This window comes from Rubrivirga marina, from assembly GCF_002283365.1.
GTDB lineage: Bacteria > Bacteroidota > Rhodothermia > Rhodothermales > Rubricoccaceae > Rubrivirga > Rubrivirga marina.
The window spans coordinates 1,482,994-1,708,823 of sequence record NZ_MQWD01000001.1; the positions used below are offsets into that span (position 1 = coordinate 1,482,994).

At 72.6% G+C, this 225,830-nt stretch carries 203 protein-coding genes, 3 tRNA genes and 1 pseudogene (2 of these 207 only partly in view); 112 read left to right on the forward strand and 95 right to left on the reverse strand.

The window, feature by feature from the left end:
- The 3 genes from BSZ37_RS06090 to BSZ37_RS06100 form a co-directional block, all read right to left on the reverse strand.
- Positions 1–988, reverse strand: partial view of a sensor histidine kinase gene (locus BSZ37_RS06090; protein ID WP_095509689.1) — the 5' portion only. Its footprint begins 155 nt before the window's first position; the window shows 988 of its 1,143 coding nt (coding positions 1–988); it begins with the start codon at positions 986–988; the stop codon falls past the left edge of the window.
- 103 nt (positions 989–1,091) lie between these two features.
- Positions 1,092–2,030, reverse strand: a complete 939-nt coding sequence (locus BSZ37_RS06095) for a branched-chain amino acid transaminase (protein ID WP_095509690.1) — start codon at positions 2,028–2,030, stop codon at positions 1,092–1,094.
- Between the two features lie 157 nt (positions 2,031–2,187).
- Positions 2,188–3,228 (reverse strand): LacI family DNA-binding transcriptional regulator, encoded by a 1,041-nt coding sequence (locus BSZ37_RS06100; protein WP_095509691.1) that lies wholly within the window; start codon positions 3,226–3,228, stop codon positions 2,188–2,190.
- A 404-nt stretch (positions 3,229–3,632) separates the two neighbouring features.
- Between BSZ37_RS06100 and BSZ37_RS06105 the strand changes: the two genes are divergently transcribed.
- Positions 3,633–4,673, forward strand: coding sequence for a sugar phosphate isomerase/epimerase family protein (locus tag BSZ37_RS06105; RefSeq protein ID WP_179299499.1), 1,041 nt, complete (start codon positions 3,633–3,635; stop codon positions 4,671–4,673).
- Positions 4,674–4,703: 30 nt separating this feature from the next.
- Here the strand turns inward: BSZ37_RS06105 and BSZ37_RS06110 are convergent.
- Together BSZ37_RS06110 and BSZ37_RS06115 are read right to left on the reverse strand one after the other, a co-directional pair.
- A tRNA-Val gene (locus BSZ37_RS06110) sits at positions 4,704–4,777 on the reverse strand.
- 87 nt (positions 4,778–4,864) lie between these two features.
- Positions 4,865–4,937 (reverse strand) — tRNA-Gly (locus BSZ37_RS06115).
- A 240-nt stretch (positions 4,938–5,177) separates the two neighbouring features.
- Here BSZ37_RS06115 and rpmH point away from each other — a divergent pair.
- From rpmH to BSZ37_RS06140, 5 genes are all read left to right on the forward strand, one after another.
- A complete protein-coding gene (gene rpmH, locus BSZ37_RS21910; RefSeq protein WP_158225175.1) occupies positions 5,178–5,333 on the forward strand; it encodes a 50S ribosomal protein L34 in 156 nt (51 codons plus the stop codon).
- Between the two features lie 25 nt (positions 5,334–5,358).
- Positions 5,359–5,802 carry a ribonuclease P protein component gene (locus tag BSZ37_RS06125; RefSeq protein WP_218830420.1) on the forward strand — a complete coding sequence of 148 codons (444 nt, stop codon included), beginning with the start codon at positions 5,359–5,361 and terminating at the stop codon, positions 5,800–5,802.
- A gap of 44 nt (positions 5,803–5,846) precedes the next feature.
- Positions 5,847–7,772, forward strand: a complete 1,926-nt coding sequence (gene yidC / locus BSZ37_RS06130) for a membrane protein insertase YidC (protein WP_095509695.1) — start codon at positions 5,847–5,849, stop codon at positions 7,770–7,772.
- 126 nt (positions 7,773–7,898) lie between these two features.
- Complete coding sequence (gene mnmE, locus BSZ37_RS06135; protein WP_245838607.1) at positions 7,899–9,302, forward strand: tRNA uridine-5-carboxymethylaminomethyl(34) synthesis GTPase MnmE; 1,404 nt, start codon at positions 7,899–7,901, stop codon at positions 9,300–9,302.
- Between the two features lie 150 nt (positions 9,303–9,452).
- A complete protein-coding gene (locus BSZ37_RS06140) occupies positions 9,453–10,001 on the forward strand; it encodes a hypothetical protein (protein WP_095509697.1) in 549 nt (182 codons plus the stop codon).
- A gap of 144 nt (positions 10,002–10,145) precedes the next feature.
- Here the strand turns inward: BSZ37_RS06140 and BSZ37_RS06145 are convergent, their stop codons facing one another.
- Positions 10,146–10,646, reverse strand: coding sequence for a hypothetical protein (locus tag BSZ37_RS06145; RefSeq protein ID WP_095509698.1), 501 nt, complete (start codon positions 10,644–10,646; stop codon positions 10,146–10,148).
- The gene (locus BSZ37_RS06150; RefSeq protein ID WP_095509699.1) at positions 10,643–11,086 is read right to left on the reverse strand and encodes a hypothetical protein; all 444 of its coding nucleotides are present in this window, start codon (positions 11,084–11,086) and stop codon (positions 10,643–10,645) included. Before BSZ37_RS06150 ends, BSZ37_RS06145 begins: the two co-directional genes overlap by 4 nt.
- Before the next feature lie 152 nt (positions 11,087–11,238).
- Here BSZ37_RS06150 and mnmG point away from each other — a divergent pair, with 152 nt between their 5' ends.
- A complete protein-coding gene (gene mnmG / locus BSZ37_RS06155) occupies positions 11,239–13,230 on the forward strand; it encodes a tRNA uridine-5-carboxymethylaminomethyl(34) synthesis enzyme MnmG (RefSeq protein ID WP_245838609.1) in 1,992 nt (663 codons plus the stop codon).
- 41 nt (positions 13,231–13,271) lie between these two features.
- Here mnmG and BSZ37_RS06160 read toward each other — a convergent pair whose 3' ends face one another.
- Positions 13,272–13,931: an NAD(P)-dependent oxidoreductase gene (locus tag BSZ37_RS06160; protein WP_095509700.1), complete on the reverse strand. Its 660-nt coding sequence runs from the start codon at positions 13,929–13,931 to the stop codon at positions 13,272–13,274.
- A gap of 72 nt (positions 13,932–14,003) precedes the next feature.
- Here BSZ37_RS06160 and BSZ37_RS06165 point away from each other — a divergent pair, with 72 nt between their 5' ends.
- From BSZ37_RS06165 to BSZ37_RS06180, 4 genes are all read left to right on the forward strand, one after another.
- Positions 14,004–14,360, forward strand: a complete 357-nt coding sequence (locus BSZ37_RS06165; protein WP_095509701.1) for a winged helix-turn-helix transcriptional regulator — start codon at positions 14,004–14,006, stop codon at positions 14,358–14,360.
- A 63-nt stretch (positions 14,361–14,423) separates the two neighbouring features.
- A complete protein-coding gene (locus tag BSZ37_RS06170; RefSeq protein WP_095509702.1) occupies positions 14,424–15,068 on the forward strand; it encodes a 16S rRNA (guanine(527)-N(7))-methyltransferase RsmG in 645 nt (214 codons plus the stop codon).
- A gap of 190 nt (positions 15,069–15,258) precedes the next feature.
- Positions 15,259–15,684 (forward strand): ATP-binding protein, encoded by a 426-nt coding sequence (locus BSZ37_RS06175; protein ID WP_095509703.1) that lies wholly within the window; start codon positions 15,259–15,261, stop codon positions 15,682–15,684.
- Positions 15,685–15,951: 267 nt separating this feature from the next.
- Positions 15,952–16,362, forward strand: a complete 411-nt coding sequence (locus BSZ37_RS06180) for a hypothetical protein (RefSeq protein WP_095509704.1) — start codon at positions 15,952–15,954, stop codon at positions 16,360–16,362.
- Between the two features lie 96 nt (positions 16,363–16,458).
- Here BSZ37_RS06180 and BSZ37_RS06185 read toward each other — a convergent pair whose 3' ends face one another.
- Positions 16,459–17,067 carry a porin family protein gene (locus BSZ37_RS06185; RefSeq protein ID WP_179299500.1) on the reverse strand — a complete coding sequence of 203 codons (609 nt, stop codon included), beginning with the start codon at positions 17,065–17,067 and terminating at the stop codon, positions 16,459–16,461.
- A gap of 219 nt (positions 17,068–17,286) precedes the next feature.
- Between BSZ37_RS06185 and BSZ37_RS06190 the strand changes: the two genes are divergently transcribed.
- Genes BSZ37_RS06190 through BSZ37_RS06200 form a run of 3 tightly spaced genes read left to right on the forward strand, consistent with a single transcriptional unit; the run spans position 17,287 to position 19,972 of the window.
- The gene (locus tag BSZ37_RS06190; RefSeq protein WP_095509706.1) at positions 17,287–18,282 is read left to right on the forward strand and encodes a helix-turn-helix transcriptional regulator; all 996 of its coding nucleotides are present in this window, start codon (positions 17,287–17,289) and stop codon (positions 18,280–18,282) included.
- On the forward strand, positions 18,279–19,496 hold the full coding sequence (locus BSZ37_RS06195) for a zinc metalloprotease (RefSeq protein ID WP_095509707.1): 1,218 nt from the start codon (positions 18,279–18,281) through the stop codon (positions 19,494–19,496). Before BSZ37_RS06190 ends, BSZ37_RS06195 begins: the two co-directional genes overlap by 4 nt.
- 5 nt (positions 19,497–19,501) lie before the next feature.
- Complete coding sequence (locus BSZ37_RS06200) at positions 19,502–19,972, forward strand: hypothetical protein (protein WP_095509708.1); 471 nt, start codon at positions 19,502–19,504, stop codon at positions 19,970–19,972.
- An 83-nt stretch (positions 19,973–20,055) separates the two neighbouring features.
- On the opposite strand, the gene BSZ37_RS06205 is transcribed toward BSZ37_RS06200, so the two are convergent.
- Entirely contained in the window at positions 20,056–20,328 is a 273-nt protein-coding gene (locus tag BSZ37_RS06205; RefSeq protein WP_095509709.1) for a hypothetical protein, read from the reverse strand.
- Between the two features lie 127 nt (positions 20,329–20,455).
- Between BSZ37_RS06205 and BSZ37_RS06210 the strand changes: the two genes are divergently transcribed.
- Positions 20,456–21,964 (forward strand): bifunctional metallophosphatase/5'-nucleotidase, encoded by a 1,509-nt coding sequence (locus BSZ37_RS06210; RefSeq protein ID WP_095509710.1) that lies wholly within the window; start codon positions 20,456–20,458, stop codon positions 21,962–21,964.
- Here the strand turns inward: BSZ37_RS06210 and BSZ37_RS06215 are convergent, their stop codons facing one another.
- Together BSZ37_RS06215 and BSZ37_RS06220 are read right to left on the reverse strand one after the other, a co-directional pair.
- Positions 21,965–22,453, reverse strand: coding sequence for an FKBP-type peptidyl-prolyl cis-trans isomerase (locus tag BSZ37_RS06215; RefSeq protein WP_095509711.1), 489 nt, complete (start codon positions 22,451–22,453; stop codon positions 21,965–21,967). It lies immediately after the preceding gene.
- Positions 22,454–22,695: 242 nt separating this feature from the next.
- Entirely contained in the window at positions 22,696–23,385 is a 690-nt protein-coding gene (locus BSZ37_RS06220; RefSeq protein WP_095509712.1) for an NUDIX hydrolase, read from the reverse strand.
- Between the two features lie 77 nt (positions 23,386–23,462).
- Between BSZ37_RS06220 and BSZ37_RS06225 the strand changes: the two genes are divergently transcribed.
- A complete protein-coding gene (locus BSZ37_RS06225) occupies positions 23,463–24,947 on the forward strand; it encodes a dihydrolipoyl dehydrogenase family protein (RefSeq protein ID WP_095509713.1) in 1,485 nt (494 codons plus the stop codon).
- A gap of 58 nt (positions 24,948–25,005) precedes the next feature.
- Here BSZ37_RS06225 and BSZ37_RS06230 read toward each other — a convergent pair whose 3' ends face one another.
- The 4 genes from BSZ37_RS06230 to BSZ37_RS06245 all read right to left on the reverse strand — a co-directional run bounded on the left by BSZ37_RS06230 (position 25,006) and on the right by BSZ37_RS06245 (position 30,023).
- Complete coding sequence (locus tag BSZ37_RS06230) at positions 25,006–26,769, reverse strand: TonB-dependent receptor (RefSeq protein ID WP_095509714.1); 1,764 nt, start codon at positions 26,767–26,769, stop codon at positions 25,006–25,008.
- On the reverse strand, positions 26,766–27,323 hold the full coding sequence (locus BSZ37_RS06235; RefSeq protein ID WP_095509715.1) for a hypothetical protein: 558 nt from the start codon (positions 27,321–27,323) through the stop codon (positions 26,766–26,768). The genes BSZ37_RS06230 and BSZ37_RS06235 overlap by 4 nt, the downstream gene beginning before the upstream one ends.
- 112 nt (positions 27,324–27,435) lie before the next feature.
- Positions 27,436–29,100, reverse strand: a complete 1,665-nt coding sequence (locus tag BSZ37_RS06240) for a CCA tRNA nucleotidyltransferase (RefSeq protein WP_095509716.1) — start codon at positions 29,098–29,100, stop codon at positions 27,436–27,438.
- Positions 29,101–29,216: 116 nt separating this feature from the next.
- A complete protein-coding gene (locus tag BSZ37_RS06245; RefSeq protein ID WP_095509717.1) occupies positions 29,217–30,023 on the reverse strand; it encodes a hypothetical protein in 807 nt (268 codons plus the stop codon).
- An 86-nt stretch (positions 30,024–30,109) separates the two neighbouring features.
- Between BSZ37_RS06245 and BSZ37_RS06250 the strand changes: the two genes are divergently transcribed.
- Together BSZ37_RS06250 and BSZ37_RS06255 are read left to right on the forward strand one after the other, a co-directional pair.
- Positions 30,110–31,318: an endonuclease/exonuclease/phosphatase family protein gene (locus tag BSZ37_RS06250; protein WP_095509718.1), complete on the forward strand. Its 1,209-nt coding sequence runs from the start codon at positions 30,110–30,112 to the stop codon at positions 31,316–31,318.
- A 70-nt stretch (positions 31,319–31,388) separates the two neighbouring features.
- Entirely contained in the window at positions 31,389–31,748 is a 360-nt protein-coding gene (locus BSZ37_RS06255) for a hypothetical protein (RefSeq protein WP_095509719.1), read from the forward strand.
- Positions 31,749–31,841: 93 nt separating this feature from the next.
- Here the strand turns inward: BSZ37_RS06255 and BSZ37_RS06260 are convergent, their stop codons facing one another.
- The 3 genes from BSZ37_RS06260 to BSZ37_RS06270 all read right to left on the reverse strand — a co-directional run bounded on the left by BSZ37_RS06260 (position 31,842) and on the right by BSZ37_RS06270 (position 34,762).
- Positions 31,842–32,207 carry an RNA recognition motif domain-containing protein gene (locus tag BSZ37_RS06260; protein ID WP_095509720.1) on the reverse strand — a complete coding sequence of 122 codons (366 nt, stop codon included), beginning with the start codon at positions 32,205–32,207 and terminating at the stop codon, positions 31,842–31,844.
- A gap of 265 nt (positions 32,208–32,472) precedes the next feature.
- Positions 32,473–34,308 carry a carbamoyltransferase family protein gene (locus BSZ37_RS06265; RefSeq protein WP_095509721.1) on the reverse strand — a complete coding sequence of 612 codons (1,836 nt, stop codon included), beginning with the start codon at positions 34,306–34,308 and terminating at the stop codon, positions 32,473–32,475.
- Positions 34,309–34,312: 4 nt separating this feature from the next.
- Positions 34,313–34,762 carry an SxtJ family membrane protein gene (locus tag BSZ37_RS06270; RefSeq protein ID WP_095509722.1) on the reverse strand — a complete coding sequence of 150 codons (450 nt, stop codon included), beginning with the start codon at positions 34,760–34,762 and terminating at the stop codon, positions 34,313–34,315.
- Between the two features lie 59 nt (positions 34,763–34,821).
- On the opposite strand from BSZ37_RS06270, the gene BSZ37_RS06275 reads away from it, so the two are divergent.
- The 3 genes from BSZ37_RS06275 (at position 34,822) to BSZ37_RS06285 (ending at position 38,909) form a co-directional block, all read left to right on the forward strand.
- Positions 34,822–36,453, forward strand: coding sequence for an alpha-amylase family protein (locus tag BSZ37_RS06275; protein WP_095509723.1), 1,632 nt, complete (start codon positions 34,822–34,824; stop codon positions 36,451–36,453).
- A 60-nt stretch (positions 36,454–36,513) separates the two neighbouring features.
- Entirely contained in the window at positions 36,514–38,274 is a 1,761-nt protein-coding gene (locus BSZ37_RS21915) for a hypothetical protein (RefSeq protein ID WP_179299501.1), read from the forward strand.
- 191 nt (positions 38,275–38,465) lie between these two features.
- Complete coding sequence (locus BSZ37_RS06285; RefSeq protein WP_095509724.1) at positions 38,466–38,909, forward strand: peptidase S1; 444 nt, start codon at positions 38,466–38,468, stop codon at positions 38,907–38,909.
- A gap of 31 nt (positions 38,910–38,940) precedes the next feature.
- On the opposite strand, the gene BSZ37_RS06290 is transcribed toward BSZ37_RS06285, so the two are convergent.
- The 4 genes from BSZ37_RS06290 to ruvA all read right to left on the reverse strand — a co-directional run bounded on the left by BSZ37_RS06290 (position 38,941) and on the right by ruvA (position 42,159).
- Complete coding sequence (locus BSZ37_RS06290; RefSeq protein ID WP_095509725.1) at positions 38,941–39,405, reverse strand: MarR family winged helix-turn-helix transcriptional regulator; 465 nt, start codon at positions 39,403–39,405, stop codon at positions 38,941–38,943.
- Positions 39,406–39,486: 81 nt separating this feature from the next.
- Positions 39,487–40,611 (reverse strand): sensor histidine kinase, encoded by a 1,125-nt coding sequence (locus BSZ37_RS06295; RefSeq protein ID WP_179299502.1) that lies wholly within the window; start codon positions 40,609–40,611, stop codon positions 39,487–39,489.
- A 109-nt stretch (positions 40,612–40,720) separates the two neighbouring features.
- The gene (locus BSZ37_RS06300) at positions 40,721–41,452 is read right to left on the reverse strand and encodes a response regulator transcription factor (protein WP_095509727.1); all 732 of its coding nucleotides are present in this window, start codon (positions 41,450–41,452) and stop codon (positions 40,721–40,723) included.
- A 110-nt stretch (positions 41,453–41,562) separates the two neighbouring features.
- Positions 41,563–42,159: a Holliday junction branch migration protein RuvA gene (gene ruvA / locus BSZ37_RS06305; RefSeq protein ID WP_095509728.1), complete on the reverse strand. Its 597-nt coding sequence runs from the start codon at positions 42,157–42,159 to the stop codon at positions 41,563–41,565.
- Between the two features lie 139 nt (positions 42,160–42,298).
- On the opposite strand from ruvA, the gene BSZ37_RS06310 reads away from it, so the two are divergent.
- The gene (locus BSZ37_RS06310) at positions 42,299–42,496 is read left to right on the forward strand and encodes a hypothetical protein (RefSeq protein WP_095509729.1); all 198 of its coding nucleotides are present in this window, start codon (positions 42,299–42,301) and stop codon (positions 42,494–42,496) included.
- A 1-nt stretch (position 42,497) separates the two neighbouring features.
- Here BSZ37_RS06310 and BSZ37_RS06315 read toward each other — a convergent pair whose 3' ends face one another.
- Entirely contained in the window at positions 42,498–43,385 is an 888-nt protein-coding gene (locus tag BSZ37_RS06315; protein ID WP_095509730.1) for a hypothetical protein, read from the reverse strand.
- An 11-nt stretch (positions 43,386–43,396) separates the two neighbouring features.
- On the reverse strand, positions 43,397–44,107 hold the full coding sequence (locus tag BSZ37_RS06320; protein ID WP_179299503.1) for an RNA polymerase sigma factor: 711 nt from the start codon (positions 44,105–44,107) through the stop codon (positions 43,397–43,399).
- Positions 44,108–44,404: 297 nt separating this feature from the next.
- On the opposite strand from BSZ37_RS06320, the gene rplM reads away from it, so the two are divergent.
- From rplM to BSZ37_RS06345, 5 genes are all read left to right on the forward strand, one after another.
- On the forward strand, positions 44,405–44,851 hold the full coding sequence (rplM, locus tag BSZ37_RS06325) for a 50S ribosomal protein L13 (RefSeq protein ID WP_095509732.1): 447 nt from the start codon (positions 44,405–44,407) through the stop codon (positions 44,849–44,851).
- 58 nt (positions 44,852–44,909) lie between these two features.
- A complete protein-coding gene (gene rpsI, locus BSZ37_RS06330) occupies positions 44,910–45,299 on the forward strand; it encodes a 30S ribosomal protein S9 (RefSeq protein ID WP_095509733.1) in 390 nt (129 codons plus the stop codon).
- 195 nt (positions 45,300–45,494) lie between these two features.
- The gene (rpsB, locus tag BSZ37_RS06335) at positions 45,495–46,340 is read left to right on the forward strand and encodes a 30S ribosomal protein S2 (RefSeq protein ID WP_095509734.1); all 846 of its coding nucleotides are present in this window, start codon (positions 45,495–45,497) and stop codon (positions 46,338–46,340) included.
- A 118-nt stretch (positions 46,341–46,458) separates the two neighbouring features.
- Positions 46,459–47,292, forward strand: coding sequence for a translation elongation factor Ts (gene tsf / locus BSZ37_RS06340; protein ID WP_095509735.1), 834 nt, complete (start codon positions 46,459–46,461; stop codon positions 47,290–47,292).
- 34 nt (positions 47,293–47,326) lie between these two features.
- Positions 47,327–47,638, forward strand: a complete 312-nt coding sequence (locus tag BSZ37_RS06345) for a hypothetical protein (protein WP_095509736.1) — start codon at positions 47,327–47,329, stop codon at positions 47,636–47,638.
- Between the two features lie 90 nt (positions 47,639–47,728).
- On the opposite strand, the gene BSZ37_RS06350 is transcribed toward BSZ37_RS06345, so the two are convergent.
- Positions 47,729–48,295 carry a TetR/AcrR family transcriptional regulator gene (locus BSZ37_RS06350; RefSeq protein ID WP_095509737.1) on the reverse strand — a complete coding sequence of 189 codons (567 nt, stop codon included), beginning with the start codon at positions 48,293–48,295 and terminating at the stop codon, positions 47,729–47,731.
- Positions 48,296–48,435: 140 nt separating this feature from the next.
- Here BSZ37_RS06350 and pyrH point away from each other — a divergent pair, with 140 nt between their 5' ends.
- The 3 genes from pyrH to BSZ37_RS06365 all read left to right on the forward strand — a co-directional run bounded on the left by pyrH (position 48,436) and on the right by BSZ37_RS06365 (position 50,015).
- Positions 48,436–49,224, forward strand: a complete 789-nt coding sequence (gene pyrH, locus BSZ37_RS06355; RefSeq protein ID WP_095509738.1) for a UMP kinase — start codon at positions 48,436–48,438, stop codon at positions 49,222–49,224.
- A 47-nt stretch (positions 49,225–49,271) separates the two neighbouring features.
- Positions 49,272–49,841 carry a ribosome recycling factor gene (gene frr / locus BSZ37_RS06360; RefSeq protein ID WP_095509739.1) on the forward strand — a complete coding sequence of 190 codons (570 nt, stop codon included), beginning with the start codon at positions 49,272–49,274 and terminating at the stop codon, positions 49,839–49,841.
- An 86-nt stretch (positions 49,842–49,927) separates the two neighbouring features.
- Positions 49,928–50,015: transfer RNA gene (locus BSZ37_RS06365), tRNA-Ser, on the forward strand.
- A gap of 362 nt (positions 50,016–50,377) precedes the next feature.
- Here the strand turns inward: BSZ37_RS06365 and BSZ37_RS06370 are convergent.
- Positions 50,378–50,971 (reverse strand): outer membrane beta-barrel protein, encoded by a 594-nt coding sequence (locus tag BSZ37_RS06370; RefSeq protein WP_095509740.1) that lies wholly within the window; start codon positions 50,969–50,971, stop codon positions 50,378–50,380.
- Positions 50,972–51,166: 195 nt separating this feature from the next.
- Between BSZ37_RS06370 and BSZ37_RS06375 the strand changes: the two genes are divergently transcribed.
- Positions 51,167–52,324, forward strand: coding sequence for a sensor histidine kinase (locus tag BSZ37_RS06375; RefSeq protein ID WP_095509741.1), 1,158 nt, complete (start codon positions 51,167–51,169; stop codon positions 52,322–52,324).
- A gap of 9 nt (positions 52,325–52,333) precedes the next feature.
- On the opposite strand, the gene BSZ37_RS06380 is transcribed toward BSZ37_RS06375, so the two are convergent.
- From BSZ37_RS06380 to BSZ37_RS06415, 9 genes are all read right to left on the reverse strand, one after another.
- Positions 52,334–52,768 carry an iron chaperone gene (locus BSZ37_RS06380; protein ID WP_095509742.1) on the reverse strand — a complete coding sequence of 145 codons (435 nt, stop codon included), beginning with the start codon at positions 52,766–52,768 and terminating at the stop codon, positions 52,334–52,336.
- A 133-nt stretch (positions 52,769–52,901) separates the two neighbouring features.
- Entirely contained in the window at positions 52,902–53,456 is a 555-nt protein-coding gene (locus BSZ37_RS06385; protein WP_095509743.1) for a DinB family protein, read from the reverse strand.
- A 167-nt stretch (positions 53,457–53,623) separates the two neighbouring features.
- Complete coding sequence (gene arr, locus BSZ37_RS06390) at positions 53,624–54,040, reverse strand: NAD(+)--rifampin ADP-ribosyltransferase (protein WP_095509744.1); 417 nt, start codon at positions 54,038–54,040, stop codon at positions 53,624–53,626.
- Between the two features lie 105 nt (positions 54,041–54,145).
- Complete coding sequence (locus tag BSZ37_RS06395) at positions 54,146–54,745, reverse strand: class I SAM-dependent methyltransferase (protein ID WP_095509745.1); 600 nt, start codon at positions 54,743–54,745, stop codon at positions 54,146–54,148.
- Between the two features lie 194 nt (positions 54,746–54,939).
- Positions 54,940–55,113 (reverse strand): hypothetical protein, encoded by a 174-nt coding sequence (locus tag BSZ37_RS21920; RefSeq protein ID WP_179299504.1) that lies wholly within the window; start codon positions 55,111–55,113, stop codon positions 54,940–54,942.
- A gap of 64 nt (positions 55,114–55,177) precedes the next feature.
- On the reverse strand, positions 55,178–55,717 hold the full coding sequence (locus BSZ37_RS06400) for a hypothetical protein (protein ID WP_095509746.1): 540 nt from the start codon (positions 55,715–55,717) through the stop codon (positions 55,178–55,180).
- Positions 55,718–55,801: 84 nt separating this feature from the next.
- Positions 55,802–56,548 carry a glycosyltransferase family 2 protein gene (locus BSZ37_RS06405; protein WP_095509747.1) on the reverse strand — a complete coding sequence of 249 codons (747 nt, stop codon included), beginning with the start codon at positions 56,546–56,548 and terminating at the stop codon, positions 55,802–55,804.
- Entirely contained in the window at positions 56,548–57,345 is a 798-nt protein-coding gene (locus tag BSZ37_RS06410) for a hypothetical protein (RefSeq protein WP_095509748.1), read from the reverse strand. The genes BSZ37_RS06405 and BSZ37_RS06410 overlap by 1 nt, the downstream gene beginning before the upstream one ends.
- Entirely contained in the window at positions 57,342–59,513 is a 2,172-nt protein-coding gene (locus BSZ37_RS06415) for a TonB-dependent receptor (RefSeq protein ID WP_179299505.1), read from the reverse strand. The genes BSZ37_RS06410 and BSZ37_RS06415 overlap by 4 nt, the downstream gene beginning before the upstream one ends.
- 355 nt (positions 59,514–59,868) lie before the next feature.
- On the opposite strand from BSZ37_RS06415, the gene lysA reads away from it, so the two are divergent.
- The 5 genes from lysA to BSZ37_RS06440 all read left to right on the forward strand — a co-directional run bounded on the left by lysA (position 59,869) and on the right by BSZ37_RS06440 (position 66,492).
- Complete coding sequence (lysA, locus tag BSZ37_RS06420; RefSeq protein ID WP_095509750.1) at positions 59,869–61,005, forward strand: diaminopimelate decarboxylase; 1,137 nt, start codon at positions 59,869–59,871, stop codon at positions 61,003–61,005.
- Between the two features lie 117 nt (positions 61,006–61,122).
- Positions 61,123–63,150 carry a M13 family metallopeptidase gene (locus tag BSZ37_RS06425; RefSeq protein WP_218830421.1) on the forward strand — a complete coding sequence of 676 codons (2,028 nt, stop codon included), beginning with the start codon at positions 61,123–61,125 and terminating at the stop codon, positions 63,148–63,150.
- Positions 63,151–63,286: 136 nt separating this feature from the next.
- A complete protein-coding gene (locus BSZ37_RS06430) occupies positions 63,287–63,787 on the forward strand; it encodes a cupin domain-containing protein (protein ID WP_095509751.1) in 501 nt (166 codons plus the stop codon).
- Positions 63,787–65,427, forward strand: coding sequence for an FAD-binding dehydrogenase (locus BSZ37_RS06435; protein WP_218830422.1), 1,641 nt, complete (start codon positions 63,787–63,789; stop codon positions 65,425–65,427). Before BSZ37_RS06430 ends, BSZ37_RS06435 begins: the two co-directional genes overlap by 1 nt.
- Positions 65,428–65,490: 63 nt before the next feature.
- A complete protein-coding gene (locus BSZ37_RS06440) occupies positions 65,491–66,492 on the forward strand; it encodes a zinc-binding dehydrogenase (protein WP_095509753.1) in 1,002 nt (333 codons plus the stop codon).
- 52 nt (positions 66,493–66,544) lie between these two features.
- On the opposite strand, the gene BSZ37_RS06445 is transcribed toward BSZ37_RS06440, so the two are convergent.
- Positions 66,545–66,961: an acyl-CoA thioesterase gene (locus BSZ37_RS06445; RefSeq protein WP_095509754.1), complete on the reverse strand. Its 417-nt coding sequence runs from the start codon at positions 66,959–66,961 to the stop codon at positions 66,545–66,547.
- Positions 66,962–67,199: 238 nt separating this feature from the next.
- Here BSZ37_RS06445 and BSZ37_RS06450 point away from each other — a divergent pair, with 238 nt between their 5' ends.
- The 8 genes and pseudogenes from BSZ37_RS06450 to BSZ37_RS06485 form a co-directional block, all read left to right on the forward strand.
- Positions 67,200–67,676 (forward strand): hypothetical protein, encoded by a 477-nt coding sequence (locus tag BSZ37_RS06450; RefSeq protein ID WP_095509755.1) that lies wholly within the window; start codon positions 67,200–67,202, stop codon positions 67,674–67,676.
- A gap of 67 nt (positions 67,677–67,743) precedes the next feature.
- A complete protein-coding gene (locus BSZ37_RS06455; protein WP_095509756.1) occupies positions 67,744–68,694 on the forward strand; it encodes a ring-cleaving dioxygenase in 951 nt (316 codons plus the stop codon).
- Positions 68,695–69,028: 334 nt separating this feature from the next.
- Positions 69,029–69,811 carry an AmmeMemoRadiSam system protein B gene (amrB, locus tag BSZ37_RS06460; protein WP_095509757.1) on the forward strand — a complete coding sequence of 261 codons (783 nt, stop codon included), beginning with the start codon at positions 69,029–69,031 and terminating at the stop codon, positions 69,809–69,811.
- Positions 69,812–69,845: 34 nt separating this feature from the next.
- Positions 69,846–70,832 (forward strand): Rossmann-like and DUF2520 domain-containing protein, encoded by a 987-nt coding sequence (locus BSZ37_RS06465; protein ID WP_095509758.1) that lies wholly within the window; start codon positions 69,846–69,848, stop codon positions 70,830–70,832.
- Between the two features lie 355 nt (positions 70,833–71,187).
- On the forward strand, positions 71,188–71,769 hold the full coding sequence (locus tag BSZ37_RS06470) for a hypothetical protein (RefSeq protein WP_095509759.1): 582 nt from the start codon (positions 71,188–71,190) through the stop codon (positions 71,767–71,769).
- A 70-nt stretch (positions 71,770–71,839) separates the two neighbouring features.
- Entirely contained in the window at positions 71,840–72,211 is a 372-nt protein-coding gene (locus BSZ37_RS06475) for a hypothetical protein (protein ID WP_095509760.1), read from the forward strand.
- A gap of 79 nt (positions 72,212–72,290) precedes the next feature.
- On the forward strand, positions 72,291–73,889 hold the full coding sequence (gene lysS, locus BSZ37_RS06480; RefSeq protein ID WP_095509761.1) for a lysine--tRNA ligase: 1,599 nt from the start codon (positions 72,291–72,293) through the stop codon (positions 73,887–73,889).
- Positions 73,890–74,115: 226 nt separating this feature from the next.
- A pseudogene (locus BSZ37_RS06485) lies at positions 74,116–74,490 on the forward strand (GIY-YIG nuclease family protein); the annotation flags it as partial.
- On the opposite strand, the gene BSZ37_RS06490 reads toward BSZ37_RS06485, so the two are convergent.
- Positions 74,400–76,034: a hypothetical protein gene (locus tag BSZ37_RS06490; RefSeq protein ID WP_095509762.1), complete on the reverse strand. Its 1,635-nt coding sequence runs from the start codon at positions 76,032–76,034 to the stop codon at positions 74,400–74,402. The pseudogene BSZ37_RS06485 and the gene BSZ37_RS06490 overlap by 91 nt on opposite strands.
- A 76-nt stretch (positions 76,035–76,110) precedes the next feature.
- On the opposite strand from BSZ37_RS06490, the gene BSZ37_RS06495 reads away from it, so the two are divergent.
- Both BSZ37_RS06495 and BSZ37_RS06500 read left to right on the forward strand, forming a co-directional pair.
- Positions 76,111–77,391 carry an MFS transporter gene (locus BSZ37_RS06495; RefSeq protein ID WP_095509763.1) on the forward strand — a complete coding sequence of 427 codons (1,281 nt, stop codon included), beginning with the start codon at positions 76,111–76,113 and terminating at the stop codon, positions 77,389–77,391.
- Between the two features lie 81 nt (positions 77,392–77,472).
- Entirely contained in the window at positions 77,473–79,038 is a 1,566-nt protein-coding gene (locus BSZ37_RS06500) for a sensor histidine kinase (RefSeq protein WP_095509764.1), read from the forward strand.
- A gap of 3 nt (positions 79,039–79,041) precedes the next feature.
- On the opposite strand, the gene queG is transcribed toward BSZ37_RS06500, so the two are convergent.
- The 3 genes from queG to BSZ37_RS06515 are packed head-to-tail and all read right to left on the reverse strand — an operon-like array spanning position 79,042 to position 81,025.
- The gene (queG, locus tag BSZ37_RS06505; RefSeq protein ID WP_095509765.1) at positions 79,042–80,016 is read right to left on the reverse strand and encodes a tRNA epoxyqueuosine(34) reductase QueG; all 975 of its coding nucleotides are present in this window, start codon (positions 80,014–80,016) and stop codon (positions 79,042–79,044) included.
- A 47-nt stretch (positions 80,017–80,063) separates the two neighbouring features.
- The gene (locus BSZ37_RS06510) at positions 80,064–80,624 is read right to left on the reverse strand and encodes a DinB family protein (protein ID WP_095509766.1); all 561 of its coding nucleotides are present in this window, start codon (positions 80,622–80,624) and stop codon (positions 80,064–80,066) included.
- Positions 80,621–81,025 (reverse strand): DoxX-like family protein, encoded by a 405-nt coding sequence (locus BSZ37_RS06515; RefSeq protein WP_095509767.1) that lies wholly within the window; start codon positions 81,023–81,025, stop codon positions 80,621–80,623. Before BSZ37_RS06515 ends, BSZ37_RS06510 begins: the two co-directional genes overlap by 4 nt.
- Before the next feature lie 122 nt (positions 81,026–81,147).
- On the opposite strand from BSZ37_RS06515, the gene BSZ37_RS06520 reads away from it, so the two are divergent.
- Positions 81,148–82,062, forward strand: a complete 915-nt coding sequence (locus BSZ37_RS06520) for an NAD-dependent epimerase/dehydratase family protein (protein ID WP_095509768.1) — start codon at positions 81,148–81,150, stop codon at positions 82,060–82,062.
- Positions 82,063–82,198: 136 nt separating this feature from the next.
- Here the strand turns inward: BSZ37_RS06520 and BSZ37_RS06525 are convergent, their stop codons facing one another.
- Positions 82,199–83,779, reverse strand: a complete 1,581-nt coding sequence (locus BSZ37_RS06525) for an N-acetylmuramoyl-L-alanine amidase (protein WP_095509769.1) — start codon at positions 83,777–83,779, stop codon at positions 82,199–82,201.
- 26 nt (positions 83,780–83,805) lie between these two features.
- Positions 83,806–84,867 carry a TolB family protein gene (locus tag BSZ37_RS06530; RefSeq protein WP_095509770.1) on the reverse strand — a complete coding sequence of 354 codons (1,062 nt, stop codon included), beginning with the start codon at positions 84,865–84,867 and terminating at the stop codon, positions 83,806–83,808.
- A gap of 266 nt (positions 84,868–85,133) precedes the next feature.
- On the opposite strand from BSZ37_RS06530, the gene BSZ37_RS06535 reads away from it, so the two are divergent.
- From BSZ37_RS06535 to BSZ37_RS06545, 3 genes are read left to right on the forward strand one after another with little or no spacing between them, the layout of a single operon-like run.
- Positions 85,134–85,826, forward strand: a complete 693-nt coding sequence (locus BSZ37_RS06535) for a deoxynucleoside kinase (protein WP_095509771.1) — start codon at positions 85,134–85,136, stop codon at positions 85,824–85,826.
- Positions 85,827–85,829: 3 nt separating this feature from the next.
- Positions 85,830–87,842, forward strand: coding sequence for a hypothetical protein (locus BSZ37_RS06540; protein WP_095509772.1), 2,013 nt, complete (start codon positions 85,830–85,832; stop codon positions 87,840–87,842).
- Between the two features lie 42 nt (positions 87,843–87,884).
- Positions 87,885–88,415 (forward strand): GNAT family N-acetyltransferase, encoded by a 531-nt coding sequence (locus tag BSZ37_RS06545; protein WP_095509773.1) that lies wholly within the window; start codon positions 87,885–87,887, stop codon positions 88,413–88,415.
- Between the two features lie 69 nt (positions 88,416–88,484).
- On the opposite strand, the gene BSZ37_RS06550 is transcribed toward BSZ37_RS06545, so the two are convergent.
- Complete coding sequence (locus tag BSZ37_RS06550) at positions 88,485–89,207, reverse strand: DUF2461 domain-containing protein (RefSeq protein WP_095509774.1); 723 nt, start codon at positions 89,205–89,207, stop codon at positions 88,485–88,487.
- A 239-nt stretch (positions 89,208–89,446) separates the two neighbouring features.
- Between BSZ37_RS06550 and BSZ37_RS06555 the strand changes: the two genes are divergently transcribed.
- Positions 89,447–89,866 carry a hypothetical protein gene (locus tag BSZ37_RS06555; RefSeq protein ID WP_095509775.1) on the forward strand — a complete coding sequence of 140 codons (420 nt, stop codon included), beginning with the start codon at positions 89,447–89,449 and terminating at the stop codon, positions 89,864–89,866.
- A gap of 182 nt (positions 89,867–90,048) precedes the next feature.
- On the opposite strand, the gene BSZ37_RS06560 is transcribed toward BSZ37_RS06555, so the two are convergent.
- Positions 90,049–90,993, reverse strand: coding sequence for a quinone oxidoreductase family protein (locus BSZ37_RS06560; protein ID WP_095509776.1), 945 nt, complete (start codon positions 90,991–90,993; stop codon positions 90,049–90,051).
- Positions 90,994–91,223: 230 nt separating this feature from the next.
- Here BSZ37_RS06560 and BSZ37_RS06565 point away from each other — a divergent pair, with 230 nt between their 5' ends.
- On the forward strand, positions 91,224–92,648 hold the full coding sequence (locus tag BSZ37_RS06565) for an MATE family efflux transporter (RefSeq protein WP_095509777.1): 1,425 nt from the start codon (positions 91,224–91,226) through the stop codon (positions 92,646–92,648).
- Positions 92,649–92,698: 50 nt separating this feature from the next.
- On the opposite strand, the gene BSZ37_RS06570 is transcribed toward BSZ37_RS06565, so the two are convergent.
- Both BSZ37_RS06570 and BSZ37_RS06575 read right to left on the reverse strand, forming a co-directional pair.
- The gene (locus tag BSZ37_RS06570; RefSeq protein ID WP_095509778.1) at positions 92,699–93,892 is read right to left on the reverse strand and encodes a M20 metallopeptidase family protein; all 1,194 of its coding nucleotides are present in this window, start codon (positions 93,890–93,892) and stop codon (positions 92,699–92,701) included.
- 90 nt (positions 93,893–93,982) lie between these two features.
- Positions 93,983–95,554, reverse strand: a complete 1,572-nt coding sequence (locus tag BSZ37_RS06575; protein ID WP_095509779.1) for a M28 family peptidase — start codon at positions 95,552–95,554, stop codon at positions 93,983–93,985.
- 395 nt (positions 95,555–95,949) lie between these two features.
- Between BSZ37_RS06575 and BSZ37_RS06580 the strand changes: the two genes are divergently transcribed.
- A complete protein-coding gene (locus BSZ37_RS06580; RefSeq protein WP_143537575.1) occupies positions 95,950–100,410 on the forward strand; it encodes a T9SS type A sorting domain-containing protein in 4,461 nt (1,486 codons plus the stop codon).
- Positions 100,411–100,593: 183 nt separating this feature from the next.
- Here BSZ37_RS06580 and BSZ37_RS06585 read toward each other — a convergent pair whose 3' ends face one another.
- The gene (locus tag BSZ37_RS06585) at positions 100,594–101,514 is read right to left on the reverse strand and encodes a DUF58 domain-containing protein (protein ID WP_095509781.1); all 921 of its coding nucleotides are present in this window, start codon (positions 101,512–101,514) and stop codon (positions 100,594–100,596) included.
- Between the two features lie 76 nt (positions 101,515–101,590).
- On the opposite strand from BSZ37_RS06585, the gene BSZ37_RS06590 reads away from it, so the two are divergent.
- From BSZ37_RS06590 to BSZ37_RS06655, 14 genes are all read left to right on the forward strand, one after another.
- Entirely contained in the window at positions 101,591–102,109 is a 519-nt protein-coding gene (locus tag BSZ37_RS06590; protein ID WP_095509782.1) for a hypothetical protein, read from the forward strand.
- 61 nt (positions 102,110–102,170) lie between these two features.
- Entirely contained in the window at positions 102,171–102,740 is a 570-nt protein-coding gene (gene pyrR / locus BSZ37_RS06595) for a bifunctional pyr operon transcriptional regulator/uracil phosphoribosyltransferase PyrR (protein WP_095509783.1), read from the forward strand.
- Between the two features lie 4 nt (positions 102,741–102,744).
- Positions 102,745–103,755: an aspartate carbamoyltransferase catalytic subunit gene (locus tag BSZ37_RS06600; protein ID WP_179299506.1), complete on the forward strand. Its 1,011-nt coding sequence runs from the start codon at positions 102,745–102,747 to the stop codon at positions 103,753–103,755.
- Positions 103,756–103,871: 116 nt separating this feature from the next.
- Positions 103,872–104,855, forward strand: a complete 984-nt coding sequence (locus tag BSZ37_RS06605; protein WP_095509784.1) for a polysaccharide deacetylase family protein — start codon at positions 103,872–103,874, stop codon at positions 104,853–104,855.
- On the forward strand, positions 104,852–105,322 hold the full coding sequence (locus tag BSZ37_RS06610; protein WP_095509785.1) for an ATP-dependent zinc protease family protein: 471 nt from the start codon (positions 104,852–104,854) through the stop codon (positions 105,320–105,322). The genes BSZ37_RS06605 and BSZ37_RS06610 overlap by 4 nt, the downstream gene beginning before the upstream one ends.
- Before the next feature lie 93 nt (positions 105,323–105,415).
- Positions 105,416–106,315: a 30S ribosomal protein S6--L-glutamate ligase gene (gene rimK, locus BSZ37_RS06615; RefSeq protein ID WP_095509786.1), complete on the forward strand. Its 900-nt coding sequence runs from the start codon at positions 105,416–105,418 to the stop codon at positions 106,313–106,315.
- Positions 106,316–106,467: 152 nt separating this feature from the next.
- The gene (locus tag BSZ37_RS06620; protein ID WP_095509787.1) at positions 106,468–107,085 is read left to right on the forward strand and encodes a DUF4178 domain-containing protein; all 618 of its coding nucleotides are present in this window, start codon (positions 106,468–106,470) and stop codon (positions 107,083–107,085) included.
- Positions 107,086–107,104: 19 nt separating this feature from the next.
- The gene (locus BSZ37_RS06625; protein ID WP_095509788.1) at positions 107,105–107,455 is read left to right on the forward strand and encodes a hypothetical protein; all 351 of its coding nucleotides are present in this window, start codon (positions 107,105–107,107) and stop codon (positions 107,453–107,455) included.
- 1 nt (position 107,456) lies between these two features.
- Positions 107,457–109,100, forward strand: coding sequence for a DUF4178 domain-containing protein (locus tag BSZ37_RS06630; RefSeq protein WP_095509789.1), 1,644 nt, complete (start codon positions 107,457–107,459; stop codon positions 109,098–109,100).
- A gap of 11 nt (positions 109,101–109,111) precedes the next feature.
- Complete coding sequence (locus tag BSZ37_RS06635) at positions 109,112–109,420, forward strand: DUF350 domain-containing protein (protein WP_095509790.1); 309 nt, start codon at positions 109,112–109,114, stop codon at positions 109,418–109,420.
- Positions 109,420–111,051, forward strand: a complete 1,632-nt coding sequence (locus tag BSZ37_RS06640) for a polyamine aminopropyltransferase (protein ID WP_095509791.1) — start codon at positions 109,420–109,422, stop codon at positions 111,049–111,051. Before BSZ37_RS06635 ends, BSZ37_RS06640 begins: the two co-directional genes overlap by 1 nt.
- A 68-nt stretch (positions 111,052–111,119) precedes the next feature.
- Positions 111,120–111,665, forward strand: coding sequence for an adenosylmethionine decarboxylase (gene speD / locus BSZ37_RS06645; RefSeq protein ID WP_095509792.1), 546 nt, complete (start codon positions 111,120–111,122; stop codon positions 111,663–111,665).
- A gap of 121 nt (positions 111,666–111,786) precedes the next feature.
- The gene (locus tag BSZ37_RS06650; RefSeq protein ID WP_218830424.1) at positions 111,787–112,905 is read left to right on the forward strand and encodes an SPFH domain-containing protein; all 1,119 of its coding nucleotides are present in this window, start codon (positions 111,787–111,789) and stop codon (positions 112,903–112,905) included.
- Positions 112,902–113,135: a hypothetical protein gene (locus BSZ37_RS06655; protein ID WP_095509794.1), complete on the forward strand. Its 234-nt coding sequence runs from the start codon at positions 112,902–112,904 to the stop codon at positions 113,133–113,135. Before BSZ37_RS06650 ends, BSZ37_RS06655 begins: the two co-directional genes overlap by 4 nt.
- A gap of 140 nt (positions 113,136–113,275) precedes the next feature.
- On the opposite strand, the gene glgP is transcribed toward BSZ37_RS06655, so the two are convergent.
- From glgP to msrB, 4 genes are all read right to left on the reverse strand, one after another.
- A complete protein-coding gene (gene glgP / locus BSZ37_RS06660) occupies positions 113,276–114,901 on the reverse strand; it encodes an alpha-glucan family phosphorylase (protein WP_095509795.1) in 1,626 nt (541 codons plus the stop codon).
- Between the two features lie 393 nt (positions 114,902–115,294).
- A complete protein-coding gene (locus BSZ37_RS06665) occupies positions 115,295–116,266 on the reverse strand; it encodes an NAD-dependent epimerase/dehydratase family protein (RefSeq protein WP_095509796.1) in 972 nt (323 codons plus the stop codon).
- Between the two features lie 567 nt (positions 116,267–116,833).
- The gene (locus tag BSZ37_RS06670; RefSeq protein WP_095509797.1) at positions 116,834–117,448 is read right to left on the reverse strand and encodes a hypothetical protein; all 615 of its coding nucleotides are present in this window, start codon (positions 117,446–117,448) and stop codon (positions 116,834–116,836) included.
- A 138-nt stretch (positions 117,449–117,586) separates the two neighbouring features.
- Positions 117,587–118,069: a peptide-methionine (R)-S-oxide reductase MsrB gene (msrB, locus tag BSZ37_RS06675; protein WP_095509798.1), complete on the reverse strand. Its 483-nt coding sequence runs from the start codon at positions 118,067–118,069 to the stop codon at positions 117,587–117,589.
- A gap of 100 nt (positions 118,070–118,169) precedes the next feature.
- Between msrB and BSZ37_RS06680 the strand changes: the two genes are divergently transcribed.
- Positions 118,170–121,469 carry a S41 family peptidase gene (locus BSZ37_RS06680; RefSeq protein ID WP_095509799.1) on the forward strand — a complete coding sequence of 1,100 codons (3,300 nt, stop codon included), beginning with the start codon at positions 118,170–118,172 and terminating at the stop codon, positions 121,467–121,469.
- A gap of 25 nt (positions 121,470–121,494) precedes the next feature.
- On the opposite strand, the gene BSZ37_RS06685 is transcribed toward BSZ37_RS06680, so the two are convergent.
- Positions 121,495–122,580, reverse strand: coding sequence for a molybdopterin-dependent oxidoreductase (locus tag BSZ37_RS06685; protein ID WP_095509800.1), 1,086 nt, complete (start codon positions 122,578–122,580; stop codon positions 121,495–121,497).
- A gap of 100 nt (positions 122,581–122,680) precedes the next feature.
- Entirely contained in the window at positions 122,681–124,765 is a 2,085-nt protein-coding gene (gene uvrB, locus BSZ37_RS06690; RefSeq protein WP_095509801.1) for an excinuclease ABC subunit UvrB, read from the reverse strand.
- Between the two features lie 301 nt (positions 124,766–125,066).
- Here uvrB and BSZ37_RS06695 point away from each other — a divergent pair, with 301 nt between their 5' ends.
- From BSZ37_RS06695 to BSZ37_RS06705, 4 genes are read left to right on the forward strand one after another with little or no spacing between them, the layout of a single operon-like run.
- The gene (locus BSZ37_RS06695) at positions 125,067–125,495 is read left to right on the forward strand and encodes a response regulator (RefSeq protein ID WP_179299507.1); all 429 of its coding nucleotides are present in this window, start codon (positions 125,067–125,069) and stop codon (positions 125,493–125,495) included.
- Positions 125,495–126,532, forward strand: coding sequence for a HEAT repeat domain-containing protein (locus BSZ37_RS21440; protein WP_143537576.1), 1,038 nt, complete (start codon positions 125,495–125,497; stop codon positions 126,530–126,532). Before BSZ37_RS06695 ends, BSZ37_RS21440 begins: the two co-directional genes overlap by 1 nt.
- Entirely contained in the window at positions 126,529–127,932 is a 1,404-nt protein-coding gene (locus tag BSZ37_RS21445) for a glycosyltransferase family 2 protein (RefSeq protein ID WP_143537577.1), read from the forward strand. Before BSZ37_RS21440 ends, BSZ37_RS21445 begins: the two co-directional genes overlap by 4 nt.
- Positions 127,932–128,672 carry a YaiO family outer membrane beta-barrel protein gene (locus BSZ37_RS06705; RefSeq protein WP_095509804.1) on the forward strand — a complete coding sequence of 247 codons (741 nt, stop codon included), beginning with the start codon at positions 127,932–127,934 and terminating at the stop codon, positions 128,670–128,672. The genes BSZ37_RS21445 and BSZ37_RS06705 overlap by 1 nt, the downstream gene beginning before the upstream one ends.
- 63 nt (positions 128,673–128,735) lie before the next feature.
- Here the strand turns inward: BSZ37_RS06705 and BSZ37_RS06710 are convergent, their stop codons facing one another.
- Positions 128,736–129,821 carry a pectin acetylesterase-family hydrolase gene (locus tag BSZ37_RS06710; protein WP_095509805.1) on the reverse strand — a complete coding sequence of 362 codons (1,086 nt, stop codon included), beginning with the start codon at positions 129,819–129,821 and terminating at the stop codon, positions 128,736–128,738.
- A gap of 155 nt (positions 129,822–129,976) precedes the next feature.
- Here BSZ37_RS06710 and BSZ37_RS06715 point away from each other — a divergent pair, with 155 nt between their 5' ends.
- On the forward strand, positions 129,977–131,710 hold the full coding sequence (locus tag BSZ37_RS06715; RefSeq protein WP_095509806.1) for an McrB family protein: 1,734 nt from the start codon (positions 129,977–129,979) through the stop codon (positions 131,708–131,710).
- A 9-nt stretch (positions 131,711–131,719) separates the two neighbouring features.
- Here BSZ37_RS06715 and BSZ37_RS06720 read toward each other — a convergent pair whose 3' ends face one another.
- Entirely contained in the window at positions 131,720–132,352 is a 633-nt protein-coding gene (locus BSZ37_RS06720; protein ID WP_095509807.1) for a GNAT family N-acetyltransferase, read from the reverse strand.
- A 32-nt stretch (positions 132,353–132,384) separates the two neighbouring features.
- Here BSZ37_RS06720 and BSZ37_RS06725 point away from each other — a divergent pair, with 32 nt between their 5' ends.
- Positions 132,385–133,983 (forward strand): DUF2357 domain-containing protein, encoded by a 1,599-nt coding sequence (locus tag BSZ37_RS06725; RefSeq protein WP_095509808.1) that lies wholly within the window; start codon positions 132,385–132,387, stop codon positions 133,981–133,983.
- Here BSZ37_RS06725 and BSZ37_RS06730 read toward each other — a convergent pair.
- From BSZ37_RS06730 to BSZ37_RS06740, 3 genes are read right to left on the reverse strand one after another with little or no spacing between them, the layout of a single operon-like run.
- Positions 133,973–134,908, reverse strand: coding sequence for a glycerophosphodiester phosphodiesterase family protein (locus BSZ37_RS06730; protein WP_095509809.1), 936 nt, complete (start codon positions 134,906–134,908; stop codon positions 133,973–133,975). The genes BSZ37_RS06725 and BSZ37_RS06730 overlap by 11 nt on opposite strands.
- On the reverse strand, positions 134,905–135,342 hold the full coding sequence (locus BSZ37_RS06735; protein ID WP_095509810.1) for a SufE family protein: 438 nt from the start codon (positions 135,340–135,342) through the stop codon (positions 134,905–134,907). Before BSZ37_RS06735 ends, BSZ37_RS06730 begins: the two co-directional genes overlap by 4 nt.
- Before the next feature lie 22 nt (positions 135,343–135,364).
- Positions 135,365–136,246, reverse strand: a complete 882-nt coding sequence (locus BSZ37_RS06740; protein ID WP_095509811.1) for a sulfurtransferase — start codon at positions 136,244–136,246, stop codon at positions 135,365–135,367.
- 518 nt (positions 136,247–136,764) lie between these two features.
- On the opposite strand from BSZ37_RS06740, the gene BSZ37_RS06745 reads away from it, so the two are divergent.
- The 3 genes from BSZ37_RS06745 to BSZ37_RS06755 all read left to right on the forward strand — a co-directional run bounded on the left by BSZ37_RS06745 (position 136,765) and on the right by BSZ37_RS06755 (position 144,934).
- Positions 136,765–140,247 carry a TonB-dependent receptor domain-containing protein gene (locus BSZ37_RS06745; RefSeq protein ID WP_095509812.1) on the forward strand — a complete coding sequence of 1,161 codons (3,483 nt, stop codon included), beginning with the start codon at positions 136,765–136,767 and terminating at the stop codon, positions 140,245–140,247.
- Positions 140,248–140,331: 84 nt separating this feature from the next.
- The gene (locus BSZ37_RS06750; RefSeq protein WP_143537578.1) at positions 140,332–143,856 is read left to right on the forward strand and encodes a flagellar hook assembly protein FlgD; all 3,525 of its coding nucleotides are present in this window, start codon (positions 140,332–140,334) and stop codon (positions 143,854–143,856) included.
- A 46-nt stretch (positions 143,857–143,902) separates the two neighbouring features.
- Complete coding sequence (locus BSZ37_RS06755; RefSeq protein WP_095509814.1) at positions 143,903–144,934, forward strand: PorV/PorQ family protein; 1,032 nt, start codon at positions 143,903–143,905, stop codon at positions 144,932–144,934.
- A 95-nt stretch (positions 144,935–145,029) separates the two neighbouring features.
- Here BSZ37_RS06755 and BSZ37_RS06760 read toward each other — a convergent pair whose 3' ends face one another.
- The 6 genes from BSZ37_RS06760 to truA form a co-directional block, all read right to left on the reverse strand.
- Entirely contained in the window at positions 145,030–146,040 is a 1,011-nt protein-coding gene (locus tag BSZ37_RS06760; RefSeq protein ID WP_095509815.1) for a YpdA family putative bacillithiol disulfide reductase, read from the reverse strand.
- A gap of 55 nt (positions 146,041–146,095) precedes the next feature.
- Positions 146,096–146,647, reverse strand: a complete 552-nt coding sequence (gene tadA / locus BSZ37_RS06765; RefSeq protein ID WP_095509816.1) for a tRNA adenosine(34) deaminase TadA — start codon at positions 146,645–146,647, stop codon at positions 146,096–146,098.
- A 96-nt stretch (positions 146,648–146,743) separates the two neighbouring features.
- Entirely contained in the window at positions 146,744–147,991 is a 1,248-nt protein-coding gene (locus BSZ37_RS06770) for an arginine deiminase (RefSeq protein ID WP_095509817.1), read from the reverse strand.
- A gap of 50 nt (positions 147,992–148,041) precedes the next feature.
- The gene (locus BSZ37_RS06775; RefSeq protein WP_095509818.1) at positions 148,042–148,233 is read right to left on the reverse strand and encodes a hypothetical protein; all 192 of its coding nucleotides are present in this window, start codon (positions 148,231–148,233) and stop codon (positions 148,042–148,044) included.
- 8 nt (positions 148,234–148,241) lie between these two features.
- Positions 148,242–149,540, reverse strand: a complete 1,299-nt coding sequence (locus tag BSZ37_RS06780) for a hypothetical protein (RefSeq protein WP_095509819.1) — start codon at positions 149,538–149,540, stop codon at positions 148,242–148,244.
- Between the two features lie 3 nt (positions 149,541–149,543).
- Complete coding sequence (gene truA / locus BSZ37_RS06785; RefSeq protein ID WP_095509820.1) at positions 149,544–150,293, reverse strand: tRNA pseudouridine(38-40) synthase TruA; 750 nt, start codon at positions 150,291–150,293, stop codon at positions 149,544–149,546.
- 124 nt (positions 150,294–150,417) lie between these two features.
- On the opposite strand from truA, the gene BSZ37_RS06790 reads away from it, so the two are divergent.
- A complete protein-coding gene (locus BSZ37_RS06790; protein ID WP_095509821.1) occupies positions 150,418–150,963 on the forward strand; it encodes a shikimate kinase in 546 nt (181 codons plus the stop codon).
- On the opposite strand, the gene BSZ37_RS06795 is transcribed toward BSZ37_RS06790, so the two are convergent.
- The gene (locus BSZ37_RS06795) at positions 150,960–151,556 is read right to left on the reverse strand and encodes a ribonuclease HII (protein WP_095509822.1); all 597 of its coding nucleotides are present in this window, start codon (positions 151,554–151,556) and stop codon (positions 150,960–150,962) included. The genes BSZ37_RS06790 and BSZ37_RS06795 overlap by 4 nt on opposite strands.
- Positions 151,557–151,983: 427 nt before the next feature.
- On the opposite strand from BSZ37_RS06795, the gene rho reads away from it, so the two are divergent.
- The 5 genes from rho (at position 151,984) to BSZ37_RS06820 (ending at position 158,458) form a co-directional block, all read left to right on the forward strand.
- A complete protein-coding gene (gene rho / locus BSZ37_RS06800) occupies positions 151,984–153,543 on the forward strand; it encodes a transcription termination factor Rho (protein ID WP_095509823.1) in 1,560 nt (519 codons plus the stop codon).
- Between the two features lie 365 nt (positions 153,544–153,908).
- Positions 153,909–154,676 carry a RadC family protein gene (radC, locus tag BSZ37_RS06805; RefSeq protein ID WP_095509824.1) on the forward strand — a complete coding sequence of 256 codons (768 nt, stop codon included), beginning with the start codon at positions 153,909–153,911 and terminating at the stop codon, positions 154,674–154,676.
- 31 nt (positions 154,677–154,707) lie between these two features.
- Positions 154,708–155,916, forward strand: a complete 1,209-nt coding sequence (locus BSZ37_RS06810; RefSeq protein ID WP_095509825.1) for an acyltransferase family protein — start codon at positions 154,708–154,710, stop codon at positions 155,914–155,916.
- Between the two features lie 116 nt (positions 155,917–156,032).
- A complete protein-coding gene (locus tag BSZ37_RS06815) occupies positions 156,033–157,751 on the forward strand; it encodes a GMC family oxidoreductase (protein ID WP_095509826.1) in 1,719 nt (572 codons plus the stop codon).
- Positions 157,751–158,458, forward strand: coding sequence for a gluconate 2-dehydrogenase subunit 3 family protein (locus BSZ37_RS06820; RefSeq protein ID WP_095509827.1), 708 nt, complete (start codon positions 157,751–157,753; stop codon positions 158,456–158,458). Before BSZ37_RS06815 ends, BSZ37_RS06820 begins: the two co-directional genes overlap by 1 nt.
- 32 nt (positions 158,459–158,490) lie before the next feature.
- On the opposite strand, the gene BSZ37_RS06825 is transcribed toward BSZ37_RS06820, so the two are convergent.
- Genes BSZ37_RS06825 through BSZ37_RS06840 form a run of 4 tightly spaced genes read right to left on the reverse strand, consistent with a single transcriptional unit; the run spans position 158,491 to position 162,374 of the window.
- Positions 158,491–158,835, reverse strand: a complete 345-nt coding sequence (locus tag BSZ37_RS06825; protein ID WP_095509828.1) for a low molecular weight protein tyrosine phosphatase family protein — start codon at positions 158,833–158,835, stop codon at positions 158,491–158,493.
- Positions 158,832–159,263: a GNAT family N-acetyltransferase gene (locus BSZ37_RS06830; RefSeq protein WP_095509829.1), complete on the reverse strand. Its 432-nt coding sequence runs from the start codon at positions 159,261–159,263 to the stop codon at positions 158,832–158,834. The genes BSZ37_RS06825 and BSZ37_RS06830 overlap by 4 nt, the downstream gene beginning before the upstream one ends.
- Positions 159,263–161,743, reverse strand: coding sequence for a zinc-dependent metalloprotease (locus tag BSZ37_RS06835; protein WP_095509830.1), 2,481 nt, complete (start codon positions 161,741–161,743; stop codon positions 159,263–159,265). The genes BSZ37_RS06830 and BSZ37_RS06835 overlap by 1 nt, the downstream gene beginning before the upstream one ends.
- A gap of 43 nt (positions 161,744–161,786) precedes the next feature.
- The gene (locus BSZ37_RS06840) at positions 161,787–162,374 is read right to left on the reverse strand and encodes a CIA30 family protein (protein WP_095509831.1); all 588 of its coding nucleotides are present in this window, start codon (positions 162,372–162,374) and stop codon (positions 161,787–161,789) included.
- Between the two features lie 189 nt (positions 162,375–162,563).
- Between BSZ37_RS06840 and BSZ37_RS06845 the strand changes: the two genes are divergently transcribed.
- Positions 162,564–164,000, forward strand: coding sequence for a glycine--tRNA ligase (locus tag BSZ37_RS06845; protein WP_095509832.1), 1,437 nt, complete (start codon positions 162,564–162,566; stop codon positions 163,998–164,000).
- A 44-nt stretch (positions 164,001–164,044) separates the two neighbouring features.
- Here the strand turns inward: BSZ37_RS06845 and BSZ37_RS06850 are convergent, their stop codons facing one another.
- The 5 genes from BSZ37_RS06850 to BSZ37_RS06870 are packed head-to-tail and all read right to left on the reverse strand — an operon-like array spanning position 164,045 to position 170,635.
- The gene (locus tag BSZ37_RS06850) at positions 164,045–165,148 is read right to left on the reverse strand and encodes a carboxypeptidase-like regulatory domain-containing protein (protein ID WP_095509833.1); all 1,104 of its coding nucleotides are present in this window, start codon (positions 165,146–165,148) and stop codon (positions 164,045–164,047) included.
- 31 nt (positions 165,149–165,179) lie between these two features.
- A complete protein-coding gene (locus BSZ37_RS06855) occupies positions 165,180–166,391 on the reverse strand; it encodes a glycoside hydrolase family 1 protein (protein WP_095509834.1) in 1,212 nt (403 codons plus the stop codon).
- A 15-nt stretch (positions 166,392–166,406) separates the two neighbouring features.
- A complete protein-coding gene (locus BSZ37_RS06860) occupies positions 166,407–168,263 on the reverse strand; it encodes a glycoside hydrolase family 2 protein (protein WP_095509835.1) in 1,857 nt (618 codons plus the stop codon).
- A gap of 2 nt (positions 168,264–168,265) precedes the next feature.
- A complete protein-coding gene (gene glf, locus BSZ37_RS06865; protein ID WP_143537579.1) occupies positions 168,266–169,477 on the reverse strand; it encodes a UDP-galactopyranose mutase in 1,212 nt (403 codons plus the stop codon).
- Positions 169,478–170,635, reverse strand: a complete 1,158-nt coding sequence (locus BSZ37_RS06870; protein WP_095509836.1) for a glycosyltransferase — start codon at positions 170,633–170,635, stop codon at positions 169,478–169,480. It lies immediately after the preceding gene.
- 285 nt (positions 170,636–170,920) lie between these two features.
- On the opposite strand from BSZ37_RS06870, the gene atpD reads away from it, so the two are divergent.
- Both atpD and atpC read left to right on the forward strand, forming a co-directional pair.
- Positions 170,921–172,426, forward strand: a complete 1,506-nt coding sequence (gene atpD / locus BSZ37_RS06875) for a F0F1 ATP synthase subunit beta (RefSeq protein ID WP_095509837.1) — start codon at positions 170,921–170,923, stop codon at positions 172,424–172,426.
- Between the two features lie 58 nt (positions 172,427–172,484).
- Complete coding sequence (atpC, locus tag BSZ37_RS06880) at positions 172,485–172,895, forward strand: ATP synthase F1 subunit epsilon (protein ID WP_095509838.1); 411 nt, start codon at positions 172,485–172,487, stop codon at positions 172,893–172,895.
- Positions 172,896–173,140: 245 nt separating this feature from the next.
- On the opposite strand, the gene BSZ37_RS06885 is transcribed toward atpC, so the two are convergent.
- From BSZ37_RS06885 to BSZ37_RS06895, 3 genes are read right to left on the reverse strand one after another with little or no spacing between them, the layout of a single operon-like run.
- Positions 173,141–173,623, reverse strand: a complete 483-nt coding sequence (locus BSZ37_RS06885; protein ID WP_095509839.1) for a hypothetical protein — start codon at positions 173,621–173,623, stop codon at positions 173,141–173,143.
- Positions 173,620–174,111: a hypothetical protein gene (locus BSZ37_RS06890; protein WP_095509840.1), complete on the reverse strand. Its 492-nt coding sequence runs from the start codon at positions 174,109–174,111 to the stop codon at positions 173,620–173,622. The genes BSZ37_RS06885 and BSZ37_RS06890 overlap by 4 nt, the downstream gene beginning before the upstream one ends.
- A gap of 10 nt (positions 174,112–174,121) precedes the next feature.
- Positions 174,122–174,898, reverse strand: coding sequence for a hypothetical protein (locus BSZ37_RS06895; protein ID WP_095509841.1), 777 nt, complete (start codon positions 174,896–174,898; stop codon positions 174,122–174,124).
- A gap of 129 nt (positions 174,899–175,027) precedes the next feature.
- Here BSZ37_RS06895 and BSZ37_RS06900 point away from each other — a divergent pair, with 129 nt between their 5' ends.
- From BSZ37_RS06900 to BSZ37_RS06920, 5 genes are all read left to right on the forward strand, one after another.
- On the forward strand, positions 175,028–175,927 hold the full coding sequence (locus BSZ37_RS06900; protein WP_095509842.1) for a cell division protein FtsX: 900 nt from the start codon (positions 175,028–175,030) through the stop codon (positions 175,925–175,927).
- Between the two features lie 257 nt (positions 175,928–176,184).
- Positions 176,185–178,176, forward strand: coding sequence for a YfbK domain-containing protein (locus tag BSZ37_RS06905; RefSeq protein ID WP_095509843.1), 1,992 nt, complete (start codon positions 176,185–176,187; stop codon positions 178,174–178,176).
- 220 nt (positions 178,177–178,396) lie between these two features.
- Positions 178,397–180,979, forward strand: a complete 2,583-nt coding sequence (locus BSZ37_RS06910; protein WP_179299508.1) for a transglycosylase domain-containing protein — start codon at positions 178,397–178,399, stop codon at positions 180,977–180,979.
- Positions 180,980–181,077: 98 nt separating this feature from the next.
- Positions 181,078–182,244, forward strand: coding sequence for an ArsA family ATPase (locus BSZ37_RS06915; RefSeq protein WP_095509845.1), 1,167 nt, complete (start codon positions 181,078–181,080; stop codon positions 182,242–182,244).
- A gap of 126 nt (positions 182,245–182,370) precedes the next feature.
- A complete protein-coding gene (locus BSZ37_RS06920; protein ID WP_095509846.1) occupies positions 182,371–182,646 on the forward strand; it encodes a hypothetical protein in 276 nt (91 codons plus the stop codon).
- A 106-nt stretch (positions 182,647–182,752) separates the two neighbouring features.
- Here BSZ37_RS06920 and BSZ37_RS06925 read toward each other — a convergent pair whose 3' ends face one another.
- Both BSZ37_RS06925 and BSZ37_RS06930 read right to left on the reverse strand, forming a co-directional pair.
- The gene (locus BSZ37_RS06925) at positions 182,753–183,727 is read right to left on the reverse strand and encodes a mechanosensitive ion channel family protein (protein ID WP_095509847.1); all 975 of its coding nucleotides are present in this window, start codon (positions 183,725–183,727) and stop codon (positions 182,753–182,755) included.
- Between the two features lie 63 nt (positions 183,728–183,790).
- Positions 183,791–184,438: a DsbA family oxidoreductase gene (locus BSZ37_RS06930; protein WP_095509848.1), complete on the reverse strand. Its 648-nt coding sequence runs from the start codon at positions 184,436–184,438 to the stop codon at positions 183,791–183,793.
- A gap of 463 nt (positions 184,439–184,901) precedes the next feature.
- On the opposite strand from BSZ37_RS06930, the gene BSZ37_RS06935 reads away from it, so the two are divergent.
- The 5 genes from BSZ37_RS06935 to BSZ37_RS06955 all read left to right on the forward strand — a co-directional run bounded on the left by BSZ37_RS06935 (position 184,902) and on the right by BSZ37_RS06955 (position 191,453).
- Positions 184,902–185,306 carry a TerB family tellurite resistance protein gene (locus tag BSZ37_RS06935; protein ID WP_095509849.1) on the forward strand — a complete coding sequence of 135 codons (405 nt, stop codon included), beginning with the start codon at positions 184,902–184,904 and terminating at the stop codon, positions 185,304–185,306.
- 162 nt (positions 185,307–185,468) lie between these two features.
- A complete protein-coding gene (gene ettA / locus BSZ37_RS06940) occupies positions 185,469–187,142 on the forward strand; it encodes an energy-dependent translational throttle protein EttA (RefSeq protein ID WP_095509850.1) in 1,674 nt (557 codons plus the stop codon).
- Between the two features lie 187 nt (positions 187,143–187,329).
- A complete protein-coding gene (locus BSZ37_RS06945; RefSeq protein WP_095509851.1) occupies positions 187,330–188,742 on the forward strand; it encodes a phosphoglucomutase/phosphomannomutase family protein in 1,413 nt (470 codons plus the stop codon).
- A gap of 86 nt (positions 188,743–188,828) precedes the next feature.
- Positions 188,829–189,413, forward strand: coding sequence for a hypothetical protein (locus tag BSZ37_RS06950; protein ID WP_095509852.1), 585 nt, complete (start codon positions 188,829–188,831; stop codon positions 189,411–189,413).
- 153 nt (positions 189,414–189,566) lie between these two features.
- Positions 189,567–191,453: a heavy metal translocating P-type ATPase gene (locus BSZ37_RS06955; RefSeq protein WP_095509853.1), complete on the forward strand. Its 1,887-nt coding sequence runs from the start codon at positions 189,567–189,569 to the stop codon at positions 191,451–191,453.
- Between the two features lie 76 nt (positions 191,454–191,529).
- Here BSZ37_RS06955 and BSZ37_RS06960 read toward each other — a convergent pair whose 3' ends face one another.
- Complete coding sequence (locus BSZ37_RS06960; RefSeq protein ID WP_095512330.1) at positions 191,530–193,167, reverse strand: aspartate:alanine exchanger family transporter; 1,638 nt, start codon at positions 193,165–193,167, stop codon at positions 191,530–191,532.
- Between the two features lie 130 nt (positions 193,168–193,297).
- Complete coding sequence (locus BSZ37_RS06965; protein ID WP_095509854.1) at positions 193,298–193,990, reverse strand: SprT-like domain-containing protein; 693 nt, start codon at positions 193,988–193,990, stop codon at positions 193,298–193,300.
- Between the two features lie 297 nt (positions 193,991–194,287).
- Here BSZ37_RS06965 and gndA point away from each other — a divergent pair, with 297 nt between their 5' ends.
- A complete protein-coding gene (gndA, locus tag BSZ37_RS06970) occupies positions 194,288–195,751 on the forward strand; it encodes an NADP-dependent phosphogluconate dehydrogenase (protein WP_095509855.1) in 1,464 nt (487 codons plus the stop codon).
- Positions 195,752–195,820: 69 nt separating this feature from the next.
- Positions 195,821–197,401 (forward strand): glucose-6-phosphate dehydrogenase, encoded by a 1,581-nt coding sequence (gene zwf / locus BSZ37_RS06975; protein WP_095509856.1) that lies wholly within the window; start codon positions 195,821–195,823, stop codon positions 197,399–197,401.
- Positions 197,402–197,444: 43 nt separating this feature from the next.
- Here the strand turns inward: zwf and BSZ37_RS06980 are convergent, their stop codons facing one another.
- Both BSZ37_RS06980 and mnmA read right to left on the reverse strand, forming a co-directional pair.
- Positions 197,445–197,645, reverse strand: coding sequence for a zinc ribbon domain-containing protein (locus BSZ37_RS06980; RefSeq protein WP_095509857.1), 201 nt, complete (start codon positions 197,643–197,645; stop codon positions 197,445–197,447).
- On the reverse strand, positions 197,642–198,817 hold the full coding sequence (gene mnmA / locus BSZ37_RS06985) for a tRNA 2-thiouridine(34) synthase MnmA (protein ID WP_095509858.1): 1,176 nt from the start codon (positions 198,815–198,817) through the stop codon (positions 197,642–197,644). Before mnmA ends, BSZ37_RS06980 begins: the two co-directional genes overlap by 4 nt.
- A gap of 154 nt (positions 198,818–198,971) precedes the next feature.
- On the opposite strand from mnmA, the gene BSZ37_RS06990 reads away from it, so the two are divergent.
- Positions 198,972–199,370 (forward strand): RidA family protein, encoded by a 399-nt coding sequence (locus tag BSZ37_RS06990; protein ID WP_095509859.1) that lies wholly within the window; start codon positions 198,972–198,974, stop codon positions 199,368–199,370.
- A gap of 40 nt (positions 199,371–199,410) precedes the next feature.
- Here BSZ37_RS06990 and BSZ37_RS06995 read toward each other — a convergent pair whose 3' ends face one another.
- From BSZ37_RS06995 to radA, 7 genes are all read right to left on the reverse strand, one after another.
- Complete coding sequence (locus BSZ37_RS06995) at positions 199,411–199,929, reverse strand: adenine phosphoribosyltransferase (RefSeq protein ID WP_095509860.1); 519 nt, start codon at positions 199,927–199,929, stop codon at positions 199,411–199,413.
- A gap of 58 nt (positions 199,930–199,987) precedes the next feature.
- Positions 199,988–201,334: an N-acetylmuramoyl-L-alanine amidase family protein gene (locus tag BSZ37_RS07000; protein ID WP_095509861.1), complete on the reverse strand. Its 1,347-nt coding sequence runs from the start codon at positions 201,332–201,334 to the stop codon at positions 199,988–199,990.
- 292 nt (positions 201,335–201,626) lie between these two features.
- Positions 201,627–202,316, reverse strand: a complete 690-nt coding sequence (locus BSZ37_RS07005) for a hypothetical protein (protein ID WP_095509862.1) — start codon at positions 202,314–202,316, stop codon at positions 201,627–201,629.
- On the reverse strand, positions 202,313–203,800 hold the full coding sequence (locus BSZ37_RS07010) for a hypothetical protein (protein ID WP_143537580.1): 1,488 nt from the start codon (positions 203,798–203,800) through the stop codon (positions 202,313–202,315). Before BSZ37_RS07010 ends, BSZ37_RS07005 begins: the two co-directional genes overlap by 4 nt.
- 109 nt (positions 203,801–203,909) lie before the next feature.
- Entirely contained in the window at positions 203,910–204,554 is a 645-nt protein-coding gene (locus BSZ37_RS07015) for an RNA polymerase sigma factor (protein WP_095509864.1), read from the reverse strand.
- Positions 204,555–204,557: 3 nt separating this feature from the next.
- Positions 204,558–205,457 (reverse strand): class I SAM-dependent methyltransferase, encoded by a 900-nt coding sequence (locus BSZ37_RS07020; protein WP_095509865.1) that lies wholly within the window; start codon positions 205,455–205,457, stop codon positions 204,558–204,560.
- 308 nt (positions 205,458–205,765) lie between these two features.
- Positions 205,766–207,187, reverse strand: a complete 1,422-nt coding sequence (radA, locus tag BSZ37_RS07025; RefSeq protein WP_095509866.1) for a DNA repair protein RadA — start codon at positions 207,185–207,187, stop codon at positions 205,766–205,768.
- 373 nt (positions 207,188–207,560) lie between these two features.
- Between radA and BSZ37_RS07030 the strand changes: the two genes are divergently transcribed.
- The 9 genes from BSZ37_RS07030 (at position 207,561) to BSZ37_RS07070 (ending at position 217,661) form a co-directional block, all read left to right on the forward strand.
- A complete protein-coding gene (locus BSZ37_RS07030) occupies positions 207,561–208,379 on the forward strand; it encodes an MlaE family ABC transporter permease (RefSeq protein ID WP_095509867.1) in 819 nt (272 codons plus the stop codon).
- A gap of 63 nt (positions 208,380–208,442) precedes the next feature.
- Positions 208,443–209,198 (forward strand): ABC transporter ATP-binding protein, encoded by a 756-nt coding sequence (locus BSZ37_RS07035; RefSeq protein ID WP_095509868.1) that lies wholly within the window; start codon positions 208,443–208,445, stop codon positions 209,196–209,198.
- Positions 209,199–209,260: 62 nt separating this feature from the next.
- A complete protein-coding gene (locus BSZ37_RS07040; RefSeq protein ID WP_095509869.1) occupies positions 209,261–210,298 on the forward strand; it encodes an MlaD family protein in 1,038 nt (345 codons plus the stop codon).
- 110 nt (positions 210,299–210,408) lie between these two features.
- Positions 210,409–212,442 carry an alpha/beta hydrolase family protein gene (locus tag BSZ37_RS07045; protein WP_095509870.1) on the forward strand — a complete coding sequence of 678 codons (2,034 nt, stop codon included), beginning with the start codon at positions 210,409–210,411 and terminating at the stop codon, positions 212,440–212,442.
- A 187-nt stretch (positions 212,443–212,629) separates the two neighbouring features.
- Entirely contained in the window at positions 212,630–213,088 is a 459-nt protein-coding gene (locus BSZ37_RS07050) for a nuclear transport factor 2 family protein (RefSeq protein ID WP_095509871.1), read from the forward strand.
- Entirely contained in the window at positions 213,088–213,642 is a 555-nt protein-coding gene (locus BSZ37_RS07055; protein WP_095509872.1) for an HDIG domain-containing metalloprotein, read from the forward strand. Before BSZ37_RS07050 ends, BSZ37_RS07055 begins: the two co-directional genes overlap by 1 nt.
- 24 nt (positions 213,643–213,666) lie before the next feature.
- Positions 213,667–215,442: a DUF445 domain-containing protein gene (locus BSZ37_RS07060; protein ID WP_095509873.1), complete on the forward strand. Its 1,776-nt coding sequence runs from the start codon at positions 213,667–213,669 to the stop codon at positions 215,440–215,442.
- 129 nt (positions 215,443–215,571) lie between these two features.
- The gene (locus tag BSZ37_RS07065; protein WP_095509874.1) at positions 215,572–217,023 is read left to right on the forward strand and encodes a M48 family metalloprotease; all 1,452 of its coding nucleotides are present in this window, start codon (positions 215,572–215,574) and stop codon (positions 217,021–217,023) included.
- A gap of 98 nt (positions 217,024–217,121) precedes the next feature.
- Positions 217,122–217,661: a hypothetical protein gene (locus BSZ37_RS07070; RefSeq protein WP_095509875.1), complete on the forward strand. Its 540-nt coding sequence runs from the start codon at positions 217,122–217,124 to the stop codon at positions 217,659–217,661.
- A 45-nt stretch (positions 217,662–217,706) separates the two neighbouring features.
- Here the strand turns inward: BSZ37_RS07070 and BSZ37_RS07075 are convergent, their stop codons facing one another.
- Positions 217,707–219,020, reverse strand: a complete 1,314-nt coding sequence (locus tag BSZ37_RS07075; RefSeq protein WP_095509876.1) for a metal-dependent hydrolase family protein — start codon at positions 219,018–219,020, stop codon at positions 217,707–217,709.
- Between the two features lie 96 nt (positions 219,021–219,116).
- Positions 219,117–220,820 carry a sensor histidine kinase gene (locus BSZ37_RS21450; RefSeq protein ID WP_179299509.1) on the reverse strand — a complete coding sequence of 568 codons (1,704 nt, stop codon included), beginning with the start codon at positions 220,818–220,820 and terminating at the stop codon, positions 219,117–219,119.
- Positions 220,821–220,853: 33 nt separating this feature from the next.
- Here BSZ37_RS21450 and BSZ37_RS21455 point away from each other — a divergent pair, with 33 nt between their 5' ends.
- On the forward strand, positions 220,854–221,318 hold the full coding sequence (locus tag BSZ37_RS21455; protein WP_143537582.1) for a hypothetical protein: 465 nt from the start codon (positions 220,854–220,856) through the stop codon (positions 221,316–221,318).
- A gap of 1,305 nt (positions 221,319–222,623) precedes the next feature.
- Here BSZ37_RS21455 and dusB read toward each other — a convergent pair.
- Positions 222,624–223,694 carry a tRNA dihydrouridine synthase DusB gene (dusB, locus tag BSZ37_RS07085; protein ID WP_095509878.1) on the reverse strand — a complete coding sequence of 357 codons (1,071 nt, stop codon included), beginning with the start codon at positions 223,692–223,694 and terminating at the stop codon, positions 222,624–222,626.
- Positions 223,695–223,875: 181 nt separating this feature from the next.
- Here dusB and BSZ37_RS07090 point away from each other — a divergent pair, with 181 nt between their 5' ends.
- From BSZ37_RS07090 to dinB, 3 genes are all read left to right on the forward strand, one after another.
- Entirely contained in the window at positions 223,876–224,118 is a 243-nt protein-coding gene (locus tag BSZ37_RS07090; protein ID WP_095509879.1) for a hypothetical protein, read from the forward strand.
- Between the two features lie 42 nt (positions 224,119–224,160).
- Positions 224,161–224,433, forward strand: coding sequence for a PLD nuclease N-terminal domain-containing protein (locus BSZ37_RS07095; protein WP_095509880.1), 273 nt, complete (start codon positions 224,161–224,163; stop codon positions 224,431–224,433).
- Positions 224,434–224,602: 169 nt separating this feature from the next.
- Entirely contained in the window at positions 224,603–225,721 is a 1,119-nt protein-coding gene (gene dinB / locus BSZ37_RS07100; protein WP_218830428.1) for a DNA polymerase IV, read from the forward strand.
- 32 nt (positions 225,722–225,753) lie between these two features.
- Here dinB and BSZ37_RS07105 read toward each other — a convergent pair whose 3' ends face one another.
- Positions 225,754–225,830: the 3' end of a DoxX family protein gene (locus BSZ37_RS07105; RefSeq protein ID WP_095509881.1), read on the reverse strand. It continues 292 nt past the right edge of the window; 77 of the gene's 369 nt are visible here — the last part of the coding sequence; its start codon lies beyond the right edge, outside the window — the gene reads right to left on this strand; the stop codon is at positions 225,754–225,756.

Sequence of the window (225,830 nt, forward strand, 5' to 3'; positions counted from 1 at the left end):
CCTGCATCCCGAGGAGGCCGTAGTGCCCCCGCGCGGCGTAGTCGAGGGCGTCGGCGGCGGGCGGACCAGTCCCGTCGTCGTCGACGGTCAGGCGGAGCGTGGCGTCGTCGAGCGACAGGGCGAGGTCGACGCGGTCGCCGCCGGCGTGCTGGGCCGCGTTGTTGAGCGCCTCCTGCGCGATGCGGTAGAGCGCGAGCCGCTTTTCGTCCGAGAGCGCGGGCCCGTCGACCACGGCGCGCGTCGCGTCGTCGGCGCGGAAGCGGACGTCGAGGTCGGTGGCGTCGCTCCAGCCGGCGCGGTCGGCGAGGGCCGCGAGCGCCGCCGTCAGCCCGAACGCGTCGAGCGCCGACGGGCGGAGCTCGTCGCACAGCGCCCGGAGCTCGCCGACGACGCCGTTGACGGCCGCGCGCGTGGTCTCGCCGCCGGCTTGCCCGGCGAGCGCGACCTGCACGGCGCAGAGGTCCTGGACCGGCCCGTCGTGGAGCTCGCGGGCCACGTGCGCACGCTCGGCCTCGCGCGCCGCCGCCAGCCGCCGCCGGAACTCGGCCCGCGTCCGCCGCGCCCGCCTCGCGCGCCGCTCCCACACGACGGCCCCACCCACGAGCGCGATGAGGGCGATCGCCAGCAGGCCCAACGCGAGCGTCCCGACCGGCACCGCCGTCGCCAGCCGGACGACCGACCGGTCGTCGACGTCGATGTTGAACGGGACGGTCGACGGCGCGGGCAGCGTCGTCTCGAGCGCGCCCGCCAGCGCCGCCCGGTCGAGCGCGTCGACGAACGCGCCGTAGGGGATCGTGACGGTCGGCTGCCCCTCGGCGCCCTGCCCGAACACGACGACGCTGTCGCGGACGACCTCGAAGTAGACCAGCCGCCCGTCCCCCTCGACGAAGCCCGCCGTCCGCGGCGACTCCCCCGACCTCGACGCCGAGGCGGGCTGGGCCGACGCTGGAACAGCGGCGAAGAGGAGAGCGAGGAGGAGCGGGCGCACGGGTGGGGACGGCGGGGCGCTCCCAAGCTAGGTCGCGCCCCGTCGGCGTCCTGATCCAGACGGACGCCGGTCCCCTGGTCCGATCGGACTACGCCGCGCCGAGCTACGCCGCCTCGGCGCGCTGGGCGGCGTCGCTCACGAACGTCAGCCAGCCGTGCGGGTTGGCCGTGTCGCGGAGGGCCTCGAAGTAGGCCGCCTGGAGCTCGGCCGTGATCGGCCCGCGGGCGCCGCTCCCGATCGTGTAGTGGTCGACCGAGCGGATCGGCGTAACCTCGGCGGCCGTGCCCGTGAAGAACAACTCGTCGGCGAGGTAGAGCGCCTCGCGCGGGAGGCTCCGCTCGATCACCTCGTAGCCGCGGTCGCGGGCGATCCGCATGACCGAGTCGCGCGTGATGCCGGGGAGGATGGAGAGCGTCTGCGGCGGCGTCGCGATCACGCCGTCGCGGATCACGAACAGGTTCTCGCCCGAGCCCTCCGAGAGGAGCCCGTCGACGCTCAGCGCGATGCCCTCCGAGAACCCGTTCTTGATGGCCTCCATCTTGATGAGGCTCCCGCCGAGGTAGTTGCCGCCGGCCTTCGCCATCGCCGGCAGCGTGTTCGGCGCCGGCCGGTTCCACGACGAGACCTGCACGTCGACCCCCTGCTCCATGGCCTCGGCCCCGAGGTAGGCGCCCCACTCCCACACCGCGATCGCCGTGTGGACCGGATTCTTGAGCGGGTTGACGCCCATCGGGCCGTGCCCGCGGAACGAGACCGGGCGGATGTAGCACGAGGCGAGCCCGCTCGCGGCGACCGTCTCCACGACGGCCTCGCTCAGCGTGTCGACGGAATAACCGAGGTCCATCCGGTGGATCTTCGCCGAGTCGACGAGCCGGCGCATGTGCTCCTCGAGGCGGAAGATGGCCGGGCCGCGGTCGGTGTCGTACGCGCGGATCCCCTCGAACACGCTCGACCCGTAGTGGACGACGTGGGACAGGACGTGGATGGTGGCGTCCTCGTAGGCGACGAGCTCGCCGTTGAACCAGATGCGGGGCTGCGACATGGGGGCGGAGGGGAGGGAAGGGGACGACTCCCGCCGGCCTCACCGACGGCGTCGGCCCCAGGATACGCGGGGCCCGATCTCCGGTAGCGCTTCCAGCCTTGATTCGGCGCAGTCTTCGCGGATCGCCCCGCCGGCCTCGGGCGGGCTCCCGACCGGACTAGGCGGGCGGCGCCGTCGTCGCCCGCTCGACGAGAGAGGCGTCGAGGAGGATCGACGTCGGCTCGGCCGACGCGTCGGCCATGGCGTCGAGCAGGAGGGTCGCCGCGCGTCGGCCCATCTCGCGCTGCGGCACGTGGACTGTCGTGAGCGGGGCGGGCAGGTAGCTCGCCGCCGGGATGTCGTCGAACCCCACCACCGACACGTCGTCGGGCACGCGGAGGCCGAGCTCCGTGAGCGCGCGGATGAGCCCGAGCGCGACGAGGTCGTTGAAGCACGTGACGGCCGTCGGCCGGTCGTGGGCGCGGTCGCGGAAGTACTCGAGCCCGGTCCGGTACCCGTCCTCGAACCCGGACCCGGCCGGGACCACGAGCGACGGCGTGAACGGGAGCGGCGACTGCCCGACGGCCCGCTCGAACCCGAGCGACCGGTCCTGACTGTGGCGCGTGTACGTCGGCCCCGCGAAGTGGACCACGCGCTCGTGGCCCAGCCCGAGGAGATGGCGCACCGCCAGCGCCGCCGCCTCGACGTTGTCGACGCTCACCGCGTTCGTGGGCAGCCCGAGGACCGTCTCCAGCAGGACGAACGGGAAGCCCGAGCGCCGGAGCATGAACAGGTGCGAGAGGTCGGCGTGGGCGTCGAGGACCGGCGCGATGATGACGCCGCCGACGAACCGGTTGCGGAGCGAGTCGATGGCCGTCCCCTCCCGCTCGTAGTCGCCCTCGGAGGTGCAGACGAGCGAGACGTACCCGCGCTCGTCGAGGGCCTGGCCGGCCCCCTTCACGACCTCGGCGTAGAACGGGTTGTCGATCTCCTTGATCACGACGCCGACGCCCGGCGGCTGGACGGCCGCGGCGTCGCCGAGGCCGGCGAGGTGGCGGGCCGACGTCGAGGGACGGTACCCGAGCTCGGCCATCACGTGGCGGACGCGGGCCCGCGTCGTCTCGCGCACGCCCGAACGGTCGTTGAGCACGGCCGAGACGGTCCCCGTGGAGACCCCGGCCTGCTCGGCGACGTCAGAGATGGTGATCCGCTTCGGCATCGGGTGAGTAGCGAGAAACCGCGCCGCCCAGGAGGGCGCACGCGGTCGGCCGGAGGATACGACAGGCCTCCTGGTCGGGCCGTCCCACTCGAGAGCGCGGACGTACCAGCCGCGCCGCGTCCCCGGCCAATCGGTCGATCCCTGCGGTGGTGAGTGTCGGCGGACGCCGTGGGAATCGGGCGGTCTATAGCTACTCTTGGTCGACGAGGAGAGGGTTGTATGAAGCGCTTCAGTAAGCGGTGTCCCGATTCGACTTCACCCGTCGAGATCGAATTTGTCAATCGAATGGCCCAAAAGGCGCTATGTATGGGCGTCTGTGGGACAAAGTCGGAGAGCGGCTTCAAGGACTGGCGGCGGGGAAAAGATTCTGTTATTTAGCGGTTCAGGCGTTCAGTCTCAGACGCATGCCCTTCCGCGACCTCCGCTGCCAAGCCTCTCGCTGCCCGGACGCGTCCCCTCTCGCGCCCGGGTTCTCCGTCGGCGCGTGGTACCTCGGGGAGGCCGACGGCCGGTTCCACGGGACGCCGCTGGAGGCCGATGAGGTCGAGGCCCGGCTCGAAGCGGCCGTGTCCCTGGCGGGCTACGGGGGGCGGGGGGTCGTCGGCGTGGAGGCGTCGTACCCCAACGAGATCCACGAGGGCAACCTCGACCTCTGGCGGCGCGCCCTCGACGGGACGGGGGTCCGCCTCGCCGCCGTCCACCCCCACCTCGCGGACGACCTCGGGGGGGCGCTCGCCCATGCAGACGACAGCGTCCGGCAGGCCGCCATCAACCGGACGGCCGGGGCCCTCCGGCTCGCGCGCGAGGCCGAGGCGGACCTCGTCGCCGTTTGGGCCGGCGCCGACGGGTACGTCGTCCCCTTCGGCACGGACGTGGTCGAGCGGCGGCGGCGGTTCGTCGACGGGCTGGCCGAGGCGATGGACGCCGCGCCGGGCGTCCGCGTGGCGCTCGACGCCGAGCCGTTCGAGCCCCGGTGGCGCCCCTTGTTCGGACCTGCCGGCGGCGTCGTCTTGGCCCGGGACGTGGAGGCCTCGCTGGGGGCCGACGAGAACTGTCAGCGGCTCGCCGAGGGCCACGCGCTCGTGACGATGAACCCCGAACTCGGCGACGGGATGGAGGACGAGGGCGACCTCCCGGGCACGCTGGCGTGGTCCCTCGCCGAGGGGCGCCTCGCGCACGTCCACTGGAGCCGGTGGCCCCTCGGCCGCTACCTCGTCGCCCCCGGCCTCGACGCGCCGACGCCGATGGAGGTCGGTCTCTACGCGCTCCGCCGGGGCGGCTACCGCGGGCTGATCGGTCTCGACGTCCACCCCGCAGGGGCGCCGCCCGTCGTCGCGTTGAAAGTGGCGATGGACGCGATCCGCGCGGCCTGTGACCGCGTCAACGGGCTGGACCTCACCGCGTTGGCCGAGGCGAACGACGGCAGGGGAAGGGTCGGCGACTGAGGAGGCCGCGTTCTGGTGTGCGTTCTCCGGTGGGCGGTGAGGGACTCGAACCCCCGACCCTCTCGGTGTAAACGAGATGCTCTAACCAACTGAGCTAACCGCCCGGGTGCGTCCGCCTCGGGGGCCTCGCGGGGAGACCGAGGCGGAGCCCGACGAAAAAGGGCCGGCCGACTGTTGCCGACCGGCCCCGGAGCGGGAAACGGGACTCGAACCCGCGACCCTCAGCTTGGGAAGCTGATGCTCTACCAACTGAGCTATTCCCGCAGAGCGCCCCTTGAGGCGCGAACGACGAAGGTACGGGACCGGCCCGGGCCGCGTCAATACGGGACGCTCGTGGGGCGCGAGGGGCGGTCCGAAGTCAACGGCCCTTCACGGGCGCCCTGGGGCGGCACGGTATCTTTCGAGCCCGCCGCCCGTGCACCCGATGCTCGCAGGCGGCGCCTTTGTGTTTCCCCGCCGGCGAGTCCCGCCGGTGCTCGACGCCGCGCCCCTGGCGCCCCACCGATGAAGCGCACCTATCAGCCCAGCCGCCGCAAGCGCGCCAACAAGCACGGCTTCCGCTCGCGCATGGCCACCAAGAACGGCCGGAACGTCCTCGCCCGTCGCCGCGCCAAGGGCCGCCACGCCCTGACGGTCAGCGACACGAAGCCGGGCAAGTAGCCTGCCGGCGCGTGCCGCCAGCCCCGTGCGACCGGCCGCCTTCCCGCGCTCCCGCCGTCTCAAGCGGCGCCGGCTCATCCGGCCCCTCTTCGACCGGGGCCGAGCCGACGTGGGCCGCGTTCGCGCCGGGACCGTGGTGCTCCTGTACCGGACCGTCCCGCGTGAGGCCACCGGCCACGACGTGGGGGCCCAGGTCGGCTTCGCGCCGGGCCGCCGGGCGACGAACACGATTCGGACGAGGGTTCGCCGTCATCTCCGTGAGGCGTTCCGGCTCCACCAGGGGCCCCTCCTCGACCGGTTCGGCGGCCGCCCCGACTGCCTGACGATGATGACCCTGTACCGAGGCCGAGACGACGGCGCGGGCGAGGCCATCCGCCGCGACCTGCCGCGGGCGCTCGCCCGACTGGCCGAGCGCGAGATCCCGCTCGCCGAGGCGATCCCCGCACCTTCCGAGCGACCGCGCCCGTAGGCGCCCCGGCCCGGACGACGGGCCCCCATCCCCCAACGACGCACGTGGAACCCCAGGGCCTCGACCGCACCGCCATCCTCGGGATCCTCCTCATGTCCCTGATCCTGGGGCTGTGGATGATCCAGACCGCGCCGTCGCCCGAGGAGGTCGAGGCCCAGCGCGCCACCGCCGACTCGGTCGCCGCGGTCCAGGCCGCTGCCGACTCGCTGGCGGAGGCCGCGCCGGCTCCCGAGGAGGCCGAGGCGCTCGGCGTCCCGACGGCCCCTGCGGACTCGGCGTTCGTGGCGGCCGAGAGCCAGCCCGAGCGGTTCGTCACCGTCCTCACCGATCGGTACGAGGCCACGTTCTCGACGCACGGTGGCACGCCGGTCTCGTTCAAGCTCCGGAGCTACGACCGCGCGGGCACCGACGAGCCCGTCGAGCTGGTGTCGGACGAGGACGGGGCGCTCGCCCTCGGCGTGCTCCCGCGCCGAGGCGAATACCTCGACACGCGCGCGCTCGCGTTCACGCCGGTCGTCAACGGCGAGCCGTTCACCGGCGACACGCTCCGGATCGAGGAGGGCGAGGGCGACGTCCGGTTCGAGACGCCGATCCGCGGCGCCGACGGGGGCGGCGCGCTCCGGTTCGTCTACGGCTTCCACCACGACTCGTACGATGTCGACTTCCGCGTCGAGACGCCCGGCACCGACCTCCTGAGCCAGGGCGGCGGCTACGAGCTCGTCTGGGACGGCGCGCTCCCGCTCGCCGAGGCCGACGCGCTCGGCGAGACCCAGCAGGCCGGCGCGTTCGTCAGCTCGGCCGGCGACACCGAGTCGGTCAAGCTGACCGAGGCGGGCGAGGCCGAGCCCCTCGTGCTCACGGGCTCGATCGACTGGGTCGCGGTCAAGACCAAGTTCTTCATCGCCGCGCTCATCCCTCAGGGGACGACGGAGGGCGCGCGGCTCACGGGCGCGCAGGTCGGGGAGGCCGACGTGCCGGATGGGTTCTCGCAGGACTACTCGGCCCGCCTCGAGATGCCCCGCCTCGGGGCCGGCGAGGCCGCGGCCTACACGCTCTACCTCGGCCCGCTCGAGCTCCGGCGGCTCTCCGACTACGGCCTCTACGACACCGTCGACTTCGGCGCCTGGGTCGGGTGGATGATCCGGCCCATCGCCCAGTTCGTCGTCGCCCCGGCGTTCGCGTTCCTCTCGACGTTCATCCCGAGCTACGGGCTCGTGATCATCGTCTTCGCGCTGATCATCAAGCTCCTGCTGTGGCCACTGACGGCCGTGAGCTATCGGAACGCGGCGAAGATGCGCGAGCTGCAGCCCCAGCTCACCGCCGTCAAGGAGAAGTACGGCGAGGACCCGCAGAAGCAGCAGGAGGCCATGATGCGGGTCTACAAGGAGGCGGGCGTCAACCCGTTGGGCGGGTGTCTCCCGATGCTCCTGCAGTACCCGCTGCTCATCGCGCTGTGGCGGTTCTTCCAGTCGACGCTCGTGCTCCGCGGCGAGTCGTTCCTGTGGGCGGCCGACCTCTCGGCGCCGGACCCCGTGCTCCCGCTGCCGTTCACGATCCCGTTCGTGGGCGACTACCTCGCGGGCTTCACGATGCTCATGGCGGCCTCGATGGTCATCTCCATGCAGCTCTCGATGTCGTCGTCGAGCGGGATGGGGGGGGCGCAGCAGAAGGTGCTCATGTACATGATGCCCCTGGTGTTCTTCCTGTTCTTCAACCGGTTCCCGTCGGGCCTCTCGCTGTACTACCTCGCGTTCAACCTCTTCTCGATCGTCCAGCAGCGGCTCGTCAACAAGCAGGTCCACGAGGCGCACGAGCGGGGCGAGACGCCGGAGATTGACAAGGCCGCGGCGGTCGCCGAGAAGGCAGCCGGGACGAACGGCAAGCGTGCCCGTCGGCCTGGCCGCCGCGGTCTTACGTCGCAGGTCGTGTCGAAGAACGGCCAGTCCCGCTCGAAGAAGGGCAAGAAGTAAGGCGTGGAGCGGGAAGCCGGCGACGTGCGTCGAACGGATCGCTCGCTCCCGTCCGCTCCGATGTCTGACTCCGCCCGCCTCGGCCCTTCGGCTTCGCTCAGGGGAGCCGCCGAGGCGGACCCGCCCGTGCCTCCCGACGCCCGCTCCACGATCGCCGCGCTCGCGACGGCGCGGGGGACGGCGGCCCTCGCCGTGGTCCGCGTGAGCGGGCCCGAGGCCGTGCCGGTCGTGGCGTCGCGGTTCTCGAACGAGGGGCTGGCGGAGGCCGAGGGGCGGACGGTCTGGGTCGGCTGGCTCCGCGACGGCGACGGGCGGCGGATCGATCAGGTCGTGAGCGTCGTCTGGCGCGGGCCGCACTCGTCGACCGGCGAGGACGTCGTCGAGGTCACGTGTCATGGGGGCGACACGGTCGCGCAGGCCGTGCTCCGGGCGCTCTACGATGCCGGTGCGCGGCCGGCGGCGCCGGGCGAGTTCACGCAGCGCGCGTTCCTCCACGGCAAGCTCGACCTCGCGCAGGCCGAGGCCGTCGCCGACCTCATCCACGCCGAGAGCCGGCTCGGCCACCGGACGGCCGTCGCCGCCCTCCGCGGGCGCGTGTCGGACGCCGTCGGGGCCGTCCGCCAGTCGCTCGTGCAGACGGCGGCGCTCGTGGAGCTCGAGCTCGACTTCGGCGAGGAGGACGTCGAGTTCGCCGACCGCGACGACCTCCGTGACCTCCTCACCGGGGCGGACCGCCTGCTCGAAGAGCTCGTCGGCTCGGCCCGTCTCGGGGCGCTCGCGCGCGACGGCGTTCGCGTCGTGCTCGGCGGTCGGCCGAACGCCGGCAAGTCGACGCTGCTCAACGCGCTCGTGGGTGAGGACCGCGCGATCGTCTCGCCGACGCCCGGGACCACGCGCGACGCCGTCGAGGCCGAGGCCGAGATCGGCGGCCTCCGCTTCCGGTTCGTGGACACGGCCGGCCTCCGCGAGACGGCCGACGCGATCGAGGCCGAGGGCACCCGCCGTGCCCGCGCCGCCATCGACACGTCGGACGTGCTCGTCTACGTCGTCGACGCGGCCGTCGGGTTGGACGGGGAGGAGCGGTCGTTCCTGGACGACCTCGCCGTGCGGCGCCCCGACCTGCCCGTCATCTGCATTCAGAACAAAGCAGATCTCGTGACCGACCCCGCCCGCCTCGACGCCGAGGCAGAAGGGGGCACGACGGCGCTCGTGGTCTCTGCGCAGGACGCGATGACAAACCCCGCCGCGCTCGACGGCCTCCGCCGGTCGCTGCTCCATGCCGTCCGTGCCGAGGGGCTGGACGCTGCCGAGGGCGGACTCGTCGCCGTCAACGAGCGGCACCGGGCGCACCTCGAGGCGGCCCGCGAGGCCGTCGGCCGCGCCCGCCGGACGCTGGCGGCGGGCTCCGGCGGCGACACGCTCGCGCTCGACCTCCGCGCGGCGCTCCACGAGCTCGGCCTCGTCACCGGCGCCGTGACGACGGAGCACGTGCTCGACGCCGTGTTCTCGCAGTTCTGCATCGGCAAGTAGGGCGCACCGGTGGAGCGCCCGACTCCAGACGGCGTCCAGGAAGACGGCGCGCCACCACCCGGTCTGCCCGCCTCGACGCCGTTCCCGAGTGGGACGCGGCGTTCCGGGAACGTGCCGGTGCGTACTCTTCCGCATCCCGCCTCCTCCGCCATGCGCCGCCTCGTCTTCGCCCTCGCCCTCCTCGCCGCGTCCGCCGGCGCCCAGGACGCCGCCGACTGGCCCGAGGCGGACCCGGTCGACGTCGCCTCGCTCGACGCGCTCATCGAGACGGTCTACGCCGTGATCTCCGGCCCGGCCACCGAGGAGCGCGACTGGGACCGGTTCCGCTCGCTCCACCACCCGGAAGCCCGCCTCATCCCGACCGGCGTGACGCCCGACGGCGAGCGCATCGCCCGCGTGATGTCGGTCGACGACTACGTCGAGCTCGGCAGCCGGACGTTCCGCGAGGCGCCGATCTTCCAGGGCAAGGGGTTCTACGAGGTCGAGGCTGCCCGCCGCGTCGAGCGCTACGGCTCCATCGCCCACGTCTGGAGCACCTACGAGAGCCGCCTCGACCCGGCCGAGGAGCCCTTCGCCCGCGGCATCAACTCGATGCAGGCGTTCTGGGACGGCGAGCGCTGGAACATGCTGTCCATTTTCTGGCACCAGGAGGACGAGGCCACGCCGATCCCAGTGCCGTACCTCCCGGAGGGCCCGTAGCGCTCAGTCCTCGAGGTTCGGCACGGCGATGTCGTCGGCCACGTTGACGTAGGTCAGGCGCCACGTGTCGAGCTCGGATTCGGAGAGCTCGTCGACCATCCGCTTGATGTGGCCGAGGGCGTGGTCGATGTCTTTCAGGACGTCCTACTGGAGGTCGGTGCACTGGGGGTCCCCGGCGGTCCGGATGCGGACGACGGCCAGCTGGTTGAGGACCCGGTCGCGCAGCATCTCCCGGATCTCCGCGACGGCCTGGGCCCGGAGCCGCCGCTCGCGCTCCTGGATGGCCCATTGGATCGACATCTGGATCGCCCCCATTCCGACGACCGCGACGACGAACGTGGTCGAGGCGCCCGCGTCGGCCCAGACGAGGCCGGAGGCGAAGCCCAGGAACGCGATCGTCATCGTGGCCGCGTACAGCTCGAACCGCTTGAGGACGTGGTCGCGGACATACATGAGCCGGCGTCGCAAGACGGTCCGGTCGTTGCTCACCCGGAGCGAGCGGGCCAGGGGCGCCGCCTCGTGCGGGCTCCGTGGCCCCTTGACGAGGAGCGGGCCCGGGGCGCTCAGCGGCACGGTGGGGTCTGTCGTCCCCGGCGACGTCGCCAGCGGCGTCCACTCCGGCAGGGCGGGGGGCGGGGCGGTCACGGGGCCGGGGCGGCGAGCCGGATGGGCTCGGCCGCGTTGGCGTACATCGTCTCCCACGCGCGCAGCTTCTCCTCGGAGAGCCCGTTGACCATCCGGTCGATCTCGGAGATGGACGAGTCGATCCCGTCGAAGTGGGCCTCCAGCATCGCACGGTCGGCGTCGTCGGGGATCCACATGCGCATGATGGCGAGCTGGTTCGTGACCTGATCCGTCAGCATCTCGCGGATCGTGTGGACCGACTCGCTCCGGACGAGCCGCTGGCGCCGCCGGACGACCCAGAAGATGAGTCCGTGGACCACGCTCACACCGAGCGCCGTCACCGCCGCGATCTGCCACACGCCGACCCCGCTCGGGCCGAGGAGGGCCGCGGCGCCCCACACGACCAGAAGCCCGGCTGCGCTCAGCCACAGCTCGATGTTGTCGACAAACCGTCTCGTCATGGCCCGTAGGGGAGGAGTGGGTGGAGTATCGGCAGGAATTTGTAGGGCATAAACCGACGTCGTGCCGCGTGGGCCCATCGCCCATTTCGCGCTGAATCCGGGAGGGCCATCCACCGCTCTCCCTATCCTGTGGTCGAATCGCAGGCAGACCCGTGATCCGAGACAGCGCACCCCTCCCAAACGAGTACGACGTAGTCGTGGTCGGCGGCGGACACGCCGGGGCCGAGGCGGCCCACGCAGCCGCTCGCCTCGGCGCCCGCACCCTCCTCGTGTCGATGAACCTCGACACGCTTGGTGCCATGTCGTGCAACCCGGCCGTCGGCGGCGTCGGGAAGGGCCAGATCGTGCGCGAGATCGACGCGCTCGGCGGGCTCATGGGCCGCGTGGCCGACCAGACCGGCATCCAGTTCCGAATGCTCAACAAGGGCAAGGGCCCGGCCGTCTGGAGCCCGCGCTGCCAGTCCGACCGCGCGCTCTACGCCGCGGCCGTCCGCCGCGCGCTCGAAGAGACGACGGGCCTGTTTTTCCGCCAGGACATGGTGACGGACCTCCTCACGCGGCCCGGCTCCGCCCGCCTCGGCGTCGAGGCGGAGGTGGTGGGGGTGCGGACGCAGACGGGGCTCGAGATCCAGGCGCGCGCCGTGATCCTCACGTCGGGGACGTTCCTCAACGGGACGATCCACCTCGGCGAGCAGCAGTTCGGCGGCGGGCGGGCCGGCGCGCGCGCGGCCGTCGGGCTGAGCGCGTCGCTGGAGGCGCTGGGCTTCGAACTCGGCCGGCTCAAGACGGGCACGCCGCCGCGCATCGACGGGCGGAGCATCGACACCCGTGCCTGCGAGGAGCAACCCGGCGACGCCGATCCGCGCCCGTTCTCGCATCTCACGGACGCGCTGCCGAGCGAACAGCGCTCGTGCTGGCTGACGTACACCTCCCAGGAGGTCCACGACACGCTCCGCACCGGGTTCGACCGCTCGCCGATGTTCGCGGGTCGGATCGAGGGCCGCGGCCCCCGGTACTGCCCGTCGATCGAGGACAAGATCGACCGGTTCGCCGACAAGTCCCGCCACCAGCTGTTTCTCGAACCCGAGGGCTGGGACACGCACGAGGTCTACGTCAACGGCTTCTCGACGAGCCTTCCGGAGGACGTCCAGACGGCGGCGCTGCGGCAGGTCCCCGGGCTCGAGCGGGCGCACGTCCTCCGGCCCGGATACGCCATCGAGTACGACTACGTCCCGCCCTACCAGATCCGCTACACGCTGGAGACGAAGCGCGTCGGTGGGCTCTTCCTGGCCGGCCAGATCAACGGGACGACGGGCTACGAGGAGGCCGCGGGGCAGGGGCTGATGGCCGGCATCAACGCCGTGCGGTCGCTGGGCGCGGAGGAGGGCGTCGTCCTCGGCCGCGACCAGGCCTACCTCGGCGTGCTCATCGACGACCTCGTGGCGAAGGGGACCGACGAGCCGTACCGCATGTTCACGAGCCGCGCCGAGCACCGGCTCCTCCTCCGCCAGGACACCGCCGACCGCCGCCTCACGCGCCTCGGCCGGGACCTCGGCCTCGCCGAGGCGGACCGGGTCGCGCGGCTCGACCAGAAGGAGGACGCCCTCCGCCGGACGATCGACGCGCTCGAAGCGACCAACGCCGACCCCGACGCCGTCAACGGCTACCTCGACTCGGTCGGCACGTCGCCGATCTCGGAGCCGACGCGCCTCGCGCGGCTCGTCCTCCGGCCGGAGGTGGACCTCTCGGACCTCCTGGAGGCGACCGGGCAGCAGGGCCTCGTCGTGCCCGGCCCCGGGATGGAGCGGACGGCGGAGCTGGCGGCCGTCGAACTCGGCTACGCCGGGTACGTCGAGCGCGAGCGCGACCTCGTTGAGCAGATGCGGAGCCTCGAAAAATGGCGCGTGCCGCACGACTTCGACTACGCGGCGGTCACGGCCATCACGCACGAGGCGCGCGAGAAGCTGTCGCGCATCCGGCCCGACACGCTCGGGCAGGCCTCCCGCGTCTCCGGCGTCTCACCAGCCGACGTGCAGGCGCTGATGGTGCTCTTGAAACGGCACCGCGCGTCGTCGGGCGATGGTTCGGCTGCGCTCACCACAGGCTCCGCCACCGGCGTGCCGGCCGTCTCCGCCTCGGCGTAGCCGCGGGCGCCCCCGCGATCCGACCGAGGCGGGCGGGGCCGCTAGGCGCCGGTCACGAACGGCTCGGCCCGGTGGTACGCCCCGCCCTCGGCCTCGTCGAGCATGAACGCGGCCACGTCGGCGCGCGAGATGCTCTCGCCGGGGCCGAGCGCGAGGTCCGTCCCGTGGCGGACGTGGCCGGTCCGTGGCCCGGTCGTCAGTCGGGGGGCACGCACGACGGCGTAGTCGAGGCCGGACCGCCGGAGCGCCTCGGCGTGGCCCTCGCCGTCGGCGAGGACCTTCCCGGCCACGAGCCGCATGACGCCGCGCATGAGCCGGGCGCCGAGCGACGGCGGCGGGTCGGCGGGCGAGGCCACGCCGGCGCCGGTCTCGCTCACGACGCGCTCGACGCCGTGCCGCCGCATGGCCGCGACGATGTTCTCGGTCCCCTGGGTCTGGACCGGCCCGTCGCTCGGGACCGGGGCGAGGCAGGAGACCACGGCGTCGGCGCCCTCGACGGCGCGGGCGACGGCCTCGGCGTCGCGGACGTCGCCTTCCACGACGTGGAGGCGGGCGTCGGAGGGGTCCTGCTGGTCGGCCAGCTTGGCGGGATCGCGAACGAAGGCGGCGACCTCGTGGCCGCGGGCGAGCGCCTGCGCGACCACCTCGCGGCCGGTTCGGCCGGTGGCGCCGAAGACGGCGAGGCGGAGAGACGAAGACATGGCGGAAGGGGACATGGGAACGGGTCGTACCCTTCACGCCCTCACCGGTACTTCCCGTTCCCTCAGTAGCTCATGTCCGCATCCGACGTCCGCCACGAGGTCTGCCCGGTCACGGCCACCGTCGCCGTGGTCGGAGGCAAGTGGAAAATCCCCATCCTGTGGCACCTCGCGGGCGGCCCCCGGCACTTCGGGGCGCTCCGGAGAGCCGTCGTGGGGGTGTCCGAGAAGATGCTGTCGCAGCAGCTCCGCGCCCTCGAGGCCGACGGGCTCGTCTCGCGGACGGCCCACACACGAGCCGACGGCGGCGTCCCACGCCGGGTCGACTACACGCTGACCCCGAAGGGCGACGCGCTCGTGCCGGCCCTCGGCGCGCTGGCGGCGTGGGGGGGCGAGCACCTGGACGGGCCGTGGCGGACGCCGGGCGCGTGAGGCGCCGTTCCGCCGGGACCGCGACGGCGGAACCGACGGCGGCCGGTCCGGCGTAGCGCCCCCATGATCTCGGACCTCCCCGTCGACCTCTCGCCGGCGCAGCGCGACACGCTTGACGCCTACGTCGGCCAACTCGAGCGCGTCAACGCGCGCGTCAACCTCGTGGCCCGGCCGGCCGGGCGCGCCGACCTGGAGCGGCACGTCCGCCACTGCCTCGCCCTCGCCGTTCGGCCGTTCCCTGACGGCGCCGTGGTCGTCGACTGGGGCACGGGCGGCGGGCTCCCGGCCGTCCCGCTGGCGGTCGCGTTCCCGGACGTGCAGGTGGTCGCCGTCGACGCCGTCGGCAAGAAGACCGAAGCCGTCAAGTTGTTTGCCCGGCGGCTCGGACTCGAAAACCTCGACGTCTGGAACGGTCGCGCCGAGGCGTACGACGGACCGGCGCCCCACCTCTCGGTCAGCCGCGCGACGGCGCCGCTCGCCACGCTCTGGGGGTGGCACGTGCGGGCCCGCCAGCCGATGGGTGGCCAGACGGACGGCGCGTGGGCGCCCGGCCTCGTCTGCCTCAAGGGCGGCGACCTCACGGCCGAGACCGCCGACCTCGGCGACGCCGCGCCCGAGGCGGAGGTCGTCACCGAGTCGCTCGCCGACGTCCTCGGGACCGAGTGGGGCGACAAGGCGATCGTCAGCGTGACGGACGGCGCCGTGTAAGGCACGGGCCGGATCCGTCCCGGCTACCGGTCTGGGATGTTTTGGGTTCGGCGTGCGAAACGCAGGCCCTCCTGCTGTACGTTCGGGCACCCTGGCGGCTTGGTGCGTATGACCCCGTTGGTTGGTCGTGAGCGGGAGGTGCGGGCCATCACCTCTCTGATCGATTCGGCACGAGATCGTGGGGGGGCTCATGATCCGGGGAGAGGCGGGCATCGGGAAAACGGCGCTCCTCCAGTTGGCGCGCCGGCACGCCGAGGCGAAAGGGGCCCTCGTGCTGTCGACGACGGGCATCCAGGCGGAGGCGTCCCTGCCGTTCGCCGGGCTCCACCACCTCCTTCCGGAGATCGACAACCTGCCGGCCCCGCAGCGCGACGCGATGTGCGTGGCCTTCGGGATGAGCGCCGGGAGCGCGCCCAACCGGTTCCTCCTCGGGCTCGCCACCCTGACCCTCTTGAGCGAGGCGGCCGGGCACCGTTCGTGCTCGTCCTCATCGACGACACGCAGTGGGTCGACCGGTCGACGTGCGACGTGCTCGCCTTCGTGGAGCGCCGGCTCGAGGCCGACCCCGTCGTGCTCCTGTTCGCCGTACGCGACGGGGACCGGTGCGCGCTCGTAGAGGCGGCCCCGGACGTCCTGGAGCTAGAGCCGCTCGCGGCCGAGGCCGCGGCGGCCCACCTCGACCGGCTCGCGCCGGGCCTCTCGCGCGCCTCCAGGGAGCGGGTCCTGAAGGAGTCCGCGGGCACCCCCCTCGCCCTGACCGAGCTGCCGTCGGCTCTCGAGAGCGCCGGCCTCGGCGGGCGTGGCTCCCTGCCGGGGCGACTCCCACTGACCGCCCGGCTGGAGCGGGCCTTCGCCGCGCGCCTGGCGGGGTTGCCGAGAGGGCGTGCTCCTCCCCATCGGCGCGAACCCGCTGCTGGCGCTCGTCGAGTGTTCCCGCGGCGCGGCCGCCCTCGCCGACGTCCGGCCGGGCGACGCCGTCGACCACCTCCGGCGCGTCTTCGACCCGGCGGATGTCGCCTACCACCCCGCCTCGCGTGCCTGGGTCCTCGTCGATCTCGCCGAGGCGCCCGTGCGGGCTGGGCGTCAGTCCGAGGTGGTCGGGCTCGTCCGGGCCCTCGGGCGGCTGACGGCCCAGACGCGCTCCCCGCTCCTCCGCGCTAGCCTGAGCGTCGTGAGCGTCGCCCGCCCGCTCTATTCCCCGGACGACCAGGCCGAGGCCCTGTACCGCTCGGTCCTCGCCGACCTTGAACTCGACGGGCACGTCGAGCCGGAGGCCGCCGTCGCGCTCGCCTAGCGGCTCAAACGGACCGCGCCCGCCAGGTGCGGCTGGCGGGCGCGGGGTCGGCGCGACGGGATGCGAGGACCGCCGGTCGGGGGAAGATCGACCGGGCTAGTACCGTCCGTAGCCGCCGCCGCCGAAGCGGTAGCCGAAGGTGAGCGAGATCACCTGGTTCTTCTTGTCGAGGTTCGAGCCGAGGACCGGGTCGAAGTCGATCGCCTCGGTGAGGCCCTGGGAGTAGCGGGCGTCGATGGTGAACGGGCCCGAGCCCAGGTCGGCGCCGACGACGAAGCCGTAATCCGTGTTGAGGTCGAGGTCGTCCTCGATGACGCCGTCGACCTCGACCCGGCCGTTGAGCGGGACGCCGACGTAGCCGCCGGCCGAGACGCCGAGGTCGAGCGCCGGGCTGGCCGGCACGCTCAGGCGGAGCGTCGCCGGGACCTCGAGGTAGTCGAGCCGGGTCGACTCGGTGAAGCCGCCCGTGTTGAGGTACTCCTCGCCCTTCTGCGAGTAGAGCCCCTCGACCTGGAGGGCGAGCAGGGGCGTGAACGGGACCCGGGCGAAGGCGCCGGCGACGACGCCGAGGCGGGCCTCGGAGTTGACGGCGTCCTCGCCGCCGAAGTTGGCGACGTTGAGGCCGCCCTTGAGGCCGAAGGTGGGCTGAGCGCTGGCGGAGGCCGCGAGCCCGAGGACCGCGGCGAGGAGGAGGAGAGAGCGCATGAGTCTGATGAGTGGTGGGGGACGGTGCGAGGCGGGGGGCCGCGCACGGGGGACATCCACGCAAGCCGCGCGCCACATCGCAGAAGTCTCGCCTCCGCACCCTCTTCAGCCGCCGAAACGAACGGGATTCGGGGATCGGGCGTTGACAAATGACTGTCACCCGTCCGATCCTCCGGACGCCGCTGCCCGCCGCCGTCGTCACCCTCCCCGTCCCCCCAGATGGCCCGCTCCGACCGCTCGCTCAACAAGACCGAACGCCTGTTCGCCCTGGTGCTCCTGCTCCAGAACCGGCCGAACATGACCTCCCGCGACCTCGCCGAGCACTTCGCCGTAAGCCGGCGGACCATCTTCCGCGACCTCCGCACGCTCGGAGAAAGTGGGGTGCCACTGACATACGCTGAGCACGGGGGGTACGAGATCCTCGAGGGGTATCAGCTCCCGCCCCTCATGTTCTCCGCCCGCGAGGCCGCGACGCTCCTCATCGGCACCGGCTTCACCAAGCTCCAGCCCGACGCCAGCCTCCGCACCGACGCCGACGCCGTGGCAATGAAGATCCGGAACGTGCTCCCCGAGCCCGTCCGCGACTACATCGACCGGCTCCAGGACCAGACCGTCCTCGCCCCGTTCAACGAGACGGCCGGCTCGGCCGGCGCCACCGAGGACGAGCAGGGCCTGTGGTTCGAGCTCTCCGAGGCGATGGCCCGCCAGCGTGTGGTCAAGATGACGTATTACGTGGCGAGCCGCGACGAGGAGACGGTCCGCGAGGTCGACCCGCTCGGCCTCGTGTACTACTCCGACCACTGGAACCTCATCGCCTACGACCACCTCCGCGACGACATCCGGAACTTCCGGCTCGACCAGATCAAGAAGCTCCGGACCCGGTTCGACACGTTCGAGCCGCCGGCCGGGTTCGACCTCAAGGAGCACCTCCGCGAGCGCGGGACGAGCCCGCAGAACGTCCGGATGACGGTCCGCTTCCGGGACCGCGCGTGGCGCTGGGCGCGCCGCCAGGTGCCGGCCGACGTCGAGCAGGAGCTGCCCGTGGGCGACGGCTGGACGCAGGTGACGTTCGAGTTCGAGAACCTGGCCTACGTCGCGAAGTGGCTCCTCCGCTACGGCACGGACGCCGAGGTCGTGGAGCCCGACGAACTGCGGCGGGAGGTGGCCGACCAGGCGCGGGCCGTGGCCGAGATGTACGGCGCCGTGGCGGCGTGACCGCCGCGGCCCCCTCCGCCTCGGGAAAGCGATCGGCCGCCTCGGCGGCCGGCGGCGAGTACGTCGTCGGCGTGATGACGATGGACGTGGAGGGGAAGGCCTCGGACCGGTTCCGGCGGCAGGTCGAGCGGGCGACGGAGGCGTTCGACGCCGCGATCACCGAGGCGCTCGGCGTGCGGGTGGAGCTCCTCACGTTCCGCGGCCCGCACCTCACGCCGGCCGCCGGCGCCTACGCCCCGCTCGACTTCCTCCAGATCGGGCTCGCCGAGAAGCTCGAGCGCGGGGTCCACTTCCTCCTCATCGTCACCGAGGTGGACCTCATGGCGACCACGCTCTCGTACACGCTCGCGCTCCCGAGCCAGCTCACGAACGTGGCCGTGGTCTCGACGAAGCGGCTCGACCCGGACTTCTGGGGCGACGCCGACGACGAGGGCCTCGCGGTCCGGCGGCTGACGGCGCTCCTGCTCCACTCGTTCGGCCACCTCCTCAACCTCGGCCACACCGACGACCCCGAGAACGCGATGCACGACGTGGCCGGCGTCGACGGCCTCGAGGCGATGACGCAGTTCTCCGACGCCCAGCGCGAGCGGATGCGGCGGGCGCTCCCGCGCGAGGCCCACGAGCGGTCGGCCCGGCGCGGGCACGTCGGGTTCGCGCTCCGGACGCTCGTGCGCGACGCGCCGAGCATCGCGGCGGCCGTCGCGAGGGCCAACCCGTTCCGCCTCGTCACGCGCCTGCCGACGATGATCGCGGCCGCGCTCTCGGTCCTGATCGTCGTGTTCTTCAGCCCCGAGATGTGGGACGTGGCGAGCACCGTCGAGTTGTACCAGTTGGCCGGCTTCGCCGTCGTGGCGCTGGCGACGGCGACGGTCGTGCTGTACCGGGCGTTCGCGTTCGGCGGCGTGCTCGGGCGCGGGCGCGTGCTCGCCGAGTCGACGGTCGTGACGGGCGCGGCGACGGCGCTCAGCCTGCTCCTGACGATGCTCATCGTCTTCGGCGTCTTCGCCGCGCTGACCTACCTCGGCATCGTGACGCTCTTCCCGCGCCAGCTCATGGAGACGTGGCCGACCGTGGACCCCGCCGTGCGCACGCTCGACCACGTCAAGCTGAGCCTGTTCGTCGCCTCGCTCGGCGTGCTGGCGGGATCGCTCGGCGGTCGGGCCGACAGCAAGGACCTCGTCCGAGGTGTCCTGTTCGTGGACGAGGAGGTCTAGCTGCCGTGCTCCTCGCCCGCCCCGACGGCTTCGCCTCCTCGACGTACCACCTCGTCGAGGGGCCCGACGTCGTGGCCGAGGTCGCCCTCCCCAAGCTGACGGCGCCGGACGGGCGGATCCGGGTCGGCGGCGTCCCCTTCGAACTGGAGATGGGACTGAGGGCCGCACCGACGATCGGACTCGCCTTCGAGGGCGTGCGCGTCGCGTCGTCGTGGCGGGAGGGGTGGTTCGCTCATCTCTACACCGTCCGCGTCGACGCCTCGGTCGCCGGTGACGGGCCGCGGACGCTCGTCGTCCGGCCCTCGTTCGGGCACGGGCGCCACGTCGTCGAGGTGGACGGGCGGCGGGTCGGGGCGATCCGGAAGGCCGGCCTGTTCTCTCGGAACCGCGAGCTGGACCTGCCCGCCTCGGTGCCCCTCCTGGTGCAGGCGTTCCTGCTGGTGGTCGTGCTCGACGACCTCCGCAACGCGGGCTGACGGAGGGGCCCGGCTGCGAGCAGAGACATAGAAGAAGCCCCGACCGTACCGGCCGGGGCCTCCGAAAGAGAACCGAGGGGCGTCTAGAGGACCTGCAGGTCGGCGCGGCGGCCGACGGCCGTCTCCACGATGTTCGTCACGCTGACGGTCGCGTCGCCTTCGCCCTGGGTCGTCTTGTGGTAGATCATCCCCTCGAACGTGGCCTCTTCGACATCGGTCGTGATGGAGGACTCGTCGTCGTCGTTCGCGAAGAAGACGCCGCGGTACTGCTTGCCTTCGAACGTGTCGACGGGGAACACGTAACCTTGACCTTCGACGCCGGCCAGCTTCGCGTCGTGGAGTTCATAGAGCGCCAAATTAAACCTCTTGGAATGTGAGACAGATGGTCGGGAGGGCCCCGGCGCAGGACGTAACAACGGCGCACGGTCGGCCTTTCCCCTCTATCATTCTATGTCCCATCCCCATCAGGGTTTCCCCTAGGCCATGAAGCTCCCGTCCATCTGCCGTCTCCTCCTCGTAACCGCCGCTGGCCTCGTCGGTTGTGCGCCGACGGCGCCGGTCGTGTCCTCGAGCATCGTCGGGCCCTCGTCGGACGTCACGTTCACCGTCCTCCAGATGAACGACGTGTATGAGATCACGCCGGTCGAGGGCGGCCAGTCGGGGGGATTGGCGCGTGTGGCGGGCCTTCGGCAGGAACTCCTCGAGCGCGACCCCAACACGATCACGGTCCTCGCAGGAGACTTCCTCAGCCCGTCGGCGCTGGGCACGGCGCGCGTGGACGGCGAGCGGCTGGCGGGCAAGCAGATGGTCGCCGTCCTCAACGCGCTGGGTCTCGACGCGGCCGCGATCGGCAACCACGAGTTCGACGTGTCGGAAGAGGCGTTTCACGCCCGGGTCGCCGAGGCCCGCTTCCCGTTCGTCTCGGCCAACGTTCGCACGGCGGAGGGCCGGCCGTTCGCGGACGTGGCGCCCCGCCTCGTGATGCCCCTCGCCGTCGCGCCCGGCGACACGATCCGCGTCGGGATCGCGAGCGTGGTGCTCCCCTCGAACGACGCGGCCTACGTGAGCTACGTCGACGCCGACTCGACGCTCCGGGCCGAGGTCGCCCGCCTCGACGCCGAGACGGACGTGGTCATCGGCCTCACGCACCTCGCCTTTGCCGACGACGTGGCCGCCGCGGCCACGATCCCCGGGCTCGACATGGTCCTCGGCGGGCACGAGCACGAGAACGTCCGCGCCTACCGCGGGCCCGACCTCACGCCCGTCCTCAAGGCCGACGCGAACGCGCGGACGGTCTACGTCCACCGCGTCACGCTCGACCGCGCGACGGGCAATGTGACGGTCATCTCCGAACTCGTCCCGATCACGCCCGACACGCCGACCGACGCCGCGACCGCGGCCGTCGTCGAGGAGTGGGTCGAGGCCGCCTACGCCGGCTTCCGCGCCGACGGGTTCGACCCGGACCGCGTGGCCGTGGTTACGACCGAGGCGCTCGACGGGCGGGAGGGGACCGTCCGCACCCGCCCGGCCCGCCTCGGGAAGCTCATCGCGGAGGGCTTCCGCCAAGCGTCCGGCGCCGAGGCCGCCCTGTTCAACGGCGGCTCCGTGCGCGTCGACGACGTCCTCTCGGCTGGGCCGTTCACCGAATACGACGCGATCCGCGTGCTCCCGTTCGGCGGGACGGTCGTGACGGTCACGATGCCGGGCCGCCTCCTCACGCGCGTGCTCGACCAGGGCGAGGCCAACGCGGGGACCGGCGGCTACCTCCAGACCGCCGGCATCGGCCGCGAGGGCGGGACGTGGACCGTGAACGGGACGCCGGTCGACCCGGCGCGGACCTACACCGTCGCCACGAACGACTTCCTCGTCTCGGGCCGCGAGGCCGGGCTCGACTACTTCGACGTCGAGACGAACCCCGACCTCGTGCTCGTCGGCGAGCACGGCGACGTCCGCCGGGCGCTCCTCGACGAGCTCGTGCGGACCTACGAGTGACTAGCTCCCGGAGCAGGAGCGGTTGTCCTGATAGATCCGGTTCAGCGTGATCTCGAACTCGAGGACCGAGCACGACGGGACGTCGGCGAGCCCCTCGACGCCGGCGTTGACGTCGACGGGGCCGTAGCCGAGGTTGGGCGGGACGGTCACGATCCGCGTCTCGCCCACCTGCTGGCCCGCGAGCCCGAGGATGAACCCCCGCGGGAGCCGGCTGTCGTTGGGGAACACGAAGCGGCGGTCGTCGCCGCGCGAGAAGATCCCGCCGCTCTCGGCGACACGGCCGACGTAGGCGACCGAGATGCAGTCGCCCTGCTGGATGGCGTCGCCGGCCTGCACGCTGTCCGGCGTCACGTCTTCGATGTCGAACGCGACGTCGGTGGGGCAGACGGCCGATCCGCCGCTGTCGCACCCGGAGAGGGCCGGGGCGCCGGCGGCGAGCGCGATCAGCCCGACGAGGGCGGGGCGGACGAGGAGGCGGGGCGTGCGCATGGGGCCTGGGGGATCGCTCGAAAGCTAGGGGCCGCCCGGAGCCAGGCCGGCCGCGGGACGCCTTTTCACCCCGTCCTTGCCCCCCGACTCCCTCCGCCTCGGCGCCGAGGCGGAGGGGGCTGAATCCCGGTCAGGACGCCGGGGCTGCTCTTGACCTCAGAGAGTCGGCTCGGGTTGTCGCGGAGTTCCCCCCCACGAGCAGGCACTCCGGCTCGTCTAACTGGACGCCTCGCCGGCAGCGCTCAGCCCAATAGCGCCTTCGGGTCGATGCGGTCCATCAGCGCGCGAAGCGTGTCGAAGCCGACCCGGTCGCGGGCCTCGGCCCACGGGACCCACGCGACGGCCTCGATCCCCTCCTTCGTCTCGGGCTCGAACCGTTCGGCCGTCGTCGTCATCCCGAACCAGTGCGTCGTCTTGACGGCGTAGACCTCGCGGGAGGGCCACACGTAGCCGTGGACCGTCGTCCCGAGGTCGGCCGTGACGGTGATCGACTTCTTGCGGATGCCGACCTCCTCGGCGACCTCCCGGCGGGCCGTTTTCCGGATCGTCTCGCCCTCGTCGAGCTTGCCCTTCGGGAGGTCCCACGCGCCGCGGCGGAAGATGAGAAGCACGTCGACGCCGTCCCCGTCGCGGCGGACGACGACGCCGCCGCCGGCCGACACGGGCGCCGGCCGCCAGTAGTCGCCGTCGGGGTCGACGTTGAGCACGGCCTCGCGCGAGACGTGCGACACGGTTGGCGCCTCGCCCCCTCGCACGTCGAGGCGGGCGGGGTCGAGGACGAGGACGCGGCCAAGCTGGCCGTCGGGCGCGACCGCGGCGGCCTTCGCCTCGGCGAGCGTGCGCGCGAGCCGGTACGGCTCGCCGTCGGCGGTCCAGCCCTCAGGGGGCACGGGGTCGTGGGCGCGGACGAACGTGGGCAGGAAGAGGAGCACAGGGACCGGGCGGGGGCGGAGCCGGTAAGATCGCGGCCCGCGCCCGTCTCTACCGTCGCCCCTCTCCTGACTTCCGCATGGCCTCCTACGACGTCGACCTCCTCGTCCTCGGCGCCGGCGCGGCCGGCCTCACCGCCGCCGGCACCGCCGCCAACCTCGGCGCCAAGACGATGATGGTTGAGCGCGACCGGCTCGGCGGCGACTGCACGTGGACCGGCTGCGTCCCGTCGAAGACGCTCCTCCACGCGGCCCACCTCCGCTCGAGCGCCGGCACGTTCGTCGACCGCTTCGCCGCGGCCGACGCCGACGTCCCCCAAGCCGACTGGCGGGCGGTCATCGGCGACGTCCACGAGACGCGGGAGGAGATCTACCAGGACGCCGACGCGCCGGAGATCTTCGAGGGCTTCGGCATCGACGTCGTGCGCGGCGACGCGCGGTTCACGGGGCCGCACGCGGTCCACGTCGACGGCGCCGAGGGCGGGCGCGACGTGACGTTCCGGATGGCCGTGATCTGCACGGGCGGCCGCGCCGCGCCGCCGCCGATCCCCGGCCTCGACGGCGTTCCGTACCTCACCAACGAGAGCCTGTTCGAGATCGAGACGCAGCCGCGGCACCTCGTGATCATCGGCGGCGGGCCCATCGGGTGCGAGATGGGCCAGGCCTTCCGCCGCCTCGGCTCCGAGGTCACGATCCTCGACAAGGGCGACCGCCTCCTCGGCCGCGACGACGCGGACCATTCGGAGATCCTCCGGGGCGTGCTGGAGCGCGAGGGCGTCGGCCTCGTGCTCGGCGCCGAGGTGGAACGGGTCGAGGGCGAGGCCGGCGCGATCACCGTCCGCGCGACGGCCGACGGGCGCCCGCAGACGGTCGAGGGCGACGCGCTCCTCGTGGCGACCGGGCGGAGGCCGAACGTCGAGGACCTCGGCCTCGACCGGGCCGGCGTCGCGTTCACCGAGAAGGGCATCACGGTCGACGACCGGTGCCGGACGTCGCAGAAGCACGTCTGGGCCGCGGGCGACTGCACGGGCGAGTACCAGCTCACCCACATGAGCGAGCACATGGCCAAGCAGGCCGTGACGAACGCCGTGCTCAAGGTGCCGGCGAAGATCGACCGCGACGGGATCGCCTGGGCCACCTACACGACGCCCGAAGTGGCCCAGCTCGGTCCAACAGAGGCGGAGCTGACGGACGACGGCCGGTCGTTCGTGACGTACCGCTTCCCGTACTCCAAGGTCGACCGTGCGGCGACGGAGCACGCGACGGACGGGCACATCAAGATCCACGCGACGCGGTGGCGCGGGAAGATCCTCGGCGCGAGCGTCGTCGGCGAGCGGGCGGGAGAGCTCATCGCGATGTTGGCCGTCGCCAAGAAGGGCGGCGTGTCGGTGCGGACTTTCTCGGACACCATCATCCCGTACCCGACGTACGGCCTCGGCGCGCGGCGCGCGGCCGACCAGTACTACGTCCAAAAGCAGTTCCCGGCCGCCATCGACGTGGTCAAGCGCGTCTTCGGGTACCGCGGCCTCACACCGCCCCCGCCCGACCCGGACCGCGTGCTGTAGTGGGTCCCGGCCGTGACCCCGCCCACCTCGGTGGCGAGGCGGAGGGACTCGTGCCACGCTACAGCCGGGCCTCGGCGCGAACGAAGAGGCGGGGTTCGAGCGACGCGCCGAGCGGATGCGTCCGCTCCTCTGCGCCGAGCACGTTCCGGCCGGCGAGCGAGAGGTGGATGCGGTCGCCCCAGGCCCGCTTGCTCAGGCCGAGGTCCAACAGAAGCATCCGGGCCACGTCGCCGCCGGGCCACGTCGTGGCGGAGCGGCCGTCGAGGCGGGCCCAGACCGAGGCGCGGCCGTCGAGCGGGGCCGTCACGTCGAGTGCGGCACGGAAGCGCGGGAGTCGGTCCCACGCGTCGCAGAACGCGGCCGAGCCCGTAAGCGCGCCCTGCACCCGGGCGTCGGCGCGGAGAATCAGCCCTGGCAGGCGCATGCCGGCGCCGAGGCGGGCGAGGCCGGCCGATCCCGAGGCGACGCCACCCACGCGTTGGCCCTCAACTGAGGCCTCCGCCCACCCCGGGCCGCGGTCCACGCGCGCGGCCAACTGGAAGCGCGCGACGTCGAGCGGGTCCGCCTCGGGGGCGTCGGGCGGGAGGCCGGCGTAGCCGCGCGCGGCCCACACGCCGAGCGTCCGGCGCTCCTCGGCCAGCGACCGCCGCGCGGAACCCTCGGCGCGCAGCGTGACGCGGGCCGCCGGTCGCCACCACCCCTCCGACGCGAGGCCGACACCGGCTGTCCCCCCGGCCGCCGTGCTCGCCAGCGTTACCGCGAGGCCGCCGCCGTCGAACGTCGTTCGTCCGTCCACCCAGGCCCGACCGACGGCGACCGCACCGTCGAACGGGCCGGCCGTGACGTGGGCCCGCTCGGCCTGGACGCCGGCCGCGACCGATTGGCGGGGGCTGCCGAGACGGGCAGCGAAGGCGGCGTCGAGGCGGGTTTCGTTCCACGACGGGTCGAGCGCGACGAGGCTCCGATCGGGCCGGTCGACCTCGATCCGTGCGATGTGCCCGTGGCCCCAGAGGTGGAGGGCGCCGCGCGTTCGCTCCCCCGACAGCGTCGCCTGCGCCGACGTGTGGTCGAGCGGCACCTCGCGGCCGACATCGGGGATGAACGGGAGGTCCTGGAACCACCGCGTGCCGAGGCGCGCGCGGAGTCCGCCCGCGCGGGCGGCGACTGCGAGCACGGGGCCGTCGCGCTTCGGGTAGCGCGTCGTCGCTGGCAGCGTCCGGTCGAAGATGGCGGGGTCGGTGGGGAGGAAGTCGCGGTCGCGGAGCGCCATCCACGCGGTCGCGGTCGGCGTGCGGGCGACGGCGGCGGCCTCGTAGTCGGGCCCGATCTTGTCGACGTTCGGGAGCGCTTGATCGAGGTAGCGGAACGGGCCGGGGTCGCCGGACTCGTTGCCATACGTCGCCGCGCCGAAGAGCATCGGCGCGGGCGCGGCGGTCTGCAGGTCGATCCACGGGCCCCCGAAGGCGCCGCCGGCCACGCCGGGGCCGGGGCACACGACGATCCGCTCGACCTCGGAGACGGCCACGGGCAGGGCCTCCAGGCCGAGCGGCTCCGGACCGGCTCCGCGCGCCGCCGGCGCGCCGTCCACGAACACGCGGGCGGGCTGGGCGAACGGGACGCCGAGGCCGAGGACTGGCGTCGGGTCGAACCCGTCTGTGGTCACGCCGTCGAAGCGCGTGGTGAGGCGGAGGACGTCGTGGAGCGTCGTGGCGCCTGCGGCCTCGAGCGCGGCGCGGGAGACGCTCTCGCCGCTCGGGCAGCGCGCGTCGAGCGAGTCGGCCGGCGTGAGGACGAGAAGACCGGCGAGGACGAGGGCCGTCATCGCAGGAGGGTCTGGAGCCAGCGCGGCGTGTCGAGCCGGAGCGCCAGTCCACCGCCCGCGGTCAGCAGCGTGACGGGCGTCGAGAGCGTAAGGTGCGTGGCCTCGGCCTCCGCCCAGACCTCGACGCGGCCGAGCCGGAGCGCCCCGCCGGCCCACGCGCCGACGGCCAGCTCGGTCTCGTTCTGGAGCCGCCCCGCGTCGTCGTCCCCGATCCGGATAAGGGCGGCGCCGACGCGCCCGCCCGCCCCGAGCCGGGCCCGCCCGACGTCGACCGCCGGCCCCCAGCCGAGCGTCGGTACGACGAGGTCGAACTCGGGCACGGCCAAGGTCGGGTCTTCGTATGCCGTCGCCCAGAGCGCCGCCCGCGCCCGGCCGCCGTAGAGCGGGGCCTCGACCCGTCCGCTCGCCCCGACGCCCGTCTCCCACGGCCCGTCGCCGAACGCGCCGTCGAGCGGGACCGCGGGGCCGGCGCCCGGGGTCAGCGTCGCCCAGTTGCTCGGCTGGGCCGACGCCGCGGACGCGATCAGCAGGGCGAACAGGAGGGGACGGGGCATCCGGGCAAAGCTAGAGCCCGGGTGGGATGGGGTTCGCTGAGATGCCGGTGGATCGACCCGGGCCGTGAACGGCGCGGCGGTTGGCCCTGCGCGCCTCGGCGCCGAGGCGGAGCTAGTCGCCCTCCCGCTCCGCCAGCGCCTCGGCCACGACCGACTGGACGAACGCCCGCGCCGCGGCCTCGTCCTCTGGCACGTCGTCCCAGAACAGGGCTTCCTTGACCGCTCCGATGGCGCTCCGCTGCGGGCCCCGGAGCGTCCGGACGGCCTCCTCGAAGAGCGCGCCGCGGCGGACCGCCTCGGCCTGCCGGTCGAGGACGTAGGCCCAGGCCGGGTCGTGCTCGTTGGGCACCTCGCCCTCCAGGACGGCCTCGCGGACCCACTCCTTCAGCATCCCGACGGCCACGCCCTCGCCGAGCCCCAGCCGTCGCTGGATCTCGTCGCCGTCGACCGGCGGCTGCCAGTTCCGCATCCGGTCGCGCTCCTCGACCTCCGCGAACCGGGTCTCGACCCGGTCGAACCCCGCGAGGTAGCGGCGGACGCGCCGGGCGTTCTTGCTCGTGACGTCGGCCCGCACGAGGAGCATGAGGTCCTCGATGTCGTCGCCGGCGTCCATGAGGAGGCGGCGGACGGCCGAGTCGGTCACGTCCTCGTCGACGAGCGCGGCCGGGCGGTGGTGGAGCCGGACGACCGTCTGGACGAAGTCGAGCGGGTCGCCGAGCGGGAGCTTGAGCCGCCGGAAGATGGGCGGGATCATCTTCTTGGGCCCGAGGAACTCGTGGCCGTGGAACGTCCAGCCGGTTCCGGGCTCCCACCGCTTCGTCGGCTCCTTCCCGATGTCGTGGAGGAGGGCGGCCCACCGGAGCCAGAGGTCGTACCCGTCGGCCCGCTCGCCCACGCCGACGCCGCGCTGGAGGTGGGCGAGGTTGTCGACGACTTCGAGCGTGTGCCAGAAGTTGTCCTTGTGCGCCCGCCCGCCGACCTCCTCGACGCCTGCGAGCGCCGTGACTTCGGGCAGGATGTGTTCGAGAATCCCGGTCCGGAACAGGAGTCCGAGGCCGATCGACGGGACGGGCGCGGCGAGCAGCTTGTGGAGCTCGTCGGTGACCCGCTCGGCGGAGACGATCTCGATCCGCCCGGCCGCCTCGGCCATGGCCTCGACGGCCTCCGGCGCCACGTCGAACCCGAGCTGGGCGGCGAACCGCGCGGCGCGGACCATCCGGAGCGGGTCGTCTTCGAACGTCACGGCCGGGTCGAGCGGCGTGCGGAGGACCTTGGCGTCGAGGTCGCCCAGACCGTCGAACCGATCGACGATCTCGCCGAACGAGTCCGCGTTGAGCGACGCCGCGAGGGCGTTGACGGTGAAGTCGCGCCGTGCGAGGTCGTCATCGAGCGTCCCGTCCTCGACGATGGGCTTCCTGGAATCGGACCGGTAGCTCTCCTTCCGGGCGCCGACGAATTCGAGGACGAGGCGGTCCGCGTCGTCCCAGCCGTCCTCGTCCAACAGCGCACCGAGGCGCGCCCTCGGGACGGTCACGGCGGCCGTCCCGAACGCCTCGTAGACGGCCGGCGCTTTGACCCCGAGCGCCTTCGCCACCGCCTTCGCCAGCTCGATGCCACTCCCGACCGCGACGACGTCGAGGTCGGTGGTGTCGCGGCCGAGGAGCGCGTCGCGCACGGCCCCGCCGACGGCGTACGCGTCGACGCCCAGCCGGTCGGCCTCGGCGCCGACGCGGCGGAGGACGGGCTCGAAGGGGAGGGAGAGCGTGCGGGTGGGCATGGGTGACGAGTGGACGAACGACCCGCCCGAAAGATCGAAGGGCCGGCCCGGTCGGCCTGCCAAGCCTCGGGAAAGGCGATGCGTCATGAGCGCGCCCATTCCACACCTGCCCGCTCTCAGCGCAGCCGCTCCTGGGCGCGCTCAGCGAGGCGGAGCGTGGCGAGGGCGTCGTCGAGGGCGTAGGGCGCCGGCCGGCCGGCGGCGACGGCGGCGACGAACGCCTCGACCTCGGCAGTCTCGGGGTCCGAGGCGGGGGGAGTCGCGGCGACGGGGGCGCCGCTCCCCTCGGCCTCGACGCACAGCGGCCCGGCGAGCGACCGCGCCTCGACGCGCGAGCCCGGCCGGGCCGCGTAGAGCGCGACCTCGTCCTCTGTGACGTGGTCCGAAAAGCGGACCGTGGCCTGGGCGTAGGCCCCGTTCTCGAAGCGGGCCGCGAGGGCGACGGCTCGGAGCGCGTCGCGGTCGCGCTCGGCGACGGCGTCGAGCCGCGTGACGTCGCGGGCGGCGGCGAGCGTGGCGCAGAGGTCGAGGGCGCCGGCCAGGAGCGTCGGCCAACCGGCGGCGGCGAGGGGGCCGTCGACGCGGGCGACGAGGCCGAGGGTGACGAGGCGCGCGGCCCAGCCGTCGGGCACGCCGGAGAGCGCGGCCGTCGCCCCGAGCGGGCGCGCGACGCCGACCTCGACGCCGGCCTCCTCGGCGCGGTCGGCGAGGGCCCCGGCCGCGCTGGCGCTGGCGGCCGGCGGCCACAGCAGGAACGCGTGGGCCCCGGCCCCGACCGCCTCGGCCGCCACGTCGACCCGCCGCTCGACCGGCCCGCCGATGACGACGATGCCGCCGCGTGTGCCCTCCGCCCGGGGGGCGGATGGAGCGGAGAGGCGCGCCGCGAGGGCGGGCGCACCGACGATGGTGAGCGGGAGAGCCATGGGGTCCGGGGGACGCCAATCTACCCGTCTGGTTCACCCCGTCCGCGCACGAGGCGCCTACCTTCGAACAGGTCCCTGTTCGTCCCATGCACGTCGTCCGTTTCACCGCTCTGGCGGCCCTTTTCGTCTCCGTCCTCCCGGCCGCGGCCCAGACCGTCCCGGCCCGCGGCTCCGACGGCACGTTCGACGTGGCGACGTGGAACCTCGAGTTTTTCGGCGACCCCTCGCAGGGCCCGTCGAACGACGCCGTCCAGCTCCGCAACGTTGTCGCCGTCATGCAGCAGGGCGGGATCGACCTGTGGGCGCTCCAGGAGGTCGTCGATACCGACGACGAGTGGCAGACCCTTCTCGGCGAGCTCGGCACGGACTTCGGGGCCTACCTCGGGCCGGAGGTGAGCAGCACCCCGACGTTCGACCAGCGCCTCGCGTTCGTCTACGACCGCTCCGTCGTCCAGCCCATCCGGACGCGGACGATCCTGGAGAGCGAGGACTACGAGTTCGCCGGGCGCCTCCCGCTCGAGATGCAGGCCCGGGTGACAGTCGGCGGCGTGGCGCGGACGGTCTACGTCATCACGTTCCACGCGAAGGCCAGCACCGACACGGAGAGCTACAACCGTCGGGTCGCCGCCGCGGACGCGCTCAAGGACTACGTCGACGACCGGATCGCGCGGGGCGAGGAGGTCATCGTGCTGGGCGACTTCAACGACTACCTCGTCGGCTCGACGCGGGGCGGCAGCTTCGACTCGCCGTACGACGTGTTCGTCGAGGACGAGGGCTACGTCCCGGCCACGCTCCCGCTTCAGCAGGCGGGCATCAACACGTTCTGCCGGTCGTCGACGTGCACCTCCGGCGACACGCGGGACCACCTCCTGTTCACGGCCGGTCTCGGGGACCTCTACGTCTCCGATTCGGCCGACCGCTACGGCGAGCTCCTCACAGCCGTCCCCAGCTACACCACGTCGACCTCGGACCACCTCCCGGTGCTCGCGCAGTTCACGTTTATGCCGACGGCCGCCGACGACGGCCCCGAGGCGGACCGGGTCGCGCTCCTGGATCCGGCGCCGAGTCCGTTCCGTGATTACACGCGTCTCCGCTTCCGCCTCGGCGCGTCGGCCAACGTCCGGCTGGAGGTGTTCGACGCACTGGGCCGTCGCGTCGCGTCGCTGGCCGGCTCGTTCGGCGAGGGCGAGCACGCGGTGCCGCTCGACGGCCGCGCCCTGACCCCGGGCCTGTACGTCGTCCGCCTGACGGCCGGCGACGAGGTCCAGGCGCGCCCGATCGTCCGGGCGGAGTAGTCGGGGGATCTCCCCCATGCCGCGCGTGCGGAGCGTGGCCCTAGGTTGGGTCATGCACAGTCGTCCGCACATGTCTCGCAAACGCCGCCGCCCGACCGGTCCGTCCGTCCCCAACGACGCGGCGGCGTTGGATGGGAGCCCGGCCGAGCCGGGGCGCGTGCGGGGGATGGCGTGGCGGCTGTTCCCGTTCCGCGGCCGCTTCCTCTCGCCCGAGACGCGCTACGTCTACGAGCGGCTGCCCGAGGCGCCGACCCCGTTTACCTCGGCGGAGGTCGCGGGCCTCTGCGCTGAGGCGTCGGGCGAACTCGAGCTCGAAGGCCCCTGCAACCCGGCCGAGGTCATGGACCTCCTCGTCTCGCGGACGCTCGTGGTGTGGGCCGAGGGCGGATTCGTCAAGCGCCGCCGCACGAAGCCGCGCCCCAAGGCCTGAGCGCCGAGGTGGGGGCGCCGAGGTGGGGGAGGGCAACGAAAAAGGCGGCGGCCTCAGAGAGACCGCCGCCCGGACGTAAGAGTCGGGGGGGGCTTAGTAGCCGCCGCCGCCACGGTAGCCGCCGCCACCGCCGCCGTTGCCGCCACGGTAGCCGCCGCCACCGCCGCCGCCACCGCGGTAGCCGCCGCCGCCACCACCGCCGCCGGAGCGCTCGGTGCGCGGGCGGGCCTCGTTGACCGTGAGCGGGCGACCGCCCATGTCTTGGCCGTTGAGGCCCTCGATGGCCGCGTCGGCCTCACCGTCGTTGGACATCTCGACGAAGCCGAAGCCGCGCGAGCGGCCGGTGTCGCGGTCCTTGATGACGGTCGCCTTGTCGACGGTGCCGTACTCTTCGAACAGGGTGCGGAGGTCGTCGTCGCCCGAGGAGTACGGGAGATTCGCGACGTAAATGTTCTTCATGTCTGCGGGAAACTGGGTGTGGAGCGCCGACAGGGAAAGGCGAAAGACGGTGGGCCAAATAGCTCGACTCGGATCTGTCGGCCCCGCGTGCTCCGGGAAAACAGCGCCCGCGACGAGGCGCCGGATGGCGACCGTCGCGGGCATGTGCACCCCAACATACCGCGAGAACGGCCGTGGGATCCCCCACGCAGCGAATTCGCATGCGGGCCGGAACGGGAGGCCGGCCGAGGTGAGAGGACGGGCGGGCCGGCCGCTCGACGGGACGTCAGTCGAGTCCGTAGGCCTCGGCGATCTGCTCGGCCGTAAACGGCTGGCGCTCGGCCTCGGGCAGCGCCTCCCGCGTCACGACGAACGGGCCGATCGCGAGCGCGTCCATGTGCGTCCGCCGGAACACCCGGACCGCGTCGGCGGGGGCGTGGACGATGGGCTCGCCGCGCACGTTGAACGACGTGTTGACGAGGACCGGGCAGCCCGTCTGGGCTTCGAAGGCCTTGAGGAGGTCGTAGTAGAGCCCGTTCCGCTCTTTCGTCACCGTCTGCACGCGGGCCGAGCCGTCGACGTGCGTCACGGCCGGCACGGCGCTCTCGACGCGCCCGAGTCGCTCCAGCCCGTCGCCCTCGACGCGCGCATCGCGGACGGGCCCGACGAGGAGCATGTAGGGCGACTCGGGACCGGAGGGGTCCAGCCCGTCGGGTCCTCCGAGGTCGAAGAACTCGCCGGCCCGCTCCGCCAGCACCGACGGCGCGAAGGGGCGGAAGCTCTCGCGGAACTTGATCTGGAGGTTCACGCGGCGCTGCGTCGCGCGGTCCCGCGGGTCGGCGAGGATCGAGCGGTGGCCGAGGGCACGGGGCCCGAACTCGGCGCGGCCCTGGAACCAGCCGACCGTGCTCCCCTCGGCCAGCAGCCCCGCGACGCGGTCGACCAGGGCCGCCTCGGTGGGCGCCTCGTGGTAGGGGAGGCCCTCGGCGTCGAGCACGGCGCGGATCTCCTCCGGGCCCCACGCCGGCCCGAGCATGGCCCCCCGCATGGCGTCGGCCGGGTGGACGGTCCGTCCGAGGCCGGCCCACTCGTGGGTGGCGACGAGCGCGGCGCCGAGCGCCCCGCCGGCGTCGCCGGCCGCGGGCTGGACCCAGATCCGCTCGAAGGGGCCCTCCCGGAGCAGCCGGCCGTTCGCCACGCAGTTGAGCGCCACGCCGCCCGCGAGGCACAGATTCGTCTCTCCCGTCTCGGCGTGGACGTGCCGCGCCATCCGCAGCACGGCCTCCTCGACCACCACTTGGACGCTCCGCGCGAGGTCCATCTCCCGCTGCGTCAGCGGCGACTCCGGTGCGCGGGCCGGGCCGCCGAACAGCTCCTCGAACCGCCGCCCCGTCATCCTGAGCCCAACCGGGAACGTGAAGGCGTCGGCGTGGAGCCGGTACGAGCCGTCGGGCTTGAGGTCGATCAGGTGCTCGGTGATCGCGTCGACGTAGCGTGGCTCGCCGTAGGGCGCGAGGCCCATCAGCTTGTACTCGCCCGAGTTGACCCGGAACCCGCAGAACGTGGTGAACGCCGAGTAGAGGAGACCGAGCGAGTGCGGGAAGTGGATCTCGGCCTTCAGGTCGAGCCCGTTCCCCTCGCCCACGCCCCAACTCGTCGTGGCCCACTCGCCGACGCCGTCGGTCGTGAGCACGGCAGCCCGCTCGAAGGGGGAGGGGAAGAAGGCGCTGGCGGCGTGGCTCCGGTGGTGCTCCGAAAACACCATCGGCCCGTCGTAGTCGCCGAGCTCGGTCCGGATGACGTCGGGCGTCCAGAGCTTCCGCTTGAGCCAGAGCGGCATGGCCTCGAGGAACGACGCGAGCCCGCGCGGGGCGTAGGCAACGTACGTCTCGAGGAGCCGTTCGAAGGTCAGGAGGGGCTTGTCGTAGAACGCGACGGCGTCGAGCTCGCTCGCGTCGAGGCCGGCCTCCTGGAGGCAGTAGTCGACGGCGCCGCGGGGGAACGACGGGTCGTGCTTCCGACGCGAGAACCGCTCCTCCTGCGCCGCCGCCACGATCTCGCCGTCGCGCACGAGCGCCGCCGCGGAGTCGTGGTAGAAGCAGGAGAGGCCGAGGACGGTCAAGACGCTAGAAGTACCGTTCGAGGCTTTCGCGGTCGGGCCGGCCGTCGTCGCGGGGGAGCCAGTAGGAGGTCGCGTCGGGGTCGGGGCGGCGGTAGAGGAGGTCCTTGCCGGCGAGGCGGAGGACGAGGGCGGTCGGCGTGACGGCGAGGAAGAACGTGAGCGTGAGGAGCACCTTCGTCATGACGAAGCCGAGCGTAAACGCGACGGCCATCCACGCCGTCCGCACCGGCTTCAGGACGATGGGGAGCACGGCGCCGAGCGCGACCAGGAGGCCACCCACGCCGCTCAGCCCCCACGCCCACGCGCCGCCGCCGCGTCGCCACCACAGGAGCGCGCCGATCGCCAGCAGCACGCCGCCGACGACGAGCCCGAACGACCGGAGCGCCCGCGGCGACTCGTCGAGCGCGCGGACCTCGTCGCGGACGGTCTGGAGGAGGGACGGCGAGTCGGACATGGGGCGGGGGCGTCGGCGAGAAAGCTACCGCCCGCCCGAGGCCGCTAGCTTCGAGTCCCATGACGACCGCCCTCCGCTTCGCCCTCGTCTCCTCCCTCGCGCTCGTCGTCGGGTGCGGCCGGTCGGGCGAAGACCCGAGGCCGGGGCCGAACGACCTCCCGCCCATTCCCGACACGCCGCCGGCGTGGGCCGCCGACGCCGTGTGGTACGAGATCGACGTCGACCGCTTCCGCGACGGCGACCCGGAGCGGGCCCCGGCCGTGGCGGCCGTCGCGCGCGCCTCGGGCGTGCCCGCCTCGGCGCTCCGCGAGGCCGGCTGGCGGCCCACGCCCTGGACCGCCGATCCGTCCACGCGCGCCGACTGGGAGCGGGCGCTCGGCAGCGCCGACGAGACCGTCCCGCTCCGGCGCTACGGCGGCGACCTCCAAGGCGTCCTCGCCAAGCTTCCGTACGTTGACTCGCTTGGCGTGACCGCTCTCGTCGTCCGCGTTGCAGACCCGGCGGCGCCCTGGCACGTCGACCCCTGGCTCGGGCCCGCGCCCGCGCGGGACCGGGAGATGGTCACCCTCGAAGATCCTGGCGACCCCGCGACCTGGGGCACCTCGCAGGCCGACCGCCAACTCCTCGACCTCGTCGAGGCCGCCCACGACCGGGGCCTCCGCGTCGTCCTCGACGTGGGCTGGCCCGGGTCGATGGGGGCGACCTCCGCCGACGCCGACAGCGCCGCGACCAACGCGTTCGCCGTCGCCGTCCGCTGGCTCGACCCGGACGGCGACGGCGACCCGTCCGACGGCGTCGATGGGTTCCGGCTCGAAGCAGACCCCTCGGCGGCCTCGTTCCACCGCGGCCTCCGGCGGGTCGTCAAGGCGATCCATCCGGAGGCCGTGCTCCTGGGACGCGTGCCCGCCGACGGCGTCGTCCCCGACCTCGGCGCGTTCGACGCCCTGGACGACCCCCGCGCCTTCCGCGTGCTCCGCCAGTTCCTCGACCCCGCCGGCCCCCAGATCTCGGCCGCCGACGTCGCCGCGGAGCTGGCCGACGTCTACGCCGCGACGCCGCCCGATCACCTCCCGGCCTACGGGTCGGTCGCCGGCGGCCCCGAGGCGCCTCGCCTCGCGACGGCGCTCCGCAACGCCAACGTCCTCGACGACGCCGAGGCGACGCCGCGCGTCCGGCCCGGCTACGACGTCTCGCCGCCCGGCCCGGCCGTCGTTCGCGCGGTGGGCCTCTACCGGCTGCTCCAGGCGACGTTGCCGGGGGCGCCGCACCTCCTCTACGGCGACGAGGCCGGGCTGGCGGGCGCCCGGGCCCCCGACAACCGCCGCCCGATGCTGTGGGACGACCTCGACTACGCCGTCGTGCAGACCCGGGGCGAGGCGAGGCCGGTCGCGCCCGACGCCGCGCTCCGCGACCTCACGGCCCGCGCGCTCCGCCTCCGCCGCGACCATGCGGACCTCTTCGCCCGCGGGACGCTCGACTGGGAGGCCACCGGCGACGTCCTCCGCTTCTCGCGTCAGACGGCCGACGCGGAGGCCGTCGTCGTGGTGAACCTCAGCGACGTGCCGGTCCGGGTCGAGATCGAGGGAGCCCTCGCGCTCGCCGTCGGTCCCGAGCCCGCCGTCACCGAGGGGCGGGCGACTGTCGCGCCGCGTTCCGGCGCCGTCTTCTTGTCGCCGGCGGTTCTCCCCTGAGTCGGGGGTGGAACAGGAGGGGACCCGTGTCGAGATTGCGCCGTCCCCTCTCCCCGACCCATGGCTCGCGCGCTCCTCGCCGCTCTTTCCCTCGGACTCGTTTCGGCCGCCTCCGCGCAGTCGCTCGCGACCGACGCCTCGCCCGTCGCCGGCACGCTCACACCCGGCGTCACCGAGGCCTCCGTGACCTTCGACGCGCGCGCGACCGACGAGCTCGTCCTCCCCGGCGTCGACGGCTGCTACGGCTACGTCGACCCCTCCGCACCGGACGCGGCCGTCGAGTGGGGCGGGGGCGACCTCCAGATCTGGGTCCAGGGCGGATTCGACGCGACGCTGGCGGTCTACGGACCCGACGGCGCCTGGTCCTGCAACGACGACTCGAACGGCGTCCTGCCGGCGCTGAGCTTCGAGGGGGCGGAGGCCGGGCGCTACGTCGTCTGGGTCGGCGGCTTCACCCCGGACCCCGACGGGGCGTCGGTGACGCTCCTCGCGGGCCCGCCACCGCCGGCGCCCGTCCTCGACCCCGACGCGGCCCCGCAGGCGGGGGTGATCGAGGCGGCCGGTGGGTTCGAGGCCGAGCAGGGCGCCATCACGGTTTCTGTCGAGGCCGGCGGGCCCGACTCGGCCCAGTCCTTCGGTGACGACGCGGCGAGCGTCTACTGCGCGGGCTACATCGACGCCGGCACGCCGACGGCGGTCGTCGATTATGACGCCGATGGCGGGACGGGCGTCCTCACGGTCGGCGCCACGGCGTTCGACGACCTCGTCTTGCTCGTCCAGAACCCCGACGGGAGCGTCCTCTGCAACGACGACTTCAACGGGACTGACCCGCTGGTCCAGATCTACGACCCCGAGAGCGGGCGGTACGTCGTCTGGGCCGGCCGGTTCTCGATCGGCTCCGACCCGATCGACGCGACGCTGACGATCTCCGAGACGGAGACGGAGGTGGAGATCTACGACGACTTCGAGGACTACGGCAGCGGGCCGTTTTCCGAGGGCACGTACCTCCCGCTCGAGATCGACGCCGTGCCGGACGTCCGCGTGGGGGCCAACGACGACGAGGGCGAGTCGGCGGAGGTCTCGTTCCGGCCGATGGCGCCGAACCCGGTCCAGGGCTCCTCCTGCGCCGGCTACATCGACGCCGCGCCGACAGCGGGCGTCACGCTCCGCGGCGACGGCCCGTTCGCCATCACGGCCTCGGCCGCTGACGACCTCACGCTCCTCGTCCGCACGCCTGCCGGCGGCTGGTTCTGCAGCGACGACGCCGACGCTCTGAACCCGGGCGTCCAGATCGACGCGCCCGAGGCCGGGCTCTACCTCGTCTGGATCGGGGCGTTCGGCGACATGGGCGGCGGATTCGCCGAGGCGACGCTGGCCGCAATGCCGGGCGAGTTGGTCGTGAGCGAGCCCGACTATGGGGTGGGCGGAGTGGACGTCGAGCCCCAGTCCGAGGGGATGTACGCGGGGTCCGAGATCGTGGGCGGCTCGGCGCCCGTGCAGGCGTCCGTGCCGTCCGAGACCGATGTCGAGGCGGGCGGGACCGTCCTCAACCCGGTCGAAGGCGCGGCCTGCCACGGCTTCCTCAGCGCGACCCCGTCCGCCTCGGTGGAGGCCAGCGGCCCCGTCACGATCGGCGCGACGGGCGACCAGGACCTCACGCTCGTGGTCCAGGCCCCGGACGGCTCGTGGACCTGCAGCGACGACGCCGACGGATCCGACCCGCGTGCGACGGTCGACGGGGGCGAGGGCACCTATTCCGTGTGGGTCGGCACCTACTACCGGCGGGCGGAGCCCGTCACGGTGACGCTCCGCGTCGAGTAGGCCGACCGGTCCGGACATCGACCGTCACAGGTGGCTCGCCTCCAGCGACGTCTGGGCCGTGCCGGCGTCTCCCGGGCACATCCGCGGCCGGGCGGAACCCTGTAGGACACCAACCGATCATGCGGGGGCCGGCACCAAACCGGCGTGGCACTGCGTTTGCAGATCTCCAGGTACCCCACCCCCTACGACCCATGCGTTTCGCCACTCTCCTCGCGCTTTCGGTCGTCTTCTCCGTCGCCGCCAGCGCCCAGCCACGCACGAGCGCGGCCCCGCAGCACACGCTGTCCATCGCCGACGCGGCCGTCTCGACCTCGCTCCGGGCCGGCGGCTCGGACCGGAATGCCGTTCCCGGGAGCGGTTGCTCGGGCTACATCGACAACGCCCAGCCGTCGGCGAAGCTGACGGTCGAGGGCGACGGGCCGCTCGCGATCTACGCCGTCTCGGGCTCCGACACGACGCTGCTCGTCTCCGACCCGGCCGGTCGCTGGCACTGCTCCGACGACGCCAACGGGAGCAACCCGGCCGTGACGTTCGCCCGCGCGGCGCCCGGCACGTACGTCGTGTGGGTCGGGACGTTTTCGCCGGATCAGGCCCCGGCGACCCTCTCGGCGGTCCGCGGCCAGCCGGCCTGGTAGGCCCGCCTCGGCGCCGAGGCGGACCGGGCGGCTAGGCCTCCTGGTCCGTCCGCAGCGTTTCGAGCAGGCTCGAGAGCTGCGAGAGCTGATCGTCTGTGAGGTGACGCCCGAGGCGGCCGATCGCCTCCGCCACAGGGGCGTCGAGCCGGCTCAGCACGTCGAGCCCCTCGGGGGTGATGTGGACCTCGACGACGCGCCGGTCGTGCTCCGCCCGCTCGCGCTTGATGAGGCCGCGCGCTTCCAGTCGGACGAGGAGCCGCGTGACGTCGGGCGTCCGGTCGAGGAGCCGCTCGCCGATCTCGGAGCAGGCGTAGCGTTCGGGGTGCCGACCGCGGAGAATCCGGAGGACGTTGTATTGGGCCTGCGTGACGCCGTGTGGGGCCATGGCCGCCGTCATCTCGCCCGAGATCCAGGAGGCGGTGGCGAGCACGTTGAGCAGGGCCTCTTGTTCGAGCGAGGCGAAGTGGTCCTGCTGGATAAGGTCGGAGAGCGTCACGGGGCGGCGGCGGAAGGGGGGGTCCTACGGCCGGCCCATCGGCGGTTGTTCCAACAGGTGTCCGCTACGCGCCGGTGTCCGCTACGCGCCGTCGCGCTCTGACGGCGCCGGTTGACGCGCGCTCATCGCCCCGTCGCCTGATCCGACCGGCGCCGGCGGGAGGGCGAACGCGAACGCGGACCCGTAGCCGACGCGGCTTTCGACGTCGAGCCGCTGGCCGTGCGCCTCGAGGATGTGCTTGACGATGGCCAGCCCGAGCCCCGTCCCGCCCTCGGCCCGCGACCGGCTCTTGTCGACGCGGAAGAACCGCTCCGTCAGCCGGTTGATGGCGTCCTGGGGGATCCCGATCCCGTCGTCGACCACGGCGATGCGGACGTCGCCGGTGTCGCGGAGGCGGGCGGCGACCTCGACGTGACCGCCGGCCTCGTTGTATTTGACCGCGTTCTCGACGAGGTTCGTCAGGACCTGTCGGATCCGGTCGCGGTCGCCGAGCACGGGCGGCAGCGTGGCCGGCACGCGGACGGCGAGCTCGACGTGGTGCTCGCGGGCCGCGTGCTCCAGTCCCTCGACCACCTCGGTGGCGAGCGCGCCGAGGTCGAACGGCTCGCGCGTGACCTGAAGCCGGCCCGTCTCCAGCTTCGAGATGTCGGAGAGGTCGCGCGTGAGGGCGTCCAGCCGGCTCGCGTTGGCGTAGATCTTCTCGACGAACCGGCGGCGGACGCGGTCGTCGTCGAGGGCGCCGTCGAGGAGCGTCTCGGCGAAGCCGGTCACGGCGAAGATGGGCGTCCGGAGCTCGTGGCTCACGTCGCCGAGGAACTCGCGGCGGTAGCTCTCGACGCGCTCCAGCCGCTCGATCTCGCGCTGGAGCGTCCGGCCGGCCCGCCCGACCTGGTGGATGAGCGCGTCGAGCTCGTCGCGGCCCGTCGCGCCCGGGAGGGAGGCGAGGGCGTCGAACCGACGTTTCCGCGCCTCGCGGAGCGTCCGCCGCGCTAACTCCAGCCTCCCGGCGATCTGCCGCGAGACGGCCGCGTAGGTCGCCACGCTCGCGACGAGCGCCATCAGCACGCCCGCCAGAAGCCCTGTCCGGACGCCGCCGGGCACGCCCGCGCCGATCGCGGCGACGAGCCCGACTGGCAGCGCGACCGTCGCCGCCACGCGGAGCGCGAGGCGGTGCACGCGGGACGGGGTGTAGGTAGGGGCGGTCACCACCGCAGGATAGCGGATGGGGGCTCGAAAGGGAGTGGGGATCCCGCCAGATCGACCGGCTCCGCCCGCCTCGGTGCCGCGGTGGGCCGAGCCGCGCGCCGGCTCGGCGCTACTCGCCCAGCGCCTCCGCCAGCCGGTACCCGACGCCCTTGACGGTCTCGATGTAGTCGCTCCCGATCTTCTCCCGGATCTTCCGCACGTGGACATCGACCGTCCGGTCCACGACGACGACGTCGGCGCCCCAAACGGCGCTGAGGAGCTCGTCGCGCTCGAACACGCGGCCGGGGTGGCTGGCCAGGAAGAACAGGAGTTCGAACTCCTTCCGCGGGAGCCGGAACGTCTCGCCCGTCGCGGGCCGCTCGACGACGTAGCGGTCGCGGTCGACCACGATGTCGTGGACGCGGACCTGCGCCGTCGTGGCCTCCTCTTCGCGCTCGATCCGTCGGAGGAGCGCCTTGACCCGGCTCACGAGGCGCTTCGGGGAGACCGGCTTCGGGAGGTAGTCGTCGGCTCCGGCCTCGAGCCCGGCGATCTCGTCGCGCTCGTCGGTCCGCGCCGTCAGCATCAGGATCGGCGTGAGCCGAAGCGCGGCCCGTTCGCGGATCTGCTCGGTCAGCGCGACCCCGTCCATCCGCGGCATCATGATGTCGACCACGATGAGGTCCGGCTTCTCGGCCTCGGCGAGCGCGAGCCCGGACACGCCGTCGGCGGCCGTGAGGACGGTAAAGCCCGCGGTCTCGAGGGCGTACTGGAGGAGCTCGACGAGGTCCGGCTCGTCGTCGACGACGAGGACCGTGGCGCGGTCGTCGTCCGTCGGGAGCGCAGGCGCGGCGGCGTCCATAGCGGATGGGGCGGTGGACTCGGAAGCTAGGAGGGCTTCCGGGGGCGCGTGTTACCGCAGTGTATCCCCCGCCTGGGGGCCCACCCCGATCCCGAGGCGGGCGGAGTCGACTACGCTTCGCGGAGGGCGAGCCGGATGAGCTCCTCGGCCGACTGGGTGCCGGGGTGGGCGCGAAGGACTTTCCGGAGCCGCTTCTCGGCCTCGGCCCGGCTGAGCCCGAGCGCCTCCAGGCCCGAACGGGCGTCGGCGCGGGCCTCGCTGGAGCCGTCGCCGCCGAGCGCGCCGGCGGGTTCGAGCCCGTCCATCGAGGCGAACTTGTCGCGGAGCTCGACGATGAGCCGCTCGGCCGTCCGCTTCCCGATGCCGGGGATGCGCGTGAGCATGGCCGCGTCGCCGGCCACGACGGAGTCGCGGAGTTCGCTCGGGCTCATGGCGCTGAGCGCGGCGATGGCCAGCTTCGGCCCGACTCCGCTCACGTTGGTCAGCGTCTCGAACGTCGTCCGCTCGGGGTCCGAGGCGAACCCGTAGAGCGTGAGCGCGTCGTCGCGGACGACGAACGACGTGACCAGCTTGGCCGGCTGGCCGACGGCCGGCAGCCGCTCATACGACGAGGCCGGGATGAGCAGGCGGTAGCCGACGCCGCCGGCCTCGATGACGGCTTCGGTCGGCTTCTTGTCGGCGAGTGTGCCAGAAACGTAGGCGTACACAGAACTGGGGCGTGCGAAGCAGGGGGGCGGAATCGGTCCAAGCTAGGCCTGCCCGGTGCCACCGACCTGTCATGGGCGTCGGGCGGGGACCCCCCTGTGCCCCACGTGGGTTCGTCTCCGGCACTCCCCGAGCCCCACGATGCCCGACGCCCCGACGACCGATCCCACCGACGACCTCGACCGCGACGACTCGCCGTCGGGCAGCTACGAGGCCGGCGGGCATGGCGCCGTCCCACCCGATTCGCCGCTCGCGGGCGGCCCCGCCGAGGAAGATGGGAAGACGCTCGCCGACGGGACGACCGTCGCCCACCTCGAACGGCGCGAGCTCGGCTCGTGAGCTACGCGCCGTCGCGGCGGACGAAGTCGAGCAGCCGGCGGGCGTCGGCGCCGCGGTAGCTGCCTTGTTCGACGAGCGTCCCGAGCACGCGGACGGCCTCGGCGTCTCGGCCCCGGTAGAGCAGGATGCGTCCGAGGGCAAGGCGTGCCTCTTGGGAGGCCCACGACGTGGCGTCGGCCTCCTCGACGACGGCTTCGATTTCGGCCGCGGCGGCATCGAGAGTGGCGGCGTCGTACGTGGGGAAGAGCCCGAGCGTCGACCGGCGTGCCTCGTCGACGGCCCCGAGGGCGGCCGCGAGGCGGTCGGCTTCGGGGACCGCCTCGTCGCCTCGGAGGACCGGCGGCGGGTCGGCCTCGATCTCGCCGAGGGCGGCCACCTGCGCCCGCTCGGGGACGAGCGCGGCCGACACGGTGAAGAGGCCGCCGTAGGCGCCAAGGAGGACGGCCGCAGCGGCGGCCCAGGTCGAGGCGCGCACCAGCCGGAGACGGGGACGGGCGGGCGCGGGCTCGAGGAGAGTGAGGGGGCCCGATGCGGAGTCGCCGCCTGGAGCGGGTGTGTCGCCGAGGACGTGACCCGTCAGGCGCTCGTAGCGCCGGAGGGGATCCTCGGCCTCCGCCGCGATCGCGTCCAGGCGGGCGTCGATGGCGTCGTCGCCCTCGGCCCGCTCGCCAGAGGCGGAGTCGAGGAGCGGGGACCCAAAGCGCCGCGCCACGGCGCGCTCGGGGCGGTCGTCGCGGTCCGTGGCCGCGTCGACGAAGGCGGCGAGGCGGCGGGCCTCGGCGTGCGCCTCGGCCCATTCGGGGCGGCCCGCCACGCGGGCGTCGACTGCGGCCCGCTCGTCGGGGGAGAGAGCAGGGTAGTCATCGAGGAGCAGGGCGATGTCAGTCACGGCGATGGGAATCAGGGCCCTAGACCCTCCGGTGGATTCGATCTAACCTCTCCATCGCCCTCCACGGAAGGTTCGCTGTCTGCGTAGTCCGCGGGGAGGCCACCGAACTGGAGGGCGCAGAGGTCGGGGTCCTCGCGAAGGCGGGCGATCGCCTTCGAGTAGTAGGTCCGGGTGGTCGCGAGCGAGCGGCCGGTCGCGTCGGCGATGTCCTGGTAGCTCCGCTTTTCTAGGAGTCGCATCCGGACGACTTCGGAGATGGCGGGCGGCAGGGCCTCGACGGCCCGCGCGACGAGCCGCCGGACGAGGACCCGGTCGAGTCCGCTCGTCTCGGCCGGCGCCACGGGCGCCACGTGCTCGTCCAACTCGACCGTCTCTCGGCGCCGCTGGCGGTACGAGTAGAGGACGTTCCGGCAGACGACGCTGACGAACTGGGGGAACCGTTCGGGGTCGCGGACGGACGACATCGACCGGAGCAGCCGCTTCATGGCGCGCTCAATGACGCCGTCGATGTCGCTCACACCAGATGTCCGCTCGCGGGCGAACTTTCCGTAGAAGTACCACACGACGTAGCAATAGGCCCAGAGTTGGGCCGTCTCCCGATCGGCCTCTCGGCCTTCGGCCCGCCAACGCACGAACGTCTCCCGTGCCGCCTCGAAATCGTCGACGGCGAACGGGAGGTGGCGGGCCAGGTCCTGGAGCCGAGAGGAGTGGTCGCGGGCCACGGGTGGGTAAACGGCGGTCCCGCGCGAAGATAGAGGCCGCCCGGAGGGCCGGGGAAGAATCCTTGAACCCCACCAGATGGGGCCTCTGGGAGGGCTCCGCGCGTTGACCGCGGAGGGGGCGACGGTCTAGCTTGGACCCTTCGATTGCGCCCGGTCCGCCCCGAAGGGCCCGCGGACCTCGGCGCGCCGGTCGCGGAGCGGCCGGGCCGACGGCCTCTGCGTCGGTCCCGGGGCCGCCCCTTTTTGTGTCCACCGGCGACGCCCTCCGCCCATCCGGGCTCCCAGACCCTCCCCCTTATGAACACGACCTCGTTCAAGACCTACAGCGCCAAGCCCGGCGACGTCGAGCAGGCCTGGCACGTGGTCGACGCCGAGAACGTCGTCGTCGGCCGGCTCGCCGCTCGCGTGGCCACCATCCTCCGCGGCAAGGACAAGCCCGAGTACACTCCCCACATGGACGTCGGCGACTACGTGGTCGTGGTCAACGCCGACAAGGTCCGGTTCACGGGGAAGAAGGAGACGGACAAGAAGTACTTCCGGCACTCGGGCTACCCCGGCGGCATCCGCGAGCGGACGCCCAAGGAGGTCCGCGCCACGCACCCCGAGCGGATCATCGAGGCGGCCGTCAAGGGCATGCTCCCACGCACGAAGCTCGGCCGCCAGCTCTACAAGAAGCTCCACGTCTACGCCGGCCCGGACCACCCGCACGAGGCCCAGCAGCCGCAGACGCTCACGATCGATTAGTCCCGCGAGGGTCGGCTCGCGCCGACCTGCGCACTCCGACCCCTCGCACCCCAGCAGTATGGCAACCCAGTACCAGGCCGTCGGCCGCCGCAAGACGTCGGTCGCCCGCGTCTACCTCCGCCCCGGCTCCGGCAACGTCGTCGTCAACAAGCGGCCGCTCGCGGAGTACCTCCCGACGGCGATCCGCCAGGCGTCCGCGACGGCCCCGCTCGACCTCACCGAGCTCCGCGGCCAGTTCGACGTCCTCGTCAACGCGAAGGGCGGCGGGCTGACCGGCCAGGCCGAGGCCATCCAGCTCGGCATCGCCCGGGCCCTCGTCGACTTCAACGAGGACCTCCGCAAGCCGCTCCGCGACGCCGGCTACCTCACGCGCGACCCGCGCATGGTCGAGCGGAAGAAGCCCGGCCAGCCGAAGGCCCGCAAGAAGTTCCAGTTCTCGAAGCGCTAAGCCGCTTCGCCGGCCGCCTCTCGGGGCGGCCCCATCCCCCACCCCGCCTGAGCTGCTGGCGGGTGCCTCCGCCTCGGCGTCTTTTCGGAGCGACTCGCTCCACGGACGCACCGAGGCCGGGGTCGCCAGCGGCGCCGACGGCGGGGCCAGGCTCAACCACCAGCGCCGCGCCGCGGCGCCCACTCCCACTCTGACATGGCACGCGCCTCCCTCGAAGACCTGCTCCGCGCCGGCGCCCACTTCGGGCACCTCACCTCCCGGTGGAACCCGAAGATGGCCCCGTACATCTTCATGCAGCGGAACGGGATTCACATCCTGGACCTCAAGCAGACCCAGCAGCTCCTGGACGACGCCGCCGACGCGGCCGGCCGGTTCGCGGCGAAGGGCCGGAAGATCCTCTTTATCGGCACCAAGAAGCAGGCCCAGAGCGTCGTCCGCGAGGAGGCCGAGCGCGCCGGGATGCCGTTCGTCGTCGACCGCTGGCAGGGCGGGATGATGACCAACTTCGCCACCATCCGCGGGAGCCTCCGCCGGATGGAGACGCTCCGTCGCGAGGAGGCCGACGGCACGACGGCCCAGCTCAAGAAGAAGGAGCGGCTCATGCGGTCGCGCGAGCTCGAGAAGCTCGACCGCGTCCTCGGCGGCATCTCGGACATGGGCAAGCTGCCCGGCGCCGTCTTCGTCGTCGACGTCAAGCGCGAGCACATCGCCGTCGACGAGGCCCGCAAGCTGAACATCCCGATCATCGCCCTCGTCGACTCGAACGTCGACCCGGACCTCGTCGACTTCCCGATCCCGGCGAACGACGACGCGATGAAGTCCGTCGCTCTCTTTACGCGCGTCATCGCCGACGCCATCATCGAGGGCCAGAAGGCCGGCGCCATCGAGCGCGACGCGGCCGTCGCCGAGGCCCAGAAGCGGGCCGTCGAGGATGAGAAGGCCGACACCGAGGAGGCCGCCCAGGAAGAGGAGGTCACGACGATGGCCGACGCCGAGACCGAGGCGAAGGTCGAGGCCGCCCAGGCCCGCTCCGCCTCCTAAGAAGCGCTCCGCGCGAACACTCCGTGACGGGGAAACGCGGGCGCCGCCGGCCTCGTCGTTTCCCCGTCTCTCGTTTCCGCCGGGCGCCGCCCGGCCCCAGACCGAACCCGACCCAACCATGGCTATTTCCGCCCAGGACGTCAAGAAGCTCCGCGAGCAGACCGGCGTCGGCATGATGGACTGCAAGAAGGCGCTCGTCGAGGCCGACGGCAACTTCGAGGAGGCCGTCGAGATCCTCCGCAAGAAGGGCCAGAAGGTGGCCGCCAAGCGCGCCGACCGCGAGGCCTCCGAAGGCGCCATCGTCACCGCGACCACCGACGACGGCGGTGCCGGCGTCATCGCCGAGGTCAACTCCGAGACCGACTTCGTGGCCCGCAACGACGAGTTCGTCGGCTTCGCCCAGTCGATCGCTGACGCGCTCCTGGCGGCCCGCCCCGCCGACGTCGAGGCCGCCAAGGCCGACGTCCAGGTCAACGGCCAGGCGCTCGGCGACGCTCTCACCCAGATGACCGGGAAGATCGGCGAGAAGATCGAGCTCAAGCGGTTCGAGATCGTCGACGCCGCCGACGGCGGGACCGTCGTCGACTACATCCACCCGGGCGCCAAGCTCGGCGTGCTGGTCGAGATGACGGGCGACGGCGACCTCGAGGACGCCGGCCGTGACGTGGCCATGCAGGCCGCCGCCATGAACCCGATCGCCGCGACCCGTGCCGACGTCCCGCAGGACGTCCAGGACAAGGAACTCGAGATCGGCCGCGAGCAGGCCCGCGCCGAGGGCAAGCCGGACCAGATCCTCGACAAGATCGCCGAGGGCAAGCTGAACCGGTACTTCAAGGACAACGTCCTCGTCGAGCAGCCCTTCGTGAAGGACTCCTCGCAGACGGTCCAGCAGATGCTGAAGGCCCAGGGCGCCGACCTCAAGCGGTTCGTCCGCTTCGCGCTCGGCGGCTGACGCCGACCCTCCCCGCCTCGGCCCCGAGGCGACGGTGGGGCCGGAGCACCCGTTCGCCGGTGCAGTTGCGGGGCGGCTCGGCGCGATCCAGAACGGGCTGAGCCGAGACCGGGAAGCGGAGGCGGCCTACCGCCGGTCGGTCGCGATCCTCCGCGGCGCGTTCCCCGATGGGTGCCCCCCGCTGGCGCATGTCACCTACCGGCTCGGCGCGTTCCTCGTCGGCCGGGAGCCGGCTGAGGCCGAGCGCCTCCTCCTCGAGAGCGACCGGCTGTGCCGGGCGATCCCCGACGCCGACCCGGAATGCGCGGCGCGGGCCCGTGCGGCGCTCGCCGGCCTCGGGAGCTGACGCGGGCCCACCGGCAGTGGACAGAGCGGGGCGGTCGCGTCAGCGGCCCGCCCCGCCCGCCTCGGCACCGAGGCGGTGGAGCCGGACGGACTACGCTCCGTCGATGAGCCGCTGGAGGACGTCGCCGAGGTGGCGGGCCAGCGTGTCCTTGTCGCCGCCGAGCGTGCCCGAGCCGATCACGTCGCGCGTGAGGGCGAACCCGAACAGGACGGCCACGACGAGGCCGGCCCGCTCGCGGGCGTCGGCGCCGCCGAGCCACTCGGCCAACGGGGTGGCCACCTGCTCGGCGATCGCGGCGCGGAGGACGCCGCCAGCCTCGGGGTGCGGGGCCGAGTGGAGCAGGACGAGCGTCGGGTCGAACCCCTCGCGGCGTGGCCGGAGGAGCCACCGCGCGAGCCGGTCGCCGAGCGTGGCCCGCTCGCCCACGAGGAGGTTGCCGATCGTGAAGCTGTCGCCGACGACCTCGGTGAAGAGGCCGAGCTTCGAGCCGAAGTAGCGGTTGATGAGCGCGGCGTTGACGTCGGCCTCGGCCGCGATCTCGCGGACGCCGACCTGGCCGTAGCCGGCGTGCGAGAACTGGCGGCGGGCGGCGGCCAGGAGCCGGGCGCGCGTGGCGGCGCGGTCGCCAGTGACGGGCGGCTTGGAGCGGGCGGCCATGGTCGGAGACGGGGGAGGCCCTGGTAAACCGCTGGCGACTTCCGGTTCCCCGAACGCGGTCCCCGAGCCTGCCTTTGGAGTCGTTGCCGGCCTCCGCCGCCGGGCCGTACCTTCGGGACCGCTCCTGCCGCCCCTCTCCAATGGTCCCCGACGACCTGTCGTCCCACGCGTCCTCGCGTGGCGACGGCCTCCGCTACCGCCGCGTCCTCCTCAAGCTGAGCGGCGAGGCCCTCCTCGGAGACAAGTCGTTCGGCATCGACCACGGCGTCCTCGGCCAGTACGCCGCCGATGTGAAGGAGGCCGTCGACGCCGGCGCCGAGGTGGCCCTCGTCATCGGCGGTGGCAACATCTTCCGCGGCGTCTCGCCGCAGGGCTCCAAGATGTCGAGCCGCGCCCACGCCGACTACATGGGCATGCTGGCGACGATGATCAACGGGATGGCGCTCCAGGACGCCCTCGAGGGCGTCGGCCTCGACACCCGGCTCGTCTCGGCCATCGACATGAACGAGATCGCCGAGCCGTTCATCCGGCGCCGCGCCATCCGCCACCTCGAGAAGGGCCGTGTGGTCGTGTTCGGGGCCGGGACCGGCCACCCGTACTTCTCGACCGACACGGCCGCCGCGCTCCGCGCCGCCGAGGTCGACGCCCAGGTCATCCTCAAGGGCACCCGCGTCGACGGCGTGTTCACGGCCGACCCCGAGACCGACGCCTCGGCCCAGCGCTACGAGACCATCTACGGCGCCGAGGTCATCCAGCGTGACCTGAAGGTCATGGACCTCACGGCCGTCACGCTGGCCAAGGAGAGCGGCCTGCCCATCCTCGTTTTCAACATGAATCGGCCCGGGACGTTCGCCCGGGTCCTCCGCGGCGAGCCCGTCGGCACGACCGTCCACTGGGACGACGCGGCCGAGCCGCTCGTCCTCGCCTAGGCGCTTCGCTCCACCGGCTCCCGCCGCCCGACACTTCCCCGACAGACATGATCGACGACTCCCTCCAAGCGGCCCTCGACGAGGCCGAGATGGACATGGACGCCGCCCTCGAGCACCTCGTCCACGAGCTCAACACGATCCGCGCCGGCCGCGCCAACCCGCAGATGCTCGACGGCGTCCGCGTCGAGGCCTACGGCACGACGGTCCCGCTCAACCAGGTCGCCAACACGGCGGCTCCCCAGGCCGACCTCATCACGGTCAGTCCGTACGACAAGAACACGATCGGGGCCATCGAGCGCGGGATCACGGAGGCCAACCTCGGTCTGAACCCGACCAACAACGGGTCGCAGATCCTCCTCTCGATCCCGCCGCTGACCGAGGAGCGCCGCCGCGACCTCGCCAAGACGGCCCGCGCCAAGGGCGAGGAGGCCAAGATCTCGATCCGCAACGCGCGCCGCTCGGCGAAGGACACGATCAAGAAGACGGCCGCCGCGGAGTCGCTCTCGGAGGACATGGAGTACGAGGCCGAGCAGGCGCTCCAGGACCTGACCGACCGCTTCGTGGTCCGCGTCGACAAGACGCTCGACAACAAGGAGAAGGACATCATGACGGTCTAGCGCCGTCCGTGGGCGGCCCGAGGCGGGCGATCTTCGGCGATCCTCCTAAGCCGACGCCCGCCCGGCCGTCTAGATTGGGCGGTCCCGGAGAGGTGCCCGAGTGGCTGAAGGGGCGCGCCTGGAAAGCGCGTGTGCCGGTTTCCGGTACCGAGGGTTCGAATCCCTCTCTCTCCGCCGATACATCTGAGAACCGGCCCCGCGCTTCGCAGGGGCCGGTTTTTCGGTTGATAGCGCGCCGCTGGAGCGCTCCGCCGATGGGCGGGCTCGTCCACTCGAGCGACCGACTCTCTCCGCCTCGGCGTCGAGGCGGGGGGCCCACGGAGCGGAGCCCCCCGGTTTCTCTCGTCGGCATCGGCCGAGGTGGTCGCCGGGGCGGACGTTACGGCGTCCGGTGGTGACGGCCCCGGCCCGGGGGGATCCGCTCGGGCCCGAAGCAACGGCGAGCGGCGTCCACCGGACCGCCCCGCCACACGAACGGCACGCTCGGGGCGACGAGCCGCACGCGGCTGTCGCCGAGTCCGCCCGCCTCGGCAGCGCTACGGCTTGAAGACGAGCCCGACGCCGAGGCGGACGATCCCGCTGTCGATCTCGTCGAAGTTGTCGGTCGATTCGCCTTCGAACGCCAGCTCTGTGAACCGGCCCCCCGTCAGGTCGAGCGCGACGTCGAACGCCACCGACGGGCTGAGGTCGTAGAGGAGGCCGCCGCCGAGCGTGAGCCCGCCGCCGCGGGCCTCGAGGTTCGCGCTCGTGCCCGGGACGTCGAACGAGGCCACCTGGCCGGTCACGGCCGTCTGGAGGTAGGGGTTGAGCCGCGACGACGGCCGGAGGTTGAACCGGAGCCCGAGGTCGGCCGTGCCGAGGCCGTAGCCCTCGCCGCCGTCTTCCGGCTCCATGCCCGCGCCGCCGAGCGCGAGGAACGCCACGAGGCGCGGCGTGAACCCATAGGCGACCTCGCCCGCGATGCCCCCGCCACTGTCCGACGACTCGTCGCTCCCGTCATCGATGGCGAGTTGGGCGGCGTAGACGTGGGCAGAGAGCGAGAGGCCCTCCCGGCCGGCCTGGGCGGATGCGCCGACCGGCAGGAGAAGGGCCGCGAGCGTGACGGCGCGGAGGGCGGGGGACCGGAGCATGGGGCGGGGGCGGGTGAGCGCCTGCCCCTAGCGCACGGCGCTCTCAGAGGTTCCCGAACCGTCTGGAACGGCTGCACGGGCCGTTCCTGACGCCGCGGATCGGGGAAACCCGCGACTTCCACAGCGCCGGTCGGGGGAGGCGGACCACCGTCCGGGCGCGGGAGTACGGGTGGGGCTTTCCCGCGCCGTTTCCCCATGGACCGCCTCTCCGACACGAACGCCAACCCTCGCCTCTCGGCGGAGGTCCTCGAACGGGCCCTCCACGCGACCGACATCATGGTCGTCCTCACCGACCCCCACCTCGAGGACAACCCGATCATCTGGGTCAACGACTACTTCTGCCAGTTCACCGGCTACGGACGCGACGAGGTCCTGGGCCGGAACTGCCGGTTCCTCCAGGGCGACGACCGTGACCAGCCGGCCATCCGCCGCCTCCGCCGCGCGATCGACGCGGGCGAAAGCGTGAACGTCCACATCCGCAACTACCGGAAGGACGGGTCGCCGTTCGACAACGACCTCTACGTGAGCCCGGTCCGCGAGACCCCGAGCGACCTCGACGGCCCGATCCGCTACTTCATCGGCGTTCAGAACGACTCGACGGCCCGCATCCGCGCCGAGGCCGAGGTGGCCGATCGGACGCGGGAGGTCCACGAGACGGCCGAGAACGAGCGGGAGCGGTTCGGGATGGACCTCCACGACGGCCTCGGGCAGGAGCTGGCCGGCGTCGGGCTCCTCCTCAAGGCGCTGGTTGGGCGGCTCGAGGACGAGGGGTCGGCGTCGGGCGCGCTCGCCGGCCGCGTGCTCGATCTGGTGGAGGAGGCGCTCTCATCGGCGCGCGACATGGCGCGCGGACTCAACCCCGTCGACGCATCGCCGTACGGACTCGGCGACGCGCTCCGGACGCTCTGTGACCGGGTGGCCGAGTCGCAGCCCGACATCGAGGTCCGCGCTCGTGTCGAGCCCATCCCCTTCGACGACCGCCGCGAGGCCCGGCACCTCTACCGGATCGCACAGGAGGCCCTCTCGAACGCCGTCAAGCACGCCGAGGCGAGCCAGGTCCTCGTCACGCTCCACCGGACGGGCGGGTCGGTCCACCTCGAGGTCCGCGACGACGGGGCCGGCGTGCCGGAGGAACTGACCGAGGTGGGCGACGCCGTGCCGGTCCAGGACCGCGCCGAGCTCGCGCGGCGGGGGATGGGCCTCTACGGGATGCGCTACCGCGCCGACCTCATCGGCGCCGCGCTGACCGTCCGCCGCGACGACGGCGGGGGGACGGTCGTTCGGTGTGTCGTGCCGGACGCCGCGAGCGGCCCCCGCGCGGGCCACCGCGCGCGGAGCGGTGAGCGCGAGTGACGGCCCCCCTCAGCCCGACGCCCTCCGGACGAGGTCGGTGACGGCGGCCTCGACGTCGTCGGTCCACTCCACGAGGGCGAACGACGTCGGCCACAGGGCGCCGTCGTCGAGGCGGGCCTGGTCGCTGAAGCCGAGCGTCGCGTACCGCGCCTTGAACTTGGCGGCGCTCTGGAAGAAGCAGACGACCTTCCCGTCGCGGGCGTAGGCCGGCATCCCATACCACGTCCTCGGCGCGAGGTCCGGCGCCGCGTCCGACACGACGGCGTGGACCCGTTCGGCGAGGGCTCGGTCCGCCTCGGGCATCTCGTCGATCTTCTCGAGCACGTCGCGCTCGCCGTCGGCCCGCTTCCGGTCGGCCTTCGCCTCGGCCTTCAGCTCGCGGGCGCGCTCCTTTATCGCCGCGCGCTCGTCGTCTGTGAATCCGGTGTCTTTGTCTGGGGCCATCGAAGAAGCGGGGTGAGTGGCGGCCCCCAAAGCTAGGCGGACCCCGCGACACCGGGGCGTCGCACCACGCCTACGGCCTCAGATCCGCCCGCCTCGGTCGGCTCGCCGAGGCAGGCCCGCTCGGGCGATCCGGCTACGGCTGAGACGACGGCGGCACGATCCCGTTGAGCCGCATGTAGGTGACGAGGTTGCCGTAGTGCTCGTAGTTGTGCATCGAGTTGAAGGCCAGCGCGCCCGACGCGGCCATGTCCCGGCCGAAGACGCTCCGGACCTCGGCGCCTTCCGCATCGGTCATGCCGTCGTAGACGGCGGCGCAGTAGTCGAACGAGTCGCGGAGGGCGGCGATGATGTCGGCCTTGGTGGTGGCAGCCTCCTCGACGTTCTCCTGCGTGGGGCGGTCCTCCCCGGCCGCCGCGGAGCAGAACGAGTACTGGGCGTTGGCGATGTGCGCGAGCAACTGGCCCGCCGTGCGCACGTCCTCCGTCGGTCGGTAGGCGTACATCTCCTCGTCGAGCAGCTCGGCCGTGCCGAGGATGTGAGCGGCCGTCACCTCGTGCAGTCCCTCGAGGCTCATGGTGACGGGCTCGGCGGAGGCGTCCTGGGCCGAGACCGGGTCTTGGGCGGAGGCGTGCGCTGAGAGAACGCAGAAGAGCAGCGCGGTGCGAGCGAGCAGTCGAGAATGGGTCATCGGTCTGGGCGAAAAGGTGTCGGTGCGAGGGCCGATCGCGCCCTCGGCCGCCAAGGTAGGGGTCCGCTCCGGTTCCTCCGCCCCCGCTCCTTCCGCCTCGGTGCGGCCCCCGAGGGGGGGCCTCCCGGCCGGGAGGGCGGGGTGTCCCGTCGGCAGACGAGCCGGACTCAGTCCTCGATGGCCTCGATGCCCCGCGCCTTCAGTCGTTCGAGGTGGTCTCGCATGGCGTCGAGCTCCTCGGGCGAATGCCCCTCCCAGTCCGTGACCTCCCCCGTGACGCGGAGCGGATCCCGAGTGCGGTAGGACTTCGTGGGGTTGCCCGGGAACCTCTTGTCCGTCAGGTTGGGGTCGTCTTCGATCGGGCCGGTCGGTTCCACCACGTAGATCCGGCCGGGGCGGTCACCCAGGGCCAACTCGGCCCCCCAGGTGGCCGCGTCCAGCGTGGCGGTCAGGTAGACGTAGGCCGCCTTCTTCTTCGCGCCGTAGTTGGAGGCGTAGCCGGGCTCGATCACGTCTCCCAGCTCCAGGTCGGCCTTGGTGCCGTGGTAGAACCGCTGCGAACGGAGGGTGTCGTCGTCTGTCATCGGCTCGGTTCTCGATGGGGAAGGGAAGGCGGTGGCCATTCCATCGCGCCACGTGGCGGCACGGTCAGGGAACGTAGGTGCTGGCGTCAGAGAGAGGCAAGGCGGTCACGCATGCGACCGGCCCGAACCGGCGGGCGTCGCCTTCTCGGCGACGTACACGTAGTTCTGCCACGCGTCGGCGTAGTGACGCACCAGGCGCATTCCGGCCCCCTCCAGCAGGCTCCGGTACGTGGCGACTCCCAGGGAGACGTACCGGAACGCGACCCCGTTCATCTCGCCCTCGGTCACGTCCTGGACATCGCCGGATGTGAACAGGAACCATCCCCCAGGTCTCAGCCACGCCGCGACCTTCTCGATCGCGGCCGCCTGCTCGCCATCATCGAGGTGGAACAGGACGCCCCACGCGACGACGGCGTCGAACGACCCCGGTGCGAAGCGCGCGTCGTGGACGCGGACGCACTGGGTGGGGACGCCGGGGAAGTGGGCCTGGTACCGCTCGACCATCTCGGGCGAGCTGTCGAGCGCTGTGAGGTCGACGCCCTCCCGGAGGAGAAACCGCGAGAGCGGGACGCCGTCGCCGCACCCGAGGTCGAGCACACGGGCACGGGGCGGGAGCAACGGTGTGAGGGCAGCGAGATCGGGGACGCCGACGTTGGGGTTTCGGGCCGCGGTATACCACGCGGCGATCTGGTCATACTCGCGCATGCCAAGCGGGGCGGCACAGCAGGTGGCGGCTCGCCCACGAAACGAGGCGGGCCTCTCGAGCGAAGAAAGACCTGCGACGGCGACCGGACGAGGCAAGGCGGTCGAGGGTGTTGTCGGCGCGCAGCCGTGGGTGAGGCTGCGCCCTCGGTCTAGACTCCGCCGGCCGCCCGTGTGGCACAGGACTGGTCGTCTTCCTACAGATCCTCTGGCAAGACGATGCCGAGTTCCCGTCGGTGCGTCCTCCACAAACCGACCATGGCTTCATGTCGTTCGGGGTCGACCGCTGACAGGTCGTTGGCTTCGCCGGGGTCGGTCTCCACGTTGAAAAGCTGGAAGTCGGATTCCCGGAAGGGCGGGTCGAGCGTCAACGAGGGGGCTGGACGGGGCGAGGTGATGGAGCGTTTCGCCGCCAGACCAGATCATACCGGGCCGCTACTCGAACGGCACTCCCGCAGCGACCCACGCTGAAACCGCAGGCGCACCCGTCGCCTCGAACAGATAGACTGGCGCTGAGGCCGTGATGGGACCCTCTGCCGAAATAGTCCGCTCGAACACCATGATGGACGGGATGGCAATGGGGCGGTCATCGAGACCCTCCGGCCGCCAGAGGTGCGCGAGAGCCGCGCTGTTCTCCCAGTTCCGTCCGATGACCAGTTCATCGAACGCGCCTGACTCTTGGAGGAAGCTGAAGCCCTCAGCCACGTTCCAGTCGAGCGCGACGCCAACCGCCGCGAACGACCTCCCCTCCTCAGCTGCACGTTCTGCCAGCGCGACTTTCGCCTGTTCGAGTGCGGCCTTGAACTCCGGGTCATGGCACGGCACGCAATCGGTCATCCCGAAGTAAACGAGAACGACCTCAGACCCGCGACCGAGAGCGCCGTTGTGCTCCTCGTAAGCGGGGCGGTATTCCTGAGCGAGAGCCTGCACGCTGACGACAAGGGCGAGCGCAGCGGAGAGGGCGAGGGTGCGCATGAGGGGAAGGGGTCGCGAGCGGTGGCCTAACGAGAAACGGTTCAACCGCGCCAGGCGACACGACACGAGCAACTGTGTCAGGCGTCAAGCTACAGCGGCGTAGCTCGCTCCCCCCCCTGGTCGGAGCGGCCCGCGGACGGCGTGCGCGCCGACCGTCCACAGGATCTTGGCCCCGGCCCGGACGGTCCCGGAGACGGTCCCCGTGATCTTCGAGCGCCCGACGCGGCGGCGGTACGCGACTGGCACCTCGGTGCACCGGAGCCCGGCGCGGACGGCGCGGACCTGCATCTCGACCGTCCACCCGAACGTCTCGTCGCGCATCCCGAGCGCCTCCAACTCCCGCCAGCGGACGGCGCGGAACGGGCCGAGGTCGGTGAACCGCGCGCCCCACCGAAGCCGGACGAGCGCGCACGCGAGCGCGTTGCCCCACCGGGCCTGCGGCAGGAGCGCGCCCCGCTCGACGCGCCCGGCGCGCTGGCCGAGCACGCGGCTCCCGATCACGAGGTCGGCCTCGTCGCGCGCGATCGGCGCCAGGATCGACGCGAGGTCGGCCGGGTCGTCGGAGAGGTCGGCGTCGACGAAGGCGACGACGTCGGGCGGGTCGGGGGCGAGGTGGGCGAGGCCGGCGAGGCAGGCGCGGCCGTAGCCCGCGCGCGGCTCCGACACGACGGTCGCCCCTGCGGCCCGCGCCGCCTCGGCGGTCCCGTCGGACGAGCAATTGTCGACCACGACGACCTCGGCGACGCCACACGCCTCGCGCGGCAGGCCGCGCACGACGGCCCCGACCGAGGCCTCTTCGTCCCGGGCCGGGATCACGACGGCGACCCGCATCAGCGGCCGTCGATGAAACCGACCCGCGTGATCGACTCGGGCGCGAACGGGATCGGGATCGAGATCGGGACGGCCCACGCCACGCCGCCCGCGCCGTTCGTGACCGGCACGGGCGCGGCGCTCGCCATCACGCCCTCGAGGCGCGCGTCGGTCAGCACGGCGTCGCCGTCCTCCGTCCCGTAGAGGATCGACCCGGCCCGGATCTCGGCCGTGGCCAGGAACGCCGTGAACACCGCGCCGCCGTCCGTCGCCTGGAGCACGGCGGTCGCCGTGAACGACGGGCCGTCGGGGTCGGCCGGGCGGCGGACGCGGTAGCGCACGACGGGCTCCAGCAGCCGCGCGCCCCCGAGGCCGGCCACATCGACCTGGACGGCCGTCGAGACCGTGTCCTGCGGGCGCGCCGCGACGGTCGGGGTCGGGAAGGCGATCGTGACCGACGACCGCGCGCCGTCGGTCGTGCGGACGGCCTCGATCCGGTGCGTCTCGCCGGGCGCGACGGTGAGGCCCGCGAGGAACAGGTGGGCGGGGTCGCCGCTGGAGAGCGTCACGAGCGAGTCGCGCCACGTCGTCGTGCGGCCCGAGGTGATCTCGGTCGACGTGATCTCGGCCGGGAGCCGGTCGGGCGTCTCGAAGACCGACGACGCGAGGTCCTGCACGCGGAGCCGCTGCGTCGCCGCCCGTCCGTCGAGCGTGCCGAAGATCGCGAAGGCCTCGGCGTCCTCGACGCGGGGCTCGAACGTCGAGTCGCAGGCCGGGACGAGGACCGCGAGCGCCAGCAGGACCGTGAGGCGCCTCATTCGACGTCGATGCGGAGGCCGAGCGTGGGGAAGAGCGGGAGCTGGTCCACGCGCTCGGCGCGGAGCGCGTCGTAGTAGAACACGTTGGCGCGGCTCGTCACGTTGAGCACGGCCGCCTGCACGACGGCGCGCGCGCCGGGGATCCGCGCGGCCCACTCCACGGCGAGGTCGAGGCGGGCGTAGGGCGGCGTCCGCGCGCCGTAGGGGTCGTCGTCGAACCGCGTCGTCGGCGGACCGACGGCCGTCTCCAGCGGGAGCCCGCGCTCGACGGCCTCACCCAGGTCGAGGTACGCCCCGACGACGCGCGTGTACGGCCGGCCGGACGTGAGCTGGACGGCCGCCGCGACGGCCCACGGGCCCCACTCCGCCCGGCCGTCGACCGTCAGCCGGTGCGGGCGGTGGAACGGCGGCTGGTACGACCGCCCGGCGTCGCGGTACGTCAGCGACTGGGCGCCGTAGCGGGCGTCGATCCGGAGGCCCGGGCGCCGGTACCCGGCCACGACCTCGACGCCGAGCGCGTCGCCGTTGGTCGAGAGGAGCCGGTCGTCGAGGAGGATCGTCTGCCCGGTGAGCCGCTTGGTGTAGCCCTCGACGCCGGCCCGGACGCCCCGGCCCAGCGCGCCCTCCCACCCGAGGAGCCCGTGCACGGCCGTCGGCACCGGCAGCGACGTCGGGACCGTCGTCCACGCCGTGAACACGTCGCCCACGTCGCCCTGGTTCGTCAGCCCGACGATCTCCTGCCGGTAGACGCCGGCGGCCCCCCGGAAGACCTGCCGGCCGAGGGCCCACGACGCCAGCACGCGCGGCTCGAACGAGCTCGGCTGGGCCTGCGCCGGGAACGTCTGAAACCGGACGCCCGGCTCGACCTTGAGCCCGTGCCCGAGGTCCACGTCGGCGTCGACGAAGAACGAGCCCTCGCTCGTGTTCTGCCGCGTCACGACGTCCGGCCGGAAGGCGTACTCGAAGAGGTACGACGAGGCCTGGATCCCGGTCCGGATGGTGTGCGGGCCGACGTAGTAGACGTAGCCGAACCGCCCGCCGAACGTCTCCACCTCGGCGGTCCGGCGGGGCGCCCCGACCGGCTCGAACGCCGTCTCGAACCGCGACCAGTAGGCGCTCACGTCGATGGCCGCCGCGAAGGCCGACGAGATCGAGAAGAACTGGCCGCCCGCGGCCTCCGAGCGCGTCGTGATGCGGCTGCCGTCGAGGCCGAGGTCGCCCTCGTCGGTCGAGAGGAGGGCGGTGGCCTGGAGTGTCGAGGTCGCGTCGAGCCGGGCGTGGAGCTTGCCGAAGGCGTCGGAGAACCGGTACGGCAGCGCGATCCCGAGCGCCTCGCTCGTCTCATCGACCACCGACTGCCGCGCCGACGCCAGCAGCGACACGTCGCCGGGCACGACGGGCACCTCGAGCTCGGCGCCGACGAGGACGGGCGAGGCCGTGACCGCGCCCCCCACGCGCCGCTTGTGGCCCGTCCGCCCCGCCACGTCCACCACGGACGCGATCCGCCCGCCGAACCGGGCCGGCCAGCCGCCGGCGTACACGTCGGCCGAGCGGACAACGCCGGCCGGCAGCGCGCTGTACCCGCCCAGCAGGTGGAACGGTTGGAACACCGGGATGCCGTCGACGAGGACGAGGTTCTGCGTCGGCGTCCCGCCGCGGACGGAGAGCTGGCCGCCGCGGTCGCCGATCGTCGTGATGCCGGGCTGGACGAGGAGGCCGGCCGCGAGGTCGCCGCCGGGGTCGGCGGTGGGGAGCGCGGCCAGGTCGGCCGGGCGGAGCCGCGCGAGGCCGGGCTCACGGATCATCACCGTTTCGGCCGCCTCGACCTCGACGGCGTCGAGCGTGGCCGTCGCCGGCACGAGGTCGATGGGGAGGTCGCGCCGTTCGCCGGACGCCAGCGCGAGGGTGTCCGACGACGGCCGGTAGCCGATCGCCGTCACGCGGAGGAGGTAGCGGCCGGGCGCGAGCCCGCGGAACGCGAACTGCCCCTCGGTCCCCGCGGCCCGCCCTTGGACGGCCCCCGTCGTGTCGACGAGGGCGACGGTCGCGCCGGCCACGGGCGCCGCCGTCTCGGCGTCGGCGACGACACCGAACAGGTCGGCCTGGGCCTGGGCGGCGGGCCCGGCACACAGCGCGAGGAGGGTGAGGAGGAGGGCGGTCCGGGTCACGTGCGAAAGGTACCGGGCGGGCTCTCGTATCGGGAGTCTCATCGGCACGCCCAGGCCCCGCCCGACGCGGGTACCGGGGGCGTCCGACGCTGCCCGCATCCCCTCTCCGACACGCTCTCCAATTCTCCGGTGTCGTGACCGACCCCAGTTCATGGAAGAGCCCCCCATATCTCCCTGAAGCCCATCGGCGCCCGGCAAGACGGAGTCTCCGCACGACGCGTCGGGGAGGCCGCGGCGGACCCCGCCGGCCTCGGCCCCGAGGCGGAGGGAGCTGGCCATGGCGGGCGGTGCGTGACTTTCTCCGGCGCCCGCGCCCGGATCACCGGACCTTCCACGGCGAGCCCCCCCCCGACTCGTGCCCTCGACGCCCTGGTGGCGCGCCCGCCGCGACGCCCTCCTCGCCCTCGCCGACGACCGCTCACCGCGCTACGTCTACGACCTCGGGACGGTCCGCCAGCGGGCCCGCGACCTCCGCGCGGCCGTCCCCGTCGACCGCGTCCTCTACGCCGTCAAGGCCAACGACTACCCCGAGGTCCTCTGCGCGCTCGTCGACGAGGGGCTCGACCTCGAGTGCGTCTCGGTGTTCGAGATCGAGCACGTGCTCGAGGCCGTCCCGGGCTTCCCGCCCGCGCGGATCCTCTACACGCCCAACTTCGCCGGTCGCGCCGAGGTCGCCCGTGCCCTCGCGCTCGGCGTCCACGCGACCGTCGACAACGCGACGACGCTCGACGCCTGGGCTGAGGTCTGGGGCGGACGCGCCGTCACGGTCCGCGTCGACCCCGGGGTGGGGAAGGGGCACCACGACCACGTCAAGACCGCCGGCGACGCCTCCAAGTTCGGCGTCTCGCCGTCCGACCTCCCCGCCCTCGCCGAGGCTGCCAGCCGGCACGGCGTCCGCGTCGTCGGGCTCCACGCCCACACCGGCAGCGGGTACGACGACCTCGGCGTGTGGGCCGAGAACGCCCGCCTCCTCGGCCGGCTGGCCCGCGAGCACTTCCCCGAGGTCCGCCACCTCAACGTCGGCGGCGGGATCCCCGTCCCGACCGGGGGCGCGCCGCCGTACGACCTCACGGCGGCCGGCGCCGCGCTCGACGAGGCCCGCGCGGCCTTCCCCGACCTCGCCGTGTGGATCGAGCCCGGCCGGTTCCTCGTGGCCGAGGCGGGTGTGCTCCTGGCCCGCGTGACGCAGGTCAAGCAGAAGGGGGCCGTCCGCTACGTCGGCCTCGACACCGGGATGAACTCGCTGCTCCGGCCGGCGCTCTACGGCGCCCACCACGACGTCGTCAACCTCTCCCGCCTCGACGCCCCGGAGGCGGGCCCGGCCGAGATCGTCGGGCCCATCTGCGAGAGCAGCGACGTCCTCGCGCGGGCCCGGCCGTTCCCGGAGACGCACGAGGGCGATGTGGTCCTCATCGACACCGCCGGGGCCTACGGGTTCGTCATGGCCTCGCACTACAACCGGCGCCCGCCGGCCGAGGAGGTCGCGCTGTAAGTCCGCCCGCCTCGGCGCCGAGGCGGGCCGGGGTCGGGACGAGGTCCCGAGCCTCGCGCACGGACGCCGCCGCTGGACCGTTGGCTAGCTTCTGACCGTCACTCACATACCCGCTACATGCGACGACTGCTTCTTTTGGCCCTCACGCTCGTGGCCGCGCCCGCCTTCGCGCAGGGCGTCTCCGGCATCGACCTGGAGGCCATGGACCCCGACGTCCGTCCCCAAGACGACCTCTTTCGCTACGTCAACGGGACATGGCTCGAGACCGTCGAGATCCCGGCCGACCGGCCGCGCTACGGGTCCTTCGACATGCTGCGCGAGCGGTCCGAGGAGGACGTCCGCGCCATCATCGAGGACGCCGCCTCCGGGGCCGTCGTCGACCCCGACGCCCGGAAGATCGGCGACTACTACACGGCCTACATGGACTCGGCCCGCGTCGAGTCGCTCGGCATCGCCCCGCTCCAGCCCGACTTCGACCGGATCGACGCCATCGCCTCCGTCGAGGACCTCGTCCGGTACTTCGGCCAGAACTCGGCCTCGTACGGCCCGGCGCCCCTCGCCGGCTTCGTGACCGTCGACGCCAAGGACTCCGACCGCCACGTCTACACGCTGTGGCAGTCCGGGACGAACCTCCCCGACCGGAGCTACTACCTCGAGGACCGCTTCGCCGAGGCCCGCGAGGCCTACCTCGGCTACATCGAGACGATGTACGACCTCGCCGGCTGGGACGGCGGCGCCGAGGCGGCGCAGACGATCCTCGACCTCGAGACCCGGCTCGCCCGGAGCCAGTGGACGCGGATCCAGAACCGCGACCCCGAGGCCCGCTACAACCCGATGGCCGTCGCCGACGTCGTCGCGGCCTACCCGAACCTCCACGTCGACGTGATGGCCGAGACGATCGGCCTGCCCGCGTCGCTCGACTCGGTCGTCGTCGGGCAGCCGCCGTTCCTCGCGGGGCTCGACAGCACGATGGTCGAGGTCCCGCTCGAGGACTGGAAGACGTACGCCCGCTTCCGCACGCTCGACGAGGCCGCCGGCCAGCTCCCGGCCGCGTTCGTCGAGGCCAGCTTCGACTTCAACGGCCGCGTGCTCAACGGCCAGGACGAGGACCGGCCGCGCTGGAAGAAGGCCGTCGGCGCCACGTCGGGCGCGCTCGGCGAGGCCATCGGCCGGATCTACGTCGACCGGCACTACCCGCAGGCCGCGGCCGACCGGATGGACGAGCTCATCGAGAACCTCCGCGAGGCGTTCCGCCAGTCCATCGGCGACAACCCGTGGATGAGCGACGCGACCAAGGCCGAGGCGCTCCGCAAGCTCGAGGCCTACGTCTACAAGATCGGCCACCCCGAGGAGTGGGAGGACTACTCCGCGCTCCAGGTCTCGGCCACGGACCTCATCGGCAACGGCCGCGCGCTCCGCGCGTGGGGCCTCGCCGACAACCTCTCGAAGCTGGGCGAGGCGCCGGACCGGACCGAGTGGGGCATGACGCCGCAGACGGTCAACGCGTACTACAACCCGGCCTTCAACGAGATCGTCTTCCCGGCCGCCATCCTCCAGCCGCCGTTCTTCAACGTCGAGGCCGACGACGCCGTCAACTACGGCGGCATCGGCGCGGTCATCGGCCACGAGTACTCGCACGGGTTCGACGACTCGGGGAGCCAGTACGACGCCGTCGGCAACCTCCGCAACTGGTGGACCGAGACCGACCGGGCCGAGTTCGAGGCCCGCGCCGACCGGCTCGTGGCCCAGTACGACGCCTACGCGCCGTTCGAGGACGCCAACGTCCAGGGCCGCCTCACGCTCGGCGAGAACATCGGCGACCTCTCGGGCCTCACGATGGCCTACCGCGCCTACCGCCTCTCGCTCGACGCGGACGGCGACGGCGTGGTCTCGGAGAGCGAGGAGGCCCCGGTCATCGACGGGTTCACCGGCGACCAGCGGTTCTTCATGGGCTGGGCCCAGGTCTGGCGGATCGTCCACCGCGACGCCTACCTCCGCCAGCTCCTCCAAGTCGACAGCCACTCGCCGGGCGAGTACCGCGCCAACGGCCCGCTCTCGCACATCCCGGGCTTCTACGAGGCCTTCGACGTGCAGCCGGGCGATGACCTCTACCTGCCCGAGGAGGACCGGATCAAGCTCTGGTAGACCGGCCGCCGGCCGTCTCCGCAGCCGTACCGAGGCGGGCGCTCTCCCAGCGAGGGCGCCCGCCGTTTTCGTTTGGCTCCCTCCGCCTCGGTGCCGCGGTGGGGACCCTCGTGACGGGCGCGGGCGTGAGCGGCCCATGACCGAACCCGAGACCCTGACGTTCGGCGCCGGCCCAGACGTGCCGAACCACAACTGGCCGCTGATGCTCTACCGCGGTGTGCTCTCCGGCGGGGCCGGCGAGGCCATCCGCCAGCTGGAGTCGAACGGCTGGGGCGGGGCGTGGACGAACGGCGTCTACCCCTTCACGCACTACCACAGCAACGCGCACGAGGTGCTGGCCGTCGTCGCCGGCACGGCGCGGCTCCGGTTCGGTGGAGAGCAGGGAGAGGAGGTGCGCGTCGAGGCGGGCGACGTCGCTGTGCTCCCGGCCGGCACGGGCCACCAGCGCGTCGACGCCAGCGCCGACTTCTCGGTCGTCGGGGCGTATCCCACGGGGCAGCACGACTGGGACCTCCACCGGCCCGATCAGGAGGACGCGCCGGTCTCGCGCGACCGTGTCCGCGAGGTGCCACGGCCCGCCGCCGATCCGGTCTACGGGCCCGACGGCCCGCTCCTCGCCCTCTGGCCCGCCGCGTGATGGACGCCGCCGACGTTATCATCGTGGGCGCCGGGCTGACCGGCCTCGTCGCCGCCGCCGAGGCGGCCGAGGCGGGGCGTCGCGTGGTCGTGCTCGACCAGGAGGGCCCGCAGAACCTTGGCGGCCAGGCGTGGTGGTCGTTCGGCGGCCTTTTCTTGGTCGACTCGCCCGAGCAGCGGCGGATGCGGATCAAGGACTCCCGCGACCTCGCCTGGCAGGACTGGCTCGGCACGGCCGGTTTCGACCGCGACGACGACGCGTGGCCGCGCCGCTGGGCCGAGGCCTACGTCGACTGGGCGGCCGGCGAGAAGCGCGACTGGATCCGCCAGCAGGGCGTCACGCTGTTCCCGGTGGTCGGATGGGCGGAGCGGGGCGGGGGACTGGCGACCGGGCCTGGCAACTCGGTCCCGCGCTTCCACATCGTGTGGGGGACCGGGCCGGGCCTCGTCGAGCCGTTCGCCGAGCGGTGCCGCCGGGCCGGCGTCGCGTTCCGGTTCCGCCACCGCGTGACGGGCCTGAACCGGACCGGCGGTCGCGTCGACGGCGTGACGGGCGACGTGCTGGCGGAAAGCACCGCCGAGCGCGGGGCGCCGTCGAACCGCGACGTCGTCGGGGACTTCGAGCTGCGGGCGCCGGCCGTGGTTGTCGCCTCGGGCGGGATCGGGGCCAACCTCGACCTCGTCCGGCAGTTCTGGCCCGAGCGGCTGGGGGCGCCGCCGGAGCGGCTGCTGGTGGGCGTGCCCGACCACGTCGACGGGCGCATGCTGGGGGTGACGGAGGCGGCCGGCGCGCGGCTCATCCACCGCGGCCGGATGTGGCACTACGTCGAGGGCATCGCGAACCACGCGCCGGTGTGGACGCGCCACGGCATCCGGATCCTGCCCGGCCCGTCGTCGCTGTGGCTCGACGCGACGGGGCGCCGCCTCCCCCCGCCGTGCCTTCCCGGCTTCGACACGCTCGCGACGCTCGAAGAGATCCGCCGGCGCGGGCACGAGCACTCGTGGTTCGTCCTCACGCAGCGGATCATCGAGAAGGAGTTCGCGCTGTCGGGCTCGGAGCAGAACCCGGACCTGACCGGTCGGAGCGTCCGCGGCGTGCTCGGGCGCGTCCGCCCCGGCGCACCCGCGCCCGTCGAGCGGTTCAAGGAGCGCGGCGCGGACTTCGTGGTCGACCCCGACCTCGACCGCCTCATCGAGAAGATGAACGCCCTCACCGACACGCCCCAACTCGATCCAGGAATGGTCCGGCGCGAGGTCGAGGCACGGGACCGCGAGATCGCGAACCCGTTCACGAAGGACGCCCAGATCGCCGCGCTGCGGAACGCCCGGAGCTACCTCGGCGACAAGCTGATCCGCGTGGCTCGGCCTCACCGCCTGCTCGACCCCAAGGCCGGCCCGCTCATCGGCGTCAAGCTCAACCTCCTCACCCGCAAGACGCTCGGCGGCATCGAGACCGACCTCGAGAGCCGCGCGCTCGGGGCCGACGGCCAGCCGGTGCCGGGCCTCTGGGCCGCGGGCGAAGCGGCCGGCTTCGGCGGTGGCGGCGTCCACGGCTACCGGTCGCTGGAGGGCACCTTCCTCGGCGGCTGCCTGTTCTCCGGCCGCGCCGCCGGCCGCTCCGTCGCCCACCACACCGCCTGACTCCCCCCGCCTCGGCACCGAGGCGGGGGGAGTGAACTCCGACCCCTGAACCCCGAACCCGCCATGCCCACCGTCCGCAAGCTGATCGCCACCGAACTCACGCCTGATTTCCGGCGGGCCGCCGAGATCGTCGAGGAGGAGATCCCCGATCCGAGGCCGGGCGAGGTGCTCGTGCGGAACGTCGTGGCCGGCGTCAACGCGAGCGACGTGAACATGACGGCCGGGCGGTACCAGCCGGGCGTGCCGCCGCCGTTCGACCTCGGCTTCGAGGCGGCTGGCGTGGTCGAGGCCGTCGGTGACGGCGTCGAGCACCTGTCGGAAGGCGACGCGGTCGCGTTCTCGATCCTGGGCCAGGGCTTCCGCGACGTCGCCGTCGTGCCGGCGAAGCTGGCCGTGCCGGTGCCCGAGCCGTCGCCCGAGGCGCTGTCGGTCCTGGTGAGCGGGCTCACGGCGTCGATCGCGCTCGAGCAGGTCGGCGAGCTCAAGGCGGGCGAGACGGTCCTCGTGACGGCCGCGGCGGGGGGGACGGGCCAGTACGCCGTGCAGCTGGCGAAGCGGGCCGGGGCGACCGTCTTCGGCACGTGCGGGAGCGACGAGAAGGCCGCGCTGCTCCGCGACCTCGGCTGCGACCGGCCGATCAACTACCGCTCGGAGACCGTCAAGGCCGTCCTCACGAGCGAGGCGCCCGACGGACTCGACGTGGTCTACGAGGCCGTCGGCGGGGATCTCTTCGACACGGCGCTGCGGGCGCTCGCCGTCAAGGGCCGGCTGATCTCGATCGGGTTCGTCGGCGAGTATGTCGACGGTCCGGAGCGCGTGACCGATGTCCGGGTGTACCACCGGCTCTTGGCGAAATCGGCCAGCGTGCGGGGGTTCTTCCTGCCGCACTACGCGCGCCACTTCCGCGAGCACATGGGCCGGCTGCTCGGGCTCGTCGGCTCCGGCGAGCTCCAGGTGGCCGTCGACCCGACCGCGTTCCGCGGCCTCGGCGCCGTCGCCGACGCGGTCGAGTACCTCCATAGCGGGCAGAGCCGTGGGAAGGTGGTCGTCTGGCTGGGCGAGTGAGTCCGCCCCAGCCCTTCGGCTTCGGTCAGGAGAGCCGCCGAGGCGGAGGGAGTCAGCCGCTCGCGAGGCGTTGGCGGATGGCGTCGGGGAGGCGGACCGCGCGGCCCGTCGCGCGGTCGATCCACACGAGGACCGTCCGCGCCGTGGCGTAGACCGTGCCCTCGTCGCCCTCGATCGTCAGCTCGCAGTCGAGCGGGAGCGACGTCCGCCCGGCCTCGCCGGCCGTCAGGCGGACGACGACGGTCGCGGGGTACACGACGGGCTTCTTGAACTGGGCCTCGACGGCGACCAGCACGGGCCCGGTCTCGGGCGCGCCCGGCCACGCCTCGCCGTCTCCCGCCCACCGCTCGAACAGCTCGATCCGCGCTTGCTCGAAGTAGGTCTGGTAGACCGCGTTGTTGACGTGGCCCAACTCGTCCATGTCGGACCAGCGGACGGCGAGGCGGGCGGTGTAGAGGGGCTCGGGCATGGGGCGGGCGTGGGGGCCGTCCCTACGACGACGGCCCGCGGCTCGGTCCCCAATGCTGGCCCGGTCGGTACGCACGGCCGGGGCGACCCCGCGGGACAGAGGGGAAAAGCGGAACGGGGCCGTGACGGAACGGGCCCTCATCGGTCGTGGAGCGGACGAATGGCTCGGGAGAAGGCAGGCCGACCTAAGCGCCCGTCCGGGCATTCGATAAGACCCGCGAGGCCCTCCGTCACGCTGCATGTCCCGTCGCTCGCTCCTGCTCGTCGTCACCCTCGCCGCCGTCGGCCCGGTCGCGGCGCAAGCGAGTCAGGAGGTCACGATCGTCATCCCCGAGGTCGAGCGGATCCAGGTTTCGGCCGGCACGCGGACGCTGGCGTTCGTGCGCCCACCCGAGGGCGGGCCGTTCGCCGACGTGATCGACGACGCCGGCTCGTACGACGTCACGGTCAACACGTCCGGAAACAAGATCACGGCCGCCCTCGACGCGCCGTTCGCCGACGGCGTCCGGTTGTCGGTCCGCCTCGAGGCGCCGCCGGGTGCCGTCAGCCACGGCCGGGTCGAGTTGGCGACCGAGGCGCGCGATCTCGTCACGGGCGTGGGCGGCGTCGCGGCCGCCGAGCTCAGCATGACCTATACCGCCTCGGCCGATCCGTCGGCGCTGCCGAATGGGGCGGGCGAGACGCACGTCGTGACGTATACGGTCACGGACCAGTAGCCCGCGGGGCCGGAGGCGGAACCCGGACGGCGCAGCGGGGCTTTCGGTCGGAGCAGCCCCTCCGACCATGTCTCCACACGGCATCCACCACCTTACGGCCGTCTCGGCCGCCATCCGCGACAACCACCGGTTCTACACCGGCCCGATGGGGATGCGCCTCGTCAAGCGGAGCGTGAACCAGGACGACGTCTCGGCCTACCACCTGTTCTACTCCGACGCCGTCGGGACGCCGGGCCACGACCTGACGTTTTTCGACTGGCCCGTCCCGCCCGAGCAGCGCGGCACGCGGTCGATCACGCGGACCGGCCTTCGCGTCGCCGAGAGCAGCCTGGACTACTGGGCCGACCGGCTCGCCGAGGCGGGCGTCTCGGCCGAGCCGGCGCGTGAGATCGACGGCCGCCCGACGCTCCGGTTCGAGGACGCCGAAGGCCAGCGCCTCGCCCTCGTCGTCGACGGCGGCGCCGGCGACCCGCCGACGCCGTGGGAGCGGAGCCCGGTGCCGGCCGAGCACCAGATCCGCGGCCTCGGCCCGATCACGATGAGCGTGCCGAGCCTCGAGCACACCGACCTCGTCCTCCGCACCGTCCTCGGGATGGAGGAAGACCGGACGTACGCCTCGCCCGACCGTGAGAGTGACACGGTCCACGTCTACGTGATGGGGGAGGGCGGGGGCCCGCACGCCGAGCTCCACGTCGTCGTCCAGCCCGATCTGGGGCCGGCCCGGCAGGGCGCCGGCGCCGTCCACCACGTCGCCTTCCGGATCCCGGACGACGCCTATGACGCGTGGACGGAGCGGCTCCAGCGGTTCGGCGTGCCGAGCAGCGGGCCCGTCGATCGGTACTACTTCCGGAGCCTCTACTTCCGCGAGCCCGGCGGCGTCCTGTTCGAGCTGGCGACCGACGGGCCGGGCTTCGCCGTCGACGAGGACGCGGAGACGCTGGGGGAGCAGGTCGCGCTGCCGCCGTTCTTGGAGTCCCGCCGCGAGCAGATCGTCGCGAACCTGAAGCCGCTCGACTGAGGGCGGGCCCGCAGGGAGACGACGCACCGCGTCCCTACCGACGCCCGGCGCGGAGGGCGCCGCGCGAGCGTGGCTCTCCGCCTCGGCACCGAGGCGGGCCGGGCTGGGGGATCTGGCACCGTGTTTGGGTGGACAGGGGCAATCCGGCGTCTCGCCGCGCCCGCGCCGTTCAGGTGGCGGAAGCGGAACCCAGAGGCGACGCGCGCCCACACTTGATGTGTCTCACCTCCTGACCCGACCTTCCCCGCCCCGGCATCCCGCGCGTGTCTCGCGCGTAGGCCGTCGGCTGGGCCTCCGTCCCGGCGCGCCCCCCTCCCACACGCCGACCCCCCCGATGAGCCTCGCCACGCGCGCGGTCTACCCCACCCAGCCGGCCCCACTCCGGAAACAGCTGGACGCGCTCCTCGCCGCCGTCGACCTCCCCGCCGACATCGCCCCCGACGCCGTCGTCGGGCTCGTCGTGCCCGACTCGAACCGGGTCACGGGCGGCGACGCCGCGGCTGCGGCTTACGGGCTCCTCCGCGGGCTCGACCTCGACACGGTCCTGCTCGTCTCGCCGAGCCACCACGGCGCCTTCGGGCGGCTCTCGATCTGCCAGACCGACGCGTACCACACGCCGCTCGGCGCCGTCCCGGTCAACGACCACCTCCGCAACGAGCTCTGCGACGAGGACGACGACATCTTCCTCGACGACACGGGCCACTACCACACCGAAGGCGCGGACGTCCAGCTCCCGTTCCTCCAGGCGGCCCTCGACGGCGACTTCGACGCCGTCCCCATCGTGATGGGCGAGGAGAGCCCGGCGTTCTGCCGCGAGCTCGGGGGCGCCGTCGGCGAGGTGATGTACGCCAAGCGGGCCGTCGTCGTCGGCTCGTGCGACCTCATGGAGGGCGACGCCGACGGGCTCGGCAAGCTCCGCGAGGCCATCGAGGCGTTCGACGAGAGCGAGCTGATGCACCTGCTCGGGAGCGAGACCGTCCGGGTGGAGGGGATGGGCGCGCTCATCACCACGCTCATCGCGGCGAAGGCTCGCGGGGCCCGTCACGCCCGCGTCCTCGCCCTCACGCCGCCCGAGGCCGACACCCCCGGCGCCATCGCCTGCGCCTTCTGGAAGTAGGGCCCCGCTGTCCGACTCCGCGCTCACCTCCCGCATGTCTACGTACGCCTCCGCCTTCCAGACCCCGCGGCCCCCTGTGGCCCTCATCGGCGCCGGGGCGATGGGACGCGCGCTCGGCCTCCGGCTCGCGGAGAGCGGCTACCCCATCCAGGCCGTCATCAGTCGGACGCGGCGGTCGGCGGAGGACCTCGCCAAGCTGCTCGGGGCGCCCGTCGCCTCCGACCGCCTCGGCGAGGTCCCGAACGTCCCGCTCGTGATCCTGGCCGTCCCGGACGACCAGATCGCGGACCTCGCCGACACGCTCACGGGCGCGCCGCGGCCGTGGCAGGGCGCCGTCGTGCTCCACACGTCGGGCGCGCAGCCGGCGTCGCTCCTCGAGCCGCTCCGCCAGGAGGGCGCGCGGACCCTCTCGTTCCACCCGCTCCAGACCGTTACGCGCGACGCCGACGCCCAGACGCTGGCCGGCGTGACGGTCGGGATCGAAGGCGAGCCGGCCGGCGTGCTGGCCGGCGTCGAACTCGCGGCCGGCCTCGGCGTCCGCTACGTCGTCGTGGCGGCCGAGGACAAGCCGCGCTACCACCTCGCCGCGGCGATGGCCTCGAACCTCCTCGTCACCCTCATGGGGATGGTCCAGGAGGTCCTCGCCTCCATCGACATCGACCGGCGCGCGGCGATGGCGATCCTCGGCCCGCTCCTGCAGGGCACCCTCGACAACCTCACGGCGACGTCGCCGGAGGAGGCCCTGACGGGCCCCGTCGCGCGCGGCGACATCCAGACGCTCCGGGCGCACGGGCTCGCGCTCCGCAAGGAGCTCCCGCACCTCGTCCCGGCGTACGCCGCGCTGTCCGTCGAGACCGTCCGCCTCGCGGTCCGCGCGGGCACGCTCCCGCCAGGCAAGGCCGAAGACGTCCTCTCGCTGATGGAGCGGATGGTGACGCTCCCGCTGCCTCAGCCGTCGACGCCGAAGACGCCCGAGCCGCCGCGCCCGCCGGCCCCATCCCGCGCCGGCGTCGCGTCGTGAGGGCTCGGCGCCGAACCAGTTCATTCGGCGTCACTCGCGATCGGGATGACTGGCCGCCGAGGCGCTGAGGGTCCAGCGACATGCGTCGTGGCGGAGGCGGCGGCTCTCATGATGGGCGTCGGATCGCCCCGACGCGGTCGGAGCGGTTCCACCGGGAGGTGGGGGGCACTCGGGGTAACTCTCTGCGTCACAAGGGGGAAATGCGAAGCCCAGGTGAACGATAGGTGGAGGGCTTAGGGCGGGACGGCCAAGCGTCGATGCGAACGGTGGCGCGCGGACCAATCTGGGGCGTTCTTTCCGTTCTTCCCCTTCCCGTGCTGTTTGGGCTTCGGCGGGCACGCTCGCCATCCACCGTATGCACTCTTCGATTCTGACAGAGGACCTCGCCCCCGGCCTGACGGCCGACTCGGTCGAGGCCCTCGCCGCCCGGAGCGTCCGCCGCGATTCCGCCGCCTCGTTCCAGGCTCTCCTGGCCGCCGCCGCCGCCGTGGTGAAGGCGTCCCTGGTCCCGGTCCGCGAGGCCGAGACGGCCGCGCTCAGCCTCCGCCAGCGCGAGACCGTCACCGGCGTCGCCGCCGACCTCGACGCCGTTCTCGGTGCCCTCGCCGTCGGCGTTTCGGATGAGGCCCGCTGCCTCGTCCGCCGGACCCCGGCCGACCGCGTCCGTGCCGTCCTCCGGCCCGCGCCGGGCTGGCTCCCGCGACTCCGCGAGCGGGCCGCTGAGCAACTGGTCGGCCACCCCGCCCCGTGCCGCACGTGGGTCGCCGCCGCCGGCGCCGCCGTCGAGGCCCTCGGCCAGTCGGCCGAGCACGTCGCGACGCTGGCCGCGGCCCAGAAGCCCCAGTCGTCGGCCCGCGTCCTCGGGGACCGCGTCGCCGACGCCCTTCGCGACGGCCGGGACGCCCTCCTCGCCGACGTGGCGAAGCTGGTCGACTGAGCCCGTCGGCCCGAGTCGCCGTTACTTCGTCGTTGGAGCGCTCGGCCGAAGGGGCCCCATCGGCTCCCTCATGCGCTCCCCGTTCGTTCCGCTCGTCGTCCTCCTCGTGTTCGCTGGCTGCGCCGGCCCGTCCGTCGTCACGGCGAGTGGTGACGCCGAAGCGGACGGCCTCGACTGCGCCCTCGCCGAGGCCACGGCCCGCGGCTACGCCGTCGTCGGCGCGGAGGCCGGCGTGTTTTTCCGGGCCCACCAGCCGAAACGCTATTCCCTCGGCCGGCGGGGCTTCAACGAGTTCGACGTGGTGACGGCGACCGTCGCTCGCGGCCGGCTCACGGTCCTCGCCAGCGGCGAGCAGACGTCGGCCGACGGGGTGCAGGCGATCGACCCGTCTGGCGTCGCCGAGGACGAGGCGCGCGCCGTCGTCGCCGCCTGCACGGGCTGAATCGGGCGCGAAGACGGGACCGGGAGCCATCCCCGCGGCGTCTCTCCCGCATCTTCCGGCCCCGACTCCGCACCGACCGATGGCGCTCACCGAGCAAGAGCAGATCCGCCGCGACCACACCGCCGCCCTCCGCGAGGCCGGGGTCGACCCGTACCCGGCCGCCGAGTGGGCCGTGACCCACCACGCCGCCGAGATCCTCGACCAGTACGAGGACGCCCGGCACGACCCCGAGGCCGAGGGGACCGAGCCGATCCGCGTGACCGTCGCCGGCCGGATGCTGACGAAGCGGGTCATGGGCAAGGCCGCCTTCTTCCACCTCGCGGACGAGAGCGGCCAGATCCAGATCTACGTCAAGCGCGACAACCTGCCCGAGGGGGTCTACAACAGCGTCTTCAAGAAGCTGCTCGACACCGGCGACTGGCTCGGCATCGAGGGGACGGTCTTCCGCACGCGGATGGGCGAGGTCTCGGTCGAAGCCGACCGGCTCGTGCTCCTCTCGAAGAGCCTCAAGCCCTTGCCCGTCGAGAAGACCGTGACGGACGAGGAGACGGGCGAGACGCGGACGTTCAACGAGGTCTCGGACCCCGAATTCCGCTACCGCCAGCGCTACGCGGATCTCGCGCTCCACCCGGAGGTCCGCGACGTGTTCAAGACGCGCCACCGGATCGTCCGCACGATCCAGGGTTTCCTGGACGACCGGGGCTACGTCGAGGTCGAGACGCCGGCGCTCCAGCCGCTCTACGGCGGCGCCGCCGCGCGCCCGTTCACGACGCACCACAACGCGCTCGACATGCCGCTCTTCCTGCGGATCGCGGACGAGCTGTACCTCAAGCGGCTCCTCGTGGGCGGCTTCGAGGGCGTCTACGAGATCGCCAAGGACTTCCGGAACGAGGGGCTCAGCCGGTTCCACAACCCGGAGTTCACCATGCTCGAGCTCTACGTCGCCTTCCGCGACTACGACTGGATGATGGGCCTCGTGGAGCGGATGTTCGAGGCCGTCGCCCAGGCCGTCCACGGCTCGACCGACGTGCCGCGGACGATCGACGGCGAGACGCACACGCTCTCGTTCGCCGCGCCCTTCCGGCGCGTCCCCATCTTCGACGCCATCGCCGAGGCGACCGGCCACCAGCTCTACGACGCCGAGGCGGGCCGTGTCGCCGATCGGGACGCGATCGCCGCCGTCGCCCGCGAGCTCGGCATCGAGGTCGACGCCTCGATGGGCGCCGGCAAGCTGGTCGACGAGATCTTCGGCGAGGCCGTCGAGCCGACGCTCCTCCAGCCGACGTTCATCACGGACTACCCGGTCGAGCTGTCGCCGCTCGCCAAGCGCCACCGCTCGAAGCCGGGCCTCGTGGAGCGGTTCGAGCTCATCGCGGCCGGCAAGGAGCTGTGCAACGCGTTCTCGGAGCTCAACGACCCGCTCGACCAGCGCGCGCGTTTCGAGGACCAGGCGGGGCTGGCGGAGGCGGGCGACGAGGAAGCCACGCGCGAGATCGACGAGGACTACCTCCGCGCGCTCGAGTACGGCATGCCCCCCGCCGCCGGCCTCGGCGTCGGGATCGACCGGCTGGCGATGGTGATGACCGATCAGCCCTCCATCCGCGACGTGCTTCTGTTCCCGCTGATGCGGCCGGAGACGGTCGCGGCTGGCGAACCCGAGGCGCCCGCCGAGGCGTGACCTCGCCCGCCTCGGGGCCGAGGCGGTGGGGGGCAGGCAAGCAGCACCGTTTCTGACTTGTCATCCTGAGCGGAGCGAAGGATCTCGTTGGACTCGGCCGGTTCGCCCCTCGCGAGCGCCGCGCTGGCCGACAGGAGATCCTTCGTTACTATGTTCCTCAGGATGACGGGGGGAGAGGATGGTGAAGCAGTACTGGGTCTAGGTCCTCGCGAGCCGGTCGCGGCGGCTCTACACCGGCGTGACGAACGACCTCCGGCGCCGCCTCGCCGAACACCGCACTGGGAAGGGAAGCGCGTTTGCCGCGCGGTATCGCATCGACCGGCTCGTCTACTCCGAGGAGCATCCGGATGTCCGCGACGCCATCCTCGGCGAGAAGGAGATCAAGGGGTGGACACGCGAGAAGAAGCTCCGGCTGATCGAGCGGCGCAACGCCGGCTGGTTCGACCTCGCGCCAGACGAGGCTGACCCCCAGGCCCGCCCCCGCCCGCCTCGGCACCGAGGCGGAGGGAGTCAGCGCGACGACGGGCCCGAGGCCGCCGGCGCCTCGGCCGACGGCGCGCCGAACGCCTCGCCCCCACCGCCGACGGCGCGGACCTCGTAGCGGTGCGCGGCCCGGCCGGCCTCGGCGTCGATCCAGGCGGAGGCGGTGCCCGGGAGCGTGGCGACGAGGGCGCCGTCGCGGACGACGTGATACGCCTCGGGTGGGTTGGCCCACGGCGCCGACCCGACGCGCCGGTCCCACCGGAGGGCGACGGCCTCCGGCGACACACGCTCCGCGACGAGATTCGCGGGTGGCACGGGCCGAAGCGTCACCAAGGCGGTCGAGGGCGAGGCATCGGGCGCGGCAACCACGTCGCACGCGGGCCACGCGGGGCAGAGGAAGAAGTCGACCGCCCCGTCGACCGAGGGGGCCAGCGCGGCCGGCTGCGACTGGCGGAAGGCGTCGACGACCTCGTCGATGCCGACTTCGTCGTAGAACCGGGTCTTCGGGAGGCGGACCGCTTCGAACACGGCGAGGCCGCCCGCGATGTCGTCGTTGTCGCCCGCGAGGCTGCCGAGGTCGAGGCCCTCGTATTCGAAGGGCGACGGATCGGCGACGTCGTAGAGGCTCCACAAGAGCGCGCCGATGGCCGAGTAGTCCGGATGCGACGTGCCGTAGGCGATGTTGCGGTAGCGCCGGCCCTCGCCGATCCGGTGCGTGAACGGCGCCCGCTCGGGGTTCGACGGCGCGAGGTCGACGTCGCCGTAGGTCGCGGCGGCCCAGGAGCGGACGGCGAACGAGAAGAAGATGGCCCAGCCCTCGCGGAGGTTGCGGTTGCGGAGCGTGTAGCGGAGCGGGCTGGCACCCCACATCCGGAACGTCGTGTAGTGCCCGTACTCGTGGGCCACGAGCGTCGGCGTGATGCCGCGGGCCGCGTTGAGCTCGATCTCGTGGCCGCCGAGCGCCAGCACGTCGGGGTCGAGGGCCTGGAACACGAACCCGCCGCCCTGGCTCAGCTCCACCCGAACCCGCGGCAACTCGAAGGGGACCTCGCCCGCGTAGCGCGCCTCCACGAACGCACGCGACAGCTCCGACCAGCGGACCGTGACGCCGACCTCGCGGCGGACCTCGGCCTCCAACCCGTCGGCCACGACGGGGCCCGACGGCGGGAGGGGCACGCGGATCGCGTCCGCCAGCGGGAGGACGGTGACCGCGTCGTCGCCGGTGCCGAACCGGCGGGAGCCGCGGGGGGGGGGCACGAGGCGGACCGTGCGCGTGACGGTCTCGGGCACGACGGCGACCTCGTCGTAGGCCGAGAGGTCGAGCGCCGTGGCGAGGTCGAACCGGAAGCGGCCGTCCTCGCCGAGCACGTCGAACGTCCGGTGGCGGCGGTCGGGGCCCGGCGGCGGCGCGGCGCCGTCCCACCCCGAGCCGTCGGCCCTCCGGAACAGGAGGCGGACGCGGAGGCCGTACACGCCCCGCTTCGGCCGGTCCCCGTACCCGGTCACGAAGCGCCCGCTGAGATGGACCGTCCGGGCCTCGACGGGCGCCAGAGCCACCTCGGCTCGGTCCGCCTCAGCTCGGTCCGCCTCGGCGTCGAGGCGGGCACTCTCGGCGCACCCGCCAAGGGCGAGCACCAGCAGGACGACGAGGGGACGGGGCATGGAAGAGGGACGGGATCTCGGCGGGGCGTGAACCGCGTCGCGCCGCGCTTCGTGTGGGGCGCTCGCCCGCTCCCGCATGATCGCACGAGGCCAACCCGACGCGGCCGACCTCCGCGGCGAGGTCGGCTTCACGACGCTGCTCCGCACCAACCGCGACGTCCGCTGGCTGTGGGGGGGGACCGTCGTGTCGCTCTTCGGCGACTGGTTCAACACGCTCGCGCTGTACCGGCTCGTCCTCGACCTCACGGGCTCGGAGTCCGCGCTCGGCGGCGTCTTCCTGACCAAGCTGCTGCCGCTCGCGCTCGCCTCGCCGATCGCGGGCGTGCTGGCCGACCGGCTCGACCGTCGGAAGCTGATGATCGGGGCCGACGTCGTCCGGGCCGCGCTCGTGCTCGGCTTCCTGTTCGTCCGCGACGCCGAGGACCTGTGGCTGCTCTACGTCCTCGCCGCCGCGCAGATCGCCGTGAGCGCGGCGTTCACGCCGGCCCGCGACGCCGTCCTGCCGCTCATCACCAAGCGGGGCGAGTTGCTCACGGCCAACGCGCTCCTCGCCGCGACGTGGTCGATCATGCTCGCCGTCGGGGCCGCGGCCGGCGGACCGGTCGTCGACGCGTTCGGGACCGACGTCGTGTTTTGGCTCGACGCCGGGACGTACCTCGTCAGCGCCGTGTTCATCGCCGGCATCCGGCTGCCGGCCCGTGAGGTGGAGCTCGACGTGGGCGGCGTGGTCCGGGCCGGGCTTCGGCGGATCGCCGAGGGCTGGCGCTACGTCCGGACGCGCCCGCCGGTCCGGCGGATCGCCGGCGCGAAGGCGGCCTGGGGCATCGGCGGCGGCGGCCTCGTGTTCGCCCTCGCGCTCCTCGGCGACCAGCTTTTCCCGTCGGCGGGGACGACCGGGATCGGCGTCCTCTTCGCCGCGCGCGGGCTCGGGACCGGCATCGGGCCGATCCTCGCGCGGACGGTCTTTCGAGACGCGCGGCGGTGGCCCGCCGTCCTCGCCGGCTGCATCGTCGTGAGCGGCCTCGGCTACCTCGGCGTCGCCGCCGTGGCCGACTGGCGGTGGCTTGTGGTCGGTTTCGTGGTGTTCGCGCACGCCGCCAGCGGCGCCAACTGGGTCCTGTCGACGACCCTGCTCCAGGAGCGTTCGGAGGACGCGTACCGCGGGCGCGTCGTCGCGACGGACTGGCTGCTCGTGACGCTCGTCGATAGCGTCACGATCGTCATCGCCAGCCAGTTGCTGGAGGCCGGCGTCGGGCTCGTGGTGCTGATCGCGGCCCTCGGCGCGGTTCAGGTCGGGACCGGGCTCGCGTACGGCGCGCTCGTCGTCCCGGCTGAGCGGAAGGCGCGGGCCGGGTAGGCCCGCATCGGGGCCGAGGTGGGGGAGGTCGGCTCTCGAGCCGCGCCTTACGCCCGCGGCCTCGCCGCCGATACCCGGGGCATGGCCCCTGCCGCTCCTCCCGCGCCCGCCCTCGCCGACCGCGTCGACACGGCCGAGGCCGCGCTCCGCAACGCGGCGCTCTCGCACCCCAACGCGCTCGAGCTGATGGAGGTCGGCGTCGCCCGCCTCGGCGAGGCGCTCGACGCCGACGTCGCCGTCGCGCTCGTCGGCGAGGCCCAGTCGGCGGCGTTCGTCCGCTGCGCCGTGTGGCCGCCCGGCGCCACGCCCGACCTCGTCGAGGTCGAGGGGGCCGACGCCGCCACGTTCTGCCAGGGCGACCTCGTCGTCGTCACCGGCGGTCCCCTCGCCGACGACCTCGGCCAGCCCCACGTGCTCGCCGTGCCCGTCGCCGGCTCGGCCCCCGGCGCGTTCGTGTTCGCGGCCGCCGCGCCGTGGACGCCCGCCGATGAGGCCGCCGCCGCCCGCCTCGGCCTCCTCTTCGGCACGCTCTGGGCGTGGGTCGAGGCCGAGGCCCGCTTCCAGCGGACCGTCGCCGACCTCGACGACGCACTCTTCACCTTCGGCCACGACCCCGACGGCCGCCGGGCCTACGTCTTCGTCACGCCCCAGGCCGAGGCCCTCACCGGCCTGGACCCCGACGCGCTGCTGGCCGGCGACGCCGACTGGGCCGACCTCGTGGTCGAGGAGGACCGCGCCGCCTTCGCCGCCCACGACGCGCGGCTCCGCATGGGCGACGCGTCGCACGTCGAGGTCCGCCTCCGGCTCGACGGCGGCGACGTCGTCTGGATCGCCGAGCGGGCCACGCCGAGCCTCGACGCGGCCGGCCGGCCCGTCGCGGGCGGCCTCCTCGCCGACGTCACCGCGCGGAAGGAGGCCGAGGCCCAGCTCGACCGCGCCCGGCGGATCGCCGAGCGCGCGGCCCAGACGCGAATGTCGTTCCTCCGCATGATGAGCCACGAGCTCCGCACGCCCCTCGGCGCCATCCGCGGCTTCTCCGACCTCCTCGTCGAGGAGACCCGCGACCTGAACGCGCCGCCCGAGGTGGCCGAGTTCGCCGGCACCATCCGCGACGCCTCCGACCGCGCGCTCCGCCTCGTCTCCGACCTCCTCGACCTCTCGCGGCTCGAGACCGGCGCGCTCGACCTGGCCCGCCAACCCGTCGACCTCGGCGCCGTCGCCCGGACCATCGCGGCCCGCCACGCGCCGGCCGCCGAGGCCAAGAGCGTCACGCTCGGCGTCCTGACCCCGGCCGACCCCGTCCTCGTCGAGGCCGACCCGTCCCGCCTCGATCAGATCGTCGACCAGCTCCTCTCCAACGCCGCCCGTTTCACGAACGACGGTCGCATCGACGTCCGGCTGGCGGTCGTCGGTGGCGAGGCCCGCCTCAGCGTCGCCGACACGGGCGTGGGCATCACCGACGACGTGCTGGAAGCCGTCTTCGAGCCGTTCGTGCAAGAGGACGCCCGCGTCAACCGCGAGTACGGCGGGACCGGCCTCGGCCTCGCCATCGCCAGCCGTCTCGCGCGCCAGATGGGCGGCTCGCTCACGGCACAGAGCGCCAAGGATACGGGCTCCACGTTTACGCTCGCGCTTCCCTGCGGGTAGCCGCTACGCCCGATCCGCATTGAGGGCGGCGTTCTCCATGTTGCGGAGGAACCCCTCGACTTTCGTCCGCTTGACGGGGCTCCGGCGGAACCGTCCGCGCCACGCCTCGACGTCGATCTCGGCCCACTCGCGGGCCGGCGTGTTGGTGACGCCGGGTCGAGGCAGGAACCGCGCGTCCCGGGTCGGCTGGGAGAACTTGGTCCACGGGCACACGTCCTGGCAGATGTCGCACCCGAAGGCCCACGTGCCGAACTCGGCCGCGAGGTCCTCGGGGAGGTCGGGCCCGCGGTGCTCGATGGTCCAGTACGAGATGCAGCGGCTCCCGTCGATCTGGTAGGGAGCGTCGAGGGCGCCCGTCGGGCAGGCGTCGAGGCAGCGCGTGCAACTCCCACAGTGGTCGGCCCGGAACGGCTCGTCGGGCTCGAGCGGGACGTCTACGATCAGTTCGCCGAGGAACACGAACGAGCCGTGCGTGCGGGTGAGGAGGTTCGTGTTCTTCCCCTGCCAGCCGAGGCCGGCCCGCTGGGCCCACGCCTTGTCGAGAACCGGCGCCGAGTCGACGAAGGCGCGGCCTCCGGCGCCGCCCGTCCGCCGGTCGAGCCAGTCGAACAGCTCGGCCAACTTCTCCTTGAGCACGTCGTGGTAGTCGTCGCCCCACGCATAGCGGCTGATCTTGGCCGCCTCGGCGTTTCCGCCGCCCGGCCGGCGCCCGGGCTGGAAGTAGCTCACGAACACGGAGACGACCGACTCGGCGCCCGGTACCAGCTCGCGCGGGTCGACGCGCTTGTCGAAGTTCCGCTCCATCCACGTCATGGCGCCGTCGGAGCCGCCGTGGCGGCCGGCCTCGAGCCACGCCTCCAGCCGACGGGCCTCGGTGTCGAGCTTCTCGGCCCGCGCGATGCCGACGCCGTCGAACCCGATGCGGCGCGCCTCGGCCTTGAGGTCGCGGGCGAGTCGGGCGGGGTCGTAGCCGGGCACGAGGAGAGGGTACGGAGGAGACGAGACGCGGACGGGTCCAACGAACGCTACGCCGCGGTCACCTGCGTCCCCCTCGTCTTCTTCGCTTCCGAGCGGAGCGCGGGGCCTCCTCCGAGTGCGGCGAGCGTCCGCTCGACCTGGGCGTCGTGGTGGCGGTGGTGGGCGAGGAGAAACGCGAGGGCGTCGTCGAACAGGAACGGACCCGCGAGCGGGTGCCGGTAGGCGACCGCGCCCTCGGCCGGCGTCGACCGCCACTCGGCCCGAACGTCGTCCCACCGGTCGCGGACCTCAGGCCAGCGCGGATCCGCCGACGGCATCACGCCGGCCGCCGACGGCGGCGCGGGGATCCGGAGGGGGAGGGACAGGACGCCGGCCAGCGCCCGGCGCCGCGCGCCCGAGGTGGCCCGGACGATCGCCGAGGCGGGCGGGCCCGTGAGTGTGAGCCCCGCGTCGATCCGCACGAAGTGCTCGGCGAGCTGGGCCAGTGACCACGCGCCGGGCGCGGGAGCGGCGTGGACGACGGCCGAGGGGAGCGCGTCGAGACGGGCGGCGAACGCGGCGCGGTGAGCGTCGAGCACGTCCAGCAGACGGGCAGCGCGTGGCGTCATCGGAGGGCGGGGACCGGAGCGCGCTGGGCAGCGGGCGCCAGCGACCACACGACGGCGCCGCACACGGCGACGGCGCTGTTCTTGAGCACGCCGGTGAGCGGGTCGAGGAGCGTCGACGGGTCGGTCCAGACCACGCCGAGCGTGATCGCCGCCATGGCCACCGTGGTCACGGCGACGGCCAGCCGCTCGCGGTACCCGACGAGAAGGACAACGCCGGCGATCGTCTCCAGCACGCCGATGGCGACGAGCGTCGCCTCGGGCGAGCCGACCCACAGGCCCGAGGCGGCCACGATCGCGAGCTCACCCGCGTCGCGGAGCCAGAGCTTGAGGCCGAGCCCCTCGCCGAGCCACACGAGCGCGAGCGAGAAGCGGGCAGCGCGGCGGAGGGCGAGGGGTGTCATGGCTCCGTGTTTTCAGTGATGATTGAAAATTACGAATGCGTCCCCGGTGGGTTTCACCGGCGCCAAGCCGGAACCGATGCCCTGCCGAACCCGCTCAACCCCGCCGAACTCACGGTCCCGCGATGCACGTCCTCCTCACTGGCGCCACCGGCTACGTCGGCGGCTACGTCCTCGACGCGCTCCTCCGCCACGGCCATACCGTCCGCGCGCTCGTCCGCGACGGAGGTGAGGGGCTGGCGGCGCACGAGAACGTCGAGGTCCACCAGGGCGACGTCACCGATCCCGATTCGTTTGGCCACGCGTTCGCGAGTGTCGACGCCGTCGTCCACCTCGTCGGGATCATCGACGAGAGCCCGTCGAACGGCGTCACGTTCGAGCGGATCCATGTCGACGGGACCCGCAACGTGGTCGAGGCGGCGCGCGCGGCCGGCGTCGGCCGGTTCGTCCACATGAGCGCGAACGGCGCGCGGCCGGACGGGGTGAGCGCGTACCAGACGACGAAGTGGGCGGCCGAGGAGGTCGTCCGTGGCGCCGGCTTCGACCACTGGGTGATCTTTCGGCCGTCGACCCTGTTCGGCGACCCGGGCGAGGACAACCCGGAGTTCGCGAAGCGGCTGTGGGAGACGCTCGTCGAGCCGTTCCCCGTCCTGCCCGTGTTCGGCGACGGGGCGTACGAGCTCCAGCCGGTCCACGTCGAGGCCTGCGCCGAGGCGTTCGCCCAGGCGGTCGCGCGTGACGCGTCGAACGGCGTGGCGTACTGCGTGGCGGGGAAGGAGCGGATCCCCTACCGCGAGGCGCTCCGGCGGATCGCTCGCGGTGGCGGCGTCCGCCCCAAGCCGACGGCGCCGGTCCCGATCGCGCTCGCGCGGCTCGGCGTGAACACGCTCGGGAAAGCCGGGCTCCTGCCGATCTCGCCCGCCCAGTTCGAGATGCTCGTCGAGGGCAACACGTGCGACCCGTCGGCCTTCTTCGCCGACTTCGACGTGGAGTCGCCGCCGTTCGACGTGCCCGCGCTGAGCTACCTGCGTCAGTACTGACCCCGCCGGCCTCGGCGCCGAGGCGGCCGGGGTGAGGGGCCCACCGGACGCGGGCCCCTCGGGAACACGCCGGGCTGGAGGCCTCCGCCCAAGATCGAGGCGGAGGGGATGGGTGGCCCCCACCCGGAGGTCGGCGTCAGCGGATCCGGAGCGCGTCGGCGATGACGACGGAGCCGGAGCCGGTCCAGCGCGAGAGGACCACCTTGTTCCAGCCAGACGTGAAGCTGTACGTCCCCAGCGTGTTCCACTTGCCGCCGTTGGCCTGCTGGTTCACGTACGTCGTCGCGAGCTGCGAGCCGGACGCGTTGTACACGATGAACGGCGCGCTCGGCGAGCGGTTGGAGCCGGCGACCCACCACGCGTCGATCGTCCTCGTGCCGCCGCTCGGGAGGTAGAACCAGAACGTCGCGCCGTCGGAGACGGAGGCCGTCTGGGCCCACCAGTAGCCCGTCTGGTAGTCCGTCGAGTGGCTCGAGGCCGTCCAGTTCGACGACGTTTGGATGTAGCCGACGTTCGTGTCGTTGAGGCTGTTGTTGCTGTCGACGATGATGGTCGAGCCCGACGGCGGCGGTGTCGAGCCACAGGCCGAGTTGATCCGGTTGAGGTAGTCGGTCCAGGGCCAGTTCGGGCCCGGGTCGGTCCGGTTGTAGGGCTGGAGCTGGCCGTGGCCTACGAAGTGGTACACGTCGCGCGGGATGCCCCAGTCCTGGCTGATGTCGCAGCCGAGCTCGGCCGACGCCTGGACCTGCCCGGTCGGGAACGACGATTGCGAGGCGTAGCCGGCGTGCTCGATGCCGATCGTGAAGTTGTTCGAGGACTGGCCGTTCTTGCCGCAGTCGGTGTTGCCGTTGAGCGAGCAGTCGTAGCTCGCCCCGATGTGCCACGCCTTCTGGGACTCGCGGACGAGCTGCGAGATCTGCGAGCCCGACTCGTTGACCACGTAGTGGGCGCTGACGCCCGCCTGCGAGTTCGTCAGCCAGCCCCAGCAGCCGGCGTAGCTCCCTTCGCAGGTGTGGACGATGACCATCGACGGGTCCGTCCCGGACGGGCGCGAGCTGTAGTTCGGGGAGGCCCGCCAGATGGCCGGGCCGTAGTCGGCGCTCATCGAGCGCGCCTCGGCGGCCTCGGGCACGCCGCGGAGCTCGGCGGCTGCGACCGGCGCCGCCTCGATCCGCCCGACGACGCGGCCCTCGACCGTGATCTCGGCGCCCGACTGGAGCACGGCGTAGACGCCGTCGCGGGCGTAGACCGCCTGGGCCGCTGGCGTCTCGACGCCGCTGTAGCGGACGACGAGGTCGCCCCAGTCTTCGAGCGACGCTCGAGGCTGGCCTTCGGCGTCGGCCCACGACCGCAGCAGCGCGGCGGCGGCGCGGACGTTGGCCGTCGGCTCGGTCCGGGCCTGCGGCTCCGTCACGCCCGCCAGCCGGGCGCCCTCGCGGAGCCGCTCGCCGCGGAGCGCCATCACGCCGAACGCGGGCGCGACGCCCTCGAACTCCTCGTGGCCCTCGACCATCTCCCACCGGGTTTCGGTGTAGGCGATGGCCTCGAGCAGCGGTGCCGGCACGTCGAACTCAGCAGCGGCGCGGGCGAAGACGGTGTCGAGCGGGACGAGGTCGGCGGGGTCGCCGCCCTGGGCGGAGAAGGGCTGGTCGGAGCAGCCAGTGACGGCGAGGAGCGCGGCCAGGACGACCGCCGATAGACGATAGCGATGGGGCATGGGGAAGGGGTGTGGGATGGGCGGGCTCAAGGAGCCCAGAGGAGGCCCGAGTCCGGGCCGGGGGCGCGCGTGAGGCGCGTTTGTCGGGAGCCGTCGGCGCGCATGACGTAGAGCTCGGGGTCCCCATGTCGCTCCGAGACGAAGGCGATCCACCGGCCGTCGGGGCTCCACACGGGGCCATGGCTGAGGGCGTCGGGCGCCGTGAGCGCGCGGTGCGTGCCCGTGGCGAGGTCGACGGTCCAGATCCGAGTACCGCCGTCGCGGGTGCGGGTCGTGTAGGCGAGGGCGGAGGCGTCGGGCGCCCAGGCGGGTTCGCCTTCGAGGGCTTCGAGGGCGCCGCCGTCGGCGCGAGACGCGTTGAGGCGTTGGCGGGCCGACCCGTCGGGCCGCATGACGACGAGCTCGTCCCGCCCGCGCTCGTTCGAGAGCACGGCGACGGCGCTCCCGTCGGGCGCCCAGCGCGGGCGCCACTCGTCGCGCGGGGAGGCCGGCACGCGGACCGGGTCGGCGCCGTCGGCCGCCATCCGGTAGACCTCGGCCTGGTGGTCGCGGCTGGAGGCGAACACGATCTCGGCGCCGCTCGGCGAGACGGCCGGCTCGAAGTTGCCCGCGGGGTCGGCGGTGAGCCGCACGAGGTCACCGCCGTCGCGAGCGGCGCGGTAGACGTCGCTGAACCCGTCAAGGTCGGACTCGAAGGCGAGCCATCGGCCGTCAGGGCTCCACGAGGGGTTCCGGGCTCGGCCCCGAGGCGGGGTGAGCAGGCGGAGCTCTCCGGCCTCGCGGATCGCCAGCTGCTCGCGGAGGCCCGCCGGCGTCTCGACCGTCCGCCCCACCACGACGGCGCGGCCGTCGGGCGAAACGGCCAGGGCGACCTCGTCGTGATCGTCGCTGATTCGCTCGGGCGCCGCGCCGAAGGCCAGCCGGTAGGCCCCCCGCGGCCCGTCGCGCTCGGACGTGAAGAGGAGCTCGCCCGGGAGTCCGGCCACCTCCGCGTCGGAGAGGGGCCGGCTGGTGGGCTCCAGGCTGCACGCGGCGAGCGCGAGCAGCACGACGAGCGCGAAGGGGCCGGGGGGTGGTGGGATGCCCATGCGGTCCAAGGTTGGGGGACGGGCCCCCGCCGCGTTGGCCGCCACGGCACGCTCGGCCTGGCCTTGCTGGATCAGAGGCGTGCTCCTCGTGTTGCACGGCGATAGTGCGTTAGAGCCAGAAAGCGCTTGCACGGCAAGGCCGTGGCCTCCCCGTGGGGCGGTCCGCCTCGGCGGGCCGACGCGGGTGCTCGAAGACACTGGGGAGCCCCCGAGGTGGAGGCCCCTGGCCGGAGAGCGTCGGTACCTTGGCCGGCCCCCCCGACGCCATGCCGACCGACCGACCGACCGACGCCGGGCAGCTCGCCCTCGCCACCGACGACGCCCCCGCCCGCAAGCTCTACGTGGCCGTGGCCGGCAACATCGGCGCGGGCAAGAGCACGCTCACCCAGATCCTCGCCGACACGTTCGGGTGGGCCCCGTTCTTCGAGTCCGTCGACGACAACCCGTACCTCGCCGACTTCTACGACGACATGCGGCGCTGGAGCTTCAACCTCCAGGTGTTCTTCCTCTCCAGTCGGTTCAAGCACCAGAAGGAGATCGAGGCCGCGCCGATGTCGGTGGTGCAGGACCGGTCGATCTACGAGGACGTCGAGATCTTCGCGCGCAACCTCGCCGACATGGACCTCATGGATGGGCGGGACCACGCCAACTACGTCGAGCTGTTCTCGATCATGGCCGGCTACCTCCAGCCGCCGGACCTCCTGGTGTACCTCCGCGCCGGGGTGCCGACGCTCGTCCGCCACATCCAGGCGCGCGGCCGCGAGTTCGAGTCGTCGATCCGGCTCGACTACCTCGAGCGGCTCAACGAGCTCTACGAGAGCTGGATCGACCGGTACCCGTACCCGAAGATGGTCGTCGAGACGGACGCCCTCGACTTCGTCAACGAGCCCGAGGACCGGTACGAGATCCTGAGCCGGATCGAGAGCCGGCTGTTCGGCCTGTTCCCGGTCGAGGGCTAAGGGATGCGTCCGGCGCTGGCGCTCGCCGTCGCCGCGCTGGCGGCCGCCGCCAGCGCCCAGGTGCCGGACTCGACGGCCGCGCCCGACCCGCCGGGCGACGTCCGCGCCCTCCCGGCCGACTCGCTGGCGCCGCGGGTCGCCGCGGACTCCGCCCGCCTCGGGCCCGAGGCGGAGCCCGTCCCGCCGTTCGCCCTCGCGCCCGGCCGGCCCGTGACGCCGGTGCCGGCGACGACCGCCGCGCTCGACGTCGCCGCGCTCCTCGCCGACGTGCCGGGGGCCTTCGTCTACCGGCTCGGCGCGCCCGGGAGCACGGCCGGCGCCGCACTCGACGGCCTCGGCCCCGACCTCCCGGCGCTGATGCTCGACGGCCGGCCGGTGGTCGACCTCATTACGGGAGCGCCGCGGTACGATCTCTTGCCGCTCGCGGCGATCGGCCCGCTCCGCACCGAGGCGGCCGCGCTCGGCCGCCCGGGCGTGCAGGCGTCGCTCCGCGATCTCCGCCTCGGCGTGCCGGTCACGGAGCTCCGCTACCTCGGCGGGCAGGACGCGATCCAGCACGCCTCCGGCACCCATGCGCAGACGCGACGTCCGCCAGCCTTCCTGCGCGGCGGCAGCGACGCGAGTCGCCTGACGCTCACGGGCCATGCCGCCAGCCGATCGGCCGACAGCCCGTTCGCGGGCGGCGACGTGGCCCACACCGATGCGTTCGGCCGGCTCCTGCTCACGCAGCCGCTCGTCGCGGCGGAGGTCGGCGTGATGTACACGGACCGGACGGAGGGCGCGCGGGCGGGCGTCGTGCCGTCGGCGGGGCTGCCGGTCGAAGGCATCTTCAGCGCGTCGACGGCCACCGTGCGCGGCAGTGGCGCCACGCGGCGGACGCTCCGCACGGAGCCGTGGCTGAGGCTCCGGCTCCCCTTCGCACGCTCGGCGCCGACGGATGTGGGGGCGTCGATCGCGCTCCAGCGCTCGGTGTTCGTCCGGGCCGACGGGACCGGCGACACGCTCCGCGTCCACGGCCGGCGCCTCGCGGCGTTCGCCGAGCAGCCGCTCCGGGTCGGGCCGAACCGGCTCGTGCTCCGGCTCGACGTGATGGCCGAGCCCGCGCCGGGTCCCGAGGCGGGCGTCCTCACGGGGGCTGAGTCCCGCCTCGGGCTCCACGCCGCCATCACCGACTCGCTCCGCCTCGGGCAGGCTTCGGTGGTGCTCGGCGCGGGGTTCCATCAGGTCGAGGACGCCCGGTGGCCCTCGGCGTCGGCGCGCGTGACGGCGGGGCCGGCGTCGGCCGGCGTCATGCTGGGCGGTCGCGCGCCGTCGTGGCTCGATGCGGTCGGGCTGAGCGGGTCCGTCATTCCGGCGACCTCGACAGAGGCCGAGCAAACGCTCTCGGCCGACGCCGCGCTCCGCCTCCGCCGTGGTGACTGGCGCCTCGACCTCCGCGCCTTCGGGAGCGCCACCCTCAACGGCCTCCACCTCGTCTCGCTCGGCGACACGCTGGCCGCGGTGACGGTGGCCGGCGAGCCGATCCGCCAAGGCGGCATTTCGATGGGGGGCGGGTGGCGGGAGCGGGTCCGGCGCGGGTTCTACGCGAACGTCCGCGGGACGGCGCGGGCGGTGCTGAGCTCCGGCTCCGACCTCCACGACCGGATCGACGCGTCGCTCCCGCGCGTCTGGGCCACTGGCCGCCTCGGCGTCCGCGCCGAGGACATCGGCGACGGCGTCGTGGACGTCGACCTGGCCGTCGCGTCGACGGCGTGGACGGCGTTCCGGAGCGTCCGCGTGGAGCCGGCGACGGGCGCGCTCGTGCTGCCGGAGCCCGGCGGGTCGCTCGGCTTCGAGCTCCCGGCGCGCGCGCTCGTCGGGCTGGAGGCGACGGCCACGTTCAGCGCGCAAGCGTCCCTCTTCGTCCGCTACGACCACGCGCTCGGGGAGCGGGCCTACGGCGCCGTCGTCACGCAGGGCGAGCCGCTGCCGCCCCACGTCCTCCGCTTCGGCGTCTTCTGGGCGTTGCTGAATTGAGGCGTGGGAGGTGAGGCGATCCAGACACCGACCGATCCAGCGATGAGCGAGCCCACCATCCGTCCTGAGCGGCCATCTGACCGCGATGCCGTTTATCGCGTCAACGAAGCCGCGTTCGGACAGCCCGACGAAGCCGACCTGGTCGATCGTCTCCGCGAGCGGTCCTCCAGCTACCTCGGCCTCGTCGCCGAGGTGGACGGGATCGTCGTCGGGCACATCCTGTTCACGCCCGTGACGCTCGACCCTTCGGCAGGCTCAGGGCAGGCTGTCGGGGCGGCCGACGTGCGGGGGCTGGCGCCGATGGCGGTCCTCCCCGAGCACCAGCGGTCGGGCGTCGGCTCGGCGCTCGTGCGCGCCGGGCTGGCGGCGTGCGCCGCCGACGGGGCCGAGGCGGTCGTCGTCCTCGGCCACCCGGCGTACTACCCGCGCTTCGGGTTCAAGCCGGCGTCCGCGTTCGGGATCGCCTGCGCGTACGACGTGCCCTCCGAGGCGTTCATGGCGCTCGAACGGGTCGAAGGCGCGCTCACCGACGCTGCGGGCGTGGTCCGCTACCACCCCGCGTTCGGCGGCTGACCGGAGGGCCCGAAACGACGACGGGACGCCGCGGTGGCGTCCCGTCGAGATCAACGCAGGGGCCGACCGTCAGCCGTTGGCCTTGTCGGCGATGCGCCAGCCGTACTCGAGGAGCGGGCGGACGGCCTCGGCCGTCTCGATCACGAGGTCGGCGAAGTCGGGCGTGAGGACGTCCTCGTCGGGGATGTCCTCACGGACCGCGGCGAAGCCGCCCTTCCAGCGGAAGTACTCGGTGGCCGGGTTGTCGCGCTGGTCGTCGTAGCCGCGCGGCATCCGGGTGAGCGCGCTGCCGGCCGTCTCGAGCGTGAGCCCGGCCTCCTCAGCGGCCTCGACCACGTCGAGGAACGCCTGCGGGTTTTCCGACATGTCGGCCCGCCACTGGCGGATAAAGTCCTTGTCGGCCCGCCAGAAGCCGCCGCCGACGCGGTTCGAGCCCGGCTCGACGTGGATGTAGATCGCGCCCGGCGCCCGCTTGTCGCCGTCGCGCGAGAGGACGGCCGCGACGTGTGTCTTGTACGGGGCCTTGTTCTTTGAGAACCGGGTGTCGCGGTAGATCCGGAAGACCGCGCGCTTGGGGTCACCGGAGAGCGGGAGGCCGCGCTCCGGGAGCCGGCGGCTGAGGTCCGAGATCAGCATCCGCATGGGGTCGCGGAGCTCCTCGACGTAGGTCTCTTTGCGGGGCCGGAACCACTCGCGGTCGTTGTTCCGCTTGAGCTGGCGGAGGAACGTGAAGGCGTCCTCGGTGAGGCCGGGGAAGGGGGCGAGGAGATCCGGGGGGGCGGCGACGGGCATGCGGTACGGTGGGGTTCTCTCTATACGTACGGGCTCCGGGCGGTCCTCCGTGTGGAACCCGTGCGGAAAATGGGGGGAGGCGCGGGTGGGGGCGAGTCGGAGGCGCAAAAAAAGCGCCGTCTCGTGAGCCCGTCGGACAGCCTATTCCGCTTGTGAGGGTGCGACGCCGGAACGGGCTCGATTTCCCGTCGGCCCGCCGTCGTCTTCCTCCGACTGTGATCCTCCACCCCCTCACTCCCATGCCCCGCGCTCTCCGCGTCCTCGCCCTCCTCGCATTCGTCCTCCCGATCGCCGCGTGCGACTCGTCTGAGCCCGAGCCCGAACCGGTGGGTGAGACCCCGCCGGCGTTTCAGATCGCCTCCGTCGTCGTGCCGTTCGGCGACGGGACGCAGGGCCTCCAGTTTGCCGCGACCCCGAACGCCGACGTCCGAATTGTCCGCGTTGATGTCCGCAACCCGCTCGGCAATACGACCGTGTTTAGCCCCCAGGAGTCGATCATTCTTTCGGGGGAGTCCGTCCCCCTCCAGGCCTCCAATGAGGCCTACGTCCGCGTGAGCGGGAACTGGTCGTTCCGGTTCGTCGGGACGCGGGCGGCTGGGTCCCTCGCGTCGTTCGACGTCACGACCCCGCTGTCGGTCTCCGCCCGCGTTCGGAACTGACGCCGCCTCGGGGACGGCACGCCCGCGAGCGACTGACGGGCCGGTCCCATGGTGCGCGTCGACGGCCCCGTCCCCTCGGCGGCTCCCCTGGGCGAAGCCGCCTGCCCCGAGCGAAGCCGAGGGAGAGGACCGAGGCGGGCCAACCGAGTGGGCCCGCCTCGGCCCCGGGCGCGGCCTCACGGTCAGGCACCGGTCGAGAGCACGAGCTTGCCGTGGACCCCGCCCGCCTCGATCCGCCGGTGGGCCTCCGCGGCGTCCTCGAGCGGGAGGACGTCGGCGACGAGCGGGCGGAGGAGGCCGCGGTCGACGAGCGTGGCGATCTGGTCGAGCATCCCGCCGTCGCGCTGCATCATCACGAGGTGGACCGTCCCGTTCTTCCGGTACGCCTGCCCGAGCCCGCCACCCGCGTCGCCCACGATCGTCGCCATCCGCCCGAACTCGGCGAGGGCCGGGACGCTCTGGACGAGCGTGTCGCCGCCGACCGTGTCGAACACGACGTTCGCGCCGAGGCCGCACGAGAGGTCGTCCACCTCGGCCACGAAGTCGCCAGACTCGTAGTCGACGAACCGGTCGGCGCCGAGGTCGAGCAGCGTGTCCTCCATCTCCGCGTTGCCCACGACGACGACCTCGGCCCCGGCCGCGTGCGCGATCTGGACGGCGACGTGGCCCACGCCGCCGCCGCCGTGGATCAGCACGAGCTCGCCGACCTCCAGCCGGCAGCGCGTGACGAGCGCCTGCCACGCCGTGCACGCCGCGAGCGGGACCGCGGCGGCCTCCTCCATCGACAGCGTGTCGGGCTTGACGACGACGTGCCCGGCGTCGGCCGCGTGGTACTCGGCGTAGGTCCCGTTCGCGGTGAGGTCGGGCGTATAGAACACCTCGTCGCCGACCCGGAGGTCGTCCACGCCGTCGCCGACGGCTTCGACGACACCGGCCGCGTCGTACCCGAGGATGATCGGCGGCTCGATCCCGTAGTCGTTGCCTTGCCGGATCTTGGTGTCGACGGGGTTGACGGACGCGGCGTGGACGCGGACGAGGACCTGCCCCGGCCGGGCCTCGGGATCGTCGACCTCGCGAAGCTGGAGGACGTCGGGGCCGCCGAACTGGTCGAACTGGATGGCTTTCATTGCGGGGCGGTGAGAGGGAAGACGGCAACGCGACCCGCCCGCCGCCGTTCGTCGGCGATCCCGGACTCGGGGATCGCCTGGCCCGCCTCGGTGGCGTCGCGGACGGACCGAGGCGGAGGGGGCGGGCCCGCGGGAAGGGCGGAGACAGGCGAGGTGAAGGTCCCGGCGAGAAAGCCCTTTCGGCCTCGCAGGCTCCGAACAGCCCACGGCGTCTGGGATACGAGGCGTTCATGCTCGACTGGTTCCTCTCCCCGATCCGCCTCGCCGTCGACCGTATCGGGCTCGCCCTGGCAGCGTTCGGCCTCGTGAGCACGCGACGCGCGCGGCGGGTCTCCGACCTCGCGTGGCCGCGGATCGTGACCGGCCTCGCCCGGATGTCGCAGTCGACGGCCGACGTGGCGATGGTCGGCACGGCGCTCGGGACGGCGGCGATCGCGGGCGTCGGGTACGCCACGCCGTTCTGGCTGCTGGCGTTCATGGTCGGCGGCGGGATCGCGGGCGGGACGCTCAGCCTCGTGTCGCAGCGCTACGGCGCCGGCCGCCGTGACGCCATCGGCGGGGCCGTGACGACGAGCGCGGCGCTGGCCCTCGCCGTGACGCTCCCGCTCGTCGTCGCGATCTGGCTGCTGGCTGAGCCGCTCGTCGGCCTGATCGGGTCGGGCGCCGAGGCGGTCGCCTTCGGGGCCGAGTACCTCCGCGTGGCCGCGTTCGGCATGCCCTTCGCGGCTCTCAACTTGGTCGCCAGTCGGGCGCTCGTGGGCGCCGGCGACGCCCGGACGCCGATGGTGATTCGGGCCGGCGGGGCCGTGCTCAACATCGGGCTCAACGCGTGGCTCATCTTCGGCGCCGGCCTCGGGGTGGTCGGCGCGGCGCTCGGGACGGTCCTCGCGAGTGCGGCGGCAACGGCGGCGTTCGCGTGGGGGCTGAGCCGCGGCCGGCTTCCCGGCGTCGGCTCGCTGCCGGTGCGGCTCGGGCGGGACGCGCTCTGCTGGGACCCGACGACGGCGCGGCACCTCGTCGAGATCGCGGCGCCGCTCGCGCTCACCAACCTCGTCCAGAACGGCGGCCAGTTCCCGCTCCTCGCCATCGTCAGCCTGTTCGGGCCCGACGTCGCCGCCGCGTTCGTCGTCGCGCTCCGGATCCGCGACCTCATGAACACGCCGGGCTGGGGCTTCGGGCTCGCGTCGAGCAGCCTCGTCGGGCAGTCGCTCGGAACGGGCCGCGAGGGCGAGGCCGGCGCCTACGCCCGCGACGCGCTCCGCATCGCCGTGGCCGTCTACGTGCTCGCCGCGACGGCCGTGTTCGCGTTCGCCGGACCGTTCAGCCGCCTGTTCGTGAGCGACCCGGCCGTGCTGCCGACGACCGTCGCCCTCGTGCGCGTGACGTGCGTGAGCGTCGTGCTGTGGGGCGTCGTGACCGGCGCGAAGGGCCCGCTCCGGGCGAGCGGCGACACGCGGTGGCCGCTCGTGGGGCACGTCGTCGCCCTCGTCGGCTTCGTGCTGCCGGCGGCGTACCTCGGCGCCGTGACGCCGCTCGGCGTGGCCGGCCTCGGGCTGGCGCTCCTCCTCGAGACCGGCGTCCCGGCGGCCGTGACGTACGCCCGCTTCCGGAGCGACCGCTGGAAGCTCGTCAGCCGGGCCTACCGCCCCGCGTGACCGCGCCGCGGCCGCGCCGCCACTTCGCCCACCTCGGCGCCGAGGCGGGGCTACCCGGCCAGCTGGCGGACGGCGAGCGCGGCGAGGAAGCCGGTGCCCGTCCGCAGCGCCTCCTCGTCGACCGTCATCTTCGGCGTGTGGAGCCCGTGCGTACTCCCCGCGGCCTCGTTGCCGACGCCGAGCACGGAGAAGGCCCCCGGCACCCGCTCCGTGTAGAAGGCGAAGTCCTCCGAGGCGTACCACATCGGGAGGTCGACCACGCGCTCCTCGCCCACGTAGTCGACGGCCGTCTGGCGGACGAGCGCGGCGGCGGCCTCGTCGTTCCGCAGGACGGGGTAGCCGACGACGACCCGCACCTCGCACGTGACGCCAAGCGCCTCGGCCGTCTTCTCGGCCGTTCGCCGGATGAGGTCGTGGGCCTGGAACCGCCAGTCCTCGTCCATCGACCGGAACGTGCCGTCGAGGCGGACCTCATCGGGGATCACGTTCGTCGCGCCCTCGGCCGCCACGCGTCCGAACGAGAGGAGGGAGGGGACGCCCGGCGGCCGGTTCCGCGAGATCACCGACTGGAGCGCCGTCAGGATGTGGGCCTGCGCGAGGACCGTGTCGGTCAGGAGGTGCGGTGCCGCAGCGTGTCCGCCGGTCCCGCGGACCGTCAGGTAGATCTCGTCGGCCGACGCCATGAACGTGCCGGGGCGGACGCCGATCGTGCCGGTTGGAAGGTCCGGAAAGACGTGCTGGCCGAAGATCCGCTCGACCGGACCGTGGGCGCCCATCTCGCCGAGCACGCCCTCCTCGATCATCACTGACGCGCCGCCGGGCGCCTTCTCCTCGCTCGGCTGGAACACGAGGCGGACCGTCCCGGCGAGGTCGTCCCGGAGCCCGTGCAGGATCTGTGCGGCCCCTAGGAGCATGGCCGTGTGGGCGTCGTGGCCGCACGCGTGCATCCGGCCGTCCGTCTCGGAGGCGAAGTCGAGCCCGGTCGCCTCGCGGATCGGGAGCGCGTCGATGTCGGCCCGGAGCGCGACCACGGGGCCGGGCCGCCCGCCCTCGACGTGCGCGACGACGCCGGTCTTGGCGACGCCCTCGGCCGGGTCGAGGCCGATCTCGCGGAGCGTGCTCGCGATCAGCGCCGCCGTCTCGTGCTCCTCGAACGCCAGCTCGGGCCGGCGGTGGATGGCGCGGCGGAGGCGGACCACCTCGGGGAACACGTCGTCGGCGAGCTGGTGGACGCGGTCGAGCACGGACGGGGGGAGTGGGGTGCGGGTTGCTACGATACACGACGGCCCCGCCCGGATGACGCCGAGCGGGACCGCCTCGATCAGGCGGTGGGCCTAGTTGAAGCCGACACCGGAGACCGCCGGCCGCTCGTCGCGGTTGGCGACCTCCCAGGCCGTCCCGAAGATGAGCCGCCCGATCTGGGCCATCCGGTCGTAGTCGATCTTCTCCGGCTCGTCGCCGACGCCGTGGTAGTCCTCGTGCGTGCCCGTGAAGTAGAAGATGAACGGCACGTCGTACTTGCCGAAGTTCCAGTGGTCACTCCGGCGGAAGAACTGGTTCGGGTCGTCGGGCGAGTTGAACCGGTCCGAGAGGAAGAGGCCCGTGCCCGTCGCGTCGTTGACGGCCGCGTTCCAGTCCGAGAGGTCCTGGCTGATGAGGTCGCCGCCGATGATGTAGACGTAGTCCGTCGTATCGAATCCGCGCTCGGGGTCGTACCGGCCGATCATGTCGATGTTGAGGTTCGTCACCGTGTTCTCGATGGGCACGAGCGGCTCGCGGTCGGCGTAGTACTCGGACCCGAGGAGGCCCTTCTCCTCGCCCGAGACGTGGAGGAAGAGGATCGACCGGCGTGGCCCGACGCCGTCCTCCTTGGCCTTCTGGAACGCCTCGGCGATCTCGAGGACCGTGACCGTCCCCGAGCCGTCGTCGTCGGCGCCGTTGTAGATGGTGTCCTCGCCTTCGCCGTCGTCGCCGACGTGGTCGAGGTGGGCGGAGACGACGACGAACTCGTCCTTGAGGTCGGGGTCGGACCCCTCGACGTACGCCACGACGTTTTCGCTCATGACGGTCACGGTCTCGTACTCGGCATCGACGGCCAGCGTCAGGCCGGTGTCGCCGGTCGGATAGGCATCTCCCTCGGCCTCGACGCCGGCGGCGGCCATGAGCACGTCCAGCGTCGCGCGGCTCGTGAGGAGGATCGTCGGGAGGCCGCCGGTCTCCTCGGCGCCCTCGACGGCAGGGAGGGCCAGCCCGCCCGCCTCGAACGCGCCGGCCGCGGGCCTTTGGAGCGCATCGGCAGTCGGGGCCGAGGCGAGGAGGACGGCCTTGACGCCGGCCGCGCTCAGCGCGCCGAGGGCCGCGCGCGTCGCGCCCTGGTTGGCGCCCGGCGTCAGCACAGCATAGGCGCCGTCGAGGCCGAGGCCGTCGAGCGCGGTGCCGTCGCCGGCGTAGACGACCGGGCCGGGCACGGCGTCCTCGACCTGGCCGTACGCCGGGACGAGCAGGAGGTCGTCGAGTGCGTCGGGGGCGAGGACGCTCGTGAGGACCGTCTCGCCGCCGCGCATCACCGTCGCCGTGAGGCGCTGGAGCGACGACTGTTCGAGGGCGAACGGCTGGAGGTAGGCGTCGAGGGCGTAGGGGCCGGACGGCTCGCCGGTCCCCTTCGGAGCGATGCCCATCGTGGCGTACTCGCCAGCGAGGTAGCGGGCGGCGAACCGCTGGCCCGGCTGGCCGGTCTCCCGGCCGGCGAGGTAGTCGTCGGCATAGACGTAGAGGTGGCCGGCTAACTCGGTGGGCGTGATGGTGGCCTGGTAGCGCCCGACGAGGTCGGGGGCGTCGATCGCAGGTGCCGTCTGGGCAACGGCCGACCCGCACATCAGTACGGCTAAGAGTGGAAGTTTCTTCATAAGGGGCGGCGTCCCGACGTTGTGGATGGTGAGATGGAGGCCAGACAACGGATCGTGGGGGGGCGTGGTGTCAAGTCGCGGAGAAGTCGTGGATGGCGAACGCGAATGGCGTTCACAGGGTGCGCAAGGAGTGCGCAGGGGCGCTTTGCCCTCCGTCGATTCCAGACGATTTGGAGGGGTTGGGGGCCTGAGGCGATTGGCACGATATGCGCAGGGTGGCGGGACGTCCGATCCGCTCGGCTCGCGCGCCCCCCAGGGTGGCGGATCCAAGCGGATCGTCCCTAGTTTAGCGGCTGAGTATGACCCGACTCGTCCCGAGTCAGGCCGCCGCTCCCCCAGGTGCGACTCACTAGGTGCGACTCAACAACCTCCCCCCACCTCCTCCTCACTCCATGATGAGTACCTCTACTCTCGGAACCGGCCTCCGTCGGCTCCTTAATCCCGCGGCCGCGCTGGCCCTTCTGCTCTTGGTAGCGGGGGGGGCGTCTGCGCAGTCGACGATCTTCGTCGACGCGAACGGCGGCGACGACGGCAACACCGGCCAGCAGCCGACGATTGGCGCCGGCGTCAACGGCCCCGTCGAAACGATCCAGCGCGCGCTTCAGCTCGCGGGCCAGGACGGCGCCGGCAACACGATCTCGATCGAGGCCGGTCAGTACGACGCCGACCTGACGATCCAGAACACGTCGTCGACGGCGACGAACTACAACAACCTCACCTTCCTGGCGCGTCCTGACCAGCAGGGCAACACCGAGGTCGACCTCGACGTCGACGGCGGTGAGTTCCTGACGGCCGTGACGGGCTTCACGTTCGCTTCCCAGGGCGGCGGCACGTTCTCGTTCGTCGGCGGTGGGGATCTGGACTTCCAGAGCGGCTCGGTCGCCTTCGGCTCGGGCATCGTCTCGATCGACGACATCGACGTCGTCGAGCAGACGAACGCCGCAGTCACGGGCTCGGTCGGGTACGGCGCGGTCCCGAACATCATCCGATTCAACGGCGACAACTCGGTGGCGCAGAGCACGCTGCTCCCGCCGTCGCTCGACATCGCCAGCGGCACGCTCGTCATTGACGTCGCGCTCGGCTCGGTCGCCTCGACGATCAACGACAACACGCGGACGCTCACGCTCAACGGCGGCCTCACCCTCGCCGACGACGGCGGTGGGATCACGCTCCGGCTCCGTGACGGCAACGTCGTGGCCGGCACGATCACGGTCGTGGACGGCAGCGGCGCCGACCTCACCGGCAACGTCCAGATCGAGGGCGAGGGCCAGGTTGGCGACCTCGTCGTCAGCGGCGGCCGGCTCGTCTTCGACCTCCCCGAGGCCGACGTCTCCGACTCTGAGACCGACAACTTCGCGGCCTCGGTCACGATCAACTCCGGCGAGTTCGTTCTCCCGAACGAGGACCCGGACGCCGACGACCTCGACCGCTTCCGCGTCACGGGCGACTTCGTCCAGAACGGCGGCTCCGTCGCCGCGGGCAACCCGAACGACACGATCCTCGTGGTCGAGGGCGACTTCCGCCGTGCCACGAACGTGGCCGGCAACTTCTCCCCGCTCAACCTCTACCTCGAGGGGACGGCTGACGTCGAGTTCGCGCCGGGCACGAACCTGATCATCAACTCGCTCCACATCAACGCGACGGGGAACACGGCCACGCAGGTCAAGATGGTGACGTTCCTCCAGGACATCACCGTCAACTCGGCGGCCACCGGGACGAACGGCGTCAACAACGTCATCCCGTTCATCGTCACGGCTGACGCCGAGGTCGACCTCAACGGCAACCTCGTCAACGTCAACCAGGGCGGTGAGTCCATCGTCGACGGCACCGTGTCGGACTCCGACAACAGCGGCGCCGTCCGGTTCACCAACGGCGGTGTCGCCAGCGGCACGGGCGTCTACAGCTCGATCCTCGTCTCCGGCCCGTCCATCACGGCCGAGGGCGAGTTCGACTTCTCGGGCGCGCTGATCCTCCTCCAGGGTGGCATCAACGTCGCTGCGGACTCGGACGTCTCGCCGGTCGGCCCCAGCGCCGGCGTCATCGTCAACATCGCCGCGGCGAACCCGCCCCAGATCATGGGCGCGGGCACGTTCAACGACGACGAGCGCGAGTACGACCTGACCTACCAGGACTCGAACTCGGCGAACGGCTTCCAGATGTTCATGGCCGACGTCGAGTTCGACACGGACTTCATCCGGAACCTCACGGTCAACGTCACCAACGCGACGGTCTCGCTGCCCGACGGCGTGGTCGGCGACGGCTCGATCTCGGGCGACGTCCTCGTCACCAACGGGGAGACCACGTCGATCGCGGGTACGCAGTTCGCGACGCTCGCGCTCAACAGCCAGACCATCACGGTGCTGGGCTCGACGACGGTCGAGGACAACGCGATCATCGACCTCCTCGGTGACGCGATCTACCGGATCTCGACTGCCGACAACGTGCTCGATGGCCGGATCGCCTCGTCGGACATGGGTGGCCTCGGCCGCCTCGTGCTCCTCGACGGCTCGGTCATCTCCGGCACGCAGACCTCGACGACCGGCACCTCCGGCGCCACGTCGGAGTCGGCGATCGACGCCCGCATCCTCCTCAACGAGGGGGCCACGGCCGAGCTCTCGATGCTCCGCGTCATCAACGGCGACATCGAGGAAGGCGACTTCTCGAGCGCGGCCCAGGGTGGCACGCTCACCCTCGGCCTCGTCGGCGACAACGACGACGACGACGACGACCTGTTCAACCAGGAGCTCAACGGCAACGTCAACGGTGACGTCGAGCTCATGAACAGCACGCTCGTGCTCTCGACCCCGGTCGAGCTCACGGCGGACGACGAGGACATCGCGATCGGCACGCTCGACACCCAGGGGAACGTGTTCTTCCTGGAGGGCCCCGATCAGCTCGACCTCTACAGCGACGTGCTCGGCACGGGCGCCGTGTGGCCGTCCTCGGACTTCCTCGTGATCAACGCGGACAACGCCTCCTCCAACGGCGCTCCGAACCAGATCACGATCCCGGTCTTCCACCCGGGTGACGAGAACAGCGACGTGACCCAGGTCGACGCCAACGTCCTCGTGACGACGACGCTCCGCCTCACCGGCGTCCTCGACGCCGAGGGCACCGACGTCGGCGGCAGCAGCCCGGTCGACTATGCCGTGACGCTCCAGGGCCAGGACGGCAACGTGCCGAACCTGATCCTCGACGACGGCTACGACATCACGTCCGACGAGGACGGGACGATCGGCAACGCCGACGACGAGCCCGAGAACGGCGTCGACGACGAGATCATCATCGACGGCCCGCTGAACCTCACCACCAACGAGGTCGGCACGGTCAACGTCTACACGGACCTCGTCGTGCTCGCCACGGAGAACGTCCAGACGTTCACGGTTACGAACAACGCCCGCCTCAACGCGGTCGACGACCCGTACACCGTGATGACCTTCGTCGTCAACGGCTCGCTCGACCTCAACACGAACGAGCTCGCCGTGATGGGCGACGTGACCATCAACGAGGACGACGCGGTCTTCAACAGCGCCGGCGGTGGCAACCGCATCGTTGGCGAGTCGACGATCAACCCGAGCTACTCCTCGCTCTCGTTCGTCGGTGAGATGGACGCCACCCTCACGGTGACGCCGAACTCCGACTCGGGCGTGGCCACGTTCGGCGACGGCGTCGACCTCCGGATCGCGAAGGCGACCTCGACGACGACGGTGACCCTCGCGGGCTCCCCGCTCGTCTTCGACGACGACTTCAGCTCCGGCGGCGTGTTCGACGCGACCCGCGGTGGCGGCGCGTTCGACGACGAGACCCTCGTCCTCGAGATGGGCGTCTTCGTCGTCGGCGACCCGTCGGCTCCGAACGACCTCTACGTCCGGCTCGACCACACGAACCGCCTCACGGGCAGCGCCACCTCGGACGCTGGCCAGGGCTTCGTGTTCGTGCCGCGCACGACGCAGTTCCCGATGGCCGTCGTCGAGGGGAACGTCCGCAAGCGGATCTTCTCCGACCCGAGCCTCTTCGCCGGTGACGTGACCCCGGGCCGCGTCGTCTACCCGGTCGGCGTCGCCGACGAGGACGACGAGGGCTACGCGGAGTTCGTGCTCGACTTCGAGAGCATCGCACAGGACCAGTCCTTCGGCCTCCGCAACGTGACCGTCTCCTTCGTGGACGAGTTCGCCGGTGGCACGCTGGGCCTCCCGATCGCCGGCTCCACGGCGGTCGACGAGCCGGCCAACTTCTACTGGCTCGTCCGGTCCAACCCGAGCCTCGGCTCGGGGACGTTCTTCAACGTCGAGGCCCGGTACGACGGCTACACGCTGGCGACGGCGACCAACGACGGTGGTGCTGCCACCATCGACGAGCTCACGCTCATCCGCCGCCAGTTCGGCGACGAGACCACGAACCCGTGGACGCTCGTCTCGGAGACCTACGACAACTTCCTCCTGCTCGACGGGCCGGAGGACAGCGACCCGGTCGTGATCGCTCAGGGCGCCGAGGCCTTCCTCGGTCCCCAGGGCACGCTCTTCACCTTCGGCCTCACGGGCGGTAACCGCCCGGTCGCCAACGAGGGTGAGGTGCCGTCCGAGTTCGCGCTCAACGGCAACCAGCCGAACCCGTTCAGCGCCCGCACGGCCATCAGCTTCGACCTCCCCGAGGCGGCTGACGTCACCCTCGAGGTGTACGACGTGATGGGCCGCCGCGTGGTCAGCATCAACCAGGGTGCGATGACCGCCGGCGCCGACCAGCGTGTCGAGCTCGACGGTTCGGGCCTCGCCTCGGGCGTCTACGTCTTCCGCCTCAACGCGGTCGGCGCGTCCGAGACGTGGAGCCGTAGCGGCCAGATCACGCTCGCTCGCTAAGGGCTCGCCCTTATCGACAGCTAGGTCCCGTGGGGCCCCGGTGCGAACGCGCCGGGGCCCCACGACTGTTATAGAGACGGGCCGACCAGTTAGGCCGAACGCCGGCCGGGCGCAGGGCGCCGCCGAGGCGGACGCAGAGGGGGACGACCGGGCGCCACCGCCTCGGTCGATTGCTCGGAGGAGCTAGTAGAGCCGGCGCCGCTTGTCGAGGTACGCCCGGAGCGCGTCGGCGTACGGGCGGGCCGTGTCGAGCACCTCGTAGTCGACGCCGGCCTCGCGGCAGGCGCGGCGGACCGATTCGACGAACGCCTCGGCGGCCTCGCGGTAGCCCTCGCGGACCTGCGCCGGCTGGAGCGTCCGCTCCTCGCCGGTCTCGAGGTCGCGCACGCGGACGGGCCGGTCCTCGAAGTCGAACCGCCGCTCGGTCGCGGCGTCGAGCACGTGGAACACGACCACCTCGTGGCCGCGGTGCCGCAGGTGGCGCAGGGCACGGACCGTCTGGTCGGCGTCGGACGACGTCTCGAACAGGTCGCTGATGACGACGACGAGGGACCGCCGCGGAATCCGTTCGGCGATCGACTGGAGCGCCGCCGCGGCGTGCGTCTCTGTGTCGCCGTCGTGCCCGTGGGCGATCCGCGACAGCTGGGCGAGGAGCGTCCGGACGTGGGACCGCTTCGACTGCGGCCGCACGACGGTGTGGACGTCGCGGTCGAAGGCGATGAGGCCGGTGGCGTCGCGCTGGCGCGCCATGAGCACGTGGAGCGCGCCGGCGAGCGTCGCGCCGTATTCGAGCTTGGTGATGCCGGCGTGCCCGGCGTACCGCATCGAGGCGGAGGTGTCGAGCGCGACGTAGTGCCGGAGGTTCGTTTCCTCCTCGTAGCGCTTGACGACGAGCCGGTCGCTCCGCCCGTACACCTTCCAATCGACGTGCCGGAGCGGGTCGCCGGGGTTGTAGGCGCGGTGTTCGGCGAACTCGACGGAGAAGCCGTGATACGGGCTCTTGTGGAGGCCCGTGATGAAGCCCTCGACGACGCTCCGCGCGCGGAGCTCGAACGAGTCGATCTGCGCGAGCTCGGAGGGGGAGAGGAGGGAGGCGTCGGCCATCAGGGCAGGGTAACGACGCCGCAGCGTCGGCGGTGTGCCCACTAATCTGCGTGGCTCGCCCGCCGATATCTCCGGCATGGCCGCGCTCAGCCTGCCTCGGAAGGAGCACGTGACGCCGTACCTACTCGGGGTCGGGCTGCTGCCGCTGTGCGCGCTGTTCGCGTTCGGCGAGCACACCGATGACCCGAGCCCTCTGTGGGTGCTGTTTCACGCCTGGGACCTGATCGTCCACGAGGCGGGCCACGTCGTCTTGCGCTGGTTCGGGACGACGGTCCACGCGGCCGGCGGATCGATGCTCCAGTTGATGCTGCCGGCGCTGTTCGTCTACCAGGGCGTGTACTGGAGCCACCGCGTCGGGACGCAACTGGCCCTGCTCCTGCTCGGGCAGAACTTCGTCGACGTGTCGATCTACGCGGCCGACGCGCAGGCGCGGGCGCTCCCGCTCCTCGGCGGCGACCGGGTGTTCCACGACTGGCACGTGATCCTATCGAACCTCGGACTGCTGGAGGCGGCGCCCCTGATCGCGGGCGGGCTGTACGCGCTCGCGTTCGTGACGTGGGGCGTGATGCTGCTCGTCCCGCGCTGGATCCTCTAGCCCGCTCCGCCTCGGCGCCGAGGCGGCCGCACTCGTGGGGCAGCGGCGGTAGCTTGGCGCCATGCCGCCGCCCGACCCGGTCAAGGCCCACCTCATGGACGCCGCCGACATGGCCCGGACGCTCGACCGTCTGGCCCGGCAGGTCGTCGAGGAACTCGACGACGAGGCCGCGCCTGCCGACCGGCTCGCACTCGTGGGGATGCAGACCCGGGGCGTCCACCTCGCGCGGCGGCTCCGGGACCGGATCGAGGCCATCGAGGGCGTCCGCCTCCCGTTCGGCGTGCTCGACGCGACGTTCTACCGCGACGACGTCGGCCTCGGGACGGGGCGCCCGACCCCCATCGTCCAGCCGACAGACATCCCCTTCCGCCTCGATGGCCGTCGCCTCGTGCTCGTCGACGACGTCGTGTACACGGGCCGGACGACGCGGGCCGCGCTCGACGCGCTCGTGGACATGGGGCGGCCCGCCTCGGTGCGCCTGCTGGCGTTCGTGGACCGCGGCCTCCGCGAACTGCCCGTCGCGCCCGATTACGTGGGGCGGCACGTCCCGACGGCGCCCGGCGAGCTCGTCCGCGTCCGGCTCGACGAAGAGGACGGCGAGGACGGCGTCTGGCTGGTCGAGAAATCCTGAGCCCGTGAGCGAGATCGCCCCCGCCGAGTCCCTCCGCCACCGCCACCTCCTCGGGCTGGCGGACTACGACGCCGACGAGATCCGCCTGCTCCTGTCGACGGCGCGCGCCTTCCGCGACGTGCTCGACCGGCCCATCAAACGGGTCCCGTCCTTGCGCGGGGTCACGTGCTGCAACCTGTTCTTCGAGAACTCGACGCGCACGCGGCTCTCGTTCGAGCTGGCCGAGAAACGGCTCTCGGCCGACGTCATGAACTTCTCCGCCTCCGGGTCGAGCGTGTCGAAGGGCGAGACGCTCAAGGACACGGCTCGCAACATCGAGGCGATGAAGGTGGACCTCGCCGTGATCCGCCACCGCTCGGCCGGCGCGGCCCACTTCCTCACGCGGTGCATCGACGGGATCGTGGTGAACGCGGGCGACGGGCAGCACGAGCACCCGACGCAGGCGCTCCTCGACGCGCTCACGATCTCGACGCTCGCCGTGCCCGGCCGCGACGGCCTCGGCGTCTTCGACTTCTCCGGCCTCCGCGTGACGATCCTCGGCGACATCGCGCACAGCCGCGTCGCCCGCTCCAACGTCTATGGCCTGACGGCGCTCGGCGCGCACGTCACGCTCTGCGGCCCGCGCACGATGATGCCGATGGAGGTGGTGGCCGCCCTCGACGGCCGCGCCGTGACCGTCACGGACCGCCTCGACGAGGCCCTCGACGGGTGCGACGTGGCGATGGCCCTCCGCATCCAGCTCGAGCGCCAGGGCACGGACGTCGGCCTGACGCCGTCGCTGCGGGAGTACCACACGATGTACGGCATCCGCCCCGAGCACCTCGAGCAGAATCCCGACCTCTGGGTGATGCACCCCGGCCCCGTCAACCGCGGCGTTGAGCTGGCCGGCGAGGTCGTCGACTCGGACCGGTCGGTGATCCTGAGCCAGGTGACGAACGGCGTGGCCGTGCGGATGGCGGTCCTCTACCTCCTCGCCGGCGCGGACTCGTTCACCGACGCGGAGGCCGGGGCGTGACCTTTCTGAACTGTCATCCTGAACGCAGTGAAGGATCTCTGCGCCATCGCCTCGCCCCTCGTGTCCAGGAGCGACGCCCGCCGGCGTCTCCGTCGAGATCCTTCGCTGCGCTCAGGATGACAAGGTGGTGCGGTTTCGTCCATGCCCTCGCCGTCGGGCTGGCGGTCGCCGCCAGCGCCGCGTGCGCGCAGCCGACGCCGCCCGCCTCGGGAGACCCATCGGAGGGGCCGAACCCAGAGCGGACGATCGCGCTGACGGTCGACGACCTTCCGGTCGGGCGGGGTCACCCGCTGGCGTGGCAGCAGCGCGTCACGCGCGACCTCGTCCGCCAGATCACCGAGGCGGGCGTGCCGGCGACGGGGTTCGTCAACGAGGGGAAGCTCGACGTGGAGGGAGAACGCGACGACCGGACGGCGCTCCTCCAGGCGTGGGTCGACGCCGGGCTCGACCTCGGCAACCACACCTACGGCCACCCGTCCCTCTTCGACACGCCGCTCGACGCGTTCCAGGACCACGTCCGGCGCGGCGACGCCGTCACGAACCGGCTGCTGGCCGCGCGCGGTGACTCGGCGCGCTACTTCCGCCACCCGTACCTCAACGTGGGGCCGGACCGGGAGACGAAAGACGCCTTCGAGGCGTGGCTCGCGGACGAGGGCTACACGATCGCGCCCGTCACCCACGACAACGCCGAGTACGTCTACGCGCTCGCCTACGACCACGCGCTCGACGCCGGTGACTCCGCGCTCCAGAATCGCATCGCCGACGCCTACGTCGCCTACATGGAGTCGACGGCGGCCTATTTCGAGGGGCTGGCCGACGACCTGTTCGGGCGCGAGATGGCCCACGTCCTCCTGGTCCACGCCAACGCCCTCAACGCCGACCACCTCGACCGACTGGTCGGGATGTTCCGCGGGCGCGGCTACCGGTTCGTGTCGCTCGACGAGGCGCTGGAAGACCCGGCCTACGCTTCTGAGGACACGTACACCGGCCGGGCGGGGATGTCGTGGCTCCAGCGGTGGGCCATCACGCGCGGCGTCCGGTTCGAATCCGAGCCGCACCCGGATCCCTGGGTGGAGGACGTGGCGTATCCGGGCCAATGAGCAACGACCTCGTGACCGTCGGCTGGCAGGAGTGGCTGGCCTTTCCAGAGATGGGCCTGCCGGCCGTCCGTGCCAAGATCGACACCGGCGCGCGGACGTCGGCGCTCCACGCCCACGACGTCGAGCACGTCGAGCGCGACGGCGAGACGGTCGTCCGCTTCCTCGTCAACCCGCTCTTCAAGGGGCGGAAGCTGGCGGTCCCCTGCGAGGCGCCCATCGTCGACGAGCGCGAGGTGACGTCGTCGAACGGGCACACCGAGCTGCGGATCGTGGTCGAGGCCATGCTCCGCCTCGGTCTCGCTGCCGACGCCCCCGAGTGGCCCGTCGAACTCACGCTGACGGATCGGCGTGGGATGCGCTTCCCGATGCTCCTCGGCCGCGAGGCCATGTCCGGCCGCGTCCTCGTCGACTCCGGCGCGTCGTTCCGCCTCGGCCGCCCCGACCACCCCGGCGCGTTTTACGAATAGCGACCGCCTCCCGGTTTTCGGAGCGGGTGCACGCGGCGCGGGATCGGGCCGCCGTACGCTCCGGGACCGCTCCCAATCCATCGGCTCCCCTCCATGCGTCTCGCCATTCTCTCCCGGAACCCCGAGCTCTACTCGACCCGCCGGCTCGTCGAGGCCGCCGAGGCGCGGGGGCACGAGGTCCAGATCCTCGACACGCTCCGCTGCACGGCCCACCTCACCGACAAGGGGCCCGAAGTCCACTACCACGGCGAGCCTCTGAGCCCGCCCGACGCGATCATCCCGCGGATCGGGTCGTCGATCACGTTCTACGGGCTCTCCATCGTCCGCCAGTTCGAGGCCATGGGCGTCTGGACGCTCAACGGGGCCGTCGCGATCACGCGGAGCCGCGACAAGCTCCGGGCCCACCAGTTCCTCGCCAAGAAGGGGATCGCGCTGCCGCGCACGGCCTTCGCCCACAAGGCCGACGACGCGGCCGACCTCATCACGTCGGTCGGCGGGCCGCCATGCATCGTCAAGCTCCTCGAGGGGACGCAGGGCGTCGGCGTGGTCCTCTGCGAGACGAAGAAGGCGGCCGAGAGCGTGATCCAGGCGTTCCGCGGAATGAAAGCCTACCTCCTGGTGCAGGAGTTCATCAAGGAAGCCGGCGGCGCCGACGTCCGGCTGTTCGTCGTGGGCGACCGCGTGATCGCGGGGATGAAGCGGCAGGGCGCGGAGGGCGAGTTCCGCTCGAACCTCCACCGCGGCGGGAGCGCGACGTCCATCAAGATCAGCCCGGCCGAGCGGAAGACGGCCGTCACCGCGTGCAAGGCGTTGGGGCTGAAGGTGGCCGGCGTCGACGTGCTCCAGTCGGAGCGCGGGCCTCTCGTGCTCGAGGTCAACTCGTCGCCGGGGCTGGAGGGGATCGAGACCTCGACGGGCAAGGACGTGGCGGGGTCCGTGATCCAGTTCGTCGAGAAGAGCCTCGCGGCCAAGGCGAAGCCCGAGGCGGCCTGACCGCGACGGCGACGCCACCCCGCCCGCCTCGGCGCCGAGGCGGAGGGAGAGGCGGACGGTGCAACTCTGAGCGACAGTTCTACGGAGGGGGAGGGGCGGACCGGTCCGCGGCGGTCCCGACAGTCGCCGTATCCTGGCCGCGCCTCGCTCCCATGGCCGACCCGATCCACTGCCCCACCTGCGGCGCGCCGCTCGTCGTCCGCAACCGGTTCGTCACCGTCGTGACGTGCGAGTTCTGCGGCGGCGTCTCGCTCTACGACGGCGGCCGGCTCGACCCGACCGGCCGGTCCGTCGAGGTCGTCCAGGTCCCGAGCCCGCTCTACCTCGACGCCACGGGCCAGATCGGCGGGCGCGACTTCCGCGTGCTCGGCCGGCTCGTCTACGAGTACGACGGCGGCTACTGGACCGAGTGGTTCGTCGAGGTCGAGGGCGCCGGCCGCGCGTGGCTGGTCGAAGATGAGGGCGCGTTCTCGATCGTCCAGGAGCAGTCCGACGTTACGGCGCCGCCGTTCGAGGAGGCGCGGCCTGCCGGGAGCCTCCGCATCGGCGGCCTCGACGTGTTCGTGGACGAGGTCGGCGAGGCGACGGTCGTCGGCGCGGAGGGCCAGCTCGGCGGCGTGATCCTGCCGGGCGAAGTGATCCAGTACGTCGACGGCGTGGCCGGCGAGCGCGAGGTGTCGGTCGAGTACGGGGAGCGCGGAGTCGAGGTGTACGTCGGGCGTCCGGTCCCCCGGGACGCCCTCGTCGTGGACGAAGAGACCTACGGATGATGCCCCCCTCGAACCGCGTATGATCGGCCGTCTCATCGCCCTCGCCGTGCTCGGCTTCGTCGGGATCACGGCTCTGAGCGCCTCCTCCGGCGGGAGCACCGCCTCCCAGGCCACGCCGTACCGGACGCCCGCCGACGTCCGGGCGTCGCTCGACCGCGCGCTCGTCGCCGAGCACGACGCGGCCGTCGAGGCCGAGCGCCGCCGCCGGTACGAGGCCGGCGAGATGGGGGCGGCCGAGCGAATGGCCTACGAGGCGGAGTTGGAGGAGGCGCGCCGGCGCCGGGAAGCGGTCGCCGCCGCGGCCGCGGCCGCCCGGCTCCGCAACCTCCAGCGCCAGCGCTCCGGCGGCGGCTACTCCGGGGGCAAGTAGAATGGTCGACCTCACCCCCCTCGACCGCGCCGTCCGCGCCGCCCGCCGTGGCCACGACGAGGCCGCCCGCCGGCTCCTCGACGCCGTCCTCATGGACGATCGCGACAACGAGCTCGCCCTCGCCTGGCGGGCCCGCGTCGAGGGCGACCCCGACACGAAGGCCGGCTTCCTCCAGCGCGTCCTCGCCCTCAACCCGAACGCGACGTGGGCCACCGACGCCCTCGCCCGCCTCGGCGACGTCACCGAGGCGGCCACCCCCGGGTCGACCGGATCGCTCGATACCGTCGGCCGCCGCGCGGCGCGGATCGACCACCTCCAGTGCCCCAACTGCGGCGGGCAGGTCGAGATCCACCCCGAGCGCGGCTCGAAGTCCGTGGCGTGCCAGCACTGCGGGAGCGTCCTCGACCTGACCTCAAAGCAACTCGACGTCATCGGCCGGTTCAAGCGGCGCTTCGAGCCGGCGCAGGACATTCTCCCTGGCGCCGAGGCCACGATCGACGGCGAGCGCCACGTCGTGATGGGCTGGCTCCGGTACAAGGGCTGGGACAGCGAGGAGTCATGGACGTGGGACGAGTGGCAGCTCCTCGGCGACTCGGGCGCCGTCCGCTACCTCTCGTGGTCGCGCGACGAGGGCTTCCTGCTCCAGACGCCGGTCCGTCCGACGCCGACGACGACGCGGGCGGGCATCGAACTGCCGAACGGCCGCGTCAGCTTCTACGAGACGAGCCCGGCCTCCATCACGGGCATGGCCGGCGAACTGACGTGGCGTCCCCGCCTCGACGCGACGCTCCAGGTGGGCGAGGCCAAGAAGGGCGGCGTCCAGTACAGCGCGGAGCTGACGGCCGACGAGGTCGAGGTCGTCGCCGGCTCGCGGATGGGCGACCTCGAGGTATGGGAGGCGTTCGGGCGGACCGACAAGGTCGAGGCGATCCGCGAGCGGCAGGAACGCGGGCGGCGGCGGCGGCGGTCGGCGGCGGGCATCGCGCGGTTGTTCGGGCTGGGCGGCATCGCGTTTCTCGCCCTCGGCATCTGGATCGTCCCGCGGCTCGGCAGCGACGTCGGGCAGGCGGCGCACACGGTGGAATCGGGCCCGGTCTCGCTCGACGCCGAGGTCGCGGCGCTCCTCCCGCCCGTCGAGGGTGGGCCGCCGGGGTTCGAGCGTGCGACCGACGTGCTCCGCAACGCCCGCGACCTCGTCCGCTACGACACGATCGAGGCCGGGACGGTCCGGCTCTCCGAGGGCCGCGCCTACGTCGTCCAGGTCGGCGCGACGCCGCCCGTGGCGCCACCGCGCGGCGTCGACGTCGAGGTCGCCTTCATCGACCCCGGCGACGGCGACGTCTTTCAGCCGAGCGTGTCGCCTCTCGTGTCTGCGAACTCGGCGCCGACGACCGAGGACTCCCGGCCCTTCCGCGTCGACGTGAGCGACGGCGACGAGGCCGCGTTCCGCGTGGTCCTGCTCGTCGGGCGCGAGTGGTCGGGGCGCGAGAGCGACGGGCCGCTGGCGTGGACCGAGCCCGTGTCGTTCCCGATCTCCGCGACGGTCCGCCACGCGTGGCTGCCCGGCCCGTTCTACGTCGCCGCGGCGTTCTCGCTGTTCGTGGCGTTCGCGTTCTTCGTCTTCAGCCGCACCGGCCCCCGCTAGCCCCCGACCCCATGCGCCCTCGCCTCGCCCCCCTCGTCGCCCTCCTCCTCGCGGTGCCGGCCGCCGCCCAGGACGTTATCGAGACGGTGCCTGTGCCGCCGGAGGCCGCTGATCTCTCGTTGACGGTCGTCCTCTCGACGCTTGTCTACGGCGCCATCGGGATCCTGATGTGCGTGCTCGGCTATGTCGTGTTCGACAAGGTCGCCGGGCTGAACCTCAAGCACGAACTCGTGGAGGATCAGAACGTGGCCGTCGGCATCATGCTGGCCGGGGCGTTCATCGGGATCGCCATTGTGGTCGCCTCCGTGATGCTCTCCTAGTGGACGCCGCGCCCCCCGTCTCCGACCTCGTCCGCCTCGGTGCCGAGGCGGGCGGGGACGGGCGTGGGGGGGCGCCGCCGGATCTCACCGCCGCCGGCCTCACGCGCCGCCAGACGCGCGTGCTCCTCGCGGCCGTCCTCGTCGTCGCGACGTGCGGGATCCTCTACGAGCTCGTCGTCGGGACGCTCGCGTCGTACCTCCTCGGCAACTCGGCCCTCCATTTCTCGCTGACGATCGGCGGGTTCATGACGGCGATGGGGCTGGGGTCGTGGGCCGCGCGGGCCGTCCGCGGCGACGCGCTCGTGTGGTTCGTGGGCGTCGAGCTGGCGGTCGGGCTCCTCGGCGGGATGTCGGCGGCCGTGCTGTACGCGGCGTTCACGTACACGCCGTTCGTCCACCTCGCGATGGGGGCCGTGATCCTCGGCATCGGCGCGCTCGTGGGCCTCGAGATCCCGCTCGTGACGCGGTTGCTGGGCGGGCCAGGGCGGATCTCGGCGTCGGAGCTGAAGGACACCGTCGCGGGCGTCCTCGCCGTCGACTACCTCGGCGCGCTCGTGGCGTCGCTCGCGTTCCCGTTCGTGCTCCTGCCGGTGCTGGGCGTGGTGCGGACGGCGTTCGTGACGGGCTTCGTCAACCTCGTCGTCGTCGTTTTCTGTTTGCGGGCGTTCCGGCGGGAGCTAGGCCAGCGGCGGCGCGCGCTGTGGGCGGCGACGGCGCTCGTGGCGCTCCCCCTCGCAGCCGGCGCCGTCGGCGCCGACAAGCTGGCGTCGGTGTTCGAGGCCAAGCTGTACCGCGACCCCGTCGTTTACGCCGAGCAGTCGACGTACCAGCGGATCGTGCTGACGGCGAGCGGCGGCGACCTCCGGCTCTACCTCGACGGCGGCCTTCAGTTCTCGACCAAGGACGAGCACCGCTACCACGAGGCGCTCGTCCATCCGCCGATGGCGCTGGCGCAGCGGCGCGAGCGGGTCCTCGTGCTGGGCGGCGGCGACGGGCTCGCGGTCCGGGAGATCCTTGGGTGGCCGGAGGTCCGGTCGGTCACACTCGTCGACCTCGACCCAGCCGTGACGCGTCTCGCCCGGGCGCACGCCGCGCTCCGGGAGGCCAACGAAGGGGCGCTGGAGGACCCGCGCGTCGAGATCATCCACGACGACGCCGGCGCCTTCCTCGCCCGGCCCGGTGACCCGTATGACGTCGTCATCGTGGACCTGCCGGACCCGAACCACGAGAGCCTCGCCAAGCTCTACAGCCGCCCGTTCTACGAGCGCCTCCGCGGGCGCCTCGGTGTTGGGGGCACCGTCGCCGTCCAGTCGACCTCGCCGACGTTCGCGCGGGAGGCCTACTGGAGCATCGTCGCGACGGCCGAGGCCGCCGGGCTCCACCCGGAGCCGTACCACCTCTACGTCCCCAGCTTCGGCGACTGGGGCTTCTTTGTGGGCTCGACGCACGCCGTCCGCCCCGGCCGCTACCGGCTGCCTCCTGCCGTCGCGCCCCGGGTGATGACGCCCGCCGCCTTCCGCACGGCCCGCTTCTTCGACGGCGACGCGTCGCGCATCCCGGTCGAGGTCAGCACGCTCGACGACCCGGCGGTCCTCCGGTACTACCAGCAGGGGTGGGCGCGATGGGAGTGAGAATGACTGTAAGGAACGGGGAACGGGTGCGGAGCGACGCTCAGATCGAGCCCCATGCGCCACCCCCCATGTCCCGTCCCCCCGCCGGTGGCCACCACCTGCTCGTCGACTTCTGGGTGGACGATGCCGCGCCGCTCCGCGAGGTGGAGACGTGGGAGGTGCTGCTCCCCGAGGCGTGCCGCGCTGCGGGCGCCACCGTCCTCGGCGCGCGGTTCCACCAGTTCCAGCCCGAGGGCGTGACCGGGATCGTGCTCCTCGCCGAGAGCCACGCGAGCGTCCACACGTGGCCCGAGGCGGGGCTGGTCACCCTCGACGTGTTCACGTGCGGTGCGCTCGACGCGGCGGCCATCGTCGAGACCGTCCGCCAGCGGCTGTCGCCGGTCCGCGAGCGCGTCACGGCCGTCGCCCGCGGCGACGTGGTGCAACCCGAGACGGTCGCTCCCCGAAGAGACACCTCCTCGTGTCATCCTGAGCGAGCGGAGCGAGTCGAAGGATCTCTGGTGCGACGAGGTTCTCAAGCTGGCACCGAGAGCTCTGGACGGAGCGCGGTGCTCGCCGGAGATCCTTCGACTGCGCTCGCTGACGCTCGCTTCGCTCAGGATGACACGGGTTGACCCTGTGCCGATCCAGATTCGCTGACTCCCCCGCCTCGACGCCGAGGCCGGCCTGCCTAGTGGGACCGACCCGGCGTCGACTCCGTAGACACATCCCCAACCCCGCACTGACATGGGCCTCATGGACCGCCTCCGCGGCGAACTCATCGACATCGTCGAGTGGACCGACACGTCGCGCGACACGCTCGCGTGGAAGTTTCCGCGCCACCAGAACGAGATCAAGTCCGGCGCGAAGCTGGTCGTCCGCGAAGGGCAGGCCGCCGTGTTCGTCGACCAGGGCCAGCTGGCGGACGTGTTCGACCCCGGCACGTACACGCTCGACACGGCCAACCTCCCGATCCTGAGCACGATCGAGGGCTGGAAGTACGGCTTCGAGAGCCCGTTCAAGGCCGAGGTCTTCTTCGTCAACACGCGGCGCTTCCCGGACCAGAAGTGGGGGACCAAGAACCCGATCATGCTCCGCGACCCCGAGTTCGGGCCGACGCGGCTGCGGGCCTTCGGGACGTACGCGTTCCGCGTGAGCGACCCCGCCACGTTCCTCGAGACGATCGTCGGGACGTCCGGCGACGTCGACACGGGTGCGATCACGGACCAGATCCGCAATATCCTCGTCGCCCGGTTTACCGACGTGCTCGGCGAGTCGAAGCTGGCGGCGCTCGACATGGCGGCCAACGTCGACGAGCTGGGCGGCTTCGTGGCCGAGAAGATGGCCGACGACATGGACGAGTACGGGATCGAGGTCCTGAACCTCCTCGTCGAAAACGTGTCGCTGCCGCCGGCCGTCGAGCAGGCCCTCGACCAGCGGACGTCTATGGGCGTCATCGGCGACCTCGGGGCCTACACGCAGTACCAGACGGCGCAGGCCATCGGGAAGGCGGCTGAGAACCCGGGCGGCGCCGCCGCCGCGGCCGGCGTCGGCCTCGGCGCGGGCCTCGCGATGGCGAACCAGATGGGCGCGGCGATGACGGGCGGGCAGGCCCAGCCGCAGCAGGCGTCGGCCCCGTCGAGCGGGGCCCCGCCGCCGCCGCCCGACGCCGCGAGCTTCCACGTCTCGAAGGACGGCCAGTCGACCGGCCCGTTCGGCCTCGACGCGCTCCGGCAGCAGGCCCGATCGGGCGACCTCACCCGCGAGTCGTTCGTCTGGAGCCAGTCGCTTGGCGAGTGGAAGAAGGCCGGCGACGTCGACGCGCTCCGGCCCGTCTTCGACGCGACGCCCCCGCCGCCGCCCGACGCCGCATGAGGATCGCCTGCCCCCAATGCGAGTGGGAGCCGACCGCATCGGCGCGCTGGACGTGCCGGTGCGGGCACGCGTGGAACACCTTCGACACGGGCGGGAAGTGCCCGAAGTGCCAGACCGTCTGGCGCGACACCCAGTGCCTCGCGTGCACGCGGTGGTCGAAGCACCACGACTGGTACCGCGACCTCCCACCCGTTGACGCGCTCCTGGAGGAGACCGAGGCCGCGGCCTAGCCCGCCTCGGCGACTCGACCGACGGAGTCACCGAGGCGGACGGGACCGGGCGTGCGCCGTGGTGCGCCCGCGAGACGGCTCGGCGGGCCTGCCGGACGAACGAAACGCCGGCGCGCGCGGGGCCGAGAGCACAGGGCGAGTTACGCTTCGGCGAGCGCCGGCCTGTACAGCTCCTCGACGTACTCCGTCACCATCCGCCGCGCGCTGAACCGGTCCCGCGTCGACTCGATGCTCGCCCGCATCATCGACGTCCACCGCTCGCGGTCGTCGTAGTACGTCGGGAGGACGTCGTCGAACAGCGTGGACACGAGGCTCCCGAGGTCGTGGGCGTCGTGGGCGGTCGGGTCGACGCTCTCGAACCCGTCGCCGATCTGCCACCCGTTCACGCCCGGGTCGAACGCCTCCGGCCACCACCCGTCGAGCACGCTGAGGTTGAGGACCCCGTTCATGGCGGCCTTCATCCCGCTCGTCCCGCTCGCCTCCTTCGGCCGGCGCGGGGTGTTGAGCCAGACGTCGGCTCCCCGGGTCATCGCTCGGCCGATGGGCATCGAGTAGTCCTCGAGGAAGACGACGGATTGGGGGTAGGCCCGGGCCATCTCGACGAGCCGGGCGACGATGGCCTTGCCGGGCTCGTCGCGGGGGTGGGCCTTCCCCGAGAACACGAGCTGGAGCCGGCCCTCCTCCAGCGCCGGCCGCACGTGGGCCTCGTCCTCGAAGATGAGCGCGGCCCGCTTGTACGTCGCCGCGCGGCGGGCGAACCCGACGAGGAGCCGGTCCTCGCGGAGCCGCTGGCCGGTCCGCTCGGCGATGAAGTCGAGGAGCGCCCGCTTGTTGGCCTGGTGCGGGGCCCAGAGGTCGCCGCCGGTAGCGGCCGCCTCCAGCATGGCCGGGTCGACCCACGTCGGGCGGTGGACCCCGTTCGTGATGGCGACGATCTCGGCGCGGCCGTCGACGGACGACCACATCTCGTTGGCCGTGGCCCCGTGGAGCTCGGCGACGGCGTTCGCCTTCCGGGCCACCCGCAGGGCGGCGACGGTCATGTTGAATGGGCTCCCGCCGAGCGCGTCGAACTGGGCGTCCGAGACGTGGTCGAGCCCCGCGATCCGACGGAGCCGCTCGATCGGGTGCTCCTCGTTGCCCGCGAGGACCGGCGTGTGCGTCGTGAACACGACCTCGTCGCGCGTCGCTGCCAGCGCGTCGTCGTAGTCCATCCCGCCGCCCATCTTCTCCCGAACGAGTTCGAAGGCGGCCAGCAGCGCGTGCCCCTCGTTGAAGTGGTAGAGGTCGACGTCGAGGCCGAGCGCCCGGAGCGCGCGGACGCCGCCGACGCCGAGGACCACCTCCTGCGCCACGCGGGCCTCGTCACCGCCGCCGTACAGCATGCGCGTCGTGTCGGCGTGCGGGTTGCCCGGGAGGGCGGTGTCGAGGAGGAGGAGCGGGACGTTCCCGAAGGCCTCCGTTCGCCACACCTTGCACCGGACGTCGTCCCCGCGGATTTGGACCGTGACCTCGACGCCGGTGTCCTCGAGGAGCCCGTCGGCCTCCGAGTCCTGCGGCCCGTCGACCTGCTGGCCATCGGGGCCGATCGATTGCTCCGTGTACCCGTCGGCCCAGCGGATGCCGATGCCGACCATGGGGACGCCGAGGTCCTTCGAGGCCTTCAGGATGTCGCCGGCCAGGATGCCGAGGCCGCCGGCGTAGGTCTTGAGCCGGTGGTCGAGGCCATACTCCATGCAGAAGTAGGCGACGCGGGGCGAGTCAGTCATAGGGGGGTGTCGGACGAGGAGCGCCTAAGGTATTCCCTCTCCAGGGGCGGTCGGCCTCGCTCGTGGTCATCAATCACGGACTCTCCTCGGCGGCGTCTCGGTCCGCCACAGGGCCCGGAGCATGACCGCCGATCCGATCGAGCGGTACCACAGGCACTACGGCCCGAACCGGGCGACCCAGTCCGGCGGCTGTTCGGCGGCGTCGAGGCGATGGGCTAGCCGCCCAACTGGTCCACCGTGTCACGGAGAGCGGCCACCCTCGTGAAGTCCGGGCCGTCGTCGACCTGGCGGCGATCCGCTGGCGTGTCCGGGCGGGGGCGTCGAGGCCGCCGTCTCCGCCCGGTTGATCCCGCCTCGGTCCCTCTCCCGACGGAGCCGCCGAGGCGGGTGGGGCTAGAGGAACGGACCGATGAGCCGGTCGACCTTCTGATCGTAGTCCTCGTCGACCACACGGGCCTCCGGGTGGGCCTCGAACCACGCCACCATCTCGCGGGCACCCTCGGCCCACGGGATCGTCGCCTCGAAGTTTGGGACGAGCGACCGGACGAGCGCGTTGTCGAACACGCGCGCGTGCGCCTTGTCGCCGAGGAGGCCGTCGCCCCAGTCGGCGTCGACGGCCGCGACCCGGTCCGACGGGACGTGGACGATGTGCGGCTCGACGCCGAGCGCGTCCGCCAGCGAGCCGACGATGGCGTCCCACGCCAGGATCTCATCCGTGGTGATGTGGACGGCTCGGCCGAGCGCGCCCTCGTTTCCGAGCAGGCCGACGAACCCCTTGGCGAAGTCGCGGTGGTGCGTGAGCGTCCACAGCGAGAGGCCGTCGCCGTGGACGAGGACGGGCGCCCCGCGCTGGAGCCGGTCGAGGACGGTGTAGCCCCCCTGGAAGGGCGGCGTCCACGGCGCGTAGGTGTGCGACGGGCGGACGACGGTGACGCCCATCCCGGCGTCGCGCGCGGCCCAGACGCGGTCCTCGCACGCGATCTTGGCCTGCGAGTAGCCCCAGACCGGGTTGTCGAGTGGGGTCGACTCCGTCACCGGCAGCGACTGCGGCGGCGTCTGGTACGCCGAGGCCGACGAGATGAAGACGTACTGGCCCGTCCGCTCGCGGAACAGGCGGAGGTCGTCGTCGACGTGCTCGGGCGTGAACGCGAACCAGTCCACGACGACGTCGAACGTGCGGTCGCCGAGCGCAGCCGCCAGCGCGTCGGGGTCGCGGACGTCGGCGTGGAGGATCTCGACGCCGTCGGGGGCGCGGTCGTCGTTCCCGCCGCGGGTGACGAGCGTGAGGTCGAGGCCGCGCTCGACGGCGAGGGCGGAGCAGGCGGTCGAGATCGTGCCGGTGCCGCCGAGGAAAAGGACGGTCATGGAGCGGAGCGGGTGACGCCGGAGGCTACCGCCATTCGGCGCCCTCGGCGTCGGAGTCTGCCCGCCTCGGCGACGGACTCGCCGAGGCGGGCGGGGCCGCACGGGGGGAGGACCTGGGGCGAGGGCCCGGAGCGAGGGGACATCCTGCCCCGGCAGACGGGACGTCCCCGGATCGTCCGGGAGAACGGCCTACGTCCCGCTCGTCGAGAGGCACGGAGGGGCGATCGCGGTCGAGAGCGCCGTCGGGTTCGGGACGCGGTTCACGGTCGCCTCCCGCGCGGCGAGCCCGGTCCGCTCGACCCCCCGACGTCGAGGCTTACGTGCTCGACACGTCGCCCGGCGCGTCCATCCGCGAGCTTCGGTTGGCGCGGGCGGCGCAGCGCCTCGAACGAGACCGTGACCGTCGCAGAGATCGCGGACTGTCGCAGAGATCGCGTACGCCACCGGATACCGCGACCCGGAACATGTCTCGAAGCAGCTCCGGAAGGCCTACGGCGCGACGCTCCCCGCCTACCCGTCGTCGGAGTAGACCCGCCTCGGTGGACCAGCCAGCGAGGCGGGCGGGGGCTACTCGTAGAGCCCGTTCTCGGCCACGAACCCGACCACGTGGGCAAAGACCGGGGCGAACGGGAGGACGTTGTGGGCCGTCCCGTTGAACACGACCTGGACCTGGCCCTCGTCGCCCTGCGCGGTGGACGCCTCGGCGTCGATCTCGCCCTGGAGCAGCTCCAGCCCGCGGACCTCCGTAATCACCGGGTCCGACGTGGTGAACTCGTAGCCGGCCGGGACGAACTGGCCGCCCTCGGCGGTCGGGACGAGGAGCCAGAACGAGTCGTCGGCCGGGTCCTGCCACAGCGAGAGGACCGTCTTCGGCTCGTCGTCGGCGACGACGAGGAAGGCGTACGACGGGATGGCGCGGGCGAACCGCTCGTAGTCGTCGAGAGCCGGGCTCTCGCTCATGAACAGCGCCGAGGCCGGGTCGTCGATGTTGCCTTCCAGCGTGTAGTAGTTGGCGACGACCGAGAAGTCGCCGACGGTCGTGTCCGCGACGGCCGTGGCCCGCATCAGCGGCTGGCCAGTCTGGTCGGTCTTGGACGCGTCGAACCAATCGGGCATCCCGCTCGGCTGGGCGGCGGCGGCGACGGTGACGAAGGCGAGGAGCAGCGGGAGGAGCGAGCGCACGGGGCGGAGGCGGGAGGGAGGGGGACGCAGACGGTCCGAACCCGAGCCCGGTCCGATCTGTTGCCCCTTCACCCGGAGCGCACCCCGCCTGCCTCGGCCCTTCGGCTTCGCTCAGGGGAGCCGTCGAGGCGGAGGGGGCTAGGCCCCCGTCGGGCTGTCGGCCGTGCGCTGGACCGGCGTCTCGCCCTCCGGGAAGAACTCGAGCGCGGCCGAGTTCATGCAGAACCGGAGGCCCGTCGGCGGCGGGCCGTCGGGGAAGACGTGGCCGAGGTGGCCGTCGCACCGTGCGCACCGCGTCTCGATGCGGACCATCCCGAGCGACCGATCCTCGATGTTCGTGACGTGCTCGGGGTCGACGGGCTGGAAGAACGACGGCCAGCCCGTGCCGGACTCGAACTTGGACCCGCTCTCGAAGAGGGGGAGGCCGCAGAGGTTGCAGGCGTAGATCCCGACCTCCTTGGTGTGGAGGAGGAGCCCGCAGCCGGGCCGCTCCGTCCCATGCTCGATGAGGATGCGGCGCTCCTCGGCGCTGAGGCCGGCCGCCTCGACGGCCTGTTCGCGGGCCTCGCCGCGGAGGGGCGTCAGGTCGTAGCCGGCAGCGGATGTAGTCGGAGTCTCCATCGGATCGCAGGTGGGGGAGGGCGTCAACCGCCCCGAGCGTGTCGCGATCCGACCGGTGCGCGTCCCGCTACATTCCGACGCCTTGTTTCCCCATGCCGCCGTGCCTCCTCTCGACCGCCTCGCGCTCACCCTCGTTCTCGCCGCGCTCGCCGTCGTCCCGGCCGCGGCCCAGGAGACGCTCCTCCTCCGCCAGCCGACGCTGAGTGCGACGCACGTCGCGTTCGCCCACGGCGGCGACCTCTGGATCGCCGACCGCGCCGGCGGCGACGCGCGCCGCCTGACGAGCACGCCGGCCGTCGAGTCCGGCCCGCATTTCTCGCCGGATGGGGAGTGGGTCGCGTTCACGTCGGACCGGTCCGGCGTCCCGGCCGTCTACGTCGTCCCGGCCGCGGGCGGCGACCCGACGCGCCTGACGTGGTACCCGGAGCCATCCGAGGCCCGTGGATGGACGCCCGACGGCGCCCGCGTGCTCTACGCGTCGTCGCGGGAGACGGCGCCGGTCGGGTTCAACCGGCTCTGGACCGTCTCGCCCGACGGCGGGCCGTCGGAGCTCCTGCCCGCGCCGTGGGGCAACGACGGCGCTTACAGCCCGGACGGCCAGCGGGTCATCGTCGACCGCGTGACGCGTTGGGACGAGGAGTGGCGCGCCTACCGCGGCGGCCAGAACACGCCGCTGACGATCCTCGACCTCGGGTCGCTCGCCGAGACGCGCCTGCCCAACGAGCGGACCACCGACGTCCACCCGGTCTGGCTCGGCGACACGGTCTACTTCCTCTCCGACCGCGACTGGACGATGAACGTGTGGTCGTACGAGCCGGCCACCGGCGCCCTCCGCCAGCGGACCGAGTTCGAGGGCGCCGACGTGAAGTGGCTGGGTGCGGGGCCCGACGCCCTTGTGTTCGAACGGGAGGGCCGGCTCCACACGCTCGACCCCGCCTCGGGCGACGTGCGGACCCTCTCGGTCACGGTCCGCGGCGACTTCCCGTGGGCCGCGACGCGCTGGGAGGACGTGACGAGCAGCGTCGAGTCCGTCTCGCTCTCGCCGACGGGCCAGCGGGCCGTCATGGAGGCGCGCGGCGAGGTGTTCACCGTCCCCGTCGAGCACGGGGACGCCCGCAACCTCACGCGGTCGTCCGGCGCCGCCGACCGCGCGCCGCTGTGGTCGCCGAAGGGGGACCAGGTCGCGTGGTTCTCCGACGCCGGCGGTGACGGCTACGGGCTGATGCTCGCCGACCAGGACGGCCTCGGCGAGCCCCGGTGGATCGACATCGGCGAGTCGAAGATGGCGTGGGAGCCAGCGTGGTCGCCCGACGGCGCGCGCCTCGCGTTCGTCGACGACGACGTCCGGGTCCGCGTGGTGGACCTGGCCTCCGGCCGCGTGCGGACGGTCGACGTGGGCGGGACGAACATCGAGCGCGGCCGCCTCGGGCTGACGTGGTCGCCGGACTCGGAGTGGCTGGCCTACGCGAAGACGGCGCCCAACAACTTCCGCCGGGTCACGGTGTGGTCGGCCGCGACGGGAGAGACGCACGCCCTCACCGACCCCCTCGCGGACGCGTTCGCGCCGGCCTGGGACCGCGACGGCCGCCACCTCTACCTCCTCGCGAGCACCGACGTCGCCCTGGGCTCCGGCTGGGCCAACACGAGCTCGATGCGCGCCGACCCCGAGTACGCGGCCTACGTCATGGTCCTCCGCGCCGGCGACCCGACGCCGTTCGTCCTCCGCAGCGACGAGGAGCCGGTCGAGGAGGCCGTCGGCGAGGACACCGAGGCCGAGGAGACGACCGTCGAGGCGGGCCCGCCTGCGGAGGCGCCCGACGAGGCGGGGGGCGACGAAGCGGAGGACGAGGTCGAGGTCCAGATCGACCTCGACCGGCTCGACCGCCGGACGCTGGCGCTCCCGATGCCTGAGGCCGACTACGTGACGACGATGGCGGGGCCGGCCGGGACTGTGTTCCTCGCCGAGAACGCGCCCTCGTCGCCCGGCCTCACGCTCCACAAGTTCTCGCTGGAGGAGCGCGAGGCGACCCCGTTCCTCACCGGCGTCCGCTTCGCGTCGGTCTCGGCCGATGGGTCCAAGATCCTCGCCCGGACCGGCCCCGGTTGGACCGTCGCCGACACGGGCGGGCCGTCGGGCGACGGCGGTACGGACGTCCGCGTCCAACTCCGGATGGAGCTCGACCGCCAGGCCGAGTGGCGTCAGATGTTCGACGAGGCGTGGGCCTACGAGCGCGACTTCTTCTACGACCCGGACCACCACGGCCGCGACTGGGACGCCGTCTACGACCGCTACGCCCCGCTCCTCCCGCACGTACGCCACCGGGCCGACCTGACGTACCTCCTCGACCAGGTCAACGGCGAGCTCTCGGTCGGCCACAGCTTCGTGTTCGGCGGCGATTACCCGGCCGTCGATACGGTCCGCGTGGGCGTCCTCGGGGCGGACCTGGAGCGGGACCGCGGCGGCTGGCGGATCGCGCGGATCTACACGTCGGAGAGCTGGAACCCCGGCCTCCGCGCGCCGCTCGACCAGCCCGGCCTCGACGTCGAAGAGGGCGACTACCTCGTCGGCGTCGAGGGCGAGCCCCTCGCTGCGGCCGACGACCCGTACCGCCTGCTCGACGGGACGGCCGGCCGCCAGACGGTCCTCCACGTCAACGACCGGCCCGGGATGGAGGGCGCGCGCCAGGTCCTCGTGGAGCCGACCGAGAGCGAGACCGGCCTCCGCCAGCGGGCCTGGGTCGAGGACAACCGCCGCCGCGTCGACGAGCTCTCCGACGGCCGCCTCGCCTACGTCTGGGTGCCCAATACGGGCGGCCCGGGCGTCGTCTCGTTCGACCGGTACTACTTCGCGCAGCAGGACAAGGAGGGCGCCGTGATCGACGAGCGGTTCAACGGCGGCGGCCTCCTCGACGACTACATGGTGGACCTCATGACGCGCCGGCTCCGGGCGGCCGTGACCAACGAGGTGCCCGGCGGGGCCGCCTTCCGCCTGCCGGCCGGCATCCTCGGCCCGAAGGTCCTCCTCATCAACGAGCGCGCGGGCTCCGGCGGCGACTTCTTCCCGTGGGTGTTCCGTCAGCAGAACGCCGGCCCGCTCGTCGGCACGCGGACGTGGGGCGGCCTCGTCAAGTCGTCGGTCCACTACGGCCTCGTCGACGGCGGCGCGCTGACGGCGCCCGACAACGCCGTCTTCGACCCCATCCAGCGGCGCTGGATCGGCGAGAACGAGGGGATCTCACCGGACGTCGAGGTGCTCCTCGACGCGCGGTCCGTCGCCGCCGGGCGCGACCCCCAGCTCGAGCGGGCGGTCGACGTCGCGCTCGAGCTCCTGGAGGAGGAGCCCACGCCGACGGTCACGCCGCCCCCCTACTCGACGCCGGCCGTCCGCCCCCGCGACTGAGCGTGACTCCGCCCGCCTCGGGGCGTCACCGAGGCGGGCCCGCCGGGATCCGGAGGAGCCGCCGGTGCCACGCGTTGTGGAGGTAGCCCTTGAAATTCCAGGTCGCCGTGACCGACGCCGGCTGCTCCCGCTCGCCGTCGTGCGCCCGGACGACGACCTCGTAGGCCCCCGGCGCGAGGTCCGCCGCGAACGTCCACACGCGCCACGTCCAGCGCGAGCCCTCGCCGAGGTCGGCCTCAGACCACGAGGCGCCGCCGTCGAGCGAGACCTCGACGTGCTCGATCTCCCGGTCGCCGCCGGTGTAGGCGTAGCCGCGGAAGGCCACGAGGCCCGGCGCCGGCTGGACCTCGGGCGCGGGCTCGGTGATGACGCTGTTGAGCGGAAGGCTCTCGATGGACGGCGCGGCGTCCCAGTCTGCGTCCTCCTTCTCCACCTTGGGCGGGAAGACCTTGTAGGCGTGCCTCTGGAAGTAGTTGTCGGACTCCTCGGCCTGGACGGTGATGCGCGTCAGCCACTTCACGCTCCGCGCGCCGATGAACCCGGGCACGAGGGCCCGGAGCGGCGCCCCGTGGTTCGGCGCCAGCGGCTGGCCCTCGTAGCGATCGGCCAGAAGTGTCTCCTGCGCGAGGGCCTTGGCGAGGGGCACTGACGATCCGTAGGCGAACGCCTCGCCGTTTTTCGAGCACGTGTCGAGGCTCTCGAAGGCGACGTGCGCCGCGCCGTCGGCCACGCCCGCCTCGGCGAGCACGTCGGCCAGGCGGACGCCCGACCAACGGCCGTTGCCGAGCGCGCCGGCGCCCCAGGGCTCCTCGCCCGGCGTCGGCGCGAGCGCGTGCATCTCGGTCCGTCGGTTGCCCGCGCAGCAGAGGACGGCGTCGACCTCGGCCTGCTCGAACCGGCCCAGGTCCGCCAGGCTCAGCGACAGCTCCCGCTCGACGAGGCCGTCGACGACGAGCCGGAAAGTCGCGGGGTCGGGCTCCGGCGTCGTCCCGTGCGTACGGACGTACAGGAGGTCGGGCGGCGTCCGGAACGACCGCGTGAGCGCCTCGGGGAGCGGCTCGGCGTTGGGCGGGTCCCCGGAAAGGACGACGAGGTCGGGCGGGAGCGGCATCGAAGTGAGGAGGGGGCGAGGGCAATCTCGCCTTCTCTCCCCAGCGGTGCCCCCGCCCGCCTCGGCGGATCCGCCGGCTGCGTCACCGAGGCGGGCGGACTCAGGCGGCGAGATCGGCCTCGATCTGGGCGATCGAGTCGCGGAGCTCGGCGGCCTTCTCGAACTCGAGGTTCTCCGCCGCCGCGTCCATCTCGCGCGTGAGCTGGGCCACGAGGTCCCGCTTCTGGTCGTCCGTGAGGTACTTCACGACGGGGTCCGCGACCTTCGGGAGCTGGTCGGGGCCGGCGTAGTAGCTCACCTTCTCCTTGGCCCGGCGCTCGTCCTGCTCCGCCTTGTGGTCGGCGATGGCCGTGCCGCGGCGGACGTCGTCGATCGACTTCGTAACCGTCATCGGCGTGATCCCGTGCTCCTCGTTGTAGGCCCGCTGGATGTCGCGGCGGCGGTCGGTCTCCTCCATCATGCGCGCCATCGAGTCCGTCACGCGGTCGGCGTAGAGGACGACGAGGGAGTCGGCGTTGCGGGCGGCGCGGCCGGCGGTCTGGATCAAGGACCGCTCCGAGCGGAGGAACCCCTCCTTGTCGGCGTCGAGGATGGCCACGAGGTTGACCTCGGGCAGGTCGAGGCCCTCGCGGAGCAGGTTGATGCCGACGAGCACGTCGAACTCGCCGAGGCGGAGGTCCCGGAGGATGTCGACCCGCTCGAGCGCGTCGATGTCGGAGTGGAGGTACCGGACGCGGACGCCGAAGCTGTCGAGGTAGTCGGTGAGGTCCTCGGCCATCCGCTTCGTGAGCGTGGTGACCAGCACCCGTCCGCCGGCCTTGACGCGGTCGCGAATCTCCGCCAGCAGGTCGTCGATCTGGCCCTCGACGGGGCGGACCTCCACGTGCGGGTCGAGCACGCCGGTCGGCCGGATGATCTGCTCGACCACGACGCCGCCCGACGTCTCGAGCTCGTAGTCGGCCGGCGTGGCCGAGACGAACGTGACGGCGTGGTGGAAGGTCTCGAACTCCTCGAACGTCAGCGGCCGGTTGTCCATGGCGCTCGGCAGCCGGAAGCCGTGCTCGACGAGGTTCAGCTTCCGCGCGCGGTCGCCGTTGTACATGCCGCGGACCTGCGGGACGGTCACGTGGCTCTCGTCGATCACGATCTGCCAGTCGTCGCCGTGGTTCTTCTGGAAGTAGTCGAGGAGGCAGTACGGGCGCGTGCCGGGCTCGCGACCGTCCATGTGGCGCGAGTAGTTCTCGATCCCGGAGCAGTACCCGATCTCCTTGATCATCTCGATGTCGAAGAGCGTCCGCTGCTCCAGCCGCTCGGCGGCGACGAGGTTGCCGTCGTTGCGGAGGATGGCGAGCCGCCAGCGGAGCTCCTCCTGAATGCCGGCGATGGCGCGGTCGACTTGGTCCTGCGGCGTGACGAAGTGCTTGGCCGGGTAGATCGTGAGCGTGTCCTGCTCGAACGACAGCTCCTCGCCCGTGACCGGGTTGATCCGCGCGATCCGCTCGACCTCGTCGCCCCAGAACTGGATGCGGTAGGCCTGGTCCTCGAAGTAGGCCGGGAACACCTCGACCACGTCGCCGCGCACGCGGAACGTGCCAGGCGTGAAGTCGACGTCGTTCCGGTTGTAGAACACGTGGACGAGCTCCATCAGCAGCTCGTCGCGGTCGCGCTCCTGGCCGGGCGAGACCTGGACGATCCGCTTTTTGTACTCGTCCGGGTTGCCGAGGCCGTAGATGCACGACACGGACGCCACGATGACCACGTCCTGCCGGCCCGAGACGAGCGCCGACGTGGCCCGGAGTCGGAGCCGGTCGATCTCCTCGTTGATCGCCATGTCCTTCTCGATGTACGTGTCGGACGAGACGATGTAGGCCTCGGGCTGGTAGTAGTCGTAGTAGGAGATGAAGAACTCGACGGCGTTCTCGGGGAAGAACTGCCGGAACTCGGCGTAGAGCTGGGCCGCGAGCGTCTTGTTGTGCGAGATCACCAGCGTCGGCTTGCCGACGTTGCGGATGACGTTGGCCATCGTGAACGTCTTGCCGGTGCCCGTCGCGCCGAGGAGTGTCTGGTAGGGGTCGCCGCGGAAGAGGCCCTCGGTGAGCTCGCCGATGGCGCGGGGCTGGTCGCCCATCGGCTGGAACGCCGTCGAGAGCTTGAAGGGCGAGTCGATGCGGGTGATCGAGGCCATCGGGGTCCGTGGTGGGGCAGCCGGGAAGAATCGCACGCCGGGCTGACGACGGTGTGTCGCAGCCCTCGGTCTACCGGGCACCCCGCGTCGGGTTCGCCGTGGCCCCGCCCGCCTCGGCCCCGAGGTGGGCGGACTGGTGCGACCGAGTGGCGCGCGAGCGTGTCATCACGGCTTGGTAAAGTGCGGCCGCGGATCCGTCGGGCGCCGCTGGCATGACGGAGGGTGGCCGCCCTGGCCCGTGGCCGGCCGACTTATCCGGACGGCCGCGGGGGCCGATACCGTCGCCCCCCCTCCCGCCACTGTGACGACTCCCTCCCCGCAGGCCGCTGAGCCGGCCTGGATCGCGCGCCGTTCGTGCGCCCCGCGTCGCCGCCGCGCGCTCCTCGCCGACACCGACGAGCCGACGCTGACCATCGTGGGGCATCGGCTCTCGCGCGCCGGCTTCTCGGTGCGGACGGAGCGGACCGGCCCGGACGCGCTCGACGCCGTGCTGGAGGCAGCCCCCGACGTGGTCGTGGCGGCCTCGCGGCTCCCGGGGCTCGACGGGCTCCGGCTGTTCGAGCGGCTCCGCGACGAGATGGAGGCCCCACCGCCCGTCGTCCTCGTGTTCTGGCCGGGCAACGCCGCGGCCGTCGCGACGGCGCTCGACGCCGGCGTGGCCGACGTCATCGTCCGCCCACTGTCGCTCGTCGAGGCCGTCTCCCGGATCCGACGCTTCGTCCCGGTTTGATGGGCGCCGGGATCCCCGACGTCTCGGAGCACGCGCTCGCGGCGGCCGCCGCGGCGTTGCTCGTCGTGTCGACGGTCCTCGTCGGGCTCGTGGCGCTGGCGGCGGTCGGGCTCAACCGATGGGCGTGGTGGAGCGAGCGGCGTCGCGTGGCCCGGGAGGCCCGGTGGACGCCGCGTCTCCTCGGGCTGCTCGATGGCGAGATCGCGCCCGAGTCGTTCGCGTCGGGGCTCCGGCGGGGCCAGCGGGCCGACATGCTCCGGTTCCTCATCACGTACGCCGTCCGCCTCCGGGCCGCGGACCGGCAGCGGCTGGCGAAGGCGGCCGCGCCGCTCCTCCCGTACGCGCGCCGCCGGCTGGCCTCGTGGTCGCCGGAGCGCCGCGCGTTCGCCGTCCGCGCCCTCGGGCTGCTCAGCGTGCGGACGCCGCTCGTCACGTTGGGAACGGCGCTCCGCGACCCGTCGCGGCGCGTGGCCCTCGCCGCGGCGCGCGCGCTCGCCCAGTCGCGGAGCCCACGCGCCGCCCCCATCATGCTGACCGGGCTCTCGCGGTTCGGCGGGGCGCACACGGCCAACGTCGCGTCGCTCCTGGCGCAGTTCGGGCTCCGAGCGGGCGCCCCGATCACGGCCGCGCTCGTCCACCCGCGGACCGATGCCCGGGCCCGTGTCGCGGCCATCGAGGCGCTCCGGCAGCTGAGCTACGTGCCCGCCGCCGAGCCGGCCCGCGCTCTCCTCGAGTCCCCCCGCCTCGATGCCGAGGTGAAGGGGGCCGTGCTCCGGCTCCTCGCCGAGGTCGGCGGCGCCCGCGAGGCCGCGGCCGTCCGCCCGTTCGTCGACAGCTCGGAGGACATCCTGCGCATCCACGCCGTCGGCGCGCTGGGGCGGCTCCAGTGCGGGCCGGAGGACGCCGTCCGCCTCCGTCGCGCGCTCCGCGACCCGAACGTGTGGGTCGCTCGCCAGGCCTCCGAGGCGCTCGGCCAGCCCGTCCCCCGCCCGACGCCGCCGCGCGTCCAGCCCGTCCCGAGCGAGGCCTCCTCATGACCCCCTCCCTGTTCCACCTCGTCGACTGGCTCGTGCTCGGGTTCGTGACCCTCGTCGTGGGGCACTACCTCATCGGGGCCGGGCTGGCGCTCGTGGCCCTCGTCCAACTCCGCGGGCGGCTCGCGTCCTCGTCCGTCGAGGAGTTGGCGTCGGCCGCGACGCTGCCGCCGATCACGCTCCTCGTGCCGATGTACAACGAGGGGGTCGTCGCCGTCGAGGCCGTCCACGCGCTCCTCGGGGTGGAGTACCCGACGAAGGAGGTCCTCGTGATCGACGACGGGTCGACCGACGACACGGTCGCGCGGCTCCACGAGGCGTTCGACCTCGAGGAGGTCGTCCGCCCGCCGATGGCGGAGATCGAGCACGCGCCGGTCCGCACGGCGTACCACAGCCGGACGCGGCCCGAGCTGTGGGTCCTGTCGAAGGCGAACGGCGGGGGCAAGGCCGACGCCGTCAACGCGGGCCTGGCCTACGCCCGGACGCCGCTGTTCTGCATGCTCGACGGCGACAGCCTCCTCGCCCGCGACGCGCTCCTCCGCGCCGTCCGCCCGTTCCTGGACGACGCCCGGACGGTCGCCGTCGGCGGGACGGTCGGGATCGTCAACGGCAGCCGGGTGCGGCATGGCCGGGTCGAAGAGCTCCGGATGCCCCGGAGTTGGCTGGCCCGGTTTCAGGTGCTCGAGTACGTCCGCGCCTTTTCAGCCGCGCGGACGGCGTGGGACCACATCGGCGCGCTCCTGATCGTGTCGGGCGCGTTCGGGTTGTTCCGCCGCGACGCCGTCGTCGCCCTCGGCGGCCTCGACGACGAGACGGTCGGTGAGGACATGGAACTCGTCCTCCGGCTCCACCGGACGCTCCGCGAGGCCGGCACGCCGTACCGGATCGGCTACGCGCCCGACGCCGTCTCGTGGACCGAGTGCCCCGAGACCGCGGCCGTGCTCGGGCGCCAGCGCGACCGGTGGCACCGCGGGCTCGCCCAGATCCTGTGGCGCCACAAGCGGATGCTGTTCAACCCGCGCTATGGCAAGGCCGGCCTGCTCGCCTTCCCCGCCTACGTGTTCGTCGAGTTCCTCGGCCCCGTCGTCGAGGCCATCGGCTACGTCGGCCTCGTGGTGCTGCTGGCGCTGGGAATGGTCGACGTCCCGCTCGCGCTCCTGCTGCTGGCGCTCGCCGTCATGCTCGGCGTGGCCCAGTCCGTCGCGGCCGTTGCGCTCGAACAGCTCGCGTTCCGTCGGTACACCCGGCTCCGCGACGTGGGGATGCTCCTCCTGCTGTCGGTGATCGAGAACGTCGGGTACCGCCAACTGACCGTCTGGTGGCGGCTGAAGGGGATCGTCAGCTACTTCCGCAAGCAGAACGCCTGGGGTGTGATGACGCGGACCGGCTTCCAGACCTCGTGATGCGCGCGCTCCTCCTGTTCCTGCTCGTGACCCTGCCCGCCTCGGCGCAGTCGTGGGGCGCCACGGCGTCGACGGCCGCCGAGGTCGTGGACGGGCTCGACCCGTGGCTCGAGTCGCGGGTGTCGGTCGGCGGCCGGGCCGGGGTGCTGGCCGGCGTCGCCGAGGCGGGCGTGGTCGAGCGCTACGACCAAGCCGCCCCGTTCGTGGGCGCCGACCTCTACCCGACGCTCGCCGACGGCGCCTACGGCAACGTCCGCGCGCGCTGGTCGCCGGGCTCCGACGTGACGGCCCGGCTCGACCTCGGCGCCGAGGCGTTCGTCGCCCTCGGAAGGGGCTGGGAGGCCTCGGCCGGCGGCCGGCGCCTCGCCTTCGCCGACCGCGACGTGTGGATCGCGACGGCAAGCGGCGCGCGCTACGTCGGCCCGTGGTACGTCCGCGGCCAGCTCGCGGCGGTCCCCGACGGCGACCGCGTGCCGGTCTCCACGCGCCTCCTCGTGCGCCACCTCGGCGATGGAGAGGGCGGCGCGTTCGGGTCGTTCTGGGAGCTCTCGCTGGCGCGCGGGGAAGAGGCCGTCGTCGAGTCGACGGGGCGGACGGCCGTCCGCGGGTCGTGGGCCGTGGCCGGACGGCTCCAACGGTCGCTGTCGGGGCCGGTCGGCGTCACGCTCGGCGCCGGCTACACGGCCGACGGCGACCTCTCCCGCGGCGCCGCCGAGGCGGGCGTGTTCGTGCGGTTCTAGGCGGACCGGACGCGCCCCGCTTCGGCGGACCAGAGCGGGGCGCGAGGGCCGGAGCCGAACGGGCTAGCGCGCCGCGACGAGGCGGGCGGTGCCCGGGTCCACGTCGGTCGGGGTCCCGGCGAGGAGGCCCGCGAGCCAGGCGTCGAACGAGACGCCCGCCGAGACTAGCGTGTACCGAGCACGGAGGAACGTGTGCGCGTCGCCTTCGGCGAAGAACGTCCCCCACGACTCGGGAAGCTGGGCGCGGACGTCGCGGAGGCCGGCCGCGAACTCCTCATCGGTGATGGGGTCGCCCGGGGCCTGGCCGAAGCCGTAGAACTGCTGGAACACGTCGTCGCCGAGGTGGCTGGCGAGGCCGAACGTGGCGTCCGGGTAGCGCGTCGCGTAGTAGTCATAGACGCCCGGGAGCGCGTCGGGCTGGAAGAGCTGGGGGGCGGACGGGAGCGCGGCCGAGCCGTTGTAGAGCGTGACGACCTGCGTCACGAGCTGCGGGCTCAGGACGTTGTCGGCGAAGAACAGCGGGCCCGAGTCGTCGACGAGGAAGAGGTCGGCGTCGTCGAACGTCTGGGCCACGGCGTCGAAGTTGAACAGCGTTCCGAGGCCGCCGGCCGACGAGCCGGCGAGGAGCACGCGGCTCTGCGTGCCGAGGCCGTCCTCGAGGAGGGCCAGCGCCCGCTTGACGTTCTGGTGGCCCACGAACTGCTGCGTGCCGTCGACGCCGGCCGCCTGGAGCAGCGTGTTGTTCGGGAAGCTCCCGGCGTGGACGTCGCCCGTGCAGTACGGCACGTAGACCACGTTCCAGTCGCCGACCGGGTTGGCGGCGGACGTGCTGAACACGCCGGCCTCGCCCGCCTGGGCCACGAGGCCGGCGAAGTCGGTGGCGCCGAACGACGACGGGTTCGTCGAGCACGTCGCGCCGTTGAAGCAGGCGCCGCCTCCCTCGAGGTAAATCATCAGGTCGTCGGAGTCCTCTTGAAGGCGAACGCCGATACCGGTCGGCGAGCCGTCGCGGCAGACGGAGCCCTCGACCTCGACGAACGTCCATTCGCCGGGGGCCACGTCGGCGAGCGGGCCCTCGGGCTCGGACGAGTCGCAGGACGTGAGGGCGAGCGCCGCGAGGGCGAGGGCGAAGAGCGAAAGGCGGGGCATGGGGGGATCGGTGGACGCGGCCCCGAATCTACGTGTGGGGTGAACGGTGTTAAGGGGAATCCTCGGCCCCGCCGGGGCGGTTCGGGCCTCTCGAGGCCACGGCGGCCGGCCGACGCCGGGGCGCCGTTACCTTCTCTCGCCCCTCGCTCTGCGCCGTGACGTACTGGCTCTGGTCCGTGCCGCCCGACGTGTACCCGGCGGCCCTCCGCGCGGGGACGTTCGCGCTGTGGCGTCAGGGGCGCGCGCGGCTCGAGGAGGTCCGCCCCGGGGACCGGATCTTCGCGTACCTCCCGGGCCGGCAGGTCATCGCCGGGGAGTTTGAAGCGATCGGGCCACCGTTCGAGGACGCCACGGCGCTCGCCCCAGGTCGCCACCTTCCGCACCGGCTCCGCGTGCGTCCGGTCGCCGTGCTCCCAGAAGAGTTGTGGGTCCCGCGGGACGGTGTCGCCGACGACCTCCGGGTCCTGGAGGAGTACTCGGAGCACGCACCGGAGACGCGGTTCCGGCGCGTCGTGCAACAGGTGCTGCACCCGCTCCCGCGCATCGACGGGACGGTCCTGTCGTTCGTCGTCCAGGCCCGCCTCGGCACCGATCCCGACGCGCTCATGGGGGCCGTCGAGGCGGTCCGCCAGGCGCGGGCCGAGGCGCTCGACGCGTCCCGTCGCCCCCCCGAGGCGGCGGAGCCTGCGCCCGCCTCGGTCGTGGCCGAAGCCTCGGTGGGCTACGTCGCTCCGGAGGATTTCGACCGAGCAGCGGCGATGGAGCGGTTGCTGGGCGATCTCGCGTCGAGGGGCTACCGCTACGCCCCGTGGGCCGTGGCCGCTTACGTGACCGCCCTCCGCACCAAGCCGTTCGTCCTGTTGGCCGGCGTGACCGGAGTCGGGAAGAGCCGCCTGCCCGTCCTCGTCGCGGAGGCGACGGGCGGCACGTCGACAGTGCTCCCCGTCCGTCCCGACTGGACCGATCCGGCCGAGACAATGGGGTTCGTAGATCTCGGTGGACGGTTTCGTCCCGGTGCTGTGCTCCGTGCGGCGCACGGGGCCGCCGAGGACCCCGATCGGTTCCACACGCTCGTGTTCGATGAGATGAATCTTGGGCGTCCGGAGCACTATCTCGCCGAGGTGCTGAGCCGAATCGAACAGCGTGCTCCGGCGCCCGGTGGCTACGAGAGCCCTCCGCTCTTGACCGAGACGCTTCAGGCCGGCGATGCCCTCTGGCAGGCCGTCCGCCTGCCGCCGACGCTCGGTCTCGTCGGGACCGTCAACGTGGACGAGAGCGCGCACGCGTTCAGCCGGAAGGTGCTCGACCGCGCGTTCGTGATCGAGCTCGTCGCGAGGGACCTCGGCGACTGGCAGAGCGCGTCCGTCGAGGAGTCCACCGACCGGTGGCCGGCCGAGGCATGGACGCCGCGGGCCGTCCGCCTCGGCGAGCTGACCGGTCTGACCGGCGACGAGCACGCGTCGGTCGCCCGCACGGTCGGTGCCGTCACCGAGGCGGGCCACGTTCTCGCCCCGTCCGGCCTCGGCGTGGGCTACCGGACGCGCGACGAGGCGGCGCTGTTCGTGCTGCACGCGGCGGAGGCGCCGGGCGCGTTCCGGGACGAGGCGGAGGCGCCCGTCGACCCGCTCGACCTGGCGCTTCTGACGAAGCTGGTGCCTCGCCTGGATGGCGCCCGCTCGGCCGCTCGCTCGGCGGCCTACGGCCTGCTCGGCTGGACCCTCGATGGCTCCACCGCCGACGCCCGGGACGCCGAACGGATCGTCGACGACTGGATCACCGACGGCCGACCGGAGGCCCTCCCGGACGCGCGCTTCCCTCGGACCGCCGCCCGCCTCGCCCGGATCGTCGAAGGCGCGCTCGACGACGGAGTCGCCTCGTTCTGGGGCTAGGCGTGAGCGTCAGGAACGGGCGGATCGGGAAGGCCGGCCCTCTGACGTCCCACCCCTTCGCATCGCTCGTCGGATCTGGTCGGCCGTCTCCACGAAATCGGCGGCCGACTCGCTGACCGCGGGGTCGACGGGGAGGTGGAGGTCCATCACGAGATCCTGGTCGCTGCCCGAGGAGGTGGCCCCGAGGCGATGGAGCCAGTACGTCATCCGTTCGTTTTCGCGCCCGACGACGCCACGGAGCGTCTGCACGCCGACGCTCGGAGCGACGACGGCGAGGACCGCCAGCAGCAGTTGCCCCACCCCGTGGCCCTGCGCCGTGTCGAGCACCGTCAGGGAGAACTCCGCGATCGACGGCGCTTCCTTGAGCCGGATGAACCGGCCGACGCCGAAGCCGGGCGCGTCGGGGGCCTGGAGGTCGAGGGCGCCCCACGCCACGTGATCGTGCCCGTCGACCTCGGTGAGGTAGCGGAGGTGGGCGTCGCTGAGGGTGGAGACCGACCCGAGAAAGCGGAGCCGGCGCGAGTCGGCCGAGAGCTCGTCGAAGCCGGCCGCGAGTCGGTCCTTGTCAGCCGCGACGACCGGGCGGAGGACGACGGGGCGCCCGTCTCGGAGCGTCAGCCGGAGGACGGGCGGAGTGGACATGGCACGGCGTCGTAGGGGCGGTAGCATACGGCGTGGAGACCCTGTTCACCGTCGACTCCGCCCGCGTCCGCCTGACGTGGAGCGGCCCCCGCCCGGCTCCCCCGGCCGTGGCCCCCATGGCCGTCACCGTCCTCGCCGCCGAGGACCTCCGAGTGACGACGGCCGGTGGCTCGCATGCCATCGCGTTGGAGGAAGAGACGACGTACCTCGTCCTTGTCGAGGGCCGAGACGACCAAGCCGTCGTGCTGGAGCACCGGGACCCCGTCGTCACCTCTGGACTGGCGTCGGCGAATGAGGGTCGCGTGCTCCACGGGCGCATCCGAGTCGGGTCGCAAGCGGGGAGAATCCGCTTCGATGTCCGATCCGGGAGCACAACTCTGTTTCGACTTGAGATGGACGTGCTCCCGACAAAGTTGAACGGTGCGGAGGTGTCGGCGATGCGGTCCGAGGTGGAGGCGGCGGCCGCGGGTCTGGCGGTCGCTGCGCTCCGTCCGACGACCGTCGCGGTCGAGCGGGGGGGCGAGGTGCCGTCGGTGCCAGTCTGGCTCGCCGCCCTCGGCCAGTCCGTCGAGCGGCTGGCCGAGGCGGTGCGGGAGATCGACCGACGGCCGGTGCTCGACGCCGCGCGTTCGGTCTCTGGGCAGCGACCCGGGCGAATCCGGCGCCCCTCGGCGGAGACCTGGCGGGCGGCGCGGCGACGGGGGCTGGCGGGGCCGACGCTCCCGGCACGACCGGCCCACCTCTCGTCTGACACGCCCGCGCACCGCTGGCTGGCCGCCCGCCTCGGTGTGGTCGCACACCGTCTCCGGGTCCTGCTCCGGCACGAGGGAGCACGCCGGTCGAGTGCCCGGCGAGAGCGTGTGGCTCGCGACCTCAGAGCCTTGTTGGCCGAAGTCGATTCGCTCCGGAAAGGGACGCTGATGGAAACGGTCGGAGCACGGGCGCCCTCGGTCCCGCCCCTCGTGCTCCGGCGGCATCCGGTGTACGCCGCCGCCTACGACGCGCTCCGCCAGCTCGACCGCGGGATCGACCTCCGGTCCGGGAGCCTCGACGTGGCGACCCAAGACCTCGCGGTCCTCTTCGAGACCTGGGTCGCGCTCGCCGTCGTCCGCGTGTTCGCCGACGTGCTCGGAGCGGAGCCGCCTGCCCGTCCGTTCGGCGTCGACGCAGTGGGGACCGACGTGAGGCTGCGGCGGGGGCGGAGCCACGGCGTCCGCCTCCAAGGCCGCGGGATGGACGTCGAGATCGTCAACAACCCACGCTTCCCGGCGCCACCCGCGCTGCTCACCCAGCGGCCGGACCTCCTCGTCACGATCCGCCACGGCGGTACGACCCGACGCGTCGTGCTCGACGCGAAGTACCGTCGCGACGACTCCGCCGCGTACCGCCGCCGGCACGGCGCGGCGGGGCCACCCGAGGACGCGCTCGGCACGCTCCACCGCTATCGCGACGCCATCGTCGAGGGGCCGCCCGTCGAGATCGCTGCCGCCCTGTTTCCAGGCACGGCCGACGACGCATTCTTCCGATCCCGCCTGTGGACGAGCCTCGGGAGCCTCGGCGTGGGCGCCATTCCCTTCCGCCCCGGCGACCTCGGCGCGCTCACCCGGTTCGTCGCCGACCTTACTGAATAAGGTTGGCTTCGCGCGCCGCCAGCGCGGCGAGCGGGACCTGGTCGGTCGAGAGCACGTCGGCGCCCGTCGCGAGGATCGCGTCGTACGGCTCGGGCGAGGACGCTGCGCGGGCCGCGGCGTCGATGGCGCCGAACGCCCCCGCCTGCGCCCGGATGCCCACCGCGTGGAGCCGGTCGACGACGGTCGGGTTCGGGACGCCGACCCCGGTCCAGGCGATCACGCGTCCCAGGTCGACGGGGGAGGCGAGCAGGGCGTCCACCTCGGCCGGCGTCTCGGCGGTCGCGGAGACGACGAGGTCCGGGGCGATCGCGAACAGCCGCTCGTGGTCCTCCAGGGAGTACGTGATGACGGCCACGCGGTCGGCCGCGTCGTGCTGGCGGATGGACGCGACGAGCTCCTCGTAGGGCACGTCCGGCTTGACGTCGAGCAGGAGGACGGCCCGGCCGTCGGCCCAGGCGAGGGCTTCCAGCAGCGTCGGCACGCGGAACGTCGTGAGGAGGGAGTCCTCCGTGACGAGGCGGAGGCGGCGGATCTGCGCGAACGTCGTCTGGTCGACGCGGCCCGTGCCGGTCGTCGTCCGGTCGAGCGTCTCGTCGTGCATGAGGACCAGGACGCCGTCGGCCGTCCGTCGGACGTCGGTCTCGATGAGGGCCGGCGCGTGGTTGAGCGCGTACTCGAACGTCTCGACCGCGTTCTCGGGGAGCGCCCGCTGCGGCCCGCCGCGGTGCGCCGAGACGAGGACCGGCGCCGACGCCGTCCACCGGAGCGCCGAGGCGAGCTCCGCCGCCGAGTCGTAGTCGCGGTAGTGGACCGACGAGACCGGCGTGCGGACCCGGTCGGCCGGCCGCTCCTCCAGCCCGAGCGGGCGCGGCGAGCCGCACGCGCCGACGACGAGCGCCAGCAGGACGAGGGCGAGGCGCGTCACGAGCCCGCGGCCTCGGCGACGCCGTGCTTGAGGCGGGCGAGGACGCCCGCGAAGCCGCGTTGGCGCTGCGGCCCAAGGAGCTGGGACACGCCGAGTTGCCGGAGGAGGTCGTCGGGGATGGCCGCGACCTCGCCGGGCGTCGCCCCGTCGTACGCGTCGATCAGGATGCCGACGAGCGCCCGCTGCGTCGGCGCGTGGCCCGGGATGTCGGCGTGGAGGCGGACGACCCGGGCCCCCTCGGCCTCGGTGACCTCGGGGAAGAAGTAGACCTCCGCCTGGCACTCGTGGACGCGCCCCAGGCCGGCGTCGCGGGCCGCCTGGTAGCGGTCGGGGAGGGGCGGGAACTGGCGGGCGTGCTCGAGGAGCAACTCCACCTGGAGGTCGCGCGGGACCGACGCCAACTCGTCGGCGATCTCTTGGAGGCGGGCGTTCATTCCGAGTGGCGAGATCGTCGCGTTAGTCGTCGAGGTCGCCGTCGTCGTCGGGCTCGCCCTTCTCGACGGGCACGCCGACGAGGTTGCCCCACTCGGTCCACGAGCCGTCGTAGTTGCGGACGTCCTTGAAGCCGAGGAGGTACTTCAGCACGAACCACGTGTGGCTGGAGCGCTCGCCGATCCGGCAGTACGCGATCGTCTCGGCCTTCGGGTCGAGGTCCTGCTCCTCGAGGTAGATCGCCTCGAGGTCCTCGCGGCTCTTGAACGTCCCGTCGGCGTTGGCCGCGCGGCTCCAGGGCACGTTCGAGGCGCCCGGGATGTGGCCGGCGCGGAGGGCCGCCTCGGAGGCCGGGTCGTGCGGGGCGTGCGAGATCTCGCCGATGTACTCCGCCGGGCTCCGGACGTCGACGAGGGCCCCGCCGTCCTGCATGTGGGCGAGGACGTCGTCGCGGAAGGCGCGGATCGAGGGGTCCGGCTTCTCGGCCGAGTAGTCGGTGGAGTCGTACTTCGGGACCTCGGTCGTGAGCGTCCGGCCCTCGGCCTCCCACTTGGCCCGGCCGCCGTCCATGACGCGGCAGTCCGCGTGGCCGAACATCTTGAACGTCCAGAAGGCGTAGGTGGCCCACCAGTTCGACTTGTCGCCGTAGAACACGAGCGTCGTGTCGGGGCGGATGCCGAGGCGGGAGCAGAGGGCCTCGAACGGCTTCTGGCCGATGTAGTCGCGGACGTCAGGGTCCTGGAGGTCCGTCTGCCAGTCGACGTGGACGGCGTTGTGGAGGTGGCCGGTGGCGTAGAGCAGGACGTCCTCGTTCGACTCGATCACGCGGACGCGCTCGGTGTCGGCGAGGTGCTTGGCGACCCAGTCGGTGGAGACGAGGACCTCGGGGTGGGCGTACTCGGACATGGTGGGGGAGGGGCGGGGGTGGAAGGTACGAGGCTCGTCGCCGGCGCCGGCGCCGGGGCGACCGCGCGGGCTCTTCATGTTGTCTCCCTCTTAGGTCGATCCCGAAATGGCCTTAACCTCGTGAGGAGCGAGCCTGACCCGCCGAGCGGGCCGCAGCCGGTCCACCGACTGGGGGACGCCCCGGTGCCTTGACAGGGTTTTCCGGGGCCAGGTATATTCGCTCCCGTCGCCTTAACACGCCCTACACCGAACCGCCCACCCGCTCAGGTTGATACCGTCCTCCATTTGCCAGGACCAGCAGCCAAGCGTGCGTGGGTACGCCAGGGCGACACGCGACCGTGGGGTCGCACGGGCCGCTCGGTCGGCCCACGACCCAGACCCGGGGCTTAGGACTCGTCCCGGACGCCCCACAGCCCCGGCCCTCGGGTCACGGCATCATCCGACCGGCGTCTCTTGACGCACTTCCAATCCCGGGCCACCGGCGCCCGGGCTCACACACCACCCTTCAGGAGGTAGCAATGTTTCGTTCACTGAGCACCGCCGTGCTCTTGCTGCTGTTCGCGCTGCCCGGCGTGGCACTGGCGCAGAACACCGGCAAGCTGTCAGGCCGCGTGACGGACGCCGATACCGGCGATCCCCTCATCGGCGCCAACGTGTATCTCGCCGACATCCAGCGTGGCGCGGCCACGGACATCGACGGCAACTACACCATCCTCGGCATCCCCGTCGGCCAGTACGACATCCAGTACTCGTACACGGGCTACCAGTCCGAGTTGATCACGGGCGTCGAGCTCTCGCAGGGCCGTACCCGCGTGGTCGACGTCGAGCTCTCGTCCGAGTCGCTCGGAGAGGTCGTCGTCGAGTATGAGCGGCCGCTCATCCAGGCGGACGCCATCGGCGTCCCGAAGGTCGTGACCGGTGAGGACATTCAGAACCTCCCCGTCCGCGGCGTCGAGGGCGTGGCCTCGATCCAGGCCGGCGTCGTCTCCAACGACGGCTCCGGGACCCTCAACATCCGCGGCGGTCGCGGCGAGGAGGTCACGTACTACATCGACGGCGTGAAGGTGATCGGTGGGGCCGCGGGCCGCGCCGTCCCGCAGCAGGCCATCGCCGAGCAGGAGATGCTCATCGGCACGATCCCGCCCCAGTACGGCGACGCGACGGCCGGCATCATCTCGATCTCGACGCGGTCCGGCGGCAACGACTTCTTCGGCTCGCTCGAGGCCATTACCTCGACCGGCCTCGACTCGTTCGGCTACAACCTCGGCGCGCTCACGCTCGGCGGCCCGATCGTGAAGGACTTCGCGAGCTTCTTCGTGTCCGTCCAGGGGACGTACTCCGAGGACGACTCGCCCTACGCGCTCGAGACGCTCCAGCTCAACGACGACGTCTACAACGCGATCCAGCAGTCGCCCCAGGTCGTCCGCGTCGACCGCGCCGGCTTCGGCGACGCCGCCCCGACCGGGACGCTGTTCACCGACGACGACTTCTACTACGTCGGGATCCCGGCCTCGGTCGACCCGTCGATCGACTTCGACCCGAACGACCCGGACGCGACGCTCGCCTTCACCGACGAGGAGCTCGCCGAGGCGCTCGGCATCGACGCCGGCCTCATCGCCGGCAGCCCGTTCCTGGCCTACGACCTGTTCACGGCGGATGACGTCGACTCCCGGTTCTTCAGCCGTTCGGGCAAGGACGACCCGGCCACCCAGATCGCGACCTCGGGCAACCTCGAGTTCCGGCCGGTCACCGGCGTGAACCTCCGCGTCGGCGGGGCCTACACGTACAACGAGGACCGCGGCTTCTCCTTCGACCGCTCGCTCTTCAACCGCGACCGGTTCTCGACGACGGAGGACGAGGTGGCCCGCGGGTACGTCTCGCTCCGGCAGGTCCTGTCGAACACGGCGTTCTACCAGATCCAGGCGGAGTACTCCAACCGGTTCCAGCAGAACTACCCGGACGAGTTCGGCAGCGACATGAGCGACCTCCTGTTCTACGGCGACATCGACGCCGAGCAGAACGCGGTCGCCCGTCGGTACTACAACTACAACGCGGGCACGGGGACGTACACCCCGACCTACAGCGACGGGGCCATCAGCCCGGTCGGCGCGAACCAGGGCATCGGCTTCAGCGCCCCGGGCACGCCGCTGACCGGCTACTCGAAGTTCAGCCAGGACCAGTTCCGCGTCTTCGGTTCCGCCCAGACGCAGGTCGGCGTCCACGAGCTCTCCTTCGGTGGCGAGTACGAGACGCAGACCCAGCGCTCCTGGTCGATCGGCGGTGCGTTCGCGCGCGATCTGGCCGAGTGCTACGACGACGGCAGCGTCGAGCTCGCGTGCATCGACACGGACGGCGACGGAAACAACGACGCCGGCGTGACGAGCTACGAGCAACTCCCGTTTAGCATCGGGTTCGATAACCCGCGCGCTCGGGTCCGCTACTATGGCTACAACTACCTCGGCCTCGAAGAGGTCGACACGGACGACGTCGACGCCTACACGTCGAACCAGAGCCGGAACGTGGCCCCGTACAAGCCGCTCTACTACGGCGGCTACGTCCGGGACCGGATCGAGTACCGCGACCTCGTTCTCGACCTCGGGCTCCGGCTCGACGTGTTCGACAACAACACGCGCGTGCTCCGCGACCCGTTCGCGCTCGTCGACATCTACCGCGTCGACGACGTGCTCTCGGGCGTCCAGGGGATCAACCCGATCAACAACCTCCCGTCCAACATCGAGGGCGACTACGCCGTCTACGTGAGCGGGCAGAACGTCGTGGGCTACCGCGACCTCAACGGCAACTTTTACAACACGCAGGGTGGCGCGGTCACGGCCGACCGGATCCTCTCGACGGCCGGCGGCTCGCCGGCGATCGACGAGACGTCGGGCGGCCAGCTCACGGTCGACGCCTTCCGCGACTACGAGCCGCAGCTGACCGTCATGCCGCGCATCGGCGTGACGTTCCCGGTCACCAACCGGGCCCTGTTCTTCGCGTCCTACAACGTGACGAGCCAGCGCCCGAGCGAGAACGCGTTCGCCTCGATCCAGGACTTCGCCTACGCCTCGGAGAGCGGCGGCACCCTGAACAACGCGGACCTCAAGCCGGAGACGACGACCCAGTACGAGCTCGGCTTCCGCCAGAGCGTCCTCGACCGGGCCGCCCTCACGGTCTCGGGGTTCTACCGGACCCAGCGTAACAAGATCACGCTCCGGACCTTCAACCAGGCCTTCCCCTCCGGGTACACGGCCTACACGAACCAGGACTTCAGCACGACCAAGGGCGTCGAGTTCGCCTTCGACCTCCGTCGGACGCGCAACCTCCAGGTCAACGCGAACTACACCCTCCAGTTCGCGGAGGGGACCGGCTCCGACGCGCAGTCGGCCAACCTCCTCTCGTTCCGGACCACGACGTTCATCTTCCCGGAGACGCTCTCGCCGCTGGCCTACGACCAGCGCCACAACGTGAACGTCTCGGTGGACTACCGGCTCGGTCAGGGCGAAGGCCCGATGATCGGCGGTGTCCGTCCGTTCGCCGGGTTCGGTCTCAACGTCCTCGGCGTGTTCAAGAGCGGCAACCGCTACACGCAGCTCGACGAGGGGGCGTTCACGTCGGACTACGCCCAGAACATCGGTCTCCAGATCACGGGCGAGCCGAACGAGGTGGTCATCCCGGCGACGACGCGCCTCGACCTCAAGCTCGACCGCGGGTTCAACCTCGGCGGTGCCAACCTCCGCGGCTACCTCTGGATCCAGAACCTCCTCGACACGGACAACGTGGTCGGCGTCTACCGGACGACCGGCAACCCGGACACCGACGGGTACCTCTCGACGGACCCCGACGTCATCGCCAACCTGGGCAGCCAGATCCAGCGTGACGCCTACCGGTTCCTCTACTCTGAGTACGTGGGTGGCCCCGTGACCCCGGGTGGCTACAAGACCTCCGGCGGCAGCTTCTACAGCCCGCCGCGCCGGATCCGTCTCGGCGTGACCCTCGACTTCTAGACCCCCCGAGTTCGTCCCGCCCGCGGCGCGCTTCGGCGCCCGCGGGCGGGAGCTCCGGTCCCCGACTCCGACTTCTCCCTGAACATGACTACCCTTACCACCCTCGCTCGCCGAACGGTCGTGGCCCTCCTGGGCGCCGTCCTGCTCTCGGCGGGCGTCAGCGCCCAGAAGGCGCTCCCCGAGGGGTTCGACGCCCCGCCCGCGCAGCTGAGCGCGGCCGCGGCCGAGGCCACCGCCGCGGCCGGCGCCGCCGAGTGCTCGCTCGGCGCCGCCGAGGTCGACCTCAACGTCAACAACGTCCGCGCCAAGATCTACAACATCGGCGGCCTGTTCTGGCGCGGTGGCGGCGCCCAGTACGAGGTGCCGTACAACCCGGACTCCCCGACCCCGGGCCCGAACTCGATCTTCGCCTCGGGCATCTGGATCGCCGGCCTTCAGAACGGCAACGAGAACGACCTCCGCTTCGCGGGCTCGACCTACAGCAACTGGGAGTTCTGGCCCGGCCCGCTCGACGAGAGCGGCCAGACCACGACCCAGCGGTGCGCCAACTTCGACAAGCTCTGGAAGGTCAACCTGAGCGACCTCGAGGACTACTCCGCCAACGGTGAGACGGCCACGACCAACCGAGACCTCCTGACGTGGCCCATCGCCCAGGGCGCCCCGTACTTCCGTGACACGAACGGGAACAACCGGCGCGACCCCGACGAGCCCCGCCTCGAGCTCGACCTCGGCGACGACGGCTATAGCGTCACGCGTGGCGGCGGCGCCACGCTCGACCTCGCCGCGGGCTTCCGGCCCGACCTCATCGGCGAGCAGGCTGTGTGGTGGGTCATGAACGACAACGGCAACACCCACGGTTGGAGTGGCAAGGCGCCGCTCCAGGTCGAGGTGCGCGCCCAGGCGTTCGCCTTCTCGACGGCCGACGCCCTCAACAACACGACGTTCTACCGCTACCAGTTCATCTCGCGGAACTCGCAGAACATCGAGGACACGTACGTCTCGCTCTGGTCCGACCCGGACCTCGGGCAGTACACCGACGACTACGTCGGCAGTGACCCGGCCCTCGGCCTCGGCTTCGTCTACAACGGCGACAGCGTCGACGAAGGCGCGGCCGGCTACGGCGCGCTCCCGCCGGCCCTCGGCTACGACTTCTTCCAGGGCCCGCTCGTCGGCGACGGCGAGGGCTCGGACTACAACGACGGGATCGACAACGACGGCGACGGCCTCATCGATGAGGAGAACGAGCGGCTCCAGGTCGAGACGTTCTACTACTTCACCAACCAGGGGGGCCCGACGGGCGACCCGTCGGCCAGTGAGGACCGCGGCCTCGTGTCGTACCGTCTCATGCAGGCCCTCTGGAAGGACGGCGTCCCGTTCACCCGCGGTGGCGACGGCTACAACCCGGGGAGCACGGACTTCACCAACTTCGCCTTCCCGGACGACCCGCCGTCCTACTGGTCGGAGTACAACTCGAACGGCCTCGGCCGGGCGAACCTCCCGGACGACCGCCGCTTCGGCGTCGTGACGGGTCCGTTCACCTTCAAGCCGGGTGACATCCAGGAGCTCGTGTTCGGCATCGTGTGGGCCCAGGCCCCGCAGGCCTGCGCGGCCACGGCGACGCCGCAGATCGCCTCGCTCCAGCAGCTGAAGTTCGACGACATCACCGTCCAGGGTGCCTTCAACGCCGACTTCAACCTCCCGAGCCCGCCGCCGGCCGTCACGGTCCAGGCGACGCCGCTCGACCAGGAGATCGTCCTCCAGTGGGACAGCGTGACCGGGGACAACAACGACATCTTCACCTACTCGGTGCAGAGCCCGTTCGCCATCTCCGGCGCTCCGGACGAGACGTACGACTTCGAAGGCTTCAAGGTCTTCCAGTACCGCGACGCCCAGGACACGGAGGGGACCCTCATCGGGACCTTCGACCTCAACAACTCGGTCACGACGGTCATCGACGAGGGCCTCGACTGCGCCACCGGCGCCATCGTGAACAACGTGGTGGCCCAGGGCAACAACAGCGGCACGGCGACCAACACGCCGACCTCGATCCTGATCCAGAACGATGCCTACACGGGCAACGAGCTTCGGAACAACACGACGTACTACTTCGGCGTCCAGCCGTACGCGTACAACGAGTTCTCCTCGCCGAACCGGATCTTCTCCGCGCCGGTGACGCGCGTCTCAGCCCGCCCGTCGCAGGTGGCCGTCCGCAACGACGGCACGGTCCTCCGGTCCTCGGCCGGCAGCTCGATCGCCGTCCAGGCGGCCGAGGGCAACGTCGGTGGCGGCGTCATCACGGCTCGCGTCGTGGACCCGTCGCAGATCACGGGTGACACCTACCGCGTCACCTTCTTCGAGTCGACGGACGATGAGGGTCACTCGTTCACGAACTACCGCATCGTCAACTCGGACACCGGCGAGATCATCCTCGACGGGGCCGAGTACTTCGCGGAGAACGGCGTGCCGCTCCGGCAGATGACGGACGTGGCCCGCGCCGACGGCCTCGCCTTCGACGTCCAGGGCCCGGACCCCGGTCCGCTCTCGGCGCCGGGCGCCGACCCGGCGTTCGTGGAGATCACCGGCCCGGGTGGCGTCGACGCGTGCGGCGCTGGCGCCGCATCGACGGGCGGCTGCCCGCTCGGCAACTTCATCTACGGCTCGTACAACTCGACGGCCGACTACGTGGGCTACCACCAGGGTGACGGTCCGGAGTTCAGCATCGGCAACTTCGCGCCGAACGACTACGAGATCCGGTTCACCGACGCCGGTGGGTACGCGGTCTACGGGTTCTCGACGGACAACGTGATCCCGGTGCCGTTCGAGGTCTGGGACATCGGCCTCACGCCCCCGGGCGCGGCCAACGACCCGTCCGACGACGTCCGGATGATCCCCTTCCTGTTCGCCGACGGCCCGAACGAGTGCGTGTTCGAGTACGGTGGCCCGACGATCTTCGGGCTGGGCAACATCACGCAGCGGATCTACGGGTACTACGCGACGACGTCCTACGCGGACTTCGCCGCTGCCGCGGAAGCCGCTCTCGCGGGCGATCCCGACCAGTGCGCGGTCTCCGTCGAGGCGTACAACGTGGCCAACACGGGCCTCGGCCGTCCGATCCAGCGGTTCGTGATGGAGCAGGCTGGCGCCGGGATCGACGAGCTGACCGGCACCGTCATTCGGTTCTACACGAGCGATCCGAACCAGCCTGGGGACACGTTCATCATCGACACGGGTGACTCGGCGGCCCTCACGGGTGACGCCGAGACGGCCGAGGCCGCCCTCGACCTCATCGCGATCACGCCGAACCCGTACCGCGGTGCCTCCGGCTACGAGGTCTCGGGTGACCAGCGCATCGTCCGCGTCGTGAACCTCCCCGCAGAGGCGACCGTCCGGATCTTCACGCTCAGTGGCACTCTCATCCGCGAGCTCGAGAAGGTCAACGACGGGAGCACCACCATCGACTGGAACCTCCAGACGGCGGCCGGTCTCCAGGTCGCCAGCGGCATCTACCTCGTCCACGTCGAGGCCCGTCGGGCCGACGGCAGCGTGATCGGGGAGCGGGTGCTGAAGTTCGGCGTCGTCCAGCGCCGCGTGCAGCTGGACGTCTACTAAGCGTCGGACGCCTCACCATCCGCACACACACAGAGACCTTACTCTCATGACCCGCACACTTCTCATCCTGGCCTTCCTGGTGGGCGCCCTCGCGGCCCCCACCGAGGCCCAGACGCGTGAGGTCGATGGGGACGAGCGCGCCGGCACGGCCGGCGCCTCGTTCCTCCTCGTCCCCACGACCGCACGCACGACGTCCCTCGGCAACGGCCTCACGGGCGGCCTCAACACGCTCTCGGGCGTGGAGGCCCTCCAGTCGAACCCGGCCTCCCTTATGGCCAACGACGGGACCGAGGCCCTGTTCAGCTACAACAACTACGTGGCTGACATCGGCGTCAACTACTTCGGCGTGGCCCAGGCCTTCGGTAACTCGAACATCGCCCTCTCGGTGATGTCGTGGGACTTCGGGGACCTCGTCCGCACCGACGCGCAGTTCTCGGACCCGTCCGACCTCACCTTCGACGCCTCGGCGGTCGTCGTCGGCGCCTCCTACGCCCGGGCCTTCACGGACCGGATCGCGGCCGGCGTCACGGTCAAGGCCGTCAACGAGTCGATCGACAACATCAACGGCAGCGCCGTGGCCTTCGACGCCGGCATGACCTACACGGTCGGCGAAAGCGGGCTCCAGTTCGGCGTCAGCCTCCGCAACTTCGGGACGAAGATGAGCTACTCGGGCAACGGCCTGAGCCAGTCGCTTCAGTTCGACCCGAACGGCGGCACGTTCCCGGTGGCCATCGAGGCCGACGACTACGAGCTCCCGTCGCTCCTGAACTTCGGCGCGACCTACTCGCGCCAGTTCGCGGGCGACCTCTCGGCGTCGGTCCTCGGCAACTTCCGCTCGAACGCGTACGACCAGGCGGAGTTTGCCGGCGGCCTCGAGCTCGGCTACGCCGACCTCGTCTACGCCCGGGCCGGCGTCAACGTCATGCCCGAGCAGGACATGAACGAGTTCGAGATGTGGAGCGTCGGCGCCGGCGTCAACGTCCCGGTGTCGAACTCGTCCCTCTCGGTCGACTACGCCTACCGCTCGATGGGCGACCTCGGCGAGACGAACCTGATCACCGCCAAGATCGGGTTCTAAGCGAGACCGTTTGGTAGACCTAGAGGCGGCTCCGAGCGATCGGGGCCGCCTCTTTTTTGAGCCTACCCGCCTCGGTGGAGGATCCGCCGAGGCGGCTAGGGCTGGCCCTGGGGCTGGAGGTCCGGGACCGGCAGCCCGGCCAGCGCCGCGGCGATCCGCGCGGCGTGGATCCGGCCGTTCTCGATGAACCACCGGCTCGTGGCGTAGCCGCCGCAGACGGTCCCCGCGAGGTACACGCCGGGCCGCGTCGACTCCATCGTGTCGAGGTCGACGACCGGCGCGCGCTCGGGGCCCTCGAACGTGAGCCCGAGCGCCTCGAGGAGCGAGTAGTCCGGGTGGTAGCCCGTGAGGAGGAGGACGAAGTCGGCCGGCACGGTGCGCTCCCCATCGGGCGTCGCGAGGCGGACGGCGTCGGGCGTGATGGCCTGGACCGTCGTGTGGTAGAGGGCCTCGATGGCGCCTTCCTTGATCCGGTTGAGGAGGTCGGGCCGGATCCAGTACTTCACGCTCGTCGTGATCTCATCGCCCCGGACGACGAGCGTGACGTCGCCGCCGTGGCGGTTGATCTCGAGGGCCGCCTTGGCCGCCGAGTTCTTGGCGCCGACGACGACCGTCTTCCGGCCGCTGTAGCGGTACGGCTCCTTGTAGTAGTGCGAGACGTGGGGCAGGTCCTCGCCCTCGACGCCGATCCGGTTGGGCTGGTCGAAGAAGCCGGTCGCGACGGCGACGGCGCGGGCTTCGTGGGTCCCCTTCGACGTGACCACGCGAAAGGCGCCGGCCTCGCCGTCGGCCTGCTCCACGCGCTCCCCGAGGCGGACGTCGAGGCCCTCGCGCTGGGCCACGCTCCGGTAGTAGTCGAGGGCCTCCTCGCGCCGCGGCTTGTAGTAGGTCGTCGCGAGCGGGTGCCCGCCGATCTCCAGCAGCTCGGGCGTCGAGAAGAACTCCATCTGCGTCGGGTACCCGACGAGGGAGTTGACGATCGCCCCCTTCTCGACCACGCGCGCCGTCAGGCCGACGCGTTTGGCTTCGAGGGCGCACGCCAGCCCGATCGGGCCGGCGCCCACGATGAGGAGGTCGACAGGAGAGGAGTCGGTGCGTGCGTCCATGCGGGTGCAACCGGGGGCGGCGGGGGCGGTTGCCGAGACCGCGTCAAAACGCGGCTCAGGAGGGCTCCGCCGGTCGGTGAGGCGGCGGCTCGCCGTCGGCGCCGTCGCCGGCGACCGTCGTGGGGTCGGGCGGAGCGGCGCCGCGCCGCTGGCGGAAGAACGAACGGAGCAGGTCGGCCGCGGCGTCGGCCTCGACGCCGGAGACGGTCTCGATCTGGTGGTTGAGCCGGCGGTCGCCGGGGATGTCGTAGAGCGTGGAGGCCGCGCCGGCCTTCTCGTCGAGCGCGCCGAACACGAGCCGGTCGATCCGGGCCCAGACGAGGGCGCCGGCGCACATCGGGCACGGCTCGAGGGTGACGTAGAGCGTGCACCCGTCGAGGAACTTCGTCCCGAGCGTCTGGCAGGCGGCCGAGACGGCGAGCATCTCCGCGTGCGCCGTCGGGTCGGCCAACCGCTCGACCTGGTTGTGCCCGCGCCCCACGACCTGCCCTCCCTTGACGACGACCGCGCCCACGGGGACCTCCTCCGCTTCGAACGCGCGCTCGGCCTCCATCAGCGCGAGTCGCATCCACCGGCGGTCGGGGTCGAGGAGAGAAGACAGGGCCATGGCGAGGAGGGGACGGGGGTCCCCTATGTCCAAGCGGCCCGTCAAAAGTTCCGTCGCCCCACTCCCTCCGCCTCGGCACCGAGGCGGGCGACGCCACTAGGCGGTCCGGGCGAGCGGCATCGTCATGCAGCGGGGGCCGCCGCGGCCGCGCGAGAGCTCGTTGCCCGAGAGGCGGACGGCGATGCGCGCGTCCGACGATGGGGCGGTGTCGCCGTAGAAGTCGAGAAAGCTCTCGGCGTCGACGACGTGGAAGCCCTCCGCGCGGAGGGCGTCGTAGGTCGCCCGGTTCCGGTCGTAGCCGACGACGAGGCCCGGGCGGATGGCGAACAGGTTGGCCCCGTCGGTCCACTGCTCGCGCCGCTGGCGGACCGGGTCGTCGCCCCCGCACTTGACGAAGGAATACGTCCGCCCCGTGACGTCTTCGAGCGCCTCCCGGAGCGTCCGCCGCGGCCGGAGCCGGAGGTCGGACGTGTCGCCGTCGACGGCCTCGATCACGAACGTGTGGTCCTGCGCGTCCTCGATGATCGGCGGGAAGACGACGCACGTCTCGGGGTCGGCGAAGGTGAACACCGTGTCGAGGTGCATGCAGTAGCGCGCCTTCGGGAGGTTCACCATGATCACGTGCTCGACCGACGTCCGCTCCAAGAGCTCGCGGGCCGCGGCGAGCACGCCGCCGAGGCTCGTCCGCTCGCTCTGCCCGATCAGCACCACCCGCTCGTCGACCACGAGGAGGTCGCCGCCCTCGAACGACACGTCGTCGGGCAGCTCGATCACGTTCTCGCGGACCTCGTCGAAGCGCGGGTGGTGGGCGTAGATCGTCTCCATGATCACGCTCTCCGGCGCCCGGGCGGCCGTCGCGGCGTGGCTCAGCAGGACGTGCCCGCCCACGACGGCCGAGAGGTCGCGCGTGAACATGAGGTTCGGCGTCGGGAGCGCCGTGACCGGGAACGGCGCCTGGCCCGTCGTGGCGAACCGGAGGAGGCCGTCGGCATCGAGCCCCTTCAGCTCCGACTCGTAGGCCTCGAAGTTTCGGTACGGCATCCGCTCGATGAGGCCGTCCACGAACGCCGTCCGCGCCTCGTCGGCGTCGAAGGCCTCGTGGAGGAGGGCCGTCACCTGGAGGACGGCGTCGTCGCGGCCGACGGCGGCTTGGAACAGGCGGACGAGCGTCGCGTGCTCCTCGCGGGCCTCCTCGACGAACAAGATGTCGTCGAACAGGAGCTCCTCCGCGTTCTCGGGCGAGACGAGCGCCATCTCTTCGCCCGGCGTGTGGACGACGACCTGCTGGAGCGGGCCCGTCTCGGACGGGATGTGGAGCGGGGCGACGGCGGGTTCGGCAGACATGGTGCTTTGGGGATCCCCCGGAAGCTACGAGGGGCGCCCCGCCCGCCCGGTCACCGCCGGGTCTTCTCCCAGACCAGCTCGAAGAACCGGAGGACGGCGGCCACGACGATCAGCACGATCACCACCTTCACGACGAGCCCGAGCAGCCACCCGGCCAGCTTCAGGACGAACGCGAGCACGCCGAACGCCGCCACGAGCACGATCGCGGCGAGGAGGATTTGGAGGAGGCGCTGGATCAGCATGGTCCGGGTCAGAACTGGAGGACTTCAAAGGAGGCGATCGCCGAGCCGGCCGAAGGGCGCCCGCCTCCGATCACGATTCGTCCGCCCCCGAAAATAGTTGCGGTGTGTTCGGACCGCGGCACACGCAGTTGGATTCCGGGCACCGAGAACACCCGGTCGATGCCGGGGGCGTAGACCTCGACCGACCCGAGGGGCTCTCCGCCGGCGGTGCGCCCGCCCGTGACGAGGGCCAGCCCGCCCCCGAGGTCGACCGCCTCGGCGTCCGTGCGGGGGGTGGCGAGCGGCTCGCCCGGCCGCACGCTGAGGCTAAAGGGGAACGTTCCGGTGCCCGGCGTCGACCAGCGGAGGTCCAGCGTGGCCCCCTCGGCCCCGTCGAGCCCGACCGCCACGGCCGACCGGTCTCCGATCGGGGCGAGGGCCGGTCCGGCGAGCGCGGCGAACCCGCTGGCGCCGCCCTCCGGCGAGAGCCGCGTGAGGGTGAAGCCGAACCCGCGGTCCCCGTCGACGCGGTACACGTCGACCGTCGACGAGGCCGCGGCGCCGGGCGTCCGGCCGCCGAGGAGGTAGACGTAGGTCGTGCCGTCGAGCAACACGGCGCGGGCGACGTGTCCGCTCCGGGCCGGCTCGCCGCCGTCGACCTGGACCGTTCGGGCCTCCCCGTTTGGTCCGATCCACTCCGGCGGGCGGACGAAGTCGGACGGGGCCGAGGGCGCCTCGGTGCTCGCGCCGCCCATGAGGAGCACGCCGTCCAGGAGCTCCGTCGCCGTGTGCCCACCGCGCGCACGCTCGAGGTCGATCTCGAACGCGAGGATCTGTGTGCTCACCAGCTGGAGGATCGTGGCGGACGCCAGCGGGGCGCGCGACACCCCGAATCCACCGCTGACGAGCCCCTGTCCCGTGGTCCCCAGCGGGGCCGACGCCGCGCTCGTCCGCGCCGGGAGCCCCGTCGTTGTGCTGATGACGCCCTGGGTGAGCGGGAGGTAGACGGCGTAGAGCGTGTCGCGGCGGAGCGGCCCGTCGTCGCCGAAGAGAGTGTACGGGATCGCGTTTAGGCCGCGTATGAGTCGGGCGTCGTAGACGAAGGCCTGGAGCGTCGTGTCGTAGGGGACCTCGACGTCCTCCACCTGGAGCCCGAGGCGGAGGCTCGCCGACTCGGGCACGAACCGGATCTGGAGGTCCGGGGAGGTCTGGACTTCGCTGAGGTCCGGGGAGATGAGGACCGGGGAGATGTCGCCGTCCGACCCGATCGGGACGCGGTCGCAGCCGACGACGGCGAGGAGCAGGCAGGCGAGGGCGAGGCGGCGCACGGGCTAGGCGGGGGGGGCGTCGTACTCGACCCGGTCGAGGACGAGGCCGTGGGGCGGGGCAGCGGGGCCGGCGGCGCGGCGGTCGCGGGCCGCCAGCACGTCGGCGACGTCGGAGGGCGACCGCCGTCCGCGGCCGACCTCGACGAGGGTACCGACGATGCCGCGGACCATCCCATGCAGAAATCGGTCCGCCTCGACCTCGAAGTCGAAGTCGCCCGGCCGCGCGCCCGGCCCCCAGCGGGCCAGCCGGACGGTGCAGACGCGGTTCGTCGTCTCCGACTTCGTCCGGCAGAACGACGAGAAGTCGTGGCGCCCGACGAGGCGTCGCGCCGCCTCGTTCATGGCGTCGACGTCGGGCGCGGGCCAGAGGTGCACGCGCGTCCGGCGGTCGAGCGCGCGCGGCTCCGTCGCCGCGTGGTAGACGTAGCGCCGCCGCCGCGCGTCGTAGCGGGCGTGGAACCCGTCGGGCGCCGGCGCGACCGCGAGCACCGCGATCGACGGCGGGAGGAGCCCATTGAGCGATGCCTTGAGCCGGAACGCGTCCACGGCCGCCTCGGTCACGAAGTGGGCCACCTGGCCACGCGCATGGACGCCCGTGTCCGTCCGCCCCGATCCGACCACGGCGACCGGGTGGCGGAGCGCCACGGCGAGGGCGTCCTCGATCGCTCCTTGGACCGTCGGCCCCTCGGGTTGAATCTGCCAGCCCCGGAAGTCGGTGCCGTCGTATTCGATCAGGAGGCGGGTGGTGGGCACAGAGCCGAGGGGAGGGGGATCCGTAAGGTGAGGCGGCGCCCGAAAAGTTCCGCCAGCTTTCGGGGCTGCGGCTGGCAGACCCGTCCCGGCTGGACGGACCTTCGAGTCCCCCGCCTCCTTCCCTGTGCCCCCCCGCATCTACCTCACCGGCTTCATGGCCTCCGGCAAGAGCACGGTTGGCCCGCTGCTGGCGGACCGACTGGGCTACCGGTTCGTGGACCTGGACTGGCTCGTGGAGGCACAGACGGGGCGGTCCGTCCCGGACCTCTTCGCCGAGGGGGAGGGCGTCTTCCGCGCCGCGGAGGCGACGGCCCTCCGGGAGACGACCGGCGGACAGGGCCTCGTGGTCTCGACCGGCGGCGGCACGCTCGTCACCCCGCAGAACCTCGTCGTCGCGCGCGGGGCGGGGCCGATCGTGTGGCTCCGGGCGTCCGTTCCCGTGGTCCTCGCCCGCGTCGGCGACACGGAGGGGCGGCCGATGCTCGCCGGACGCGACGGGCGTCCCCTCCGGGACGAGGCACTCCGGTCGCGCGTGGCCGACCTCCTCGCCGCCCGAGAGCCGTTCTACGCCCAGGCCGACCTCGTGGTCGACGCGGACGCCGAGGCGGACGTGGTCGCCCGCGACGCGGCCGAAGCCCTCGCGCGCTGGCGGCGCGGGCCGGCGGCCTAGCGCGTCAGGCGGAACGACCGGCGGTGGTGCGGGCTCGGCCCGTGCGCCGCGAGGGCCTCGTAGTGGGCCGCCGTCGGGTACCCCTTGTGGCCGGCCCAGCCGTACACCGGGAACGCCGCGTCGAGCTCGACCATGACCCGGTCGCGCGTGACCTTTGCCACGACGGACGCCGCGGCGATCGAGAGGCTCTTCCCGTCGCCCTTGACGACCGTCTCTTGCGGGCACGGCGCGTTCGGGACCTCGCGGTTGCCGTCCACCAGGAACACGTCGGGGACGAGCGGGAGGGCGGCGGCGGCGCGGCGCATGGCCTCCATCGACGCCCACAGCACGTTGAGCTCGTCGATCTCCGCCGGCGAGCACTGCCCGACGCCGACGGCCAGCGCCTCGCGGCGGATCCGGGGCACGAGCGCCTCGCGCGCCTCGCGCGTCAGCGTTTTCGAGTCGTCGAGCCCGGGAAGGTCGGCCTCGGGCGGGAGGACGACGGCGGCGGCCACGACGGGGCCGGCGAGGCAGCCCCGGCCGGCCTCGTCGAGCCCCACGACGACGCGGCGGCCGGCGCTCCAGTGGCGGTGTTCGATCGAGAGGTCTGGCACGGCGACGAACCTACGAGGCCCCCGCCGGCATCAGAAAACACCCGGGCGAGCGTTCCGTGAAGCGTGGGGGGTTGAAGGGGCGACCGAAACCATCTATCTTGGCTCGCGTCATACGACTCCCCGGCAGCGAACCATACCGACGTCGCCAGGGGGGTCCGGGCCAGGTCACAGCCGTCGCAGCGGAGCGAGGCGCAGCGGACCGTTCGACCACCGGCCCATCGTTCCGATTTTCGGCACGGGTTCTGCCCGACCGGAGACACCGGCATACCGGCGGCACGGCCGCCCGCGCCTCTCGTAACGACCCGTCCGCAGACTGGCGGACCCTCCCGCGCCCCGCGGGAGATCCCACCTCCGGGACCGTGGGCGGCCTACGCCGCTCGTCCCCACCGCGCCCCCCAGGGGCTCCGTATCGCCACCCAGCCACTCCATGGCAGACAAGACGAGCGCGACGGCCGACGCCGACGCCCCCGAGACCGAGACCACGCCCTCGAAGCGCCGACGCACGCGGGCCCACGTCATCGACCTTACCGACTCCGGGTCGGGCTCCACCGGTGACGGCGCCCCGGCGCCGGCCGAGGAGAAGCCCAAGCGCCGGTCGCGGAAGAAAGCCGACGAGCCCGAGGCCAAGACCGCCGAGGACCAGGGCGCCGACGAGGGCGACGAGAAGCCCAAGCGCCGCCGCCGGACCCGCGAGGCCGAGCCCGTCGCCTCCAGCGACAAGCTCGACGAGGTCGAGGACGACGCGCCCACGAAGGGCCAGGCGAAAAGCCAGTCCGACGACGACGACTCGGACGACGACTCCGACGACACCTCGGGCGGTCGCCGGCGGAGCCGCAAGAAGCGGAACCGCGGCAAGAAGAACGACGGCGGCGGGCACCCGGGCGAGCCCTTCGAGGGCATGCTCGAGCTCATCGGCGACAAGAAGTTCGGCTTCATCCGCGAGCTCTCGACCTCGCTAGCGAAGGGCGACAACGACCCCTTCATGCCGCCGCCGATCATCCAGAAGTACAACCTCCGCGATGGCGTCAGGCTAAAGGGGACCATCAAGCCGGGACGCAAGGGCGCCTGGCAGGTCACCGACGTCGAGGAGGTCATGGGGATGGACCCCGAGGAGTGGGCGGAGACGTCCGACTTCGAGGACGGCATGGTGATCTACCCCGAGGACAAGCTCGACCTCGTGGCGGGCCCCGGCGACATCTCGATGCGCGTCATCGACCTGGTGTCGCCGCTCGGGAAGGGCCAGCGGGCCCTCATCGTGGCGCCGCCGCGCGCCGGCAAGACGTTCATCCTGAAAGGGATGGCGGCCGGCCTCGCCCAGAACCACCCCGAGGTCAAGCTCGTCGCGCTCCTCATCGACGAGCGGCCGGAGGAGGTCACCGACTTCCGCCGGAACACCGACTGCACCGTCTTCGCCTCGTCGAACGACGCCGGCGAGGACAACCACGTCCGCGTCGCGACGCTCGCCTTCGAGTACGCCCGGCGCCTCGTCGAGCAGGGGAACGACGTGGTCATCCTCCTCGACTCGCTCACGCGCCTCGGCCGGACGTTCAACCTCTACGGCGGCAACTCCGGCCGGACGATGTCGGGCGGCCTCGACGCCCGCGCGCTCCTCATGCCGCGGAAGATCTTCGGCGCGGCCCGCAACATCGAGAACGGCGGCTCGCTGACCATCGTCGCGACGGCCCTCGTCGAGACGGGCTCCCGCATGGACGACGTCATCTTCGAGGAGTTCAAGGGGACCGGCAACTCGGAGATCGTCCTCGACCGGGACCTCTCGGAAAAGCGGATCTACCCGGCCATCAACATCCGGCGGTCGGGCACGCGGAACGAGGAGCGCCTCGTCAACCCGGACATCGCGACGCAGCGCAACCTCCTCCTCCGCGCGCTCAACAGCCGCTTCCCGGATGAGGCCATGCAGGCGCTCATCAAGCAGATCCACGCGAGCCCGTCGAACGAGCAGATGCTCATCGAGCTCATCCCCGAGTAGACGGCCGGCTCCTCCCGCCTCGGCACCGAGGCGGACGACCCTGCGGGGCGCTGCCACACCGGCGGCGCCCCGTTTTTTGGCCGGCCCAGCCCACCTCGGTCGGCCCGCGGGCACACCGAGGCGGACCGTTTCGCTTCCGGCGGGTGCCTCGCTCCTCGTGTCCTCCTGAGCCAAGACCCGCAGCGGCGGAGCCGAAGGGTCCCCGGCGCGCACGGAGTCCGAGCGCATCCCTGGTGTTGGAGCTCGTCGGAGAGCCTTCGGCTCGCTCCGCTCGCGCGGGACGACACGACGTTCGCGTTGGCGGCCGACGGCGAGGTTAGGCGATCCGTTCGGAGGGGTCTAGGGGCCGACAGACGCACGCGCCGATGCCGCCCGACTTCCGACCGGGGATCGCCCTCCACGAGCCCGACGCCGACGAGCCCGAGGTCCAGTACGACTACGTCCCCATCAAAGAACGGCCCGAGGCGGACCGGCCGCGGGAGAAGCTGTTGACGCGAGGTCCGGCCGTGCTCTCCGATGCCGAGCTGGTCGGCCTCGTGTTCGGGAGCGGGACGCGCGTGGGGGGGCGGAGCGTGTCGGCGGTGGAGCTGGCGCAGGCGCTGATCGGGGCGTACGGGTCGCTGGCGAAGCTGGCCCGGCGCGACGCGAACCAGGTGGCGAAGGCGACGAAGGGCGTCGGCCCGGCGAAGGCGGCGCAGCTGGCGGCCGTGTTCGAGATCGGGCGGCGGGTCGAGGCCGCGCCGCCCGAGGACCGCGTCCAGGTCCGCTCGCCGGCCGACGTGGCGGCGGCCTACGGCCCGCGCCTCCGCGACCTCAACCGCGAGGTGTTCGTCGTCCTCCACCTCAACACGGCCAACGTCGTGACGGCCGAGTACACCCTCACGACGGGCGGGCTGGCAGCGTCCATCGTCGAGCCGCGGCAGGTGTTCGAGCGGGCCATCTTGGAGCACGCGGCGTCGGTGGTGTGCCTCCACAACCACCCGTCCGGCAACCCGGAGCCGAGCCGGGAAGACGTCGCGATCACGAAGCAGCTCTGCGAGGCGGGGAAGGTCCTGGGCATCCCGGTCCACGACCACGTCATCATCGCGGGCCGGGGGTACACGTCGCTGGCCGAGCGCGGGCTGATGGGCTGAGCGCTACGTTGCGGGGCCCCTCCGCACCGTCATGGCCGTCGTCGCCGCGCCCGCCCGTCCCGCCGACCCCGCCCGCCTCGGCGCCGAGGCGGAGGCACTCGGTCCACCGCGCGGGCGCCTCGTCTCGCTCGACGTCTTCCGTGGACTGGCGATCATGGGCATGATCCTCGTCAACAACCCGGGGACGTGGAGCGCCATCTTCCCGCCGCTCCGTCACGCCGAGTGGCACGGGTGGACGCCGACGGACCTCGTCTTCCCGTTCTTCCTGTTCATCGTCGGGGTGGCGATCCCGCTGGCGTTCTCGAAGCGGCTGGCGCGTGGGGACGACCGGGGCGCCCTCGTGCGGAAGACGATCAAGCGGGCGGCCGTGCTGTTCGCCATCGGCGTCGGGCTGGGGCTGTTCTCGCGGGTCTGGCGGGCGTTCGAGGGCGTGCCGCTCGACCTGAGCGACTTTCGCATCCTGGGCGTCCTCCAGCGGATCGCGCTGTGCTACCTCGCCGCGTCGCTCCTCTTCCTGTACACCTCCGCGCGGACGCAGCTCTGGATCGGGGCCGCGATCCTGCTCGGCTACTGGGCGGCGCTTGAGCTGGTCCCGGTCCCGGGCGCTGGGGCCGGGCGCCTCGACGTGGCGGCCGAGACGCTGCCGGCCTACGTCGACCGCCTCGTCCTCGGCAGCCAGCACTTGTGGGCGGGGGCCGACAAGCTGTGGGACCCGGAGGGACTCTTGAGCACGCTCCCCGCCATCGTCACGACGCTCCTGGGCATCGCGGCTGGGCGGATGGTGCGCCAGCGGGACGTGGCGCCCGTCGAGACGGCGGCGCGGATGATGGCACTCGGCCTCGCCCTGACGGCGGTCGGGAGCGCGTGGGGGTGGGTCTTCCCCGTCAACAAGTCGCTGTGGACGAGTTCGTACGTGCTGCTCACCGGCGGCCTCGCGTTCAGCGTCCTCGGCGCGTGTTACTGGGCCGCTGACGTCCGCGGGTGGCGCGGGTGGACGCGGCCGTTCGTGGTCTACGGCGTCAACGCGCTCCTCGTGTTCGTCGGGAGCAGCCTCCTGGCGCAGACGCTCGCGCGGATCTCGGTCGGCGAGTCGTCGCTGCAGGCGTGGCTCTTCCAGACCGTGTTCGCGCCGCCCGGGCCGCCCGAGGTGGCGTCGCTACTGTACGCGCTCGTCTGGATCGGCGGGTGGTTCCTCGTCCTCCGTGCGCTGTACCGTCGCGGCATCGTCTGGAAGGTGTAGGGCCGGCCCCGCCCGCCTCAGCACCGAGGCGGACGAAGTCGGCGCTCGGGCGCGGTCGCCCGCAGTCCCTCCGACCGGGCGATCACGCTACCTTCACGGACTCCGCCGCGCCGCCCATGCAGATCATCGAGCCCTCCGAGACCTACGACGTGTGCATCGTCGGATCCGGGGCGGGCGGGAGCATGGCGGCGTACGTGCTCGCGCAGGCCGGCGCCAACGTCGTGATGCTGGAGGCCGGCGGGCCGTGGTCCGAGGAGGACGCCGACATGCTGACGTGGACCTACGAGTCGCCGCGGCGCGGGGCGGCCATCGAGACGCGGCACTTCGGCGAGTTCGACGCCTGCGACGGCGGGTGGAGCCTGGAGGGCGAGCCCTACACGTCGGCCGAGGGAACGCGCTGGGACTGGTGGCGCGCCCGGATGCTCGGCGGGCGGACGAACCACTGGGGCCGGATCTCGCTGCGGTTCGGCCCCGACGACTTCCGGGGCAAGTCGCTCGACGGCTACGGCGACGACTGGCCGATCTCCTACGACGACGTCGCCCCGTACTACGACAAGGTCGACGAGCTCGTCGGCATCTTCGGGTCGCAGGACGGGTTCTACAACGAGCCCGACGGCCGCTTCCTCCCGCCGCCCGAGCCGCGGTGCTACGAGAAGCGCGTCATGCGAGGGGCCGAGTCGATCGGGGTCCCCGTCCTGTCGTCGCGCCTCTCGATCCTGACCCAGGCCAAGGGCGACCGGGCGGCGTGCCACTACTGCGGCCAGTGCAACCGCGGCTGCTCCGTCGGCGCCAACTTCTCGGCGGGGCGCGTGCTCTTGCGGCCGGCGCAGGCAACGGGCAACCTCACGCTCGTGACCCACGCGATGGCTCGCGAGGTGCTGACCGACAGGGAGGGCCGCGCGAGCGGCGTCTCGTTCGTCAACACCCAGACGCTCGAGGAGCAGCAGGTCAGGGCCGACGTCGTGGTGCTGGCGGCGAGCGCGTGCGAGTCGGCGCGGCTGCTGTTGAACTCGGCGAGCGAGCGGCATCCGAACGGGCTCGCCAACTCGTCGGGCGTCGTCGGCAAGTACCTCATGGACACGGTGGGGGCGTCCGCCTCGGCGTTCGTCCCGGCCCTCGCGAGCCAGCCGACGCACAACTGCGACGGGGTCGGGGGGATGCACATCTACATCCCGTGGTGGCTCTACGACCAGCACGCGTCGCTGGGCTTCCCGCGCGGCTACCACCTCGAGACGTGGGGCGGACGCGGGATGCCGGGCTACGGCTTCGGCGGCGGGATCCAGGGCCAGAACGGCTCGCTCCCCGGCGACCGCAGGGGCGCCGGCGGCTACGGCCGCCAGCTGAAGGACGACTACCGGACGCTCTACGCGGCCCGCGTCGGCTTCTCCGGCCGCGGCGAGATGATCGCGCGGGAAGACAATTTCTGCGAGATCGACCCCGCCTCGGTCGACAAGTACGGCATCCCGACGCTCCGCTTCGACGTGACGTGGAGCGACGCCGAGATCCAGCAGGCCCGCCACATGCAGATGGCGATGCGCGAGATCCTCGAATCGATCGGCGGCGAGATCGACGAGATGCCGACGGAGGAGACCCAGTACGGCATCTCGTCGCCGGGCTCGATCATCCACGAGGCCGGCTGCGTCCGGATGGGCGACGACCCGACGACCTCGGCGCTCAACGAGTACTGCCAGGCCCACGACGCCGACAACGTGTTCGTCGTCGACGCGGCCCCGTTCGTCTCCCAGCCGCACAAGAACACGACGTGGACGATCCTCGCGCTCGCCTGGCGTGCGGCGGACTACCTCATCGACCAGCGCAAGCAACGCAACGTGTGATGTCCGACCGCCCGACGCCCGAGCCCATCCGCGACCTCCCCCGCCTCGACGTCGAGGCGGGCACTCCTGGACCTCCCGGCACGCTCTCGCGCCGCGACGCGCTCCGCCTGCTGGCGATCTCGGCCGCCGCGCCGGCCCTGATCTCGGGGTGCGGGCCGGACGAGGCGGCCGAGGGCGCCGCCCACCACGCCGCTGCCCGCGCGCGGGGCGCCGTGGCGCCGGCCGTCGGCGCTGAGCCGGGGTTCTTCACGGCCCACGAGTTCGACACGGTCCGGCTGCTGGCCGACACCATCCTCCCAGCCGACGACCGCGGCCCGAGCGCGGCCGAGGTCGGCGTGCCCGAGTTCATCGACTTCCTGATGACCGACGACGAGCTCCGCGGTGACATGGAAGAGCGGCAGACGGCCATGCGGGGCGGGCTCGGCTGGCTCGACGCCCAGTGCCGCCGCGCCCACGGCGAGCCGTTCGTCCGCTGCTCCGACGCCCAGCGCCGCGCGATGCTCGACCGGATCGCCTACCCCGACGACGCGGCGCCGGCCGACGCGCCGGGCGTCCGGTTCTTCAACCGGTTCCGCGACTACACGGCCGCCGGCTACTTTTCGAGCCCGCAAGGGATGGACGACCTCGGCTACGTCGGCAACGCGGCGCAGGCCCAATGGACCGGCTGCCCCGACGAGGCCAACGCCTGGGCCGCCCGCACCGTCTGACCCGGCCCGCCGGGGCGCCGAGGCGGAGGGGGCTAGGGCTCGTCGACGCCGAGCACGCCGGGCAGGCGCTGGCGGAGGAGCCGGACGAGGGCTGCGTCCATGAACGCGTAGTCGTCGGGCACGCCGAGGACGACGACGCGGCGGTCGCGGAGGAGCGGGCCGAACGCGGACTGGAGCCGCCGGCGGTGCTGCGGCTCGAACGCGACGATCACGTCGGCCCACGCCACGAGGTCGGCGGAGACGGGCGCCTCGGCGTCGGGCGCGGTGCCGGCCGAAAGGGCCTCGACGCCCGGCCAGTCGGCGACGACGGCCTCGGCGGTCGGGCTTCGGAGCCGGTTCCGGCTGCAGACGAACAGGACCCGGAGCGGCCGGCTCACGCCGTCAGGTCGAACGTGATGTAGACGGGCCGTTGCTCCTCCGTCCCGCCGATGGCGGCGTAGAAGGCGCGCGCCGGCTCGTTCTCCTCCTCGGTCATCAGCCACACCGTCGTGCAGTCGAGCGCGCGGGCATGGTCGAGGAGCGCCTTCATGAGCGCGGTCGCGATCCCGCGCCGCTGGTACGCGTCGGCCGTGCCGACCTCGTCGACGTAGAGGACCGGCGCCTTGTCGGGTTCCACGACCCGGATCCCCATCGCGAAGCCGACGACGCGCGTCCCGTCGAGCGCGACGGCGAGGTGCTGGTCGGGCGCCACGAGCGCCGCCTCCGCCCAGCGCGGGTCGACCGGCCCGTCGAACGTGTCGGGGTCGACGTCGGCGAGCACGCCGAGGTCGCCGGGACCCAGGATGCGGATCTCGAGGCCCTCCATCACTGGCCAATGGGCGAGCCCGGGGGAATCGTGACCGGCTCCGGCGCCGCTGCCTCGTCGAAGTCGCGGTCGAGGAACGCCTCGATGCGGCGGGCCAGCCACGCGCCGTGGACCGCGTCGTCGTCGGTCCCGTCCGTGTCGAGGGCATCCCCGAGCATGTCGAGCGTGCCCTCAGCGGCGGCGCGGACGGGGATGGCGGCGTCGGGCTCGGCGGCGAGGTCGATGAGCGCCTCGACCCACGTCGCGAGGACGGCTCGGCGGATCGCCGCCTCGTACGGCGTCGCAGCCCCCGCCCCGCGAATGGCGCCGTCGGCCGCCATCAGGAGGTCGGTAAACGACGGGAGCGAGGGGTCGAGGTCGTGCTGGTAGGCGAGGCGCGCGGCGCGGTCGGCGTCGAGGAGGTACGAGAAGGTGAGCTGGGCCGCGGTCTCGGCCGGCGCGACGGGATCGAACGTCAGCCCGGTCCGGCCGTCGAACAGCTCGCGGCCGTCGTAATAGCCCGGGGGACGCGGCGGGATGAGGCGGGCGGCCCCGGGGAGCGCGAGCGCTTCGGGCGTCACCGTCATCAAGAGGGCGTCGATGGCCGCCCGCTGCGTGTCGCCGTCGACCGGCGTCGGCGGCTCGGCGCCCTCGCCGCGCGAGGTGTAGCCGTAGGCCACGCCGCCGACGAGGTGCGCCGTCGCGTCGACCTGGTAGCGGTGGCGGAGGTAGAGCGGGACGAGGGCCTCCTCGAGCGTCGCGAGCGGCCGGCCCTCGCGGACGACGGCCTCGGAAAAGCGGTCGAGCGCGTCGCGGCGCACGGCCATCTCGAGCTCGAGCGCCTGGACGGCGTCGGCGCCGTTGTCCCAGAGCGCGCCGGTCGGCGTGGCCGCGCCGGTGGGCCGGGCGTCCGTGTCGGTGATGTAGCGGAGGCCGCGGTCGCGGTTCTCCGCGAGGACCCGCTCCGCCTCGGCGTCGCTCGGCGCGTAGCCGTAGCGGACGGCCTGGACGTCCCAGTCGCCCACGCCGACGGCGTAGGCCTCCGAGAGGTCCGGCGCGTTCCCCGAGGCGGGCAGGGCCAGCGGCGCGGGGTAGTCCATGACGGTCGACCGGTCTTGGGTCGAGCCGGCGAAGTTGTGGGCCAACCCGATCGTGTGGCCGACCTCGTGGGCCGAGAGCTGCCGCAGCCGCGCGAGCGCGAGTTGGAGCATCGGGTCGTCGGCCTCGGACGCGAACCCGTCGGCGTTCTCGCCGACGTAGGGCGCGAGCAATCCCTCGGCGATCAAGTAATCCTGGCGCACGCGGAGCGAGCCGAGCGAAACGTGGCCCTTCAGGATCTCACCCGTCCGCGGGTCGATCACGGACGACCCGTAGCTCCACCCGCGCGTGGCCCGGTGGACCCACTGGATCGTGTTGTACCGCGCGTCGAGCGGGTCGACGGAGTCGGGGCGGACCTCGACGCGGTAGGCATCGCGGAAGCCGGCGGCCGTGAAGGCGTCGGCCCACCAGCGGGCGCCGTCGAGGAGCGCGCTCCGGACGGGCTCCGGCGTGCCGGGGTCGAGGTAGTAGACGATCGGCTCGACCGGGTCGCAGAGCCCGTCGGCTCCGGCCGGCGCGGCGCACTGGAGCCGGTGCCGCGTGATCCAGCGCCGCTCGATGTCCTCGCCGATGGGGACGGCGTAGTCGGCGTACGAGATCGGGAAGTAGCCGGCGGCGGGGTGGAAGGCGCGCGGCTCGTAGCCGTCGTCGGGCAGCATCACGAACGAGTGCCGCACGCGGACCGTCACGGCGGTCGGGTCGGCGGCCACGTCGCGGACGTAGCGGCCGGGCTGCGTGCTGGCGAACGTCAGCCGCGCCTCGATCTCGGTGTTGCGAGGAAAGGCCTTGAGCGCCGACGGGACCGGCGCGCTCCGCTGCTTGTCGAGCGAGAACGCGCCCTGGCCCGTCTGGCGGAGCGTCTCGGCGACCCCGTGCGCGTCGCGGAGGACGAAGTCGGTCACGTCGATCAGCACGCGCCCGTCCGTCTCGGCCGCCACGTCGAAGCCCCACACCACCGACGAGGCGAACGCGTCCTCGACGGCCAGTTGCTCGGCCGGGTTGTCGGTGTCGGCGCGGAAGCGGAGGTTCGGCTGGACGAGGAGCACGCGCCGCCCGACGCGCTCGAACCGGACGACGCGCTCGCCGCCGAGCTGGCTCCGGTCGAGCCCGACGTCGTTCGACCCGAGCCCGGCCGCGAGCGAGACGACGTACAGCAGGTCGGCGTCGAGCTCCGGGACCTCGAGCCAGATCTTCCCGTCGGCGCCGTCCCACCAGACCGGCCACTGCCCGTCGTGCGATTCCAGTCCGGCCGTCTTGGACTCGATGGCCGGGAGTCCGCCCGCCTCGGTCGGCGCGTGGCCCGAGGCGGGCGCAGTCGGGGCCGTGGAGGAGCAACCGGAGGTCGCCGTCAAGGAGACGACGACGAGGGCGGCTAGCAGGGCGAGAGCGAGAGGGCGGGGCATGGCGACGCGGGGACGGGGCGCCAATCTAGGCCGGGTCTCGGCGCTACTCGGCGTAGGCCCGGATCCAGTCCACCTCCAGGCGGAACGGCCCGTCGATCCCGTCGGCGATGTAGATCCCGACCGACCGAACGGCCGACCGGTCGAGCGGGTCGACGGAGACGGTCTCGCCGTGGGCCGTCGTCTCCAGGCCGTCGAACGGGATGCGGACGGTCTGCCAGTCCTCCGTCGTCGGGAACGTGCCGACGCGGTTGACCTCCCGCCCGCGCGACCGCGTCCCGTCGTCGACGTCGAGCTCGAACGTCCGCCCGCCGCCCCGCACGCGGAGCTCGACCCCGTCGTAGGCCGAGAGGTCGAGGTCGCGCTGGGCGCGGACCGACGTGAACCCGCCGCCCTCGGTCACGACCTCGCCCGTGAACACGAGGGTCCCGTCCCCGACCTCCGCGAACCCCTGGGAGTCCCCGCCCATCACGCCGTCGTTCTCGATGCGCCACGTGGCGCCGTCATCGGTGTCGAAGTCGAAGAGGGTCATGGTCGTGTCGGGCTGCGCCGTCGCCGGAGCGGTCGCCGGCTCGGGCGGCGAGCCGCCGCAGGCGGCGAGGACGGTGAGAAAGAGGAGGAAGGGGAGAGGCATGGGGCGGAGACGGGCGCCCCGCCCGGCCGGGTCCCGACGGCGAGCCTCTCAGGGCGTTCCCCCTACTCGGCCCGCCTCGGCGCCGAGGCGGAGGGGGCGGCCTCTTTTCGAGCGGCGTTCGCGCCTCGGCCCGCCGGCGCCGCGATCTTGCGCGCTCCCCTCGCTCCCGCGCCCGCCCGGGCCCCCCGCATGGCCGACCTCGACACGATCGTCTCCCTCTCGAAGCGCCGCGGCTTCCTGTTCCCGTCGTCCGAGATCTACGGCGGCCTCGGCGCCGTCTACGACTACGGCCCGCTCGGCGTCGAGCTCAAGCGGAACGTCCGCGAGCGGTGGTGGAACGCGATGGTCCGCGAGCACGACAACGTCGTCGGCATCGACGCGGCGATCCTCATGCACCCGACCGTCTGGAAGGCGTCGGGCCACGTCGACGCCTTCTCCGACCCGCTCATCGACGACAAGGCCTCGAAGCGCCGCTACCGCGCCGACCAGCTCATCGAGGGCCACATCGAGAAGCTCCGCAAGAAGGGCAAGGACGAGCAGGCCGACGCCGTCTACGACCGGTTCGTGGAGGCCCTCAACGCCGACGAGCCCGCGCCGGCCCTCGGCGCCATCATCCAGGACGAGGAGATCCGCTCGCCGGACTCTGGCGCGTTCGACTGGACGGAGGTCCGCCAGTTCAACCTCATGTTCGAGACCGCCACGGGCGCGCTCGCCGAGGAGGCCAACAAGATCTACCTCCGCCCGGAGACGGCCCAGGGCATCTTCGTCCACTTCAAGGACGTCGCCGAGACGGCCCGCCAGCAGGTCCCGTTCGGGATCGCGCAGATCGGCAAGGCCTTCCGGAATGAGATCGTGGCCCGCCAGTTCATCTTCCGGATGCGCGAGTTCGAGCAGATGGAGATGCAGTACTTCGTCGCGCCGGGCTCGCAGATGGAGGCCTACGAGGCGTGGGCCGAGACGCGGATGCAGTGGCACGCCAACAACGGCATCCGGACCGAGAAGCTGCGCTGGCACGACCACGAGAAGCTGGCCCACTACGCCGACGCGGCCAAGGACGTCCAGTACGAGTTCCCGTTCGGTTGGAACGAGATCGAGGGGATCCACTCGCGGACCGACTACGACCTCAGCCGGCACCAGGAGTACTCGGGCAAGAAGCTGGAGTACTTCGACCAGGCCAGCCGCGAGCGCTACATCCCGTACGTCGTCGAGACGTCCGTCGGCCTCGACCGGACGATCCTGATGGTCCTCTGCGACGCCTACCGCGAGGAGGAAGTCGACGGCGACACGCGGACGGTCCTCAAGTTCCACCCGGCGCTGGCGCCGTTCACGGCGGCCGTCTTCCCGCTCGTCAAGAAGGACGGGATGCCGGAGCGGGCCCACGAGATCGAGGCCGACCTCCGCAAGCAGTTCAACGTGATGTACGACGAGAGCGGCGCCGTCGGGCGCCGGTATCGCCGGCAGGACGAGATCGGCACGCCGTTCTGCATCACGGTCGACGGCGACACGGGGGAGGACGGGACGGTGACGGTCCGCGAGCGCGACTCGATGGAGCAGGACCGGATCCCGGCCGAGAACGTCCGCCGCTACATCGAGGACCGGATCGAGGGCTGGGCGCCGCAGCCGTAGCCCGACTGCTGGATCTGCCCGCCTCGGCACCGAGGCGGGTGGGGTCAGCGGGCGCGCGGCGGGAGGGCGTAGTCGGCCGGGAGGAGGTCGGCGAGCCGCTCGAAGCCGAGGTAGCCGCGTGCCAGCACGTCGAGCGGCGCCGCCAGCGTCCCGTCGGCGTCGACGGCGACGGACTCGGCCCGGAGCTCGATCGACGACCGCTGCTCGTCGGCCGGCGCCGATCGGGTCTCGGCGAACCACCGCGAGCCGGGGTAGCCCGCGTCCTCCGCCTCGTCGTAGTGGACGTCGAGCCGGCCGTCGAAGCGGAGCTGGCCGGTCCCGTCGCGGCGCCGCTCGAACACGTCGCGGGCGTCGGCGGGGCGCGGACGACCGGCCGCGCTCCGCCCGAAGGCGTCCGCGTTGAACGACGCGTCGGCCTCCTCGTCGAGGAACAGGTCGAAGCCCTCGGCCTCGGCCGTGCCGCCGAGGAGGGCGCGCAGGAGGTGGCGGAGCGAGCCGCGGTAGGCCCGGACGCGGGCGGCGGCCCACCGCACGGCCTCGGCGTTCGACGCCGGCTCCAGCGGCTCGAACCGCTCGTCGCCGTCGTACCGGACCTCGGTGTCGGAGAGCGCGAACCCCCGGAGGTCGTACGTCAGCCGGTAGCCGAGCGCGCGGTTCTCGATGGCGAGCGGCTTGGCCGCCGCCGCCTGCAGACCGCCGACGCCTTCGCGGAACTCCAGGACCTCCGGATTCACGATCCGCACGGAGTCGGCGAGGGTCGACTCGCCGAGGAACGCCTGCTCGAACGTGGCGAGTTGGCTCTGCCAGCGCGGGTCGCGTGGGGCCTCGACGCGCACGAATCCGACGGTCCGCCGGGCGCCGTTCAGCACGAAATCGGTCGCGATCTCCTGCCCAGCCTCGGCGACGATCTCCTGGGTCTCGGCCTCGTACCCGACGAGCGACGCGACGAGCCGGTGCGCGCCGGGCGGGACGCCCTCGATCCGGTAGCGGCCCTCGGCATCGGCCGCGTCGCCGCGGGTCGTGCCGGAGAGGTAGACGTTGGCGCCGGCGAGCGGGGCCCCGTCGCCGCCGCGGACGGTGCCGGTGAGCGTGGCGGGCTGGGCGCCGGCGGCGCCGGCCAACAGGAGGGAGCAGAAGAGCAAACGCATGCCCTCGGATACGACGTGGCGGGCCGTGGCGTCAAGGCGATCCGGACGCCGGCTCTGCTCGCCTCGGCGCCGAGGCGGGCACGGGCGACGGGAGCCGGGCCCGCCACCGCGCCAGCTCGCGCGCGAGCGGGGCGTGGACGGGGCGGGCGCCGTCGGGGTCGAGGTAGCCGAGGAGGCCGTTCGGGCAGTGCCGGTCGTCGTCCCACCCGGGGTGGTTCGCGATGGGGTACCAGCACACGCCGTCGAGGCGGACGCCGGCCGCACGCGCGGCGCGGACCTCGCCGGCCACGTAGCGGAGCCACTCGGCCCGCTCGTCGCCCTCGCTCCCGGTCTCAGCCACGACGACGGGGCGGCCGTAGCGGGCCGCGACCTCGGTCAGGATCCGGCGGAGCGGCCGGTACTGCGGGTGCCCCCGCCCGATCGGCGGCCCGCCGTGGACCCACTGGTTCGTCGGGTAGTAGTTGACGCCGAGCACGTCGAGGACGTCCTCGCTCCCGCCGACCTGGGGCCAGAGGTGGCCCGCCAGCAGGTCCCACGCCTGAAACTGGGCGAGCCGGTGGCCCTCGGCGTGCGGCGCATCGTGCGGTCGCGACGGGTCGCAGGCGACGTGGATGGCCGGCTCGGCCCAGAGCAGGCGCGCGCGGCGGTCGACGTCGCGGACGGCGTCGACTCCGCCGAGGGCGGCCCGCGCTAGTTGGACCTTGAGCTCGAACCCGCGCCCGTTCGCGAACGGCGGGAGGTAGCCCGCGTCGCCGCCAGCCCACGACCAGAACGAGATCTCGTTGACCGGGCACCACCACGGGACGCCGTCGGTCTCGGACCGGACGACCTCGGCCGCGGCCCGCGCGAACGCCTCGAACCGGCGGACGAACGTCGGCCCCCACACGTCGAGGCCGTCGGGGACGCCGTAGTGGCAGAGGTCCCAGATCACCTGCGTCTCGGTCTCGCGCGCCGCCCGGAGCTGAGGCAGGAACGATGACCAGTCGTAGCGGCCCGGCGAGCGCTCGACGAGCGGCCACCGGACGCCGTCACGGACCGTCCGGATGCCGTGGGCCGCGAGCTGGCGGTAGTCGGCCGCCGCGGCCCGGTCGTGCCCAGACGCTGCGACGACGTCGACCCGCGCGCCGTCGCGGCGGCGGTGGGAGGAGCACTCGAACCCGCCCATCCAGAACGACTGGAATGGAGAGGGCTCGGCGGCCACGGCGAGGGCGTCCGTCAGGCGGCCGGTCGCGTTGTGTGTCATAGAGTCGGGACGTCGTCAGCCGGCGGTCCGCTCCGCGTCGCCCTCGCCGCCGTGGGCGGCGGCCCAGAGCACCTCGGGCCGCTCGTCGGGCGGCCCCTGCGTCATGGCGGCGACGAGTTCGATGGGCACCTTCGGCTCGCGGGTCATGGTGAGGAGCCCGTTGGCCTCTTGGAAGGTGTCGGTGAGCTGGGTGTAGCAGAACCCGCAGAACGTCGAGAGCCGGCGGACAGCCGTGAGGAGCGCGCCGTACCTCTGGAAGAACACCTCGGCGTCCTCGGCGACGGCGTAGCCCCAGGCGTCGCCGCCGTCCGCCAGCGCGATCCCGCCGAACTCGGTCAGCATGAGCGGCTGGTCGGCATGGCGGAACCCCTCGAGCGTGAGCCGGCGGCCGGCCGGGAGGAGCCCGCCGAGGAGGTCGGCCACGGCGACGTCGCCGTAGCGGGCCGTGAGCCCCTCGGGCCGTGGGTCGTAATCGTGGATCGTGAGGATGTCGGTCTCCGGGTTCTCCCACCCGTCGTTCCCGACGACCGGGCGCGAGGGGTCAAGCGTCTTCGTGAGGTGGTACAGCGCGCGGACGTAGTGCCGGTGCGCCTCCTTCTCGGCCACGTCCGGGACGCCCCACGACTCGTTGAACGGGACCCAGACGGCCACGCACGGATGGTTCGCGTCGCGCGCGATCACGGCCGCCCACTCTCGCTGGCTCCGCTCGACCGCCTTCGGCGAGAACCGGTAGGCGCTCGGCATCTCCTCCCACACGAGCAGGCCGAGCACGTCGGCCCAGTAGAGGTAGCGGGGGTCCTCGATCTTCTGGTGCTTCCGGACGCCGTTGAACCCGAGCGCCTTCGTGAGCTCGACGTCGCGGCGGAGCGCGTCGTCGTCCGGCGCCGTCATGAGCGTGTCGGGCCAGTAGCCCTGGTCGAGCACGAGGCGGAGGTAGTACGGCCGCCCGTTGAGCACGAACCGGTCGCCGCGGACGGACACGCTCCGGAGCGCCGTGTACGACGCGACGCGGTCCACCGCCTCGTCATCGCGCAGCAGCTCGACCTCGGCCTGGATCAGCGTCGGCCACTCGGGGCTCCAGAGGAGCTCGTTGCGGAAGTCGTCGATGCCGGGGTCGGAGAGCGCGACGCGCCGCGACACCATCCCGTCGACGACGCTGTACGTGTCGTCGGCCAGGACCCGCTCGCTAACGGTCAGCCGGAGGCGGACGCGGAGGCCAGGCGCGCGGCGCCCCGCCAACTCGGTCTCGAACCCGATCTCGTAGCGGTCGAGGCGCGGCGTCCAGCGGATTCGCGCGAGGTACGTCGCGGGCACGCGCTCGGCCCAGACCGTCTGCCAGATCCCGGTCGTGCGGGGGTACCAGATGCTGTGGGGCTCGAGGTGCCAGTCCTGCTTCCCGCGCGGCTTGGCGAGGTCGTGCGGGTCGTCCTCGGCGAGGACCGTCACGCGCTGGGGACCGTCCGGCACGAGCGCGTCCGTCACGTCTAACGAGAACGGGGTGTGCCCGCCGATGTGGGAGCCCACGTACCGGCCATTGACCCACACGCGGGCCTCGTAGTCGACGGCCCCGAAGTGGAGGAGGACGCGCCCGCCGTCGGGGGCGGGCAGCTCGACCTCGCGCTCGTACCAGCAGGCCGCGTGGAAGCCCGTGTCGCCGATCCCGCTCCGGGCGGCCTCCGGCGCGAACGGGACCTCGATGGTGTGCGTCCACCCCCTGCCCGCCTCGACGTCGTCGGGCCGGCCGAAGCGGCGCTCGTCATCGAAGGCGAACCGCCAGGGGCCGTCGAGCGACTGCCAGCCGGCGCGGCGGAGCTGGGGGCGGGGGTGCGGCGCCTCGCCCGAGCGGGCGGAGGGCGCCGTCGGGGCGGCCACGGCTAGGGCTCGGCCGGCGGGCGGACGTCTCCGTCGCCGCGGCTGACCAGGTCGACGGGCGCGCCGAGGCGGGCCTTCGCGGTCCCCGTCGGGCGCGGCGCGTCGGCTGCCCGGTCCCCGCTGGCCGCGCCGGCCAGCCGGTCGTAGAGCGCGAGCGCCTGGGCCACGACCTGGTCCATGTTGTAGTACTTGTACGTCGCCAGCCGCCCGACGAAGTGGACGTCGGCCTCGGCGTTGGCCAGCGCCTCGTACTTCCGGTACAGCTCGGCGTTCTCCGGCCTCGGGATCGGGTAGTACGGGTCGCCCTCGGCCTGCGGGTACTCGTAGACGACGGCCGTCTTCGGGTGCTCCTGGCCCGTGAGGTACTTGAACTCCGTGACCCGCGTGTAGGGGTGCTCGTTCGGGAAGTTGACGACCGGGGCCGGCTGGAACCGCTCACACGCGTGCGTCTCGTGGACGAACTGGAGCGAGCGGTAGGGGAGCGTCCCGTAGCGGAAGTCGAAGTACTCGTCGACCGGGCCCGTGTAGATCAGCCGCCGGTACGGGACGAGGTCGCGGACCTCGCGGAAGTCGGCGTTGAGCATGACCTGGATCCGCGGGTGGTCCAGCATCCGCTCGAACATCCGGGTGTACCCGTGGAGCGGCATGGCCTGGTACGTGTCGGTGAAGTACCGGTCGTCCCGGTTCGTCCGGGTCGGGACGCGGGACGTCACGCTCGCGTCGAGCTCGGACGGGTCGAGGTCCCACTGCTTCCGCGTGTAGCCGCGGAAGAACTTGCGGTACAGCTCCTCGCCGACCCGGCTCACGACGACGTCCTCGCTCGTCCGGATCGTCTCGCGCGGCTGGGCCACGGACTGGAAGAACGCCTCGACCTCGAACGAGGTCAGGCTCAGCCCGTAGAGCGCGTTGATCGTGTCGAGGTTGATCGGGATGGGGACGAGCCGGCCGTCGACGCTCGCGCGGACGCGGTGTTCGTACGGCCGCCACGCCGTGAACCGCGAGAGGTGGTCCCAGACGCGCTTCGCGTTCGTGTGGAAGATGTGGGGGCCGTAGCGGTGGACGAGGAGCCCGTCGGCGTTGTACTCGTCGTAGGCGTTCCCGCCGATGTGGGCCCGGCGGTCGATGAGGAGGACGCGCTCGCCCAGCCCGGCCGCCAGCCGCTCGGCGAGGACGGAGCCGGCGAACCCGGCCCCGACGATGAGGGTGTCGAACATCTAGCGGAGGGGGGCGGTCGACAGCGATGCCGACGGGGTGCGGGTGGGGGACGGGGAGCCGTCGAGGAGGGCGGCCATGGCCGTGGCCGTGGCGTCCCAGGAGGTCCGCGCGAGGACCTCGCGCATGTCGGCCACGTTGGCGGCGCGCTGACGCGGGCTCGCCCGGAGCGCCGCCTCGCAGGCGGCCACGAACGCCTCGGGCGTCTCGCCGAGGTAGACGACGTCGCCGTAGGGCTCGGCCACGTCCGTGATCGGCGTCGAGACGATGGGCCGCTCGGCGGCCATGTACTCGAGCGTCTTCGTCGGGCTGATGAACTCGGTCGACCGGTTGCGAGCGAACGGGAGGAGGCAGACGTCCCACCCGGCGAGGTAGGCCGGGAGCTCGTCGTAAGACTTCCCACCGAGCCAGTGGAGGTTGGCGGCGCGGGGGAGCGAGGCCGGGTCGATCTTGACCACGGGCCCGAGCATCACGACGTGCCAGTCGGGCCGGGCCGCGGCGAGCGCGCCGACGAGGTCCCGGTCGAGCCGCTCGTCGATCACGCCGAAGAAGCCGAGGCGGGGCCGCGGGATGGCGGCCTGGTCCGACGGCTCGTCGAGGCCGGCCGCCTCGGGCCGCGCGCGGCCGAAGTGGTCGGCCTCGACCGACGACGGGAAGCAGTGGACGTCGGGGTGCCGGCCCTTCTTGGCCCGATAGAGGCTGGGGCCGCCCGTGAACACGAGGTCGGCGCGGGCCAGGAGGTCGCGCTCGCGGTCGAGGAGCGCGGCCGGGGCATGGTCGAACGCGGCCAGCTCGTCCATGCAGTCGTAGACGACGCGGCGGACCCGGCCACCGAGCGCGTCGAGGAGAGGAAGCGCGAGCGGCGTGTAGAACCAGACGTCGCACCGGCCGACCTCGTCGGCCAGCGCGGCGACGAGCGGGCGCATCGCGTCGAGTTGGGCGTCCGAGAAACCGCCCTCGTGGACGGCGGTGTGGGGGCGGAGGACGGTGACGCCGGGCGCCGGTGCATGGCGCTCCCAGCGCGCGGGGCCGCCGTCGAACACGGGCTCCTCGACGACGAGGACGGGCCGGGACGCGGCGAGGCGGGAGAGGACGTGCTGAGGGCGCTGGGTGACGAAGTCCCACCGGAGGTGGGAGAAAACGACGAGAGGGATCGGCATGCGACGGAGTGGGTGGGAGGCACGCCGGTTTGCCCTCGGCGTACCGCACGGTACCCCGCCGGCCTCGGGGGAGGGAATCGGGGGTTTTCTGCCTGGGGAGGTCGGGATTTTCGTGGTCCATCCCGGATGTGACGCGACGTGCTCAGCCCCCACCTCTCGGGACGGATGCACGCCGGAGGTCGGCGACCGCCTTTACGGAACCTTCGCCCCCCTGGCGCCGCCCGTTCACCGGGACGCCGGGGGGCCGGCGCTAGCTTCCCCGACATCCCTCCCGACCCGTACACGATGGAAACCGTCACGCCCACCGGCACCACGACCGGCGAAGTCCTCCAGGTCATCGGCCCGGTCGTCGACTGCGAGTTCCCCGCCGACGCCGTCCCCGAGATCTACGACGCCCTCGAGATCGACCGCGGCGACGACCCGACCCTCGTCCTCGAGGTCCAGCAGCACCTCGGCGAGAACCGCGTGCGGACCATCTCGATGGACTCGACCGACGGGCTCACGCGCGGCACAACCGTCTCGAACACGGGCCGGCCGATCTCGATGCCGGTCGGCGAGGAGGTCCGTGGGCGGCTGTTCAACGTCGTCGGCGAGGCCGTCGACGGGCTCCCGCAGCCGAAGGTCACCGAGACCCGGCCGATCCACGCCGACCCCCCGAGCTACGACCAGCTCGCGACGTCGATCGAGGTGCTCGAGACCGGCATCAAGGTCATCGACCTCATCCAGCCCTACGCCCGCGGCGGCAAGATCGGCCTGTTCGGCGGCGCCGGCGTCGGCAAGACGGTCCTCATCCAGGAGCTGATCAACAACATCGCCAAGGGCCACGACGGCTTCTCGGTCTTCGCCGGCGTCGGCGAGCGGACGCGTGAGGGCAACGACCTCATGCGCGAGATGCTCGAGTCGGGCATCATGAAGTACGGCGACGCCTTCATGCACTCGATGGAGGAGGGCGGCTGGGACCTCTCGAAGGTCGACATGGAGCTCCTCAAGGAGAGCCAGGCGTCGTTCGTGTTCGGCCAGATGAACGAGCCGCCGGGCGCCCGCGCCCGCGTGGCCCTCTCCGGCCTCACGCTCGCCGAGTACTTCCGCGACCTCGGCGGCACCGACGTCCTGTTCTTCGTCGACAACATCTTCCGGTTCACGCAGGCCGGCTCGGAGGTCTCGGCCCTCCTCGGCCGGATGCCGTCGGCCGTCGGCTACCAGCCGACGCTGGCGACGGAGATGGGCACTATGCAGGAGCGGATCACGTCGACGAAGAAGGGCGCCATCACGTCGGTCCAGGCCGTCTACGTCCCGGCGGACGACCTCACGGACCCGGCCCCGGCCACGACGTTCGCCCACCTCGACGCCACCACGACGCTCTCGCGCTCGATCGCGTCGCTCGGCATCTACCCGGCCGTCGACCCGCTCGACTCGAACTCGCGGATCCTGACCGAGGAGGTCGTCGGCGAGGAGCACTACCGCGTGGCCCAGGACACGAAGGAGCTGCTCCAGCGCGACAAGGAGCTCCAGGACATCATCGCCATCCTCGGCCTCGACGAGCTGTCCGACGAGGACAAGCAGGTCGTCAACCGGGCCCGGCGCGTCCAGCGATTCATGTCGCAGCCGTTCTTCGTGGCCGAGCAGTTCACCGGCACGCCCGGCAAGTACGTCAAGGTCGACGACACCGTCCGCGGCTTCAAGATGATCCTCGACGGCGAGCTCGACCACCTGCCCGAGGGCGCCTTCCTCTACAAGGGGGCCATCGAGGAGGTCATCGAGGCCGGCGAGAAGATGCTCGCCGAGGCGTAGGCTCCCCCGACCGCGTCCGCCTCGGGCCCGCGCCCGAGGCGGGCCGACTCCCCCTGACATGGCTGACTCCCTGCTCGTCGAGATCGTCTCCCCGGACCGCGCGGCCTACCGTGGCGAGGCCCGGGCCTTCCGCGCCCCCGGCGTTGAGGGCTCGTTCGAGGTCCTCCGCGGCCACGCCCCGCTGCTGGCCGCGACCCAGGTCGGGACCGTGACGGTCACCACGCTGAACGGCGACCGCGTCCAGTTCGCCACGTCCGGCGGGTTCGTCGAGGTCCTCGACGACCACGTCATCATGCTGGCCGAGACGGCCGAGCCGGCCGGCGAGATCGACGTCGAGCGCGCTCGTGCCGCCGAGGAGACCGCCGCCGAGCGGCTCGCCGCGGCCACGACACCCGAGGAGCGGGCCCAGATCGAGGCCGAGCGCGACCGCGCGCGGAACCGGCTCCGCACCGCGATGGGCCAGGTCTGACGGCTCCCGGCTAACGGCCTGAGCCTTCATGAAGGGTTCTTGCCGCGCCCCCCGTGCCGGCGTACCTTGGCACTCCGACACCGGCCGACACACTGGCCAACGAATCGGGTTGAGCACGCCCAGCCCCGCCCTCCAGGGCGAGCTCCCCGACCGAGCGTCCGACGGGTTTCCGTCGGGCGCTCTCTTTTTGTACCCGCCGCGAGCCGGCTCCGTCCGCCTCGGGCGCCCCGCCGAGGCGGGCGGGGTCAGCGCTCGAACGTCAGGCGCGTGCCGGAGGCGAGGAGCGGGAACGAGAGCCCGTTCGAGCCGCCGCCGTTGAACACGAGCTTGGCGTCGGCGCGCTGGACGAGGTAGACCATCCGGTCGCCCTCCAGGCTCTCGACCCGGCCGTAGAGGTCGACGTAGACGGTCCCCTCGGCGACCGACATCGACCACAGCTTGACGTCGAAGCCCTGCGGGTCGTCCGGGTCGAGCGAGTAGTCGCTTCCGAACGCGCCGCGCATCTCGGGGAACTGGCTGTTGCCCGTCGCGAGGACGCCGTAGCCGCTCCGGTCCACAAAGCCTGCGGCGATCTCCCACCGCCCGCTGGCGGCCTCGCCATTCCGCGACACGAGTTGCCAATCGCCGGGCAGGTCGCAGCCGACGTCGTCGTAGAGGCAGTCGTCGTAGAGGTAGTCGCAGCCGCCGAGGACAAGCGCGGCGAGGATGAGGAGGGGGAGCCGGGTCATCGGGTCAGGGTCCAAAGCGTGCGGACGGCGTCGGCGCCGTCGAAGGCGTAGAAGGCCCAGACCTGTCGGCTGGCGCTGTCCTCCTCAATCGTCGCCACCACGTCGTCGACGATGTTTGCGCCCTCGCCGATGAAGATGAGGCGGCTCGCGTCGCCGTCGGCCGTGATCACCGAGCAGTCGCGGAAGCCCCGCGGATTGGCCGGGTCGTAGGCGACCGCGACGCGGTCGTCCTCCCCGGCGTTCTCGATGGTGGTCCGGTTGCACTCGATCACCCGTCCGACCTCGTAGGCGTCGACGCGCGGCGTGCCCTCGGCGGTGACGGATCCATCGGAGCGGACGCGTTCGGTGGTGACGGTTCGCGTCCAGACCCCGTCGAGGCGAGACATGAGCGCGGCGCCGCCGGAGCCGGTCGTCGTGAACGTGTCGCAGCCGGCGAGGAGAAGGACGGCGAGCGCGACGACGAGGGGGCGGCCCGAGAGCGGAGACATCGACGTGGGGTCAGAAGAGGCGTAGCTCGACGCCGACCTGCAGGCGCAGGCCGACGTAGTCGCGGTCGGAGACGGCCGCGCCGTCGTCGAGGCCGTTGGGGTCGGCGAGGTAGCGGCCGAAGTCGCGCGGGAGGTAGGTCTTCCCGTTGCGGCTGGCGTCGAAGTCGGTGGCCGGCAGCCGGTCCTCCCCGAACGTCTCGACGGGGAACAGGAGGCGGACCGGGACGAACACGCGGTCGCCGACGGCAAGCCCCCCCAGCACGCCGACCTCGAAGTAGGTCGACGACGCCGTGTAGACGCCGTTGAAGACGAACTCCGAGCCGAGGCTCTCTGACCCGTCCGGGTACGTCGTGGCGACCTCGACGCGGACCCCGCGAAACATCCCGCCGAACGATCCGCCGACCACGAGCGGTCCGAGTTGGCCCGTCAGGTCGATCGTGACGACGTGGTCGAGCGTCCGCGCTTGGACGCGGTTGCCGCGTCCGTTCGAGAACGCCGACGCCTCGTCGGACGTCGCGCGGCCGACTTGGTAGGCGAACCCGGCGCCGAGGCCGCCGCCCCCGATCCGGACCGCCGCCCCGAGGGCCGGGTGCGTGTGCTCGCCGGGCAGGAAGTCGACGGGCGCGTCGAGTACGGTCGAGAAGACGTCGCTGTAGGTCTCGCCGAGGAGCGCGAGGCGGTCGCCGTCGAACTGTGTCCTCGAGAAGGCGCCGGTGAGGTAGAGGCCCGACGGCTGCGCCGAGGCGGAGGCGGCCAGCAGAAGGAGGGCGAGGGGTCGGAGGCGCATGGGGGAGGGGGCGGACGGCCGGAAGGTCGCCGGCACCGAAACGGCGGCGCGTCCCCTCTGCCGGGGAGGGCGCCGGTGGGAGAGAAGGCTCGCGCGCGCTAGTTTGCGGCGTCTCCCCCCGACACCCCCGTGGCCCTCTCCTACACGCTCCGCGAAGGGCTCGCCGGCTTCCGGCGCGCCAAGCTGGCCGCGGCGACGAGCGTCGTCGCGCTCGCCATCGCGCTCGTCCTCATCGGCCTGTTCGTCCTGCTCGGGTGGCAGGGCCAGCAGGTCGCCGAGCTGCTCCGCCAGCGTGCCTCCGAGGTCGAGATCTTCCTCGACGACGACGCGACGGCCGAGGCGTCGGCCCGCGTGGGCGACCGGCTCCGGAGCGTGGCCGGCGTCGACTCGGTGCGGTACGTCTCGCACGAGGAGGCGGCCGAGATCTTCCGCGAGGCGTTCGGCGAGGAGGCCGACCTCTACGACGACGCCCAGTTCCTCCCGGCCAGCTACCGCGTCCGCCTCGGCGGCGACGCGGCCTCGCCCGACTCGCTCGAGGCCTTCGCCGAGGTCGTCGCGGGGTGGACCGCCGTCGACGACGTGGCCTACGACCGGGCCTCGGTCGAGGCCGTCGAGCGCAACGTCCGGACGTTCTCGAGCGTCGGGCTGGCCGTCGCCCTCCTCGTCGTGCTCGCGGCGCTGCTCCTCGTCGGCAACACGGTCCGCCTGTCGATCTACGCGCGGCGGATGCTGATCCGGACGATGAAGCTGGTCGGGGCGACGAACGCGTTCATCCGGCGGCCCTTCCTCATCGAGGGCGTGATCCAGGGGCTCGCGGCGGGCGTCGTGGCCGGCATCGTGCTGTGGGGGCTCTACGGCCTGTTCCTCCGCTTCATCCGCTCCGCCGACGCGAGCCGCGCGGTCGTGGACTGGCCGGGCGGGACGCCGCTGCTGGCCGTCGCCGCCCTCATCGTCCTCGGGCTCGTGCTGGGCTTCATCGCGTCGAGCGTGGCCGTCCGGCGGTTCATCCGGCAGGTGAGCCTGAGCTAGGGGTTCGCTGCGCCCGCCCGGGAACGGGGAATTGGGAAACAGGAGCGGGCAGAGGGCGCTGGTTCGCGGCGCCGTGGACGACCGCCAGCGAGGCGGTGGGACGCGGAATCAGACGGGACGGATCGCTCGTCTCGTGATGCCCATGTGACGAACCGGGCGACGAACGCGGCCCACGGGTGTCTGGATGGTGCATCACGCCCGCCGAGGTACGTCTCGCACGATCAGGACGTTGCCTCCCCCCATTCGCCCGACTTGTCATGGCCCTCCGCTCTCTGGCGTTCGCCGCCCTCGCCCTTTCCGCCCTCGCGTTCGCCGTCCCACGTCCCGTGGAGCCCGTCGGCACCATCGCCGGCACCATCACCGACACCGAGACCGGCGACCCGCTCGTCGGAGCCCACGTCGCGATCCCGTTCCTCGGCCTCGGCGCTGCGACGGACGAGGCTGGCCGGTTCCGCCTCGCCAACGTGCCGGCCGGGACGCACCGCGTCGTCGTGTCGCACGCCGGCTACGCGCGCGTCGAGCGGCAGGTGCGGGTGGAGGACGGCGCCCAGGTCGCGCTCGACGTGGCCCTCGCGGCTGTCGAGGTGGGCGAGGTCGTCGTCGAGTACGAGCGGCCGATGATGGAGCAGGATGCGATCTCAGTCCGCGGACGGACGGCGGGGATCGCGCCGCCGCCGGCCGCTCCCGCGGCGCCGCCGGCCGCGAGCGGCCAGTTCTACATGCAGCGCCAGTCGACGACCGGCGGCGGGCTCCAGCCACCACCGACCGACCGCGAGGGCTACGCGCCCATCGACGAGGTCGGGTTCAAGACGGCCACCGACGCGCCGCTCTCGACATTCTCCATCGATGTCGACCGGGCCAGCTACGCCAACACGCGCCGGTTCCTCACCGACGACCGGCTCCCGCCCGTCGACGCCGTCCGCGTCGAGGAGTTCGTCAACGCCTTCGACTACGCGCTCGACGGGCCGGGCGAGCAGGACCGCCACCCGTTCGCCGTCCACACCGAGGTGACCGAGGCGCCGTGGGCGCCGGCCCACCGGCTCGTCCGGATCGGGCTCCAGGGGCGGCGGATCGACACCGAGGACCTCCCGCCGGCCAACCTCGTCTTCCTCCTCGACGTCTCGGGCTCGATGCAGGCGCCCGACAAGCTCCCGCTCCTCCAGCGCGCGTTCCGGCTCCTCGTCCGCGAGATGCGGCCGGAGGACCGCGTGGCGATCGTCGTCTACGCCGGCGCCTCGGGCCTCGTCCTCCCGTCGACCGACGGGACGGAGAAGGCCGAGATCCTCGACGCCATCGACCGGCTCCAGGCCGGCGGCTCGACGGCCGGCGCCGAGGGCCTCCGCCTCGCCTACGCCACGGCCCGCGAGCACTTCGACCCCCGCGCGACGAACCGCGTGATCCTCGCCACCGACGGCGACTTCAACGTGGGCGTCTCGTCCGACGCCGAGATGCAGCGGCTGATCGAGGAGGAGCGCGAGTCGGGCGTCTTTTTGTCCGTCCTCGGGTTCGGCACGGGCAACCTCCAGGACTCGAAGATGGAGACGCTCGCCGACCACGGGAACGGCAACTACGCCTACATCGACTCGATCCGCGAGGCCGAGCGCGTGTTCGTCCGCGAGTTCGGCGGAACGCTGTTCGCCATCGCGAAGGACGTCAAGATCCAGGTCGAGTTCAACCCGGCCGAGGTCGCGGGCTACCGGCTCGTCGGCTACGAGAACCGGATGCTGGCGGCGGAGGACTTCAACGACGACCAGAAGGACGCCGGCGAGCTCGGCGCGGGCCACACGGTCACGGCGCTCTACGAGGTCGTCCCGGTGGGCGTCGAGGTGCCGACGGCCGGCGTCGACGGGCTCCGCTACCAGACGGCGCCGTCGCTCACGAGCGCGGCCCGGAGCGGCGAGCTGATGACCGTCGCCCTCCGCTACAAGCCGGCCACCGGCGCCGGCACGTTCGCCGACGAGTCCGTCCGCCTCGCGGTCTCCGTCGACGGGGCCGGCTTCCGGCCGATCGCGCGGGCCTCGGAGGCCACGCGCTGGGCGACGGCCGTGGCCGAAGCGGCGTTGCTCCTCCGCCAGAGCGAGTACGCGCCCGGCGCGTCGTGGGAGCAGGCGCTCGCCCTCGCCCGCGGCGCCCGCGGCGGTGACCCCCACGGCGACCGCGCCGAGTTCGTCCGCATGATGGAGACGGCCCAGGCGCTCCAGCAGACCGAGGCCGCCCAGCGCGATCGGCCCGTCGCGCTGGGGGACTGATGATGTCGGGTCGGGGCGCGCCGCCGTGTGCCCCGACCGTTGCCGACCCGGCCCACGGCACCGCCGAGGTGGCCCGCCTCGGCGACGCGCCAGCAGGTGGAGGGGCCGAATACCGGCGCAAGCCGGAACGCGGCGGCGACGGACGGCACACGCGAGCTCGTAATGGCACGCGTTTGGATCTGGCGCGTTCATGCCTCTCCCTGGTCCTCCCACCTCCCCCGTGGCCCTGACGCCCAACGTCGCCCGCCCCGCCCGCTCGTGGTCGCCCTCGGCGCCCGTCGAGGAGCCCACGCGGAACCCCTTCAAGCGCTACTGGCGGGCCGTGACCGACGACGAGGCGTCGTGGGGACGCCGGCTGTTCGTGGGCCTCGGCGTTCCGTTTGGGATCGGCCTGGGGGGATTGGTGCTCGGCGTGGCGGCGTTCGCCGTCTACGCGTGGTCGCTCCTGCCGGAGACGCCGGACGCCTACGCCCTCGCCCGTGCCACGCAGTCGCAGCCGACCGTCGTCGTCGACGTCCGCGGCGAGCGGATCACGCAGTTCGAGCCCGAGTTCCGCGAGTGGGTCCCGCTCGACTCCATCCCGACCCACCTCGTCGACGCGCTCATCGCGACTGAGGACCGCGACTTCTACGGTCACGGCGGCATCGACTACCAGCGGACCGTCGGGGCCATCTGGAACACGCTCAAGGGCGCCCGCCAGGGCGGCTCGACCATTACGCAGCAGCTCGCGCGGAACCTCTTCCCGGACGAGATCGGCAACGCCGGGACCATCGAGCGGAAGACGAAGGAGGCCCTCGCGGCGCGCGCCATCGAACGCGACCACACCAAGCGCGAGATCCTCGAGGCCTACCTCAACACGGTCCCGTTCCTCTACAACGCGCACGGCGTCGAGCTCGCGGCGCGGACCTACTTCGCCTCGCACGCGCCCGACCTGACCGTGCCCCAGTCGGCCATGCTGGTGGCGATGCTGAAGGGGCCGAACCAGTTCAACCCGGTCCGCCACCCCGAGGCGGCGACGGACCGCCGGAACCTCGTGCTTCGGCTGATGGCCGAGCAGGGCGTTCTCGGTCAGGAGGAGGCGGCGGCGTACCAGGCCGAGGGCCTGGACATCGACCTCCAGCCGCAGCCCTCGACCTACAGCGCCGCGCCCCACTTCACGGCCGCCGTCCGCCGCGAGCTCGACGCGTGGGCCACGGCGCGTGGCTACGACGTCGACCGGGACGGGCTCGTCGTCCGCACGACGCTCGACCTGACGATGCAGCGGGAGGCCGAGGCCGCCGTCGCCGCCCGCGCCGGCCGGCTCCAGCGGACCGCCGACGGCCAGTGGGGCCGCCGCGTCCCCCGCGCCGCGCTCGACGCCGCGTTCCGCAAGACGACGGCCTACGCCCAGGCCGTCGACGGCGGGATGAGCGAGTCCGAGGCGCTCGCCGAGGTCCGCGCCGACGCCGCGCTGTGGGATTCCGTGGCCCAGACGGTCCGCCGCGTCGAGGCGTCGCTCGTGGCGATCCAGCCCGAGACCGGCGCCGTCCGCGCCTACGTTGGCTCCCGAGACTTCCGCGTCGACGAGTACGACCACGCGGGCGTGGCGCTCCGCCAGCCCGGCTCGACGTTCAAGGCGTTCGTGTTCGCCGGCGCGCTCCAGCGTGGCTACGGCCCCGAAGACGAGATCGACGGCGGCGCTGCCGAGGTGGAGCTCGACGACGGCACGACGTGGACCCCGGCCGGCGGCTGGTCGGAGGGCACGCTCGCCGACGCGCTCGCCTACTCCAAGAACGCCGCGACGGCCCGGCTCACGCAGGAAATCGGGCCGCACCGCGTGGCGCTCGTGGCCCAGCGGATGGGCGTCGAGAGCGACCTCGACGTGGTCCCGTCGATCGGCCTGGGCACGAGCCCGGTCACGCTCCTCGAGATGGTCTCGGCCTACGCCACGATCGCCAACGACGGGCTCCGCCGCGAGCCGAAGCTCATCACGCGCGTCGAGACGGCGTCGGGCACGGTCCTCGACACGTTCGGCGGCGTGGGCCGGCAGGCGCTCACGCGCCGCGACGCGCGCAACCTCCTCGACATGCTCCGCGGCGTCATCGACCGCGGGACCGGGCGCCCGCTCCGCGAGATGGGCGTGACCGGCGACCTCGCCGGCAAGACCGGCACCACGCAGGAGTACGCCGACGGCTGGTTCATCGCCATGCGGCCCGGGCTGGCGGTCGGCGCCTGGGTCGGGTTCAACGACCAGCGGGTCACGTTCCGGTCGAAGCAGACCGGCGAGGGCTCGCGGACGGCGCTGCCCGTCGTCGGCGACTTCCTCCTGCGCGTCCAGGACCGCCTCCCGAACGTGGCGTTCCCGCCGCCGCCCGGCCGCTACGCCGACCTCGACTTCGACGCCGACGGGGACTCGCTCCTCATCGATGAGGCCGACGTGGCCGACCTTACGGCCGAGGACTACGAGTGGGCCTACGGCGAGGACCCCTACGACCCGGTCGAGGTGGACGTCCCCGACGTCGAGCGGCCGATGGAGGACCGCCCCGACCTCCGCCAGCCGCCCCCCGCCACGCGCCGGATCGGCTGGGACGGCAACGGCCAGCGGAGCGACGAGCGCCAGCGGACCGACGCGCCCCGCCGGGCCCCGATCCCAAGGACGCCCCCCCCGTCCGCCCCGCGCGGCGGCCAGTCGGGCGAGCCCGTCATGATCCCACGGGACGCCCCGCCGACGCCGGACCCGGAGGTCCGCAACCGAAACAACCGCGGCGGCATGACGGCCGAGGAGATGATCGAGGAGGCCCGCCGCCGCGACGGGGACGGCTAGGCCCGCCTCGGCGCCGAGGCGGGGGAGGTGAAGTGTCGGCAAGGCGGAACGCTTCCAGGCGGCCCGCCCTTCACCCGTCTCCCTTCACGCCCCACCCCATGCCCCGCGTCCTCCTCTTCACCGGCAAGGGCGGCGTCGGGAAGACGACGTGCGCCGCGGCCACGGCCCTCGCCTGCGCCAGCCGCGGCCAGCGCACGCTCGTCCTCTCGACCGACCCCGCCCACTCGCTCGCCGACGCCGTCGACCGGCCGCTCGGGCCCGAGCCCCGCGAGCTCGCTCCGAAGCTCGACGCCATGGAGGTCGACCTGTACTACTCCATGCGGAAGTACTGGGGCAACATGCGCGAGCTGGTCCGCGCCGTCCTCCGCTTTCAGGGCGCCGACGCCATCGCGGCCGAGGAGCTCGCCGCGCTGCCCGGGATGGGCGAGGGGAGCGCGCTCCTGTGGCTCGACGAGTTCGTCCGCTCCGGCGACTACGACGTGATCGTCCTCGACGCCGCGCCGACGGGCGAGACGCTGACGCTCCTCACGCTCCCCCAGGTCACGCAGTGGTGGCTCCAGAAGGCGTTCCCGCTCCAGAAGACGGCCATCAAGACCGTCGGCTTCGCCGTCCGCAAGACGACGGGCGTCCCGCTCGACAAGGGCTACGAGGAGCTCGACCGGCTCTTCGGGAAGCTCGGCGACGTGCAGGAGATCTTGCAGGACCCTGAGGTCACGTCGGCCCGCCTCGTGATGAACCCGGAGCGGATGGTGATCCAGGAGGCCAAGCGGGCCTACACCTACCTCCAGCTCTACGGCTACGGCGTCGACGCGGCGGTGGTGAACCGCGTGATCCCGGAGGACGAGGCGGGCGGCGTCATGGCGAAGTACGTCGAGGCGCAGGCCGGCTACCTCGACGAGATCCACCGCTCGTTCCACCCGCTCCCGGTCCTGACCGTGCCCCACCTCGGGCGCGAGGTGTTCGGACTCGAGCTGCTGGAGCAGGTCGCCGAGGGGATGTACGAGGGCCGCGACCCGGCGGCCGTCTACCACGCCGAGCCGTCTTACAAGGTCGAGAACGAGGGCGAGGTCTACACCGTCGCGCTCCGCGTGCCCGGCGCCGACCCCGGCGACGTGGAGGCCGAGCAGTTCGGGGACGACCTCGTGGTCCAGATCGCGAACCAGCGACGCAACGTCACGCTGCCCGCATTCCTAGCCTACTACCGTTTGGCCGAGGCGCGCGTCGCGGACGGCTGGCTCCGCGCCCGGTTCGTGCCCGAGGCGTAGGAGATCCCCGGATCTCGTGTCATCCCCCGATTGGCGGTTGGCCGCGTGACCGTAGGTTTCCGTTCCGCCCGTTTAACGATGCCGACGAATGGGCCGATAGGGGATAAGGCTCCCCAACCCTGCGACATGGCCCTCTCGAATCCTCCGCTTCCGCCCGACTACGACGGGCTCGGGTTCTCGGACCCGACCAACGAGTTCGTGCGCATCACGACGACCGAGGACGAGGCGGGCCGGGCCCTGGTCGACGGCGTCGTCGTCATCCCCGGCCTGCCGGTCTGCCGCGTCCGCATGAAGACGGACGTCGACCGGATCTACCGCTACGGGCCGGGCCGGCACGCCCTTCTGGGCTACGTCCGCGCGGCGCTCCACGAGGACGTCGTCGTCGAGCTGCCCTGGAACTGAGCGGAGCGAGGGCGGCGCAGCCAACCGCTCGCTAGACGGGGCAGCCAGTTGATCCGTCCCGCGGGACGGGCGTGCCCGCCTCGGTGCCGAGGCGGGGTGCGTCGGGCTACTCGCCGTCCGCGCCTCCGGCCGTCAGCTCCCCGCCGGAGCCCTTGAGCACCGCCCGGAGGTCGACGCCGCCGTTGGGGTCGAAGTCGAGCGTCCGGATCGGGAACGGGATCGTCACGCCGTGGCCGTCGAACGCGGCCTTGACGGCCTTGATGGCCTCGCTCTGGGCCTCCAGGAAGTCCGTCTGCCGCATGAAGTCGACCCAGAAGCGGACGACGAAGTTGATCGACGAGTCGCCGAACTCGGTGTAGTAGAGCTGGACGGGCTTGCCGTCCTTCCGCATCTCGAGCCCCTCGACGGCCGCGACGGCCACGCGCTGGGCGTGCCCGAGGTCGTCGCCGTAGCCGACCCCGCACGCGAGGTCGACGCGCCGCTCGCCCCGAGCCGAGTAGTTCACGATCGGGTCGCCGAACACCTTCGCGTTCGGGAGGATGACCTTCTGGCCCTGGAACGTGTCGAGGACCGTCGACCGGAGCGAGATCTCGCGGACGGTCCCCGTGAACCCGTTCGTCTCGATGATCTCGCCCACGAGGAACGGGTTCCGGATCGCCATCAGGATGCCCGCGATAAAGTTCGAGGCGATGTCCTGGAACGCGAAGCCGAGGGCCAGCCCCACGACGCCGGCGCCGGCGAGGAGCGTCGTCACCACGCCGTCGAGCTTGAGCACGCTGAGCGCGATGAACGTCCCGGCCGCGAGCACGGCGATGTAGACGATCGTCGCCAACAGCTCGACGACGTTCTTCGTCTGCGGCGCCCGGTCGGCCGCCCGGTGGAGCACGCTCGCGACGACGTTCCGGACGAGCCGGGCCACGAACGCGGCCGCGATGACGATGAGGACGGCGAGGACGAGGTTCGGGAGGAGCTCGAAGAACCCGTCCAGCCACTCGCGGAGCGTCCCGAGCGCGCCGCTGGCGGCGGCGCCTACGGTCTGGGCGGTCGTGTCGACGGCGACGACGGTCGTATCGGTCTGCATGCGGCGCGATCTGTGGGGGCGGGGGTAGCTACGAGCCGCCTCGTGCGCGGTTCGCCGGGCGAGTCAGGCGTCGGACGTGTCCGACACGTCCGCCTCGGCGGCGCGGTCGAGCGCCTGGACGAACGCCTCGACGGGCTGGGCGCCCGAGAGCGCGAACTGCTCGCCGAACAGGTACAGCGGGACGCCCCCGATCCCCGCCCGCTGCGCGACCGTCTGGCTCCGGCGGACGTCGGCGGCGTAGCGGTCGTCGTCGAGGAGCGCGCGGGCGTCGGCGCCCGGGACTCCGGCGTGCTCGGCGATGGCGACGAGGTCCCCGGCGTCGTTGAGGTCGCGGCCGTCGGCGAAGTAGCCCTCGAACAGGGCGTCGACGGTCTCCCACGTCCGGTCGTAGGTGCCGGCCAGGAGGATGAGGCGGTGCGCGTCGGTGGTGTTGGGCGCGCCGGCCAGCTGGGAAAAATCGAACCGGAGCCCCGCGGCCTCGCCGGCCTGCGCGGTGTGGGCGAACGCGGCCTCGGTCCGCTCCGGGCCGCCGAACTTCCGGTGGAAGAACTCCCGGGGCTGGCCCTGGGGCGGCAGGTCGGGCTGGAGCTGGAACGGCCGCCACCGGCGCTCGATGCCGAGCCCGGGCCGCTGGCGGAGCGCCTCGGCGAGGTGGGCCTCCCCGATGTAGCACCACGGGCAGGCGATGTCGGCGAATACGTCGAGCGTCATGGGGTCGAGGAAGCGGGAGACCCCGAACGTACCGTGCCGCGTCGGCGGAGTTCGTCGTGCGGTCCGATGCCTCCGCCTCGACGCCGAGGCCGGGAACGGGGCCGAACCGCAGGCCCCGCGCGATCGGTTGGCTCGGAGGTCCCACCGTGTCCTCCTGGGCGGAGCCGCGTAGCGGCGGAGAGACCGCGAAGCGACGGCGCAGCCAAGGATCTCGCCGGACTCGCGCGCTCCGCTCGCGACGTGCGAGCCGTTCGGCCGACACGGATCCCTCACGTTCGCTCGGGATGACACGGTGGGGAGGCCACGGCTCAGGGGAGGCCAAGGCTCAACTGCAAGCGCCGCGCGTTCGACGGGCGGGACGCCCCGCCCGCGACAGCTCCCTCCAGGCCTCCCGTAACCATTCTATCATCGGGAGCGGATGGTGCCTCCCGCCCGTTAGCTTGGCCGACTCTCTTTCCGACCCATGTTCATCCACGAGCTGAGCCCCGAGCAGCGCCGCGCCTTCCTGGTCCTCGCCCGCCAGGTCATCGACGCCGACAACCGGCTGGCGATCCAGGAGGTCGAGCGGCTCGACCGGCTTTACGTCGAGGCCGGCGTCGCGACCGAACTGGCCGGCGCCCCGAGCGGCGTCGGCGACCTGAACCTCCTGTTCGGGACCGAGCGGTCGCGTGTGGTCGTCTTGCTCGACCTCCTCCTCATGGCCTACGCCGACGGCCAACTCCACCTGCGTGAGATCGCGGCCATCCGGTCCGTCGCCGCCGGGCTCCAGGTCGATGCCGGGACGTTCGAGGCGGCGCTCGACTGGGCCCGCCGGCATCAAGAGCTGGTCGAGGAGGCCGAGCACCTCGGGAGCGCCGTCGGCTCGTAGGGCGCGGCCGGGCGGCGAGAGCGCCGCGACCGGCGGCCCGGCCCCCTCCGCCTCGGTGCCGAGGTGGACCGGCCCGGCGCCTTTGCGGCCGGTGTCCACGGGTTATCCACCGCGTGGATAACGAGGCCCATCTAGCTTCGCCGGTCCACCCTCTGCGACCCCGTGAGCGACCAGAAAATCATCTTCTCCATGCTCGGCGTCGGCAAGACCCTGCCGACGGGCAAGAAGATCCTCGACAACATCTACCTCTCGTTCTACTACGGCGCCAAGATCGGCGTCCTCGGTCTGAACGGGGCCGGCAAGTCGACCCTGCTCCGCATCATCGCGGGCAAGGACCCGAGTCACGACGGCGAGATCCAGAAGCAGCCGGACCTCACGATCGGCCTGCTCGAGCAGGAGCCCGACCTCGGCGACCCCTCGCGGACCGTCAAGGAGGTCGTCGAGGAGGGGATGGCTGAGGCCGTCGGCCTCCTCAAGCGGTACGAGGAGATCTCGGCCGCCTTCGCCGAGCCCGACGCCGACTTCGACGCGCTCATCGCCGAGCAGGGGAAGGTCCAGGAGGACATCGACCGGCTCGGCGCCTGGGACGTCGACGCGCGGCTCCAGCAGGCCATGGACGCGCTCCACTGCCCGCCCGGGGACTCGCCGATCGGGCCGCTGTCCGGTGGTGAGAAGCGCCGCGTCGCGCTCGTGCGGCTCCTCCTCCAGGCGCCCGACGTGCTCCTGCTCGACGAGCCGACGAACCACCTCGACGCGCAGTCCGTCGCGTGGCTCGAGCAGCACCTCGCCGGCTACGAGGGCACGGTCATCGCCGTGACGCACGACCGGTACTTCCTCGACAACGTGGCCGGCTGGATCCTCGAGCTCGACCGCGGCAAGGGGATCCCGTTCGAGGGCAACTACACGAGTTGGCTCGAGCAGAAGGAGGCCCGTCTCGCGCAGGAGGAGAAGGAGGCCTCGAAGCGCCAGAAGACGATCCACCAGGAGCTCGAGTGGGTCCGCCAGAACGCCAAGGGCCAGCGGACCAAGTCGAAGGCGCGGATCGCGCGGTACGAGGAGCTCCAGGCCGGTCTCGACAACGAGCGTCGCGACGAGCTCGAGATCTACATCCCGCCGGGCCCCCGCCTCGGCAACGTCGTCGTCGAGGCGGAAGGGGTCGACAAGGGCTACGACGGGCGGACGCTCGTCGAGGACCTCACGTTCAGCCTCCCGCCCGGCGGCATCGTCGGCGTCGTGGGGCCGAACGGCGCCGGCAAGACGACGCTCTTCCGCATGATTACGGGCGAGGAGGACCCCGACGACGGTGCCTTCCGCGTCGGCGAGACGGTCCAGCTCGGCTACGTCAACCAGGTCCGCGACCTCGACCCGGACAAGACGGTCTGGGAGGTCATCTCCGGCGGCGCCGACTTTATCCAGCTCGGCAACCGCGAGGTCAACAGCCGCGCCTACGTCGGCCGGTTCAACTTCGGCGGGGCCGACCAGCAGAAGAAGGTCGGGACGCTGTCGGGCGGCGAGCGCGGCCGGCTCCAGCTGGCCGTGACGCTGAAGGAGGGCGCGAACGTGCTCCTCCTCGACGAGCCGACGAACGACCTCGACGTCAACACGCTGCGGGCCCTCGAGGAGGCGCTCCTGAGCTTCGGCGGCTGCGCCGTCGTCATCAGCCACGACCGCTGGTTCCTCGACCGCGTCGCGACGCACACGCTCGCCTTCGAGGGCGACGGCGAGGTGGTGTTCTACCCCGGCAACTACTCCGAGTACGCCGAGGACCGGAAGGCCCGCCTCGGCATCGACCCGGACGAGCCCACGGGCCCGCACCGTCGCCTGACCCGGGCGTAGCGCATGAGGGGCGGATGAGTGAGGGGTGAAGAGTCATTGCGCCTCACACGTCCCCCCTCACTTGTGCCCCCGTCGTCCCTCTGACACGCACCCGGCAGCGGGGGACCAGAGATTCCCCAGGCCCCGGTTCGGGAGTGCTCCGTAGCTTCGGCGCCGCCCCCGGGCACGCTCTCACCCGCCCCTCCCCATGAGCGAGATCACGTTCGGCACGGACGGCTGGCGCGCCGTCATCGCCGAGGACTACACCTTCGACAACCTGACCCGCGTGGCGCGCGCGACGGCGGCCTGGGTCCAGAAGCAGGACGCCGGGGACGGGTCCGTGGTGGTGGGACACGACACGCGGTTCCAGGGCCCAGCCTTCGCGCGGCACGTCGCGTGCGTGTTCGCCAGCGCGGGCGTCCACGTCCACCTCGCCGAGGCGTTCGCGACGACGCCGGCCGTGAGCTGGGCCACAAACGACCGCGGCGCGACGGCCGGCATCGTCATCACGGCCAGCCACAACCCGCCCGAGTACAACGGGTTCAAGATCAAGGGCCACTTCGGCGGGCCGGCCACGCCGGCCATGATCCGAGAGGTCGAGGCCGAGCTGGCCGCGCTCAAGGGCCGGTTCACGCTCAGGCCCTACGACGCCCTCGTGGCCGACGGGCTCATCGAGACGTTCGACCTCCAGGCCGGCTACGTCGACCTCCTGCGCCAGCGGCTCGACCTCGACGCCATCAAGGAGGCCGCCACGCGCGTGGCCTACGACGCGATGTACGGCGCCGGCCAAGGTGTCGTGACCGAGCTGCTGGGGAAGCCGCGCGTCGAGGAGCTCCACCACGAGCTCAACCCCGGGATGCACGGCCAGGCGCCCGAGCCCATCGAGCGGAACCTGGAGGGCCTCCTCGAGACCGTGACGGCCGAGAACTGCGGGATCGGCCTCGCCACCGACGGTGACGCCGACCGGATCGGACTCGTCGACGAGGAGGGCCAGTTCGTCGACTCGCACAAGATCCTCGCGCTCCTCGTCAAGTACCTCCACGAGGAGAAAGGGCTCAGGGGCGACATCGTCAAGACGTTCTCGACGACCGACATGCTCGACCGGATGGGCGAGACCTACGGCCTCGACGTCACGACGACGCCCATCGGGTTCAAGTACATCGGCCCGAAGATCGTCGAGGGCGACGTGCTCGTCGGCGGCGAGGAGTCGGGCGGGATGGCCATCAAGGGCCACATCCCCGAGCGCGACGGCCTGTTCATCGGCATGACCGTCGTCGAGATGATGGTCAAGCGCGAGCGGACGCTCTCGGGCCTCGTCCGCGAACTGATGGACGAGTTCGGTCCGCACTACCAGTCGCGCCAGGACCTCCACACGACCGAGGACCGAAAGCAGGCCGTGCTGCAGCACCTCCAGGCCGACGGCCTCGCCGAGGTCGACGGGCAGCCGGTCACGGCGACCGAGACGCTCGACGGGTTCAAGTTCCGCGTGGCGGACGGCTGGCTCATGTTCCGGGCCTCCGGCACGGAGCCGGTCCTCCGCATCTACTCCGAGGCGCCCAGCCAGGAGGCGGCCGACGCGCTCGTGGCCTGGGGCGTCCGGTTCGTCGAGGGCGACGGCTGAGCGCCGGCCCGCGACCGGTCGGCCCGTTTGGGCGGCGCGCGGCGCGCGCCGTGACGACGTTCGCCCTCTCCACCACACGCCCGCCGATGCGCTCGCTCCCCCCGACGGCGCTCGCCCTCCTCCTCGCGCTCGCCGCCTGCGACAGCTCGGCGCCCCAAGACGGGCCGCTCGTCGCGAACACGTTCTCGGTCCAGGTCGGTGACGGGGAGCCCGTGGTCCGCACGGAGGCCCACTTCGGGTCCTACGTGAGCGCGACGACGGGGGCGACGGTGGCGATGGTGCTCGGCACGCGGCCCGTGGGGTCGCTCGCCTCGATCACGGCGCCGGTGGTGGGGTTCGCCTACGACGGCGCGTCGGTGAGCGTGGGGAGCTACGACCTCGCGGCGGTGAACCCGAGCGGCGACCCGCCGGAGGGCATGTTCATCGGCGTCTACATCGACCCGGCGGAGTACGTCTCCGGCCAGATCGGGCGGAGCGGGTTCTACTACACCGGCGAAGGCACGATCACGTTCGATGAGGTCGACGCGACGCACGCGCGGGGCTCGTTCTCGATGCGGGCCGTCGAGTTGGGCGACGGGTTCGCCGCCTCGGAGGCGGCCGTCGAGGTGAGCGGCGAGTTCCACGCCGTCCACACCGACGCGTTCGGGAACGAGGACGCGATCTGGAACTGAGTGCTCCTCGGCGCGAGGGGGCGGGGATAGAAGGCCGTGCGTGACGGCACCCTGTCAGGCCTGGGCCGTAGTCTGCCGGACTGCACCCGCCCCACCGTGTCCGCCGCCACTGTCCCCCTGACCTCGGCCCCGTCCGCCTCGGGTGACGCGTCGATGTGGCGAGTCGAGGCCGTGTTCGCCGGCCTCGCGCTGGCCGGACTGGTGGGCGGGCTCTGGGCCGAGTGGCAGGGCGCGGCCGTCGCCAGCGCCGCGGGCTACGCGGTGGCGTACGCCTTCGGCGGGTGGTTCGGGCTCCGGGCCGGGCTCGAGTCGCTCCGCGAGCGGTCGGTCGACATCGACCTGCTCATGGTCCTCGCGGCGCTCGGCGCGCTCGCGATCGGGGCGCCCTTCGAGGGGGCGATGCTCCTCTTCCTGTTCTCGCTCTCGAACGTGCTCCAGCACGTCGCCATCGGGCGGAGCCGGCGGGCCATCGGCGCGCTCATGGAGCTCCGACCCGACGCCGCGCTCGTCCAGCGCGACGGCGAGTGGGTCGAGACGCCCGTCGAGGCGGTCGCGGTCGGCGACGTGTTTCGCGTCCGGCCCGGCGACCGGGTCCCGCTCGACGGCGTCGTGGTCGAGGGCCAGAGCGAAGTCGACCAGGCCTCGCTGACGGGCGAGAGCGTGCCGGTGCCGAAGGGCGCCGGCGACGAGGTGTTCGGCGGGACGACCGTCGGCGGCGGCGCGCTCGACGTCCGCGTGACGAAGCCGGCGGGGGAGAGCGCCATCGCGCGCGTGATCGCGCTCGTCGAGGACGCGCAGTCGCGGAAGGCCGAGACGCAGCGGCTCATCGACCGGTTCGAGCAGCCGTACGCGCTCGCCGTGATCGGGATGACGCTCGTCGCCATCGCGCTCCCGCTCCTCGGCTGGGGCGCCCCGTTCCGGCCGACGTTCTACCGCGCCATGACGCTGATGGTGGCCGCCAGCCCGTGCGCGCTCGTCATCTCGACGCCGGCCGCCGTCCTCAGCGCGATCGCCGCGGCGGCCCGGAGCGGCGTCCTCTTCAAGGGCGGCGCGACCGTCGAGGAGGCCGCGGGCGTCCGCGCCGTCGCGTTCGACAAGACGGGCACCCTGACGGCCGGGCAGACGCGCCTGACCGACGTGGTGCCTCTGGCAGAGGGCCTCACCGACGACGGCCTCGTGGCCCTCGCGGCGTCCGTGCAAGCGCGGAGCGAGCACCACCTCGCGCGGGCGACGGTCCGCGAGGCCGAGGCGCGCGGGCTGGACGTGGAGGAGGCGGCCGCGTTCGAAGCCACCGCCGGCCGCGGCGTGGGGGCGAGCATCGGCGGGCGGGTCGTGCGGATCGGCAACCCGCAGCACGTCGACGGGCGCGAGGTCGCCGGCCTCGACGCCGCGCTCGCCGAGGTCGACCGGCTCCGCGGAATGGCGCGGACGGCCGTCGTCGTGACGGAGGCGGACGCCGCGGGCGAGCGCGCGCTCGGCGTGATGGCCTTCGCCGACATCCTCCGGCCGACGGCCGCCGAGACGGTCCGCCGCCTCCGGGCGGCCGGCGTCGAGCACGTCGTGGTCCTCACCGGCGACACGGCCGCCGTCGCCGAGGCCGTGGGCCGCGAGGCCGGCGTCGACGCGGTCTATGCCGATCTCTTGCCGGAGGCGAAGGTCGAACTCATCCGCGAACTGGAGGCGCGGTGGGGCGGCGTGGCGATGGTGGGCGACGGCGTCAACGACGCGCCGGCGCTGGCGGCGGCGACGCTCGGCATCGCCATGGGCGGCGGCGGCACCGACGTCGCGCTCGAGACGGCCGACGTGGTCCTCATGGGCGACGACCTCGGCAAGATCCCGTACCTCCTCCGCCTGAGCCGCCGGACGCGCCGGACGCTGGCGGTCAACATCGCGATCTCGCTCGGCGCCATCGTCGTGATGGTCGTGACGATCCTCGGCGTCGGGCTCGCGCTCCCGCTGGCGGTCGTCGGGCACGAGGGGAGCACCGTCCTCGTGTCGCTCAACGGCCTCCGCCTTCTCGGCGCCCGCGACCGGCGCTGAGTCCGCCCGCCTCGGGGCGCTGCCGGTCCGGGCGAGAGACCGACCGAGGCGGACCGACCGAGGCGGACCGACCGGGCTAGAGGAGCGACGCCAGCAGGATCTGGGCCAGGAGGATCTTGAGGATGATCGCGACCGGGAAGACGGTCGTGTAGCCCACGTTCGGGAGGTCGTCGCCGCTCTGGTCGAGGGCGTAGCTCAGCACGGCCGGCTGCGACTGGATGCCGGCCACGATCCCGATGAGCAGGCCCATCGGCATCCGGAGCACCTTCCGCCCGATCCACAGCGCGGCGACGGCGCTGGCGAACGTGACGGCGGCGCCTGCGGCGACGATGGCCGCCCCGCCGGTCTCGGTCAGCGTCGTCAGGAACGTGTGGCCCGACCGCGTGCCGATGCCGGCGAAGAACAGGACGAGCCCGAACTGGCGGAGCACGAGGTTGCCGCTGTACGGAAGGTGCCACACGAGCGGGCCGGTCCGCCCGAGCGTCCCGAGCACGAGGCCCACCACGAGCGGCCCGCCGGCCAGGCCCAGCCGGAACGTGAGGCCCCCGGGGAGGGGGACCGGGACGAGCCCGACGAGGAGCCCGGCCGCCAACCCGAGGCTGAACGTGAGGAGGTCGATCTCACTCAGCGCTTTGTACGAGTCGCCGAAAAAGCGGCTCACCGCGGGGAGCGCGGCCGTCGGCGCGACGACCCGGACGCGGTCGCCGGGCTCGAGCACGGTGTCGTCGCGGGCCAGCCACTCGACGTCGCCGCGGCGGACGCGCGTGACGACGGCGCCGAACCGGTCCATCAGGCCGAGGTCGCCGATCCGTCGGCCGGCCACCTCGTGCGACGACACAAACACGCGGCGGTAGTCGACCTGCCCGCGGTCGACGACGAGGGGCGCGCCGTCCTCGGCGCCGAGGTCGGCGGCGACGCGGTCGAGCGCGTCGGGCGCGCCGACGACGCTGACGAGGTCGCCCTCGCGGAGGTGGTCGCCGGGCGCCGGGAGCCGCTGGCCCTCCCGCTGGACGCGCCCGAACCGGACGGCCCCGCCGTAGCGGTCGGCCAGCTCGCCGACGCTCGGCTCCGTCGCCTCCGGCCGCGTCACGCGGACCGTCCGCCGGTCGACGGCCTCCGGGATCGACTCGTGGCCGCGGACCCGGGCCGCCTCGGCGGCATAGTCGATCCGCCAGGCCCGCTGCGCCACGGCGATCGCCACGATCGATCCGACGACGCCGACGGGGTAGGCGAGGGAGTAGCCCACGACCGGCTCGTCCGCGATCCGCGCGGCGACGTCGGGCGGGACGTACGACGCGACGTAGTCGAGCACGGCCGCGAGGGCCGGCGTGTTGGTCGTGGCGCCGGTGTACATCCCCGTCGCGACGGCCGCGGGCAGGTCCAGCGCCACGGCGAGCGCGGCCGCCAGCCCGGCCCCCCCGAGCAGCACGCCGACCGCCAGCACGTTGTCGCGGACGCCCTTCCGCCGGAACGACGCGAAGAACCCGGGCCCGCTGCTCAGCCCGATCGTGTAGACGAACAGGACGAGGCCGAGCGCGACGGTGAACTCCGGGAGCGCGAGCGCGGGGTCGAGCGCGCCAACGCCGAGGCCGGCGAAAAGGACGGCCGCCACGCCCAGCCGCGTCCCCAACACACGGATCCGCCCGAGCACGTAGCCCAGCGCCGCGACGACGACGAGGAGCAGGACCGGGCTCTCCGTGAGCAGGGCGACCATCGGGGCACGGGGGACGACGAGCCGCACGGCCTCCACCGGTGGCCGGTTCCGCCTCCGGCCGCCCGCAGAGGTGGCCCGCGGGTCGGGAGCGCTTTTTTTGTGGCTCCGCCCCGCGGGGCCGCCCGGTGCGCTACCGAGGCGGGCGGTACACGAGCCGGAAGCGGGCGTCGAACCGGCCGTCGGCGTGGTGCCCGCAGCACGTGGCGCAGGCCGTCCGCCGCGAAGGGCGCCGGGCGCGACGGTGGACCGTCCCGCAGCCCGGGCACGTCGCCGTGACGCCGGCCGTCCCGCCGTAGGCCCCGACCGTGGCGCCGCCGGGCCAGATCACCCGGCCCGTCCGCCGGTGGACGATGCGGACGTAGGCCGGCCGTCCCGCCCGCGCGCACGCCGAGCACCGCCGGGGGTGGATCGGCTGGCGGTAGAGGTCGTGGTGGGCCTCGCAGGACGGACATGAGGCGAGGTACGGCGCCGTCGGGTCGGCGGGGAGCGTGCCCGTGTGGCACCGCTCGGGCCGGGCGCCGCAGGCGATGGCGATCGCTCGCCACGTGGCGTCGTGCGACGTCTCGCCGCGCCGCTCGACGTCGATGGCGTGGGCGACCTCGTGGCGGAGCGTCTCCTCGACCTCGGCGGCCGAGAGCGTGCGTGTGAGGTGGGCCGAGAGCGTAATCCGCCGGCCGGTCGGGTGGCACGCCCCGAGCCGCCGCCGCGCGCGGTCGAACCCGAACGACCACCCGAGATCGGTGAGGGGGGCGCCGAGGAGATCCCGGCCGAGGGCGCTCATCAGGCGCTCGGCGAGCGCGCGGGCGTGGTCGAGATCGGGCATCTGGCGGCAGCGGCGCCCGACGCCTCAGGGGAGGCGAAGGGATCGAGTCCGGGGAGGTTCGGTGGTCGGCATTCCCGTGCGAACGCCGCCGCGAGGCGTCACGCGCATCACTCTGGGGTCGAGGGAGATGGCGCGAGGAAAAAGTAACCCCGCCGCCGCGCACGTCGCCGTCGCTGAGACGGGCGGGAGTCGCCGGAGCGGACGGCGGGACGCGAGCCGTCGTGCCATGGGGGCGGAGGGCGGCACCGGTGCGGGGGGCGCGCGTACAGCCCGTCCCGTCACCCCCTGCACGTCTCCATGTCCACCCCCCACCTCGGCGTCGTCGGCCTCGGCGTCATGGGCCGCAACCTCGCCCTCAACGCGCTCGACGCCGGAAACGACGTCTCGGGTACCGACCTCGGCGAGGACGCCGTCCGCGGCTTCGAGCAGGAGGCCGCCAGGCCCGTCACGGCCACGACCGACATCGGCGCGTTCCTCGACGCGCTCCCACGGCCCCGCAACATCCTCGTGATGGTCCCGGCCGGCCCGCCGGTCGACGCCGTTCTGGGCACGCTGGCTCCGAAGCTCGACGAGGGTGACCTCGTCATCGACGGTGGCAACTCGCACTTCCCCGACACGCAGAGGCGGCACGACGAGATGGCCCAGCAGGGCCTCCACTTTTTCGGGATGGGCGTCTCGGGCGGCGAGGAGGGCGCCCGCCTCGGGCCGAGCATGATGCCCGGCGGGCCGAAGGCGCCCTACGCCCGCGTCGCGCCGGTCCTTGAGGGGATGGCGGCCAAGGTCGACGGCGAGCCGTGCGTGGCGCACCTCGGCGCTGGCGCCTCCGGCCACTACGTCAAGATGGTCCACAACGGGATCGAGTACGGGCTGATGCAGCTCCTCGCCGAGGCCTACGACCTCCTCAAGCGCGGCGCCGGGCTCGGCAACCAGCGGATGGGCGACTTGTTCAGCCAGTGGAACGACGGCGAGCTCCGGAGCTACCTCGTCGAGATCACGGCCGACATCCTCCACCACCCCTACACCGTCGAGGTCGACCCCGACGAGGCGCCCGGCGACGAGGCCCCGCCCGAGGGGATGACCGGCCGCTACCTCCTCGACTACATCCTCGACACGGCCGCGCAGAAGGGGACCGGCAAGTGGACGAGCCAGGACGCCCTCGACCTCGGCGTCCCGACGCCGACCATCGACGCGGCGGTCACGGCCCGCTACCTCTCAGCGCTCAAGGACGAGCGCGTGGCGGCCAGCGACCTCCTCGGCGACCCCGCCGGCCGCGCCCCCGGCGACCCCGAGGACCTCGTCGACGCTCTCGGCGACGCGCTCCTGGCGGCGTTCCTCGTGACCTACGCCCAGGGCTTCGCGCTCCTCAAGCGCGCGAGCGACGCCTACGAGTTCGGGCTCGACCTCGGGACCGTCGCCCGGGTCTGGCGCGGCGGCTGCATCATCCGCGCCGACCTCCTCGAGACGTTCCGCGAGGCGTTCCGCGCCGACGAGGACCTCCCGAACCTCCTCGTGGCGCCCGTCGTCGCCGAGAAGCTGATCGGCCACCGCGGCGCGCTCCGGCGGGCGGTCGGCCTCGGGACGCAGGCCGGCATCCCCACGCCGTGCCTCTCGACGGCCCTCGCCTACCTCGACGCCTACCGCAGCGCCTGGCTCCCAGCCAACCTCGTCGCCGCCCAGCGCGACTACTTCGGCGCCCACACCTTCCAGCGGACCGACCAGGACGGCACGTTCCACGTCCAGTGGGAGCCGGCCGGTCTGTGAGGTGGCGAGTTTAGAGTTCTCTGATGCCCTGCAGGATCCAACTCTGAACTCCCCACTCCGAACGCAAGAATGACTGTCCCCTCTGCCGTCCAACTCATCCTCTTCGGCGCCGCCGGCGACCTCGCGCACCGGAAGCTGATCCCGGCCCTCTACGACCTCCATCGGGAGGGCCACCTGCCCGACGAGGTGGACGTGGTCGGGGTCGACCTCCAGGAGATGGACCCCGCCGCGTTCGTCGAGTTCTCCTGCGACGCGGCCGACTCGCTCGGCCGGTTCTTCCCCCGTGACGCCGACGCCGACAACTGGGCCGCCTTCTCCGAGCGCCTGAGCTACGTCCAGGGCGACGCCACGGAGCCTGAGACCTACGCCCGCCTCGGCGAGCATCTGGAGAAGGTCGGTCCGAAGGGGGAGCGCCCACACCGCGTCTTCTACCTCTCCGTCGCGCCGTTCCTCGTCGAGTCGATCGTCAAGAACCTCGCCGAGGCGGGCCTCCTCGACGACGTGGAGCGCGACCGGTTCGTCGTCGAGAAGCCGTTCGGGCGCGACGCCGAGAGCGCGCGCCAACTCGACCGCGTCCTGCTCGGCACCGCCGACGAGGGCCAGGTCTACCGGATCGACCACTACCTCGGCAAGGAGACGGTCCAGAACCTCCTCGCCTTCCGGTTCGCCAACGCCCTCTTCGAGCCCGTCTGGGACGCCCGCTACGTCGACCACGTCCAGATCACGGTGTCCGAGACGGTCGGCGTGGAGCACCGCGGGGGGTACTACGAGGGGGCCGGGGCCATGCGCGACATGGTCCAGAACCACCTCCTTCAACTCCTCTGCCTCGTGGCGATGGAGCCGCCCGTCGCGTTCAAGGCCGACGAGGTCCGCAACAAGAAGGTCGACGTGCTCCGGGCCGTCCGGCCGGTCACGCGCGAGCGGGTCCACGAGGTCGCCGTGCGGGGCCAGTACGGCGAGGGGTTCCTCCGCGGCGAGCGCGTGCCGGGCTACCGCGAGGAGCCGAAGGTGGCGAAGCGCTCGGCCACGGAGACGTACGCCGCGCTCAAGCTGGAGGTCGACAACTGGCGCTGGCACGGCGTCCCGTTCTACCTCCGCACGGGCAAGCGGATGCCGCGCCGCGTGAGCGAGATCTCGGTCCAGTTCCGGCCGGTCCCGCACCGCGCGTTCCCGTCCGGCGCCGACGAGGCGTTCCAGCCCAACCGGCTCGTCCTCCGCATCCAGCCCGACGAGGGGATCGTCCTCCGCTTCCAGGCCAAGCGGCCCGGCCCGCAGATGCTCCTCCAGCCGGTCGCCATGCGGTTCGACTACGACGAGGCCTTCGACACGCCGCCCGACGCCTACGAGACGCTGCTCCTCGACGCCATCCGCGGCGACGCCACGCTCTTCATGCGGGCCGACCAGGTCGAGGCCGCGTGGCAGGTGGTCGACCCCGTGCTCGAGGCGTGGGCCGAGTCGCCGCCGGCCGAGTTCCCCAACTACGCCGCCGGCACCTGGGGCCCCGCCGCGGCCGACCGACTTCTCGCCCGCGATGGCCGCTCGTGGTCGGAGCCGTTGCCCTCCGACCCGATCCCGCCCGGCACCGCCCCCGAGGCCGTCGCCGACGCGCACCCGGAGGAGGGGGAAGGAGGGACGGGCCATCCGGGATAGGGAGCCCCGGGTCCCTCCATCCCGGACTTCTCCAGCCCTCGTCTTACCCGAACCAGCCGAGCAGCCACGCCAGGAGCGGCACGGCGAACAGGATCATCAGGCCCACGAACAGCCACGCGCTAAGCGTCATGCTCGCCTTACGGACGGGGAACTCGTAGGCGCAGTAGGGGCAGACCTCGGCGTCCTCGGGGACGGCGAACCCGCAGGAGGGGCACTCGCGCTCGCCGGGGCCGGGTTCGGTCACAGCGTCGGGAGGGCGATGAAGTCCTCCGCCTCGGTCGCTTCCTCCACGGAGTCGCCGAGGCGGGCGGGGCGGCGGTCGATCCAGCCGCCGGCCACGACGTCGTCGCCGTCGTAGAACACGGCGGCCTGGCCCGGGGCGACGGCGTCGCGCGGCTCGGAGAAGACGGCCTCCAGCGTGTCGGGGCCGGTCTGGCGGACGACGGCGGGCGCGCCGGGGTCGCGGTGGCGGATCTGGCCGTGGAGCGTCGTCTCGTCGTCGAGGCCGGCGCGGCCGCTCCAGACGACGCCGCTGGCGTCGAGCGTCCGCTCCGCCAGCGCCTCGCGTGGGCCGACGACGACGGTGTTCGTCTCGGGCTCGATGCGGACGACGTAGACCGGCTCGCCGAGCGCGATCCCCAGCCCGCGGCGCTGTCCGACGGTGTAGAACGGGTACCCCTCGTGCCGCCCCACGACCTCGCCCGTCTCGACGTGGACGAACGGGCCGTCCGCGATCTCAGCGGCCTCGGGCGAGCGGCGACGCAGAAACCCGCGGTAGTCGTCGTTGGGGACGAAGCAGATCTCGTACGAGTCCGGCTTCTGGGCGACGTGGTCGAAGCCCATGTCGTCGGCCATCCGGCGGATCTCGGTCTTGGCGAGGCCGCCGAGCGGGAAGAGCGTCCGCGCGAGGTGGTCCTGCGCGACGCCCCAGAGGACGTACGACTGGTCCTTGGTCCGGTCGAGCCCGCGGCTGACGACCCAGCGGCCGTTCTGCTCCCCGACCCGTGCGTAGTGGCCCGTCGCGATGTGCTCGCAGCCGAGGGCGTCGGCGCGCTTCAGGAGCGCGGCCCACTTGATGTGCGTGTTGCAGAGGACGCACGGGTTGGGCGTCCGCCCGGCGAGGTAGTCGGCCTCGAACCGGTCGATGACCCAGCCGCCGAACTCGTCGCGGATGTCGACGACGGTGTGGCTGGCCCCGAGGCGGACGGCCACCGCTCGGGCGTCGTTCATGTCGTCGAGCGAGCAGCAGCCGGACTGGGTCCGCGAGACGCCCGAGCCGCCGAGCGACGTCTCGTAGTCCCACGTCTTCATGGTCACGCCCACGACCTCGTAGCCGGCCTCGTGGAGGAGGCCGGCCGTGACGGACGAGTCGACGCCACCGCTCATGGCGACGAGTACGCGACCATGACGACTCATAAAACGGACCGGTAACCGGTGGGGACGCAGTTTGGCACGGGGGAAGCTAGGGGGAGAGGAGCCGGCCGGCCCCGCTGGCGGGCTAGAGTTTCCTCCATCTTCGCCGTCCCCCGACGCGAGCGCCGGGATCTTCCGGCTCGTTCCCCCGACGTCCATGCAGTCGCAGCCCCCCACCCGCCGCGAGCGGATCAAGACCCCCGACGCGCCGGCCGCCATCGGCCCGTACTGCCAGGGCCTCCTCGTCGGCGAGACGCTCTATGTGTCGGGCCAGATCGCGCTCGACCCGAAGACCGGCGACATGGTCGAGGGCGACGTCCAGGACGAGACGGCCCAGATTCTCGACAACGTCGGCGCCGTCCTCCGCGCGGCCGACATGGACTTCGCGCACGTCGTTCAGGTCACGCTCTTCCTCCGCGAGATGGACGACTACGCCCCCGTCAACGAGGTCTACGCGCGCTACTTCAGCGGGGCCACGCCGGCCCGGGAAGCGCTCGAGGTGGGGAAGCTCCCGCGCGAGGCGCGCGTCGAGATCAGCTGCATCGCCGTCCGGTGACCGATTGGCCCGGTCCGCCTCGGCGCCGAGGCGGAGGAGGCTAGACCACGATCGCGACCTCGACCGGGACGCCGGCGGGCAGCTTCGAGCGCCCGTCCAGGAACGCGATCTCGACGGCGAACGAGATCCCGACCACCGTCCCGCCGGCCTTCTCGACCAGTTCGCAGGCCGCGGCCGCCGTCCCGCCCGTCGCGATCACGTCGTCGTGGACGAGCGCGCGGGCGCCGTCGGGGAGGTCCTGGCCGTGGAGCTCGAGGGCGTCCTCGCCGTACTCCAGCGCGTAGGTCGCGCGGACGCTCGCGGCCGGCAGCTTGCCCGGCTTCCGGGCCGGGAGGAAACCGGCCCCCAGCCGCTCGGCGAGGGCGGCGCCGAACCAGTAGCCCCGCGACTCGATCCCGACGACGTGCGTCACGCCCGCGTCGGCCCAGGGAGCGGCGAGCGCGTCGAGCAGCTGGCCGAACAGGGCGGGGTCGGCGAGGACCGGCGTGAGGTCCTTGAACTGGATGCCCGGCTTCGGGAAGTCCGGGATCGTGCGGAGGGCGTCGGCGAGGTCAGGCACGGGCGGGGAGGCGGGGCGTCGAAGATTACGGGGCTCTGCGCGTCCCGGCCCGGCCGATCTACCCCTCGGCGTTGGCGACGCGGAGGCCGCGCTCGTACGTCGTCTTGTACTGGCGGACGGCCTCGAAGATGGACCGGGCCGTCTGGTCGAGGCCGGCGCTCGTCGAGAGGAATTGGGCCTCCTCGCGGTTCGTCACGAACCCGACCTCGACGAGGACGGCCGGCATCGACGCGGCCCAGAGCACGATGAAGTTGTCCTGCTTGACACCCCGGCTGTGCCGGCCCGACTTGACGAACTCGCCCTCGATGAGCCGGGCGAGGTGCTGGCTCTCTTCCTGGTAGGCGCTCATCGCCAGCGACGCGAGGATGTCGTCCTCGCCGTGGAAGTCGGCGTAGAGGCTCGGGTCGCTCTCGAGCTCGATCACGGAGTTCTCGCGCTCCATGACGTCGCGGGCGTTGCCCTGGCCGCGCGGGGCCAGGAAGAACGTCTCCGTCCCGCGCGCCGACGTCGAGCCGGCGGCGTTGGCGTGGACCGAGATGAACAGCTTGCCGCCCGACCGGTTGGCGATCCGCCCGCGGTCGCGGAGCTCGACGAACGTGTCGTCGTCGCGGGTGTAGACGACACGGACGCCGAGCTCGCGCTCGATCATCGGGCCGAGGCGGGAGACGACGCCGAGCGCGATCTCCTTGTCGGAGGTCCCGTTGGCGCGCGCGCCGAAGTCGTGGGCGCTGTGGCCGGCGTCGAGGACGATCGTGTCGAGTCGCCAGCGCTCGGCGCCGGTCGCGATCGGCAGCGACTCCCCGCCGGGGACCGGACCGACGCCCGTCTCGGCCGGCGCCGGCGCGACGGGCTGGACCCGCTCCGGTTGGCGCGGGGCTGGCCGACGGGAGGTGGGCCGGTCGGAGACCGTCTGGCGGACGCCGGGGTTCTCGACCGTCGTCGCGACCGGCCGGCTGGGGCGACCGCCGCCCCACGCCTGGCGCCGGGGGCGCGGCGTCGAGGAGAACGACACGAGGAGGTCGTCGCTGTCGCGGTCCGGGTAGGCCCGGACGTGGACGCCGTCCTCGACTTCGAACCGGACCACGACGCGGTCCTCGTCGGACTCGACGCGGTACTCGCGGACGGGGCGGACGGCCCGCTCGCGCTCGACGGCCGGCGCGAGGTGCGCGCGGTACAGGACGAGTTCAAGCGCGTCGCCGTCCTGGTCCACGCTGTAGGCCCGGACGGGGCTCGTGGTGTGGACGCGGGCGACGAGGGCGTCTCCGTCGGGACTCCGGTCGAACGAGACGCGCTCGACGTCGAGGCGGGCGTCGGCGAACCGAGCGGTCGGCGAGGCCATCGTAGGCGCGGCCGACGCGGGCGCCGCCATCGCGAGCGCGAGGAAGAGGCTAGCGAAACGGTGCATGAGGCGGAGGGGCCGGGGGGAGAGCCCAACGACACGGGAAAACCGTGCCGCACAACGTCCCCCGCGGACGGCGTCGTCCCATCGGGGCGGGGCGCAAAACAGGCGGCCTATCCGGAACCGCCTCGTTCCCGCGTCGCCCTGCGATGGTGGGGGGACCGTGTCACCGAAGGTATTCACTTGGGAGCCATTCCCTCAAGTGATTTCTGAGCCGCCACCGGGTTACCGAACGCCACGGCTCCGGGTCGTCTCGACCCGCCTCGGCGAACGCGTCACCGAGGCCGGCGGAGCGCGTTTACTGGCCGCCGATGAGTTCGCGGAGCCGCCCCTCGACGATGTCGTCGTGGTGATCGCGGCGGTCGGAGAGCTCCTGTCGGGCGGCATCCAGGCGCTGCGCGGCGACCGAAATCTCGCCCTCGCGGATTTCGTGGTGGAGGTCGAGGAGGTCCGAGAGGAGGTCGCGGAGCTGGCCGCGAAGGCGCGTCCGCTCGGGGCCGCTCGGGAGGGCGCGGATCCGGGCCGCGAGCGCGTCGGACTCGGTCTGCATCGCGGCGGCCTCCTGCATCCGGTCGTAGAGGTCCCCGTCGCGAGAGGCGACGTCGCGCATGTAGGCGGCCTCGACGATGGGTGAGACCTCCTCCTCCGGCATGGGGGCGGCCTCCGTCTCGGCCACGTCGCCCATGATGTAGACGCCACGGCCGGGCCGGCTGGACTCCGACATGGTGACGAGCCGCTCGTTCTCGAGGACGTAGGCCTCGCCGTCGATCTCGAGGACGGGGGCGAGGGGGCCGCTGTACTCGAGCGGGGCCATCGCGAAGCCGGTCAGGTCGAGTCCGTCGGGCACGGCGTCGGGCAGGAGCCGACCGTCGAGGTAGATCTGGCCGTCCCGGAGCTCAAACGTGTGGACGACCTCCTCGGTCTGCGCGGAGGGCGCAGCCGCGACGGCGAGGGCGAGCACGCACGCGGCGATCAGGCGTCGGATCATCGCTGGACCGAGGACGAATCGGTGCGGAGGCGGGCGCGGGCGGGCGCCGTGCGGATGGCCGGGGTGCCGGCGCGGACGGACTGGAGGCCCGGCGCGGACCCGGCCGATGGCGACGCGGGCTGGCCGAAGGCCTCGGCCGGCACGTCGTCCCAGGCGAGGTCGTCTTCGGAGCCCAGTTCTTGGAGCCGCAGCGAGAGCGCTCGGACATCCTGCGACATCTCCCACGACGGCGGGTCCGACGGCGCGGTCGAGGCGGCCGGACGCGAGGTGGCGGCGACGGGCTGCAAGGACGTGGCCGCGAGCGGCTGGGCCCCTCGTTGCGGCGCCGACTCGGCTGCGGTTGATGGCCGTCCGGCCGAGACGGGTGGGGGCGCCGCGAGGCCCGCGATCGGGGAGACGACGGCGAGGGCGCCGCCACTCCCGGCCGGGGCGGTTGCGTCGAGGTCGGCCGCGGGCTCTTCAACTGGCGTGCTCCCTGACGCGTCCAGAGGCGAGACGGGCGCTTCCGTCGCCTCGGCCGTGGCGAGTGCCATCGGCGCCTCGCTCTCGGCGCCCCCGAGCGGGAGCAGGACGATCGCTGCGAGCGCGGCGACCAGAAGTCCGGCAGCGCCAGCCCAGATGCCGACGGGCGTGCGGCGGCGAGGTGGGCGGGCCGGAGCGCGGTCGACAGAGGGGGCAGGCCGATCGTTGCGGACCGGCGCGGCGCCGACGGTCGCGGCGGCGAGGCGGACGGCGTCGAGCGTGGCGGCCGCGGGGCGCGGGCGGGGGAGCCGGTCGAGCGCCCGGAGCGACTGGGCGAGCACGGCAGCCTCAACGGGCGCGACCGTGTCGGTCGGCTCAGCCTCGACCCCAGCCGCCTCGGCGGCGCGGGCGAGGACCGCGTCGACGGCCTCGGCCGACGGGCGGGGCTGGGGACGAGCGGCGAACGCCCGCTCGACGGCGGCGCGCGACTGGCGGAGCGCCTCGGCTTCGACCGACGCGATGGCAGGCGCGTCGAGGTAGAGGGACCGGACGGCGGCGAGCGCGGTGGAGGCCTCGGCGGCGCGCGCCTCGACGGCGGCGATCACCGACGCGTCGGGGCGCACGCTCCGCAGGCGATCGAGCGCCTGGAGCGACTGGTCGAGGACGGCGGCCTCGACGGGTGACTCGGCGGAGAGCGCGACGGGCTCGGCACCGACCACCTCCGCGGCGCGGGCGAGGACGGCGGCGACGGCGTCGTCAGAGGGCCGCGGCTGCGGACGGGCGGCGAAGGCGCGGCCGAGCGCGGCGTCGGTCTGGGTGACGGCCGCGGCGACCACGGCGGCGCGCGCCTCGACGGCGGCGACGGCCTCGGGCGACGGCGGCCGCGCGGGCCACGTGTCGAGGAGGTCGCGGAGTTGGCGGAGGGCCTCCTGCTCCGGGTGCCCCGCGCCGCCGGGCGCCGCCGGGGCGCCGATGGGCTCCACGCCGTATGCGTGGCGAAGCGGGGTGAGAGCGTCAGACATCGGACAGTGGGCGGGCGTAGCGAACGGGACGGCTGGCGATCTCGTGTGTGAAGAGAAGAGCGACCGGGCGAGGACCGTGCCGGGGACGGCGGGCCCGAGGCGGAGGGCCTCAGGCGGCGGCCTCGTCCTTAGGCTTCGGGGCGCCCGGCACGTCGGCCGTGACGCCCTCGAACCACTCGGGGTCGAGGATCTTGCGGAGGTTGATGAGCGCGTAGCGCATGCGGCCGAGGGCCGTGTTGATCGAGACGCCGGTGAGCTCGGCGATCTCGCGGAACGTGAGCTCCGACTGGTGCCGCATGAGGACGACCTCGCGCTGCTCCGGGGGGAGCTCGTCGATGGCCGCCTCGACCTCTTCCCAGAGGTCGGCCCGGTTGAGGAGCGAGTCGGCCTCCGGGGCCTCATCCGGCAGTCGGTCCCAGAACGACGGCCCCTCGTCCTCATTGCCGAACTTGTCGACGTCGGTGAACTTCTTCTTGGCGCGGAGCCAGTCGAGCGCGGCGTTCCGCGCGATCCGCATGGTCCAGGCGAGCCACCGGCCCTGGCTCTCGTAGGAGCCGCGGCGGCGGTGCATGGCCTGGATGGCGCGGTACAACGTCTCCTGGAACAGGTCGTTGGCCACGTCGCGGTCCTTGACCATCCCGACGAGGTAGCCGAAGATCCGCTCCTGGTGCCGGGACAGGAGCTGCGAGAAGGCGCGCTGGTCGCCGTCGTCGAGGTAGGCCTGGACGAGCTCGGCGTCGGTGGGAGGAGGCATAGGTCAGGCGTCGCCGGCGGAGGTCGGGAGGGGGGGCGTCTCACGCGCGGCGGCCGTCGCGGCTCCCCTGAGATCGGAGTCGGCCGCCTCGGCCGGCGCGTCGGGCCGGTGGACGAGGAGGCCGTACTTGCCCGCGTAGAACGACGGCGGGGCGCCGGGCCCGGCCGTCAGCGCGTCCCACGCCGCGCGGACGTCGCGGCCGGGCTCGACGTCGTCGAGCACGACGAGCGCGCCGTCGGCGAGGTGCGGACGGAGCGTGGCCAGGTAGGCGAGCGCGGCCGCGGCCTCGTGGTGGCCGTCGACGAACACGAGGTCGAACGGGCCCTCGGCCGCGGCCGTCGGCCCGAGCGTCTCGGCGAACGGCCCGACGACGACCTGGACGCGGCACGCGTCGTCGTCCCCCACGCCGTGGCCGAGGCGGGCGAGGTGGCCGGCGGCGAGGGCCGCCAGCTTGGGGGCGCCCTCCAGCGTCACGAGCCGGCCGTGCGGGGCGCCCTCGGCCTCGTTGAGCGCGAGCGCCGCCGCGAGGTGGGCCGCGCCGAGCCCGAGGTTCGTCCCGAGCTCCAGCACGCCCGTCGGCTTCATCCCGCGCACGAGCCCGAACAGGAACCGGCCCCACGCGGGGCCCGTCGCCGCGCGCCGGTAGACCTCGGCGACGGCGCGCTCGGGCGCGTTGCTCCCCGCCGAGCCGGCGCCGTAATCGACCACCTCGACGGCGTCGGGCGAGCGGCGGAGCCGTCCGCGGAGCGCGTCGATGGCCGCCTCGGCGGGGCGTTCGGCCGGGCGGAGGCGGAGGGAGGCCGCCCGACGGAGCCCATCGCCGGCGGCCCCGGGCAGGGCCGGCTGGCCCAGTCGGAGCGCGGCGAGGCCGGCGCGGAGCGGGAGGACGGAGAGGTGGGGCACGGCGAGAATCGGAGCTCGCGAAGCTACGGGGCGACGCGGCACGGGGGAAAACCCGGTCTCGATTCCCTAATGGAACGGACCGCCCCGGGTCCGGTTACCCTCGCCGCACATCTCTTCCGGCCCCTCTCAGCGGCCGCCGCGGACTCGGGCGCCCTCACGCGCGCTCCCCCTCTGGTCCCTGGCGAATGCGACGGCCGCCACCGGCAGCCGAGGCCACCCTGAGGCCCGACCTCCCCAACCGGGGGTCGGGCCCCCTTTTTTAGGGACGGGCCGTGGGGTCCTCTGCCACGACCTCGAGGCGGGCGGGGTCAGGCGACGAGGTCGATCGCTTCCGACAGCCGGCGGACCGGGAGGAGTTCCAGGCCGTCGGGCGCGCGGAGGCCCTTCGTGTTCGCCTTCGGGAGGAGGGCCCGCTCGAACCCGAGCTGCTTGATCTCGGCGAGCCGCGACTCGATCCGGCTCACGGCGCGGACCTCGCCGCCCAGCCCGAGTTCGCCCACGATCGCCGTGCCCGAGTCGAGCGGGACGTCCTTCAGCGACGACGCGACGGCGAGCGCGACCGCGAGGTCCACGGCCGGCTCCTCCAGCCGCACGCCGCCGGCCACGTTCAGGAACACGTCGGTCTGCGAGAACCGGAGCCCCTCGCGCTTCTCCAGGACGGCCAGCAGGAGCTGGAGCCGCTTCGAGTCGAACCCCGTCGCCGTCCGCTGCGGCGTGCCGTAGCTCGCCGGCGCCACGAGCGCCTGGACTTCCACGAGGAGCGGGCGCGTCCCCTCGAGGGCACAGACGACCGCCGAGCCCGACGTGCCGAACTGGCGTTCGCTCAAAAAGAGCGCGCTCGGGTTGCCGACCTCCTGGAGCCCGTCCTCACGCATCTCGAACACGCCGAGCTCGTTGGCCGCGCCGAACCGGTTCTTGACGGCCCGGAGGATCCGGTAGGCGTGGTGCCGGTCGCCCTCGAACTGGAGGACCGTGTCGACCATGTGCTCCAGCACGCGCGGCCCCGCGATCGAGCCCTGCTTCGTGACGTGGCCGATGAGGAACGTCGTCATGGGCAGCGTCTTCGTGACGTCGAGCAGCGCCGCCGCCGACTCGCGGACCTGGGCGACGGAGCCGGGCGCGCTCGTCAGGTCGGGCCGGTAGACCGTCTGGATCGAGTCGACCACCATGAAGTCGGGTTGGAGGTCGTAGGCCGCGGCGAGGATGGCCTCGACGTTGGTCTCGGGGAAGAGGAAGAAGCTGTCGGGGTCGACGCCCATCCGCCGCGCGCGGAGCTTGACCTGCTGGGCGCTCTCCTCGCCCGTCACGTAGAGGAGCGTCCCGGCGCCGTCCTCGGCGGAGAGCCCACGCCCGAGTTCCGTCATGAGCGTCGACTTGCCGATGCCGGGGTCGCCGGCCACGAGCGTGAGGCTGCCGACCATGGCCCCGCCGCCGAGGACCCGGTCGAACTCTTTGAGCCCGGTCGGGAGCCGGTGCCGCTGGGCGACCGTCACGTCGCGGAGCCGCTGGGGGCGGGCGTCGCCGTAGGCCCCGGCGAGGCGCGGCGCCGAGCCGGAGCCGCCGTCGCCCGAGAGCGACCGGCCGCCCTTCATCACGGGCGCCTTGACCGCCGTCGGCACGGCCTCCTCGACGAGCGTGTTCCACTCGCGGCACCCGCTGCACTGGCCGGCCCAGCGGATCGACTCGTGCCCGCACTCCTGGCAGACGTAGCGGGTTTTGGACTTGGCCATGGGGGCGGGGAGGGTGGGTCGTGGAACGTAGGGAGGGCCGCCTCGGTGCCGAGGCGGAGGGGCCGACCACGGTCATCCTGAGCGCAGCGAAGGATCTCGACGGACTCGATCGGGTCGGCGGTCGAAACGAGACGGCGGCAGACACGAGGTCCTCGGCTGCGCCGTCGCTCCGCTCCACTAGACCCGATCCTGTAGAACGGGGAGCACACGTGCGGCCGTCGGAGGGAGAGAGCCGCCGGCGGGTGGGATGGAGAAACGGTGGGCGGACGTCGGGCGTCCCGGGAGGCCCGTAGCTTGCCCGAGGCGGAGCCTCGCGAGGCCCGCCCCGGCCGGATCTGGAAGATCGCCCCGGCCGCTGCCACCCGTCCGTCACATGGAAGTCCCCCCGAGCGACGCCTCCCTCGCCGCGCGCGTCCGCGCCGGGTTCGCCCCGCTCTGGCGCGTCCCCGGCGGGCTGCTCCACGGGTTCGGCGCGTACTGCGTCCTCATCGCTGAGGCGTTCAACCTCCCGCGCGACCTCCGGCCGTCGCTCTACGCCCGCAACCTGGCGACCCAGATGGTCCAGGTCGGCATCGACTCGATCCCCATCGTGTCGCTGGCGACGGCGTTCTCGGGCGGCGTCGTCGTGGTCCAGGCGATCTACCAGCTCGAGAACCCGCTCCTGCCGCTGTCGATCGTCGGGACGTTCGCCGAGCAGTCGATCCTCCTCGAGCTGGGCACGCTCGTGACGGCGTTCGTGCTGTGCGGCCGCGTCGGCGCGAGGATCGCGGCGGAGCTGGGGACGATGCGCGTCAAGGAGCAGATCGACGCCCTGGAGGCGATGGGGCTCAATTCCCGGAGCTTCCTCGTCGTCCCGCGCGTGCTGGCGGGCGTGCTCATGTTCCCCGTGCTCTACGTCGTGGCCGCGACGGTCGGCATGGCGACGGGCGGCGCCGTGGCCGAGCTGTCGGGCGTGCTGACGATCCAGACCTTCTGGGAGGGCGCGCGCCTGTTCTTCCGCCCGTACGACGTGTTCTTCGGCCTCGTGAAGTCGCTCGTGTTCGGGTTCGTCATCACGAGCATCGCCTGCTACACGGGCTACAACGCCGAGGGCGGGGCCGAGGGCGTGGGCAAGGCGACGACCCGGGCCGCCGTGCTCGGCTGCGTCTGGGTCCTCTTCTCCGATTACCTCTGCGCCGCGATCCTGTTGTGAGGTCGGAGCCCAGCCGTCCCACTCCGTCTCCGACCCCCGACCTCTGAACCCCGAGCTCTCCCCGTGATCCAGATCCGCGACCTGTCCAAAAGCTTCGGCGGCAACGCCGTGCTGCGGAACGTCGACCTCGACGTGCCGGAGGGCGAGGTCACGTGCATCATCGGGCGGTCGGGATCAGGCAAAAGCGTGCTGATGCGCCACATCGTGGGGCTCCTGGAGCCGGACGCGGGCCGCGTGATCGTCGACGGCGCGCCGCTCGACGAGCTGACCTACTCGGAGCTCCGGCAGGTCCGGCGGAAGTTCGGCGTGCTGTTCCAGGGTGGCGCCCTGTTCGACTCGATGTCGGCCCGCGACAACGTCGAGTTCCCGCTCCGGACGTTCACCGAGCTCTCGCCGAAGGAGATCCGCCAGCGGGCCGACGAGTGCCTCGAACTGGTCGAGCTCCCGGACGCCGGCCCGAAGAAGCCGGCCGAGCTCTCGGGCGGCCAGCAGAAGCGCGTGGCCCTCGCCCGCGCCATCGCCATCGAGCCCAAGTACATCCTCTACGACGAGCCGACCTCGGGCCTCGACCCCGAGACCTCGAACACGATCGACGAGCTCATCCACCGCCTCGGCACGACGATGGGCACGACGAGCGTCGTCGTGACGCACGACATGCACTCGGTCCTGTCCATCGCCGACCGGATCGCGTTCGTCCACGAGGGGACCATCCCGTGGACCGGCACCGTCGACGACCTCCACCGGGCCGAGAGCGAGACGCTCCTGGCCTTCGTCCGGGCCAACGAGTACAAGATCGGCGTCCCGTCCGAGACCGCGTAACCAGCGAGTAGTCCGTGGAGCGTGGGGCCGTCCTGCGTTCTGCGCCCCCCGACCCACCCCCTATGCTCACCAACGAGATCAAAGTCGGCCTGGCGGTCCTGCTGTCGGCCGTGGCCATCTTCTTCGGCGTCCGGTTCCTGTCCGGGCAGTCGCTCTTCGGGGGCGGCTACGAGGTCGTGGCCGTGTTCGACGACGCGCAGGGGCTGACGCCGGGGGCCATCGTGCGGCTCAACGGCGTCCGCGTGGGCGACGTGCAGGACGTGGAGCTGGGGCCGAACGCGCGCGAGGTGTTCGTGACGCTGTCCATCAACGGCGGCGTCGAGATCCCGCGCGGGTCGACGATCCAGACGGCCGGGCTGAGCGCGCTCGGCGAGGTCAACGTCGAGATCACGCCGCCGGCCGGGGCCGACGCGGGGCGCCCGCTCGTGGCCGGCGACACGCTCCGGGCCGTCTCGACGCCCGACATCTTCGACCTCATCGCGGGCGAGTCGAACTCGCTCACGGCCCGGGCCGACACGGCGCTGATCGGGGCCGTCAACACGTTCACGACGCTCGACGAGATCCTCCAGAACTCGGGCGGCGACATCGAGGCCGTCCTCTCACAGCTCCGGTTCCTGACGCAGGGCGCGACCCAGCTCATCATCGACGAGCGCGACCGGATCGACCGGACGATCGGCTCGCTGGAGCAGGCGGCGGCCAACGCGAGCGCCGTCTCGGACCGCGTCGGGCGCAACGTCGAGGACGTGTCGGTCGTTGTCGGCAACGACCTCGTGGCGACGTCGGGGACCGTCCGGAGCCTCGCCGAGGCGAACTCGGATTCGGTCACGGCCGCGGTCAACAACCTGTCGTCGGCGCTCCGCCGGGCCGACGCCCAGCTCGTCGAGCTCCGCGTCTTGACCCAGAACCTCGCCTCGCTCTCGGCCGACCTCGACTCGACGCTCAACTCGCCCAACGGGACGCTCGGGCTCCTGCTCAACGACCCGTCGCTGTACTACAACGCGAACGCGGCGGCGGCGGCGCTCCAGCAGATCCTCCAGGACCTCCAGGCCGAGCCCGGCCGCTACCTCGGCGAGCTCGACGGCGTCGTCCGGGTGTTTTAGGGCGGAGGGCCGCCTCCTGGCTCCGCCCGCCTCGGTGCCGAGGCGGGGAAGGCGAGTGGGGACGGCCGAGCGGCGGCGGTACCATTCGGGGCCACCCCCCGATCGTCCGCATGTCCCTCCGTTCCCTCCTCGTCCTGCTGGTCGTCGTCGCCAGCGCCGCGTCTGCTCAAGAGCGTCCGCCGCTCGGGCTCATGGACGTGTTCGAGCTCGAGTACGCCTCGGACCCCCAGATCGCGCCCGACGGCGAGACCGTCGTCTACCGCCGGAACCGGCTCGACGTCCGGACCGACCGGGTCCGCGGCGACCTCTGGACCATCCACGCCGACGGCTCGGGCCACCAGCCGCTCGTGACGGGCGTCGACGCGGCCTCGCCGCGGTGGGCGCCGGACGGCCTCCGCGTCGCCTACCTCGCGCGCGACGAGGGCGAGGACCGGCGGCACCTCATGATCCGCTACCTCGAGACCGGCGCGACGGTCCCGGTGGCCCGCCTGCCGTCGGCGCCGGGCGGGATCGCGTGGTCGCCGGACGGGACGCAGATCGCGTTCACGCGCTTCGTCGAAGGCCAGGCGGAGCCGCTCGCGTCGCTGCCCGGCCCGCCCGAGGGCGCTGAGTGGGCCGCGGCGCCGCGCGTCATCGAGACGACGATCTACCGCCGCGACGGCGGCGGCTACGTCGAGCCCGGTCACCGCCAGCTGTTCGTGGTCTCGGCGGAGGGCGGCACGCCGCGCCAGCTCACGGTCGGCCCGCACGACGTCGACGGGACGCCGGCCTGGACGCCCGACGGCCGCGCCCTCGTCGTCTCCAGCGACCGCCGCGAGGACGCCGACCTCGACCCCGGCGACTCCGAGCTCTACCGCGTCGACGTGGCGACGGGCACGATGACGGTCTTGACCGACCGGCGTGGGGCGGACGCCTCCCCGGCCATCGGCCCCGACGGCACGATCGCCTACCTCGGCTCCGACGACCGGCGCCTCGGCTACCAGCTCACGAACCTCTACGTCCGCGACGGCGAGGCCGCGGAGCGGGTCCTGCCCGCGCTCGACCGCGACCTCCAGGACCCGGCGTGGGCCGACGACGAGATCGTGGTCGCCTACGACGACCAGGGCACGACGCGGCTGGCCGTCGTGACCGACCGCGGCGAGCTCCGCCAACTGGCCGAGAACCTCGGCGGGACGTCGATCGGTCGGCCCTACGGCGGCGGCTCGTTCTCCGTCGGCGGCGGGCGCGTGGCGTTCACGCTCACGGCGCCCGACCACCCGGCCGACGTGGCCGTGGTCGACATCGACGGCGGCGGGCTCCGCCGCCTCACCGACCTCAACGGCGACCTCTTCCAGCAGCGGACCCTCGGCGAGGTCGAGGAGATCTGGGCCGAGTCGTCGGCCGACGGGCGGCGCGTCCACGGGTGGGTGGTCCGGCCGCCCGGCTTCGACCGGAACCGCCGGTACCCCCTCGTCCTGGAGATCCACGGCGGGCCGTTCGCCAACTACGGCCCGCGGTTCTCGATGGAGGCCCAGCTCTACGCCGCCGCCGGCTACGTCGTCCTCTACACGAACCCGCGCGGCTCGACGAGCTACGGCGAGGCCTTCGGCAACCTCATCGACCGGGCCTACCCGGGCCAGGACTACGACGACCTCATGAGCTCGGTCGACGCCGCGCTCGACCTCGGCTACGTCGACCCCGACCGGCTCTACGTCACGGGCGGCTCGGGCGGCGGCGTCCTCACGGCGTGGATCGTGGGGCACACCGACCGCTTCGCCGCGGCCGTCGTCGCCAAGCCCGTCATCAACTGGACGAGCTGGCTGCTCACGGCCGACTCGTACGTCTTCGGCGCCAAGTACTGGTTCGACAGGCTCCCGTGGGAGGACCCGGACGCCTACTGGAAACGCTCGCCGCTCGCGCACGTCGGGAAGGTGACGACGCCGACGATGGTGCTGGTGGGTGAGGAGGACGTCCGGACGCCGGTCTCGGAGTCGGAGCAGTACTACCAGGCGCTCCGGCTGGAGGGCGTCCCGAGCGCGTTCGTCCGGGTGCCCGGCGCGTCGCATGGGATCGCGAGCCGGCCGAGCGGGCTCATGCGGAAGGTCGGCTACATCCTGGCGTGGTTCGAGCGCTACGGCGGCCCCGCGCTGGCCGCCGCCGAGTGATCGTCCGTCGTCCCCCCGTGTCATCCTGAGCGACCGGAGCGAGTCGAAGGATCTATGGTGCGACCCGGTCTCGCGCTGACGCCGAGAGCGCTGACTCACCGTGGTGCTCGCCAGAGACCCTTCGACTCCGGGCTCCGCCCTCCGCTCAGGAGGACACGGGTGCGGGCTTCTGCCTTCCCCATCTGTCATGCGTGCTCTCGCCCTCTCGTCGCTCCTCCTCCTCGCCGGCTGCGCCCGCCTCGGCGCCGAGGCCGACCGACCCGCGCCGAGGCCGAACGCCGAGGCCGAGCTCCGCGCCGCCGAGCGCGCTTGGCTCGACGCCTACGACGACCACGACGTCGAGGCCATGCGCCGAATCGTCGGCGACGAGTTCGAGATCGTCTACCCGACCGGCGCCGTCGTCGACAAGGCCGGGACGATCGCGTTTCTCTCGCCCGGCACGCCCGACGACCCGGCCACGAGCCAATACACCGAGGACACGACAGTCCGCCTCTACGGCGACGTGGCAGTCCTCCGGGGCGTGTACGTGAACGAGGGCCCGAACGGCGCGCGGCGCGCGCGGTACACCGACACCTGGCTCTGGCGCGACGGCCGCTGGCAGGTCGTCGCGTCCCACCTCACCCACCTCACCCGCCTTCCCGACTGATGCCGACGTACGACGACGCGCTCGCCCTCTTCCACGAGTGGACCGAGACCGACAGCCTCCGCCGCCACGGCTACGCCGTCGAGGTGGCCATGGCCGAGATGGCCCGCCGGCGCGGCGGCGACGTCGAGGCGTGGCGGATGGCCGGCCTCCTCCACGACCTCGACTACGAAAAACACCCGTCGCTCGACGAGCACCCGACCGTGGGCGTCGCGGAGCTGGAGCGGCTCGGGTACCCCGAGGAGATCCGGACCGCGATCCTCGGCCATGCCCCGTACCTCGGCGTCCCGCGTGAGACCGACCTGGCGAAGGCCCTCTTCGCCGTCGACGAACTGGCGGGGTTCGTGACGGCCGTCGCCCACGTCCGCCCGACGGGGCTCGACGGGATGACGGTCAACTCCGTCAAGAAGAAGCTGAAGGACAAGCGGTTCGCGGCCGCCGTCTCCCGCGAGGACATCCAGCAGGGGGCCGAGGAACTGGGCCTCGACTTGGGAGAGCTGATCCAAATCGTGATCGATGGGATGGCGAAGGAAGCTTCGCGGCTCGGTTTCGCGTAGGACCCCCGATCCCCCCGTCTCGCTGTGCCCGACGACCGCTCCTCCGGCCCCCGCCGCATCGTTCCCGTCCCCGGCCTCCTCGACATCGACTCCGTCGAGGACGCCAACTTCGCCGAGGCCCTCGGCGAGGACGACACCGCTTCCACCGCGGGCGACGGCGACGACCCGCTCAGCCCCCCCGACCCGCCGCCGCTGACCGACGCCGAGGAGAGTGAGGAGCCGGCGGGGCCGGCTCGCGCGTCGCGCGAGGCCCCCGACGACGTCGACTACGACTGGCTTGGCGACGACGCCCCGTCCGCCTCGGTCGACACGCCGACCGGCCCGGAGCTCGCCGACGCGCCGCCTCCGCCGCCGCTCCGGGCCGACGGCCCCCCCGTTGACCCGGCCGACGGCGAGCCCGAGGCGGGGGAGGAAGCGCCCGAGCCGGAGGCCGACGCCGCCGACGTGCCGAACGCCGAGCCGGAGCCCGAGCCTGCTCCGTCCGAGCCCGACACCGATCCCGAGACGCCGCGCGCGCCCGAGCCGGCTCCTCCCGCCGCGCCCGGCGAGCCACCGACGACGGAGCCGGGCGACGAGCCTGAGGGGCCGACGCCGCCGGAGGAGCCCAGCGACCCGGCCGCCGCGCTCCCCGTCCCCGTGGCGGACCGGCCGCCCGTGTCCGGCCGCGAGGTCGTCGAGTCGGCTCGCGAGGCGACACGCGGCCGGGGCCGCGAGCTCGTCCAACTCGTGGTGAAGCACGGGAAGGCGCACGTGCCCGAGCCGCCCGCGAAGGCGGTCGTCCCCGATGCCGGGCCGCCGCGGATGGTGGGCCGCGTGGGCCAGCTCATCCCGTTCCTTCAGGTGATCCCGTGGGTCCTGGCGGCGCTCTTCGCCGTCAGCTTCTGGTGGGACTTCGACGGGCAGGCCGTCGTGCTCTTCGGAGAGACGTTCGCGCTCGACGGGCTCCTCAAGGTCCTGACCGTGAGCGGCCTCATCGGGTTCGGGACGAACTGGCTGGCCATCACGATGCTGTTCCAGCCGCGCGAGAAGCGGGCCATCATCCCGCAGGGCCTCATCCCGGCTCAGCGCGAGCGCGTGATCTACCGGCTGAGCGAGGCCATCAGCCGCGAGCTCATCAACGCCGACATCATCAAGCAGAAGATCAAGGACAGCGGGGTGATCGGGCGGTACCGCGATCTCGCGCTCGGCGTCGTCCGCGGCGTGGTGGAGGACCCCGGCTTCCGGGCCGACCTCAAGACGCTCGCGCAGGACTACGCGCAGGAGGTGCTGGGCTCCGAGCCCGTGCGGCGAGAGGTGGCCCGGCTGGCCGTCGAGAAGGTGGAGCAGCAGGCCGGCGGCGGCCTCGGCGGCGTCGCGCTCCGGCTCTACCGGACGTTCGCCGAGGACGACTTCCAGCGGCGGATCGACCGGGCGCTCGACGAACTCCCCGGTGCCGTCTCGCCGCTCCTCGACCGGATCGACGCGGCGCTCGACGCCGTGCCCGCGAAGGTCGAGGCCCGGGCCGACGAGATCGAGGAGGCCGCGACCAGCGCCGTCCTCTCGTTCGTCGAGGGCTTCGACGTGCGGACGATGATCTCGGAGCGCGCGCGCCAGTTCGACGAGGGCCAGCTCGAGGGGCTCCTCAAGTCGACCTCGAACGAGCAGCTCAACTACATCAAGTACCTCGGAGCCATCCTCGGCGTGTTCGGCGGGTTCGTGATCTGGCAGCCGCTCGGGGCGCTCGTCCTGTTCGTGACGATCGGGCTCGCGCTGTGGGGGATCGACGAGGCGCTGGTCCGCGCGCGGCGGTCGCGCGAGTAGGTCCGCCTCGGGCCGGTCCCGAGGCGTCCTGGAGCTACACCGAGGCGGGATGGGCGGATCTCCCCTCCGTAGGGGATCCGCCCATCCCGTGCTCCGGCGTATCGTGGGGCGGACTCTCCCCGTGCTCGCATGCCCCGCCTCGTTCTCGCGCTCCTCGTCCTCCTCGCTGCGCCCGCCTTCGCGCAGGCCCCGATCACGATCGGTGGCTACTGCAGCTTCGAGGGGAACGAGATGGACGACACGGTCTACGGGTTCGACTCCGACGACGACGCCGAGGCGGCCGTCCGCGAGGTGACGCGATACACGGGCCTCCGGCCCAACTTCATCATCCGCGCGGCCAACGTGCCGAACGCGGCGGCCGTCATTGACGGCGACTCGGGCCAGCGGCTCATCCTCTACAACCAGGAGTTCATGCGGGCCGTCTCCGAGCGGACGGCCTCGGACTGGTCGCAGGTCTCGATCCTGGCCCACGAGCTCGGCCACCACCTCCAGGGCCACACGCTCCTGGCCGGCGGCTCGCGCCCGCCCATCGAACTCGAGGCCGACCAGTTCTCGGGCTTCGTCCTCCAGCGGATGGGGGCCACGCTCGAGGACGCCACGCGCGCCATGCGGGCGATCGCCAGCGAAGAGGGGTCCGACACGCACCCGCCGCGGAGCGCCCGGCTGGCGGCCATCACGAACGGCTACATCGACTCGGAGACGCTCTCGGGCGCGGCTCCGAGCGCGCCCCCGTCCGACGCGTCCGGCGAAACGCCGCGCCAGGCCGATCCGCCGCCGGTCCCGACGACCTCCTCCGACGTCCCAGGCGAGACCGACTACGAGGGCCAGGTCCGCTACCAGCTCGACTCCGCGCACCGGGCGTTCGAGCGCCAGGGCTACACCCGGACCGTCGAGGCCCACGTCGCGCGGATCGACGCGAACGCGCGCGAGCGGTTCACGATCGACCTGGAGGCCGGCGTCGAGTACCAGCTCATGGCCTCGTGCGACAACGACTGCACCGACGTCGACCTCTTCCTCTACGACCCGTCGGGCGAGCTCGTCGACAGCGACCAGCTCGCCGACGACATCCCGATGGTCTCGGTCATCCCGACCAAGACGGGCCAGTACGCGCTGGAGGGGCTGATGTACGAGTGCGAGACGTCGTTCTGCTACATCGGCATCGGCGCGTGGGCCCGGCGGGCCGGCGGGACCGACCGGTTCGGCAACGACGGCGGGAGCCAGTCGAACAGCTACGTCGAGCACGTCACGAACGGGCTGGGCGTCGCCCGCCAGCAGTACGGCTCGCGCGGGATGCGCCAGGCCGGGACGGACCAGGTCGGGACGGTCGGGGCGAATGAGACGCGCCGGTTCGAGTTCGAGGCCGGCGGTCCGGGTGAGGTCGTCGGCGTCTGTGACCAAGACTGCTCCGACGTCGACCTCCTGCTCTACGACGCAGACGGCGACCTCGTCGACAGCGACGAGCTCGAGGACGCGGTCCCGATCGTCGAGGTCCCGGGCCCCGGGCGCTACACGGCCGAGGTCGTGATGTACGAGTGCGCCACGGACATCTGCTACTACGGCGCGGCCTTCTTCCGCCAGTAGCTCCCCTCGCCTCGGCGACCCCACCCGGGGAGAGGCCGAGGCGGCCCGGACCGGACGGCGCGCGTGCGCGTTGGAGCCGTCCACACGCCCCCGACGTCATGCGCGCGTTCCCTCTCCTGTTCCTGATGGCGGCCGCCGCCGTCGCCCAGCCCGCCAGCCTCGACCGGCAGATCGCCATCCTCGACCGCGAGATCGCCCGCCTCAACGCGGAGCTGGCCACGATCCAGACCGACCTCTCGCACGTCCGGGCCGACGAGCGCGACCTCGACGCCGACCGCGAGGCGTTCCAGGACGCCATCCGCGACTTCGAGGCGGACCGGCGGCGCTACCAGATCGAGGCCGGCCGCGTCGAGGCCATGTACGAGGACCTCCTCCGCTACGGCGGCGACGCCCGGGCCCGTCGGGCTTACGACGACGCTCGGTACGCCCTCCTCGACGAGGCCAAGCGCCTGGAGGGCGAGGCCCGGATGCTCGACGAGTGGAACGCCGACCTCAACGCGGGCTACCGCGACCACGCCGGCCGCGTCCGCGAGTCGGCCGGGTGGGGGCAGCAGCTCGCCGAGCGGCGGTCCGACCTCCGTTACGAGCGCGAGACCCTCGCGGCGCGCCGCGCCCGCTTGGCGGCGCGGGGCCGCTGATCCATCGGGCGGGGGCGACTCGCCGAGTCGCCCCCACGGTCCGGTTCATTCCGGCCGTGCCGGCAGCGGGACGAACTGGCCCTCGCGCTTGACCACGCGGCCGTCCTTCATCACGAAGGCCACGTCGAGCATCGCCGCGGCGCTCTGGAGCGGGTCGCCGGAGACGGCCACGAGGTCGGCCGTGCACCCGGCCGCGAGGCAGCCGAGGCGGCCCTCCTGGTCCAGCAGGTCGGCCGCGTTGACCGTCGCGAACCGGAGGGCGTCCATGAACGGCACGCCGACCTCTTCCATGTAGACGAACTCACGGGCGTTCCGGCCGTGGCGGAAGACGCCGGCGTCGGTCCCGAACGCGATCGGCACGCCGGCCTCGTAGGCGCGGCGGAACGTGTCCTGGATCCGCGGCCCGACCTCGAGCGACTTCCGCGTGACGACCGGCGTGTAGTACCCCTCGATCCGCGCCGAGTCGGCGACGGACTTGCCGGCGGTGATGGTCGGGACGAGGTAGACGCCGGCCTCGCGCATCATCCGCATCGTCTCGTCGGACATGTAGGTGCCGTGCTCGATGGACGAGACGCCGGCGCGGACGGCCCGCTGCATCCCCTCGTCGCCGTGGGCGTGGGCCGCGACCGTGAGCCCACGTTCGCGCGCGGTCGCGACGATGGCCCGCATCTCGTCCTCTCCGAAGTGCGCGCCCGAGCCGTCGCCCTGGAGCGAGAGCACGCCGCCGGTGGCGGTGAACTTGATGAGGTCGGACCCGCGGCGGATCGCGATGCGGACGCCCTCCCGCGCCGACTCGGGTCCCGAGACCACGCCGCGCGTCTCGTCCGGGACGCCGACGATGTCCTCCCGGTACGAGTTGGTCGGGTCGGCGTGGCCGCCCGGGATCGAGAGGCTCTTGCCGGCGACGAACATCCGCGGGCCGTCGAGGTCCCCGTGGTTGATGGCATCGCGGAGCGCGTAGTCGGCCCCCTCGCTGCCGCCGACGTCGCGGACGGTCGTGAACCCGGCCATCAACGTGGAGCGGGCGTACTGCGTCGCCTGGAGGACGCGGTCGGCCGCCGTCAGCCGGAAGGCGTCGATGTAGCCGTCCTTCCGGCTCTCGCCCGTCAGGTGCGTGTGGCTGTCGATGAGGCCCGGCATGCACGTCGCGTCGCGGAGGTCGACCGCCTCGGTGCCTGGTTCGGTGTACCCGGCGACGACCTCGCGCACGACGCCGTCCTCGATCACGACGGTCCGTTCAGACATCGGCTCCATCGAGGTCGCGGGGTCGAGGAGCGTGCCGCAGTGGACGACGGTCCGCTGGGCGAGGGCGGGGGCGCTGGCGGCGAGGGCGGCCAGCAGGACGAGGGCGAGGCGCATGGGCGGGGTGGGGGAGGGCCCGGAGTCTACCACTGACCCTCGCCCTCTCCGCCTCGGCACCGAGGTGGGCCCAGTCAGGAGGCCTGCGTTCGTCGCTTACGCGCCCACCACTTCCGCAGGGGTGCGGTCGGCCACCGGCGCCTTGGCGCCGAGCGCCGTCTCGACGGTGCCCGGGATCGTGACGCGGAACGTGGTCCCGACGCCGACCTCGCTCTCGACGTCGATCTCGCCGCCCATCAGGTCCACGAGCCGGCGGGTGATCGCGAGCCCGAGCCCGTTCCCTTCGGCGGCTCGGCCGTACCCCGTCGAGGCCTGCTCGAAGTCGTCGAACAGCCGGGGGAGGAATGCCGGGTCGATTCCGCGCCCGGTGTCGCGGACGCTGACCTGCAGGTCCACCCCGACGCCGTCGACCGACACGGTGACGGCGCCCGTGCTGGTGAACTTGATGGCGTTCCCGATCAGGTTCGTCAGGATCCGGACGAACGCGTCCGGGTCGAGCCGGGCCGCCACGGCGAGTCCTGACGGCACAACGGCCAGCGCGAGTCCCTTCCGCGCGGCGAGGGGCTCGAGCTCGTTAGCCACTTGCCGGGCGAGCGCCGCGGCGTCGGTCGAGACCGGGTGGAGGACCGTGCGCCCGGCACGGAGCTGGGCGATCTCTAGGAGGGCGTTGACGGTAGAGAGGAGCCGGTGCCCCCCGCTCAGGACGTGGCGGGCCAGCGACCGGACCTTCGGGTCGTCGTTCTCCACGAGCATCTCCGAGAACCCGAGGATGGCCGTCAGCGGCGTCCGCAACTCGTGGCTCGTGTTGGCGAGCATGTCGTCCTTGAGCTTGTCGACCCGGCGGAGCTCGGCGTTGAGCCGGTCGAGTTCGTCCGCCCGGACGCGCTCGGCATCGGCCCGCCGGCGCTGGTGCCGGCTCGCGACGTGGGCCACGCCGCCGATGATGCCGAGGACGCCGACCGCGTACAACAGCCGGGCCCAGGGCGTGAGGTACCAGGGTGCTGGGATCGTCAGCCCGATCGAAGCAGGGCCGGTTGGGACCCCCTGTGCTGTCCGGCCCTCGACGCGGAACACGTACTCCCCGGGGGGCAGGTTCGTGTAATCGCGGTACCGCTCGCGGCTCCACCTGCTCCGGGCCACGTCATGGCCGATGAGTTGGGTCCGATACTCCGTCTCCTCGGAGTTGTTGTAGGCCGCGGCGACAAACTGGAGCCGCAACGACCGGCCATACGGAACGGCGACGGCGTCGGCCAGGGGGACGGGCTCGCCATTCGCGGTGACGGAGCGGACGAGGGTGGGGACGAGGGCTTCGTACCGATCGTGCGCGCTGGCTTCCAGGCGATACAGGTCTCCGCCTGCGGCCACCCAGATGGTCCCGCCGCTGTCGGCTTCGATTGCTGTGACGTCCGGAAGGTGTCGGAGTGGGGCCGGCGTCACGTCGGCCCATTCGTCTCCGTGTTGGACGAGCGCTCGGACCTGGTGGCGACCGGCGACCCACAGGCGGCCCACTGAGTCCGTCAGCATCGTGATCCCGTCTGAAACGCTACCTACAACGGGCGCTACCAACTCGACGGCGGCGGTGTCTCGGACGACCTCGACGCCCCCATGGTTGGACGTGACGCGGTAGAGGTCGTCGCGGGTCACCAAGACCAGCGCGTCCCCTGTCATCGCCACGAAGCTGAGATCCTCTGGGACGCCCTGTACTGGGCCGTACATCCGGACGACGTCTGCGCCCGGCTCCACATACGCTAGTCCCCCTCCCCACTCGGCGACCCAGGCGCCGCCGCTCTCGTCTGCCAAGATGGAGCGTACCTCTCCCTCGGTCTCAGGAAGGTGGCGGACCCGCTCCCAGCCTCTCCTGCCCTCGCGAAACACATCGACTCCCGAGGCGAGTCCTACGTAGACGTCGCGGCCCACCTGGGCCATCGTGTACGTGCGAGCGTCCGTGATTTGGCGAGCGTCGGTGCCGCGGACTTCGAAGAGCCCGTTCGTGCTGGCTACGAGCAGGCCAGAGGGTGTGGACAGAAGGCTCCACGATTGGCCGATATCCCGGCCATCGAACGCGATGGGCTCGAAGCGGGCGGGCGCTTGAGGCGAGTCCGGAGCGAGACGATAGAGTCCGCGGTCTGTAGCGACGTAGAGACGGCTACCGTGACGCTCCATGTCGAAGGTGACGCCGAAGAGGCCCGAGTCCTCGTCGAACACGGAAAAGGGGCTCGCCACGTCTGCGCGGACGATGCCTTCCGCCAGCGCGAGCCAGAGGCCGCCTTGGGAGTCGAGGGCGCAGCCGAGTACTAGGTCGTCCGCCGTCAGGCCGATCGATTCGGACAGGCGGTCTACAAGTTGCCCGTCCGGCGCCACGACGAGAGCCCCGCCACCGAGGGTCGTGATCGCGAGCAAGTGCCCCGCCCCCTCGTTCGTACCCAGCGCGCACCCGTGGTAGGCCCGCGATCTGCGGAGCGTGGCGGAGGCAGCCGAGGGAACGAGAGATGGAGCCGCTGCGGCTGGGTCGAGACGGTAGAGATCGCTATCCGTTACCGCGAGGAGGGGGCCTCCAGGGCGGTCGTCAAGATCGAAAAGGGCGCGTATGGGAAGGTCTGCAAACGTGTCGCCATGTGGGCCGAGAGTGAGCTCGTCGCCCTGGAGACGCAGCAGGCCCGTCCCTTCGAGCCGCACGTAGATCTGGCCGGCGGCCTCGAATGCCTTGTGGAAGCGATGTCCTTCAGCCACTCGGACGGCATGCACGGGCCGGCCGCTTCGAATTCGTATGAGCGAATCGAACGTTTGAAACACCACGCCGTCGGAGTCCACGACCGCTTCCCACACCGTCGCTCCCTCCAGCATGTCTGAGCCGACCGTTTCTCGATAGCTCAGTTGCCCGGTGGAGTCAGGAGCCAGGAGCCCTGCGGTGCCTTCTCCGCCAACGTATACGACCCCGTCTGGACCGACGGCCAGCGTCCTGGCTCGGGAGCCCGGGACCTCAATGAGGCGCCACGTTGCTCCATCGTATTCCAGGACTCCGTCCGAGTTGGCGACATAGACGAGGCCCGATTGTGCCTGGGCCAGATCGTAGGACTGGCGGTGGCCCCCATGCTCGAGCGGACCAAATCGGTCTACAAAGACAGGCCGGCCTCGCTCCTCGCCTGGTAGCACCGCAGGGACCAGAGGGGGTGTCGCAGCCTCGATACCGCCGCCGTGACGTGGCGGGGTGGGGCGCTCTCGAGGCTGGACGCTGCCGGCTACAACAGCGGCCCCGACGGCAACGATGCCGGCGGCTAGTAGGACCCGCGATGGAGAACGAGACGCCATGTATACGGTATCGGCGTAACGGTGGTAGTCTATATTGCCGATCTTGGGATCTCTAGAGTTACGTGATGACGTGATATCTGGAACCCCCGGGCACTTTCTCTCACTCTCCCTCTTGCACCATGGACTTCCTCATGGCCCTCTTTTCCTTCTTCACTGGCGGCGGTGGCGGCGGCTCGAACCGTCCCAATGGCGATATCCTCGACTAACGCCGAGTCGCCTAGAGTGACAGGGCGCTGGGTCCTCCGGACGCAGCGCCCTCATTGTTGAGAGGTCGGCGAGCTGCCCACGGAGGCGTCACGCCGCGCGCTCGGCGGGTTGGGGGAGGCGCGCCTTCCGCGGGAGCTTGGCCGGGATCGCCGCCGGCTTCACGGCGCGCGCGACGGGCACCGCCGTCTCCACGTCGTCGGGGCTCCAGTTGAGGAGGACCTCCAGCACGCCGTCCTTATCCTGGTGCTCCATCAGGAGCGCGCGGAGCTGGCTGGCGCCGCGGTGGCCTTTGAAGTAGCCGCCGTACATCCGCCGCATCTCGAGGACGCCCTTCCGCTCCCCGAGCCACGCGCACTTCAGCGTGAGGTGCTCGGCCACGACCGCGACGCGTTCCTCCCACGACGGCGGGTCCGGGACCTCGCCGTGCTCGAGCAAGGCCCGGGCGTCGCGGAAGATCCACGGGTTGCCGATCGCCCCGCGCCCGATCATCACGCCGTCACAGCCGGTCTCGTCGAACATGTCGCGGACGCGCTCGGGCGTAGTCGCGTCGCCGTTGCCGATGAACGGGATGTCGCGGAGGGCCGCCTTGATCTTGGGGAACCACTCCCAACGAGCGTCTCCGCGGTACATCTGCGCCCGCGTCCGCCCGTGGACCGCGAGGGCCGCGATGCCGACGCCCTCCAGCATCCGCGCGACCTCTTCGATGCGGATCGACTCGTCGTTCCAGCCGAGCCGCGTCTTGACCGTCACGGGCCGCGTCGCCTCCTGGACGACGGCGGCCGTGATGGCCTCCATCTTTTCGAGATTGCGGAGGATGCCGGCCCCGCCGTCTTTGCAGACGACCTTTTTGACGGGGCACCCGAAGTTGATGTCGATGAGGTCGGGCTCCTGGGCGTCGGCGATCCGGGCCGCCTCGCGGACCTGGTCGACCTCGCCGCCGAAGATCTGGATGCCGACCGGGCGCTCCTCCTCGTAGAACTCGAGCTTCTGGACGGATCCCTCGGCGCCGTACGTCAGCCCGCCGGACGAGATGAACTCGGTGTACAGCATGTCCGCCCCATACCGCTTGCAGATGATGCGGAAGGGGGGGTCCGAGACGTCCTCCATCGGGGCGAGGAGGAGCGGGCGGTCGCCGAGGTCGATCGTGCCGATGCGCATGGGGGCAACCTACGGGGGCCGCTCCGTCGCGGTTTGTCAGGATTCGCGGGTTTCGGCACGATGGCTGCGGACCCGACTTCCTTCCCGTCCCCCGACTCCGCCCGCCTCGGTGCTTCTGCGGCACGCCGCGCAACACTCGCAATCCCGGGGCCGTAGTGCGCCCGATTCCCTCCCGAACAACATGACGCTCGTCCTCGCTGCGACCCTCGCGGCCACCCTCGCGGGCCTCGCCAAGACGCTCTTGCTGGCCCTCATCGCGGTCCTCAACGCGGTCCTGGCGCTGCTCGCTGCCCTGGCGACGTGGAAGACCTACCTCGCCCTCGGCACGAAGGTCCTCCTCATCGCCCTGTTCTGCGTCCCCGTCGTGGGCCTGCTGGTCTTCCTCGTGTGGGGCCAGCGTGTCGTCCGCGACAATCAGCGCTAGGTCGGCGCCCCCTCGGCCCTCCTCGCTCTTCCCCCCGCCCCCATGGCCCGTCTCCGATCCATCCCCGTCCTCGCTCTCGGCGCCCTCGTGCTGCTGCTCACCGGGTGCGGCAGCGGCGACAACGCCCTCAACCTCCTGTTCAGCGGCTACGGCGGCGTCTGCTGGCTGATCCACGCGGTCCTGATCGTGGTCGCCTTCGTCAAGATCGCCAACAGCCGCGCCGACACGGGCTCGAAGCTGCTCTGGGCCGCCATCGTGTTCTTCTTCCCCCTCGTCGGCCTGATCGCCTGGTGGATCTGGGGCCCGAAGGAGTAGCCCTGCAAGACTGCACGCATGACCGCCGCGCTGGACTCGCTCCGGCGCGGCGGTCGTCGTTTCGCCTCGGCGCCAGGGCGGGCCGAGGCGGGGTGACACGACGCGGGCGGGGGCGTGCCCGAGCCTGGGAGCGCTCCACCCGGGCGTAGACTGCGGCGCCCCCCGGCCCGTGCCCCGCAAGATCCTCCACGTCGACATGGACGCGTTCTACGCGTCGGTCGAGCAGCGCGACGACCCCGCGCTGCGCGGGCGGCCCGTGGCCGTCGGCGGGACCGGTGGACGGGGCGTGGTGGCCGCCGCCAGCTATGAGGCCCGGCCGTTCGGCGTCCGCAGCGCCATGCCGATGGCGCACGCGCGGCGGCTGTGCCCCGACCTCGTGATGGTCCGCCCCCGGTTCGACGCGTATAAGGCCGTGAGCGAGGAGGTCCGGGCCGTGTTCGCGCGCTACACCGACCTCGTCGAGCCGCTTTCACTCGACGAGGCCTACCTCGACGTGAGCGACCCCCTGGAGGGGCCCGCCTCGGGGACGCTCATCGCCCAGGCCATCCGCGCCGAGATCCGCGAGACGACGGGGCTGCCGGCGAGCGCGGGCGTCTCGTTCGGGAAGTTCCTCGCCAAGACGGCCTCCGGGCTCGCCAAGCCCGACGGGCTCCGCGTGATCACGCCAGCGGACGCCCCGGCCGTGATCGCGGCGCTCGCCGTCGAGGACTTCCACGGCGTCGGCCCGGCGACGGCGCGGCGGCTCCGGGCGCTCGGCATCGAGACCGGCGCCGACCTCCGGGCGCGCTCCGAGGCCGAGCTCCGCGCGGCGCTCGGCAAGACGGGCGGCTGGCTGGCGCGCGTCGTCCGGTGCGAGGACGACCGGCCGGTCCGTCCCCATCGCGTGCGGAAGTCGGTCGGCGTCGAGCGGACGTTCCGGCGCGACGAGCGGGGGGCGGAGGCGCTCACGGCCCGCCTCGGTCCGGTCGCGGAGGAACTCGCGCGGCGGCTCGCGCGCCACGGACTGGCGGGCAAGACGGTCACGCTCAAGCTCAAGAGCGCGGCCTTCGAGATCACGCAGCGGAGCGCGACCCTCCTGGCGCCCGTCGCCACCGAGGCGGACCTCCTCGGCGTCGGCGTGGCGCTCCTCCACCGGCCCGCGCCGCCGGCCGTGCCGTGCCGTCTCATCGGCCTCACGGTCTCGGGGCTCGTGCCCGCCGAGGCCGGCCGCCAACTGGCGTTCCCGTTCGCCGTGCCGGACGTGGACGTCGGACCCTGGGCCGCAGACGCTCCGGACGTGGCGGCCTAGCCGCCCTCGTCGCGCGGCCCGGGCCCCGTGTGCTACAGCGGGATGTCGGCGCTGCGGCCGTACATCACGACGAGGCAGAGCGCCAGCAGGGCGCCGGTCGGCAGGAGCA

Bases quoted from the DNA above. Each gene is read 5' to 3' on its own strand.
- BSZ37_RS06095 (WP_095509690.1), bottom strand. From the start codon at position 2,030: ATGTCGCAGCCCCGCATCTGGTTCAACGGCGAGCTCGTCGCCTACGAG.
- BSZ37_RS06100 (WP_095509691.1), bottom strand. From the start codon at position 3,228: ATGCCGAAGCGGATCACCATCTCTGACGTCGCCGAGCAGGCCGGGGTC.
- BSZ37_RS06105 (WP_179299499.1), top strand. From the start codon at position 3,633: ATGCCCTTCCGCGACCTCCGCTGCCAAGCCTCTCGCTGCCCGGACGCG.
- rpmH (WP_158225175.1), top strand. From the start codon at position 5,178: ATGAAGCGCACCTATCAGCCCAGCCGCCGCAAGCGCGCCAACAAGCAC.
- BSZ37_RS06140 (WP_095509697.1), top strand. From the start codon at position 9,453: ATGCGCCGCCTCGTCTTCGCCCTCGCCCTCCTCGCCGCGTCCGCCGGC.
- BSZ37_RS06150 (WP_095509699.1), bottom strand. From the start codon at position 11,086: ATGACGAGACGGTTTGTCGACAACATCGAGCTGTGGCTGAGCGCAGCC.
- BSZ37_RS06160 (WP_095509700.1), bottom strand. From the start codon at position 13,931: ATGTCTTCGTCTCTCCGCCTCGCCGTCTTCGGCGCCACCGGCCGAACC.
- BSZ37_RS06165 (WP_095509701.1), top strand. From the start codon at position 14,004: ATGTCCGCATCCGACGTCCGCCACGAGGTCTGCCCGGTCACGGCCACC.
- BSZ37_RS06170 (WP_095509702.1), top strand. From the start codon at position 14,424: ATGATCTCGGACCTCCCCGTCGACCTCTCGCCGGCGCAGCGCGACACG.
- BSZ37_RS06175 (WP_095509703.1), top strand. From the start codon at position 15,259: ATGATCCGGGGAGAGGCGGGCATCGGGAAAACGGCGCTCCTCCAGTTG.
- BSZ37_RS06185 (WP_179299500.1), bottom strand. From the start codon at position 17,067: ATGCGCTCTCTCCTCCTCCTCGCCGCGGTCCTCGGGCTCGCGGCCTCC.
- BSZ37_RS06190 (WP_095509706.1), top strand. From the start codon at position 17,287: ATGGCCCGCTCCGACCGCTCGCTCAACAAGACCGAACGCCTGTTCGCC.
- BSZ37_RS06210 (WP_095509710.1), top strand. From the start codon at position 20,456: ATGAAGCTCCCGTCCATCTGCCGTCTCCTCCTCGTAACCGCCGCTGGC.
- BSZ37_RS06215 (WP_095509711.1), bottom strand. From the start codon at position 22,453: ATGCGCACGCCCCGCCTCCTCGTCCGCCCCGCCCTCGTCGGGCTGATC.
- BSZ37_RS06225 (WP_095509713.1), top strand. From the start codon at position 23,463: ATGGCCTCCTACGACGTCGACCTCCTCGTCCTCGGCGCCGGCGCGGCC.
- BSZ37_RS06230 (WP_095509714.1), bottom strand. From the start codon at position 26,769: ATGACGGCCCTCGTCCTCGCCGGTCTTCTCGTCCTCACGCCGGCCGAC.
- BSZ37_RS06235 (WP_095509715.1), bottom strand. From the start codon at position 27,323: ATGCCCCGTCCCCTCCTGTTCGCCCTGCTGATCGCGTCCGCGGCGTCG.
- BSZ37_RS06240 (WP_095509716.1), bottom strand. From the start codon at position 29,100: ATGCCCACCCGCACGCTCTCCCTCCCCTTCGAGCCCGTCCTCCGCCGC.
- BSZ37_RS06245 (WP_095509717.1), bottom strand. From the start codon at position 30,023: ATGGCTCTCCCGCTCACCATCGTCGGTGCGCCCGCCCTCGCGGCGCGC.
- BSZ37_RS06250 (WP_095509718.1), top strand. From the start codon at position 30,110: ATGCACGTCGTCCGTTTCACCGCTCTGGCGGCCCTTTTCGTCTCCGTC.
- BSZ37_RS06255 (WP_095509719.1), top strand. From the start codon at position 31,389: ATGTCTCGCAAACGCCGCCGCCCGACCGGTCCGTCCGTCCCCAACGAC.
- BSZ37_RS06260 (WP_095509720.1), bottom strand. From the start codon at position 32,207: ATGAAGAACATTTACGTCGCGAATCTCCCGTACTCCTCGGGCGACGAC.
- BSZ37_RS06270 (WP_095509722.1), bottom strand. From the start codon at position 34,762: ATGTCCGACTCGCCGTCCCTCCTCCAGACCGTCCGCGACGAGGTCCGC.
- BSZ37_RS06275 (WP_095509723.1), top strand. From the start codon at position 34,822: ATGACGACCGCCCTCCGCTTCGCCCTCGTCTCCTCCCTCGCGCTCGTC.
- BSZ37_RS21915 (WP_179299501.1), top strand. From the start codon at position 36,514: ATGGCTCGCGCGCTCCTCGCCGCTCTTTCCCTCGGACTCGTTTCGGCC.
- BSZ37_RS06285 (WP_095509724.1), top strand. From the start codon at position 38,466: ATGCGTTTCGCCACTCTCCTCGCGCTTTCGGTCGTCTTCTCCGTCGCC.
- BSZ37_RS06300 (WP_095509727.1), bottom strand. From the start codon at position 41,452: ATGGACGCCGCCGCGCCTGCGCTCCCGACGGACGACGACCGCGCCACG.
- BSZ37_RS06310 (WP_095509729.1), top strand. From the start codon at position 42,299: ATGCCCGACGCCCCGACGACCGATCCCACCGACGACCTCGACCGCGAC.
- rplM (WP_095509732.1), top strand. From the start codon at position 44,405: ATGAACACGACCTCGTTCAAGACCTACAGCGCCAAGCCCGGCGACGTC.
- rpsI (WP_095509733.1), top strand. From the start codon at position 44,910: ATGGCAACCCAGTACCAGGCCGTCGGCCGCCGCAAGACGTCGGTCGCC.
- rpsB (WP_095509734.1), top strand. From the start codon at position 45,495: ATGGCACGCGCCTCCCTCGAAGACCTGCTCCGCGCCGGCGCCCACTTC.
- tsf (WP_095509735.1), top strand. From the start codon at position 46,459: ATGGCTATTTCCGCCCAGGACGTCAAGAAGCTCCGCGAGCAGACCGGC.
- BSZ37_RS06350 (WP_095509737.1), bottom strand. From the start codon at position 48,295: ATGGCCGCCCGCTCCAAGCCGCCCGTCACTGGCGACCGCGCCGCCACG.
- pyrH (WP_095509738.1), top strand. From the start codon at position 48,436: ATGGTCCCCGACGACCTGTCGTCCCACGCGTCCTCGCGTGGCGACGGC.
- frr (WP_095509739.1), top strand. From the start codon at position 49,272: ATGATCGACGACTCCCTCCAAGCGGCCCTCGACGAGGCCGAGATGGAC.
- BSZ37_RS06370 (WP_095509740.1), bottom strand. From the start codon at position 50,971: ATGCTCCGGTCCCCCGCCCTCCGCGCCGTCACGCTCGCGGCCCTTCTC.
- BSZ37_RS06375 (WP_095509741.1), top strand. From the start codon at position 51,167: ATGGACCGCCTCTCCGACACGAACGCCAACCCTCGCCTCTCGGCGGAG.
- BSZ37_RS06380 (WP_095509742.1), bottom strand. From the start codon at position 52,768: ATGGCCCCAGACAAAGACACCGGATTCACAGACGACGAGCGCGCGGCG.
- BSZ37_RS06385 (WP_095509743.1), bottom strand. From the start codon at position 53,456: ATGACCCATTCTCGACTGCTCGCTCGCACCGCGCTGCTCTTCTGCGTT.
- arr (WP_095509744.1), bottom strand. From the start codon at position 54,040: ATGACAGACGACGACACCCTCCGTTCGCAGCGGTTCTACCACGGCACC.
- BSZ37_RS06395 (WP_095509745.1), bottom strand. From the start codon at position 54,745: ATGCGCGAGTATGACCAGATCGCCGCGTGGTATACCGCGGCCCGAAAC.
- BSZ37_RS06400 (WP_095509746.1), bottom strand. From the start codon at position 55,717: ATGCGCACCCTCGCCCTCTCCGCTGCGCTCGCCCTTGTCGTCAGCGTG.
- BSZ37_RS06405 (WP_095509747.1), bottom strand. From the start codon at position 56,548: ATGCGGGTCGCCGTCGTGATCCCGGCCCGGGACGAAGAGGCCTCGGTC.
- BSZ37_RS06410 (WP_095509748.1), bottom strand. From the start codon at position 57,345: ATGAGGCGCCTCACGGTCCTGCTGGCGCTCGCGGTCCTCGTCCCGGCC.
- BSZ37_RS06425 (WP_218830421.1), top strand. From the start codon at position 61,123: ATGCGACGACTGCTTCTTTTGGCCCTCACGCTCGTGGCCGCGCCCGCC.
- BSZ37_RS06430 (WP_095509751.1), top strand. From the start codon at position 63,287: ATGACCGAACCCGAGACCCTGACGTTCGGCGCCGGCCCAGACGTGCCG.
- BSZ37_RS06435 (WP_218830422.1), top strand. From the start codon at position 63,787: ATGGACGCCGCCGACGTTATCATCGTGGGCGCCGGGCTGACCGGCCTC.
- BSZ37_RS06440 (WP_095509753.1), top strand. From the start codon at position 65,491: ATGCCCACCGTCCGCAAGCTGATCGCCACCGAACTCACGCCTGATTTC.
- BSZ37_RS06445 (WP_095509754.1), bottom strand. From the start codon at position 66,961: ATGCCCGAGCCCCTCTACACCGCCCGCCTCGCCGTCCGCTGGTCCGAC.
- BSZ37_RS06450 (WP_095509755.1), top strand. From the start codon at position 67,200: ATGTCCCGTCGCTCGCTCCTGCTCGTCGTCACCCTCGCCGCCGTCGGC.
- BSZ37_RS06455 (WP_095509756.1), top strand. From the start codon at position 67,744: ATGTCTCCACACGGCATCCACCACCTTACGGCCGTCTCGGCCGCCATC.
- amrB (WP_095509757.1), top strand. From the start codon at position 69,029: ATGAGCCTCGCCACGCGCGCGGTCTACCCCACCCAGCCGGCCCCACTC.
- BSZ37_RS06465 (WP_095509758.1), top strand. From the start codon at position 69,846: ATGTCTACGTACGCCTCCGCCTTCCAGACCCCGCGGCCCCCTGTGGCC.
- BSZ37_RS06470 (WP_095509759.1), top strand. From the start codon at position 71,188: ATGCACTCTTCGATTCTGACAGAGGACCTCGCCCCCGGCCTGACGGCC.
- BSZ37_RS06475 (WP_095509760.1), top strand. From the start codon at position 71,840: ATGCGCTCCCCGTTCGTTCCGCTCGTCGTCCTCCTCGTGTTCGCTGGC.
- lysS (WP_095509761.1), top strand. From the start codon at position 72,291: ATGGCGCTCACCGAGCAAGAGCAGATCCGCCGCGACCACACCGCCGCC.
- BSZ37_RS06490 (WP_095509762.1), bottom strand. From the start codon at position 76,034: ATGCCCCGTCCCCTCGTCGTCCTGCTGGTGCTCGCCCTTGGCGGGTGC.
- BSZ37_RS06495 (WP_095509763.1), top strand. From the start codon at position 76,111: ATGATCGCACGAGGCCAACCCGACGCGGCCGACCTCCGCGGCGAGGTC.
- BSZ37_RS06500 (WP_095509764.1), top strand. From the start codon at position 77,473: ATGGCCCCTGCCGCTCCTCCCGCGCCCGCCCTCGCCGACCGCGTCGAC.
- BSZ37_RS06510 (WP_095509766.1), bottom strand. From the start codon at position 80,624: ATGACGCCACGCGCTGCCCGTCTGCTGGACGTGCTCGACGCTCACCGC.
- BSZ37_RS06515 (WP_095509767.1), bottom strand. From the start codon at position 81,025: ATGACACCCCTCGCCCTCCGCCGCGCTGCCCGCTTCTCGCTCGCGCTC.
- BSZ37_RS06520 (WP_095509768.1), top strand. From the start codon at position 81,148: ATGCACGTCCTCCTCACTGGCGCCACCGGCTACGTCGGCGGCTACGTC.
- BSZ37_RS06525 (WP_095509769.1), bottom strand. From the start codon at position 83,779: ATGCCCCATCGCTATCGTCTATCGGCGGTCGTCCTGGCCGCGCTCCTC.
- BSZ37_RS06530 (WP_095509770.1), bottom strand. From the start codon at position 84,867: ATGGGCATCCCACCACCCCCCGGCCCCTTCGCGCTCGTCGTGCTGCTC.
- BSZ37_RS06535 (WP_095509771.1), top strand. From the start codon at position 85,134: ATGCCGACCGACCGACCGACCGACGCCGGGCAGCTCGCCCTCGCCACC.
- BSZ37_RS06540 (WP_095509772.1), top strand. From the start codon at position 85,830: ATGCGTCCGGCGCTGGCGCTCGCCGTCGCCGCGCTGGCGGCCGCCGCC.
- BSZ37_RS06545 (WP_095509773.1), top strand. From the start codon at position 87,885: ATGAGCGAGCCCACCATCCGTCCTGAGCGGCCATCTGACCGCGATGCC.
- BSZ37_RS06550 (WP_095509774.1), bottom strand. From the start codon at position 89,207: ATGCCCGTCGCCGCCCCCCCGGATCTCCTCGCCCCCTTCCCCGGCCTC.
- BSZ37_RS06555 (WP_095509775.1), top strand. From the start codon at position 89,447: ATGCCCCGCGCTCTCCGCGTCCTCGCCCTCCTCGCATTCGTCCTCCCG.
- BSZ37_RS06560 (WP_095509776.1), bottom strand. From the start codon at position 90,993: ATGAAAGCCATCCAGTTCGACCAGTTCGGCGGCCCCGACGTCCTCCAG.
- BSZ37_RS06565 (WP_095509777.1), top strand. From the start codon at position 91,224: ATGCTCGACTGGTTCCTCTCCCCGATCCGCCTCGCCGTCGACCGTATC.
- BSZ37_RS06575 (WP_095509779.1), bottom strand. From the start codon at position 95,554: ATGAAGAAACTTCCACTCTTAGCCGTACTGATGTGCGGGTCGGCCGTT.
- BSZ37_RS06580 (WP_143537575.1), top strand. From the start codon at position 95,950: ATGAGTACCTCTACTCTCGGAACCGGCCTCCGTCGGCTCCTTAATCCC.
- BSZ37_RS06585 (WP_095509781.1), bottom strand. From the start codon at position 101,514: ATGGCCGACGCCTCCCTCCTCTCCCCCTCCGAGCTCGCGCAGATCGAC.
- BSZ37_RS06590 (WP_095509782.1), top strand. From the start codon at position 101,591: ATGGCCGCGCTCAGCCTGCCTCGGAAGGAGCACGTGACGCCGTACCTA.
- pyrR (WP_095509783.1), top strand. From the start codon at position 102,171: ATGCCGCCGCCCGACCCGGTCAAGGCCCACCTCATGGACGCCGCCGAC.
- BSZ37_RS06605 (WP_095509784.1), top strand. From the start codon at position 103,872: ATGACAAGGTGGTGCGGTTTCGTCCATGCCCTCGCCGTCGGGCTGGCG.
- BSZ37_RS06610 (WP_095509785.1), top strand. From the start codon at position 104,852: ATGAGCAACGACCTCGTGACCGTCGGCTGGCAGGAGTGGCTGGCCTTT.
- rimK (WP_095509786.1), top strand. From the start codon at position 105,416: ATGCGTCTCGCCATTCTCTCCCGGAACCCCGAGCTCTACTCGACCCGC.
- BSZ37_RS06620 (WP_095509787.1), top strand. From the start codon at position 106,468: ATGGCCGACCCGATCCACTGCCCCACCTGCGGCGCGCCGCTCGTCGTC.
- BSZ37_RS06625 (WP_095509788.1), top strand. From the start codon at position 107,105: ATGATCGGCCGTCTCATCGCCCTCGCCGTGCTCGGCTTCGTCGGGATC.
- BSZ37_RS06630 (WP_095509789.1), top strand. From the start codon at position 107,457: ATGGTCGACCTCACCCCCCTCGACCGCGCCGTCCGCGCCGCCCGCCGT.
- BSZ37_RS06635 (WP_095509790.1), top strand. From the start codon at position 109,112: ATGCGCCCTCGCCTCGCCCCCCTCGTCGCCCTCCTCCTCGCGGTGCCG.
- speD (WP_095509792.1), top strand. From the start codon at position 111,120: ATGTCCCGTCCCCCCGCCGGTGGCCACCACCTGCTCGTCGACTTCTGG.
- BSZ37_RS06650 (WP_218830424.1), top strand. From the start codon at position 111,787: ATGGACCGCCTCCGCGGCGAACTCATCGACATCGTCGAGTGGACCGAC.
- BSZ37_RS06655 (WP_095509794.1), top strand. From the start codon at position 112,902: ATGAGGATCGCCTGCCCCCAATGCGAGTGGGAGCCGACCGCATCGGCG.
- glgP (WP_095509795.1), bottom strand. From the start codon at position 114,901: ATGACTGACTCGCCCCGCGTCGCCTACTTCTGCATGGAGTATGGCCTC.
- BSZ37_RS06665 (WP_095509796.1), bottom strand. From the start codon at position 116,266: ATGACCGTCCTTTTCCTCGGCGGCACCGGCACGATCTCGACCGCCTGC.
- msrB (WP_095509798.1), bottom strand. From the start codon at position 118,069: ATGGAGACTCCGACTACATCCGCTGCCGGCTACGACCTGACGCCCCTC.
- BSZ37_RS06685 (WP_095509800.1), bottom strand. From the start codon at position 122,580: ATGCCGCTCCCGCCCGACCTCGTCGTCCTTTCCGGGGACCCGCCCAAC.
- uvrB (WP_095509801.1), bottom strand. From the start codon at position 124,765: ATGGCCTCGATCACCCGCATCGACTCGCCCTTCAAGCTCTCGACGGCG.
- BSZ37_RS21440 (WP_143537576.1), top strand. From the start codon at position 125,495: ATGGGCGCCGGGATCCCCGACGTCTCGGAGCACGCGCTCGCGGCGGCC.
- BSZ37_RS21445 (WP_143537577.1), top strand. From the start codon at position 126,529: ATGACCCCCTCCCTGTTCCACCTCGTCGACTGGCTCGTGCTCGGGTTC.
- BSZ37_RS06705 (WP_095509804.1), top strand. From the start codon at position 127,932: ATGCGCGCGCTCCTCCTGTTCCTGCTCGTGACCCTGCCCGCCTCGGCG.
- BSZ37_RS06710 (WP_095509805.1), bottom strand. From the start codon at position 129,821: ATGCCCCGCCTTTCGCTCTTCGCCCTCGCCCTCGCGGCGCTCGCCCTC.
- BSZ37_RS06720 (WP_095509807.1), bottom strand. From the start codon at position 132,352: ATGTCCACTCCGCCCGTCCTCCGGCTGACGCTCCGAGACGGGCGCCCC.
- BSZ37_RS06735 (WP_095509810.1), bottom strand. From the start codon at position 135,342: ATGAACGCCCGCCTCCAAGAGATCGCCGACGAGTTGGCGTCGGTCCCG.
- BSZ37_RS06740 (WP_095509811.1), bottom strand. From the start codon at position 136,246: ATGTCCGAGTACGCCCACCCCGAGGTCCTCGTCTCCACCGACTGGGTC.
- BSZ37_RS06745 (WP_095509812.1), top strand. From the start codon at position 136,765: ATGTTTCGTTCACTGAGCACCGCCGTGCTCTTGCTGCTGTTCGCGCTG.
- BSZ37_RS06750 (WP_143537578.1), top strand. From the start codon at position 140,332: ATGACTACCCTTACCACCCTCGCTCGCCGAACGGTCGTGGCCCTCCTG.
- BSZ37_RS06755 (WP_095509814.1), top strand. From the start codon at position 143,903: ATGACCCGCACACTTCTCATCCTGGCCTTCCTGGTGGGCGCCCTCGCG.
- BSZ37_RS06760 (WP_095509815.1), bottom strand. From the start codon at position 146,040: ATGGACGCACGCACCGACTCCTCTCCTGTCGACCTCCTCATCGTGGGC.
- tadA (WP_095509816.1), bottom strand. From the start codon at position 146,647: ATGGCCCTGTCTTCTCTCCTCGACCCCGACCGCCGGTGGATGCGACTC.
- BSZ37_RS06770 (WP_095509817.1), bottom strand. From the start codon at position 147,991: ATGTCTGCCGAACCCGCCGTCGCCCCGCTCCACATCCCGTCCGAGACG.
- BSZ37_RS06775 (WP_095509818.1), bottom strand. From the start codon at position 148,233: ATGCTGATCCAGCGCCTCCTCCAAATCCTCCTCGCCGCGATCGTGCTC.
- rho (WP_095509823.1), top strand. From the start codon at position 151,984: ATGGCAGACAAGACGAGCGCGACGGCCGACGCCGACGCCCCCGAGACC.
- radC (WP_095509824.1), top strand. From the start codon at position 153,909: ATGCCGCCCGACTTCCGACCGGGGATCGCCCTCCACGAGCCCGACGCC.
- BSZ37_RS06810 (WP_095509825.1), top strand. From the start codon at position 154,708: ATGGCCGTCGTCGCCGCGCCCGCCCGTCCCGCCGACCCCGCCCGCCTC.
- BSZ37_RS06815 (WP_095509826.1), top strand. From the start codon at position 156,033: ATGCAGATCATCGAGCCCTCCGAGACCTACGACGTGTGCATCGTCGGA.
- BSZ37_RS06820 (WP_095509827.1), top strand. From the start codon at position 157,751: ATGTCCGACCGCCCGACGCCCGAGCCCATCCGCGACCTCCCCCGCCTC.
- BSZ37_RS06830 (WP_095509829.1), bottom strand. From the start codon at position 159,263: ATGGAGGGCCTCGAGATCCGCATCCTGGGTCCCGGCGACCTCGGCGTG.
- BSZ37_RS06835 (WP_095509830.1), bottom strand. From the start codon at position 161,743: ATGCCCCGCCCTCTCGCTCTCGCCCTGCTAGCCGCCCTCGTCGTCGTC.
- BSZ37_RS06840 (WP_095509831.1), bottom strand. From the start codon at position 162,374: ATGCCTCTCCCCTTCCTCCTCTTTCTCACCGTCCTCGCCGCCTGCGGC.
- BSZ37_RS06845 (WP_095509832.1), top strand. From the start codon at position 162,564: ATGGCCGACCTCGACACGATCGTCTCCCTCTCGAAGCGCCGCGGCTTC.
- BSZ37_RS06850 (WP_095509833.1), bottom strand. From the start codon at position 165,148: ATGCGTTTGCTCTTCTGCTCCCTCCTGTTGGCCGGCGCCGCCGGCGCC.
- BSZ37_RS06855 (WP_095509834.1), bottom strand. From the start codon at position 166,391: ATGACACACAACGCGACCGGCCGCCTGACGGACGCCCTCGCCGTGGCC.
- glf (WP_143537579.1), bottom strand. From the start codon at position 169,477: ATGTTCGACACCCTCATCGTCGGGGCCGGGTTCGCCGGCTCCGTCCTC.
- BSZ37_RS06870 (WP_095509836.1), bottom strand. From the start codon at position 170,635: ATGCCGATCCCTCTCGTCGTTTTCTCCCACCTCCGGTGGGACTTCGTC.
- atpD (WP_095509837.1), top strand. From the start codon at position 170,921: ATGGAAACCGTCACGCCCACCGGCACCACGACCGGCGAAGTCCTCCAG.
- atpC (WP_095509838.1), top strand. From the start codon at position 172,485: ATGGCTGACTCCCTGCTCGTCGAGATCGTCTCCCCGGACCGCGCGGCC.
- BSZ37_RS06885 (WP_095509839.1), bottom strand. From the start codon at position 173,623: ATGACCCGGCTCCCCCTCCTCATCCTCGCCGCGCTTGTCCTCGGCGGC.
- BSZ37_RS06890 (WP_095509840.1), bottom strand. From the start codon at position 174,111: ATGTCTCCGCTCTCGGGCCGCCCCCTCGTCGTCGCGCTCGCCGTCCTT.
- BSZ37_RS06895 (WP_095509841.1), bottom strand. From the start codon at position 174,898: ATGCGCCTCCGACCCCTCGCCCTCCTTCTGCTGGCCGCCTCCGCCTCG.
- BSZ37_RS06905 (WP_095509843.1), top strand. From the start codon at position 176,185: ATGGCCCTCCGCTCTCTGGCGTTCGCCGCCCTCGCCCTTTCCGCCCTC.
- BSZ37_RS06915 (WP_095509845.1), top strand. From the start codon at position 181,078: ATGCCCCGCGTCCTCCTCTTCACCGGCAAGGGCGGCGTCGGGAAGACG.
- BSZ37_RS06920 (WP_095509846.1), top strand. From the start codon at position 182,371: ATGGCCCTCTCGAATCCTCCGCTTCCGCCCGACTACGACGGGCTCGGG.
- BSZ37_RS06925 (WP_095509847.1), bottom strand. From the start codon at position 183,727: ATGCAGACCGATACGACCGTCGTCGCCGTCGACACGACCGCCCAGACC.
- BSZ37_RS06930 (WP_095509848.1), bottom strand. From the start codon at position 184,438: ATGACGCTCGACGTATTCGCCGACATCGCCTGCCCGTGGTGCTACATC.
- BSZ37_RS06935 (WP_095509849.1), top strand. From the start codon at position 184,902: ATGTTCATCCACGAGCTGAGCCCCGAGCAGCGCCGCGCCTTCCTGGTC.
- BSZ37_RS06945 (WP_095509851.1), top strand. From the start codon at position 187,330: ATGAGCGAGATCACGTTCGGCACGGACGGCTGGCGCGCCGTCATCGCC.
- BSZ37_RS06950 (WP_095509852.1), top strand. From the start codon at position 188,829: ATGCGCTCGCTCCCCCCGACGGCGCTCGCCCTCCTCCTCGCGCTCGCC.
- BSZ37_RS06955 (WP_095509853.1), top strand. From the start codon at position 189,567: ATGTGGCGAGTCGAGGCCGTGTTCGCCGGCCTCGCGCTGGCCGGACTG.
- BSZ37_RS06960 (WP_095512330.1), bottom strand. From the start codon at position 193,167: ATGGTCGCCCTGCTCACGGAGAGCCCGGTCCTGCTCCTCGTCGTCGTC.
- BSZ37_RS06965 (WP_095509854.1), bottom strand. From the start codon at position 193,990: ATGCCCGATCTCGACCACGCCCGCGCGCTCGCCGAGCGCCTGATGAGC.
- gndA (WP_095509855.1), top strand. From the start codon at position 194,288: ATGTCCACCCCCCACCTCGGCGTCGTCGGCCTCGGCGTCATGGGCCGC.
- zwf (WP_095509856.1), top strand. From the start codon at position 195,821: ATGACTGTCCCCTCTGCCGTCCAACTCATCCTCTTCGGCGCCGCCGGC.
- mnmA (WP_095509858.1), bottom strand. From the start codon at position 198,817: ATGAGTCGTCATGGTCGCGTACTCGTCGCCATGAGCGGTGGCGTCGAC.
- BSZ37_RS06990 (WP_095509859.1), top strand. From the start codon at position 198,972: ATGCAGTCGCAGCCCCCCACCCGCCGCGAGCGGATCAAGACCCCCGAC.
- BSZ37_RS07000 (WP_095509861.1), bottom strand. From the start codon at position 201,334: ATGCACCGTTTCGCTAGCCTCTTCCTCGCGCTCGCGATGGCGGCGCCC.
- BSZ37_RS07005 (WP_095509862.1), bottom strand. From the start codon at position 202,316: ATGATCCGACGCCTGATCGCCGCGTGCGTGCTCGCCCTCGCCGTCGCG.
- BSZ37_RS07010 (WP_143537580.1), bottom strand. From the start codon at position 203,800: ATGTCTGACGCTCTCACCCCGCTTCGCCACGCATACGGCGTGGAGCCC.
- BSZ37_RS07015 (WP_095509864.1), bottom strand. From the start codon at position 204,554: ATGCCTCCTCCCACCGACGCCGAGCTCGTCCAGGCCTACCTCGACGAC.
- radA (WP_095509866.1), bottom strand. From the start codon at position 207,187: ATGGCCAAGTCCAAAACCCGCTACGTCTGCCAGGAGTGCGGGCACGAG.
- BSZ37_RS07030 (WP_095509867.1), top strand. From the start codon at position 207,561: ATGGAAGTCCCCCCGAGCGACGCCTCCCTCGCCGCGCGCGTCCGCGCC.
- BSZ37_RS07040 (WP_095509869.1), top strand. From the start codon at position 209,261: ATGCTCACCAACGAGATCAAAGTCGGCCTGGCGGTCCTGCTGTCGGCC.
- BSZ37_RS07045 (WP_095509870.1), top strand. From the start codon at position 210,409: ATGTCCCTCCGTTCCCTCCTCGTCCTGCTGGTCGTCGTCGCCAGCGCC.
- BSZ37_RS07050 (WP_095509871.1), top strand. From the start codon at position 212,630: ATGCGTGCTCTCGCCCTCTCGTCGCTCCTCCTCCTCGCCGGCTGCGCC.
- BSZ37_RS07055 (WP_095509872.1), top strand. From the start codon at position 213,088: ATGCCGACGTACGACGACGCGCTCGCCCTCTTCCACGAGTGGACCGAG.
- BSZ37_RS07065 (WP_095509874.1), top strand. From the start codon at position 215,572: ATGCCCCGCCTCGTTCTCGCGCTCCTCGTCCTCCTCGCTGCGCCCGCC.
- BSZ37_RS07070 (WP_095509875.1), top strand. From the start codon at position 217,122: ATGCGCGCGTTCCCTCTCCTGTTCCTGATGGCGGCCGCCGCCGTCGCC.
- BSZ37_RS07075 (WP_095509876.1), bottom strand. From the start codon at position 219,020: ATGCGCCTCGCCCTCGTCCTGCTGGCCGCCCTCGCCGCCAGCGCCCCC.
- dusB (WP_095509878.1), bottom strand. From the start codon at position 223,694: ATGCGCATCGGCACGATCGACCTCGGCGACCGCCCGCTCCTCCTCGCC.
- BSZ37_RS07090 (WP_095509879.1), top strand. From the start codon at position 223,876: ATGACGCTCGTCCTCGCTGCGACCCTCGCGGCCACCCTCGCGGGCCTC.
- BSZ37_RS07095 (WP_095509880.1), top strand. From the start codon at position 224,161: ATGGCCCGTCTCCGATCCATCCCCGTCCTCGCTCTCGGCGCCCTCGTG.